This window comes from Thermochromatium tepidum ATCC 43061 (assembly GCF_009664085.1).
Lineage (GTDB): Bacteria > Pseudomonadota > Gammaproteobacteria > Chromatiales > Chromatiaceae > Thermochromatium > Thermochromatium tepidum.
Genome location: NZ_CP039268.1, coordinates 1,790,787 through 2,015,977 on the forward strand (window position 1 = coordinate 1,790,787; position 225,191 = coordinate 2,015,977).

Genomic DNA, 225,191 nt, shown 5'->3' on the forward strand with positions numbered 1-225,191 from the left:
TCATGTGCGCGGCCATGGTGTCGGCGAGCCGTCCGGCGTCCTCGATACTGGCCAGCGAGGTCAGGACCTCGGGCGGTACCTTCTTGTTGAGTTTGACGTACTGGTCAAACAGCGCCAGGGCTGAGCGCATCAGGACCTCCTGCTCGCGCTCGTCCATCCCTAGGGTCTCGGACAGGGGGCAGATGAGTGCCGAGAAGGCCCCTTCCGTGGTCAGAAAGCGGTCGATCCGGGCACGCCGGCTACCCTCGACCAGCACCTTGACCGTGCCGTCGGGAAGCTTAAGCAGCTGGAGGATGTTGGCCAGGGTGCCGATCTCATAGAGATCCTTGACGCGCGGTTCGTCGACATCGGCGCTCTTCTGCGCAATCAGCAGGATCTGCTTGTCGGCGGCCATGGCCGCATCGAGCGCACGAATCGACTTGTCGCGCCCGACGAATAGCGGGATGACCATATGCGGATAGACGACCACATCCCGCAGCGGAAGCACAGGGACTTCCTGAGGAATGGATCGCTCACGATTGGAATCTAGGGTATTTTGAGACATGAAAACCTGTTCTCGTTAGAAGCGACGTTGCACTGGATAGGGCGCGTCAGCCGTGGGCCAGGGGTGGCTGTTACGGATCCGCGCACGGGACGACGTCGGGATGATTGAGTCTGACAACAGGATCGGGGCTTGAGACAGGCTCTTCAATGCCTGGGGCCCAGTGAGTCAATCGACCCGCCTCCTGCGATCGGGTGGATCTTGGATTTTGAAACCGCAAAGGCACCAAGGACAGCAGGCATTCGGATTGCAGATCCGGCACCACAACCGCGGCCTTGTGGCCGGAAAAATTCTTGGCGTCCTTTGTGTTCTTTGCGGTTCAAACAAACGAAACGTCTTGGTCAATCCGCTGCGACGGCCTGCTTTTCGATCCGCTCGTAGATCAGGAAGGGCTTGTTCTCACCATTGATGACCGAGGCGTCGATGACGACCTTGCTGACATGATCCATGGAGGGCAGATCGTACATGGTGTCGAGCAGCACCTGTTCCATGATGGTTCGCAGACCACGCGCGCCGGTCTTGCGCTCCATGGCCTTGCGAGCGATCTCACGCAGGGCGTCGTCGCGGATCTCAAGCTGCACACCCTCCATCTCGAACAGCCGTGCATACTGCTTGACCAGCGCGTTCTTGGGTTCGGTAAGGATACGCATCAGGGCCGCCTCGTCGAGTTCCTCTAGGGTGGCCATGACCGGTAGACGACCGACGAACTCAGGGATCAGACCATAGCGGATCAGATCCTCCGGCTCCACTGCGCTCAACAGCTCGCTGAGCTGGCGGCTGTCGTCCTTACTCTGGACCTCGGCCGAGAAGCCGATGCCGGTCTTCTTGGAGCGGTTCTGGATCACCTTGTCGAGACCCGCGAAGGCGCCGCCGACGATGAACAGGATATTGGAGGTGTCGACCTGGAGGAACTCCTGTTGCGGATGCTTGCGCCCACCCTGCGGCGGCACCGAGGCGATGGTGCCCTCGATGAGTTTGAGCAACGCCTGCTGCACGCCCTCACCTGAGACATCGCGCGTGATCGAAGGGTTGTCTGACTTACGCGAGATCTTGTCGATCTCGTCGATATAGACGATGCCGGTCTGCGCCTTCTCGACGTCATAGTCGCATTTCTGCAACAATTTCTGAATGATGTTCTCCACATCCTCGCCGACATAACCGGCCTCGGTCAGGGTGGTGGCATCGGCGATGGTGAAAGGGACATTGAGCAGGCGCGCAAGTGTCTCAGCGAGCAGGGTCTTGCCCGAGCCGGTCGGACCGATGAGCAGGATGTTGCTCTTGGCGATCTCGATGTCTTCCTTGGCCTCGGCGACCTCAAGCCGCTTGTAGTGGTTGTAGACAGCGACCGAGAGGACCTTCTTAGCCTTTTCCTGCCCGATCACGAACTCGTCGAGTTTGGCCTTGATCTCGCGCGGCTTGGGCAGATGACTGGTCGTCTCAGCAGTGTTCTCCTCCATCTCCTCACGGATGATGTCATTGCAGAGTTCGACGCATTCATCGCAGATAAACACCGAGGGACCCGCGATGAGCTTGCGCACCTCGTGCTGGCTCTTACCGCAGAAGGAACAATAGAGCAGTTTACCGTCGTCGCTCTTACTCATCGGGTGTAGATCTCCGGGGGGCTGTGAGGGATGCGACTCCTGCATTCCCGAATGAGGCGGGCTCAATCATAACCATTTGGGGGGATATGGCAAGAAACTTGGCTCTAAACCTTGATTCCGATCAACCTGGCCGGATTGAAACGCCTGGGACGTTCGGGTTCTGGAAGGTCGCCCTGCCATCGACACGAGAGGGGTCTTTCGATGCTTGTTTCAGTATTTCGGATCCTGAAGACTGGACAGCGATGTTCAAGACTTCTTGGCGGGCGCCGGACCGCGCTCGATGATGACCTGATCGATTAAGCCGTATTCACGTGCCGTCTCGCCGTCCATGAAGCGATCGCGCTCCGTATCCTCAGCAATCTTTTCAATCGGCTGACCCGTGTGATGGGACAGGATCCGATTCAGTCGATCGCGGATATAGAGGATCTCACGCGCATGGATCTCGATGTCGGTCGCTTGCCCCTGGAAGCCGCCGAGCGGCTGATGGATCATCATGCGCGAGTGCGGCAGACAAAAGCGCTTGCCCGCTGCACCACCGGCCAACAGCAGTGCGCCCATGCTCGCTGCCTGACCGATGCACATGGTGCTCACGTCGGGGCGGATGAAACGCATGGTGTCATAGATTGCCAGACCAGCCGTGACCGAACCGCCGGGCGAATTGATGTAGAGATGGATGTCTTTGTCCGGATTCTCTGACTCCAAGAACAGCAACTGCGCCACCACCAGATTCGCCATGTGGTCCTCGATCGGACCGACGAGAAAGATGACCCGTTCTTTGAGTAGACGCGAATAGATATCGAACGAGCGTTCGCCGCGCGCGGTCTGCTCGACCACGATGGGCACTAGCCCCAGACCTTGGGGCTGCCAATCGGTGCGACTTAAGGATATGCTCATGACTGGAATTGTGACTCGAATCGTTGATAAAGGCGGACCACTGGACCACGCTATCTGGTCACCACCGTCGATTGGGCGGCCTGACCAACGAACTATTGCTCGGTGAGCTGTGCAAAGGTCAGGGGTTCGTCCTCAACCCGGGCCTGCTTGAGTATCAGATCGACTACCTGATCCTCAATAACCAATGCCCGAATCGGGCCTAGACGCCCTTCATCGGCATAGTAGTAATCGATCACTTCCTGCGGGTGCTCGTAGCTCGATGCTATATGCTCGACGGTCTCGCGCACGCGCTCGGGATCGACCTTGATGTCATTGTCGCGGATGATCTGCCCCAAGATCAGGCCCAGAGCAACCCGACGCTTGGCATCAGATTCCAACCTCTCAGGCGGCAGCGACATCTGGCCGCCGCCCAGGGCCTGACGCATCTGCTTGGCCAGGGTGCGCTGCTCGCTCTCGACCAGTACCCTGGGCAGTTCGATCGGATTGGCCTCGTAGAGCATGTCCATCACACGCTCCTTGGTGCGGGCGATAAGACGCTCCTTCAACTCGCGCTCCATGTTGCGACGTACATCGGCCCTAAAACGCTCGAGGTCGCCGTCCTCGATCCCGAAGCCCTTGACGAACTCGGCGTCGAGCTCGGGCAGACGCGGTTTAGCGATCGAGTCGATGGTCACCTCGAAGCGCGCCGGCTTACCGGCCAGAGGCTTGGTCTGATGGTCCTCGGGGAAGGTCAGGTCGAGCGTGCGCGTCTCACCCGGGGTCGCGCCGATTAGCCCCTCCTCAAAACCTGGAATCAGACCCCCTGAGCCGAGTTCGAGCTTGAAATCCGTGACGGCGCTGCCTTCAAATGGCTCGCCATCGACCTTAACGACGAAGCTGACGCTCAGCTGATCGCCCTGCTGGGCCGGACGATCGACCGGCTCCCAGGTCTTGCGCTGCGCGCGTAGGCGTTGGATCATGTCGTCCAGATCGGCATCGGTGAGCTCGCATACGGGGCGCTTGATGACCCTGTCTTGCACCGAGGCGAGCCTGATCTCGGGCATGACCTCGAAGATGGCAGTATAGGCCATGCGCCCGGCGGCGATGTCAAGATCGGGTTCGATCTGCGGCAGGCCAGCTGGGATCAAGGACTCCTGTTCGAAGGCCTTATAGAGGGTCTTCTGCACCATGTCGCCGAAGACCTCCTGGTGCAGCTCGGCGTTGTAGCGTTGACGCAGCACCTTCAGCGGGACCTTACCGGGACGAAAACCCGGCAACTTGGCGTGACGCGCAAGCTGCTGCAACCGTTTCTCGACCTCGGCACCGACCTCATCAAACGGCAGATCGACCCGCATCCGTCGCTCAAGTCCCTCGCCCGCTTCAACCGACACTCGCATTGAATCTCTCCCGCGGACGCCAAGTGGTGCGCCACGCCTACCAAAATAATCTCGACGCCACCGCCCATCCACCTGGGCGGACGCCTTCAAAAGCGGTGTAGTATAGCATGAATCACGCGCTTGACAGCGGCCCTAACCGCCTCACTGCCGGCGCATCTCCCGTCCGCCGCTGGAGACTGTCATGTGCCTCCAGCGTCCAGCCGTGCTCAGATGACCTTGGAAAAGCCGATCGGCCCGGTCTTTTCCGCCAGATAGGCATCGAAGGCCATGCAGATGTTGCGCACCAGCAGCCGACCACGCGCCTGAATGCGGATCATGTCGGCATCGACCGACACCAGACCATCGTCCTCCATGACCCTGAGCTTGGCGAGGCTGTCGGCGAAGTAGTCATCGAAGACGATGCCCCACTTGGCCGCCACCGACGCCTTGTCGAGCTGGAAATGACAGATCAGCCGGGTGATGACATCGCGCCGGATCAGGTCGTCGCGGTTGAGCTCAAGCCCCCGGAAGATAGCGAGACGCCCAGCGTCGATATCGGCGTAATACTCATCGAGTTCGCGGCGGTTTTGGCCGTAGGTGTTGTCGATCATGCCGATCGAGGTCACGCCGATGCCGATCAGATCGCAGTTGGCATGGGTCGAATAGCCCTGGAAATTGCGATACAGGGTACCGGCACGCTGAGCGATGGCCAGCTCGTCGTCGGGACGGGCGAAGTGGTCCATCCCGATGAAGACATAGCCGGCCTCGGTCAGACGCGCGATGGTCGATTGCAGGATGTCCAGTTTGACTTGGGGCGGCGGCAGATCTTCTGCATTGATGCGCCGCTGCGGTTTGAAGCGCTCGGGCAGGTGGGCATAGTTGAAGATCGATAGACGCTGGGGACCGACCTCGATGACGCGGTCCAGGGTCTTCATGAAGCTCTCGACCGATTGGAACGGCAGGCCATAGATGAGATCGATACTGGTCGAGCGGAAGCCCTCGGCGAGCGCCGCCTCCAGCACCGCCATGGTCTGGGCCTCGGTCTGGAAGCGATTGACCGCCGCCTGCACCCGCTCGTCGAAGTCCTGCACACCAAGACTCATGCGATTGAAGCCGATCCGGCGCAACAGCTTGACCGTGGAGGCATCGGCCTCGCGCGGGTCGATCTCGATCGAAAACTCACCGACCTCGTCATCGGCCAGGGTAAAGTATCGGCGCGTCACCTCCATCAGCTCGACCATCTGATCATGGTTCAAAAAGGTCGGGGTACCACCGCCCCAGTGCAGCTGCTCGACGACACGGGAGCGGTCAAACAGCGCCGACTGCATCGCCAGCTCGCGATGGACGCGCTCCAGATAGGGCGGTGCGAGCGAACGATCCTTGGTCGCGATCTTGTTGCAGGCGCAATAGAAGCAAACCGTGTCGCAAAAGGGGATATGGAAATAGAGCGAGAGCGGACGGCCACTCGCGTTGCTGCGCGCACAGGCCGCCTTGTAGGCCGCCTCGTCGAAGGATTCGTCGAACTCGACCGCCGTGGGATACGAGGTATAGCGCGGACCACTCTGGTCGTAGCGACGAATCAAATCAAGATCGAAGGAAACGCCTTGCTCCACCGTTCAATCCTCCAGCCGCATCGGGCATCACTGACTCCCGCGCGGCCCATCGTGTAGGGCCTGTTCAGGCATCGTCCCCGCCGTGTCCGAATCTGGTGCGTTGACATTCGGCCGCTGCGTCGGCGGGATGTGGAAATATCTATTTCAAGAATAGAGCGCCTCCTCGATGAGCGGCTGGAATTCGAGGAGTTGCTCGCGCGTGAGCAGAAACACCCCCTCCCCACCGCGCTCGAATTCGATCCAGGTGAAGGGCAGGCCCGGCAAACGCGACTCTAGAGACGGCAGCGAATTGCCGACCTCGACGACCAGGATGCCGCGCTCGTTGAGATGAGCGGCCGCCTCGTCGAGGATCCGCAGCACAATGTCGAGCCCGTCCTCACCGCCCAGCAGACCCAGATGGGGTTCGTTGTGGTACTCGGCCGGCAGCGCCTCGAATTCGGCACGCGAGACATAGGGTGGGTTAGAGACGATCACGTCGTAACGCCGATCCCCGAGCGCGGCGAACAGATCGGACTCAAACACATGCACCCGATCACCGACGCCGTGACGCTCGACGTTGTCGCGTGCGATGACCAGGGCCTCAGGCGAGATGTCGACCAGATCGACATCGGCATCCGGCAGATAGACCGCTGTCGCGATACCGATGCAACCACTGCCGGTCCCCAGGTCCAGTACCCGGCGCACGCGATCGGCGTCGATCCAGGGATCGAATCCAGCCTCGACCAGCTCGGCGATCGGCGAGCGCGGCACCAGCACCTGTTCGTTGACCCGGAACTCCAGCCCCGCAAACCAGGCACGTCCGATCAAATAGGCCGCCGGCACGCGCTCGACAACCCGGCGCTCGATGAGCTCGCAGACGCGCACCCGCTCGGCTAGAGTGAGCCGGCAATCGCGGAAGTTCGCTGGCAGATTGGGATCAAGGTGCAGGGCGCTCAGCACCAACAGTGTCGCCTCGTCGATGGCATTGTCGGTGCCGTGCCCGAAGTGGAGGCCAGCCGCGTTGAAGCGGCTCGCGCCCCAGCGCACGAAGTCCTGAATCGAGATCAAACCGTCCGGCTGCTCTGCCATGGCGCCCATGATATCGTCAAGCTAGGATTGATAAAGGCCAAGCCGTCCGCCGATCAAGTCGGCGGGCGGCCTGGATAGAGACTAAGAAGCATACCACTGGCGGGACAGTTTTTTCAGTGCCGGAAATGGGATTAGGCCGCGCGCCGCTGTTTTTCGGGTTCGAGCGTGGCGCACGACGCGGCGGATTCAAGCTTGGGATGCCCGCCCCGCTCAACCAGATCCTGAAGCGAGATGTTGCTCAGAAAATTGAAGATCTCGTCGCTCAGCTGGTCCCAGAGATGGTGGGTCAGACAGCGCTGGCCTTCATGGCAGTTCTGGCGCCCACCGCAACGCGTCAGCTCCACCCACTCGTCGACAGCGCAGATGATGTTGGCGATCGAGATCTCGCTCGGCGCGCGACCCAGATAATAGCCTCCGCCCGGGCCGCGCACGCCGCGCACCAGCTTCTTGGCGCGCAGGGCGGCAAACAGTTGTTCCAGATAGGACAGCGAGATGCCTTGGCTGGATGAGATGTCTGCCAGCGTCACAGGTCCTTGGCCGGCGTGCAGGGCCAGGTCGAGCATGGCGGTCACAGCGTATCTGCCTTTGGTCGATAGTCTCATGGTAGTCAGGCCTACTTGGGGGATGAGAATTGTCACTAGACTAAATTAGTCAACAATTCCCTTATTTCAAGCATGGCTCGTTCATGAGTCGATCAGGGTGGCTACGAAGACTGGGCGAGACAAGCCGGCGACGCACCGGCGACTGGCGATCGCTGTCCATCAATCGGGCTCTGATTGGGCGCGAAACCATGCCCCTGACGCAGACAGAACATCAGCCATTTGGACAGGAACAGATTGGCCCGCCATTTGTCGGCCAGGGCTGGATGGGCATATCTGGTACGCAACGGCAGGATGGATTGGCGTAGCTCCAGCACCTCGACCTGACGGGCGTCGTAGTAGACGCGCAGTCGGGCGTCTGGGTCGAAATGGGTCTCCCGTGTCTCTGCATCCGTGAAACGATGGGTCAGATGCACCAGCGTGGTGTAGCGTGCCTGTTGCTCGATCCCAAGATGCAGATCGACAACCCCCGGACGTCGTGAGAGATACTGTCCGTTCGGATAGGTGTTCAATCCAGGTGCCAGACGTCGCAGCAGGACGAAATTTTCCTCGCACAGGCTCATCAGGGCACCAATATCCGGATGACCCATGATCAGCTTCAGGAAAAAGGCGCGGTCGGGTCTGAATTGCATCGATAGCGAGCACGATGCGATCGTCTGGACGGTTTGAGGAGTCAACGGCCTCACACCTTGGGCGTTAATCGTTCAGGCCCGAGCGCTCGACTGTTCCTCGATCTTGCGCCGCACCTCGTCCATGTCGAGTTCACTGGCCTTGGTAAGCAAGGCACGGAAGGAACCCTCGGGCAGCGCGCCGGCCTGCGCGAAGATGATGATCTGGTCGCGGAAGATCATCAGGGTCGGAATGGAACGAATCTGGAAATGGGCTGCAATCCCCTGCTCTTCCTCAGTGTTGATCTTGGCAAAGACGATGTTCGGGAAGTCTTCCGAGACCTTCTCATAGACGGGCGCGAAGGAACGGCAGGGGCCGCACCAGGGCGCCCAAAAGTCGATGACCACGAAGGCATTGTTTTGGATGGTTGATTCGAAATTGGCGGTATTGAGTTCGACGACGGCCATTGGGAGCCTCGGCTTGGGGTGAAAAGTGAATTTGATACTAACAGATAGAGCGGCTCCCGTGGCCCGACACCCGGGGTCGGGATTGGAAACACGGAAGGGAAAAGGCGCTCAGGCATTCTCAGAGCGCCTGGAGTCCGGCGATGATCTGGTCGCGGATGTCCTCGACCTTCCCGATGCCGTGGATCTTGAGATAGCGTGGGGCACCCTCTCCACCCCGTTCGGCCCAGGCAGAATAATAACCGATCAGCGGCTCGGTCTGATCATGATAGACCCGAAGACGCGCCCTGACGGTCTCTTCGCGATCGTCGTCACGCTGGATCAAAGGCTCGCCGGTCTCGTCGTCGAGGCCCTCGACCTTGGGTGGATTGAAGACGACATGATAGGTGCGACCCGAGGCCAGGTGCACGCGCCGACCAGACATACGCTTGATGATCTCATCGTCCGGCACCTCGATCTCGACCACGGCGTCGATAAAGATTCCGGCCTCCTTGAGCGCCTCGGCCTGGGCCAGGGTCCGCGGAAAGCCGTCGAACAGGAACCCCTTGGCACAATCGGGCTCGGCGATACGCTCCTTGACCATGCCGAGGATGATGTCGTCTGAGACCAGACCGCCCTCGTCCATGATCTTCCTGGCGGCCTGACCCAGTTCGGTACCCTGCTTGACGTGCGCGCGCAGCATGTCGCCGGTCGAGATCTGTGGGATATCGAAATGCGCCCTGATGAAGCCGGCCTGGGTGCCCTTACCCGCGCCTGGACCGCCGAGCAGGATGATTCGCATACTGAGATCTCCTTAACTGGAACAGTTAGGAAAGCACTGAATAGCTCCCCTCTGGGAGAGGGTCGGGGAGAGGGAAATAAGCACATGACTTCATTGCCCCCCTCACCCTGCCCTCTCCCCCGCCGACCCGCAGGGGAGAGGGGATTGAATCAGCGTTTCCTTAGGTTATTGGATGAACAATCCACATCAGATGCAGTATGCCACGCCCGCCGGCGGGGCGACTACTCGAAGCAGCCGAATATTAGGCTTCCTTGGGTCGATCGCTGAATGTGGTGTGTCTCGATGGCTGAGCCAGACGGCGACGAACACCCAGGTCGTCCTCGGATGTCCAGCCTGGTCATGGGATCAGCCGCCGGCCAGCATCATGTTGAGCATCAGCTTGTTGAGACGCCCAACAAAGGCCGCCGGATCCTCGAGCTGACCGCCCTCGGCCAACTGCGCCTGATCGAACAGGATCGAGGCCAGGTCATTAAAGCGCCCCTCATCCGACTCGGACTCCAGACGCCGCACCAGCGGATGTTCCAGATTGATCTCCAAGATCGGCTTGGTCTCAGGCGCACTCTGACCCACGGCCTTGAGCACGCGTGCCAGGTTGGTGCTCATGTCGTCGGCGCCGACCACCAAACAGGCCGGCGACTCGACCAGACGGGTACTGGGGCGTACCTCCTTGACCCGTTCGCCGAGCGCGGTCTTCAGACGTTCCAGGAGCGGCCTGTGCTCGGTTGCGGCCCGCTCCTGGACCGCCTTCTCCTCCTTGTCGGCCAGCTCGCCCAGGTCCAGATCCCCCTTGGCGACCGACTGGAGCTGTTTGCCCTTGTACTCGTAGAGATGGCTGACCAGCCACTCATCGACCCGATCGGAGAGCAGCAACACCTCGATCCCCTTCTTGCGGAAGACCTCCAGATGGGGGCTATGACGCGCTGCCGCCGGGCTGTCGGCGGTGATGTAGTAGATCTTGTCCTGGCCTTCCTTCATGCGCTCGAGATAGGCATCGAGCGATTCGCGTTGCGCGCTGCCCTCGCTATGGGTAGTCGAGAAGCGCAAGAGCCCGGCGATGCGTTCTTTGTTGGCGAAGTCCTCGGCCGGGCCTTCCTTCAGCACCTTGCCGAACTCGTCCCAGAAGGTCGCGTACTTCTCGGGCTCGTCCTTGGCCAGGGTCTCGAGCAGACCCAGGATACGCTTGGTGTTGGCCTGACGGATGGTGTCGATCTTGCGGTTGTGCTGGAGGATCTCGCGCGAGACGTTCAGGGGCAGGTCATCGGCATCGACGATCCCCTTGACGAAGCGCAGATAGTGCGGCATCAGCTTGTCGGCCTCGTCCATGATGAAGACGCGACGCACATAGAGCTTGACGCCGTGCCTTTGGTCGCGATCCCACAGATCCCAGGGGGCCTTGCTGGGGATATAGAGGAGCGCGGTGTATTCGTTGGTGCCCTCGACCCGGTTGTGGACATAGGCCAGCGGCGGCTGAAAGTCATGGGCGATGTGCTTGTAGAACGCGTGATACTCCTCCTCGGTGATCTCCGACTTGTTGCGCATCCAGAGCGCCGTGCCACGATTGACCTGCTCGAACTCGGGCGGCGCGCCCTTCCTTTTCTCGGCCTCCTCGCCGTAGTACTCCTTGGCCATCTCGATCGGGATGGCGATATGGTCGGAGAACTTACTGATGATCGAGCGCAGCCGCCAAGGTTCCAGGAACTCCTTCTCGTCTTCCTTGAGATGCAGGATGACGTCGGTCCCGCGACCGGCCTTCTCGACCGTTTCGAGCGTGTAGCTGCCGCGTCCGTCGGACTCCCAGCGCACACCATGTTCGGCACCGAGTCCGGCACGACGTGAAACCAGCGTCACCTTATCGGCGACGATAAAGGCCGAATAGAAGCCGACACCGAATTGGCCGATGAGCGCGCTGTCCTTGGCCTGATCGCCCGACAGGCTCTCGATGAAGCGGCGGGTGCCGGAACTCGCAATGCTGCCGATGGTCTCGATCACCTCGTTGCGGCTCAGCCCGATGCCGTTGTCCGAGACGGTGATGGTACCGGCATCACGATCGACCAGGATCCGGATGCGCAGGTCCGAGTCGCCCTCGTAGAGCCCATCGTCGCTTAAGGCCTCGAACCGGAGCTTTTCGGCTGCATCCGAGGCATTGGAGACCAGTTCGCGCAGAAAGATCTCCTTGTTCGAGTAAAGCGAGCGGATCACCAGATCCAGCACCTGGCTCACCTCGGCCTTGAACTCTAGTGTTTCCTTATGCGCTTCGACTGTCATCTTTGGATACTTACCTTGCTGTGAATGGAGGAAATGTTAGGAGATGGGCGCGAATTGTCGCGCGCTGCTTAGTGTCGCCTAGGGCCGGGGGATACAATGCTCGCTGACGTCGGCATCGCCCCGTTCTCCTCGCGGCCGTCCCGCCGCTGCGCGCTGGCCGCTCAGTGAAGTCGATTTAACCACAATTCAAGGGTTTGAAGATGGAAACGCTCCGCATCGCCACCACGCCATTCGAGGGTCAGCGTCCCGGAACCTCGGGGTTGCGCAAGAAGGTCAGGGTCTTCCAACAGCCAGGCTATCTGGAGAACTTCGTCCAGTCGATCTTTGACACCCAGCCCGAACTCCAGGGCGGTACACTGGTCATCGGTGGCGATGGGCGCTATTTCAATCGCGAGTCGATCCAGGTCATCCTGCGACTGGCCGCGGCCAATGGGGTGCGGCGGCTCATCGTTGGGCGCGGGGGGCTGTTCTCGACCCCGGCCGTCTCCTGTGTGATCCGCAAATACAAGGCCCAAGGCGGCATCGTGCTCTCGGCCAGCCACAACCCTGGTGGCCCCGACCAAGACTTCGGCATCAAGTTCAATGCGGCCAACGGCGGACCTGCACCTGAATCGGTGACCGAGGCGATCTTCGAACGGACGAAGACCATCGACCGCTATCTGACGCTCGACACCCCGCCGCTCGATCTCGACCGGCTCGATACCTTCACACTCGGCGCGACCAAGATCGAGATCATCGACCCGGTGCGCGACTACGCCGACCTGATGGAGACCCTGTTCGACTTCGATGCCATCCATCAGCTCTTCAACTCCGGCCACTTCCGGATGCGTTTCGACGCCATGCACGCCATCACCGGCCCCTATGCGCTCGAGATCCTGGAGAACCGGCTCGGCGCGACACCCGGCACCGTGATGAATGGCGTGCCGCTGGAAGACTTCGGCGGCGGTCATCCCGACCCTAACCTTGCCCATGCCCAGGAACTAGTCGCCCTAACCAAGGGGTCAGACGGACTCGACTTCGGTGCAGCCTCCGATGGCGACGGCGATCGTAATATGATCCTCGGGCGCGACTGCTTCGTCACCCCGAGCGACAGTCTCGCCATCCTTGCCGCCAATGCCCATCTGCTGCCGGGCTATCGGCAGGGCATCCGCGGGATCGCACGCTCGATGCCGACCAGTCAAGCGGCCAATCGGGTCGCGGACTTCTTGGGGATCGAGTGCTTCGAGACGCCCACCGGTTGGAAGTTCTTCGGCAATCTGCTCGATGCCGGACGCATCACGCTCTGCGGCGAGGAGAGCTTTGGCACCGGCTCGGACCATGTGCGCGAGAAGGACGGGCTGTGGGCGGTGCTGTTCTGGCTCAATCTGGTGGCGGTGCGGCAACAGTCGGTCGCCGAGATCCTCACCGACCACTGGCGTCGGTTCGGGCGGAACTTCTACACCCGGCACGACTATGAAGGCGTGGATCTAGAGGCCGCCGAGGGCCTGGTCGACCATCTGCGCCGTCTGCTGCCCGAGCTACCAGGACGTCGACTCGGCGCAGAGACCGTGAGCTATGCCGATGATTTTGCCTATACCGACCCCATCGACGGAAGCCTCTCCGAGCGTCAGGGTATCCGCATCGGCTTTGCGAGCGGCGCGCGCATCGTCTATCGGCTCTCGGGCACCGGTACCTCCGGGGCCACGCTACGGGTCTATCTCGAATATTTTGAGCCGGACCCCGCGCGGCACCACACCGACACCCAAGAGGCGATGCGTCCGCTCATCCTCATCGCGCGCGAACTGGCCCAGATCGAGACCCGCACCGGACGCACCACGCCGGATGTCGTGACCTAATGGAGCCTGACCTCTTGAAATATGGGACAAAAGAAACGCACCCGAATGAAAGCGGTTGGGCTGACCCGATAAAAATATTTGTTGGACCCATTGCAATCGCCGAAAATCATCTAAACTTTCAGCCATCGTCACAGATGGGACTCTGGCAACACACCAATACTCCCTGGCAAGCGCCAGGTCACGTTGTCCTCCTCGTCTCTCTTCTACGAGAGACCTTTCGACCCGGCGCACCCCGCCGGGTTTTTTTGATGTTCCGCCCCCATCATGGCAGGCATGAGCCCCGATACCCCAAGGACAATCGACCCGGAACCATTTGATCATGACCCTATCCACGACTTGGACGACCCGCGTCTGGCTCGGCGCCGTCCTGCTGCTTTCAGGAGCCCTTGCAATGGCCACTGAGGAACCACGCTATCAAACACTTCAGACGACCGCAGACTATGAGCTGCGCCGCTACGAACCCTATCGGGTCGCCGAGGTCGAGGTGCGGGGCGACTTCGAGAAGGTCGGATCAGAAGCCTTCAGGATCCTGGCCGGCTACATCTTCGGCGACAACCAGGGTGGGCTCAAGATCGAGATGACCGCCCCGGTCAGCCAGCGTCCGGCCGCGGTCGGCACGCGCCTGGAGATGACAGCCCCTGTTACCCAGCACCAGACCGAGGCCGGCACCGAAACCTACGTCGTGAGTTTCGTGATGCCGGAGCGTTTCAGCCTGGAGACACTGCCCCGGCCTAACAACCCGCGTATCGTGCTGCGCGTGGAACCAGCAAGCCGTGTGGCCGCGCGCCGCTATTCCGGTTCCTGGAGCGAGGCACGCTATCGTGATGAGGAGCGGCGTTTGCTGCATGCCTTGCAACGCGATGGACTAAAGCCGCGCGGCGCTTCGGTCTATGCACGCTACAATTCTCCGTTCTCGTTGCCGATGTTTCGACGCAACGAGATCCTCGTCCCACTGGCCGATTGATCGCGAATTGATCGCGAACGCTGTCCGGACGTCCCGACGTTCCCGAAACGGCACCGGGATCAGTGACCTGCAGGCCCGGCTGTAACCAAACAGAAAATCGGGATAGGGGCGGTCAGGATACCTGACCGGGCCCCTCCCACACCACCCGGCATGCGGGTCCGCACCGGGCGGTTCGAGAAGTTGAGGTCATGAGAGACGGGGCAGGCCGAGTTTGTCGAAGTAGGCAATGGTGAGCACCCGGTTGAGTTCCCCTGCGCTGTTCCTCCACCCGCAGCGGGAGTTGCCTGCCACTCGCTTTGCCACCTGTTCGGCGGCTCCGAGGTTGATCAGTTCCCGGTAGATCGTGCTACCTCGCCGCCATTGCTTGAGTTGAAAAGCAATGGACGTGCTTCTCCAGTACCTTAAACCACGATCCTGCGGCCGGTTTGGATATATAGCCCTGCGCCGCCCGTCTCGCGTCGTGGGCGCGTCGGCCCGGTCGGAAGCCGTAGCTGTGTTCGCTGAAGCTGGGGTCAAGTAGCGGTTGCAGCACTTGCAGCAGTGCTTGCTGGATCAGCCGATCCGTGACCGTCGGGAGGCCAAGCTCGCGCTCGCCGCCGTCTGGCTTCGGGATCGTTACCCGTCGTACCGGTCTGGGCCGCTACCTCCCCGGCAGCCGTTGTTCCCGAATCAATGGCCACGCCGTCACCAGTTGCCGGGCGGTCTGGTCAATGTCCAGCCCATCCACGCCCGCTGCGCCTTTGTTGGCTTTGACGCGTTTCCACGCTTGCCGCAGGTTCTCTCTCGCCAAGACCGCTTGCAGCAGTCCCGACCCTGTGCTCTCGGTGTCCCGTCGCGGGCTGGTCGCTTCGTCGCTGACAGGATCACGCCCGGCTTCACCGTGCGCGACGCCCGCCCTGCTCGGCAGCGCCTTCTATCCGGTTCGTGGTCCAAGGCTCGCAGCTTCGCTCCACGCCTCCTCCCCACACTCGCTCGCCCTCATGCAGTTGCGCTTCGCTTCGTTCGTCGTGATCAACTTACGGTGGGACTTTCACCCACAAGAGTGCGCCCGTGCCGGGCGCACACGCAAAAAGGCCGGGGAACGCCCCCGGCCCCTCTGGCTCGACGGATCAGCGGTCAGCCGTCGTGCGGGTCAGCGGTCCAAGCTCAAGCCGCCTTGGCCGCCTCGTGCTCGATGGCCGGCGCAGTGCCCGCACTACGGATCTCGATGCGCCGCGGCCTCATCGCCTCGGGCACCTCACGCACCAGGTCGATGTGCAGCAGACCATTCTCTAGCCGCGCCTCCACCACCTTCACATAGTCGGCGAGCTGGAAGCGGCGCTCGAAGGCGCGGTTGGCGATACCGCGATAGAGGAAGTTACCCTCGCTCTCGGTCGTCTGACGCTGCCCAGCGATGGTGAGCAGATTCTCCTTGACCTCGATGTTCAGCTCGGCCTCGGTGAAGCCGGCCACCGCAAGCGTGATGCGATAGCGATTTTCGTCGAGTAGCTCGACGTTGTAGGGTGGATAGCCACCCGGCTCGGTGCGATAGGCCGTCTCCAGCGCATTGGCCAGACGCTCAAAGCCGATCATGGAGCGAAACAGCGGTGAAAAGTCGAGCGTCGTCATGACATATCCTCCACATGAGAGCAATATGGACAACAGTTGGCGTTCATAACGAACCGCCGGTTGGGCGACCCCCCGAGGGGCGATCGCTTGCATAGAATATAGGCATTGATTAGCACTCTGTCAAGGTGAGTGCTAATTCTTGACGCTCAGGCCGCTGATGCCCATCATGCGCAGTCGCTCGGCCGCGACTGTCATCAAGGCGTCATGCGCGGCCTTTAGAGTCTCGACCACGGCGATCTCAAGCCCATAGCCGCGTTTTGCGACCCGAGCGTGCGCCATCTCCCCGCCACCACGAGTTTGCATAGCATGACAGAACTAGCCACACCGTATTATCTGATCGACGAATCTCGGCTCAAGCGCAACCTCGAAATCATTCGGCAGGTGCGCGAGCGATCTGGGGCCAAGTCGGTGCTGGCGCTTAAGTGTTTCTCGACCTGGTGCGTATTCGATCTAATGCGCCAGTATATGGACGGTACTACCAGCAGCTCGCTCTACGAGGCGCGTCTGGGCCATGAAGAGTTCGGTGGCGAGACCCATGCCTATAGCGTCGGCTTTTCGCGCGCTGAGGTGCTGGCGGTCCGCGAGTTCGCCGACAAGCTCATCTTCAACTCGGTGTCTCAGCTACGGCAGTTTTACCCAGAGGTCGCGGGCCTGAATCTGGGATTGCGGGTCAATCCGGGGATCAGCTACTCGCGCTTCGATCTCGCCGATCCGGCGCGGCGTTATTCGCGTCTGGGTGTCCGCAACAAGGCGGAGATCAGCGAGGCCCTGCCTTGGATCAAGGGCCTGATGTTCCATTTCAACTGTGAGAACGCGGATATCGAGCACTTTCGGGCCGCACTCGCGACCATCGGACGGGAATATGGCGAACTCCTGCATCGCATGGAGTGGGTGAGTCTCGGCGGCGGGCTCTCTTTCACCCAAGAGGGATACCCACTGGAGACCTTCTGCGAGGCCCTGCGCACCTTCGGCCAGTCCTTCGACATCCAGGTCTATCTGGAGCCGGGCGAGGCTGCCGTGACCCAGAGCACCGAACTCGTGACCACAGTGCTCGATGTGGTGCACAACGAGATCGATATCGCCATCGTCGACGCCTCACTGGAGGCGCACATGCTCGACCATCTCATCTATCGCACCAACCCACGGCTCGCCAGCCCGCCGCCCGGCGAGCATCGGATGATGATCGCCGGGCGCACTTGTCTGGCGGGTGACGTCTTCGGCGACTTCAAGCTCGCTTGCCCCTTGCAGATCGGTGACGAGGTACGCATTGCCGATGCCGGTGGCTATACCATGGTCCAGGTCAACTGGTTCAATGGTGTCAGCATGCCGGCGATCGTGGTACGCCGACTCGATGGCCAAGTGGAATGCGTGCGCACATTCGGATATGAGGACTTCAAGCGCAGTCTGTCCTGAAGGATCCATCTCCCGCGGGGGCCTTGATGCGTGCCAATGTCGAGCGGTGAGTCGCAAATCCGCTGTCTTCCGAGCTATTTTTCAAACCACAGCAACGTCCAACAGAGAACCCCATGAAGAAAAACGTGCTGATCATCGGCGCCGGGGGCGTCGCACATGTGGCCGCGCACAAGGCGGCGATGAACAACGAGCTACTGGGCGACATCTGCATCGCCTCGCGCACCCAGTCCAAGTGCGATGACATCATCGCGAGCATCCAACGCAAGGGCCATCTCAAGGATCCATCCAAGAGGCTCTATTCGCGCCAGATCGATGCGCTCGACATCCCGGCGACGGTCAGGCTGATCCGTGAGACCAACTCCGAGATCGTGATCAACCTCGGTCAGGCCTTTCTCAATATGTCGATCCTGGAGGCCTGTCTCGAGACCGGCGTGGCCTATATCGACACCGCCATCCATGAGGAGCCGGATAAGGTGTGCGAGACCCCGCCCTGGTATGCCAACTATGAGTGGAAGCGCAAGGATCGCTGCACCGAGAAGGGCGTGACCGCGATCCTCGGCGCCGGCTTCGATCCGGGCGTGGTCAACGCCTATTGCGCCCTGGCGGTCAAGCGGTATTTCGACCAGATCCAGACCATCGACATCATCGATGTCAACGCCGGCAGCCACGGCAAGTATTTCGCCACCAACTTTGACCCCGAGATCAACTTCCGCGAGTTCGTCAAGGTCTGGACCTGGATCGATCGTCAATGGAAGGAGTACCCGACCCACACGGTCAAGCGTGTCTATGACCTACCGGTGGTCGGTCCCTCGCCCATCTACCTCAATGGCCATGATGAGCTGCACTCGCTGTCGAAGAACATCGACGCCGACAGTATCCGCTTTTGGATGGGCTTTGGTGACCACTACATCAATGTCTTCACCGTGCTGCGCACGCTCGGCTTCCTGTCGCATCTGCCGGTCAGGCTCGCCAACGGCCAAGAGGTGGTCCCACTCAAGGTGGTCAAGGCGCTCTTACCCGATCCCAAGACCCTAGCCCCCAACTACACCGGCAAGACCTGCATCGGTAACTTCGTCAAGGGCATCAAGGATGGCCGTCCGCGCGAGGTCTTCATCTATCAGGTCTCGGATCACAAGGCTTGCTATGAGGAGGTCGAGTCTCAGGCGATTAGCTACACCGCCGGCGTGCCACCGGTCGCCGCCGCCATGCTGATCGCGGATGGAACCTGGGACGTCCGAACCATGGTCAATGTCGAGGAACTAGACCCTGAGCCCTTCATCGCCCTCCTCGATCGGATGGGTCTGCCGACCGAGGTCAAGGAGATCGAACCGGGCAGTGCCGCGTCCTTCGATGGCACGGTGCGCGATCTGGAGACCGAGATCGCCGCGTCCACCGTAACCGTCACCGTCTCGGCGGCCAATCCCATGATCGCCGTGGCCCCCAAACCCCGTTGATCGTTTAATGAAGCGCTGAACAAATGCCTACCCGATTCAACCCCCGATAGCGCGTTTATTGCATCTCGGGATCGTGTTCACCGCTTTTGTTCTTTGTGGCGGATGCCCTGACTGTCGTAAGCGCGTCCTCGATCTTGGAAAAGCTCTTCTGGGTCGGCCTGGGCGGTTGTCTTCGGGCTGGACGCATCAGCACGATTGTGCCTGGTCCGGGGACTGGTAAATCAGCGTTTCACTAGGCTCGATGGCCTGCACCTCTCCCTTCCCGCATGGCGCATGGACGCCATGCGGTGGTCTCCACCCTGCATCATCGAGGCGTTGCCCTCGTTCGCGTGATCCGGATGGACGGAACGGGCACGTGCATTGACCAAAATATTAAAATATAGTAATATTTGAATTCATGGCTTGACCCTTAAGCCACGGGAACCGGATCTTGTCCGCGATCGTTGTGATCGAGACCCAAACAGCCAGGTATCGATCCGATCCGGTTGAGTTTTAGGCCCAGCCCTTTGGTACCCACAATGAAATACCTCCATCTTCTCACTGAACTGACCCTCAGCGAACTGATTTCGATCGCCCTCGTCATCACAGCCCCGCTGCTGTTGGTGTATGCCTGGCTAGTCTGATTCGATCCACCAGTTCGACATACCTTGCCTCACGGCGCCCAGTCGCACTCGAGTCTGGGCGCCAATGTCCCGGCCTCTCCTGCCACACAAGCAAGGCGCCTGTCGTCGGGACCGGTCGTTTCACGACCAACATACCCCAGACCTCCGACCTTCTCCTAAATCCATGCCCTGCCCCAGGTGTTTGGATCTAAAATTTTGATTCGAATAGATAATTTAAGCACCAACCCTTTGCCCATCCTGTCATCCCCCACCCTCTCGAGAGGGTACTGTAAGGGATCAGGCACCGAGCTGCCCAGCGCAGGGTGCATACCCGTCAGTGTCTCTTCGACCCTGGTCGTGCCTTTGCTAAGCCCTTGATCCGGAAGGCCCGCCCCGGTCCGATACCAGGACGAGGCGAGCTGAAAACATCCATGGATGGATCTTTACGCATCCCCTATTAATCCGGCCACCAAATACCTTCCCTGTTCTTTTGGGGCAACGCCAAGGTCGGTCCAGTCCTGGCCTTGGCTTTAAGCGGCTGATTGCCCGCGCTTGGGACTCCCTACTCCAGATGAACCCGGCCTGTTTAAGGGTAGGCTTAATAAAGCGCCCATCCCCTTTTGCCATCCCATTGGGGGTCACAAGGCTGCGAATCACACCAGCAAAGGTGTCCTCAGTAAGCGGTAAAAACGAGTGCTGTGGTAAAAATCATGCCATGGCCTCTTATTAATAAAATGGCAAGGTTAGTCCGGGCTATGGATTCAGGTCTGTATCTCGAAATCCTGCATCAATTCCGAATCCCAAATCGCAGAACTGCATGAATGTCAATTGAGAATTTAATTATAAAATTATTTTATCTCAATGACTTAGCAACATACGTAGATTGCCATGATGGATTGCTTATATTTGTCGAAAGGCGGGACTATTTAGCGTTTCTTTGATTTGGATCAAATGACATTTTTGCCATTGCAGGCTTAATATTTTGCGTACAACAGGACCTAGGCCTTTTCGAGCAATGAACCAGGATGTATATGTGATTCGCCGTCGACATCGATTGCGGTATCAGACGAATGGCCTGGGCGGTCTCGCAACCATGTGTCTGGGTCACGGGTACGACAAGACGCCGTAGGGCCTGAGAGTGGCTCGGGTCGAGGCGCCATACAACGACAGATGCAGGAGGATGCAATGGCCACAGGCATGACCCTGGGTGGTTTCTTGCGTAGCCAAGGCGTGACTCGACGCGCCTTTCTCAAATTCTGCTCGACCCTGGCCTCGACGATGGCCATCCCGACCGGGATGGTATCGGTGATGGCCGAGACCCTGGAGCAGGCCAGTCGTCCGTCGGCGATCTGGCTGTCCTTCCAGGAGTGCACCGGATGCACCGAATCGCTCCTGCGCTCACATGCCCCCTCGATCGAATCGTTGATGTTCGACTTCATCTCGCTCGATTATCACCACACCCTACAGGCCGCCTCGGGGGCGGCGGCCGAGCGCGCGCGTGAGGAGGCGATGCATGCGCATGCCGGCAACTATTTGGTCCTGGTCGATGGATCCATCCCCAGGGTCAAGGGCTATTCGACCATTGCTGGGATCAGCAACCTGGACATGTTGCGCGAAACGGCGGCGGGAGCGGCTGCCATCCTCGCCGTGGGCACCTGCTCGGCCTATGGGGGGTTGCCCAAGGCCGCCCCCAATCCCACCCAGGCACTCTCGGTCGCAGAGGTGATCGACGATCGTCCGATCGTCAACATTCCCGGCTGCCCACCCATCCCGTTGGCGATCACAGGCGTGATCGCGTACTACCTGACCATGGGCGCGCTCCCTCCTTTGGACCCGCTGGGGCGTCCGCTGGCCTTCTTTGGGGAGAACATCCATGACCGCTGCTATCGCCGGCCTTTCTACGACCGCGGATTGTTCGCCGAGACCTTCGACGACGAGGGCGCACGCAAGGGTTGGTGTCTCTACAAGCTCGGCTGCAAGGCGCCCTTGACCTACAACGCCTGCGCCCATGTCAAGTGGAATCAGGGTGTGAGCTTTCCGATCCAGTCTGGACACGGCTGCATCGGCTGCTCGGAGCCGAATTTCTGGGACAAGGGCGGGATCTACGAGTCGGTGCCCATGGGACAGTTCGGCTATGGGCCAAGTATCACCCTGGCCGCTGGGCTGGGGGTTGCCGTTGGGGCGGGGGCGGCATTGCTGGCGCGCAGCAAGAAGCACAAGACAGAGGCCAGGCTCCATGGCGACGACCCAGATGCCTTGAAGCGCTGATTTATTCTCACTCTGGGAGAGGGGGTTATTCAGCGCTTCACTCAAAGGCCCGCACGAAGGACTGTATCGATCATTGATATTGCACAGCCAACCTGGAGGACTCAAACCCTATGACGCTCCTGGATTTCGCGCGAGGGCCGGCGATTCACTGGTCGCTCATCATTTTCGCCGCCGGTACCATCTGGCGGCTGCTCGGCGTGCTCATCCTGACCCGCGGCGCCGATCTATCCCGTCCGCGTGACGCCTTCGGCAACTTTAAGGGCTACCGTACCGTCTTCAGCCGCGCCTGGCCAAGCGGTGAGTTCACCACCGCGACCCGTTACCAGACCGTGATGGCCTATACCTTCCACATCGCCACCCTGATCGTGGTGATCGGCATTGTTCCGCACATCGAGTTCATTAAGAGCCTGACCGGGGCGACCTGGCCGGGGCTACCGAACGCGGCCGGCGTGGCGGTCGGGATCATCGCCTTGGTCTCGCTGCTAGCGCTGATCCTGCGTCGGGTCACCAAACCCGCGGTCTATTGCTCGACCTGGGGCGATTACTTCGCCTGGTTGGTGGTCGCCGCGCCCCTGGTCACCGGCTTGATGACCTTTGCCCACATCGGGCCGCGCTACGAGACCATGCTCGGTCTGCATATCCTGAGCGCCGCGCTGCTGTTTGCTTGGTTCCCGTTCAGCAAGCTGATGCATGCCTTCTGGTTCGTCTTCTCACGTGCCCAGAGCGGCCTGGCCTATGCGCATCGGGGGGTTCGGATATGAGCAGCACCGCCGTTCAGGCACCGATCTTTCCGAGCTTCGCTCAGGTCTTCCAGGGGCTGGTCGGGCAGATCGGTCAATTGCGCCAGATGGCGCCCACGCCGACGCTACCCGAGGCGACGCGGGTCCGGCGTGCCATTGCGACCCTGATCGCCGAGACCAATGCCGATGAGGCCGTCTGGCTAGAGAGCTGTATCCGGTGCGGTCAGTGCACCAGCGCCTGTCATTACTTCCAGGCCACGGGCGATACCAAATATGCCCCGCTGCGCAAGATGAACCTCTATCGCAGGGTCTATCAGCGCGAGATTGGCCCCTTCCGCTGGTGGTACCGGCTGGTGACCCGTCCGATCGGTCTCAAGGATCTAGAGGCCCTGCAGGAGCTGGTCTACGACTCCTGCTCCGAGTGCGGGCGCTGTACCATGGTCTGTCCGATGGGGATCGATATCGCCTCCTTGGTCCACCACCAGCGCAGTGCCCTGGTGGCGGCCGAGCTGGTTCCGCCCGAGCTGGCGGCGCTCCAGATGGAACAGAAACAGCGGGGGACCGTGTTTGGCGCCTCGGCCGAGGCCTTGCATCGGATGGTCGATACCATCCGTGAACGCGCGGGCGTCGCGATCCCGCTCGACAAGGCGCGCGCCGAGGTGATGGTGCTGAGCTCGGCGGTGGATCTGGTGGGCAATGGCAATGGTCTGTTGGCGACCGCCCGGGTGATGAACCACTTGGGGGTCGATTGGACCATCTGTAGCGATGGCTTCGAGAGCGCCAATTTTGGACTCCTGTCCGGTGATATGGCGCTGTGGAAGAGACAGGTCGATCCCATCGTGGCGGCTGCCAAACGGATCGGGGCCAAGACCCTGGTCATCGCCGAATGTGGACACGCCTATCCGGCCCTACGCTGGAATCCCACGCTCAAGGGCGAGGACCTGCCCTTCGAGATGATGTACATGTCCGAGTATCTAGGCCGTCAGGCCAAGGCCGGACGGCTGCGGCTGCGTCCGCTCCAGGGCCGAGTCACCTATCACGACCCCTGCAAGACGGGCCGTCGCGGTGGGGCCTTCGATGAGCCGCGCGCCGTGCTCCGGGCGATGCAGGCCGATTTCGTCGAGCTTCCGGCAAACAAGGAGTTCAACTGGTGCTGCGGCGGGGGGGCAGGGATCTTCCTGCTGGAGCGGGCGACCCGGCTGCGCGACGAGTCGTTCAAGATCAAGATGCGACAGGTCGATATGACGGGGGCCGAGGCGGTGGTGGTCAGTTGCGCGAGCTGCCGGCTCAACTTCGAGGCCGGACGTCACAAGAACCAATGGAATAAACGGGTTGAGAGCCTGGTCGAGCTGGTCGCCGCGCATCTGCTCGATGACGCACCCCAGGGCGCGCAGTCCCCGATCGAGGAGGCGGCGGCATGAGTAATCGAATCGTCGTAGACCCCATCACCCGCATCGAAGGACATCTGCGCATCGAGGCGCAGATGGAGGGCGGTGTCATCCAGCAGGCCTACTCCTCTGGGACCATGGTGCGCGGGATCGAGAACATCGTGAAGGGCCGAGATCCACGCGATGCCTGGGCCTTCGTACAGCGGATCTGCGGGGTCTGCACCCTGGTCCATGGTCTGGCGGCAGTGCGCGCCGTGGAGGATGCGCTCCGATATCCGATCCCGCCCAATGCCGAGCTGATCCGCAATCTCATGGTCGGCGCCCAATATGTGCACGATCATGTGATGCACTTCTATCACCTCCATGCGCTCGACTGGGTGGATCTGGTATCCGCCTTGAGCGCTGATCCCAAGGCGACCTCGTCTCTGGCGCAGTCCATCAGCCCCTATGCCAAGTCCTCGCCCGGCTATTTCGCAGACGTCCAGGATCGGCTCAAGGGCTTCGTCGCGGCCGGGCAGTTGGGCATCTTCGCCAATGGCTATTGGGGGCATCCAGCCTATCGACTACCGCCCGAGGCCAACCTCATGGCGGTCGCCCATTATCTGGATGCACTGGCCTGGCAGCGCGATGTCGCCCAGATCCATACCATCTTCGGCGGCAAGAACCCGCACCCCAATCTGGTCGTCGGCGGTATGCCCTGCGCCATCAGCATCGACTCCGGTAGGCAGGCCGGTACCGCGCTGGACGTGCCGGGTCTGGAGCGGGTGCGGGTGCTTATCGGCCAGATGCGTGACTTCGTCACCCAGGTCTATGTCCCTGACACCCTGGCGATCGCGGGCTTCTACAAGGACTGGTTCGAGCGGGGCGAGGGGGTCGGCAATTTCCTCTGCTACGGCGACTTCCCAGCCAAGGGGTTCGGCGATCGCGATTCCTATCTGGTGCCGGGCGGAGTGATCCTGAATCGCGACCTCTCACGCATCCATGAGATAGACCTGCGCGCCGAGGACGAGATCCAGGAGTTTGTCACCCACGCCTGGTATCGCTATTCGGTCGGTAAGGATCAGGGGCTCCATCCCTCTCGTGGCGAGACCAGCTTCGATTACACAGGGCCGGAACCACCCTACCAGCAGCTCGAGGTCGAGCGGGGGTATTCCTGGCTCAAGTCGCCGCGCTGGCGCGGTCAGCCGGTCGAGGTGGGGCCACTGGCCCGTGTCCTGATGCTCTATGCCAGTGGGGATGCGCGGATGAAAGAGCTGGTCGATGGGGCGTTGCGCCAATTGGATCTGCCGTTGGAGGCGCTCTATTCGACCATGGGCCGCACCACCGCTCGGGCCCTGGAGACCCAGTACATGGTCGAGGCCATGGCTGGTTGGTTCGATCAACTGCTGGCCAATATTCGCGCCGGGGACGTCCGGACCTTCAACGAGAGGTTCTGGGAACCCGAGACCTGGCCCAGGTCCGCGCGTGGCGTCGGTCACATGGAGGCCCCGCGCGGTGCCCTGGGACACTGGATCCACATCGAGGACGGGAAGACGGCCAATTACCAGGCGGTGGTGCCGAGCACCTGGAACGCGGGGCCGCGCGATGCCCAAGGCCGGAGCGGCCCCTATGAGGCCGCGCTCCAGGGACAGACGCTTCTGGATCCCGAGCAGCCGATCGAGATCCTACGTACCGTGCATAGTTTTGATCCCTGCATCGCCTGCGCCGTACATCTGATCGACCCCAAGGGGAGAGAGCAGATACGCGTGCGGGTATTGTGAGGAGTTGGATCCAGAACCCTTCATCGCTATCATCGACCGCGTCGGTCTTCCGACCGAGTTCAAGGAGATCACGCCAGACGGCGCCGCGTCCTTAAGAAGACGCTGATTCATTCTGTTCGCGGCTAGGGTCGCTCCTACAACCCATCGATTGCGTGGGAGCGACTTGAGACGCGATTGATTCAGTGTTTCCTGAAGGGCGCGGCGCGCGGCCCTAAGACCGAGATCGCCGCCTCGACTGCGGCACTCACCGTCCTGGCACCCACCCCCATGATCGCCGTTGCGCCCAGACCGCGTTGATCTCGCCCAGGGCAGCGCGGTCTGCGGGCCGCCCATGGCCTTACTTATCGAGGACCACGCGATGCGTTTCCGTTTTCCAGTCGTCATCATCGACGAGGACTTCCGCTCCGAGAACGCGAGTGGCCTTAGCATTCGCGCGCTCGCCAAGGCGATCGAGAGCGAGGGGCTAGAGGTGCTCGGCGTCACCAGCTATGGCGATCTGACCTCGTTCGCCCAGCAGCAGAGCCGCGCCTCCTGTTTCATCCTCTCCATCGACGACGAGGAGTTCGGCAGCGGCTCGCCCGAGGAGATCCAGGAGGCATTGGCGAGCCTGCGTGAGTTCGTCCAGGAGGTCCGGCTGCGCAACGAGGACATCCCGATCTTTCTCTACGGCGAGACCCGCACCTCACGCCACATCCCGAACGATGTGCTCAAGGAGCTGCACGGTTTCATCCATATGTTTGAGGACACACCCGAGTTCATCGCCCGCTATGTAGCGCGCGAGGCACGGGTCTATCTCGACAGCCTGGCCCCGCCCTTCTTCCGCGCGCTCACTCACTATGCCGCCGACAGCTCCTATTCCTGGCACTGTCCGGGACACTCGGGCGGCGTGGCCTTTCTCAAGAGCCCGGTCGGGCAGATGTTCCATCAGTTCTTTGGTGAGAACATGCTGCGCGCCGATGTCTGCAATGCGGTCGATGAGCTCGGGCAGCTGCTCGATCACTCAGGCCCGGTCGCCGCCTCCGAGCGCAATGCCGCCCGGATCTTCAACTGCGACCATCTGTTCTTCGTCACCAACGGCACCTCGACCTCGAACAAGATCGTCTGGCACTCGACCGTCGCCCCGGATGACATCGTGGTGGTGGATCGCAACTGCCACAAGTCGATCCTGCACGCCATCATCATGACCGGTGCCATCCCGGTGTTCCTGATGCCGACGCGCAACCATTACGGCATCATCGGCCCGATCCCGCTCGATGAGTTCAGGCCCGAGAACATCCGGCGCAAAATCGCCGCCAATCCCTTCGCCAAGGGGATCGATGCCAAGCCGCGCCTGCTGACCATCACCCAGAGCACCTATGACGGCGTGCTCTACAACGTCGATACCATCAAGTCGCTGCTCGACGGCGAGATCGACACCCTGTTGTTCGACGAGGCCTGGCTGCCGCACGCCGCCTTCCACGAGTTCTATACCGGGATGCATGCCATCGGTAAGGACCGTCCGCGCTGTCGCGAGTCCATGGTGTTCGCCACCCAATCGACCCACAAGCTGCTCGCCGGACTCTCGCAGGCCTCGCAGATCCTGGTGCAGGAGTCCGAGCAGCGCCGGCTGGACCGCGACAGCTTCATCGAGGCCTATCTGATGCACTCCTCGACCAGCCCGCAGTACGCCATCATCGCCTCCTGTGACGTGGCGGCGGCCATGATGGAGCCGCCCGGCGGCACGGCCCTGGTTCATGAATCGATCCTGGAGGCACTCGATTTTCGGCGCGCCATGCGCAAGGTCGCAGCCGAGCTGGGCGATGATTGGTGGTTCAAGGTCTGGGGACCAGACTATCTGGCCGAGGAAGGCATCGGCGATCGGGGCGACTGGATGCTGCACGCCGGCGACCACTGGCACGGGTTCGGAAACCTGGCACCCGGCTTCAACATGCTCGATCCGATCAAGGCCACGGTCATCACGCCTGGTCTGAACGTAGACGGTGAGTTTTCCGAGACCGGCATCCCGGCGGCGATCGTCACCAAGTATCTGGCCGAGCATGGGATCGTGGTCGAGAAGACCGGGCTCTATTCGTTCTTCATCATGTTCACGATCGGCATCACCAAGGGCCGCTGGAACACCCTGGTCACCGAGCTCCAGCAGTTCAAACACGACTACGACCGCAACCAGCCCCTGTGGCGCGTGTTGCCCGAGTTCAGCCAGGCCCATCCGCGCTACGAGAAGATCGGGCTGCGCGACCTGTGCGATGCGATCCACGGCCTCTACAAGGCCAATGACGTCGCGCGTCTGACGACGGATATGTATCTGTCCGATATCGTCCCGGCCATGAAGCCGGCCTTGGCCTTCGCCAAGATGGCCCATCGCGAGATCGAACGGGTCAGGATCGAGGATCTCGAAGGGCGCGTGACCAGTGTCCTGCTCACACCCTATCCACCCGGAATCCCGCTGCTGATCCCAGGCGAGTGCTTCAACGCCACCATCGTGCGCTATCTCCAGTTTGCGCGTGAGTTCAACACCCGCTTCCCGGGCTTCGAGACCGATATCCACGGGCTCGTCAAGGACGAGGACAGCGGCGATTATTTCGTCGATTGCGTCAAGTCGGCCCTAGCCCAGGGAGATCCAGGTTGATCCACACCGGGCAATGGTCGGAGGCCTTGTCCATGGCGCGGATGCCATAGTCGATCCCGGCGTCGATCAAGCGCGCGCACAAGGGTGGTGAGATCAGGATGTGGTCGATCCGCAGACCATGCTTGGGCTCGCGCTCGAAGCCGCGCGAGCGGTAGTCGAACCAACTGAAACGGTCGCTGACCTCGGGATGACAGGCCCGGTAGGCGTCGATCAGCCCCCAGTCGAGCAGGGCCTGGAACCAGGCGCGCTCCTCGGGCAGGAAGGCGCACTTCCCGGTACGTAGCCAGCGTTTGGCATTGTCGGCGCCGATCCCGACATCCAGATCCAGGGGCGCGACGTTCATGTCGCCAAGCAGCACCAGGTTCTGGTCCGGGTGAAAGGCGGTCTGCAGATAATCGAGCACCTCGGCATAGAATCGCTGCTTGGCCGGGAACTTCAGCGGGTGATCGCGACCCTCGCCTTGCGGGAAATAGCCATTGATGACCGTGACTTCGTCACCATCGGCGAGCCGGTAACGGCCTAGAATCAAGCGCCGTTGCGCGTCGCCATCCTCGTTCGGTAGCCCCTTGACGACGCTGTGCGGTGTCTGCCGACTCAGGAGGGCCACACCATAGTGTCCCTTTTGACCGTGGATCTGGGGGTCATAGCCCAGTCCGCGCGCCCAATCGAGCGGAAACTCGGTATCGGCGACCTTGGATTCCTGGAGGGCGATGATGTCGGGGTCGAGCCCGGCCTTGATCGCCTCGATCTGATGCAGACGGGCGCGAACGCCATTGATATTGAACGAGACGATCTTGAGCACGCGAACCCCCCAGCGGTGGATTTCCTCAAACCAGTGCCCTTTGTAATCGATTGGAGGCTCACATGTCACTGTTACAGGCGTTTAAGGGGCATCGCGGCGAGTATCTGGTCGCGCTGCAATTCTTATTGTTCTTCGCCTTCGTCCTGGCGCCGAACTGGAACCCATTGGCTACCACCGAGGTGCTGGCGGCCCTTGCGCCGGTACGCTGGATCGCGCTCGGCGGCGCTGGACTGGTTGCCCTGGTCTTCGGGGGGTTCGGCGTGCTGCACATCCGCGACTATCTCACGCCCCTGCCCTATCCGGTCGACCACAACCAATTGGTCAAGCACGGCATCTATGCCTGGGTGCGCCATCCGCTCTACAGCAGCCAGCTCTTCGCGGCGCTCGGCTGGACGCTCTATACCCTGAGTCTGACCCATCTGCTGATCCTGATCCTCGGCTTCGTCTTTTTCGACTACAAGGCCCGCAAAGAGGAGGACTGGCTGACCGAGCGTCACCCCGAATATGCCGAGTATGCCCGCCAGGTGCGCAAGTTCGTGCCCTGGATCTATTGAGGGGGCTCGTCCTTGGTGTCTGCGCCCCGACTGGCGATGCGCCCCCTCCCCGACTCCCAAGCCTCATGGACACTGCCTAAAGCCCAGTGAGCGACTCGACCGGTCGCGCGCACTGGGTACCACGACAGCGATAGATCAGGGGTTGCGCGCCTGCTCTCAGCGCGGCCAGGGTGCCGGGTAGGCCTGTGACCTCGGACGGGATGGCGAAGACGAGCCGATGCGGGCGATAGCCCTGCTGGGCCTGCCGCCGCCAGGTCTCCAGCGGCTCAGCGGTAGCACGGATGATGAGCAGCTCGGGCGGGTCGAGCCAGTCGTCGAGCGCCATGAGCAAGCTGGCGTGGGCATGCGGCACCCGGCGCATCGACTCGGCGGCAAGCCGCAGCGTCCCCTCGGCGGCCTCCAGATAGCGCATCTCCCCGACCAGATGACCGAGTCGTTGCAGCGCGCGTGCGGCCACGCCGTTTCCGGACGGCATGGAGTCATCGCCGAGCGGCTTGGCGCGATGGATCAGCGACTCATGTGAGCGACCCGTGAACCAAAAGCCGCCGCGCTCGGCGTCGTGGAACTCGGCAAGCAGCACCTCGGCCAGCTCGATCGCAAATTCGAGGTCCGTATTCGACCATCGGACCTGAAGCAATTCCAAGAGTGCATCGATCAGGTTGGCATAGTCGTCCAGATAGGCGTTGAGATGGGCCACGCCGTCCTTGTAGGTCGCCAGCAAACGGCCATTGCGCCATAGCCTTGTGCGGATAAAGGCGAGCGCCTGTTCGGCCGATTCCAGATCATCGGGCCGATCCAATACCCGCGCCGCGCGCGCCATCCCCTTGATCATGAGCGCATTCCAGGCCGTCAGGATCTTCTCGTCGCGTCCGGGACGCACGCGACGCTCACGGGCCTCAAAGAGCTTGGCGCGCGCCTGGGTAAGCCGCGCCTCAGCCAGATCTGGATCCAGACCCAGGGCCTGGGCCGCCTGCGCCGGCGTGCGATAGCCGTGCAGATGCCAGCGCCCCTCGAAGTTGGGCGGACGGTCCAGGCCATAGACCATCGCGAACAGGGGGTACTCGCGTGCGTCCAGGCGTGCACGCACCTCCTCCCGGTCCCAGAGATAGAAGGCCCCCTCATGCCCCTCGCTGTCGGCGTCCAGGCTCGAGTAATAGCCACCCTCAGGCGACTGCATCTCGCGCCTGGCCCAATCAGCGGTGGACTGGGCGGCGTCGCGAAAGAGGGTCTCGCCGGTGGCGGCATAGAGGTCGCAGCACAGCGCCAGCAGCGGGCCGTTGTCGTAGAGCATCTTCTCGAAATGCGGGATCATCCAGGCGTCATCGACCGCATAACGACAGAATCCACCGCCGAGCTGATCGGCAAGACCGCCGCGGATCATGCGTTCCAGGGTCAAACGGGCCATCTGTAATGGACGTGGATCTGGGGCGGCGTCCGCTGTGCGTGCATGACGCCGGAGCAACAGTTCGAGATCGGTCGCATGAGGGAACTTGGGCGCGCCCCCGAATCCACCGTGCTCGGGATCGAAACTCAGTGCCAACTGTTGGAAGGCGGCCTCCAGCAGGCCGGCCTCGGGCAGATCCGAACTGCCCTGGGGTTCAAGGCTGGCCAGGGCCTCCAGCAGACTCTGGTTCTGGGCGCGGATCGCCGCCCCCTGTTCGCGCCAGGCACGCTCGACCCCGACCAGCACCTGGGCGAACGACGGAAGGCCATGACGCGGCTCGCGCGGAAAATAGGTGCCGGCAAAGAAGGGCGTATGATCATCGGGCGTGAGAAAGACCGTCAGCGGCCAGCCACCGGGGCGTCGGCTCAGGAGCTGATGCGCGGTCTGATAGACCCGGTCGAGATCCGGGCGCTCCTCGCGATCGACCTTGATGTTGACGAACAGCCGGTTCATCAGCTCAGCCGTGGCCGGATCCTCGAAGGACTCGTGCGCCATCACATGGCACCAGTGACAGGCCGAATAGCCGATCGAGAGCAGGATCGGGCGATTCAGGGTGCGCGCCAGACTCAGGGCCTCGGCGCACCAGGGCCACCAATCGACTGGATTTTGGGCGTGCTGCTGGAGATAGGGGCTGGTGGACGAGGCCAGATGATTGGTACGCTGGGTGTGGAACGATGACATGAGGGTTCGGTCTCCGCATGGTCGAAGGGTTTAGGGCCGTCATGGGTCCGATTGAGTTCGGTTTCCAGACGGCTTGCGGGCCTCTAGCCTGCTCAAGACCGCCCATAACGTCCGAGGATCCCCCATGAACGCACCTAGACCCGAGACCCTGACCGGCGTCGTCCTGGCCGGCGGCCAAGCGCGACGCCTGGGAGGGGTGGACAAGGGCTTGATCCTGGTCGGCGGACGACCGCTGATCGCCTGGGTTCTCGACGCACTCGCCCCTCAGGTCGGGTCGGTGCTGATCAATGCCAATCGCCATCCAGAACGCTATGCCGAGTTCGGTTATCCGGTGGTCGCAGATACACTCCCGGATCATCAGGGACCGCTGGCCGGATTCCTGGCCGGGATGCGCGCGGCCAGCACCGACTGGATCCTCACCCTGCCCTGTGACGGGCCGCGCCCGCCCTGGGACCTCGCCGCACGGCTTATCGGTGCCTTGATCGAGCAGAAGGCCGAATTGGCCGTAGCCACGGATGGCCGACGCCGCCAATCGGTCCATGCCTTGCTGCCGGTCGCCCTGGCCGACGACCTCGAAGACTTCCTCGCCAGGGGCGGACGGCGGGTCGAGGATTGGCAGCAGGGCCATCGGCTTGCAGTGGCCGATTTCAGCGAACGGCCCGAAGCGTTCGCTAATGTCAACACGCCGGAGGAACTCCAGCGATTCGCGGCGCGCGAGGCCGGGGCCGGAGCAGACGATGACGAGATCTTTACCGCATCATGCCTCTGGAACAGGCTGGGCACCGGATGACGAACCGGTCACTTCCAGAATCTTGCATTGTTCGATATGGCCCACTAGTTTTCAGCGATCGAACGACAAACCTAAACCGGGGTACACTTCATGTCTTATCAGCGTATTCGGTCCCAGTGGTGGTTTTGGCCCCTGCTCTTGTGCCTGACGTCCACGGCATGGGCCACGCTTCCGCTGAGCGTCGACGGGCGGGCGCTGCCCACGCTCGCGCCCATGTTGGAGCGCGTGCTGCCGGCCGTGGTCAACATCTCGACCGTCACCCGCATCGAAATGGCCGAGCATCCATTGCTGCGCGACCCCTTCTTTCGTTATTTCTTCGACATCCCCAATCAACAGCGCCAGCGCGAGAACAGTAGTCTCGGCTCCGGCATCATCGTCGATGCCAAACGCGGTCTGGTGCTCTCTAACCACCACGTCATCGCCAAGGCCGATACGATTCGGGTGACGCTGCATGACGGGCGCACCCTGGAGGCGACCCTGATCGGCAGCGATCCTGAGACCGATGTCGCCGTACTGCGCATCCCGGCCCAGAATCTTACCGCCCTGCCCTTTGCTGACTCCGACCAACTGCAGGTTGGCGATTTCGTGGTCGCGATCGGCAATCCGTTCGGACTACGCCAGACTGTGACCTCCGGGATCATCAGCGGTCTAGGGCGCACAGGACTGGGCATCGAGGGGTATGAGAACTTCATCCAGACCGATGCCTCGATCAACCCGGGTAACTCGGGTGGCCCGCTTGTGAACCTCAACGGCGAGCTGATCGGCATAAACACGGCGATCCTAGCGCCCGGCGGTGGCAATATCGGCATCGGCTTTGCCATCCCATCCAACATGGCACGCGCCATCATGGAACAGATCCTAGAGTTCGGCGCAGTGCGACGCGGTCTGTTCGGAGTTGCGGTACAGAACCTGACTGACGATCTGGCTAGGGCAATGGGGCTGAATAGTCTCGACGGCGCCCTGGTGACGACCGTAGAAAGCAGCTCGGCCGCCGAGGAGGCAGGTCTGCGCGCGGGCGATGTCATCCTCAGGCTCAACGACAGGCCAGTGCGCGGGGCCTCGGATCTACGCACCCAGTTTGGACTGCTGCGGGTCGGGGAATTGGTCAAGGTCGATATCCTGCGCAACGGCAAAACGCTGCGTCTGACCGGGCGCATCGCCGACCCCTATCGCCATTACATCTCAGGCGAGCGTCTGTCCCCCGCGCTGTCCGGGGCACTGTTTGGCGAACTGAATACGGACTCGGGGATCCCTGGTGTGCCTGTGGGGACCGTCGATCGCGAGAGTCCAGCCTGGCGCGCCGGTCTGCGCGAGGGCGACCGTCTGGTCCAGGTCAATGGTCAGACCCTCAGCTCCCTAGGCGACATCGCCAAGATCCTACGTGCCTCCAAGGGGCTCTATAGCCTGCGTATCCAGCGCGGCGATGACCTGATCTTGATCTCAGTGCGTTGAACCCTCGAGCGGCTCTGCCATGCCTACGATGGCGAGGTCGTACTGGGCTTAGGCGTACCCAGTGCTTGGCGAAGCGGGCGCAGGCCGCGGCCCGCTTTGTCCAGGCGAGCCGCGCAGCCAAGGCAACGATCGCCGCAGCCGTGATGAACTCAAAGCCAACCCGCCGGATGCGGTGATCATCACAACCCAATGGCGCGCTGCCGATATTGTCATGGAGATGCGGCGCGAAGGTATCGCTGCCAAACAGATTCTGCTCGAACACCAGGGGCGTCTCATTGACTTTTGGCACGACCCGCATCCCTATGCTTTACCTCCAATGTGACTGGCTATGAAAAAGAAACTCCCCATTGGCATCAGTACGCTCTGCAAGATGATCCGCGACGGCTATGTCTATGTGGATAAGACCCGCTATGTCTATGAAATGGCCAGTTCGGGGGTGTACTACTTTTTAAGCCGCCCGCGCCGTTTTGGCAAAACCCTGTTTGTCGATACCCTGAAAGAGGCCTTTGAAGGCAATCGCGAACTCTTCCGCGGCCTGTGGCTTTATGATCACTGGGACTGGGACAAGAAGTATCCGGTGATCCATCTCTCCTTGGGCAGTGGGGTGGTCCGCGACAGGATAGATTTAGACAACAAAATCCGAGATCTCCTCTACCAAAATCAGGAACGCCTTGGCATCCAGTGTCGGGACGCTACCGACGTTGCGTTGTGCTTTGGAGATCTCATCCGCAAGGCCAAGGCACAATACGCTCTACCGGCAGTGATCCTCATCGACGAATACGACAAGCCTATTTTAGATAACATTACCGATGCACAAAGGGCAACAGAGATTCGGGAAGGACTCAAAAATCTCTATTCGGTCATCAAAGACCATGATGCCCATATCCAATTTGTCTTTTTGACCGGTGTGAGCAAGTTCAGCAAGGTGTCGATCTTTTCGGGGCTCAATAATCTGCGCGACATTACCATTGACGAGCAGTATTCTTCCATCTGTGGTTATACCGAGTCCGAGCTCACGGAGCATTTCAAGGAACATCTTGCTGGGCACGAGAGAGAGATGATCCGGCAGTGGTACAATGGATACAGTTGGACAGGGGAGGAGCGAGTCTATAATCCATTTAGTATTATCAATTATCTGCAAACAAAAAAGATTCGTAACTACTGGTTCGAGACAGGCACTCCATCGTTTCTCATCGAGCTCTTCAAAAAGAAACGCTACTACATCCCCCAGCTGGAGAACCTCGAAGTTGGCGAAAGCATCCTCGGCAGCTTTGATGTGGACTTTATCGAGCCAGAGAACATCCTGTTTCAATCTGGATATTTGACCATTGCAGATGCCATCATGAAGGGCAGCCGCTGGGTCTATCGCCTGACCTATCCCAACCTCGAGGTCCGGCAATCCCTGAGCGACTATATCCTGCGGGCCTACCATCACTCCGCCATCGAAAAAGAACGGGCCCAAAACCGGCTCTACGACTGCCTCATGGCTAAGGACATTTCAGGCATTGTGGCGATCATGCGCGCTCATTTTGCCTCCATCCCCCACGACTGGTACCGCAAGAACCGCATCGACCAGTACGAAGGCTACTATGCCAGCGTGTTCTATGCCTATTTTGCCTCCATTGGCGTGGACGTGCGGGTGGAAGACCCCACCCACTATGGCCAGGTGGATATGGCAGTGCTTCTGCCAGAAGTCGTCTACGTCTTTGAGTTCAAAGCCATTGACGGCGAAGAGGCCACCGGCGAGGCCCTGGCCCAGCTCCAGGCCAAAGGTTATGCCGCAAAGTACAGGGGCACCGGCCGGCAGGTGCAGCTCGTAGGGCTCGAGTTCAGCAAGACCAAGCGGCAGATTGTGGGGGTGGCGGTGGAGCAATGACTTACGTCGTTATCGTCGTGACACGAAGGAATTGGTATGCTCTCTCATCGTATTCAGGACGCCCTCCAACAAACCATCGAGCACCATCAAGCCGGCCGTCTGCCAGAGGCCGAGCGGCTCTACCGCGCCATATTGCAAGTGCAGCCCAATCACCCGGATGCACACCACAACCTGGGGCAACTCGTCCGCCAGATGCGGCAACCCCGTGCGGCGCTGCCGCACCTCAAAGCCGCGCTCGAAGCCAAGCCCGACGTCGCGCAATACTGGCTGAGCTTCATCGCCGCGCTGAGCGACGCGGGTGAAGTACAAACCGCCCGGTCGGTGCTCGAGCAAGCCCGCGCGCGCGGCTTGACGGGGCCGGCGATCGACGAACTGGCCGCCCCACTGGAGGCAGTGGCCATGACCGCTCCAGCCCCGCCAACCGCACCCTCGCCTGCGGCTGAACCGCTGCCGCCAGAGGCGACCCAAGGCAGCCCGCGCGAAGCGGCGCAGACGCCACTGCAGCCAGCCATTGATCTACGTGAGCGGGGCGACTACGCCGCTGCCGAAGCATGGTTGCGCGCCCATTTGGCGCAGCACGGCGAAGACGCTGCGGCGCTAGCGTTGCTCGCACAAGTGCGCATGCTGCGCAAAGACGACGCGCGAGCCGCTGAGCTATTGCAACGGGCTGCCGCGATCGATGCCAAGCACCCGGCGGTACTGCGCAACCGGGCGCGCCTGAAACTCAAACAAAACGCCCCGCAAGAAGCTCTTGCGCTGGCTGAGGCAGCCTGGGCCGCCGAGCCGACACTGGAAAGCCGCCTTTTGCGTGCTGCCGCGCTGGCTGCCGTGCAACGCAGCCAGGAGGCTGCGCGAGAGATCGACGCCATCCTAGCGGTCAAGCCCGACTACGCCGAAGCCTGGGCCAACCGAGCGCTTGTCGCCCTGCGCAGCCAGCAGGTCGAAGCAGCCATCGCCGCTGCCGAGCGGGCCGTTGCGCTCAAGCCACACCTGGCGCAGATCTGGCGCATGCTCGCAGGCCTGCGCCTGCAACACCGCCATGATCTTTCGGGCGCCATCGCCGCGCTCGAGCAAGCCTTGGTCAGCGAACCGGATGATGTGGCGACACTTTCCGACCTGGGCGAATTCTTGCGCCGGGCCAAGCGGCTCGATGAAGCGCTGCAGGTGCTGGCGCGCGCCGTGAGTCTGGACGCTGGCAGCTACAACGCCTGGGTCAATTACGGCACTGCGCTACAAGAAGCGCAACGGCTCGAGGAAGCGCAAGCCGCCTACGAAAAAGCGCTGGCCATCAATCCCCGCTCGCCCGAAGTCGCCAACAACCTCGGTGCCATGGCCAAAGACCGGGAGGATTGGGAAGAGGCGCTGCGCTACTTCGAACAAGCCTTGGCAGAAAAACCCGATCACGCCGAGATCATGAGCAACAAGGCGGCGGCGCTCACCGCGCTGGAGCGCTTCGATGAGGCCGAAGCCGCGGCACGAGACGCCTTGCGCCTACAGGAGGCAATCCGTCTCAAGCCCAAGGCGGTTGAATACCGCGTGCTGCCGGCGTTGATGCTGCCCTCCATCATGGATTCGGCAGATGCCATCGCCCACTGGCGCAGCCGCTATCAGCAGGGCATTGCGGCGCTGCAAGAGGAGATCGATGAAATCCGCGACCTGAGCAAGGTTAGCCACAAGTCTTTCTATCTTGCCTACCACAACGCTGACGACCGGCCGATCCTGGAAGCGCTCAGCCAGTTTTTTCGCAGCAAGGCCCCCCAGCTCAACTACACCGCCCCGCACATTGCCCAGTGGCGGATGTCAAGCCAGCGGCGTATTCGGCTTGGCATCGTATGCCGACAACTTTCGCAATCATCCTGTCGGTCGCTTCATTTTCTATTTCATCAACCATCTCGATCGTCGGCTTTTCGAAGTTGTCGTGATCTATCCTCGCCAAACCAAAAAAGATGCCCTCACCAAAGAAATCGTCGGTCGTGCCGACCATTATGTTGCTATTGGCGGTCCGTTGCAGCAACAATTCGCTGACATTGCCGCGCTCGAATTAGACGTACTGTTTTACCCCAATTCCCAGGAAAGCGATAAAACTTACTTTCTTGCCTATGGGCGACTCGCACCCGTGCAATTCGCTTTTTGGGGCATTGCCGAGACCACTGGTATCGATACCATCGATTATTACTACTCCAGCATACTGATCGAGCCGGAAGAGGCGGTTGCGTACTACAGCGAACATCTCGTTTTGGCTTCTTGCTTGCCGTGCCCGATCGCGTTTTATGTTGCACCATCAGAGCGCAAGTCGCGTTCTGACTTTGGTTTGCCAGAAAAGGGGCGTATCTATCTCTGCTCACAATCGCTTTTCAAAATCCATCCAGAATTCGACGCCGTTTTGCGCGAAATTTGCCGCCTTGATCCTGAGGGTCACTTGGTCTTCATCGAAGCCAAAATCAAAGCGCAAACTGAACGCCTTCGCGAACGCTGGTCACGCAGTGCGCCAGAACTCAACGAGCGCGTCATCTGGCTGCCGCGGAAAAGAAGCGATCTTTTCTTCGAACTTCTCAATCACGCCGATGTGCTGCTCGATCCGATTCACTTCGGTTCGGGGACCACGTTCTACGAAGCCATGTTGCATGGTGTGCCGATCATCACCTGGCCTGGACGCTTCATGCGCGCGCGTATCGTCGCCGGCGGCTATCGCCAAATGGGTTTGAGTGACGAGGCACCGATTGCAACTTCGTTGGATGCATATGCGGCTACCGCCGTAGCCTGGGCAAAGGATAAGGAGCGATGCCAGGCATTTCGGCTACGAGCCAAGGAAGCGAACAAACTTCTGCTGGGAGCCGAAGCAGCTCGCCAATTCGAAACCTTCCTCCTCGCCGCTCTCGAGGCCGCCGCTCGCGGCGAAAGACTGCCTTCTGGCTGGCGCGTGCCGACGGACGCCGCCCCGACGGGACTGACGCTGGAGGCGCGATGACCCCGATCCCATGGTTCAGGAGAAGACTGATATGAGTGCGCCCACGTCGGTTTCGTTTTTCCGACTCTATCCCTGCCCCGTCTGTGGCGTGTCAGCAGCGCTGACCTTTTTCGACGGCGGGCAAGCGCCGCTGGCGGCCTTGGGTTGGCCGCGCTCTACGGAGGAAGCGCAGGCCATGGCGCGCTACCCGCTCGATTTTGTCCAGTGCACGGCGTGCGGCCATGTCTGGAACCGTTCCTTTCGCTACGAGGCCGTCCCTTACCGTGAGCATTCCAACCGCATGTTCAACAGCGGCTCGCTCTGGCGCGGCCATCTAGCGGAACTGGCCGAGACGACCCTGGCCATGCTGCCCCAATGCCCTTGTGTGGTCGAAATCGGTTGCGGCTGCGGTCACTTTTTGCAGGCCCCGGCCCTACGCCGGATAGGGCGTTACTTTGGCTTCGACCCAAACGGGCAAGCCCAGGCCCAGACGTGTTTCCAGTTCGAGGCCCGGCTCTTTACGCCCCACGAAGACCTGCCGCGCTTGGCGCCTGACCTCATCGTCATGCGCCACGTGCTGGAGCACTTCACCGAGCCGGCGGCCTTTGTGCTGCAGCTGGCGTGGGCGGCCAGCCGCTGCGCCAAGCCGGTTCGCTTGCTCGTTGAAGTGCCGTGCATCGACCGAGTCTTCAGCACCGGTCGTCTGGCTGATTTCTTTTACGAGCATCCGCAGCAGTTTGGCACCGAATCGCTGCGCACCTTGCTGGAACGCGCCGGCCACATCGAGCGGCTGTGGCATGCCTACGACGGCGAAGTGGCGTTAGGGGTGGTGCGCTTGGGTCTGCCTGCCGCCTGGCAGGAGCGAGCAGATGCAGCGGCGCGCTTTGCTCAGGCAAGCCGCCAGGCCAAGGAGACCATCGGCGCGCAACTGGCGCAACTGGCGACAAGCGGCCAGCGCGTGGTCATCTGGGGCGGCACCGGCAAGGCCGCGGCCTTCATGCACTACTACGGGGTTGATGGCGAGCGCTTTCCTTGCGTGGTCGATTCCGACTCGGAAAAGGTGGGGACCTATGTCCCAGGTACTGGTCAGCTCATCCGTAGCCGTGATGAACTCAAAGCCAACCCGCCGGATGTGGTGATCATCACAACCCAATGGCGCGCTGCCGATATTGTCATGGAGATGCGGCGCGAAGGTATCGCTGCCAAACAGATTCTGCTCGAACACCAGGGGCGTCTCATTGACTTTTGGCACGACCCGCATCCCTATGCTTTACCTCCAATGTGACTGGCTATGAAAAAGAAACTCCCCATTGGCATCAGTACGCTCTGCAAGATGATCCGCGACGGCTATGTCTATGTGGATAAGACCCGCTATGTCTATGAAATGGCCAGTTCGGGGGTGTACTACTTTTTAAGCCGCCCGCGCCGTTTTGGCAAAACCCTGTTTGTCGATACCCTGAAAGAGGCCTTTGAAGGCAATCGCGAACTCTTCCGCGGCCTGTGGCTTTATGATCACTGGGACTGGGACAAGAAGTATCCGGTGATCCATATCTCTTTTGCAGAGGGTCAGATGGCAAACCGGGGTGAACTCGATACCTGGATCATCGAGCAGCTGAAGAAAAACCAACGCCGCCTGGCAGTCCCACTTGAGCCCAGCACGTTTATCCCCCTCTATTTTTCCCAACTGATTGAGGCAGCGCACGCCACCCACGGCCAACCGGCAGTGATCCTCATCGATGAATATGACAAGCCCATCCTGGACAACATTGCTACCCCTGAGATCGCCGCCGAGATGCGCGAAGGACTCAAAAATCTCTATTCCGTCATCAAAGGCCAAGACGCCCATATCCAATTTGTCTTTTTGACCGGTGTGAGCAAGTTCAGCAAGGTGTCGATCTTTTCGGGGCTCAATAATCTGCGCGACATTACCATTGACGAGCAGTATTCTTCCATCTGTGGTTATACCGAGTCCGAGCTCACGGAGCATTTCAAGGAACATCTTGCTGGGCACGAGAGAGAGATGATCCGGCAGTGGTACAATGGATACAGTTGGACAGGGGAGGAGCGAGTCTATAATCCATTTAGTATTATCAATTATCTGCAAACAAAAAAGATTCGTAACTACTGGTTCGAGACAGGCACTCCATCGTTTCTCATCGAGCTCTTCAAAAAGAAACGCTACTACATCCCCCAGCTGGAGAACCTCGAAGTTGGCGAAAGCATCCTCGGCAGCTTTGATGTGGACTTTATCGAGCCAGAGAACATCCTGTTTCAATCTGGATATTTGACCATTGCAGATGCCATCATGAAGGGCAGCCGCTGGGTCTATCGCCTGACCTATCCCAACCTCGAGGTCCGGCAATCCCTGAGCGACTATATCCTGCGGGCCTACCATCACTCCGCCATCGAAAAAGAACGGGCCCAAAACCGGCTCTACGATTGCCTCATGGCTAAGGACATTTCAGGCATTGTGGCGATCATGCGCGCTCATTTTGCCTCCATCCCCCACGACTGGTACCGCAAGAACCACATCGACCAGTACGAAGGCTACTATGCCAGCGTGTTCTATGCCTATTTTGCCTCCATTGGCGTGGACGTGCGGGTGGAAGACCCCACCCACTATGGCCAGGTGGATATGGCAGTGCTTCTGCCAGAAGTCGTCTACGTCTTTGAGTTCAAAGCCATTGACGGCGAAGAGGCCACCGGCGAGGCCCTGGCCCAGCTCCAGGCCAAAGGTTATGCCGCAAAGTACAGGGGCACCGGCCGGCAGGTGCAGCTCGTAGGGCTCGAGTTCAGCAAGACCAAGCGGCAGATTGTGGGGGTGGCGGTGGAGCAATGACTTACGTCGTTATCGTCGTGACACGAAGGAATTGGTATGCTCTCTCATCGTATTCAGGACGCCCTCCAACAAGCCATCGAGCACCATCAAGCCGGCCGTCTGCCAGAGGCCGAGCGGCTCTACCGCGCCATCTTGCAGGCCCAGCCCAACCACCCCGACCCCAACCACAACCTCGGCCAACTCGCCCGCCAGGTCGGCCAGCCGCGCCTCCGATAAGCGGCCTCGGCTGAAGGCGCATGTTGGGCGGACTTTAGGATGGTTTTATCTCTGCTCAATCTCGCTCATGATTTGTTCCAATGTCTTACCGAGTTTTTTTCCCATACATCCCAGTTAGCCTCTCGTTCGCGCTTCCCCGCCTTGCAGGATCACGTCCCGAATCCCACCGGGTTGCCGCACTACCGCCCAACGCCAGCGTCCGAATCCGCCATGCGCGTTGACGGCCTGGATCCATTCTTCCAGATACTGGCGCTTCACTTTGTCTTGTTCGGTGTCCTGCCCCTTCGTTTCGAGCACGAGCATGTCGCTGCTCTTCAGCCGAACGAGGAAATCGGGCCGATACTTCCGGACGACCCCGCGATAGACGTAGAGCACCTCGAAGCCGAGATGGTCATTCTTGACCCAGGCGGCCACCGCGTCGCTGTTGTCGAGCACGAAGGCGTCCGACGCCTCCCAGGCGCTGTCGTAGACGCAGACGTTGATGTGCGACTTCCGCGTGCGCTCGCACGGCTTGCCGGTGTGCCAGGTGCACATGTCACCCGTTGATCGGATCGGGTGGTCGCGGTCGAAGACCGGGGTGAGCCGCTCGGTGTTCTCTTGCCGCACCGCCTCCCAGACGTGCTGGACGACCCGCGACATGTTGAGTGTGATGATCAGCCGGCGGCACAGCTCGTCCTGGTAGAAAAGCGGCGGCGTGATGGTGATGCGGTCGGAGGCGATGAACTGCTCGACGATCCGCACCAATTGCGCCAGCAAGACCTCGCGGCTGCCCTGCCAGGTATGTTTCATCTGATCGAAGACGTCCCGCGCGGTCTCGAAGATAATGCGCTGGGTGCGGAACTCGCGCGCCAGCCGCTCCAGCTCGATGCGGTTGATCCCGGCCATATTGGGCTTGCCTTCGAGGATGGGCGCCAATTCCGCTACCTGGGCGGTCTGGGCTGCGTCTAGTTCTAACGGCCGTGCCTTCGACCAATCCAGCGCCAGCGTGGGTTGAAACACGCGCTCGATGCGCACCACGTTCGGCCAGCGGATTTCAAACTCCGCCTTGGCGGGGTCCGGCTCGACCGCGGTCTTGGGCGTGGGCGGCGGTGGCGGGCCGTCCTCGCCCCCCTCGTGCGGCAAGAAGGTGAAGGGCACGCCGAAGATGTTCACGTACTCCGGCTCGAACAGGCCCGTCGCCGGGTTCACCTCGTAGGACGTGCGCCGTAAGCCGCGCCCCACCACCTGTTCGCACAAGAGCTGGCTTGTGAAGGCACGCAGGCCCATGATGTGGGTCACGGTCTTCGCGTCCCAGCCCTCGCTCAGCATGCCGACGGAGATGACCTTCTGAATCTTTTCGCCCGGCTGGCCCGCCTTGCCCACCGTGTCCACGGTCTGGCGCAGCCGCTCCGCCTGCTCGGCCTTGGTCAACTTGCGCTCGACCGGCGCGTCGTTCTCCCCTTCCTGCTCGTTCTCGTCGGCCACGTCCACCACCGGGGCGGCCGGCTCATCCTGCGCCTCCGCCTCGTCGAGCACCTTAGAGTCGATGTGCAGGATGCGCTCCGGGTCGCACAGCTCATCAATGTGAATCCGCCGTGAATCGAAAGCGTGCTTGACCCGTGCGGCGGTCTCGGTGCGGTTGCAGACGGTGATCATCACCGGCGGGGTGCGCAGTCCGGCTGCCTGCCACGCCTTCCACGCTTCGCGCCAGTCGTAGCCCAGCAGGTAGTAGGCATTCAACACCAGATCGGGCAGCGGTTCTTCGGGGGTGGCCTTGCGGTTCAGGTCGTCCTTCACGTCGGGGTCGTTGTAGATGTGATAAAGCCGCGACTTGTAGGTCCTGGCGTCCGGCACGGCGTCGTCGCGCACCACCACGCGCGGGGTCTTCACCAGGCCGGATTCGATGGCGTCGTTGAGGCCGAAATCGCTGACGATCCAGCCGAAGAGGGCCTCCTCGCTGCTCTTCTTGCCCGACGGCGTAAAGGGCGTGGCGGAGAAGTCATAACAGGTGAGAATGCCGCGCGAATGATGCAGCCGGTCCAACCCGCCGATCCACACCGTGGCTTCTTCGGCGCTGTCTTTCAGATCACGCTGGCGCAAGTATTTGCCCTCCGCCTCCCAGTTGACGCGCCAGGCGTGGTGGGCCTCGTCGTTGAGCACCAGCAGGTTGCGGGCATTCGCCATCTCGCCCAGTACCTCGCGCGTGTAGGCTTCGTCGCTCTTTGCGCCGCGCTTGTCTACGCTCTTCCGCTTCTGGATCTGCGCCTCGCTCTCCCACGCCAGGGCGTGCCAGTTGCGTATCAGCACCTTGCCCTGCCGCAGCTTGTCGAGCAGGGCGGAAGGCACGATGTCGAACGCCTCATAGTAGTTGCCCGCGCCCGCCGGTTCCAGAACGGCCAGCCGTTTCTTGACCGTCAGCCCCGGCGCGACGACGAGCACGTTCTTCGAGAAACGCGCGTCCTGTGGGTTCGCCACCTTGTTGAGGATGTGCCAGGCGATGACCATCGCCATGACGATGGTCTTGCCCGAACCGGTCGCCATCTTGCAGCACTGCCGCGCAAAGGCCCCGCCGTCGCCGGGAATCTCGATGCCCACCCGCTCGGCGGCGGGCGCTTCGGTCAGCCAGATGAGCGTCTCGACCGCTTCCAACTGACAGAAGAAGAAGCACCGCGCGTCGAACGCCTCCGGGTCGCGCCAGTGATCGAGCAGCCGCCTGGTGATGCTGGTCACGCCGGGATAGCCGGCCTCGCGCCAGGCTTTGACGCGCGGGCGGATCTGGTTGACCAGCGGAATCTCCACGAAGATGCCGGGGTCGTCGAAGGCCCGGGAATCGCCTGAGGCCACCACGTAGCCCGCTGGGCGACGGCCCTCCACCAGGTCGAAGGTGCGCGTCTCGCGATCGTAGCGCCAATGACGCTGCGGCTCCTCGTAGGGCGAATTGACAATCAGGCGGTCGATGGTGGTGCGGGGCATTCCGATAGCCACTCTCGGTTTCAAGCGACTTCCGGGACGGACTCGAACAACAGTCGCCGAATATCGGCCTCCGGCGCGCGCTTTGACAAGTACAGCATCTCGATGCCGACGACGCGGTCCTGATCGTCGTAATCCACGATGATGCCGGGCGAGACTTCCTCTGAACGGCTTGAAGGCGCTTCACTCAGCGTCAGGTAAAGCGCATCGGCCTGCCGGTCCACTTTTAACTTCACGGGATGGTCCTCCTTCGATCAAAGAATGCCGTTACAACATGGAGTGGTCTCTTCCTGGTGTTAACAACAACCCGTAACACACGATGGCCAAATTCAGGGATGCGTGCGAGACGATGTTCCAGGTCCGCGTCCACCGGATCGGCCTCGGTCAGCTCTGGCGCGGTCAATGCCCGTTCCATCCAGGCGACAGGGATATGCCGCTTCTTCAGCGCGTCCTGTGCATGTTCTGTCAGGACGTAGTCCATGTCTCCGTCACTCCGGGAGCGCCAAAACCTTCTTCAAACCGGCAGAAGAAGCGCCGCGCATCGAACGCCTCCGGGTCGCGCCAGTGCTCCAGGAGCCGCCTGGTGATGCTGGTCAGGCTCAGATAACCCGCCTTGCGCCAGGCCTTGACGCGCGGGCGGATCCGGTTGACCAGCGGAATCTCCACGAAGATGCCGGGGTCGTCGGAGGCTCGAGAATCGCCTGAGGCCACCACGTAGCCCGCCGACCGGCGGCCCTCCACCAGCTCACGTCTCGCGGTCGTAGCGCCAGTGCTTCTTCGGCTCATCAAAGGGCGAATTGATGATGAGGCGGTCGATGGTGGTGCGGGGCATTACTCCTCCAGGGGAACCAGTGCTTCGAGCTTAGCGATCAGCGGCGGAAGCTCTTCCCACGCCACCTTCCACACAACGTCCAAATCAATCTCAAAGTAGCCATGGACCAGCCGGTGTCGCATGCCGATCATCTCACGCCATGGCAGTTCTGGATGGGCGTCTCGAAACGCCTGCGAGACGCGCGAAGCCGCCTCGCCTATGATCTCAATGACCTTGAGCAAGGCCAACTGTTGCATGCGGTTGTGCTCAAATTCCTCTCGTGTGCAATTTCCTATAAATGCCACGCCATCCCGAGCAGCCAGCAACATGTCCAGGAGCAGGATGTCGTCAGGCCGCATACACCACCTCCGCAGCGTCGAGGATGGCCTTGCGGCGCAAGTAATTTCGGCTGGTTTGAATGGACCTTTTGGTCACTAAATCGACTTCACGGCCAAACAGGACACGCAGCTCGTCCTCCATGCGGACGAGATCAAAAAGCGTGCGCCCAGCCTCTGGCGCGAAGTCAACTAATACATCGACATCGCTGTCTGGTCCGAAGTCCTCGCGCAGCACGGATCCAAAGAGCGCAAATTCAACGATGCACCACTTCCTGCAAAACTCGCCGATGGCTTCATAAGGGATGGTGATGCGCGCGGTCATGCTTCCACCTCCATGACCTTCAGGCTCTCGATGCCCCGGTCATCCACGATCTTGACGGCAATGCGCTTGTGCTCGCCCGGTGCGAAGGGCAACGAGACCGTGCCCCGGTAAGCCTCTATCAGGTCCTCGTCGATCTCGGCCTTGAGGTTCTTTGCCAGCTTCGCCCAGCCGTCTTTTTCGCCTGCCATCGGAAAGAAGACCTGACGCGGGTAGAGGCTGCGGCCGTCGTAGTCGGTGTCGAGCAGCCAGACGGCGATCTTGTCTGCGCCGCCCGATTCGATGGCGCCGGTCTTGGTGTTGTAGTAATCAAAGCCATGCACTTCGACCACGAACCGGCCATCTTCGGCTTGGCGCAGCTCCACATCCGGCTGCCCGATGAGCCAGAAGGATTCGTTGCTGGCGCGCTTCTTTTTGAGGTCGTCGGTTAGGAGATCGGCGTTCATTTGAACCTTGAGGAACTGCATGCCGGCCAGCTCAGGCTTCATCTCGTCAATGTCCTTGGCCGCTTCGGGGTCGAACTGGAAGGCGGCAAAGATCAGCAGTTTTGGCCGCGGGACGAGCATCCGCGCCTCTTGCCAGGCATGCTCGACCTGCCGCTGCTCCAGGGGCCCATGTTCCGGGCCGAAGGAGACGACGACGCGGTTAGTGGCTAGTGGATAGTGGTCAGTGGATCGTTTTTTGGCGTCCAGCTTTCTTTCGCTATCCACTATTCCCTGTGCACTATCCACTACTTCGCCGTCGGCGTGCAGGTAGCGACAGCCGGGCAGCGGTTCCAGCCGGGCGAAGCGGATGGATTGCCCGTTTTTGCCACGGATGCCGGTACGCAATAGCTCGTCGCGCCATTCGGTCTGGCGCAGCGTCTCACCAGAGCGGGCAATCGAGGCATTTGCCGGTTCGGGCCTCGGCTCGAGAATTTCGTCCACCGACTTGACCACCGGCGCAGGCACCGCCTCGACGGTAAATGGGCCGGTGACGCGCACTTTCTTGCGATCCACAAAGGGCTGGTCGTAGAGCGTCTCCTGGTCGGCATGGCGGGCGATGGCGGCGTCTATTTCCTCCTGGCGCTTGCGGGCGAGCGTCAAGGCCACGCGCGAGGTGTCGCAGGTGATCCAGCGCCGGCCCCACTGCTCGGCAACAAAGGCGGTGGTGCCGCTGCCGCAATTGTGCACAACGCACAGCTCCGTGATGAAGGAGTGCGCGTCTTCTACTTCCAGGTCATACAACTCCTCTTCGGTTTCTTGAGTGTGGAGTTCAGCGATGCGCGCTGCGACCCGTTGCGGACCAAAGAAGACCCAATCACCCACAGCCAGGTCCTGCGCTTCCACCCACTCGGCCCTCTCGACGCTGAGCTGAAGGTGGCAGGTGTGTCGAATGGTTTCGTAAACGCCCTCCAGATTGGACAGGACCTCCCTGGCCGGGATTCGCAGCACCTCCAGGCCCAGCCCGCGGAGATAGGCATCGCGGGCCTGATCGTGAGCCAGCGCCTCTTCGCTGCTGTGGGCCGGCGCGCCGTCCACCTCGACGACAAGTTGGGCGTCGCGGCTGTAAAAGTCCGCTATGTACTGACCGATGGGATGCTGGCGTCGGAAGGTGAAACCGGTTTGGTCGTTGCGCAGGGCCGTCCACAGCTTACGCTCCGGCGGGGTCATTTCACGCCGCAGCGTCCTGCTTCGCCCGCGCACCCCCTGGGGAATGCCCGACCAGTCGTTGTGCCCTCCCAGTGAGCGCGGGCGGCGTTTGGCGAGCACCTTGTGGTCAGCAGAGAGCCAGAGCGTTGAGTCGGTTTTTTCGTGGCGGATGCCGATCATCGTGCCGCGGTATGGCCGGCGGATCACGCGCACGACGCGATGCGATTGCCCGTCATGCCCCAGAACCCAGTCGCCGGGTTGGATGGATTCGATGGGGAGCAGGGTAGCCCCTCCCCAGCCCTCCCCGTAAACGGGGAGGGGGCGTCCCCCCGCGTGCGGGGGGACCATCCGGGCAGGGGCTCCACTCCGGGCAGGGGCATGGGCGTCCCCCCGCGTGCGGGGGGACCATAGGGGGGCAGCCTCCCCCGTCCTCCACACACCACACCCGCGTCCCTTTCCGCACACACGTCGGGTCGAAGACCAGGTCGCCCGGGTCGGTGGTCATCAGGAGGCAGCGCTGGATGACAAGCGTATTTGTCTGAACCACATAAATTTTGCTCTCGCCCTTGAGAAATCCACCCGCCGCAGTATCATCCCAGGAATTCGGGATTGCGCGTACTAGGTAGTCGACCAGAAAACGTCGATAAAAAACGTTCTGACCCTTGATCTGCAATCGGCCAGCTGCGGCAAGGTTTTTCATGCCGCTTTCGGTTGTTGACCAGTGGCGGCCTGCATTTGGCGCAAAAGTCTGTCCGCCGTATTCAAACTGGAAAGCGCCGCTTTCCGTGTAGCCTTGTGAGGTAAGGTCAGCGAGAGCGTACTTCTTGCCCTGTAGCTTCTCTTCCGGCGTCCAACGCTCCACCTCAGTCAACTGGCGGCACGCACCCTCGGACTCAATCCAGTCGTAGTTACTCTCTGTTTCAAGGGGCCGATGCACGAATAATTGCCGGTACTTCGCTCGCGACTTATCTTTTGCATACCAGAGAGCATAGTCGGAGATGTTGTCCAGCAGCCCCCCCGCTCGTGCCGCCGTGGTGCGAAACGCGATTTGACTCACAAAATTCCCCGCCCCAAACACCTCATCCATCAACTCCCGCACGTGGTGCACATTCTCATCGCTGATCTGCACAAAACACGAGCCACTCTCCGCTAACAACTCTCTAGCCAAAAGCAGCCGGTCGCGGAGATACGTGAGATACGAATGGATGCCCAGCTCCCAGGTGTCGCGAAAGGCGCGGATCTGCTCCGGCTCGCTGGTCAAGTCCTCGTCCTTGCCGTCCTTGACGTCGCGCTTGTTCACAAAAGGCTGGAAGTTGGAGCCGTATTTGATGCCATAGGGCGGGTCGATGTAGATCATCTGCACCTTCCCCGCCAGGCCCTCTTTTTCCAGGAGCGAGTTCATCACCAGCAGGCTGTCCCCCGCCACCAGCCGGTTGCTCCAGCCGTGGGCGTGCTGGTAGAACTCGACGGCGTGACGCAGCGGCTCGGCACGCTCGGTGTCGAAGAGCGTCATCTGCTGAGGGCCGCCGCCGTTCTTCTTCCGCACGGCCTCGATGATGGTGCGCGGGTCAATGCGCTCGTGGACGTGCAGGGAGACCGTCGGCACCTCGAACGAGGTGTGCTCGGCCTTGCCGGCCCACACCAGTTGCGGGTCGAGGTGCGGGTCGTAGGCGTAGGTCTTCTTCTGCCCGGCGTCGGGGTCGGTCTGGGGCGTGACCAGCCCCACGGGCGGGTTGTTGACGCGCTCTTTGTCCCGATGCTCGTAGGATTCGATCGGGCGCTTGGATTCGGTTTTCTTGTTTCGTGCCATCAAGTTCCGCCTATTGGTTTCGTCATGCGCCGGTTCGGGAGGCCACAGCCATTGCCTTCTCCTATTGGTGAGGGCGGTGAAGCGAGGTAGATGCCCAACGTCGAAGCTCAGGGGCGCGAGCCGCTTGCGGTGCGTCCCCCTGGAGCGCAATGTTAGACGATGAGGCTCGCAAGAGCGCGAGCCTGCGAGCCCACGCCCGGAAGGCAAGGGAGAAACGGCGTTTGAAGAGCGCGACACGGCCCGCGCCCGCGAGGCGGGAAGACGGCGGCAGCTCGGAGCGCGGCGGGGCTGTCAGTGCAGGAACCACGGAGCCCGAAGACAGCGGCCAGACCCGAGCCCAAAAGTCGGCGCTGGCGAGACGCGATTCGGGGAGATGGGATTGATTAAGTGTTTCCCGAGACCCTCTCGTGCAGTATGGACGTGCCGGGCGGCGCTCAAACTCAGCGACGTGCCACGGGCGAGGGACACAGGATAGTTCCTTCGCGGCACATGCTCACACGGGACGCAACATGTATCGCGCGAAGCAAGGCGGACGTAACCGCTGGTATTACGCTGGTCATCGAAATGGCGGCCAGGCTGAGGATCCAAGTGTGGCGGCGAGATAGCGTCATGGGGATCCGAATCCGGAGAGCGGCCCGCCGCTCAGACCATCGGCGATGCGCGCGAGCCGATGCCAAGGATCGCCCGGATCGACGCCCTTGATGGCACGATCGACGCCGGCACACTGCCATAGAAGTTCGCGCAGCTGCCCCGTCGAGAGACGCCTTAAGGCACGCTCGATCGTCTCCTGCCGCATCCGGGGCACGCGATGCTTGGCATAGATCGCCTCAAGCGAAGTACGGCGGGCGACGGCATCCGCTGCCTCGGCCAGCATCCGCAGCTCGCGCGCCAGCACCCAGAGCACCAGCACATCGGCGGTCCCTTCGGCCCGGAGTACGGTCAGCACACGCTGCACCCGTGCCCGATCGCCCTTTAGTGCCGCATCGGTCAACGCAAAGAGATCGAACCGCGCGCTGTCGGCCAGATTGCCGAGCAGGTCGTCGAGTTCGAGCGGTCCGGGATCGTGCAGCAGACGCAGTTTCTCGACCTCCTGGACCGCCGCCAGCAGATTGCCCTCGGAGCGCTCGGCGAGCAAGGCGGCCACGCCCGGCCCTGGCTGCAAACCGACCGCGCACAACCGTTGCTCCAGCCAGCCTTCCAGCTCGCGTTCCTTCATTGGCCAGACCTGGATCACGGCACCGATCGACGCGATCCGCTTGGCCCAGGCCGACTGCAACTCCTTACGGTCCATTCCGGGGGCCAGGATCAACAACAGGGTGTCCGGACAGGGACGCTCGCAATAGACGCGGATCGCCTCGCTGCCCTCCTTGCCGATCTTGCCGGCAGCCACCCGCAACTCGATCAGACGCCGCGACGAGAACAGCGACATCGCCTCTGCGGCCGCCGCGAGTGCGCCCCATTGGAATGCCCCCTCGGCGTCGAGGATCTCACGTTCGTCGAACCCGGCCCGGCGCGCCGCCTCGCGCACCAGACGCGCCGCCTCGCCAAACTGATAGGGCTCATCGCCGCAGATCAGATAGACAGGCGCCAATTCGGCCTTGAGCTTGGTGCCAAGCTCATTGAGACTAATCGCCATGTATGTTTCAGCCAATCAAAACCGTTCATCCAGTGGAGCACACGAGGAACATGGTCGAGATCAAACATCGCGAAACCGGCGCGATCCTGGGGACCATCAGCGCCGATTCGCTCGTCGGCACCGATCTGCGCGACATGCCGCCTCAGGCCGACCTGCGCCCCGTCGAGATCCGCTATATGCCAACCTCCAGGGCGCGTAACCCCCAGTTGCCGGGCCACAAACAACATTTGCGCTAGCCTTTGTCTCGCCCGTGCTATCCGCTTGGCACAGATCGATCAGCCCTGACGATGCAGTCGATTCATCGCCTGCTGAAATTGCCCCTCGATGAGCTCGGGGAGCCGATGTTCGGCCTCCTCGAGCGACTGGCGAATACGCTGCTCATCGTCGCGGGAGGGACAGCCCAGGACATAACCCGTGACCAGGCTACGGTCGCCCGGATGGGCGATGCCGATGCGCAGACGCCAGAACTCGCGTGAGCCGAGCGCCGAGATGCTGTCACGCAGACCATTGTGACCCGCGTGTCCCCCGCCCTGCTTGAGGCGCGTCACGCCGACCGGCAGATCGAGTTCGTCGTGCGCGATCAGGATCCGCTCCGGGGGGATGTCGAAATAATGCGCCACTGCCACGACCGACTGACCACTGCGATTCATATAGGTGGATGGCTTGAGCAGACGCACATCACGACCGGCGACGCACACGCGCGCCAGCTCACCGAGAAACCTCGGTTCGGCACGGAAGGACTCGCCTTGGGCGAGCGCAATGGCCTCAACCCACCAAAAGCCGACGTTGTGGCGCGTCGCCTCGTATTGGGTGCCCGGATTGCCCAGCCCCACGATCAGTTGAATACCGGCATCCGACATGGTTGCTCGCATCAAGCGTCGGCCCCCGCGGACACACCGAGAACCAACGCCAAGCTGAATGAATTGGCTCGCCGAGGGGGAACACGGCCCAATCAGGCCGATTCGGCCTCCTCGCTGTCGCCGTGCGCACCGTGGATCACGACCACAGGCTTGTCCGGATCGGGCGCATGCGCCAAGGCCACGCCCTCGGGCAGCCTGAGCTCGGACAGATGCAAGATCGAGCCGAGTTCCATCTCGGTCATGTCGACGGCGATGAACTCGGGCAGATCCTTGGGGAGACAGACGATCTCGATTTCGGTGATGGTATGAGAGACTACGCCGCCCCGCTTGACGCCCTTACACCTGTCTTCGTTCACGAAGTGTAGAGGAACCGTCATCCTGATCTTCTCGTCCTGCGAGACGCGCATGAAGTCGAGGTGCAGGATGAAGGGCCGGGCCGGATGGCGCTGCATGTCCTTGAGGACCACCTTGTTGACCTGGTCGCCAATCTTGAGGTCGAGCACGTGCGAGTAGAAGGACTCATGCTCCAGGTGCCTCAAGAGCTCATTATGGGACAGCGCGATCATCTGCGGATCCTGGTGTGCGCCATAGACGATGGCTGGAACCAGCCCTTGCCGACGCAGGCGGCGGCTCGCACCCGTCCCAGTGTCGGTACGCGGCTGTGCATTGATTTCAAAACTCACGCTCATTGGCGTTCTCCACTCGATTGGATCGTGATAAACGAATGCGCCGGAATCCCGCGACCAGGATCCCGGCGCCTTTGGAGTGCGCGCCTGGACGGCCCGCAAATAGAGGTATTGACTCAGTCGACGAACAGCGAACTGACCGACTCCTCGTTTGAGACCCGGCGCATGGTCTCGGCCAGCAGCTCGCCGATGCTCAGCTGGCGGATCTTGCCACAGGCTCGCGCCGCCTCGCTCAATGGGATGGTATTGGTGACGACCAGTTCGTCGAGCATCGAATTCGAAATGTTATCGACCGCCGGCCCCGAGAGCACCGGATGGGTGCAGTAGGCCACCACCTTACGCGCTCCATGCGCCTTGAGCGCCTCGGCGGCGCGGCAGAGGGTGCCGGCGGTGTCGACCAGGTCGTCGATCAACACGCAGGAACGCCCCTCAACGTCGCCGATGATGTTCATCACCTGGGCCTCGTTGGCGCGCGGACGGCGTTTGTCAATGATCGCCAGGCCGGCGTCGTCGAGCCGCTTGGCCAGGGCGCGCGCGCGCACTACGCCGCCGACGTCGGGCGAGACCACCATGAGATCTTCGTATTTCTGACGCCAGATATCGCCGAGCAGGATCGGCGAGGCATAGACATTGTCGACTGGGATATCGAAAAACCCCTGGATCTGATCGGCATGGAGATCGACCGTCAACACGCGATCGGCGCCTGATTTGCTGATCATCTTGGCGACCAGGCGCGCCGTGATGGGAACGCGCGCCGAACGCGGACGCCGATCCTGACGCGCATAGCCAAAATAGGGCACGACCGCGGTGATACGCTTGGCCGAGGCCCAACGCAGGGCGTCGATCATCACCAGCAGTTCCATCAGATTGTCGTTGGGCGGTGCACAGGTCGGCTGGACCACGAAGACATCGCGTCCGCGGACATTCTCCTGGATCTCGGCCATGACCTCGCCGTCGCTGAACTGACCGACGACGGCCTTGCCGAGCGGAAGACTAAGATGGGAGACAATTTCGGCCGCCAACGCCGGGTTGGCGTTCCCGGAGAAGACCATGAGTTGGCTTGCAGGCACGGGTGGATTCCTGTCTGCGCGAATGCGAGAAAAACTGGAAAATGGCTGGGGTGCCAGGATTCGAACCTGGGAATGCCGGGATCAAAACCCGGTGCCTTACCGCTTGGCGACACCCCAAGAACAATGGCGTTGGCGCTTAGAGGCTTCAGGCTTGATCCAAACGATCGAGTAACGGGGAGCGGTTAAGCCCCCGTGTTACAAAGCCGCGCATCTGCGCCGGTGCTCGACTCAGCGCTTCCCTGGCACGCGCCTCCTCGTCGAAGACGGCAAAAACGCAGGCCCCCGTGCCTGTCAGTCGACCACCACCCCAAGCGGAGAGCCAATCGAGCGCCGATTCGACTTCGGGATAGTCACGCCGGACAACCGGCAGACAGTCGTTCGTGACATCCCCGCTCAGAAAGTCATCTAGTGTGATGGGTCGCGAATCGCGTGTCAATTCTGGATGAGAAAAAACAGCGCGCGTCGACACCGAACAGGGTGGCACCAACACCAGATACCAGGGCTCAGGCAGCTCGACCGGCTCCAGCCGCTCGCCAACCCCCTCGCCCCAGGCGGCACGCCCGCGCACGAAGACGGGCACATCGGCACCGAGCGGCAGCGCGATGGCCGACAGCGCCGCGTCGTCGAGCCCGGTGCCCCAGAGTCGATTCAGGGCGACCAGGGTGGTGGCGGCATCCGAGCTGCCGCCGCCCAGTCCACCGCCCATCGGCAGGTTTTTCTCACAACGGATATCGACCCCAAGCCGACAGCCGGTGGCGCGTTGGAGCGCGCGTGCCGCCCGTACTGTCAGATCGTCACCCTCAGCCACGCCCGCGAGCGCATCGACCCGACGCACGACGCCGTCCTCACGCAGGTCGAACCATAGCCGGTCACCCTGCTCGATGAACTGGAAAACGGTCTGAAGTTCGTGATAGCCGTCGGGTCGACGCCCGAGGATACGCAGCATCAGGTTGAGTTTGGCCGGGGCCGGCCAGGCGTGCGCGGGATCGCGATCGATCATGTCGGTCTTTTCAGGCATTCAGATTTGCAACCCCTCAATTCGACGTGGCGTCCCGGTTTTCAGGCACACCGCGCGAGAGCCGATGACGACTGACGACCGCTTGCAGATAGACATGGTCCGGATCAGCGGCGACGGCCTTGTCCCAGACCGCCCAGGCCTCAGCGTGCCGACCCAGCGCCCAGAGTACCTCACCCAGATGGGCGGCGATCTCACCGTCTTGAAGCAGCGCATTGGCCTGCTGGAGGTACTCCAGCGCCCGCTCTAGATCGCCGAGACGATAATAGACCCAACCTAGGCTGTCGAGGATCGCCGGTTCATCGGGCTTGAGTGCGTGGGCGCGCTCGATGAGTGCGAGCGCCTCCTCGAAACGATCAGTCTGGTCGGCCAGGGTGTAACCGAGGGCGTTTAGGGCATCGGCATGCTCTGGGTCCGACGCGATGATCTGGCGCAGATCGCGCTCGCCGAGTTCGATCCAGCCGTGCTTCATGGCGTGAAGACCGCGTGCATAGAGCAGGGAATCGTTTTCTGGAAAGACCGCGAGCGCCTCGTCATAGACCGCCCGCGCCTCTTCCGAACGCCCCACCTCCTCAAGGATCTCGGCCTCGACCATGAACAACGCCAGCGCGTTGTCCGATGACTGGTCACGCATCTGTTGCAGGATCTCGCGCGCCTGGCTCACCTCGCCGCGCTTGGCGCGTAGAAAGGCCAGACGCACACGCGCGTCGTCGGCGTGCGCCCCGCCGACCCTGGCATACCAGTCGAGCGCGGTCGCGATATCCTCGGCACGCTCGGCGGTCTGGCCAAGATAGAAGGCGGCCTCGTCCTGGCGCTGTCCGGTCTCGTAAAGTCGCCCGAAATGGAGCCGGGCACCGGCCAGGTCTTCCAATTGGAGCGAGAGGATGCCAACGGCAAAGAGGATGTCGGGATCCTTGGGGTATTCGCGAAGCATCGACTCGAAGACCTGGCGTGCGCTCGAGAACTCGCGCTCGTCGACCAGCAGTTGGCCATAGAGCATCTTGAGCGACCGGGCACCGGGATTGGCCTCGACGAATGACTCCAGCAAGGCGCGCGCCTCGGCGCGCTTGTCGTCCGAGAGCAGCAGACGCACCAACAACAACCGCGGCTCGTCCCAGTCCGGACGCAGCGCCATGGCGCGGCGCGCCGCGCGCTCGGCGACCTCGGGGTGCGAGAGTCCGGCCGCAAGCATAGCCAGGGCCTGATGGGCGTCCGCGCGCTCGGGGAAACGCTCGATCAGTGCCTCCATCATCGCGAGGCGCTCTTGCGGCGTCGGCAGCCGCGCCAGGATCGCCGCCGCCTTGGCAAAGGCCGCCTCACCGCCCTGCCCAGACAGCTCGACCAGGCGCTGGAGATGGATCAGGGCCCCCTCACGATCCCCCGCCTTGAGGCGCAGGAAGGCCGCCACCTGATGGGCATCCGGCGCAGTGGGCGCAAGGGTGAGCCACAGCACCATGGCCTCGTCGGCAACTGCATCGTCCTCGGCGCCAATGGCTGCGCGCACCGCCAGTTCGGCCAGCTCGGGCGCCCGGGTCAACTCGGCAGCCTTGAGATAATGGGTAGAGGCCAGACGCATGTCCCCCTGTCGTCCCGCGACCTCGGCGACCAAGATGTGATAGACCTGATCAGGGTTGAGCCCTGGGATAGGCTTGGGCACGGTCTGTTTGCTCACGACCGGCGGACTCTCGGCGACGGACGCGGGCATCTCGGTGAGGGCTGGGAGGGCGTCCACCTGGAACCCTAGGACCAGCCCAAGAACGACTGGAGCGAACACAAGACGCTGAACGGACATGTTTAAGACATCTCTTCGGATGAAGGCGGGTGTGAGGCGCAAACCCGAGGTCGCGCGGATGTCGAGTATAGCCACGTGGCCAGCGCGGACTGAAGCGCTCCACGCGACATCATTTCGACAAAAAAATTGGTAATATTGCGCCGCATCTCACCCTCCCAATTAGTAGCGACACGATTTCCAATATGAAGCTGCTTGTCCTCGGACTCAACCACAAGACCGCCCCGGTCGACATCCGTGAGCGACTGGCCTTTGGCCCGGACATCATCGCGGCTGCGTTGCGTGATTTGATCGGGTGCACCAGTGTCCTCGAGGGGGTCATCCTCTCGACCTGTAACCGCACCGAGGTCTATTGCGCCGTCCAGGATGGTGCCGAGGAAGCCCTAAGGCGCTGGCTGAGCGGGTTTCATGGCGTCGAGCACGAACGGGTCGACCCCTTCCTCTATGCCTATGCCGACCGCGATGCCGTCGTCCATCTGCTGCGCGTCTCCTGCGGGCTGGACTCGCTGGTGCTCGGTGAGCCACAGATCCTCGGCCAGGTCAAGACCGCCTATCAGACCGCCTGTAACTGCTCGGCCACCGGCAAACTGCTGGGCCGGCTGTTCCAGCATACCTTTTCGGTCGCCAAGACGGTGCGCACCGAGACCGCGATCGGTTCCAACCCAGTGTCGGTGGCCTTCGCTGCCGTCAGCCTGGCGCGCCAGATCTTCTCGGACCTCTCCAAGCAGACCGCGCTCCTGATCGGCGCCGGCGAGACCATCGAGCTAGCCGCGCGCCATCTACACCACAATGGCATCGGGCGCATCATCGTTGCCAACCGCACCGTCGAGCGCGCCCACGATCTCGCGGCCCAGTTCGAGGGCTTCGCCATCTCGCTGACCGAGATCGCCAACCATCTGTCCGAGGCCGACATCGTCATCGCCTCCACCGCCAGCCCACTGCCGGTACTCGGCAAGGGCACGGTCGAGCGCGCGCTCAAAAAGCGCAAGCATCGACCAATCTTCATGGTCGATATCGCGGTGCCGCGCGACATCGAGCCCGAGGTCGGGGAACTCGCCGACGTCTATCTCTATACGGTCGACGATCTGAAGGGTGTCATCGACGAAAGTCTGCGCTCGCGTCAGGCCGCCGCCGCGCAGGCCGAGGAGATCATCGACTTCCACGCCGGCGAGTTCATGGCCTGGCTGCGCTCGCTGGATGCCGCCGGCCTGATCCAGGACTACCGTCAGCGTTCCGAGGAGCTGCGCGACGAGGTCCTGGCCCGTGCGCGTCGCCAACTGGAAGCCGGCAAACCGCCGCTCGAGGTGCTCAACTTCCTCGCCCACACGCTCACCAACAAGCTGCTGCACGCCCCAAGTTCGCGTCTGCGTCAGGCCGCGCGCGATGGCGACGCGGTCCTCCTGGAGGCGGCCAACGAACTGTTCCAGCTGACACCCGATCGGACACAGTCTAAGGCATGACCCCTTCGATTCGCGCCAAGCTGGAGCGCGTCGCCGAGCGCTTCGGCGAAGTCATGGCGCTCCTGGCCGAGCCTGAAATCCAGTCCGACCAGGGGCGCTTTCGCGATCTCAGTCGCGAGTACGCCCAGATTCAACCGCTGATGGCATGCTACCAGCGCTATCGCGACGCCGAGCGTGAACTGGCCGCCGCCGAGGAGTTGCTGACCGATCCTGAGATGGCCGGGCTCGCCCAGGATGAGATCGAGGCTGCGCGCAAACGCCTGGACGCGCTCGAACCCGAGTTGCAGACACTCCTGATCCCGCCGGATCCCAATGATCACTGCAATGTCTTTCTCGAGATCCGTGCCGGAACCGGCGGGGCCGAGGCGGCGCTGTTCGCCGGCGACCTGATGCGCATGTACATGCGCTATGCGGAGCTCGTCGGCTGGCGCACCGAACAGGTCTCGGCCAGCGAGGGTGAGCTGGGCGGCTACAAAGAGGTCGTGATCCGGATCAGCGGCAACGGCGTCTATTCGCGTCTGAAGTTCGAGCCTGGCGCGCATCGCGTCCAGCGTGTGCCCGAAACCGAGTCGCAAGGTCGCATCCACACCTCAGCCTGTACCGTCGCCGTGCTGCCCGAGGTCGAGGCGATCGACGCCATCGCGATCAACCCCAATGATCTGCGCATCGATACCTATCGCTCCTCAGGTGCCGGCGGTCAACATGTCAACAAGACGGATTCGGCGATCCGGATCACCCATCTGCCGTCCGGCATCGTGGTCGAGTGTCAGGAAGAACGCTCGCAACACAAAAACCGCGCCAAGGCCATGGCCCTGCTGCATGCCAAGCTGCTCGCCAGTGCGCGCGAGACGCAGGCCAGCGAGCAATCCGAGTCGCGTCGGCTCCAGGTCGGCAGCGGAGATCGTTCCGAGCGTATCCGCACCTACAACTTCCCGCAGAACCGGCTGACCGATCATCGCATCAACCTCACGCTCTACAAGCTCGACGAGGTGATGAGCGGACAGCTCGATCAGGTCATAGAGCCCCTGCTGGCTGAATACCGCGCCGAGCAGCTCGCGGCCATGATGGCAGGCTGAGCGGCTCGGCGCCGATTTCGATGCCGTGGCGTGCGCCGGTCGAACGGCACGGCTGCTCCCGTTCAGTCTGACTTGAATCCCAGCGTGCGATGGCTGCCGTCACAGAAGGGTGTGTTCTTCGACGCCCCGCAGCGACAGAGCGCAGTCTGCGTCCCCTCCCAGGCCGGACGTCCAGAACCGGCAAGGATGGTCAGGTTCCCCTCGAGCTTGAGCGGGCCGTTTGGCATCACCCGCACCCTCAGCGGGCCGCCGCGCTCGCTCAGTCCGGGGCCGCGTGAGCCGACAGCACCGCCGTCCTCAAACCGCACCTCGACATGGCTGTTGTCGCAGAACGGCTTGTTCTTCGAGGCCCCGCAGCGACAGAGCGCAACCCGCCGGCGCACGCCTGGCATATCTTCCGGCGCACCCTCGATCTCCAGATCGCCCGTGAGATAGAGCGGACCATTGTTGGCAACCAGGCAGCGATTCTCGGCAGGGGCAGGTTCGGGTGTGCCGATCTTGTCGCGATAACTCAGGGCGCCGGTCGGACAGCGCTCGACCACCTCGCGCACCTCGGCGCGCGACACCGCGTCGGGCTGGCACCAGGGCTCGCGCCCGGCGACGAACAGCTCGCCCTCGGCCTTGCCGCACTCGCCGAGATGGATACAGAGTCGGCTATCCCAGCTGACATCGATCTCTCGGCCCTCGAAGACGGTGATTGGCTCAGTGCTCATCGGCTATCCCCTCGTGATTCAGCGCTTGATGGTTGAAGGTCGGCCAGGGGGTTCACCCGCCGCCAGGTCCGGATATGGTAGGAGTCTTTAGTGAATCCAAGCGACGAGGGCGGTCTGATCGTCGGCCAGGGTGTTACCTGAGATCAGGGACACCAGGTCAAGGATTGCCTCATGCCTGAGCGAAATTCTAAGGGCGCTGCCCTCGGGTGCCGAGCGAGCCGGCGTCGTCGGCGTCGAGCAGGTCGGTCAATTCGGCGATCTCCAGCAGTGCATGCGGATCGAGCACACGCACCAGGGCCCCCTCCATCCGGATGACACCCTGCTCGGTGAGTGACTTGATGACGCGCGAAAAGGTCTCGGGTTGAACCGACAACCGCGAGGCCAGCACCGCTTTGCGTACGTCGAGTTCGAGCGACCGCGCGCCCGGCGGCAGGTGCGAGGCGAGATAGCGGGCGACGCGACTGGTCGCGGTGTGCAGCGTCAGGTCGTCGATCTCGCCGATGAGCGCGCGCAGACGCTGACTCAGCGCACCGAGCAGCACGAAGCAGGTCGCGACCGACTCGCGCAGCATGGCGGCGAAGTCAGACGAGTCGATGGCGATCAGCTCGGAGTCGGCGAGTGCAGCCGCGCCGACCGGATAGCGGGGCGCATTGAGGAACATCAGCGCCTCGGCGAAGGTCTGGCCTGGGTTGACGATCTCGATGACCTTCTCCGCGCCCTCGGGCGAGAGTCGAAACAACCGCATCTGGCCCGAGAGCAGGAGATAGAAGCGCGTGGCCGGATCGCCCTGGCTGAAGAGCAGTTGCTCGGCGCTCAACCTGAAGCGGCTTGCATGCCGCACGACCCGCTCGAGCTGGTTCGGCTCGAGACGCGAAAACAGGGGCGCGCGGCGCAGTTCGTCGATCATGGTTGGCTTCCAGGTGGCGGGTGGCCACATCCAAGGAGTCATTCGGCGCTTCCCTAGGCCTGATGGTAGCTCAGGATCCGCTCGACCTCGTTTTTGGAGCCGAGGATCACGGGCACACGCTGGTGCAGCGACTCGGGCTGTAGATCCAGGATGCGCTCGCGACCGGTGATCGCCCCCCCGCCGGCCTGCTCGACGATGAATGACATGGGGTTGGCCTCGTAGAGCAGACGGAGCTTTCCGCCCTGACCCTTGGCCTGCATCTTCGAGTCCATTGGATACATGAAGACCCCACCGCGGGTCAGGATGCGATGCACCTCGGCGACCATGGAGGCGATCCAGCGCATGTTGAAGTCCTTGCCGCGCGGCCCCTCCTTTCCGTCCAGACACTCCTGGATATAGCGGCGCACCGGCGGCTCCCAGAAGCGCATGTTGGACATATTGATCGCAAACTCGCTGGTATCGGCCGGAATCTGCATCCTGGGATGGGTGAGGATGAACTCGCCGATGTTCTGATCGAGCGTGAAGCCATTGACCCCATTGCCTGTAGTCAGGACCAGCATGGTCGAGGGACCGTAGAGCGCATAGCCGGCGGCGACCTGCTGGGTGCCGGCCTGAAGGAAGTCACGCTCGGTCGGCTCAGAACCGCCGCCCGGACAGCGCAGGATCGAGAAGATGGTCCCGACCGAGACATTGACGTCGATATTGGAGGAGCCGTCGAGCGGGTCGAAGGTCAGCAGATACTTGCCACGCGGATATTTGGCCGGGATGGGATAGATCGCGTCCATCTCCTCCGAGGCCATGGCCGCCAGGTGCCCGGCCCATTCGTTGGACTTGATGAAGACCTCGTTGGAGAGGACATCGAGCTTCTTTTGCGTCTCACCCTGGACGTTCTCGGTGCCGGCGCTGCCCAGGGCGCCGACTAGGGCGCCGTGGTTGACCAGGTGGCTGATGACCTTGCAGGCCGTGACGATGTCGTTGAGCAACGAGGTAAAGTCACCGGTGGCCCCGGCGATATGGCGCTGCTCCTCGATGATGAACTGGGTGAGGCTGGTACCGTTGTGCATGCTGCTCCTCGTCTCGAATCCAAGAAGGTATTGTCTTGTCGGTGGCGCAGTATAAGGCCCTTGGCGGTCGGACAGAACCCCAGACAGGTCAGCCGACGCCGAGCCAAGGCCAAGCTCAGGGTGGCCCGGCTGGATCAGCGGATCAAGAACCGACGTCGGGTCGTCCTCCATGAACGGTTGGAGCGGCTGACCCGCACCGATCGGGTCATCAGGCGCGAAGACCTAAATATCAAAGGGCTGGCAAAAAACCGCCGGCGCGCCCGCGCCGTGTCGGATGCCGGACTTGGTTAAGTGGCGGCAGATCGAATTACGGTCGCGACGCGCGCCGGCGCGACCTAAACGCATGCCCGAGGCAGGTCAGACGGGAAACCCACACCGGCGATGACGGCGTGAACATGGCTGAGGGGTTCGGACATTGACCAGATCTTCTCTGGATATCGATGAGTGGCACTCGCGAGGGCGATTTCAGAGAAAATCAAACAGCGACAGCCGGCTGGTCTGGGCATAGGTCTGCCGGGCGGCCTGCAGGACGGTCTGCTGGAGCTGGAAACGGCTGATGGCCTCGGCGTAGTCGAGATCCTGGATGTCTGAGAGCGTGCTATTGAGATCCACGAGGCGTTCGTCGTTGAGCTCGGTCTGGGTATCGATCACGCTCAGCCGCAGACCGACTGAGGTGCGGACCTCGTTGAGCCGCCCCAGCCCAGCATCGAGGTTACGCAAGGCCATGCTGGTGGCGCGTGACAGTGTCTCGCGGGTGGTGTCTTGGGTGGCCGGCATCTCAAGGACCCTGGCGATGTCGTCGAGCGTCTTGAAGAGATCGACCTGGGTGATTGGGCGCGAGAGGATCTCATCGTTAGGACTGGGCAGGGTCGCAGGTACAGTGTTGGGAAGCGTCAGGGTAACGCGCCGCCCGGCAAACTCGATCGGCTGGTTGGCCACATAGGGACCGCCGATCAGCGCGCCGTTTTGGTCCTTGACCGCGTTTCCATCGGGATCAAGCACCTTGTACACCAGATTTCCATTGCCGTCGTCTTCGAAGCGGATGCGAAAGGTCTTTCCGGCACTGTTTAGGGACTGCTGCAGATCGGCGACTTCGGTCTTGAGATCCACCCCAACCACGCCATTGAGACTATTGCCTGGTGCCAGCACCGCCTCGGTCAACAAGCCGCTGCGCTCCGGGATATTCATGAAGACATGGGCACCCGTGTCTCCAGTGGCGATGCGCCGGTTGCTGCTGATGTCGACCTCACGGACGGCCCCTGGCCCCTCGGCACCGACATAGGTCACGCGACCGTCGTCGCCGACGACAAAGGGTTGATGCTGTGAGCGCGTGCCTGCGAACAGATATTCGCCATTGGCCTCCCGACTGTTGGCCAGCCCCAGGATGTCGGAGCGGAGCTGACGGATCTCGCTGGCGATGATCTTGCGGTTTTCCGGGTTGTAGGTGTCGTTGTTGCTCGCGACCACGAGTTCGCGCGCGCGCTGCAAGAGATTGGTCACCGCGACCAACTGCGCCTCTTCGTATTCGAGCCTGGGCTTGGCATAGTCGGCATTGCGCTGATACTGCTCGGTGTTCTTGATGGCTGCCTTGAATTGCACAGCCTGGGTCGCGCCACCCGGATCATCGGCTGGGGTCAGGATGCGCCGGCCCGTGGCCAATTGCAGTCCGGTCTTGTTGAACTTCGACTGCGCGCTCTGCATGGCCGAGAGGCCCGACTGGAAGATCTGATTGGTTGAGACTCGCATCGACCCATATCCTCCGGGCGCGTGCCTCAGCGACGCACCGCATTGAGCAGGGTATCGAACATGGTATTAGAGGTCGCGATTATCTGGGCGGCGGCCTGGTAGGCCTGCTGGAAGCGCAGCATGTTCGCCGCCTCTTCATCGAGATTGACCCCCGAGAGCGCCTCGCGTTGCTGTTGTGCCGACTCCAGCAGGGCGGCGCTCGCATCACGACTGATCTGGGCGCGGCGCGTCTGGGTGCCGACATCGGCAAGCAGGGTGTCGTAGCCGCCCTGGAGGGTGGTGCGCCCCTGGATGAGGCGCTCGCCCTGGATGCCGGCCATCACCAGCATGTTGCGGTTGTCACCCGGTCGGTCCTTGCTCAGTTCGACCGTGAACAGATCGCCCGTCGCCGGTGTGCCGCGGATGTCCATCTCCCATCCTGGACCTGTGATGGTGGTCACGGGCGGCGTGGTCATCGCGACCGGAAAGTCATCGACCTGGATATCGACCACCGTGCCCGTGCCATTGCTGGGCTTGCCCTGGATCTTCAACTCCCAGCCGTTGGCGCGGATGGTGGTGGTCCCGGTCGGGTCGAGCGCGAAACGCTCCTCGCCCACCACGAACTGGTTCTTGACCGCGTCGAAGGTCACAGACACGGGCGTGGACAGATCGGCGTTCTTGGTGTCGAGCACGCGGAATGATTCGACCTTGGCGGAACCGGCCTCCGTGCCATAGCGCGGCGTCAGCAGAACAAAGCCGTCTCCCGTCGCATTGCCGACCACGGCGGCGGGCAGATAGGTCTCAGGCGTGGCCGGATCCGTCTCGCTCATGCGCAGGGCGACGGGTCTGGCATCGCCCGTGTTGCGCGACTCGGCCAGGGCACCCGAGCTCGCGGCGAGCTTGGCCGGATCTATCATGGCCATCTTCAGGTGGGTGGCCGCGAAACGCGTCGGCTGGATCAGCCAGGCATCGCCTGTGACCGCCGCGTCGATATCCTTGGTATCGATGCGCAGACCATCGGCAATCAGGACGCTCGGGTCGTTGGCATCCAGCTCGTAGGGCACGGTCGTGTTCTCGGGCAAGCGTATCAGCTGGAATCCGTTCTCTGTCTGTCGCAGACGATAGTCGCTGGGGGTCAGCTGGCTGACATCCCCGATCGTCACGCCCGGCATGGCATCGACGCTATTGCCGATGACCGATCTGACCACGACCTTCGGTAGCTCGAAGATATCGGTGCCCAGTTCGCCGTTCAGATCCAGACCGAGCCGGTTCTGTTCGTTGAAGCGGGTTGCCAGGTTCAGCGCGGTCAGCCCCAGCTCGTTCTGCGCCTTGTCGAGCAGCTTGGTGCGCGTCTCCAGCAGACCGCCAACCTCGCCGCCCGTCAAGAAACGGCTGATATTGATCGGCTGAGTGTTGCTGCTCGTGGTCGTCCTCAGACCGACATCCCAGTTGACGGGATCGCCGGACAGATTCGAGAAGGTCAGCGCGCTGGCATTGGCACCAAGCACCAATGCCTGTCCATTGCCGATAAAGACACTCACGGAACCATCGTCTTGCGCGCTGACCGAGAGATCGACCTTTTCGGCCAGCTTGCCCAGGATGGTGTCGCGCCGGTCGAGCAGGTCATTGGGCGGAGATCCGGCCGTGGATCGCGCTGCGATCTGTTTATTGAGATCGGCGATGGATTTGGCGTATTGGTTGATCTCTTCGATGGCGGTTCCGATCTGTCCATTGAGCAGACGTCGCTGTTCGGCCAGACGCTCGTTGATCGACTCGAAGCGTCCTTCCAAGGTTGCGGCCTCATTGAGCATGACCATGCGCGCCGGAAGCCCGGTCGGGTCACTGGCCACGTCCTGCACAGAGGCGAAGAAGTTCTCAAGCGTCGGCGCGAGCCCAGTGTTCTGATCGGCCAAAAGGTTGTCGATGCGTTCGGCAAAGTCGGCACGTGTGGTGGCATTGGCGTTGCTGCTCAGGCTGGTGCGCAGCTGGGCCTCGAGCCAATCGTCCTGGAGCCGTCGAATACCTGTGATCTGGACGCCCTGCCCCACATAGCCAGGCCCCAACCGCTGCGGGTTGTTGGTCGCGAATTCGACCCGCTGGCGGCTGTAACCCTCGGTGGCGGCATTGGCGATGTTGTGGCTGGTCGTCGCCAGGGCGCGCTGGAACGCCAACAGACCGGTGAGACCGGTTCCCAAGACGCTCATGGCTTCACCCCATTCGTCGTTGATTCATGATGACCCCGCCGTGGTTTTGATTCGGCCATGACTGGTTGGAATACCAGACTCAACCCTTGGTAGGGGTATCGGCCTGGGCGGCGGAAACTTGAGTCGCATTCTGGGTTTGCGCCTCGATGGCTGCAATGATCGCAAGCACGCGGTCGCGAATACCCAGGATCTTGCTGGCATAGCGCGGATCCGTGGCATAACCGGCCCTTTGCAGTCCGCGGATGAACTCTTCGCCGGTGCGACTCTTGAGCGCCTCGCCGTAGCGCGGATTCCGCTTGAGGAAGGCAACATAGTCAACGAAAGAGTCGGCCGGGGTCTCGTAGGCGCGAAACCTGGCTTGCTCGCGCTGCGCCACACCGTTGCGATATTCGAGCGTGCCCACGCTGACGCTCTCTCCCTGCCAGCTGCGATCGGCCTTGATGCCGAAGAGGTTAAAGCTGCTCTCTCCATTGGCACGGCGCGGGATGTTCCGGCCCCAGCCGGTCTCCAGCGCACTCTGGGCCAAGAGGACACTGGTGTCCATGCCCAGGATCTCAGCGGCCTGTTCGGCATAGGGCTTGAGATAGGCAACGAACTCATCGGCGTTGCGCGGCGGCCAACGCCCCCCGCTGTTGACGGGCGGGGCCGAACGGCCGGCGCCGGCTTCCGTGGTCGTCAGGTCAGTGGTCATTGTGGTGCCGGCTGGTGTTTCGGATGGACTTGCCGCCGTCTCCACCGACTTGGTCTCGGTCTCTTCGATCGCTGCCTCGACCTGGCGTCGCTTGAAGCTCTTGAGCAGGGGGTTACGCTCCGGGACCATCAGCCTGGCCGGATCGCGCTCGGCACGCCCTTCCTCGCTCAATTCGGGCGCCAGCTGACGCAACAGCGCCTTGCGAAGACCCAAGCCCTCACCCTCGCTCAGGGCGGTGGCGATCTGCTGATCGTAGAGATCCTGATAGATCTGGGTCTGGCTCGAGTCGAAGAGCCCCCCACCGAGGGTGGTCGAGCGCATCTGCTTGAGCATCTGCCCGATCAGCAGCGACTCGAAGGCGCGCGCGGCGGCCTCCAACCCCTCGGCGCCGCCGTCACGCACCAGACGCGAGAGTCCCTGATAGGTGTTCGGGTCCGCGACCAAGCCGCCCATCGGCAACTGACTCGTGGCCAAACCCAGTGATGAGGCGACTGTCGGGAGCATATCCGTCTCAGATCACGACCAGCTCGGCACGTAGTGCGCCGGCCTCGCGTAGGGCCTCCAGGATGGCAACCAGATCGCCGGGCGCCGCCCCGACCTCGTTGATCGCATCGACGATGTCGCCGAGCGCGGTGCCTGGGTCAAAGAGGAACATGCGGTTTTGGTCCTGTTTGACCTCGACAGTGCTCTGCGGCACGACCGCCGTCTGTCCCTGTGCCAGGGCGTTCGGTTGCGAGACGGCTGGGTTCTCGCCGATCGCGACCGTGAGGTTGCCGTGCGTGACGGCCGCTGGACGCACGGTCACCCCGGCCCCCATGACCACGGTCCCGGTCCGGGCGTTGATCACGACCCGTGCCGGCGGCTCGGCGGCCTCGAGTGTGAGGTTCTCGAGCATGGAGACGAAGGTCACGCGTTGATTGGGATTGCTGGGCGCGCGCACCTGGACCGAGGAACCATCAAGCGCCTGGGCGAGTTCCTCGCCAAAGCTGGCGTTGATGACATCGGCCATGCGGTAGGCAGTGGTGAAGTCCGGCTGGTGCAGGCTGAGCGTGAGATAGCTGCCCTGATTGAAACTGGTCGGCACCTCGCGCTCGACCGTGGCACCATTCGGGACCCGCCCCACACTCGGCACATTCACCGTGATCCGGCTGCCGTCGGCACCACCGGCCCCAAAGCCACCGACCGTGAGATTGCCCTGGGCGATGGCATAGATCTGGCCATCGGCCCCCTTGAGCGGCGTCATCAGCAGGGTTCCGCCGCGCAGACTCTTGGCATTGCCCAGCGAAGAGACGGTGACATCCAAACGCTGACCTGGTTTGGCGAAGGGAGGCAGATCGGTGGTCACCATGACGGCTGCCAGGTTCTTGGTCTGGGGATTGACCCCTTCAGGCAGCGTCACCCCCAGTTGGTTGAGCATGTTCTTGAGACTCTGGGTGCTGAAGGGCGCCTGATCTCCGGTGCCGTCCAGTCCGACGACCAGACCATAGCCGATCAACTGGTTGTTGCGCACGCCGACGATGCTCGCCAGATCCTTGATGCGTTCCACCCCCCCTGCGTTCCAGTTGCCGAATTGGCTCAGTTCGCGTGGCTGGATCTCGTTTCCGGCCAGGGGCGCGGTCACGGCGATCAGGCAACCCGCCATCAACAGTATCGAGCGTGTGCGTGTCAGGAGGCTGTTCATCGAAGATCCCCTGTGTTCGTCAAATGGGCCAGATCGGGCTGTTGAAGAAACGTGTCAACCAGCCTGCCGTATTGCTGTCGCGTAGCACACCTGTTCCGCCGTAATAGATCTGGGCGTTGGCGATCTGGGTCGATTTGACCTTGTTGTCGCGGGTGATGTCGCTGGGACGTACGATGCCGCGCAGGCGGATGTATTCGTTGCCCTGATTGATCCCGAGCCATTTCTCGCCCTGGATGATCAGATTGCCGTTGGGTAGCACCTCGGCGACCGTGACCGTAATCTCACCCGTGAATTGATTGCTTTGGCTGGAATTGCCCGAGCCGTCGAAGGCGCGCTTATTCTTGTTCTTAAGCCCGAGCAACTGGGCTTGGGCGTCCGGAAGTAGCGTCTTGCCGGCGATCGTGACATTGCCGAAGTCCATCTCGGCGCTCGAATCCTTGGCGGTCGAGGTCGCCGACGACTTCTTGGCATCGGTCTTTTCGCTCAGCACCACGGTCACCAGATCGCCAACCCGATGGGCCTTGTGGTCTTCGAACAGGCTTGAGCCTAAGGTCGGTTGAAAGATCGCCCCGTTGTTCAAGGCCGCTGGACGCGGCTCCAGGGGGGCGATCGGCTGATATTCAGGTGAATCACCTGGCTTGGGCGGATTGAGCGTGGCACAACCAGAGAGTGCGAAGGCGGCCAGCAGACTGCCCAGGGTTTTCGGATAAGTCTTCATGATATTTCAGCAACTCCCGATTGAACCATGGCACCTGATCATGATCGCGCAGAGACTCAACTCGACGGATGTGATCGATGCTGGGACGCGATCGTGATTCGAGGCGTCAAGGGTCGATTCGTCATCGAAGCAAGCAGAAATCGCACCAATCACCCTGATTTAACGTGCCAGATTGTTATTGACGAACTGGAGCATTCCATCGGCCGCTGCGATGGCCTTTGAATTGACCTCATAGGCCCGCTGGGTCTCGATCATGTTGACCAGCTCCTCGGCCATGTTGACATTGCTGGTCTCCAACGAGCACTGCACCAGGCTCCCGAATCCATTCTCGCCTGGATTGGACTGCTGTGGCGCCCCCGAGGCGGTCGTCTCCTTGTAGAGATTCTCGCCGAGCGGTTGCAAACCGGCTGGATTGATGAAATTGGCCAGCTGGATCTGGCCCAATTCGGTTGCCTCGGTCGCGCCCGGGAGCTTGACCGAGACCGTGCCATCCTTACCGATGGTGATACTCTCGGCGTTCTCTGGGACCGTGAGACCGGGTTGCAAGGCATAACCGCTGGAGGTGACGATCTCACCGTTGGCATTGAGCTGAAAACTACCATCCCGGGTATAGCCGATCTCACCATTCGGCATCAGGATCTGAAAAAACCCTTGACCCTCGATGGCGAGGTCCAGCGGATTCCCGGTCTCGACGAAGCTCCCCTGGGCGAACAGCTTCTGCGTCGCCACGGTGCGCACACCCGTCCCGACCGTCAGTCCCGAGGGGAGCTGGGTCGTCTGGGTCGTCTGGGTGCCCGGCGGGCGGCAGCTGTGATAGATCAGGTCCTCGAACACGGCGCGCCCCTTCTTGAAGCCCGTGGTATTGACGTTGGCCAGATTGTTGGATACCACGGACATGCGCGTCTGCTGGGCGTCGAGTCCGGTCTTGGCGATCCAAAGCGCTTGATTCATGATCCACTCCCAAAGGGTCCGCCAGGTTCAGCTAACCGCCAGTAGGCGATTGTGGGTCTTCTCATTGCTGTTGGCGGTCTCCATCATTTTGATCTGGGTTTCGAAGGTGCGCGAAAGCTCGATCATGCGCGTCAGACAGGCCACGGTATTGACGTTGCTCGTCTCCAGCATCCCACTCACGACCCGCACCCCGGCATCCGGCACTGCCGCCTGACCATCCTGCGAGCGGATCAATCCGTCTTCACCCCGTCTCAGGGTTTGGGTGTCCGGATTGACCAGACGCAACCGATCGACCACCACCAAGGCATTGGCCGCGGCCCCCGCCGGCTGGATGGTGATGGTGCCATCCGCCCCTATGGTCAGGCGCTCGTAATCCGGGATCGTGATCGGACCACCCTCGCCGAGCACCGCCAGTCCGCGCGCATCGCGCAGCACCCCCGCGGCGTCGCGATGTAGATTACCGGCCCGGGTGTAGGCCTCACCGCCGTCCTCGGTCTGGACCACCAAAAAGCCTTGGTCCTGGATGGCGACGTCGAGATCCCGTCCCGTGGCCTGGAGCGTGCCGGGACAGAAGTCGATGACCTGATTGCCCACCTGCACATAATCGCGCGAGTCGTAGACCGGTCCGCGCACCGGGGCGGTATAGGCATAGGCCAGTGCCTGACGAAAACCCGTGGTGTTGGCATTGGCCAGGTTGGCATTGTTGATCGATTGGGCATAGGCCGTTTCCTTGGCACCCGACATCGCGAGATAGAGAAAACGGTCCATGGATCAGCCTCCGGTCGGTGCGTCGTTTAACGCAGGTTGAGGATAGTCTGGGTCATCTGATCCGCTGTCGAGATGGTCTTGGCGTTCGCTTCGTAATTGCGCTGCGCCGTGATCATATTGACCAGTTCTTCGGTGAGATCGACATTCGAGTTTTCGAGTGCGCAAGATTGGATGGAACCGAGTCGCCCCTCACCTGCTGCCCCATAGACAGGCTGACCCGAACCATAGCTTTGTGCCCAGTTATTATCGCCAAGCTTGGCCAGACCTTGGGGATTTTTGAAATTCGCCATCGCCACTTGACCCAAAATATGCGATTGTCCATTCGAGTAACGCGCAAACACGATGCCACTGGTGTCGACATCAAAGCCGCTCAGGGTTCCTGATGAATAACCATCTTGCGTTAGATCGATGACCGAGTTTTTCGAAGCGGAAAATTGGGTGGCTTTGTCCAATTTGATCGAGGCTACCAGGGCATCGGCCCCATTATCTTCGAATGCCGGCATACTGATCGGGATAACGGCATCCGCAGAAGGAACCTCGGCGCCATTGACAGTGCTCAGGGTTCCATCCGTCTTGAACACGATCTCGATCGGTCCTCCGGTTCCGGTCGCATCGATCATCATGGGTGGATTCGGAGGGGTTGCATTATTGACATCATACATACCGACGTGAACCTGCCAGGTCAAAGGACCAGTCTTGACGAAATACATCGTCACATCACGCGGAGAACCCAGCGAATCATAGACCTGATAGGTCGTCGACCAATTATAGGATTCAGGATCTGGAAGCGTATTAGGAAGTTCTTCTGGCCAAGCAAATTCTGGTCCACCAATTTCAGTGATGATTTCCTCGTCGGCATTTAGATTAAAATTGATGTCGACAGACCCAGTGGCCTTGGCAGCTATGTTGTCCAGAGGCAACTGGAGATCCTCGAGCTGACCAGAATTGAACGCAGCGATATTGCTTTTTGGGATCTGAGGCGGATAGACCTGCAGTCGTTTCCCAGCAGAGCTGACGACATATCCATCACGATCGACTTGAAAGGTACCGTTGCGCGTATAGACCATTTCATCCTGACCTGACTCATTACGCAACACAAAAAACCCTTCACCATTGATCGCCAGATCCAGTGTGTTTCCAGTCAGCTGAATACTTCCCTGCGAAAACTGTTGAGTGACGGCTGCCAAACGGACACCCACGGCTGCTTGATTGACACAGGTACCAAAGGATGACGCATAAATATCGGCAAACTCGGCACGTGATTTTTTGAAACCAATGGTCGACGAGTTGGCGATATTGTTACCCGTAACCTCAAGATCCTTGGCGGCTGCACGCAGACCGCTCAAGCCGATACTGAAAGACATGATGTCATCTCCTGGAAAAGCTCAAACAATTATCGCCTCATCAACTGACACGCAGGACATCCGAAAACGAAACTGTCCCGATCCCCTGAACGCTGAGGGTCAATCCTGTATCCGAGCTCTCGGCCGAAACACTCCTGACTTGGCCATTGAGATAAGGGGTCAAGGCCTCAGTCACACCGTTGATCTGTGCACTGACCCTGAATTCATACTGGCCGGCTGGGGCTTTAGAACCATTGGCTAGCTTGCCATCCCAATTAAACTCTTGAAGACCAGAATTCAATGTGCCCAAATCCAGAGTACGGACCAGCTGACCACTCGCATTGTAGATATCGACCCTTGTCTGAGTCGCAGAACTCGATAGCTCTACCGCACCGCTTACGCCCTGTCCCTCAGATAACTCCATCTTGTTAGATGGAACTAGCACACTTTTACCTACCAATGAGGCCGCTTCTAAAGCCTGGCCCTGCAATAGTGTCTGTGACAGAGACTTGAATGAACTCGTCAGATCCTGAATACCAGTCAGGGTCGAAAACTGGGCCATCTGTGCAACGAAGTCCTCGTTTTTGACTGGATTGGTCGGGTCTTGGGTCGTTAGCTGGGTAGTCAAAAGCCTGAGAAAATCTTCTTGACCAAGTTCATTATCACCTTGAACGCTCGATTTTGGCGAATAGGCAGTCAAGCCGAGTCCGCTCAAATAATCAGTACTCACTTCTGTCATGATGGCCGCTCCTAAAAAAATACAGATCAATGCGGAATCAGCTCTGACCCACCTGCAGGGTCCGCTGTAACAGGGCGCGCGTGGTCGTCAGTACCTCGACATTGGCCTCGTAGCTGCGCGAGGCCGACATCATGTTGGCCATCTCCTCGACGACATTGATCGCCGGTCGAAACACATAGCCATCTTTATTGGCATGTGGATGATTGGGTTCATAAGTTGGAATCGGTTCACACTCGCTATCGACGATTCCTGCGACCCGCACCGGCATGGCAACACCATTCGGATCCTCCTGATCGATCACAGTCTGAAAGAGCACCTGCTTGCCACGATAGGTCGCCTCCGGGCTCGAGGCCGTTGTCGAGGCATTTGCCATGTTAGAGGCCACGGTATTGAGCCGTACCGACTGGGCCGTCAGCGCAGAGGCCGAGGTATTGAAGATACGAAACAGATCGCTCATGGCATCACTCTTTACTTAGGGCCTTGCGTAGACTCGCGACCCGGCGATCGAGAAATTCAAGCGTGCTTTGATAATGCACGGTGTTCTCAGCGAAGGCCGCGCGCTCGAGTTGTGGATCAACGGTATTGCCATCCAATGACGGCTGAGCCGGGATACGATAGAGCAGCTCGGGCTTCAGTGCCTTGGATTTATCGATCTCATTCGTCAAATGATTGGGTTGGGTTCGCGTCAGTTTTAGACGATTGGTCATCCCCTCGACCTCGGCCAGCACCTCGGTGAAATGAAAGTCACGCGCCTTGTAATTCGGCGTATCAACGTTGGCGAGATTGGAGGCTAGAAGCTCGGCACGACGGGCCTTAATGAGCACCGCCGAGGGCAGGACTCCAAAGGCTTTGTCGAGCGAGAGACTCATGGTTTCGGCATCCGCAACTCAGGTTGCTTGATAAAATGCAACCGACATGCCAGCCGATTGGAGAACCCTTCTTCACGGGCTTCACTTGGCGTGTGGAAATGACACCCTTCCCTGAGCCAGGCCAACGCAAGGCGTCAGGCGCGACGGCGCAGCAGACTGCCTTGCGGGGTGCGGACAATCTCGAAGGCGTCGGTATAGGAACTCACTGACTCGGAGGCGCCGACAAAGAGATAGCCACCGGGGTCCATCTGGCGGGCCAGTGCGTCAAAGATCCGACGTTTGGTGTCGGCGGAGAAATAGATCAGGACATTACGACAGAAGATGATCTCGAACTTGCCGAGCGCGGCGAAGGAATCCATGAGATTGAGCTTCTGGAAACGGACCCGGCGCTGGATCTCGGGCTTGATCCGATGGCCGTTCTCGACCGTGTCGAAGTATTTCTGACGCCGCTCGGGCGTCAGACCGCGCACGATACTCAGGCCGTCATAGACACCGTTGCGTGCCTCAGCCAGAACGCTCTCGGACAGATCCGTGGCCAGGATACTGACCGGCGAGGACTTGGGCGGAAAGCTCGCCTCCCACTCGGCGACCACCATGGCGATGCTGTAGGGCTCCTGACCGCTGGAGCAGGCCGCCGACCAGATGCGGATGGGTTTCTTGCGCGCCTCCAGTTCCGGCAACAGTGTGTGGCGCAGGATCTCAAACGGATAACCGTCCCGAAACCAGGAGGTCTCGTTGGTGGTCATGGCGTCGATGACGCGCGACTTGAGCGTCGGATCGCCAGACTGGCGCAATGCCCGCAATAGATCCTCGACCTTGCTGTACCCGAACTCACCGAGCAGACGCGACAGCCGGCTGGCGACGAGATACTGACGATTCTCGCCCAGCACCAGGCCGCAGCAGTCCGACAAGAAGCGAGCGAATTCGGCGTAATCCTGCGCGTCAATCACACATGGCCCCCATCATCAGGAATGACGCGCATATTTGAGCACGGTCGCGCCCAGCTCGTCCGGATCAAACTTGGCCAGGAAGTCATTGGCACCAGCACGCTTGACCATATCAATATTGAACTGACCGCTCAGTGAGGAATGCAGAATGACGCACAGATCCTTGAGCTTGGCATTTTCGCGGATCTTGCGGGTCAGGGTATAGCCGTCCATGCGCGGCATCTCGATGTCAGTGATCACCAGCTCGATCGAGTCTTTGACCCGGTCGGCGGCGGCCAGCTCCTCCAGATATTCGAGTGCCGCCTTGCCGTCGGCGCGGCTCTCGGTTCGAAATCCCAGCTCGCTGATCGAGCGCTCGATCTGCTTGCGCGCCACGAGTGAGTCATCCACGATCAGGATGTGTCTGTCATGCGGCACTTGCTTGGCCAGGGTCTGGATCTCGCCTGAGACATCGAGGTTCAGGTTGTTGATCTGCGCAAAGACCCGCTCGACGTCGATGATCTCGACCAGATGGCCATCCACCTCGGTGACGGCGACCAGATAGCTCTCACGCTCGGTGCCGCGCGGCGGCGGTTTGATCGTCTCCCAATTGAGATTGACGATACGGTCGACCGCCGAGACCCAGAATCCCTGCACCGAGCGGTTAAACTCGGTCACAATCACCTTGGCGTCGTTGTTTTGATCGACCGGCATGGGATCAAAGCCGATGGCACGCGCCAGATCGATCACCGAGACCGTGCGCCCGCGGATGTTGGCCACGCCGCAGACCATGGGGCTGGAGCCTGGAAGATGCCTCAGGGTCGGCTTGGCGATGACCTCCCGGACCTTGAAGACGTTGATGCCGAAGATCTGCTGACCACCGAGATAAAACAGCAATAGCTCCATGCGGTTCTGCCCGACCAGGCGGGTCCGCTGATCGATGTCATCGATAAATTGGCTCATCTCAACCACACCCTCTTGATTGTCACACGACAAGATCTCGTCCAGGCGCACTGGTGGCCAGTGTAGCAGTCAGGGAGCGGCTCGACGTACCCTGAACGGTAACCCTTTGTCCGCCAAGCGACCAGATCGAGGCGGCGCATTTCATGCATGATTTCAGTCAAATATGCCATGCGAGGAGTCGAAATCATGACAGCGACAACGCTCAGGACGACCAAACACTCAAATCCGACACGGGTGCACCTACCGTGCCTACTCGGGTACGCGCTGCTCGCCGCTGGATTCTGCCAGCCGACACTGGCCTCCGAGAGCGAATCCATCACGCGCATCCTAAACACGGCACGTCAATTTGCTGCGACCATGATCAAGGCGGCAGACGGTCAGGAGGTTGAGATCGAGATCGGCCAACTCGACAGCCGCTTGCAACTGACACGCTGTGCCCATCCACCGACTGCCCAGTTCGCCCCAGGGGCGCGCACCGAAGGCCAGACCACCATCAACGTCCGCTGTTCCGATCCCGTGAGCTGGTCGGTGTTCATCCCAGCACGGATCGAACGCCATGCCGAGGTCTTAGTCGTCGACCGCCCGATCGCGCGCCAGCAGGTGATTCAGCCCGAGGACATTCGCCTGGAGCGTCAAGCGGTCTCGGGACTCACCAATGGTTATTTCACCGAACCTGAGGCCGTGGTTGGGATGACCTCGCGCCGGCACCTGGTTCCCGGTCAGGTGCTCACCAGCGCCCATGTCACCCAGCGACGAGTCGTCAAACGTGGCCAGGAGGTGACGCTCTTCTCGGCGCGTCCCGGCCTAGTCGTGCGCATGAAGGGCATTGCCCTGGAAGACGGCGGCGAGGGCGCGCGCATCCGGGTGCGCAACAGCTCATCGAAACGTGTCGTCGAGGGCTATGTCGAGCCTTCCGGCGCAGTACGTGTCGGTTTATGATGGCACATGAGCGCCTCCGAACGACAACAAAGACACCGCCATGCACTACAGTTTTCCGCCCAATCGCCGATATTCATAGGCGTGTCCCAATCGACCCAGGATCCAGCCCATGGATATCAAGCTTCCTATTGGAAACAACCTGCGTACCGACGGACCGTCCGCCGGGAGCAAGCCGCGCGGTAGCACCCCCTCGGCGTCGGAACCGACCTTGACCAGTCCCAAGGGCGCGGTGGGCGAATCCGTGACACTCACCGAGACCGCCAAGACCCTGAGCGCCGTGCGCGGTGGCGCCCAGGATCCGCCCTTCAACAGTGTGCGCGTCGCCGAGATCAAAGCAGCCCTCGCCGAGGGGCGCTACGAGATCGACAGCCAGCGTCTGGCCCGGCGGATGCTCGAGTTCGAGGGGGCTTTCGCTTGAGCACCCAGGATACGCCCGCTCCAGGCGCGCACGCGGATGATCCAAAGGACTTCGCCGTCTCGCTGGATCGCGCCCTCGAGTGCATGCGCCGTCTTGAGGAACTGATGCTGGAGGAACTGCAGGCGATCGAGTCCAGGGATCCCGATCATCTCCAGCGGGTCGTCGATTCGAAGCGAGAGATCTTGGTTCGTCTGGAGAACGAGACCGTCCAGCAGAAATACTGGGTCGAGGCCGCTGGCTTTGGCTTCACACCCGCAGGTATCGAGCAATTCCTCCAGAAGCACGACCAGGCCGGCCAGCTTGGGGCACGCTGGTCGACCCTGCTCGAACACACCCGCCGTTGTAACCGACTCAACGCCGAGAATGCGCGTCTGATCGAACGTGACCAGCGGCGCGTGGCCATGATGCTACATCTGCTCAAGGGCGAGGACGCCAGTACAACCACCTATGATCCACGGGGCCGGACCGCTACGGGTGGTCGGCGCGGACGCACCCTCAGTCAGGCATGAGAGACTCGGGGTGCCCATGAGCGAACCCCTTGGCCTCCAGCCGTCCGGTGTCGCTGCAACCGCCACGGTTATCGGTAGGCGAGTGCAGTCCGCTGTTGCAAGCGAACTGATCGCCCGACTCCAGGTTGGGATGCAGGTCGAGCTCATTCCAACCCGATCCCTCGGCCCAGACCTGATCGAAGCGCAATTGCGTCCGCTCGTGGGATCGGCGACCTGGACCAATGACGTCCGTGTGCAATTGACCGCCGCCCTGCCGGCGAAGGCGCTCCAGGCCACCAGCGGCGAAGGGACGGCGGCCGGTACACCGCCACCCCTGCGCGCCGAGGTCGTCGCCACGGGTTCGACGCTCATCCTGAAGCTCCTTCCACCGGCGGATCGTTCGGTACCCACAACAGGTTCGAACCCAACGGCCTTGGCCGGCTCGCGTGAATGGCTCAGGCAGCAGTTCAGGCAGTACTGGCCCGAATCCCGTCCGCTTGCCGCCACCCTGGAGAACATCAAAGCCCAACTGGCAAGAGCGATCGGGCCCGATCAGGCTGTGGTTCCAAAGCCCTTGATGCCGCCGGCACCGCCACCCGAGGAGACGACGGGCCCCATTCAGATCCAGCATGCCGTTACCACCTTGATTGACCACCTGGTCAGCGCCACCGATCTTACCGACCCCGAACGACTGTTGACCGCCGTCAGTCGCTCCGGACTCTGGCTGGAGGCGTTGCTGGCACGGACCGCGATGGATCCGGCCTGGTCGAGCGAGCTAAAGCTGGATCTCAAGGCCCAGTTGCTCATGCTCGCCCAGCGTCTGCGTGTCCAGACAGTGACTCCACCGAGCGCGTCACCCACGAGTCATCCAGCCGGCGAACAGCGAGCCAACGCGCCACCTCCTACCCCACAGCCACGCCCCCAACCCGGTGTACGGCCTGAGCCCGCAGGTGCCTCAACCGGAAACACGCCTTCAAGCCCCGAGGGAACACCCAGGCCACACGGAACACGCATACGCGACCTGGATGCCCCGGATTCAGGACCACCGTCCAACCCCGACAGCGAACAGTCGGCTGAGGCGCGCCGCCTCGAGCAGCCTCACCCGCGCACGGCAGGCCTCGCGCGCGAGGTGGAAGGCATGATCAAGCAGGTCGTGACCAAACAGCTCCAGTCGCTCGAAGGCCCTGGGAATCAGACCCAATGGGCGTTGGAAATTCCCTTCCGGACGCCGAGCGGACTCCAGGCCCTGGAGGTCGACATTCGGCGCCAACAGTCAGGCGAAGCCAACCAACATGAGACCTGGAGCCTGTGCCTGCGGCTTGATCTGCCCAGGCTCGGTCCACTGAACATCTGGCTGACACTCCGCCACGAACGCCTCAATGCCAGTTTTCAGTCTGGACATGTGGATGGCGCTAGCCAGATCAGGCAGCACCTAAGCGACTTGCGCAGGCGTCTGGAGGCACATGAGATCCAGGTTGCGAGCCTCCAGGCCGGATATCGCCCACTCGAACGGCCTGCCCCGCCCTTTACCGATTCACTGGTGCGAGAACAGGCGTGAGCCGGCTACCCAAGGATCCCGCACCCAAGACCGCCAAGGCGGTTGCGCTTTCTTGGGACCGCAAGAATGCCCCGCGCGTCACCGCCACCGGAACCGGCCTGACCGCCGAGCAGATCCTCAAGATCGCCGAGGAGCACGACATCCCACTGCATGCCGATCCGGTGCTCGTTGAGGCCCTGGCACAGATCCCGCTTGGGGCCGAGATCCCGCGCGCGCTCTATGTAGCCGTCGCCGAGGTATTGGCGTTTGTGTTCATGCTGGAAGGGATCGATCCGCGCGTCCCGACGCTCATTCCGTCCGAACGCAACGAACGACGCGCGGAATGATGGCGGGTGGCATACAACACCTGGGATCAGATCGGCTCCAGCGCCAGGGCGAAGGGAGATCTCCGGCCACCCTCGGTTTCCGACTCGACCCAGTGCGCGAGTTCGACCTCTCCCCCCCAGAGTCTGGCCATAAAGGCATGCATCCTGGCCGGGTGCGCGCTGGTCCAGAAGCGCTCGCGTCCAGCCCGCGCCTCCGGGGCCAGCAGCTCGACCTCACTCAATCGGCGGCGTACCTGGCGCGCGACGGCCATGCCCGAGTCCAGAATGAGCACGTCCGGCCCGGTCAGCTCGCGGATCAAGGGGGTCAGCAGCGGATAGTGGGTGCAGCCCAAAACCAGGGTATCAGCCCCGCGAGCGAGCACAGGTTCTAGATAGGTGCGCAACAGATCGCGCGTCGCCGCCCCCGTCAGATCACCGGCCTCGACCCGCTCGACCAGACCTGGACAGGGCTGTAACAGGATCTCAGCCTGGGTTTCGAGTCGCCCGAGCAGCCGCGAGAAGTTGTGACTGGCAAGCGTCTGGCGCGTGGCCAGCACGGCCACTACGCCCGAGCGCGTGCGTTCGACCGCCGGTTTAACGGCCGGCTCCATGGCGATCAGAGGGACACTGTACCGAGTACGCAACAGCTGGGCGGCGGCGCTGGTGGCGGTGTTGCAGGCGACCACGATTGCCTTGGCGCCGTGTTCGAGCAGGAACTCGGCAATGGCAATGGCGCGTGACTCGATAAAGGCCACGGACTTGTCGCCATAGGGCGCATGGGCCGAGTCGGCCACATAGAGAAGATCTTCGCTCGGCAACAGACGACGGATCTCGCGCAGTACGGTCAATCCCCCCAGACCCGAGTCAAAGACGCCGATCGGATGATAGGGGGTCATGGCAAGGTCTCCGGGGCCGCGATCAGCGCCATGCGCACCAGCTCGGCCAGCGACTCGGCGCGCATCTTCTCCATCACCCGTGCCCGGTGGGCCTCGACCGTCTTGGTGCTCACCCCGAGCGCGGCGGCGATCTCCTTGTTCGACTTGCCGTCCGTCACCATGGCCATGACCTCATGCTCGCGCGGCGTCAACTCGGCCAGACGCCGTGCGATGTCGGCACGCACCAGACGATTGGCGCGCGTCTTCCGATCATAGTCCAGTGCGTTGCGGAGACTACGCAACAGATCCTCGTCGTGGAACGGCTTTTCGATGAAGTCCAGGGCCCCGGCCTTCATGGCGCGCACCGCCATGGCCACATCACCATGGCCGGTGATGAGGATGACGGGGATCCGGAACCCCTCGCGCGCCAGATGGGCCTGCAACTCCAGGCCGCTCATGCCCGGCATGCGCACGTCCAGCAGCAGACAGCCGGCGCGTCCAGGGTAATAGTCAGCCAGGAAGGCATCGGCCGAGTCATAGGTCTTGACCGACATCCCGGTCGATTCGATCAGCCATTGTAGCGAGGTACGCATGGCTTGGTCATCATCGACGATGAATACAGTGGCTTCGGCAGTCATGTTATCGATGTGGTTTCCAGCATGACGTCCGGCGCGCCCAGGTCCTCGCGGATGGACGACGCCAGCGGCAGGCGCAGATGAAAGGTTGAGCCTTGCCCCATCACGGACTCGGCCCAGATCCGTCCCTCATGATTCTCAACGATGGTCTGGCTGATGGCCAGTCCCATCCCCATGCCCCCTTCCTTGGTGGTGAAGAAGGGGTCGAAGAGACGCTTCAGGTAACCAGGCTCGATCCCCGGACCACTATCGGCGACGGCCACATGCGCCCAGTCGCCTTCGATCTCGGTCCGGATCCACAGCCGACGCTCTGATTCCGACTGTTCCTCCAGCGCATCGAGTGCGTTGCCGACCAGATTGAGCAGCACCTGTTCGATCTGGACTGGATCGACACAGACCGGGATCGCCAAGGGACTCAGTTCCAGCTCAACCATGGCCCCGACCCGATTGATTTCGAACTCCAGGAATGAACAGACCTCGCGTACCAGATGATTGAGATCGGCCTCGGTGCAGGCGGGCGGCTGCTTGCCGACCAGGGCGCGCAGACGCTTGATGATCTCACCGGCGCGTTGGGCCTGGGCTGTGATCTGGTTCAGGGCCTCGATCAGCTCCTCTGGCCGACCCTGACCGCCCTGCAACCGACGCACACAGCCGTTGGCATAGTTGACGATGGCCGAGAGCGGCTGATTGAGCTCGTGCGCCATGCCGGTGGCGACCTCACCCATGGTGCTCAGCCGGCAGACATGAACCAGCTCGGCCTGGTGCTGACGCGACTCCTGCTCGGCGCGGCGCACGGCGGTGATGTCGCGTGCATAGAGGTTGACATAACCGAGATCGCGGATCGGTGCCAACAGAAGCGAATAGACCTGTCCGCCGACCTCTAGTTCGCGCTCAAGCGGCTGTGCGGTCTCCAGGGCGGCCGCGACCGCCGCACCCCAGTCCGCGGGCAATGGTTCACCGGGTTCCACGGCCCAGGCGCGCAACAGCGGACGGCTGGCGTTGTTGGCATAGACGATCTGTCCGGCGGCGCTGACGCGCAGGATTGGATGCGGGCTCTCGCTGGCGAGGCGCGCCAGGCTCTTGATCTCCTGCTCGGCCTGCTTGCGGCTGGTGATGTCGTGGATGTACAGCGTAAAGAAACGCTCGTCGACCCGTTCGATGGGCGCGATCGAGATCTCGACCGGGATCTCGGTGCCGTCGGCGCGCCGCGCGATCAGCTCGCCACGTCCAAGCGGCTCGCGCTGACGATGGCGCGAGCGGTCGAGCAGGCGCTTGAAGGCAGGCCGGGCCAGATCGGGCAGGAAACGTTCGGCGAAGACGGCGCCCAGGGCGAAGGGTCGTCCCAGTCCGAACAACCGCTCGGCGGACGGATTGTATTCGATCACCCGCCCACTGTGATCGAGGGTGACGATGGCATCGAGCGAGGCCTCCATCATCGCCGCCTTGAGCGCCTCACTCTCGCGCATTTCGGCCTGATGGCGCCGGCTCATCTCCTCGCGCGCCTTGAGCACCAACTGGGTGAACTGCTGGATCCAGTCCTCCAGCAGCATCAGCTGGTTGCCGGCGCGCTGAAAACCCGGCTCCGGGATGCCGAGCGCGCGCTGGGAGAAGCGCGTCATGCGCTTGAGCACCTTGTTCAGACGCGCCGAGACCAGATAGATCAGGCCAGTGAAGACGATCACGAATACGGCGGCGGCAAAGAAGCGCTGGCGGCGCTCGAAGATACGCACATGACGCGACATCCGCTCCACGCGCGCTTGTGGGACCAAGGTGGCGAACAGCAGATTGGAGTCCGACATCAGGTATTCGGGCAGCGGCTGCGAAGTGACGACATGGGTTTTGCTCCAGTCGCTCAGGAGCGAGCCGATGGGGATGAGCCCGGGATCGAGACTCGCAAGCAGACGTTGATCCTCGCCGTCGACCAAGGCCACTGAAGCGCGCTCGGCGTCGACCCCACGTTGCGAGGCAGAGAGGAAGGCCGCATCGACCGGAACCAGCACCACCAAATAGCCGATTTGATCGCCGCCCGCGTCCTCGACCGCATCGCTGACGATCAGATGGAGCCGCTCACCGAGACGTTCGATGACGGTGCGGATCTCATGACGGTCAAGCCACTGAAGCGGCACTTGATCGGTCAGTTTGGAGGGCAGGGGGTCGGCCCCGGCCTGAAAGCGCTCGCGCACCCGACCCTGAGCGTCGGTCAGGAGCACATGGCTGGGCGACATGAGCGCGTCGCGCTCGAAAAAGTCCGGCAGCCACGGCGGACGGAAGTCCTTATAGACAACCGGATCGATCGCCTCGTCGTCCGACCAAAATAGCGGATCGAGATATTCAGAGAGCCTGTGGTAATTGGCCAGCAGGCGTGTGGTGGCCGCATAGCCGGCGAGATAGCGGTCGAAACGAATCAGACTCTCGCGCGCGCGCAAGTCGAGCTGGACCTGGAGCTCCTGGTCGAAAATCTTATCGACCTGCCGGCTCTGGATCTGATCGAGCAGGGTCCAGACGACGATGCCCGTGGCCAGTCCCACGACGATCGCGATCCAGGGCATGGGTACCCGTCGCAAAAGCCGGAAGAGAAATGGTTTAATACTCATCTCTGAACCGCGTCGGCGGTGACGTTCGTCAGTCGCATTCCGGACGCGATCCGATCGGCCCTGGCGGCCTCGCCCAGGGCCAATTCACTCCAACCCTGTGGACCCACACTGAAGACCATGTCATTTGACCTCTCGCACGCCCAGAAACCCTCTATTTTCCGCCGGATCGCTGCCTTTCTCTATGACCTGTTGCTGCTCATCGCCGTATTGATGGTCGCCGTCGGCCTGGTCGTCGTCCCCTACGGCGTCATCACCGGCGAAGAGTTGCACAAACACCACCTGTTGCTTGAACGGATCTATCTGCTGTTGGTTGCCTGTGGCTTCTATGTCTATTTCTGGACCCACGGCGGTCAGACCCTGGGCATGAAGGCCTGGCGTCTCAAGGTCATCGCTCAGGATGGCACAGCGGTCAGTTTCAATGCCGCCGTCAAGCGTTTCTTCTGGTCGATCCTGAGCCTACTGCCAGCGGGCCTGGGGCTATGGTGGAGCCTGTTCAACCGCCAGGGTCTGGCCTGGCACGACAGCAAATCCAATACCCGGGTCGTGCTGCTGCCGAAGGACGCCTGAGTGCGCCTGTCATAGGGTCAACCCACCCGCCTGAGCAGGAGCATGGCCGTGCCGATGAAGAGCATGGGCGTGGCAGCGGCGGCCAGGAAGGCATTCATCCCAAACAGGAGCGCCAGATAGGCGAAGGTACGGCTGACCAGATAGTAGACCAGCCCGACCAAGATACCGGCCAGCATCCGCCGTCCCATGCCGTTGCTGCGCGAGGAGCCGAGCAGCAGCGGGATGGCGATCAGGATCATCGAGAGGGTCAACACCGGATGCAGCACCTTGCCCCAGAAGGCGATCTCGTAGGCGCTGGCGTCCTGCTTGTTGACCGACATGAACCGGATGTACTTGTAAAGGCCCCACACCGGCAAGGCGCGCGGATCGGCCACCACCACCCTGAGCAGGCCCGGATCGAGCAGCGAATCCCACTCGGCGCGCTCGACACGCTCGACGCCGACTCCCTCACCATCGACCCGGCTGATGGCGATCCCCTCCAGCACCCAGCGTCCATCCTCATAACGAGCCCACTCGGCATGGCTCGCCTCCAGTGTGCCCTTGGCGGTATCCACCCGATAGATGTCGATGTCGCGCAGACTGGTTCCGGAACGGATCTCGCGGATGTTGACATAGGCCCCATCGTCGATGGCCCAGAAACCATAGGGCGTCAACTGGGCCGCCTCACCCGAGAGCGCCAGACGCCGCAGTTCGAGACCGCGCTGTTCGGCAATGGGCGCGACCAGTTCGCCAAGCACCACGGCGACGGCCGCCAGTACCAACCCACCCAGCAGGGCCGCACGCACCAGACGCCCGACCGAGACGCCGGCGGCACGCATGGCGACCAGCTCCGAGCGACTGGCCAGGGTGCCCAGGCCAATGAGCGCGCCGATCAGGGTCGCGATTGGGAAGATCTGATAGAGATAGCGCGGCAGGCTCAGGAGCGTAAACACGATGGCCTCGGTCAGGCCGTAACGCTCGGTGCCTATGGCGTCGAGCTCATCCGACAGGATGAAGACCCCCATCAAGGGCAGCAGAGCGCCGAGCGTCAGCAGGGTACTGCTCATCACCACCCAGGCCAGATAACGATCCAGAATCGGCATGTAACCCTGTCCAGGTTGATTGTTTTGGGGCGAAACTGCATAGCACGACGGACGACGCACCGGCGTCATTTTCTGTAAACTCTGACCCTTGGCCTCGCCACTGAGCCTGTAAGGAGCAGACGATGGAGTTCAAGATCAAGACCGGCGATCTCGCAACCCACAAGACCCCCTGTCTGATACTCGGGATCTTCGAGAAACGCAAGCGCTCGGCCCCAGCCGAGCGGATCGACGCGGCCAGTGACGGACAGTTGAGCCGGTTGCTCAAAAAGGGCGACATCGAGGGCGAGGCCGGCCAGACGCTGCTGCTCTACGACCTGCCCGGTGTGGCCGCCGAGCGCGTGCTCCTGGTCGGGCTGGGCAAGAAAAAGGAGTTTACCCGCAGCCATTATCGCCAGGCGCTCGCAGCGGCCGCGAGCCTGTTGCAGCAGAGCGGTGCCAGTGAGGCAACCCTGGCGCTCCCTGAGACCCTACCTAAGGCACTTGATCTCTATACCAGTGTGCGCGATGTCGTGGTGACGGTCGAGGATAAAACCTATCGCTACACCCGCACCAAGGAGGACAAGCAGGCCCCCAAGACACCGCTCAAGCGTCTGAACCTCTGGCTCGGCAAGAAGTCCGAGACCGCCGACGCTGAACGCGCACTGCGTCACGGCCGGGCGATGGCCGAGGGCATCCGGCTGGCGCGCGAGCTCGGCAATCTGCCCGGTAACCTTTGTACCCCTAGCTATCTGGCCGAGCAGGCGTACGCGCTCGCCGAGCAGTATCCCCGGCTCGAGGTCGAGGTGCTGGACGAGGCCCAGATGGCCGAGCTGGGTATGGGCGCCCTGCTCTCGGTCGCGCGCGGTAGCCGGCAGCCGCCTAAACTGATCGTCATGCACTATCGCGGCGCGCCCCAGGAGACCAAACCCCTGGTCCTGGTCGGCAAGGGACTGACCTTCGATGCCGGCGGCATCTCGCTCAAGCCCGCCGCCGAGATGGACGAGATGAAATACGACATGGCCGGCGGCGCGGCGGTCATGGGCGCACTGCGCGCGGTCTGCGAGCTCGATCTGCCGCTCCATCTGATCGGCGTGGTGCCGGCCACCGAGAATCTGCCCGACGGTGCAGCCAACAAGCCGGGCGACATCGTCACCAGTCTCTCGGGTCAGACCATCGAGATCCTCAACACCGATGCCGAGGGTCGTCTCATCCTCTGCGATGCCCTGACCTACTGCGAGCGCTTCGAGCCTGAGATCGTCATTGATCTCGCGACCCTGACTGGCGCCTGTGTCATCGCGCTTGGCAAACATCCGGCCGGGCTCTTCACCAACGACGATCGGCTCGCCGAGGAACTCCTGGCCGCTGGAGAAGCGGCCGGCGATCGCGCCTGGCGACTACCGCTGTGGGAGGAGTACCAAACCCAACTCGACAGCAACTTTGCCGACATGGCCAACGTCGGCGGACGCGACGGCGGGGCTATCACCGCCGCCTGCTTTCTCTCGCGCTTCACCAAAAATTACCGCTGGGCACATCTGGACATCGCCGGCATCGCCTGGCTCAGCGGTAAGGAGAAGGGTGGCACCGGACGCCCGGTGGCGCTGCTCACGCACTGGTTGCTTTCGCGCGCTGGACAAGGCTAGCCCCTGGCAGACTAGCCGTCATCGAAACTCATCTAAACCAACGACATGATCGCATGAACGACACCGTCAAATATCTGCTCGACGAGCAGCACCTGCCTCGCTTCTGGTACAACATCAACGCCGATCTGCCCAGGCCGCTCGATCCGGTGTTGCATCCAGGGACCAAACGACCCATCACACCCGAGGAACTCGAGGTCATCTTTCCGCGCGGCGTCATCGAGCAAGAGCTCAGCACAGAGCGTGAGATCGAGATCCCCGAACCCGTGCGTGCGGTGTGGCGGCAGTGGCGCCCCTCCCCACTCTATCGCGCGCGCCGTCTAGAACAGGCGCTCCAGACCCCGGCCCGGATCTTCTACAAATATGAGGGTGTCAGCCCCGCCGGCAGCCACAAGGCCAACTCGGCGGTCGCCCAGGCGTTTTACAACAAGGTCGAGGGGGTCAAGCGCATCACCACCGAGACCGGCGCTGGGCAATGGGGCTCCTCGCTCGCGCTCGCCGGATCCATGTTCGGGATCGAGATCCTGGTCTACATGGTCAAGGTCAGCTACAACCAGAAGCCCTATCGGCGCGCCTTTATGGAATCCTTCGGTGCCCGGTGCATCGCCAGCCCCAGCGACACCACCGAGTCCGGGCGCGCGGTATTGGCCAAACACCCCGACAGCACCGGTAGCCTGGGGATCGCCATCAGCGAGGCGGTGGAGGTGGCGGCCAAGAATGCCGACACCAAGTACGCACTCGGGAGCGTGCTCAACCATGTGCTCTTGCATCAGACCGTGATCGGGCTGGAGGCCATGAAGCAACTGGAGCTGGCCGACGCCTATCCAGACCTGGTGATCGGCTGCACCGGCGGCGGCAGCAACTTCGCCGGCATCGCCTTCCCCTTCCTGGGGGCACAGCTGCGTGGCGGCCCCCAGGTCAGCTGTATCGCGGTCGAGCCCTCGGCCTGTCCGAGCCTCACCAAGGGCGTGTTCGCCTATGACTTCGGCGACACGGCGCGTCTTACCCCATTGTGCAAGATGTTCACCCTGGGGGCCGATTTCGTCCCACCCGGCTTCCACGCCGGCGGGCTGCGCTATCACGGCATGGCGCCCCAGGTCAGTCATCTGGCCGCGCTCGGTCTGATCCAGCCGCGTTCCTACAACCAGCTCGAATGCTTCGCCGCCGGGCTCCAGTTCGCCAAGGCCGAGGGCATCATCCCGGCGCCCGAGGCCAATCATGCGGTGCGTGCGGTGATCGACGAGGCCGAGAAGTGCCGCGAGCGCGGTGAGTCCAAGACCATCCTCTTCAATCTCAGTGGCCACGGTCACTTCGACATGCAGGCCTATACCGACTATCTGGGCGGCAAGCTCCAGGACCTGGAGTATGCCGAGGAGGAGGTCGCGATGGCGCTCGCTGGGTTGCCCGCGGTCGATTGAGCGTCGGATCGCGTCCCCACAGGCCAGTGAGGCACGGGGGCCCACCCGGTTCAGGGCCCCTTGCCCTCACCCTTGAGCATCGCCATGACCACCGCCAGCTCCTCGCTGGCCTCGGCGATCACATCGACCGTCTCCCCGCCGACCGGAAAGACCAACCCAAGCTTGTAGTAGGCCGGCACCTCGTCGTAGCGCGGTAGCGGACCGCGCGACTCGGATTGGTTGAGCCGATAGAGCCGCGCGACCCGCACGATGTCGCAATAATTCGGCAGTTCTTGGTCGTCGCGGTACCAGTCGCCCGAATGGCGCACCACCTCGATGATCTCGGGTCCCAATCCCCAATAGCTGACCACGAGCTCTCCGACCAGTCGGTGCAACTTGATGATGGCCGCCTCCAGTTCGTCCTCGCCGACCTGGATCTCGTTGCGGCTGACATAGTCAAGGATCGGGATCACGCCAACATCGTGCACCAGCCCGGCCAGCATCGCATGTTCCGGATTGAATCTTGGACAATGGCGCGCGATCACATAGCTCAGGGCCGAGATATGCACACTCCGGTTCCAGGCCGCCTTCATGCGGTGCTTCATGAGCGGCGACTTGGTACGGAACAGCTGCTGCATCGACAGACTCATGACCACCGAGCGCGTCACGTCGATGCCGAGCCGGATGATGGCGTTACGCACGTCCGGAATGGTCTTCATGCCGCGATAGAAGACGCTGTTGGCCAACCGGATCAGCCCGCCGGTGACGGCCGGATCGACCTGGACGATGCGCGCCAGTCGGGCTGAGGTGATGTTGGGATCCTTCATCGCCTCCTGAATCGCGCGGGCGACCTTGGGCAGCGTGGGCAAGGCCAGCTTATCCTCCTTGCAGGCGTGATAGAGCTTGCCGAGCAGGGCGCCCTCGGCGTCGCTGAGATCCAGCTCGTCGAGCAGGCCGGGCACGGCAGGACGTCCTGGGGCGTTCAGACTGTTGTAGAGCTGACGGTCGAGGCGCAAGAGCTCAGAATCGGCCGTGAACACCGCCTGATCGAGCAGATGGTGTTCGGAGAAGAGCGGCTGCAAGGCGCGGCGACTGCCGGCCTGGATCAACTCCTTGCGCTCACCCTGAATCAGGCAGACCTGTCCTGAGAGCAGATACAGCATCCATGGATGCTCCTGGATGGCCGTGACCCGCTTGCCGGACGGCACGGCGGCGATCTGACCGCTTGCGGCCAGGCGCGCGCGCTGATCGCGGTCCAGATCATGCACTGGGCTGAGATCATCCAGGGTCGAGGCGATCAGGATCTGGGGCATAATAGGGGACTCTCTTCGCCGTCTACCATCATCACACGGAATCCATGGCTCAATATATCTACACCATGAATCGGGTCGGCAAGGTCGTGCCGCCCAAACGGGTCATCCTGCGCGACATCTCGCTGTCGTTCTTCCCGGGCGCCAAGATCGGCGTGCTGGGTCTCAACGGCGCCGGGAAGTCCACGCTGCTTAGGATCATGGCCGGGATCGACACCGAGATCGAGGGCGAGGCGCGCCCACAGCCCGGCATCAAGATCGGTTATCTGCCCCAGGAGCCCCAGCTTGATCCGACCAAGGACGTGCGCGGCAACGTCGAAGAGGCGCTCGGTCACATCAAGGCCGCGCTGGAGCGGCTCGAGGCCGTCTATGCCGCCTATGCCGAGCCGGACGCCGATTTCGACGCACTCGCTCGCGAACAGGCCGAGCTGGAGAATCTGATCCAGGCCACCGACGGCCACAACCTGGACCGCACCCTCGAGGTCGCCGCCGAGGCCCTGCGCCTGCCGCCCTGGGACGCGGATGTCACCAAGCTCTCGGGTGGCGAGCGGCGGCGCGTGGCCCTGTGTCGGCTGCTGCTGTCCAAGCCGGATATGCTGCTCCTGGACGAGCCGACCAACCATCTCGACGCCGAATCCGTCGCCTGGTTGGAGCGCTTCCTGCAGGAGTATCCGGGCACTGTAGTCGCCGTCACCCACGACCGCTATTTCCTCGACAATGTCGCTGGCTGGATCCTGGAGCTCGATCGCGGTCACGGCATCCCCTGGGAGGGCAATTATTCGTCCTGGCTAGATCAAAAGGAACGACGCTTGGAGCTTGAGCAGCGCCAGGAGCAGGCGCGTATCAAGGCCATGAAGCAGGAATTGGAGTGGGTTCGCACCAACCCCAAGGGCCGTCACGCCAAGAGCAAGGCACGTCTGGCACGCTTTGATGAGCTGCAATCGCAGGAATTCCAGGCCCGCAACGAGACCAACGAGATCTATATCCCGCCTGGGCCAAGGCTCGGCGACCTGGTCATCGAGGCGGTGGGCCTGAGGAAGGCCTATGGCGACAAGTTGCTGTTCGAGGACCTCTCGTTCAACCTGCCCAAGGGCGGTATCGTCGGCATCATCGGTCCGAATGGCGCGGGCAAGACCACGCTGTTTCGGATCATCACCGGCCAGGAGCAACCCGATGCCGGTACCCTGCGTGTCGGCGAGACGGTCGAGATCGCCTATGTCGACCAGAGCCGCGATGCCCTCGACGACACCAAGACCGTGTGGGAAGAGATCTCAGAGGGGGCCGACATCATCACCGTCGGGCGCTACGAGATCCCCTCGCGCGCCTATTGCGGACGCTTCAATTTCAAGGGCACGGACCAGCAGAAGCGGATCGGCGACCTGTCGGGGGGTGAGCGCAACCGCGTGCATCTGGCCAAGATGCTCAAGCGCGGCGGCAATCTGCTGCTCCTCGACGAGCCGACCAATGACCTGGACGTCGAGACCCTGCGCGCCTTGGAAGAGGCCCTATTGGTGTTCCCGGGCTGTGCGGTGGTCATCAGCCATGATCGCTGGTTTTTGGATCGGATCGCGACCCATATCCTCGCCTTCGAGGGCGATTCGCAGGTGGTCTGGTTCGAGGGCAACTATGCCGACTATGAGGCCGACCGCCATCGCCGGCTCGGCGCCGAGGCCGATCAGCCGCATCGGTTGAAGTACCGGCGATTGTCGGCCTAGACCTTGAGAACCCGGGCACCGGCGAACACCCAACCAGCACGGGTGCGTCGGCCTGGTTCAAGCCAGCGCCTTGGAGGCGACCTCGAACACATCGCTCGACAGACCTTCGCGCCCGAGGATGCGCTCCAGTTCGGTCCGCATCAGGGCCTGCCGCCCGGCATCGAACCTTCGCCAGCGCTCGAAGGGTTTGAGGAGCTGCGCGGCCAGTACCGGATTGATCGGGTCGAGTTCCAACACCTGATCGACCAGGAAGCGGTAACCGGACCCATCGACGGCATGGAAGCACACCTGGTTGGTCTTGGCGAAGGTGCCGACCAGGGCACGCACCCGATTGGGATTGTGCGGGCTGTAATCCGGGTGGTGGATGAGGGCCTTCACCCGCTCCAAGGCATCCGGACGCGCGAACTTGGCCTGGACCGAGAACCACTTGTCGATCACCAACGGCTCACCTGTCCACCGGCGATAAAAGGACTGGAGCGCCGCCTCTGCCTCGTCTCCACCCTGATCGACCAGCAGACCGAGCGCGGCCATGACATCGGTCATATTGTGCGCGGTCTCGAACTGGGCGCGACAGCAGGCGAGCCCGGATTCATCCCCGGCATACACCAGATAGCTCAGGGCCAGATTCTTGAGCGCACGCCGACCGACCGCCTCGGGCGCAAAGACATAGGGTCCGGTCTCGGCGTGGGAGTCATAGATGGCGAGCAGCTCGGTGCGCAGCCGGCAGCCCAGTTCGCACATCAGATGTCGATGGGCGCGATGGAGACCCTCGACATCGATCACCGCCATTCGGTCGCCCAGATAGGTCTCGCTGGGGAGGGTCAGCATCTCGGCGAGCAGTGCCCGATCGGCAGTGGTGTCGCCCAGGGCGTGCCGAAAGGCGGCGAGGTAATCCTCGGGAATGGGGTGGGTCTCATCCGCGACCAGCGCCAGGATCAGGCGTTCGTGCAGGGTCTGGGCGGCATCCCAGCGACAGAAGCCGTCGCGGTCATGGGCCATGAGGAACAGCCGGTCGGCGTCGCTGAGATCGTCATGGACCCGGACCGGGGCCGAAAAGCCGCGCAGGATGGAGGGCACCGGGCGCTCGCTCAGACCGGTGAAGACGAACTGCTGCTCGGGCTCGGTGAGTTCCAAAAGGCGCGTTCCAGGCGCCGGTGGTTCGGGTTCACCGGCCAGCCATACTGGTGATTCGCGCCCATCGGGACCGAGCAGCCCGATGGCCAGCGGGATGTGCAAGGGCCGCTTGATCGGCTGGTTGGGTGTCGGCGGCGTCTCTTGGCGCACGTTCAGGGTATAGGTCCAGGTCGCCGCATCATAGTGACCCCGAATGAAGAGCTCGGGCGTGCCGGCCTGTTCGTACCAACGCCGAAATTGGCTCAGGTCGCGCCCGCTCGCATCTTCCATGCAGCGCACGAAGTCCTCGATGGTCACGGCCTGACCGTCGTGACGCGCGAAATAGAGGTCGGTTGCGTGCCTAAAGGTCGTGGGGCCGAGCAAGGCGGACTGCATCCGCACCAGTTCGGCGCCCTTGTCATAGACGGTCGCGGTATAGAAGTTGTCGATCTCGATGTAGGACTCGGGGCGCACCGGGTGGGCCAGGGGCCCCGCATCCTCGGCGAACTGATGGGTGCGCAGGGCCCGCACGTCACGGATGCGCTTGACCGCGCGCGAGCCGACATCGGAGCTGAACTCTTGATCGCGATAGACGGTGAGCCCCTCCTTCAGACTCAACTGGAACCAATCGCGACAGGTGATGCGATTGCCGGTCCAATTATGGAAATACTCGTGCGCAATGATGCTCTCGATGCCGTCGAAATCGGCATCGGTGGCCGTGTCGGGACGCGCGAGCACGAACTTGTCGTTGAAAATATTGAGCCCCTTGTTCTCCATCGCGCCCATGTTGAAGTGGCTGACAGCGACGATCATGTAGAAATCCAGATCGTACTCGCGCCCGAAGCGTTCCTCGTCCCAGCGCATCGCCTTCTTGAGCGCGTTTAAGGCGTGCTCGCCCTTGTCGCGATTGTGCGGCTCGACGAACAATTGGAGTCGGACCTCGCGCCCCGAAGCGGTGACAAAGCGATCCTCGATCAGGCTGAGATCGCCGGCGACCAGGGCGAATAGATAACTCGGTTTGGGGAAGGGGTCTTCCCAGGTGACACTGTGACGCCCGTCGGTGAGTTCGGCGCGCGCGATCGGGTTGCCGTTGGACAAGAGCACCGGAAAGCGCGCCTGATCGGCGATGAGGGTGGTGGTGTAGCGCGCCAGAACGTCCGGTCGGTCGAGGAAATAGGTGATGCGCCGAAAATTCTCGGCCTCACACTGGGTGCAGAGCAGGTCGCCGGACTGATAAAGCCCCTTGAGCGCGGTGTTGAGACTCGGCTCGATCTCGACTTGGGTCTCCAGGGTGAAGCGGTCGGGTACCTGATACAGGGTCAGACCCCTAGGATCGACCCGATACTCGGTGGAGGCGAGGACCCGACCGTCGATGGCCAGGTGCGTCAGTCGCAACTCCTCGCCATCTAGCCACAGATCACCGCCCCCCGGGGGCGCGGCCGGATTGCGCCGCAGATCTAGCCGCGATTCGACGTGCGTGCACTCGGGATCGAGTTCGAATCTGAGCTCCACCCGATCGATCAGGAACTCGGGTGGACGATAGTCCTTGAGATGGATGGGCTGGGGGGTCTCGCGATACATGGTGCAACCTGAGCGTCTGAGAGGAGTGTGGACGACACGACTTGACTGAAACGGAGCCAGGGGTGAAGCTCGCACACCAAGGCCAATCTTCGCAATAGTTCGGACACCATGCCCCAGGTCACTGTCTACACGACCCAAACCTGCCCCTACTGCGACCGCGCGCGGCGCCTACTCAAGCGCAAGGGCGTCCACTTTACCGAGATCCCAGTCGATCAAGATCGCGCGCGCATGACCGAGATGGTCGAGCGCAGCGGTCGCCATACGGTCCCACAGATCTTCATCGATGACTTCCACGTCGGCGGCTATGACGACATGGTGCTGCTCGACATGGAGGGCGAACTCGATGAACGCCTCGGACTCGACACCGATGACTGAGCGGGTCGACAATCCGGCCGACGCCATCCGGCTCGACAAATGGCTGTGGGCGGCGCGCTTCTTCAAGACCCGTCAGCTGGCGATCGAGGCCATCAACGGCGGCAAGGTCCATGTCGACGGCCAGCGCGTCAAGCCAAGCCGCCTCATCCGCCCCGGCAGCCGACTGGAGATCCACAAGGACAGCCTGAGCTGGGAGATCGAGGTGCGGGCGATCAACACCCAACGCCGTCCCGCCGCCGAGGCCGCCCTACTCTATGCCGAGTCCGAGGCCAGCCGGCTCAGACGTCAGGAACTGGTCCGCGAGCGGCGCGAACTCGGCGTGGCAGCACCTGATCGCAAGGGTCGTCCCACCAAGCGCGATCGTCGCCGGATCCAGCGCTTCACCGAACACGGCGATTCGGTCGGCTGAGCCTGAACAGGGGTCGCGCCATGGACAACGACGCCCTCCGCGACACCTACCGCGCCGTCAACGAGCGCGCCTGTCCCTATGAGAAGACCATCCTGAGCGGCAACGGCGGCTGCTCGCTGGCGCGCCGGTTCTGTATCGCCGAACGCGAAGGGGTGCAGTGCGGCTCGGCCCAGGCCTGGACGGATTGTCTGGCCCTGCTCGAAACCCTAAGACGTCAAGCCCGCTTTGCGCTCAAGTCGAGCGACACCCACAGCGCCCTGCCCCACACCAAGACCATGCGTCTCCAGGTCGGCGGATTGCGCGGACTGTGTGTGGCCTTGGCGCCGGAAACGCCTGCCCCCAGCTCCATCGAGGACATCCAATCCAAGGTCGCCGAGGCAATCGTTCGGTTCGGCGCGCTTGATGCCCTGCCCTATGCGCTTATCCTGCGCGAAATCGCTCAGTATCAGCCACGCCGACGTCAGGGGCGCGAGAGATGAAGACAGCCCTCGTCACAGGTGCCAACTCTGGGCTAGGCCGCGCCATCGCCCAGGGACTGGCTGCCGCCGACTGGCGCGTAGGTCTGGTGGCACGCGATCTGGAACGGGGTGAGGCCGCCCTGGCCGAGATCCAGGCTGCTACCGGCAATCCGCAGCTTTGGCTGTTCGTCGCCGATCTGGCCAGCCAGTCTGAGGTGCGTGCCCTGGCCAACGCCGTGCTCGGGCATTTCGACGCCCTGCATCTACTCGTCAACAACGCCGGCACCGCCTTTCGCGAGCGACGTCTGAGTCCGGATGGGATCGAGCGTGCCCTGGCCGTCAATCATCTGGCGCCTTTCCTGCTCACTCACCTGCTGCTCGATCGGCTCATTGCCAGCGCACCGGCCCAGATCATCAACGTCGGAACGCGCATGAACACGGCCATGGACCTCGACGATTGGAATTGGGAGCGCCGTCCCTATCGGATGATGGCGGCCTATGGCCAGTCCAAGCTCGGCAACCTACATTTCACCTTCGAGCTGGCGCGGCGGCTTGCCGGCACGGGCGTGCGGGTCAACTGCGTCTTTCCTGGTGTTTTTCGCTCCAATCTCGGTGGGACGGACGGCGCTCAGGGGGTGTTCTGGCGGTTGGTCGACCGGCTGATCGGCTGGGCGCTGCCCACACCCGAGCGCGCCGCCCACGCCGTTCTGCGACTGGCGCTCGACGATACCCTCTCGCTCACTGGCGCCTATCTCTGGAACGGTCGAGCGATCGCGGCGCCGGCCCAGGCGCGCGATCCCGAGATGAACCGACGGGTCTGGATCCTGAGCCTGGCAGCCACCGATCTCCTCGATCAGGCGACCAGTGACAGCGAATCACCGGACGCAGTTGAGCGAGAGGATGCACCATAGGCGTTCAAAATTTGCATGATGCGCTGCATCACCAAGAGGTTGGGCCGGCTGTCCTGTTCAGGGCTTACCGACTCGGTCGCGGCTGTGGTCTCGGCCTTTGACCCAGCCTCAGCAGAGGCGTCGAGACGCTGGCTGCCGAGCCTCTGGACAAACGTCATCGCCTCGTTTCCCAAGCGCTCGACGTGGTCCTGGAGGAACGCGAGGCTGTCGGTCAGGGCGCGCATCCCCTCGGTGAGATCATCCGAGCTCACCGTGCCGTCGCCGTCCATGTCGAGTGCGGCGACTACATCTTCGACGCCTGGAAGCGTCAAATTTTTGTCGGACTCGTCCTTGGATTCGGCCAGACCCAAGCCAGAGAAGGCCGTCTCGAAGTCCTTGGCATCGAGATAGCCCTTGCCCTTGGTGTCCAGACTGGAAAACACCTGCTCCAGGGTCTTGGAGCGTTCCTGGTCGTCGCTGATGGTGCGCAACGCCCCATTGAAGGTGGAGCCGATGTCGCCAAGACCGCTCGTGATCGTGCTAATACTCATCTTGTTAAACTCCCAACGGCTGAGGGTGCAGGATCGCCCAGGGAGCAATGATCGGAGCGATCATTCGGTTCTGGGCGGCTCGTTTCCCATATCAGCAAGCGCCGGGCCAGTTTGCACGGACTCAGTCTGACATTAAGATGTGAAGGGGTTCACGCTTCTCGCCGATCGGCTTACCGAAAGTGACAAGGGTTGTGAACGGCGTCATCGCGACTAGCGTCCGGGATTGTTAAAAAAGACAGGCATGGACACCTGACCTGAACGGATTCCCCCTTGGAAAGACTTGACTGGAACTGAACGACATGTCGCAACACCCCCCTTTTCGACCAGTGCATCCACCCCGTTCGGGACAGATCAACGCCATGATGGTGGAGTCCAAGATGCCGTTTCGTCTTGTGCAGCTGACAGATCCCCACCTCTTCGCCGATCCGAGCGGGCAGCTACTCGGCATCACGACACGCCGCAGCTTCGAATCGGTCCTGACACTGGCGCTATCTGGGAGCACACCGCCCGATGCCCTGCTCCTGACGGGCGACCTGGTGCATGACGAGACCCCAGCGGGCTATCGTTATCTGGGTGAGCGGCTCAGGAGAACCGGGGTTCCGCACTTTTGCATCGGCGGCAACCACGACGTCCCGGCCCTGATGACCGAGCACCTGGATTCGGTGGCCCCTGGCCCCTTGGCACTACGTCGGCTTGGCCACTGGAATCTGATCCTGCTCGATTCGAGCATTCCAGAAAGCGATGGCGGATCCTTAACGCCGACCCAGCTCACCCAGCTCGCCCAGCTATTGGACGATGAACGGGCCCCTACCCTCATCGCCCTACACCACCATCCGACGGCCATCGGCAGTGCCTGGATCGACCGGATCGGGGTCGCAAACGGCGCCGAGCTGCTCGCCCTGTGCGAAGGTCACGCCCAGGTCAAGGCCATCCTTTTCGGTCATATCCATCAGGACTTTTCGGCACGGCATGGAGGCTATCTGCTCTTGGGCGCGCCCTCGACCTGTCTTCAGTTCAGGCCCGGAAGCCCTGAGTTTGCGATCGACGCCTGCTCGCCCGGTTATCGTGAACTCAGACTCCACCCGGATGGACGCCTCGAGACCCGGGTCGCGCGGCTTGAACAGTACTCCGAAATGCCGCTTTATCTGGCGGGCGGATACTGACGGACGGGGCGGCTGCTCATTCGATGATAAATCCAGTCTGCTCCTGATAGTTCAGCGGCTCGCAGACCAGACCCGTCACCTCGGCCAGGGCCGGTCCGACGCGCAGCCAGTCGCGCAGCTGCGCCACAGCAGACGCCTTGCCGCACGCGAGTACCTCCACCCGCCCATCGCTGAGGTTGCGCGCATAGCCGGTCAGGCCCAGTCGCATCGCCTGTTCGCGCGTCGAGGCGCGAAAGAAGACGCCCTGGACACGCCCGGCAATCACACAGCGATAGCAGACCCGATGCTCGGCGGATCGCTCGTCCATCGTTGAATCCTCCCGGTTATTGTTGTGGATCACTCGCCGCAACCTGCTTTAGCCCTGGCAGGGCGTTTGATGGCGGGGCGATTCTCACCGGATCCATCCCTGGGATCAAGGATAGCGATTGGCGCGCGCCGCCTTGCATGCTTAAATCATCGGACATGCAACCAACAGCATCCGACATGCAACCAGGTTATGAGCTATATCCTGATTCTCTACTACAGCCGCCACGGCGCCACTGCCGAGATGGCGCATCAGGTCGCGCGCGGCGTGGAGAGTGCCGGACTGGAGGCACGTCTGCGCACGGTCCCGCCCGTCTCCACAGTCTGTGAGGCCACCGAGCCAGCCGTCCCCGCCGCCGGCGCACCCTATGTCGAGCTCGAGGATCTGCGCGACTGCGCTGGTCTGGCGCTCGGCAGCCCGACGCGCTTCGGCAACATGGCGGCGGCCATGAAATATTTTCTCGACGACACCAGCAGTCTATGGCTTACCGGCGCCCTGGCCGGCAAGCCGGCTGGTGTCTTCACCTCGACATCCAGTCTGCACGGCGGACAGGAATCGACCCTGCTGAGCATGATGCTACCGCTGCTCCATCATGGAATGCTGATCGTGGGCCTGCCGTACAGCGAAACCGATCTGCTGTATACCCAGAGCGGTGGCACACCCTATGGTCCCTCGCATCTGGCAGGGACCGAGAACGATCGGCCACTGACGGAAGAGGAAAAGCGACTCTGTCAGGCCCTCGGCCGACGTCTAGCAACCACGGCCGCGAGACTGGCGAGCTGAGAGGCCCAGGCGAGGCCCGAGTTGAACGGCTCGACCCCGCAGCTCCATCTGCCACTCGAACGGCACCCCGAGCCGACCCTGGAGTCCTATCGTCCAGGGCCGAATGCCGAGGCCCTGGAGGCCGTCACGGCTATGGCACGGGGCGCCGGCGAGCCCTATGTGCTGCTCTTCGGCACGACCGGCACGGGCAAGACCCATCTGCTTCAAGCCGCCTGCCAGGCCGTCGCGCGCCTCGGGCGTCAGGCCCATTTCGTACCGCTCGGGATGGCGGATCTGGATCCGGCGATGCTGGAGAACCTGGAACAGCTGGATCTGGTGGCGATCGACGATATCCAGTGCATCGTCGGCGACCCGGCCTGGGAGCGCGCCCTCTTCGACCTCTTCAACCGGATACGCGAGCAGGGACGCTCATTGCTCGGTGCGACCAATGCCGCGCCCGAAAGCCTGAGGTTCAGGCTGCCAGATCTGGCCTCGCGTCTGCTATGGGGTCCGCGTTATCGGCTGCTGCCGTTGTCGGATCTGGACTCTGAGCAGCTCCTGCTGGAGGCGGCGCACAGCCGCGGGATGCGGCTGGCCCCGGAGCTGGTGCGCTTCATCATGAGCCACGCTGCGCGTGATCCGGCCTCTCTGCTCGATCTCTTGGCGCGGCTCGATAGTCTCAGCCTCCGCGAGCAGCGTCTGCCAAGCATCCCCCTGGTCCGGCGCCTCCTGCAGTCCTCCGATGACATCGCCTGAACTCAGTCAGGCTTGCGCCCTTTGGCGATCGCCTTGCGGCCCCAGATCCAGACATACTGCACCCCGCTGACCACCACGGTGATCAGACAGGCCCAGATCAACGCCCCAATCAAGACCTCCGGCAGATCCACGACCCCGGCATCGAGGATGACGGCCACGACCAGTAGGATCTGCATCGCCGTATTGACCTTGCTGATGAGGATGGGGGCCGCCTCGACCTCGGCGACCAGATAGTTGTAAAGCAGGGCGCCGCTGACGATCACCAGATCCCGAAAGATCACCGCCAACACCAGCCAGAGCGGAATGAGCCCCTGGGACCCGAGCACCAGGAAGCAGCACACGAGCAGGATCTTGTCGGCCAAGGGATCGAGCAGACCCCCGAGCCGACTCTGCCAACCATAGTGCTTGGCCAAGAAGCCGTCGAGCCCATCCGAGATCCCAGCGATGACGAACAGGATCAAGGCCCAACCGAATTCCTGAACCACGAGCAGATAGACCACAGGGATCACGGCGATCAGCCGCAACACACTGATGATGTTTGGGAGATCACTGAGCTTCAACAGACTCATGGCGCCGACGCCTAGGCAACACACGAAGGAGAGATGACGGCTATACTAGCGCACCTCGATTCGTCAAGACTGGAGCCATCGCGTGCCGCAGGATTCCTCGCCTCTATCCACAGCCCTCAGTTACCGCGCGGCCGGCGTCGACATCGACGCCGGCACCCGACTCGTCGAGCGGATCAAGCCACTGGCCGCCGCCACGCACCGCCCCGGCGTACTCGATGGGCTGGGCGGGTTCGGGGCGCTGTTCGAGCTGCCGCTGGAGCGCTTTCGCCGCCCGGTCCTGGTCTCGGGCACCGACGGGGTGGGCACCAAGCTCAGGCTGGCGATCGAACTGGGGCGTCATGACAGCATTGGGATCGATCTGGTCGCCATGTGTGTCAATGACGTCCTGGTCAGCGGGGCCGAGCCTCTGTTCTTCCTCGATTACTATGCCACCGGCCAGCTGGACGTCGAGGTCGCCGCTGAAGTCGTCGGCGGCATCGCGCGCGGTTGTACCCTGGCCGGCTGCGCCCTGGTCGGGGGCGAGACCGCCGAGATGCCCGGGCTCTATGGCGCGGGCGATTATGACCTCGCCGGCTTCTGTGTCGGTATCGTCGAGAGGGACGATCTCATCCAGCCCGAGCGGGTCAGGCCAGGAGATCGGTTGATCGCGCTCGCCTCCTCGGGGCCGCATTCCAACGGCTATTCGCTGATCCGCAAGATCATTGCGACCAGAGGCGCGGATCTAAACCAAGCCTTGGGCGAGACGACGCTGGGCGAGGCCCTGCTGGCGCCGACCCGGATCTATGTCCGCTCGGTCCTCGCCCTAACCCGGCTGCAGCGCGTCCATGCCCTGGCCCACATCACCGGCGGTGGTCTGACCGACAACCTCCCGCGGGTGCTGCCACCCGGGACCCAGGCCCGTATCGATCTCGACTCCTGGACCCCTCCGGCGGTGTTTGACTGGATCCAGCGTCAGGGTGGCATCGCTGAGTCCGAGATGCGGCGGACCTTCAACTGTGGGGTTGGGATGGTGATCGGCGTGGCCGCAGAGGACGTCGAGACCGCGTTGGACCATCTGCGTGCTCAGGGTGAGACGGCCTGGGTCATCGGTGAGATCGAGGCGAGCGAGGGTGCACCTCGGGTCATCTATCAAGGCGGTCGGCATGCCCTCTGAACGCACACCGCTGGCCGTGGTCGTACTCATCTCAGGCAACGGAAGCAATCTCCAGGCCCTGATCGATGCCCAGGAACAGGGCGCACCCTACCGGATCCGGGCCGTCATCAGCAACGAACCCACGGCCTTTGGACTGGAACGCGCACGGCGCCACGGCATCCCGACCCAGGTCATCGACCACCGCGACTATCCGGATCGTGCCAGCTTCGATGTCGCCTTGGCGAAGACGATCGATGGATATGACCCAGGCCTGGTCGTGCTGGCTGGTTTTATGCGTATCCTGACGCCGGAGTTCGTCGCGCACTATCGCGGACGGTTGCTCAACATCCATCCCTCGCTGCTCCCAAAATACCGGGGACTGCATACCCACAGGCGCGTGCTCGAGGCTGGCGACACCGAGCATGGCGCCAGCGTGCATTTCGTCACCCCCGAGCTCGATGGTGGACCCGTGGTCCTTCAGGCGCGGGTCCCGGTGCAACCCGGGGACGACCCGGACACCCTGGCAGCACGGGTCCTCAAGCAGGAACACCGCCTCTATCCGACCGTGGTGCGCTGGTTTGCCGAGGGCCGGCTGTGGCTCGATGGGTCTGGGCGCCCCTGTCTCGACGGCGAGGTGCTGGATGAACCGCGTCGGATCGGTCCGGATCAGGGGTTGAGCTGATCGCTCTCCTCTTCCATGCCCGGCTCGCGACCATCGTGGGGTTCGAGTGTCCGCTCGGCATGCGGCAGACAGGTTGCAGGCCGCGCCGGCGAACAGGATCCGGCGTCCCGGACCAACCGGACATAGAAGGCATCGCGCGACGTGCCATAGCCGAGATGGCCACGGCGGAAGTCGAGGGTCCAGGCGCTGTCGGGATAATAGGTCGCCGGATCTGAGGTCCAGAAGTATCCCGCTGGTGTGCGCGGAAAGGTGACGCTGTCGATGCCGAGTCCATGGCAGCGGCGACGCAACAGGGAGCGCAGTTCATCCTGGGTCGGCAGGCGCCAGTCGGCATAACCAGCAAAACGCGAGTCACGCGCACGCCATCTCGCCTCTTCTAGCCTGAATGTCTGCGGTTCGCCCATCGCACAGCCGACCCCGCCTGAGCCTTCTGGGCACTGTTTCCACATCAATCCCGTGCTGTGATCATAGACCGTACCGTCCTGGATTGGGATGTAGTGCGGTTCGGGCATGGGTGCGGCGTCCCAGTCGACACAGTCCTGAGCGGCCGCCAGTCTGGACAATAAAACCAGCGACGACACCACCAGACGCGCCAATCGCTCGACCACCCCTCGATCAAGCTCTCGAAACGCGCACCAACTGGAAGGCGCGTTATTTGGATCCGTCCCCATCCCTCTTGGCACCAGAGGCCGGAAGACTCGAGATGAGCTTCTGGAAATAGTCCCAGGAGGCCAGCGTCCCGGACAGATAGGGCTGAAAGAGCTTGAGCGGGTCATAGCCCTCGGCCCCCGCCTGCATGCGCTCCCGGATGTCCTCCATGAGCTGGCGCTGAAAGGCCTCGACGTCCGGGAGGCCGAAGAGCTTGCGCATTTCTTCGGGGGTGATCTCGACATCAACCGTGATCTTCATTGAAGCAAAACCCTCCCAAGCGGTCGTGAGTCGTATGTCGGGTGTCTAATGACGCCGCACGCGCGGGATGTCTTCCAGGACAGGTTCTTCGACCTGAATGCTGCGCCGCACGCGCCGACCGATCAGGACACAGGCATGCTCGAAGGCGCGTTCGGCCTCGCGGGCGTTCCAGTCCCATTCTGACGGATGGGCGCTGGCCGGACACTGCCAGTGCCCGGTGATCAATACCGAGCCAAGGCGCAGTTCCAGCGTCCAATCGTGCCAGACCATATCCGGTTGATCATCCTCGACGAACTCCTGTTCGACGAGCCGAACATAGTGACCGGACTGATCGTCCATGGCGATCTGGTTGGTGATGACCAGGCTGTCATCGATACAGCTACTCCAGCCGGTATGGACGGCGCTCGCCGTGGACATGAGGGCATGGATGAGGAGGGCAGGGGTGAGCGTCAGGGACAAGGGGGTATCCCAGTCCGGTTCGCCTGTATCTCTATCGAGTGTCATTGAATGTAACATGGACCTGTGTTACCGCCGGCGACCCGATCTGAGCGCCAAGAAATCAAGTCTAGTTGGACGAGCCAGCAACGGCAATGCGGGCAATCAACACCCTGGATCTTCCAAGCGCATCTCGGCCTGACCGCGTAGATAGGCCCCGGCACGATAAAGGCCAACCAGTGTCTTGCCGTCGATGATGGTGCCATCGTCGCACCAGTCGAGCGCCTGGCTTAACGGCATCCAGTGGATCTCGATCACCTCGCCGTGCTCATGGGCGTGCGGCAGCTCAGTCAGACTGCGCCCCAGCCATAGATGGATGACCTCGTTGAAGATCCCGGGCGAGCTGTACATTGGACCCAGATCGATCCAGTCGTTGGCCTGTAGCCCGGCCTCTTCGGCCAGCTCACGCCGCGCGGTTGCCAGCGGGGTCTCACCAGCATCGAGGCGGCCCGCCGGCAGCTCCCAGATCCAGCCCCTGGCCGCATGCCGGAATTGACGCAGCAGACAGACGCGCTCCTGCTCGTCGATGGCCACCGCCGCCGCGCCGCCCGGATGGCGCACCAACTCTAGATCGACCTGGCTACCGTCCGGGAGTGCGACCGTCTCGACGGCGACCTCAATGACCTTGCCCTGATAGATCAACTCGCGTTTCAGGATCTCGCCTTCTGTCATTTCAGAGTCTCCTTAAAGAGGCCCGCACCTCGGGGTCACAGGGCCTCTCTTGTGTCATGAGGGGGTTACACTAGTCTTGCAGCACAGCCTCGGCAAGCTTGGGTCGCGCTGCGCGAGCAATTCGGACGAGGCGGTCATGTAACCGTCATTGATCGTCCATAAAATCATTCGTGTTCCAGCGCTGGTGCGCTGTTCCGTTTCAGCTTTCAGGTCCATATCCCCATGACCACCATTCTTGTCATCGATGATGAGCCGGACATCCGCGAGGTCATGCGGTTCGCGCTCGAGAGTTCGGACTTCCGCGTCATGGAGGCCGGTCACGCCGATGAGGCACGCAAACTCTTGGGCAGCGAGAACCCGGACCTCATCCTGCTTGACTGGATGCTGCCCGGGCGCTCCGGGCTGGAGCTTGCGCAGCAGCTCAAGCAGAGCCCCAAGACCAAATCGATCCCAGTCATTATGGTCAGTGCACGCGGCGAGGAGGAGGATCGCGTCAAAGGACTCGACACCGGCGCCGACGACTATATCGCCAAGCCGTTCTCGCCGCGCGAGATGGTCGCGCGCGTCAAGGCGGTGTTGCGGCGTGCCAAGCCAGACGAGGCCAGCGACGAGATCGAGATCGGCGGACTGGTGATGGACAATCTCGGGCATCGAGTCACGGCCGGCGGTCGCCCGATCGAGATCGCACCGACCGAATACCGGCTGCTGCACTTCTTCATGACCCATGCCGACCGCGCCTTCAGCCGTTCGCAGTTACTCGATCAGGTCTGGGGCGATCAGGTCTATGTCGAGGAGCGCACCGTCGATGTGCATGTACGCCGTCTGCGCAAGGCACTGGAGCCGACCGGACATGACCGGCTTTTGCAAACCGTGCGCGGCGTCGGCTATCGCTTCTCGGACAAGATTTGAACGAAGATCCGTAGCGCATGGACTTGATTCGTGGCGATCTGGGACAGGCCGCGTTAATCGATCTGGCCCTACTGCTCGCGCCGATCACCCTGGGACTGACCACAGTCGCGCTCGGTGTCGATCCGGCCTGGGTTTGGCCCTGGGTGCTACTGCCACCCCTGCTGCGCTACCCCTGGCTACTGATCCGGCTTGCGCTCCTGATCCAGCGCCGCCATCGACTTGCCCCACCCTTTCCGCTCGGGCTCTGGGGTGAGGTCTATCGCGGGATCGCGCGCTATCAGCAACGCGGGCGCAAGAGTCGCAGGCGTCAGATCCGCTTCAGCCGACGCTTTCGCGAGGCGGCCAATGCCCTTCCCGATGCCCTGGTCATCCTCGACAAACACCATCGCGTCGAATGGGCCAATCCGGCGGCCTCCAAGTTGATGAATATCCGTTGGCCCGAGGACGACCATCGCCCCCTCACGGAGATCCTGAAACAGCCCGAGATCCTGCCCTTCATCGAGGCGGGTGAGTATATGCGTCCGCTCGACATCGCGCCCGAGCATAACCGCGCGATCATGCTGTCATTGCGCATCACGCCCTTTGGTGAGCGCAAGAAACAGCGGCTGGTGGTCGGACGCGACATCACCAAGATCTATCACCTCAATATGATTCGGCGCGATTTCGTCGCCAATGCCTCGCACGAATTGCGCACACCCCTGACCGTGATCGCCGGTTTTCTGGAGACCCTGCTCGATGCATCCGACACCCCGCTCCAGCATCGGCGTCCGCTGACCCTGATGCGCAACCAGACCGATCGCATGTGCTCAATCATCGAGGATCTACTCACACTCTCACGGTTGGAGATGAGCGAGCGTCCCGAAGAACAGGAGACCGTGGATGTACCAGACGAGCTCCATCTGATCTTGCAGGAGGCTCAGACCCTAAGCCAGGGCCGGCACATCTTCGAGACTCGAATCGATGAAGATCTGCTCTTGCTCGGCAGCTCGCCTGAGCTGCGCAGCGCCTTCTCCAATCTGATCTTCAACGCAGTCAAGCACACACCCGAGGGCACGCACATCCGTATCCTCTGGCAGCATGATATCGATGGGGTCGAATTTAGCGTCACCGACGATGGTCCGGGCATTCCATCCGAGCATCTGCCGCGGCTGACCGAGCGCTTCTATCGCGTCGACCGCGCGCGCTCACGCGAATCGGGCGGAACGGGTCTGGGACTGGCGATCGTCAAGCATGTGCTCAACCGGCACGATGGACGGCTCAGGATCACCAGCGAGCTTGGGCGCGGGTCGCGCTTTATCTGCCGTTTTCCGGCCAACCGCGCCCTGATTCGGGACGACCGCGAGTCGGTCAGGGTCGATGAGATTCGGATACACGCAAGCTCGCTTAGGCCTTGACACCCGCCTAAGGAGGCGGCGATGAAGGCCGGAATGCAAAACTTAGCCGATCTCGGCAGACATCAAGACAGATTTTGCCTCGTTATCTTCAGGGATCGCTGGCGAGCGCCTCTTCTGGAACGCCTGATTGACGCGATCGCGCAACTCCTTGCCCGGCTTGAAGTGCGGGACGTATTTGGCGGCCAGGGCGACCGACTCGCCCGTCTTGGGGTTACGCCCGAAGCGCGGCGGGCGGTAGTGGAGAGAGAAACTGCCGAACCCACGGATCTCGATCCGTTCTCCGTTGGCAAGCGCCGTGCTCATGCGCTCAAGGATCTTTTTGACCGCTTCCTCGACATCCTTGTAAGGAAGGTGGTCCTGGTCGGCGGCTAGAATGTCGATCAGATCCGACTTGGTTAGATGTTTGCGGGAAACGCTCCCTGAATCGAAAGTATCGATCAACTCCGATTGCGTCATATCGTTTGACTCCACGGAAAATCGATCGGGGATCGGCCTAATGGCGCGACCCCCATATCCTTGCGGCTGAAAGGGGCTCAGGCCTTAGCTGCCGCGCTGAGCCTCTTCCATCTGCTCCTTGAAGATGTCGCCGAGTGTGGCAGTGGCAGCGGACGCATCGCGCGAATAGCCCTTGATCGCGCTCTGCTCGTCCTCGGCGTCCTTGGCCTTCATCGACAGCGACAGGGTGCGGTTCTTGCGATCGACACCCAGGAACTTGGCCTCGATCTCCTCGCCGACCTTGAGCACGGTCCGAGCGTCCTCGACCCGATCGCGCGAGATCTCAGAGGCACGCAGATAGCCCTCGACGCCCTCACCGAGCGTGATGGTCGCACCCTTGGCATCGACCTCGGTGACCACGCCCTTGACCACACTCCCCTTCTCGTGCAGGGCAACGAAGCTGGAGAAGGGGTCCTTGTCGAGTTGCTTGACGCCGAGCGAGATGCGCTCGCGTTCGGGGTCGACCGAGAGCACCACGGTCTCAAGCTCGTCGCCCTTCTTATAACGACGCAGCGCATTCTCGCCCGTCTCGTCCCAGGAGATGTCGGACAGATGCACCAGACCATCGATACCGCCTTCGAGACCGATGAAGATCCCGAAGTCGGTGATCGACTTGATCTTGCCGGAGACGTGATCACCCTTCTTGTGGGTCGCAGCGAACTCTTCCCAGGGGTTCATGGTGCACTGTTTGATGCCGAGCGAGATGCGGCGCCGCTCCTCGTCGATGTCGAGCACCATGACCTCGACCTCGTCGCCCAGGTTGACGACCTTGGAGGGATGGATGTTCTTGTTGGTCCAGTCCATCTCGGAGACGTGCACCAGACCCTCGACACCCTCCTCGATCTCGACGAAGCAGCCGTAGTCGGCGATGTTGGTGACCTTGCCGAAGACACGGGTGCCCTCGGGATAACGACGCGAGATGTTGACCCAGGGGTCTTCGCCCATCTGCTTGAGGCCGAGCGAGACACGCTGACGCTCGCGATCGAACTTGAGCACCTTGACCGTGATCTCGTCACCGATCTCGACCACCTCAGACGGATGCTTGACGCGCCGCCAGGCCATGTCGGTGATGTGCAGCAGACCATCGATACCACCCAGATCCAGAAAGGCCCCATAGTCGGTGAGGTTCTTGACCACACCCTTGACCTCCATGCCCTCTTCGAGGTTTTTGAGAAGCTGTTCACGCTCGGCGCTGTACTCTTCCTCGACCACGGCGCGGCGCGAGACCACGACGTTGTTGCGCTTGCGATCAAGCTTGATGACCTTGAATTCTTGTTCCTTGCCTTCGAGATAGGTGGTGTCACGTACCGGACGCACATCGACTAGAGAGCCTGGCAAGAAGGCGCGCACCGTACCCAAATCGACAGTGAAGCCACCCTTGACCTTGCCGTTGATGAGCCCCTTGACGGTCTCACCCTTCTCGTACGCCTTCTCCAGATAATCCCAGGCCGCGAAACGCTTGGCCTTTTCGCGCGAGAGACGGGTCAGGCCGAAGCCATCTTCGACGGCCTCGAGGGCCACCTCGACCTGGTCGCCGATCGCCACCTCCAGCTCACCTTCGGGGTTGAGGAATTGACTGCGTGGGATGATGCCTTCGGACTTGAGCCCGGCATTGATCACGACGTTGTCGGCGGTAATGTCGATGACGGTGCCGACGACAACGGTACCCGGCTGAAGCTGGGTGGTGTTCAGACTTTGTTCGAAGAGTTCGGCGAAGCTTTCGGTCATGAGATCCAAGTATCCTGAGAATGGCGCGCTGTCTCGTCCCATCCGGGACGAGAGGTGTTTTGAGTAAATGAATGAGGTCGAGGTTTCCACATCGACCCTGCCTGTTTTGACCGCTGTCCGTCGCTGCTCCAAGTTGAGTCGGCTGGATGCAAGCGGCCTTGAGGGGCCTCAGGCGATCGCTTCTGGAAAGACGCGCCTAACCTCTTCCAGGACGCGATCGAGCACTTCGGCAATGGACATCTGGGTGGAATCCACCAATACAGCGTCCTCGGCAGGACACAGAGGGGCCACTGGGCGGGACCGGTCGCGCGCGTCCCGTTCGCGGATGTCCGCTACAAGTCGGGCGAGGTTAGCATTCAACCCCTTTTCCTTCAACTGTTTATAGCGGCGTTCGGCGCGGACCTCGGGGCTGGCGTCGAGAAAGATCTTCAGCCGTGCCTGGGGGAAGACCACGGTACCCAGGTCGCGCCCGTCGGCCACCAGTCCAGGCAAGCGGGCGAAGTGGCGCTGCCGGTCGAGTAGGGCCGCACGCACGCCCGGATGGGCGGCCACGCGCGAGGCGGCCAGACCGGCCTCTTCAGTGCGGATGGTGTCGGTCACGTCCTCGCCGGACAGGAGCACCCGTCTGGCCTGGAACTCGACCGGCAAGGCGGTAGCCAGTGGGATCAGCGCCTGGGGGTCATCGAGATCCAGTCCCTGCCGAGCAGCGGCCAGACCCAAGGCCCGATAGAGTGCACCGCTGTCGAGCGCGTGCCAACCGAGCCGCTCGGCCAGGAGCTGCATGAGCGTGCCCTTGCCGGTACCAGAGGGACCGTCGATGGTGAGGATCGGGATCGAGGTCATGGACGCTGTTCCTCGATCCGCAATCCGGCGCGGGCGGCGAGTGCCGGGAAGCCTGGGAAGGAGGTCTCGACATTGGCACAGTCGCGCACCTCGATCGGTCCGGTGGCGCGCAGTCCGGCGATGGCAAAGGACATCGCGATGCGGTGGTCGCCCTGGGTCTCGATCGCGTTCTCGCCCGTGGCCGAGCCCAGGGTGCCGCCCTGGATCCGGATGCCGTCTGGGGTGGGTTCGGCCTGGATGCCGAGTTTGATCAGACCCTCGGCCATCACCTGGATCCGGTCGCTTTCTTTGACCCGTAGCTCCTCGGCCCTGGTCAGGACCGTCTCGCCCTCGGCGCAGGCGGCGGCGATAAAGAGGACAGGGAACTCATCGATGGCCAGGGGCACCTGATCGACCGGGATCCGGATCCCGCGCAGCCGGGCCGACTTGACGCGGATGTCGGACACCGGCTCACCACCAGCGTTGCGTTTGTCGAGCAGTTCGATGTCGGCCCCCATGGCGCGCAGGATATTGATGACGCCGACCCGGGTCGGATTGATGCCGACCTCCTCCAGCAATAGATCGGACCCGGGTGCGATGCTGGCACCGACCAGGAAGAAGGCGGCGGATGAGATGTCGGCAGGGATGCGCAGTCGGCAGGCGGTCAGGCGTCCCCCACCGGTGAGACAGACGCGCAAACCCTGGCGGCGCACCGAGTAGCCGAAGGCGGTCAGCATGCGCTCGGTGTGGTCTCGCGTGGGTTCTGGCTCGGTGACGCAGGTCTCACCCTCGGCATAGAGTCCGGCCAGCATCAGGCAGGACTTGACCTGGGCGCTGGCCATCGGCAGGCGGTATTCGATGCCGTTCAGATGATCTACCGGCTCAATGATCAAGGGCGCGGTACCGGCTGGGCTGGTGCGGATCTTGGCGCCCATGAGCGCCAGCGGCTCGGTGACACGGCGCATCGGACGGCGGGTCAGTGACTCATCGCCCACCAGCGTGGCCGAAAACCCCTGTCCGGCCAACAGCCCCGCCAGCAGACGCATGGCCGTGCCCGAATTGCCCATATCGAGCGTCGTTTCGGGTGCGCGCAGACCACGCATCCCGACGCCCTCGATCACGAGCTCGCCTTCGTTCGGCCCCTCGATCGGCACACCCATGGCGCGGAAGGCCGCAAGCGTGGCCAGGGCGTCGGCCCCCTCCAGAAAGCCGCTGACCTGGGTACGCCCCTCGGCGATGGACGCGAGCATAATGGAACGATGCGAGATCGATTTGTCGCCCGGCACGCGCAGACGTCCGCGCAGTGTGCTACCGGGGGTGATGAGGTAGCGATGATCGATGAGCGAGGACAAGGCGTCTCCTTAAGGCGCACATGGCCGGTGATGAAAGGGTTGACATTGTAGCAGTCGCTGGGCGGCGAACCAACGCGCGCCACGCCGGGACGGAAATTCGAGTAGGATGGCGTCCCGACTCGTTCGAGCGTCATTTCGGACGCCCCTCGCAGCGGCCTACTCCCGTTTACACCCGAAAAGATCGACCCCCATGACCCTCACCGAGAAACAGAAACGCTGGATCAAGCCCCAGGTCCATCATCTCAAGCCTGTGGTGCTCATCGGACAACAGGGCCTCACCGACTCTGTGCTGGCCGAGATCGAGCGCGCGCTCGACCATCACGAATTGATTAAGGTCCGCGTCAACGCCGGCGACCGTGATGAGCGCGATGCCGCCATCGGCCTGATCTGCCAACGCACTGGCGCGGATCTCGTGAGCCGCGTTGGCCATGTCGCCGCGCTCTATCGCCACAACCCCAGGAAGCGCGACCCCATCGTGTTGCCAAAGCTCTAAGGCGCACACTGAACCGATGGCGTGAACCAAGGCACCACTCGGTTCAGGCCATGATCCTGGATTCAGGACTTGGGCAGGGTCACACCGCGCTGTCCCTGGTACTTGCCACCGCGATCCTTGTAAGACGTCTCACAGACCTCGTCGGACTCAAAGAACAGGATCTGCGCTACGCCCTCGTTGGCGTAGATCTTCGCCGGCAGCGGCGTGGTGTTGGAGAACTCCAGGGTGACGTGACCTTCCCACTCAGGTTCCAAAGGGGTCACATTGACGATAATTCCACACCTTGCATAGGTGCTTTTTCCCGTGCACAACACAAGTGTGTTCCTGGGGATGCGGAAATATTCCACCGTGCGCGCCAGCGCAAACGAATTCGGCGGAATGATGCAGACATCGGATTTGAGATCGACGAAGCTGCTGGAGTCGAAGTTCTTGGGATCGACGATCGCCGAGTTGATATTGGTGAAGATCTTGAACTCATCGGCACAGCGCACGTCATAGCCGTAGCTCGAGGTGCCATAGGAGATCACCCGCCCATGCTCGCCTTCGCGCACCTGACTCGGCTCGAAGGGATCGATCATGCCGTGTTCGACGGCCATGCGTCGTATCCAGCGATCTGATTTGATGGCCATCCGGCCTCCTCACGAAAAAACAAAAAACCCACGACGCCGCTGCTTGGGGCGTTGAAGAAACGAAAGGGGCAGTGTCAAGGCCGTGCTCCGTATCCATCTGGATTCTGCGACTGCCAACGCCAGGTGTCGGCCACCATCCGCTCTAGGTCGTATGCCGCGCTCCAGCCCAGCTCATCGCGCGCGAGCGACGGATCGACATAACAGCAGGCGATGTCACCGGGCCGACGCTCGACGATGTCATAGGGGATTGGACGCCCGATTGCCCGCTCGAAGGCCGCGATCACCTCCAGCACACTGTAACCGCGCCCGGTCCCGAGATTGTAAGTGACCACGCCCGGTGATTCTTGCAGTTTGTGCAGGGCCGCCAGATGACCGCGCGCCAGGTCCACCACATGGATGTAATCGTACACCCCGGTCCCGTCCGGCGTCGGATAATCGCTGCCGAAGACGCGCAGACGCTGGAGCCGCCCGACCGCCACCTGAGCGATATAGGGCATGAGATTGTTCGGGATCCCGTTCGGATCCTCGCCGATGCGCCCGCTCTCGTGCGCCCCGACCGGATTGAAATAGCGCAGCCGCGCGATGTTCCAGCGCGGATCAGAGACAGACAGATCGCGCAGGATCTCCTCGATGAACAGCTTCGAGCGCCCATAGGGATGGGTCGGACCTAGGGGAAAATCCTCGCGAATCGGCACGGTCGCCGGTTCGCCATAGACGGTCGCCGAGGAACTGAAGACGAGATCGCGCACCCCGGCGGCAGCCATCGCCTGACAGAGCGTCAGCGTACCCTGGACATTGTTGTCGTAATACTCCAGTGGATGCGCGACCGACTCACTCACCGCCTTGAGTCCGGCGCAATGGATCACGGCATCGAACCGGCCCTGGCTGAAGATCTCGTCGAGCGTCTCACGATCGCGCAGATCGGCCTCGAAGAAGCCCAGCGCCCGTCCTGTAATCGCGCCGACTCGGCGCAGTGATTCCTCCTGGCTGTTGCAGAGATTGTCGAGCGCGACCACATGGACTCCCGCCTGGAGCAGCTCCACACAGATATGGCTGCCGATGTAGCCCGCCCCACCCGTCACCAGAACTCGCATGGTCGTTGCTTTCCCGCGGTTCGCTGATTCAGTCTTCAGGCCGTCTCGACAGGCTCGCCCACGAGTCGCAGACGCCAACGCAGACGGCGCAAGGTCTCGGCGTCGAGCGAATCCGGACCGAGCACCAAAACAACCCGCCTTAGACGTCCGAGCACGAATACCAATGAGACGCCCCAGGGGCTCACGAAGGTCGCCGGTGAGAGCCGCACCTCAATCTCGTGCCCGGAAACGAGCTGCAGGGTCCAGGAGCCATCCGGGTGCCAGGTTGCGCCTCGGATCGAATGGGGCGCACGCCTGAGTACCTCGGTCCACAGCGTGCGCCAAGCATCAAACAACACAACCAGGACCAGCGGCCCGCCCAGTCGCCAGTCGAGCGATAAGGCCGCGATCACCGCTAGAGACAGAACCGGTGTCGCCAGGGCTAAAACGAGGAGCCGTAGCGAAACGCGCGGGAACAGGATCAGCGGCGGATAGACTCGATGGCTGTCCATACCGTCAGCCGGGGCGCGGCGATGCGCTCGCAACGGTGAGGATCCGCGCCACCAGTGCACGCAGCTGCGGCTCGGACGGCTCGGAGCGCCCCATGAACCAGTCGCTTAGCTGAGGATCCGGCTGGCCGAGCAATGCGACGAAGTCCCGGCGTTCGGCGGCGGACAGTTGGGCATAGCCGAGATCGAGGAAACGCTCGAGCAGATGATCCAGCTCCAGCATCCCGCGCCGACACTGCCAGCGCAGACGCTGAAGATCGGGCGGTTCATCGGTTGGACACTGTCTTGAATGGGCGAGGGCAAACACCTAAAACCCCTTTTCGAGCATCAGTTCCTTGATGCGTCCAATGGCGCGGGTCGGGTTGAGCCCCTTGGGGCAGACCTCGACGCAGTTCATGATGCTATGACAGCGGAAGAGTTTGTATGGCCCCTCCAGGGCATCGAGCCGCTCTTCGGTCGCCTGATCCCGGCTGTCGGCCAGGAAGCGCCACGCCTGCAACAACGCCGCCGGCCCGTGGAATTTGTCTGGATTCCACCAGAAGGACGGACAGGCGGTGGAACAGCTCCCACAGAGGATGCACTCATAGAGACCATCGAGCCGGTCGCGATCGGCTGGGGTCTGCAAGATCTCCTGCTCGGGCAGTGGATCCTTGCGCACCAGATAGGGCTTGACCGCACGATATTGCTCATAGAACTGGGTCATGTCGACGACCAGATCGCGAATGACCGGGCGCCCCGGCAGGGGGCGTATCCGGATCGGCGTCTTGAGTTCGCTGATCGGGGTGATGCAGGCCAGTACGTTGCGACCATTGGCGTTGACCGCGTCCGATCCACAGACCCCCTCACCGCAGGAATGCCGGAAGCTGAAGGACTCGTCCTGTCGTTTTACCTCCAGCAGGGCGTCGCGCAACATCATGCCCTGGAAGGTCTTGACCTCGTAGTCCTGCATCCGGGGGCGCTGGTCGACATCCGGACTGTAGCGATAGACGCTGATTCTCATCGTCGATACTCGAAAGGGCGGGCGGGGGCCGCATCCGTATTAACCCGAGCTGATTAAGGGCCGGGTTAATCAGTAGTCAGTCCCAGCTCAGCGTGCCACCGGTCTGATACTCGGTGACCCTGCTCTCGAAGAAGTTCTTTTCCTTCTTCAGATCCAAAACCTCAGACATCCAAGGGAAGGGGTTGGTCGCCCCCGGATACTGCTCGGGGAGCCCGATCTGGATACAGCGGCGATTGGCGATGAATCGAAGATACTCCTCGAACATCTGGGCATTGAGCCCGAGCACCCCACGCGGCATGGTGTCCTGGGCGTAGGCCGCCTCTAGCGCCACGGCCTCGCGGATCATGCCGACCAATTCCTGCCGGAACTCGGGCGTCCAAAGGTGCGGATTCTCGATCTTGATCTGATTGATCACATCGATGCCAAAGTTCATGTGCATCGACTCGTCGCGCAGGATGTACTGGAACTGCTCGGCGGTGCCGGTCATCTTGTTGCGCCGGCCCAGGCTGAGGATCTGCACGAAGCCGACATAGAAGAAGATCCCCTCGAAGATGACATAGAAGGCGACCAGCTCGCGCAGGAGCCGCCGGTCATTCTCCGGGGTGCCGGTCTTGAAATGGGGGTCGGCCAGGGACTGGGTGAAGGGCAGCGCCCATTCGGCCTTGCGCGCCACCGAGGGGACCTCACGGTACATATTGAAGATCTCGCCCTCGTCGAGCCCCAGGCTCTCGACCACATACTGATAGGCGTGGGTGTGTAGCGCCTCCTCGAATGCCTGACGCAGCAGATACTGGCGGCACTCGGGGTTGGTGATGTGGCGATAGACCGCGAGCACCAGGTTGTTGGCGACCAGGGAGTCGGCGGTCGAGAAGAAGCCCAGGTTGCGCTTGACGATGAGGCGCTCGTCCTCGGTCAGCCCATGTGGATCCTTCCAGAGCGCCAGATCGGCGTTCATGGGGATCTCCTGGGGCATCCAGTGGTTGGCGCAGGCATCGAGATACTTCTGCCAGGCCCAGTCATACTTGAAGGGCACGAGCTGATTGAGATCGGCGCGGCAGTTGATGATGCGCTTGTCATCGACACGCACCCGCTCTGCCCCCATAGCGAGCGCCTCCAGACCGGTGGCGCCACCTGCGGCCGACTCGGAACGGCGCGAGCGCTGACCTGGCAGGATGCAATCCTCGATCGGCAGATCAACCTGCGGGCTCGGGTTGGCACAGCGAAAGGGATCGGGATCGACGCTCAGTGGCACACTTACAGTAGTCATGCGCGAGGCGTTATCGACCAACCCTCGGCCCGGACGCGGATAAACCTGGTATGGAGAAGACGATTGAAGTGTCGCAGACCCATGAACGTCTGTGTCTGATCGGCGCCCTGAACCTCGATGGATCTGGGGCTCCAGCGACGGCGGTCGGCTTGGCGTCTCACGGAGGGTCGCGAGTGGGTCATCCCAATTCAGCATGGTTTCTGGTCTCTGAGGTCGCTGTCGCGGGTGAACTCAATCAGGCGAGTCTACGCAATTTCAGCGATGACTCCAAGCACCGGAGACCAGATCTTGTGTGATCGGTGTAACTCGAACCGTTTATGTAGTTTCAGACGCCTTGCCATGGCGAGTCTAGCCGCATGACCCTTGATCTTGCTGAGGATCAGAGCGCCACTGGCGCAACGCGTTCGCGACGAACCCGAGCCCCCTGGACCCGAGCACGTTAGAATCAGGCCATGAACATCGCCAACCCTACACCCTATGCCGATCTTGGTCCCGACCGCGTGCTCGATGCCGTCGAGCATCTCGGGTTGAGGCCTGACGGTCGTCTGTTGGCACTCAATAGCTACGAGAATCGCGTCTATCAGATCGGTCTAGAGGATGATGCGCCTGTCATCGCCAAATTCTATCGTCCTGGACGCTGGAGCGATGCCGCCATCCGCGAGGAACACGCCTTCGTGCTCGCCCTGGCCGAGCTGGAGATCCCGGTTGTCGCACCGCTACGCATCTGTGGTGAGACATTGCACAGCTTCGCCGGCTATCGTTTCTCGCTGATGCCGCGGCGTGGCGGACGTCATCCCGAGTTGGGCGACCTGGATGTCCTAGAATGGATCGGGCGCTTCATCGGACGCATCCACGCCGTCGGTACGGTCGAACCGTTCCGTCATCGCCCGACCCTCGACATCGCGCACCTTGGCGTCGAGTCACGCGACTACCTGCTCGCCCATCAGTGGATTCCGGACGAGTTGCTACCGGCCTACACCAGCGTCGTGGATCAGGCCCTGCGCGGCGCGCGCGACTATTATGTCCGCGCCGGCTCGATCCGGGACATCCGGCTGCACGGCGACTGTCATCTCGGTAACCTGCTTTGGACCGACGCCGGACCGCATTTTGTCGACTTCGACGACGCGTGCCAGGGGCCCGCTGTTCAGGATCTCTGGATGTTGCTCTCCGGCGAGCGCGAGGAGATGCGTCGGCAGCTTGCGGCCGTGCTCGCCGGTTATGAGGATTTCCAGGAATTCAACCCACGCGAGCTGCATCTGATCGAGGCGTTGCGCACGCTACGCCTGATCCACCATGCCGCCTGGATCGCGCGTCGCTGGAGCGACCCTGCCTTTCCGTCCGCCTTCACCTGGTTCGGAGACAGGCATTATTGGCAGAACCATATCCTGCAACTGCGCGAACAGATCGCTGCGATGGAGGCCGGCCCGCTCCACGGACTCTGAATCCCAGCGAATGCGCCGGGGCGCGGTTTAGAATGCACCACTCTCCAACCAACACCCCTATCCAGAACCCGAGGGCTTATCCATGCACAACGGCGACAGACAGCGCCAACCGGAGGACAGCGCGTTCAGCGACACGGACTGGCTCGGTAAGGCCAAGGATCTGATCAATCAAGGCAATCTCAGGCGCCTCATCGTGCGCCGCCCGAACGGGCGCCTCCTGCTGGACGCCCCATTGGTTGCCGGTCTTGCCGTCATTGCGCTCCTCATCCTGGTCGTACCGATGCTGATGGCGCTCGCCGCCCTGGCGGCGCTCGTGATGCAGTTCAAACTCGAGATCGAACGCGAACCTGGGGTCTATGAGGATCGCGACCACGATTGATCTCTAAGGATGCCCGCAGGCGATCCGGTCAGATCTGTTTCAGGCGATTTTCGAGTTCGGGTGGTATCAGGCTGAGCAGCCACTGACTGATTGAGTCGAAATCCTTGATCAGTGTCGATTCCTTCCAGGCCGGATCGTCCGGCGCGGGTGTCAGGGCCGCCAGATAGACGGCCATGGACACCAGAACCACACCGCGCGCGGCGCCAAAGGCCATCCCGAGCAGACGATCGACTCCCGTCAGCCCCACAGAGTCAATCAGCGCCGTTAGCAGCGTGCCCAGGATGGCACCGGCGATCAGCACCAGCAGCACCAGCCCGATGAAGGCCACGCCCTTCCTGACCAGCGGATGAGCTAACTGCCCGCTCAGCAGGTCGGCCAGTTCCTGATGAAAGAACCAGGCGATGACAAGCGCCGCGACCCAGGTGCCCAGTGATAGCACCTCACGAATCAGGCCGCGCGCCACGCCGACCAGGGCCGAGAGCCCAATGGTTACGAGGATAATGTAATCGACCCAATTCATTGGTTTGGGACAGGGTTACTGATAGCGTTGAATGAGGGTATCGAGCTTCTGCTGTTTGCGCAGCATCTCGGCCGTGCGCTCGGCGTTGGCGCGATCGATGTCCGGACCGACGCGGACGCGATAATACGTCTTGCCGCCGACCTCGGCGCGTTCGACGAAGGCCGAGTATCCGGCCTGCTTGAGTTTGTCGGCCAATTTTCCGGCCGCCTCCGGCGAGCCGAGACTGGAGACCTGAACCACCCAGGACGACAGTCCGTCAGCGCGTGATCTCGGGGGCTCCGGCAGGGAAACAGGCGCCTCCGGCTTGGGCGGCGACGCTGGGGCCGGTTGTTGTGACGCTCTAGGGGACTGCTGAGGCGGCTTGGCGGCCTGACTCTTTGTCGGGGGTGGCGTTTGAGTCGCCGGACGGCTCTCGCGCGTCGGCCTGGCTGGAGGCGAGACAGGCTCCTGAACCGGCGCGAACGCGCCCTCCGCCGATTCGTGCCCCAAAGATGCCGTTTCGTCGGCCTCGAAGCCCCGCATGGGCTGAGGCGGCGTCAGAAGTGTCTCTTCAGCGGTCAGATCGCTGATAGTGCCAGACACCGGCGGCGGCGTTCCGGCCCGGGTGTCGGGTGCACCGGACACGAATGGATCTTGGAATCCGGGTTCTGGCGGAAGCGTTCCCTGGACAGGGGGTGGCGCGAGCGACTTATCCTCAAACAGCATGGGCACAAAGATCACCGCCAGGGTGACGATCACCACGGTGCCGACGAGTCGTTTCTTGGCTCCTTCTTGCATTGCTCATCACCCCAGGGATCAGGGTCCCGCTGAATGTGCCCGCGTATTGATGCCATTTGTGCCACGACGGGGCACGCCCCAGTATAACTCAGAGCCGGAAGTGGATTAGAACCCCGGCGATGGATGGCGACACTCGCTTGGCGTCGAGGCTGGATCGATGCGCCATCAGTCCGATGGCCCGCATGGGGCAACCTGCAGACGCTGAGGGGGCACGGATGCCTCAAGACAGGCGTCGACATTGATCCGACCCTCCGCCCCCTCACGCAGTTGCAACTCCCAAAGCGCGGCATACCGACCGCCGGCCTCCAGCAGGGTACGATGGGTCCCTTGCTCGCGGATGCGTCCCTGTTCGATCACCAGAATCCAGTCGGCATCGACCACGGTCGAGAGCCGGTGGGCGATGACCAGGGTGGTATGGTTCTCGGCCACCTCGGCCAGGGTCTGCTGGATCGCCTGCTCGGTCTGGCTATCGAGCGATGAGGTCGCCTCGTCGAAGATGAGGATGCGCGGTTGCTTGAGGATGGCACGGGCGATGGCCACACGTTGCTTCTCGCCGCCCGAGAGTTTCAACCCCCGTTCGCCGACAATGGTATCCCAACCATCGGGCAGGCCCTCGATGAAGGCGCGGATATGGGCCATCTCAGCGGCGCGCTCGATCTCGGCGCGGGTGGCCGCGGGGCGACCATAGGCGAGGTTGTAATAGAGGCTCTCGTTAAACAGCACTGTATCCTGGGGCACGATGCCGATGGCGGCGCGCAGGCTCTCCTGGGTCAGATCGCGGATGTCCTGGCCATCGATCAGGATGCGCCCGCCCGTGACGTCATAGAAGCGAAACAGCAGCCGGGCCAGGGTCGATTTGCCAGCGCCGCTGTGTCCGACCACCGCCAGCTTCTGGCCCGGCTCGATGGCGAAGTCGATGCCGTGCAGGATCGGGCGCTCGGGCTGATAGTGGAAATCGACCTGCTCGAAGCGGATCGCCCCCCGCTTGAGCACCAGGGGTTTGGCCCCGGGTCGATCCGCGATCTCGGGCCGTTGCTCCAGGAGCTTGAACACCAGGTCCATGTCGGCCAGGGCATATTTGATCTGACGATAGACGATCCCCAAAAAGCCGAGCGGGATGAAGAGCTGGAGCATCAGGGCATTGACCAGCACCAGGTCGCCGACGCTGAGGGCCCCGCGGACCACGCCCTGGGCGGCGAGCGTCATGATCAGCGTGACCCCGATGGCGATGATCGCCCCCTGCCCGAAGTTGAGCGCCGACATCGAGGTCTGGCTGGCGACCGCCATCTCCTCCCATTCGGCCAGGGTGTCGTCGTAGCGTTTGAGCTCCAGCTCCTCGTTGTTGAAGTATTTGACCGTCTCGTAGTTGATGAGACTGTCGAAGGCCTGGGTGTTGGCCTGGGAGTCCAGGTAGTTCATCCGGTGACGATAGTCCATCCGCCACTCGGTGATGGCAAAGGTGAAGGCGAAATAGACCGCGACCGTCCCAAAGGTCACGAGCGTAAAGCGCAGGTCGTAACGCTCGATCATGACGGCGGCCACCAGACCGAACTCGACCGCCACCGGCAGCACGCTGAAGACCAGATAATTGAGGATGGTCGAGACCGAGCGGGTGCCGCGCTCCAGGTCGCGACTGATGGCCCCACTCTGGCGCTCCAGGTGATAGCGCAGCGACAGCCGGTGCAGATGCCCCAGGACCCGGGTCGAGAGTCGGCGCATGGCGCGATAGCGCACCCGGGCGAACACCACATCGCGCAGCTCGTTAAAGAGCGCGGCACTGAGTTTGAGTCCGCCATAGGCCAGCAGTAGGCTGAACGGCAGGATTGCGATCTGGGCGGGCGACCCCTGGAGGCGATCGACGATGTCCTTCAGAATGAGTGGCACGCCGACAGTGGCGACCTTGGCCAGCACCAGACAACCGAGCGCCAGCGCCGCCCGGCCCCGGAACTCCCACAGATAGGGCAACATGCCGCGCAGATTGTGCCAATCGCGCCGGTCGCCGTGGGGGCGCTCGGTGGCGAGGATACGATTCATTTGGCCTTGGGTCTTCATGAGGGGCAGCGGCTAAACGTCCGTGAGACTGAACACGATGAGGACATATGATGACGGATTCGATCCTTGAAGGCATGGGCTGCGCCCTGCGCGAACCCTTTGCCCTGCGCGTACTCGGCGACGAGATGGAGCCTGAGTTCCCAGACGGGTGTATCATCATCATCGAGCCCAACGACCGCTGCCCAAATCCGAGCTATATCTTTGTCGAGGTCGAGGGGGTACGCTGGTTCCGCCAGTACGTGCGCGATGCCGATGGACGTGAACGACTGGTCGCCCTCAATCCGCTCTATCCCGAGATCGATCTCACTGGGCTGGAGTGGTCGGTACTCGGGGTCGTCATCCAGCGCAACGTCCGGCGCCGGATCAAGCACTACGACTATTCCGCTCAGACGTCCGACCGGCATTGACCGCAAGCCGGCGCCCCCGCGAGGCGGATAACCAGGCGATGGCTTCAACATCGCCAAGACACAATATGTTGTGGTTGACTTGGTATTATTTACGTATATATTGAGCGGCTTCCTAGGGTGTCGCTCATCAAACCGGGAGCGGCGCCGGCCCCAGCATTCCCCCGGGAGGAGCCATGTCCGCCAACCGCCTGACCCTGATCCTTCAGCATACCGCCCAGACTCGCCACACCGATCCGGGCGCACCCCAGACAGCCACGACAAACGGCACCGAGAGCAGCGGCATCGGTCAGGTCCCAGGCCGGATCCAGGTCATCCGTCGCAACGGCCAGGTCACGCACTTCGATCCGAACAAGATCATGGTGGCCATGACCAAGGCGTTCCTCGCCGTCGAGGGCGATGCAGCGGCGGCCTCCAGTCGCATCCACGATCGCGTCGCCGAGTTGACCGAGCAGGTGGTCGGCGCCCTCACCCGCCGGCTGTCGGGCGGCGGCACGGTGCATATCGAGGACATCCAGGATCAGGTCGAGCTGGCGCTGATGCGCGCCGGCGAGCATCGGGTCGCACGCAACTATGTGCTCTATCGCGAGGCGCGCGCCCGTGAGCGTGCCGCCAAGTCGGACGCGACGGTAGCGCGGCGCGAACTGCACCCGATCCATGTCACCCTGGCCGATGGCTCGACCCGTCCGCTGGACGTGGCACACCTGGCGCGTCTGCTAGAGGAGGGCTGTCGCGATCTCGACGCGGTCGATCCCGATGCCATCCTGAGCGATGCCCTGCGCAATCTCTTCGATGGCGTGCGCGAGGCCGATGTACGGCAGGCGCTGGTGATGTCGGCGCGGACCTTGATCGAGCGCGAGCCGCAATACAGCCAGGCGGCCGCGCGTCTGCTGCTCGACATCCTTCGACGCGAGGCGCTCGACTTTCTCGGTCTGGCCACCGGGGTCGAAACCCAGGCCGACATGGCCGAACGCTATGGCGATTATTTCGCGGTCTATATCAAGCGCGCCGTGGATCTCGGTCACCTCGACCCCAGGCTCGCCCACTACGACCTCGAACGGCTCGGGGCGGCGCTCAAACCGGAGCGCGATCTTAAGTTCAGCTATCTGGGTCTAAAAACCCTCTACGATCGCTATTTCATCCATACCGCCGAGGGGATCCGCCTCGAACTGCCGCAGGCGTTCTTCATGCGCGTGGCCATGGGGTTGGCGATCAACGAGATCGAACGCGAGGAGCGCGCCATCGAGTTCTATGACCTGCTCTCCAGCTTCGATTTCATGTGCTCGACGCCGACCTTGTTCAATTCAGGCACCCTTCGCCCGCAGCTAAGCTCCTGTTTCCTGACCACGGTGCCGGACGATCTCGACGGCATCTACAGTGCGATCAAGGATAATGCGCTCCTGTCCAAGTTTGCCGGCGGGCTGGGCAACGACTGGACACGGGTGCGCGGCCTGGGCGCGCATATCAAGGGGACCAATGGGAAGAGTCAGGGGGTGATCCCCTTCCTCAAGGTCGCCAATGACACGGCCATCGCCGTGAACCAGGGTGGTCGGCGACGCGGAGCGGTTTGTGCCTATCTCGAAACCTGGCACATCGACATCGAGGAGTTCCTGGAGCTGCGCAAGAACACGGGTGATGACCGCCGCCGCACCCATGACATGAACACCGCCAACTGGGTGCCGGATCTGTTCATGAAGCGGGTCGCCGAGGATGGGCATTGGACACTGTTCTCGCCCGATGAGACACCGGACCTGCACGACCTCACCGGGCAGGCGTTCGAGCAAGCCTATGTCGCCTATGAGGAGCGCGCTGCGCGCGGTGAACTCAAGATCAGCAAACGCCTCAAGGCCGTGGATCTGTGGCGCAAGATGCTGGCGATGTTATTTGAGACCGGGCATCCCTGGATCGCCTTCAAGGATCCCTGCAATCTGCGCTACACCAACCAGCATGTCGGCGTGGTGCACAGCTCCAACCTTTGCACTGAAATTACCCTGCACACCAACGACCACGAGATCGCGGTCTGCAACCTCGGCTCGGTCAATCTGGCCGCGCACATCACCGACCAGGGGCTCGATACCCAACGCCTGCGCCGGACCGTGCGCACCGCCATGCGCCTCCTCGACAACGTCATCGACTACAACTTTTACACCGTCCCCCAGGCGCGCGCCTCGAATCTGCGTCATCGTCCGGTGGGGCTGGGGCTCATGGGCTTTCAGGACGCGCTCTACCGTCTTCGGATCCCCTATGCCAGCCTGGAGGCCGTGGCCTTTGCCGATCAGAGCACCGAATACCTAAGCTACTACGCCATCGAGGCCAGTGCGGATCTCGCCGCCGAGCGCGGGCGGTATCCGAGCTTCGAGGGGTCGCTATGGAGTCGGGGCATCCTGCCGATCGACAGCATCAGCCTGTTGGAGCAGGGACGCGGCGGCTATCTCCAGATGGACACCAGCCACACGCTGGATTGGGATCGCCTGCGCGAACGGATCAAGTGCGTCGGAATGCGCAACTCCAATTGTCTGGCCATCGCCCCGACCGCGACCATCAGCAACATCGTCGGGGTCAGCCAGTCGATCGAGCCGACCTACCAGAACCTGTTTGTCAAATCCAACCTCTCGGGCGAGTTCACGGTCGTCAACCCCTATCTGGTCGCGGATCTCAAGGCGCGCGGGCTGTGGGATGCGGTCATGGTCAATGACCTCAAGTATTACGACGGCTCGCTCCAGCCCATCGAGCGGATCCCAGATGACCTCAAGGCGCTCTATGCCACCGCCTTCGAGATCGACCCGCGCTGGCTGGTCGAGGCGGCCAGCCGGCGCCAGAAGTGGCTCGATCAGGCCCAGAGCCTCAATCTCTACCTGGCTGAACCCAGCGGCAAGAAGCTCGACAACCTCTACAAGCTCGCCTGGGTGCGCGGTCTAAAGACGACCTATTATCTGCGTTCACTGGGGGCAACCCATGTCGAGAAATCGACCCTGGCCGATGCCAGCCGCGCCAATCGGCTGAGTGCAGTTGGGGGTAACTATCTCGGGCGGCAGACCGCCAAGTCGAACGACACGACCGCGCCCGGCGCCTGCTCGCTCCTGGATCCCAACTGCGAGGCCTGCCAATGACTATCGATCCCGACACCCTAAGGCGCGAGCTGATGGGGCATGGACTCTCGCGCTCCGAACTCGATCCAGATCCGATCCGGCAGTTTCAGCTCTGGTATGAGCTGGCCATCGCCGCCGATCTGCCCGAACCCAATAGCCTGACCCTCTGTACCGTCGATGCCCAGGGTCAACCCTCGGCGCGTACCGTATTGCTCAAGCTCTACGATGAACGCGGTTTCGTCTTCTTCACCAACTACCAGAGCCGCAAGGCGCGTGAGATCGCGACCAATCCACGAGTTGCCATGCTCTTTCCTTGGGTAGCCCTGGCGCGACAGGTCCAGATCACCGGACGCGCCGAACCCATCTCGACGGCCGAATCCCTGGCCTATTTTGCCACCCGGCCGCGCGGCAGCCAGATCGGCGCCTGGGCCTCGCCTCAGAGCCAGGTTATCCCATCGCGCGCCTTGCTCGAGATGAAGGTCGCCGAGATGGCACGCCGTTTCTCCCAGGGTGAGGTTCCCCTGCCCGACTTCTGGGGTGGCTATCGCGTCGTGCCGGACATGTTCGAGTTCTGGCAAGGGCGGGAAAACCGGTTGCATGACCGTTTCCGCTATGTCCGACAGGAGCATGGGGGCTGGGTGATCGAACGGCTGGCGCCCTAAGGCCAGCCTGGGGCGTGAATAAATGGTACGTGCCTTCTCCGGCTCGGTGTAACGAGGAGTGGTGAGTGGTGAGTGACGCATCACTCACCCGGACGACTGCCCCATGAGGCGCGGTTTGTCTGTCAGGGCGGCGGCCAATCACGCCCACGCCGATCCCAACGCCACGCCGGTCATCGCGGTGCGGGCCGGGTGGCCGACGGACAGGTGGTCGAAGACGTCAAGAAACGCTGTGCGCCCAAGCGTGCAAGGGTCAGGTCGGAGGGTCCGAACCGGCGGGATTGATCCAGCGAATGCCTGTGGAGAACGCACGAAGATGCGGTCGTGGCCGTGCGCCCGTGCGGCGTTCGCTGAGGGCCTGCCCGCGTGCAGGCGGGCAGTAAAGCCCAGCTATACACCAAGGGCTTTAGCGGGGGCTTTATAACTGGCCTCTCGGTGTTGACAGATCCAAGAGGTATTCGAGATAATGCCCGCCCCGGTTGGATTTGAACCGGGTTGGTTGGCGTAGATTCCAAAATCAGCCAACCACCGGCATATTCAAGCGCCCGTAGCTCAGTTGGATAGAGTACCTGGCTACGAACCAGGTGGTCGGGAGTTCGAATCTCTCCGGGCGCGCCAATAAAGACAACGGCCTAGACGGTTACCGTCTAGGCCGTTTTTCTTGGTGCGCCCGGCAGGGCGCACTTACTTGGAGGTGAAAGTCCTCTACTCGCCCGACAAGGGGAAGGGTTAGCCGAACGGCAAGGGTGTTCTGGGCGACTGGAAATCTGGAGGAAGCCGAAGGCAAAGCGCTGGTCTGACGAACAGGAAGCGGATACGAGGCCCCGAAACTGAGGATAGCGCCGCCCAGCCTGATACGGCTGGAAGACAAAATCCGCGAAGCACTCAAGGGCGCGCGAGGACGCCGCCTGACGACAGTCATCGCCGAACTCAACCTGCTCCTGCGTGGCTGGATGGCGTATTTCAAGCTGACCGAGACCAAGAAGGCAGTGGAAGAGCTGGATGGCTGGATCAGGCACAAACTGCGCTGCAGCCTGTGGCGCCAGTGGAAGCGCCCTTATACGCGGGCCAAGAACTTGATGAAGGCAGGGCTGATGGAGGAGCGGGCGTTTCGCTCCGCATTCAACCAACGCGGGCCGTGGTGGAACAGTGGCGCAAGCCACATGAACCAGGCCTTCCCGAAGTCCTTCTTTGATCGATGAGGTCTGGTGTCGCTGCTCGATACGATGCGACGACTCCAGTGTGTTCAATGAACCGCCGGATGCGGAACCGCACGTCCGGTGGTGTGAGAGGGCGACGGGGGTAACCCCGTCCCCTACTCGATTGCGACAGCCTTGCCCCAGTCCGTAGGGCAAGTCATGTCGGCGGTAACCCGCTGTTTTAGACTTAACTCGCTCCTGAGCGCGCTGCGCGCAGGCGGGCGGAACTCGCTCTACCCTTGGGGTCGTCTCGTCCAGCGGGAACGGGTTGACATCGCCTGTCGAGCCGACGAAAACCTTCGAGACGACACTAAAACGAGGCCACCCAAGGAAGACTAGCTTTCATGGAAGCTGTTCAAGCCCGCGCACCCGCGCCAAGGCATCAGCGCCGAGCGGGATGACCGCTCGGTCACTTGACATGGGGATCAACAGAAGTATGCAATCCATCCATGTCTGCGCGAGCACCAACAATTCACAGGCGCGACTTCACCGCCCCGCAAAGATGCGGACACTCGATCACCCCGAACGCGGTGCACACCATGAGCCTCTACCCCAGACTCGACGATCTACTGGAACTGCGCCATCAAGCCCATGCCCTGGGTCTGCCCTCGCATCATCTGGTCAACTCGGCCTTTGCCGGACTCTATGCCTCGGTGTTCCGGGGCGCAGGGGTCAACTTCGAGGAGGTACGCGAATACCGCGAGGGCGATGACATCCGCTACATGGATTGGAAGGTGACGGCGCGCACCAATGAGCCGCATATGAAGATCTTCCGCGAGGAGCGCGAGCGCTCGGTGGTGCTCTGTGTCGACAAGGGGCCGCACATGAGCTTTGGTACCCGTGGCACCTTCAAATCAGTGCAGGCAGCGCGTGCCGCGGCGCTGATCGGCTGGGCGGCAAGTCGGCTCAATGACCGGGTCGGCGGGCTGGTGTTCGGCGATCCCCAAGCCGGGCTACAACACTTCCGCCCCGCGCGCGGACGCCGTGCGCTGTGGCAGATGTTACGGACCCTGACCGAACCGGGGGCCGAGATGGACCCCTCGATCGACTGTCTGAGCGGGGCGCTGCGACGTGCGACCTCGGGGCTGCCGACCGGCTCGCTGGTGTTCGTGATTGCCGATCTCAACCGTGAGGCGGCAGGGCTGGAACAGGTGTTGGGCGATCTCTGTCAGCGTAACACCGTGGTCTTGATCCCGGTTGATGACCCGGCCGACTGGGAGATCCCAGCCATGGGGGTGGTGACCTTCGCCGGCACCGATGGCGAGCTGATCGAGATCGACACCGACGATCCCGAGGCCGCGCGCAGCTATCGACGACTGTGGGAGGATCGACGCGCCCGGCTCCAGGCGATGGCGCAGCGGCTGCACATCCTGCTGCTGCCAGTGCGTACCGACACCGAGATCCATCTCAGCCTCATCCGTCACCTCGAACAGCGTGCGCGCTCGCGGGCAGTCTGACATGGATACGGATCCCTTCCTCACCCCCATCGAACCGCCCATTCCGGCCCTGCGCGACATCCATGACCTCCCACCGCTCCCCTGGTGGCCACCGGCGCCGGGCTGGTGGCTGCTGGCGCTGGCCCTCTGCGCGCTCGGCTACGCCCTCTGGCGCTGGCGCGTTCCGCTCAGTCTGCGCGTGCCCATTCCGGGCATCACGCTCGGCACCTGGCGCTGGGAGGCAGCCCAGGCGCTGCGCGATCTGCACCGCCGGGCGCGTGCCGGTCAGGATACCAAGACCCTGGCCGGCGAGTTGTCAGAACTGATGCGGCGCATCGCCATGGCACGGCTCGGGCGTTCGGCCTGTGCCGGTCTGACCGGAACCGACTGGCTCGCCTGGCTGGCGGCCAATGATCCGAACGGCTTTCCTTGGCACGAACGCGGACAGGCGTTGGTGGTGGCGCCCTATGCACCGCCCGGTATTCAAGTACCTGAGCTCCAGGCGCTGATCGCCGCCGCCGCGGGCTGGGTGAGCACCGGGGATCCCAAGCGAGGTGCGCGCCATGTTTGAGTTCGCATGGCCCTGGGCGGCACTGCTGCTGCCGCTCCCCTGGCTCCTGCCTGTGCTATGGCCGGATCGGCGCCCGCCGGGCGATGAGACCCTGGAGGGCCGGCGCCAGACCCTGCTCCATCCGCGCCTCGCGGATCTGCGCGCGGCCTTCACCGCCCAGCGCCCCGGGCGCCAGATCGCTACGTGGCTCTATCGCGCCCTGCTCTATCTGTTGTGGATCGCGCTAGTCGCGGCCCTGATGCATCCGCAGTGGCTCACACCCTATACCGAGGTCAGTACCCCGGGCTACGACCTGATGATCGCGGTCGATGCCTCGCACTCGATGGAGGCGCTCGATTTCACGGTCGAGGGGCGACAAGTCAACCGGATGGCGGTGGTCAAGGGGGTCATGGGACGCTTCATCGACGCACGCGAAGGCGACCGGGTCGGGCTGATCGTCTTCGGCACCCAGGCGTTTATCCTCTCGCCGCTCACGCTCGATCGCCATGCCGCGCGCCAGTTGCTCGATGGCATTGTGCCGGGCATCGCCGGTCCGGCCACGGCGCTCGGCGATGCCATTGCGCTCGGGGTGAGCAAGCTGCGCGAGCGCCCCGAGGGCTCACGGGTGATGATCGTGATCGCCGACGGTGACAACAACGCCGGCAGCTTCGCGCCCAAGGAGGCGGCGCTGCTGGCGCGCGCCACCGGGACGCGGATCTACGTCATCGGCGTCGGCAGCAAACAGCCGAGCATCCCGATCCTGGAGGACGGCAGTGTGCGCTATCGCGACGACCTGACCATGGACGAGGCCACACTCCAGGAGATCGCCGACCTGACCGGCGGGGGCTACTTCCGCGCGACCGACACCCGCGCCCTGGAAGAGATCTCATCGCGCATCGGTCGGCTCGAAAAGACCGAGGCCGAGGCGCGCACCGCCTTCTTGCCCCGACCGCTCTATCGTTGGCCCCTGGGGGTGGCCCTCTTGGCCCTGCTCGGACTGGGGCTGTTCCCCGAGGGTCGCAAACGCTTCGCGCGGAGGCTTGCCAGTGCTTGACCGAGGCTTTCATTTCGAGCAACCGCTGTGGTTTCTGGGGTGGCTGTTGATCCCCCTGGTGGCCCTGTGGCTGGCGCGTAGCGCGGCCCAGGCGGCGCGTGCCCCCATCCATCGCTATGCCGATCCCCATCTGTTGCCGCATCTGACCGGGACGCGCGATCTGAGCGCCCCCGAACGTTGGGGACGGTTTCTACACTGGAGCCTGCTGTGGGCGCTCCTGTTGACGGCCATGGCCGGGCCGCGCTGGGATTACACGGATCTGCGGTTATTCCATCCGGGCAACAACCTGCTGGTGCTGCTCGATGTGTCGCGCTCGATGCTGGCCGAGGACGTGAGTCCAAACCGGCTCGGGCGCGCGCGTCAGGAGTTGCAGGATCTGATCGTCCAGAACCGTCAGGTGCGACTGGGGTTGATCGTGTTCGCCACCGTGCCCCATGTGCTGGCGCCCATCACCGAGGACACGACGAGCCTGCTCAATGCCCTGCCGGCGCTCGCGGCGGATCTGGCCAGTCCGGGGCTTCAGGGGAGCAGTCTGACCCGCACCCTGATGCGTGCCGAGACCCTGCTCGCCGGGCTGCCCGAGGACAGCGCGCGCGCCATTCTGCTGATCTCGGATGGGGATTTCGACGAGCCCGGATTGCGCGAGCAGGTCGCCCGGTTGGCGGAGCAAGGGGTACGCTTTCACGCCTTGGGTATAGGCACGCCTGAGGGTGCGACTGTGCCCGCGCCTCAGGGTGGCGTGATCGTCGATCCGAGCGATCCGCAACGCCGACCGGTACGCTCGATCCTAAACGAACCCCTGCTCAAAGAACTGGTCCAGGCCGGCGGTGGGGTCTATCGGCGCGCCGACTATCGCAACGGCGACACCAAGGCCATCCTGGAGGCAGCGACCATCAGTCGTCTGCCGCCCGAGGCGAGCGATGCGCGCACCCGGATCTGGAACGAGCGTTACTGGCTGCCGGTGCTGCTCATCGGGGCACTGCTGTTGCCGAGGCTTCGCGAGCTCGCGCGCCGACCGGTGCGGCGTCCGGACGATCGGGAGTCGGCGGAACCTCGTTCAGGGTCGATCCCTTCCAGCTCGCGGTCTCCCCAATCGCAAGGGAGTCATTGATCTTGGCCGTCTGGCCCTGAGTCTCCTGCGCGAAACCGATATAGACGTATCCGCATACATCTACACAGCACCAGAAGATCAGGAATCTTTCCATGCTATCCGATGACATGGCGCGCTTTGCCATCGAGCATACGCCACTAGAGATCTACTGGGCCGACCTCGATGGACGCTTCGTCGAGGCGAACCCAGCGACCTTGCGCGCGCTTGGCTACAGCCGCGAGCAGATGTGCGGTCTTTCACTCTGGGATGTCGATCCGAACCTGTTGCCGCAACGCTGGAACAGTCTCGTCGAGACCTTGCGACACGAGGGATACATGCGTCTGGAAACAGAGCACCATCGCTGCGATGGCAGTCTCTATCCGGTCGAGGTCACGCTGTCACTGGTTGAGCACGCCAGCCGTCTTCTGATCTGCGGCTTCGCGCAGGACATCAGCGAGCGCCGGCGCATGGAACGGGAACTGATGGAGAGCGAGCAGCGTTTACGCGTGCTCATCAACTCCACACCCGACATCATCTGCTTTAAGGACGGCGCCGGACGCTGGCTCGAAGCCAATGAGGCCGATCTCGAGCTCTTCGCCCTGACCGAGGTCGACTATCGTGGCAAGACCGACAGCGAGCTGGCCGACTATACCCATCCGATCTATCGCCAATCGTTCCTGACCTGTGAGACAAGCGACGAGATCGCCTGGAAGGCTGGACGACTCTCACGCACCGAAGAGGTCATCGCGCGTCCCGACGGCGTCGTCAAGGTCTATGATGTCATCAAGGCGCCGGTGTTTGAGCCGGACGGTCGGCGCAAGGGATTGATCGTGCTCGGACGCGACATCACCGACCGCAAGCGTTTCGAGGAGGCGCTTAGGAAGGAACGCGAATTCTTGCAGAACGTGATCGACAGCATCGACGACCCCATCCTCGTCATCGGCACCGATTATCAGGTGTTACGTATGAACCGGGCCGTACGCGAACTTGCTGACAATCAAGGACTAGTCGAGCACTACGCGACCTGTTTTCAGGTCACCGAGAATCGGTGTCGCTGCTACAACGGTGACAATTATACTTGCGCGCTGCGCACCATTCAGGAGACCCATCAGCCCTGCAAGCTGATTCGCCACTATCGCGCCCCGGACGGCGTAACGCGCCGCTACGAGGTCTCGGCCAGTCCGCTGTTCGGCGAGGACGGCGAGTTACGCGGTATCATCGAGGTCTTGCGCGACATCAGCGCGCATCTCGCCCTGGTCGACGAGCTGCGCGAGCGCGGACTGAGCTATGCCCATCAGGCCCAGCACGATCCCCTGACCGGCCTGCCAAACCGCTTGCTGTTCGCCGATCGTCTCAGTCAGGCTATCCACAGCGCCCATCGCAACAAACATCGCTTTGCCGTTCTCTTCATCGATCTCGATGGTTTCAAGGAGGTCAACGACACCTTTGATCACAGCCAGGGCGACCTGGTATTAAAAGACGTCGCCGATCGGCTCAGCGGGCTCTTTCGCGAGGACGATACCATCGCGCGCCTGGGCGGCGACGAGTTTATCGTCATCCTCAATCACATCCGGCGCGATCCGGACGTCGCTGTGATCGCGCGCAAGATCTTGAAACTGTTCGAGACGCCCTTCAAGGTGCTGGGGCATGACATCTTTCTGGGCGCCAGCATTGGCATCAGCCTTTACCCCGAGCACGGCACTACGGTCGACGAGCTGGTCCAGCATGCCGACAACGCCATGTATCGCGCCAAGGCGAATGGAGGCAACGGCTTTCAATTTTACTAACCCGCCAAGGCCAGAGCCATTAGATGCCCCTTGCATGAGAGGGCCGCTTGACCAGGGCATTGATGGCACGCGCCGCCGCAAACAGCCCCAGACTGGCCGTGACCGTGACCACCGAACCGAAACCCGCGCAGTTGAGTCCGCTCGACCCCGAACGGCTCGTGTCGCAGATCATCCCGGCAGCCAGGGTCTGCACGGGTTCGATGGAATAGACCGCCGCAACGCCGAATCTCTTGTTCGGTGCGCGCGTAAAACCGTGCCTCTTGCGTAACTGGGCGCGCACGCGCGCCAGCAAGGGATCCTGGATGGTGCGGGCGAGATCATCGACCCGGATTCGGGTCGGATCGGTCTTGCCCCCTGCCGCACCGCAAGTCACCAAAGGGATGCCCGCCCGATGACAGAGGGCGATCATGGCCACCTTGGCGCTGACTGAGTCGATGGCGTCGATTACATAGTCGAGGTCGTTATCGAGGTATTCGGCGGCATTTTCAGGGGTCAGGAAGTCATCGATCAGGGTCGTGACGCAGTCCGGTGCATAGCTGGCGATGCGCGCACGCATGGCCTCGACCTTGGCCTGACCGAGGGTGGAATCGGCGGCCTGGACCTGGCGGTTGATGTTGGACTCGGCGACATGGTCCAGGTCGATCAGGGTCAGACGACCGACACCGCTGCGCGCCAGTGCCTCCGCCGCCCAGGAACCTACACCACCGATGCCCACGACGCAGACATGGGCTGCCGCGAGCCGGGCCTGTCCGTCCTTGCCATAGAGTCGTGTCGGACCGCTGAAACGGCGGCGATGGTCAGAGGGGCATTCGGGGTGCAGCGGATTCGGCATAAGACTTGAGCAACACGCGCTCGGGGACAAGAAAATCGCACGATGATGCCGCCTCCGACTGTTTTTGGTCCAAGGGTAACAACCGTCTAGGCGTCGCATCGACGCATAGACCCAGTACCCGTTATCCTCGATGTGAGTCCGGCGAAGGCACCGAGATCCCATCTCTGATGTCACACGTGGCACTTCCATCTCCTTTGCTGTAAGTCTTTATGGTCTTTGAGCCGATCGGGTATATCCGCTCGCCCTATACGGACAAGTTCGGCATCCCGCGCCAGCCCGGACTGGTCAAGGCCGCCGAGGCGCGGCTGGAACTGCGGCCCGAGTTCGCGCGTGAGGAGGCCTTCAAGGCGCTCGATGGCTTCTCGCATGTCTGGATCCTGTTCATCTTCCATCAGGATTGTCCGGAGGCCGGCTGGAATCCAACGGTTCGGCCGCCAAGGCTCGGCGGACGCGAATCGGTCGGGGTCTTCGCCAGCCGTGCCCCCTACCGGCCCAATCCGATCGGACTCTCGGCGGTCGAGCACCTGGGTCTGGTTCGGGACGCGCGCGGGCTGGCGCTGCGCCTGCGCGGTGTCGATATGCTCGACGGCACGCCCGTGCTCGACATCAAGCCCTATGTGCCCTATGCCGACGCCATCCCCGAGGCGCGCGGCGGATTCGCCGTCGCACCGCCATCCGACCCACGCGAGGTGCGCTTCAGCCCGATGGCCGATTCCGATCTGGAACGCCTCGACCCCGACGGCACACGCGCCCTGCGCACACTCATCACCCAGGTCCTGGAACAGGACCCGCGCCCTGGTTATATGGATCGCTACCCAAAGCGACGCGAATTTGGTCTGCGGCTCATGGAGTTCGACATCCGCTGGTGTCTGGAGGCCGGGCACATCGAGGTGACGAGGATTTACCCAGCCCCCTGAGTCCCGCTAGGCGCAACCGTCTGGTATGGCCGACCTAACCATGCGATCATTCCGACGACCAGTCTGGGAGATCTTTAAAGATACCTCGAGGCACTCTGTAACATCATGGGCACACACAACCACTCACTCCTCATCGTTGACGACAGCCGGATATCACGCATGATGCTAACCCGCCTGATCGCGGATCTGCGTCCGGACTGGCGCATCACCGAGGCGGCGAGCGGCAACGAGGCCTTGGAGATGATCGAGCGCGACCCACCGACCCTGGTCAGTCTCGACATCAACATGCCCGGCATGAGCGGACTGGAGACCGCCGGGCGCATCCGACTCCACAACCCCGATATCCGGGTCGTCATCTGCACCGCCAACATCCAGGACTATGTGCGCCAGGCGGCCGAGAAGGCCGGCGTGCACTTTGTCTCCAAGCCGATCACACCCGAATCCGTGGTGCGCATGGTGGCCTTCTTCGAGGAATGAATCGGTGTCCGAACTCAGCGAGCTCCATCGCGATGCACTCAGCGAGCTGTTTAACCTTGGGGTTGGGCGCGCGGCACACAGCCTCAGTCAGATGGTGCGCGACGAGATCGAACTGTCGGCGCCCTTCGTCGATGTGATCCAGGCCCATGAAGTGAGCGCTGTCCTGATCGGCTCGGAGTTCAGGGAACTGAGCATGGTGACCATCGACTTTGAGGGGCCGTTCGTCTCTAAGGCCATCCTGCTGTTCCCAGAGCGCAATGCGCTCGCCATCCTCAGCAACATGCTCGATCCGGATCTGACGCCTGAGGAGGTCTCAGAGTTCGAGCAGGAAGCCATGTGCGAGATCGGTAACGTCATCCTCAACGCCTGCATGAGCGCGCTCGCCGACGAATTCGGCATCGAGCTGTACGGCAGTCTGCCCAAGCATTATTTCAGCGACACCGATTCATTGCCGATCTTCGTCGGCGGCAACGCCGAGCAACGGCTTCTCTTGCTTCAGATCCAGCTCACCATGCGTCAGCAATTGATTCAGGGCCATCTGGTGTTTCTAATGGGCGTCGGCTCACTACTGGATCTGCGCAATTGTCTCGATGCGTATCTCGATCGGCTTGGAATGCGTTGATGGACATCGAACTCGGCGCTCAGTTGATCGACAGCCTGCAGGTCGGGCTGATCCTGCTCGATCATGAGGGTCGCGTGGTGTCCTGGAACGGCTGGATGAAGCGCCACAGCGGTCTTGGACTCGCCGATGTCGCCGGTCGGCGACTCGCGGAACTCTTCCCCGAGGTGAGCGGCAGCCGCCTGGAATCCAGCATCTCGGACACGCTGCGCTTCAAGCTCTCATCCATGCTGGCGCCGAACCTCAATCCAAACCTGCTTCCGCTCTACCATCGAGCGGCGGATCGCCAGCGCGACCAGCGCATGTATCAGCTCATCTATGTCACTCCGCTGCGTCATGATCACTGCGCCTGCCTGATCCAGATCCATGACATGACGTCCGCTCTGCGCCGCGAGCGGCGTCTGCGCGCCCAGTCGACACGCTTGATCGAAAGCAGCTATCAGGACCCGCTCACGGGTGTCGGCAACCGTCGCCGCTTCGATCAGGATCTGGCGCAGCGTTTCAGACAGGCCAAAGACAGGCAGCGCTCGATCGCCCTGCTCATGATCGATGTCGACAACTTCAAGGCCTATAACGACCACTTCGGCCATCAGGGCGGCGACGCCTGCCTGATCCAGGTGGCGCGGACACTGCGCGATGGTTTGCGACGCGATGGCGATCGGGTCTCGCGCTATGGCGGCGAGGAGTTCGCGATCTTGCTGGCCGACACCGATGGACCATCAGCCTGCGCGATCGCCGAGCGGCTGCGGCTGACCATCGAACAGCTCAACCTCCCTCACCCCGCCGCCCCCGGTATCGGCCGGGTCAGCATCAGTGTCGGTATCGCGGCCATGGTGCCGAGCGACGAGCAGTTCTGCCACATCCTGGTCGCTCAAGCCGATCTCGCGCTCTATTCGGCCAAGGATGCCGGGCGCAATTGTTGTATGTGGTATGACCCGGCGACCAGCGGGGCGCGCGCCCTGTCCAAATGCAACTCGGACAGAGGACAAGGCGCCGATAAGCCATTCACCAGCGAGCCGCTACGCGGCGCCCTCGCCGACACCCTGGCCTAGCCGGCGTCGAGCACCTGCTCAGCCCAATCACCCAAGGCATCGAGAATCGCCAGCTTGGCCGGATCCTCAGCATGGATCTCAGCCAGTTCGGCACGCCGTGCCTCATACTCATGGATCTGAAGACTGGAACCGCCCTCAGGGTCGGTGAGGCGCGCGAGGCGGTAGGCATCCCAGTCCTCGCGTTCCTGTGGACTCAGGGTCTCTGGCCAGTTGCGGGCGCGATAGCGAAACAGCAGCGTGCCGAGACGCGGGTCGCTGAAAGACGGCGGCGCCGTTGCCAGTTGGGTGGGGTTGGAGCGCAAGACCTGATCGCAAGCACGACGGTCGGCATCGGAGAGGAAACCACCCGAATAGAGCATCAGCTCAGGGTCGATCTCGGCCGGAGGCGGTCGTTGATGGACCTCGCGCACGCGCTGTTCGATTTCGCCGGCTAAATTCGCAATCCAGCGCGCATACCACACGACTCGATCGGGATCGATCTGCCAGCACTCGGCGCTTTGCGGGGTCAGGGTGGCAAGCGGTGCGAGCATGGGCGCATGATTGACATGCACGGTCTTGAGCGGGACGCGCTCGACGCCTGCGGGGAGATCCTCGCTCGGCGTGAAGAGCCGGCGCCGGATCTCGTCCACCGAGAGATCCAGGAGCTGCGCCGGATCGGCGCGCAGATCGAAACAGATCACGCCATTGCCGTTGGTCGGATGGGCGGCGACCGGAATGATCGGCGCGATACAGCCGAGCGCCGCCGCAAAGCGCGCCGAGACATGCAGCAAAGGTCGGCGTTCATCGAGCAGCGCACGCACCCGGCGTTTGTCACGCAAGCTTAGGGCATAACTGAACAACCTGGGTTGGGCAGTACGCAGTCGACGCGCCAGGGCGATGGTCGCGCGCACATCGGCCAGGGCGTCATGGACCTGACCATGCGGGATGCCATTGGCCTCGGTCAGATGCTCCAGCCGGAACGAGGTCGTGCCCTCATCGCTGCGCGGCCACTCGATCCCTGCAGGACGCAACGCATGCGCCAGCCGTAGCACATCGATCAGATCCCAACGCGAGTTGCCGCAGCGCCATTCGCGTGCATAGGGGTCGAGGAAATTGCGGTAGAACAGATGCCGGGTGACCTCGTCGTCGAAGCGCAGGCTGTTGTAACCGACGCCACAGGTCCCGGGCCGGCTCAGCTCGGCATGGATGGCGCGCGCGAACTCGGCCTCGATCAGACCCGCGCGCGCGACGCGCTGAGGTGTGAGACCCGTGGCCAGACAGGCCTCCGGATGGGGAAGGACATCCTCGCTCGGACGACAGAAAAGGATGAGCGGGTCACCGATCTCGTTGAGATCGGCATCGGTGCGGATCCCAGCGAATTGACAGGGCCGATCGCGGCGCGGATCGGCGCCCCAGGTCTCGTAATCGTGCCAGTAGAAGGTCTCGGGCATGGGCCGGACCCCCAGGTCTGGAGGTCGGGCTTACACCTTCTCGCGGATACGCGCGGCCTTGCCGGTGAGATCGCGCAGATAGTAGAGCTTGGCGCGGCGCACGTCGCCCTTGCGCTTGACCTCGATCGCGGCGATCGCTGGGCTATAGGTCTGGAACACCCGCTCCACGCCCTCGCCGTGTGAGATCTTGCGCACGGTGAAGGATGAATTCAGACCGCGGTTACGCATCGCGATGACGACACCCTCGAACGCCTGCAGGCGCTCGCGGTTGCCTTCCTTGACCCGGACCTGGACGACGACGGTGTCGCCTGGGGCGAAATCCGGGATTTCGCGGGTCATCTGCTCTCGTTCGAGCTGCTGAATGATGTTGCTCATGGTTTTCTTGGCTCCTGTTCTCAGCCGGCGCCACCCTCGCGATGGGCCAGTATGAATTCATCGAGTAATACGCGCTCGGTCTCACTGAGACCGCGGCGCTTAAGTAGATCCGGGCGGCGCCGCCAGGTCCGTCCCAGCGCCTGCCGCAGCCGCCAACGCTCGATGGCGGCATGGTCGCCGCCGAGCAGCACGGAGGGAACCGAGCCTTCCTCGATCCGCTCCGGGCGGGTGTAATGTGGGCAATCCAAGAGCCCATCCATGTGAGAATCCTGCCGCGCCGAGTCGGCATGACCGAGCGCACCCGGCAACAGACGGATGACCGCGTCCATGACCACCATCGCCGGCAGCTCACCACCGCTCAGGACATAGTCGCCGATCGACCATTCCTCATCGACATGGGCCTCGATCAGGCGCTCATCGACCCCCTCATAGCGCCCGGCAAGCAGGATCCAGCCCGGATATGCCGCGATCTCGCGTATCGCGGCCTGGTCCAGCACCCGACCCTGAGGAGACAGATAGGCCACGCGGCTCTGAGGTGCCGCTGCCCGCGCGGCCCGGATCGCTGCGCGCAGTGGCTCGACCTTCATCACCATCCCCGGACCACCACCGTAGGGACGGTCGTCGACGGTGCGATGGACATCGTGCGTGAAGTCGCGCGGGTTCCACAGATACAGCTCGGCCAGACCGCGCGCCAGCGCCCGTCCGGTCACACCCTGATCCGAGAGGATGCGAAACAGATCCGGAAAGAGCGTAATGACGTCGAAGCGCATGAACACAGACTCAGAACGCGGGATCCCAGTCAACCCGGATCAGACCGCGGTCGAAATCTACGTCCAGGATCACGTCGCCCCAGAAAAAGGGGATCAGACGTTCGCGCTTACCCTGGACGACCAGCACGTCGTTGGCACCGGTCGAAAACAGATGCGAGACCCGTCCAAGCTCGACATCGGTCTGGGTGACGACGGTCAGACCCTCGAGATCGATCCAGTAAAACTCATCCGGGCGCGGCGGCGGAAGCTGATCGCGTCGGATCGCGATCTCCTGCCCGATCAGTGCGGCGGCCTGGTCGCGGTCATCACAGCCCTCTAGTCTGGCGATGAGCCCCTTGCCGTGCACCCGCCCCTCGATGAGGCGCCGTGAGACAGCCTCCGGCCCCAGCAGCCAGGGCGAGTAACTCAGGATGCCCTCGCGTGGATCGGTCTCGGAATAGACCCTGACCCATCCCTTGACGCCATAGAGCCCCGAAACGCGCCCGAGCACGACCCGAACGGATGACGACGCCCCAGACACACCGACTGACCTAAAATCAAACAGCCGCCGCCGCGCGCTTTGCCTGCTTGATCAGCTGCTTGGCACGATCGGTCGGCTGCGCCCCCTGACGGATCCAGTGCTGGGCGCGCTCGGTATCGAGCCGCAGCGGGACCTCGCCGCCGCGCGCGTTCGGGTTGAAGAACCCAAGACGCTCGATGTAACGACCATCACGCTTGGAGCGGATATCGGCGACGACGATGTGGTAGAAGGGGTTCTTTTTGGAACCACAACGTGACAAACGAATCTTAACCATGTGCTGTCCTGGCTCAAGAGCTCAATGGAAGGCCCGAAGAAGACCTTCGGGTAAACGCGCAAATATACAGAATTGCGCGCAAAATGGAAGTCCGGAGTTGACTCAGCGACCTGGGATGACGCAAAACACGCATTGCCCGGAAGGACGCCGGCCCGTATCCTCCCCCATCGACTCCCCATTGATTGTGTGGGAGCGGCTTGAGCCGCGATTCGGGGAGACGCGATTGATTCAGTGTCCCTTAGGGAACTTAAGCGTACATGTCAGTCAACGCCTGGCTCAAAGCACAACGACCGCTGGCGGACAGGTCGCTCGTGTCGGCGATCTGGCTCAACACCGCCAATGGCCTTCTGGCCATCAATCAGGCCTGGGCGTTGGCCGTGATCCTGGATGCCGTGATCTTCAAGGACGCCGATCTCACCGAGGTCCGTTCCTGGCTCTGGGGTCTGCTTGCGCTCTTCGCCACGCGGGCACTCATCGTCTGGCACGCCGAGCGCGCGGCCTTCCAGGCCGCGGCCTCGGTGCGGGTCAAGCTGCGCGATCAGGTCTATCGCCATCTGCAACGGCTCGGCCCGGCCTATCTCTCTGGACAGCAGAGCGGCGCCCTGATCGAGACCCTGACCAAGGGCATCGATGACCTCGAAGGCTATTATGCCCGTTTCGTCCCGGCCATGGCCCTGGTGATGATCCTGCCCCCCGCCATCCTCGTGGCCGTGATGCCGATGGATTGGCTTTCGGGCCTGATCATGCTGATCACAGCCCCCCTGATCCCGCTGTTCATGATCCTGATCGGTTCGGGGGCTGAGGCGCGCAATCGGCAGCAATGGCAACGGCTCGCGCGCCTGGGCGCGCACTTTCTCGACGTCATCCAGGGTCTGACCACGCTCAAACTCTTTGGCGCCAGCCGACGCGAGATCGAGATCCTTGCCCGCATCTCGGATGAATACCGCCACAGCACCATGCAGGTGTTGCGCATCGCCTTTCTTTCCTCAGCGGTGTTAGAGTTCTTCGCCAGCGTCGGGATCGCCCTGGTGGCCGTCCTCATCGGCTTTCGGCTCTATGACCTGGCGTTGCCGGTGCCAGACTGGATCCCAATCCCGAACCTGACCTATCTGCAAGGGTTGTTCGTGTTGATGCTCGCACCCGAGTTCTATGCCCACTTGCGCCATCTCGGCACCCAATACCATGCGCGCCTGGGCGCGGTGGCGGCGGCCGAACAGCTGGTCCAGATACTGGACACCCAACCGAGTCAAATCAATCCGGGTAAGGAGCCATTGGCAGCGACCCCTCCGTTCGGGGTGCGGTTCGATGAGGTGTCTTTTAGCTATGAGCCGGGGCGCGAGGTGCTTAAGGGTCTCAGCCTCGAGATCCCGCCGGGGCAGTGCATCGCCCTGATCGGCCCCAGCGGGGCGGGCAAGACGACCGTCATCAACCTGTTGCTCGGCTTCCTGGTCCCGACCCGCGGGCGCATCCTGATCGGCTGGCAGTCGCTCGCCGAGCTCGACCTGGACGACTGGCGCCGTCATCTGGCCTGGGTCCCGCAGCAACCGCGGCTGTTCCAGGGGACCATCGCCGACAACATCCGGCTCGGGCGACCCGAGGCGGATCTGGCGACAGTGCGCGCGGCGGCGCGGCGGGCCCGGGCGGACGCCTTCATCGAGACCCTGCCGCTCGGGTATGACAGCCCGGTCGGCGAGCGTGGTACAGGGCTGTCGGGCGGGCAGATCCAACGCATCGCCCTGGCGCGCGCCTTCGTGCGCGACGCGCCTCTGGTGATCCTCGATGAGCCCACCGCCAACCTCGACCCCGAGAGCGAGCGTCTGGTCCAGGAGGGCATCGCAGAATTGGCCCGTGACCGCACCCTGCTGGTGATTGCCCATCGGCTCTCGACGGTGCGCCGCGCCGATCGCATCCTGGTCCTCGATCAGGGGCGGCTCATCGAGCAAGGGACACACGACGAACTGATCGCTGCCGGTGGGTTTTATGCGCGGATGCTCGCTGCCCAGGGTCCGCTTCAGCAGGGGGGATGCGGTGGATGAACGAACTACGTCCTCTCTGGCGACTCTTTCGCCCCTATCGCGGCTGGATGCTGTTCGGGACCCTGGTCGCGCTCCTCACCCTGCTGGCCAATGTCGCCCTCATGGCCGCCGCCGGTTGGTTCTTGACTGCCATGGCCACCGCTGGTGCCGCGGGCGTGACCATCAATTATTTCACCCCGGCGGCCTTGATCCGCGGCAGCGCCATACTCCGAACCGTTGGACGCTATGGTGAACGGCTCATCAACCATGAGGCGACCTTCCGGCTGATCGCCGGCCTGCGCGTCTGGTTCTACCGACACCTCGAACCCCTGGCCCCGGCACGGCTTCAGCAGTATCACAGCGGCGATCTCTTGAGCCGCATCCGCGCCGATATCGATGCGCTCGATACCCTCTATGTGCGGGTGTTGATCCCGCTGGCGGTGGCCGGTCTGAGCCTCCTGCTGTTCACCGGCTTTCTGCTCTTTCACCATCCAGTCCTTGCGCTCACCGGTCTGGGCTTCTGGCTGCTCGCTGGGGTTGGGCTCCCGCTCTGGTCGCAGGTGCGGGGTCGGGAGCCCGGACGCCGGATCGCCGCAGACGAGGCGGCCTTGCGGGCAGCGGTGATCGATGGCGTCCAGGGTCTGGCCGAACTCGGGGTCTATGGCGCCGCCGAGCATCAGGCCCAGCGGATCGCGACACTCAGCCGGGACCTGATCGCCGAGCAGGGGCGCTTGAGCAGCGACCAGGGGCTGACCCAGGCCGGCGTCGGGCTGTGCGCCAACCTCAGCCTGTGGCTGCTGCTGTGGATTGCCATCCCCCTGGTCGATGACGGACGGCTCATGCCGCCACACCTGGCGATGCTGGCGCTCTTCACCCTCGCCAGCTTCGAGTCCGTCGCCCCCCTCGCCCCGGCATTCCAGATGCTCGGGCGCACCCAAGCCGCCGCGCGCCGACTGTTCGCCATCGTGGACACCAAACCGGCGGTGAGCGAGCCGAGCGCGCCCTCGCCCCGACCCGAACGCTTCGACATCGAGTTTAGGGACGTGAGCTTCACCTACCCGGGCGCCAGCCGTCCGGCGCTCTCTGGGATCCGGCTCGCGGTCCCTCAGGGCGGGCGTGTGGCCGTGATCGGGGCCACGGGTTCGGGTAAGAGCACGCTGTTCAATCTGCTGCTGCGTTTCTGGACGCCGGACGCCGGGAGCATCCATCTCGGTGGCTACGACATCCTGGACTTCCACGGCGATGACCTGCGCCGCTCCATCGCCGTGGTCAGCCAGCACACCCATCTGTTTGCGGCCAGCATCCGCGAGAATCTGCGGATCGCCGCCCCCGAGGCCAGCCAGGAGGCGCTCGAATCCGCCTGTCGCGTCGCCCAGATCCACGACTTCATCGCCGGATTGCCCGAGGGCTATGACACCTGGGTCGGTGAGACCGGTGTGCGGCTCTCGGGCGGTCAAGGGCGCCGGATCGCCGTGGCCCGTGCCCTGCTCAAGGACGCCCCGATCCTGCTCCTCGATGAGCCGACCGAGGGTCTGGATGCGGACACCGAGCGCGAGCTGATGCGCGCGCTCGACACCCTCATGGTCGGACGCACCGTGTTGCTCATCACCCATCGTCCGGCTGGACTGGACTGGGTCGATCAGGTCCTGGTGCTCGACCAGGGGCGCGAGTTGGCGCGCGGTGACGTCTCGGTCATCCCGAGCGCGTTACAGACCCATCTGCTGCCGCTCTAAGCGGGCGGACGGACGCAAGGCTAGGGGATCTCGGGGTAGCGACGGCGCACCGGACGCACAGTCTGGGGTTCGGTGCGTTGCCGTGGCAGAGGCGGTTGACGGAAGAACTCGATCAGGCCCAGGACCAGACAGGTCAGCGAGACCCCGAGACCGAGCGCCGAGTAGACCGCCATGTGCAGCATGCCGGCCTGCACCTCGGGCCAGTTGTTGAGACGCACCCGGACCATGTCGGGTGTCACGAAATAGGCCAGCCCCTCCGAACCGAGCGCGGTGAGCGAGTGGCGAGCCAGATGGTTGCCGAGGGGTTCACCATCGATCAGGAGTTGGAAGTGTCCTCCAGTCTGTTCCAACGGCAGGGCCATCGCGGCGGGCGTCCACCAGATCTGGGTCTCACCCCAGAGGGCGCGGCCATAGTCCATGCCGAACTGAGTCCCGGCGATTGGGGTCCCGATCAGCCCGATCATCAACAATAGATTCAGCTTGCGTCTCATATCTATCCCGAAGTGGCGGTCCAAAGGCTGAGGTCTCCAGCATATCGGGCCTCGCTGGTCAACTATACCGTTAAATGCGCTCGAATGGAGACCGCGCGCGCCCTGGATCAGAGGGCCGGGTACAATGGTCGCCCTCTTTTGTACCCCTGGAGACATCATGGCGAGATATCACATCTATGGCCTCGGCAATGCCCTGGTCGACATGGAATACGAGGTCAAGCCCGAGGATCTGGGCATCCTCGGCCTCGACAAGGGCGTCATGACCCTGGTCGACGAGCGCCAGCAGCTCGACATCATGCATCACCTGCGCGACCACCCACATCGGCGCGGCTCGGGCGGCTCGGCGGCCAATTCGATCGTCGCCTTCACCCAGTTCGGCGGTCAGTGTTTCTATTCCTGCAAGGTCGCTGATGACGAACTGGGCCATTTCTATATGCAGGATCTGATCGCAGCTGGGGTGGACACCAACCACCATAGCGAGAAGGATCAGGGTCATACCGGACGCTGTGTGGTGCTGGTGACCCCAGACGGCGATCGCACGATGTGTACATTCCTGGGTGTGAGCGGTAACCTCTCGACTCGAGAACTGGTCGTCGAGGCGCTGTGCGACTCGGAGTGGTTCTATACCGAGGGCTATCTGGCCACCTCAGATTCGGCACGCGCCTCCGTGCTCGAGGCCAAGCGCATCGCCGAGGCTGCAGGCGTCAAGACCGCCCTTTCGCTTTCAGATCCCAACATGGTCAAGTTCTTCAAGCCAAGGCTTCTAGAGATGATCGGCTTGGGGGTGGACCTGTTGTTTGCCAACGAGTTTGAGGCCATGGGTATGGCCGGATCGGACGATCTGCACCAGGCGACCGACTATCTCAAGACCCTCGCCCGCCATTTCGTCATCACCCGCGGCCCCGCCGGCGCCCTGGTCTGGGATGGAGAGCGCCTGATCGAGATCGCACCGGTCAGGGTCGAGGCGGTAGACACTGTGGGTGCTGGGGATATGTTCGCCGGGGCCTTCCTCTACGGCCTGAGTCAGGGCTTAAGCTTCCAACGCGCGGGTGATCTCGCCTCTACGGCCTCGGCCAGACTGGTGACAACGCTCGGGCCACGCCTCCCGACCGAAGTGATCCAGGCCATCCTAAAGGACTTCTGAGGTGCCGTTTGGTCGCAAAACTGCGACCGAGTCGACACATCGCGCGACCCAATAAGGCTAGCATGGCGATCAGGTATCCATGGTCCGGTTATGGGCTCCAGGCCCTTCAGGCATGACCAAGGGCTGATTCGCATGACAGGAGTCGTCCAATGTCCAGCTTCGACGCCGAATCCATCCCCTCGCCGCTCGCCATCCGCGAATATGCGCGGCTGCGCTTCGATACCGACCTGGAGGCCCTCAAGGATTGGCTGTCTGGACTCAGGGCGCGCGGCGGACATCAGGCCGGTCCGGCGCTCGTCCTGGCCTTGGAAGGTCTGCGTAAGGCCGATCTATCGGCCAGACGCCGGATCAGCATCCTGTCGCTGCTGAAGGTTCCTGTACTCAAGACCTGTGCCGGACTGCCAAAACCCTACGCAAACGAGCCCGGAGGTGCCCGCGGTCTCACCATGGAGCAGCGACTCGGACGCCTGATGTTCGTCAACCTCGATCGCGCGCTGCACCAGCTCGACAAGGAGTATCCTGTCCCGAACGAACGCCAGCAACACCAACGCCTGTGGTTGATCCGCAACCTGTTCCGCTTCGCCAACCGCCAGATCCGTTACGCGATCCAATGGAAAAAGGCCTTGCCGGAAGGCCAGTGGCGTGAGCTGCACGAGCTCTATCTCTATCTGACCTTGCGCCGGCCCACGTCGCTCTGGGATCTCGACCGACCTCCGATGACCGTCGGCGAGTTCGATCACGAGGTCCAGTACAAGACCCTGCTGCTGCTGGGCCTTGCCGCCAAGCTCAAAGACGCGCTGGCACAGAGCGAAGACTTCATGCAGGCGCTGCCGGCCTGGGCGGCCCAAACCCGATTGGAGGATCCGCACCGCCTGCTGGGCCGGATGCGCCTATTCATCGTCGAGGTCTCAGCCGACAGGCCGCCGCGCCAGCTCATGGGTAGTCTGGACACGGCCTTCCGCGGCTGGGTACTGCAACCTCCATCCCTCTATCTCCAAAAACTTGCAAGCGACCGGTTCGAGGCGGGGATTCTCGGCGACCAGATGCTCGAACTCGTCAGTCTTTGAGGCCCATGAAACTCCTCGCCATCGACACCTCCAACGAAACCTGTTCGGCTGCGCTCCTCATCGACCGGGACCTGGTTCAGGCGCTCAGCTTTGCCCCCCGCCGCCACGGTGAGCTCATCCTCGGCATGATGCAGCGACTGCTGGATCAGTCGGGTCTGGAGCTGCATCAATTGGATGCCTTAGCCTTCGGTTGTGGTCCGGGATCCTTTACCGGTATCCGCATCGCGACCGCTGTGATCCAGGGCGCGGCCTTCGGTGCCGAGCTGCCCGTAGTCCCGGTCTCGACGCTCGCCGCCATGGCCCAGGGCCAGTTCCGACGTGAAGGACAGCGTCGCCTGCTGACGGCCCTGGATGCGCGCATGGACGAGGTCTATTGGGGCTGCTATGAGATCGGCGCGCGCGATCTGGCCGAGCCGTGCTGCGCCGAGCGGGTCTGCGCGCCCGAGCAGGTCAGCTGGCCAGGGGGCGAGGGCTGGCAAGGTGTGGGTCCAGGCTGGGGGGTATATGGCGAGACGCTGACACGGCGACTCGGACCGGCCCTGAGCGGGATCAATCCGGACGCGGTCTGCGAGGCGCAGGACATCGCGCGCCTGGCTGCCGCCGATCTGGCGTCCGGTCGCTGGGTCCCGGCCGAGCAGGCGCTCCCGGTCTATCTACGCGACCAGGTCACGCGCCCGTCTCAAGGATCCCCTCAGGGGCGGCCCTGAGCAACCGGCTGGTTGTGTCGGCAGTGGCGTCTCAGACAACTGACGACATAGTACAGCAAGGTTGCACCAACCACGATAAAGGCGATCAGCGTGGCGAGGAGACGCTGCCAGGGTTCGATCGCCGAGAGTCCAAGGATCAGCCAGGTCAGAAAGGCGATGACAGCGGTGATGGTTAGGATGACGGCGAACGGCCAGAGTGGGCGGTCGCATTTGGGACAGAGATTCATTCAGGTACGGCTCCATTGGGCAAAAAGACGGCTGCCCCGGACACTCCCAAGACCAGGACGCACGGCGTGACGAAACGAGCGACGTCCGATCGCCCAAGGGCAGACAGTCTGCACCCAGAGTCGATGCGAACACATTGAAATCATTCAATTGATGACGATCGATGCAGACCACGCCAGACCCTCGTCATACACTCCTCGATCTGCTGACCCTTGCACTCGATGCCGTCTCCGGCGCGCGCTCGGTCCGGCGCGCGCTCAATGTCCGTCCGATCATCGGGCCGGTCTGGATCGCGGCCATCGGCAAGGCGGCCGAATCCATGACACTGGGCGCGCTCGAGGTGCTTGGCGACGCCTGCCGGGGCGGGATGCTCATCACCAAGCCCGGACACGCCGATCCGAGCCGTTTTCGGGATTTTGGGATCGAGGTCTATTTCGGCGGCCATCCGCTCCCCGATACCGGCAGTCTTGTAGCCGGTGAACGGCTCTTGGGGCAGCTAGACGCCCTTCCCAGCGGGGAACAAATTCTGTTCCTGCTCTCAGGCGGCGCCTCGGCATTGATCGAGGCGCCGGTCAGTGGTCTTGGACTCTCCGAACTGCGCGCACTCAATGCCTGGTTACTCGGTTGCGGATGGCCGATCGACGCCATAAACCGCGTGCGTCAGTCGGTCTCGCGTCTCAAGGCCGGCGGTCTGCTGCATCATCTCGGTGGGCATCCCGTCCGCCAACTGGCCATCTCGGATGTGCCTGGTGACCATCCAGATGTCATTGGCTCCGGGCCGCTGGTGCCCGTGCCGGATCTGGCCGATCAGGTCGGGCGACTCGCGCTGCCGGATTGGTTGAAAGACTGGGTGTTGCGTGGACTCGCCGAGCGCGGCACGCCCCCTGAGCGCGGTCCTGAGATGGAACTGGTCGCCACGCTGGCGCTGGCCAAGGCGGCGGCCGCCAAGGCCGCCGCGTCCAGTGGCTGGCGGGTCTGGCTGCATCCGGATTTTATCGCGGGTGATGCCACCGACCAGGGCCGAGCGCTCGCTCGGACGCTCATCGAGGGTGCGCCCGGTCTGCATGTCTGGGGTGGTGAGACCACGGTTCAGACCCCCGAGCATCCGGGACGCGGCGGACGCAATCAACATCTGGCGCTGGCCGCCGCGATCGAGCTTGCCGGGCGCGACGACGTCTGGCTGCTGAGTGTTGGCACCGACGGCAGCGACGGCCCAACAGAAGACGCCGGGGCCTTGGTCGACGGCGGCACCCTAAAACGGGCCGCGCTCGCCGGATTCGATCTCGATGCCAGCGCCTGCCTGAGGCGCGCCGACGCCGGGCGTTTTCTGGAGGCGAGCGGTGATCTCATCTACACCGGACCGACCGGAACCAACGTCATGGACCTGATCCTCGGCTACAAGGCCCAGCCCCCGCTCTGAGGCGATTTCCAGGAAGGGCGAGCCGTACTGACCACTCAATCGCCGCGCGTCAGCGCGTCAGATAGCCGAGCTGGTCGATGCCGAAACGGGTTGGGGTCAACCCGAGACGGGCGAAGCTGTCGTTCTCGGTGCAGACATTCCCTTCCATGAGCATCTGGATCTGATCACGTGAGATAGGGAACCAGGGAAAGCGGTCGAACAACCCCGCCGCCGCCTTGATCGCCAAGGCCGGTGCCGGAACCATCCACTTGGTCCGCCCCGAGGCGGCGGCGATGGTCTCGAGGATCGCCTTCCAGCTCAGTCGCTCCGGACCGCACAGCGAATAGGTCTGGGACTCAGTGCGCGACTCGCTGAGCGCCAACACGAAGGCGGCGGCCACGTCCTTGATACTGACCGGCGCGAGCTCGAACAGCCCGGCCTTGGTCGGCAGCAGACCGGCATGAAACAGGGGTGCCGGCAGCGGACTGTCGATGATGTCCTTCTTGAGCTGCGAACAGAACTCCATCCGCCCCTCGGGGTCGCCGAAGATCACCGACGGACGGAAGATCGTCCAGCGCAACCCCGAGGCCTTGAGCGCCTGCTCGGCCCGGTACTTGGTACGTTGATAGGCCGTGCCATCAGGACGGACGCCATTGGCACTCATCAGGATGAAACGCCCGACGCAATTTTCCCGCGCGGCGGCGATCGTATCGACCACACCCTGATATTGGAGCGCCTCGAAGGTGATGCCCCGAGCAGGAAACTCGCGCAAGATGCCGATTAGATAGATGACCGCGTCGCAGCCGCGCACGCACTCCACCAACGAGGGCAGATCGCGCACCTCGCCGTGGACGATTTCGCAGGACGCAGGCTGCTCGACCTTCGACTCGCTGCCTGGACGCACCAGCAGGCGCGGTACATGCCCGGACGCCAGCAGCTGACGTGTGATGTGCAGACCGACAAAACCGGTCCCGCCGATGATTGCAACCTTCATTGTAGGCCTTCCCCTGTTTGGATCCGGAATCCCAACGAGATGGGTGCAGAGGACCAGAGGCTCAAGGCAAAACGACACCCCAAGCATCCTGGGCGTCAGTGGGTCAGGATTTGAGCACCGGCGGTGAACGTTTTGGACGTAGTAGGCGCGAGATCGAGGACGGTCTGGCGACGCAGCCGGCGCACACTGCGACGGGCGGCGGCAAAGACCTCGCTGATGGCCTCGGCGGCCACCTTGCGCGCCTCGCGCACGACCACCTGACGACCTGAACCCAGCTTGGCGCTCAGTTCGCAGCGCACGCGATGACCGTGCAATGGGTCGAACTCTTCCTGGACATTGACCTGGGCCTCGATCGACTCGCCGGGAAAACGATCCTTGAGTTTACGGGCTTCTGTTTCGATCTGACGACGGATAGCGGCATCCAACGCCAGCAGATCGCCGCCTATCTTTAGGACCATAGATGATACTCTCCATGGGCTCGATCGCCGGTCTGGTCGCGTGCGATCGCGACGACGTAGATCGAGCGAATTGACTTCGAGGGCAAACGCCTCGTCGATTGAACACGTCGCTGAAGTGGCTCTAGAGGCCGCAAGGGGGCGCGGCTTGAGTCGCGCGACGGTAGGTGGATCATGGCGTCCGAGCGCGCGAAATGCAAGATCGAATCACTCAAAGAGGTTGCGATAGGCACGCGCAAAGTGCCTGTAGGCGTCCCAGCCGTCCTTGTCCATGACCTGATCGATCACCCAGCGGTTCTCTTCCGACTCGCCCATGATGGACTGGATCTCATGACCGAGATGACGCAAAAAGGCGTAGCTGGGTCCGTCTTCGGCGAACTGGAACTCGGCATACTCGCCCGAGCGCGTATCGAGCAGCGCGATGAATGGGCCGCCATAATCGCCTGGACCGAGCAGGTCCTGGCTGTTGTCCTGCACATGGCCGAAGAGCTTCTTGGCGAACTCGACGATCAGGGTACGCCGGTCGGCCTCGCCCAATTCGGCATGCGCCAAGCGGTCGGCGATCTGGACCAGGAACACCAGATACTCCTGAATCACGGCCAGGCGCTGCGCGTCGTCGCGATAGACGAAGCGCTCGCAATGCAGATTGATGGCCTTATCGAGCGCGATGCGCCAGGCGATAGAGGCCAGGGCGCCGGCAATCTCCGCCAGGGAGCGCTCGCGCGACTCGTCCTTCCAGTGACTCTTGATGTGTAATGCCATGAATCGATTCCGAAGAGGCGTGGAACGTTGCGACAGCGCCCTAATGTAGGGGCGGATCGCACTGAATACAGGGCCCGCCACAGGAGGCGCTCATGGGGAATGCACAGACCCTTGCGTTTGACTCGAGGGTTGACGATGGGTTCACGTTCACGTGCTCGTCACGGGCGCTGAATACAATCGTCAAGATCCGCGCCTAACATATCTCTAAAAGACATCGAGGATACATCCGGAGCCGACCATGAATGTCGAACAGTGCTACCGCACGCGCCGCGCGAGTGATATCGAAGTCCAGATCCAGTACCGCAACCGCCGCTTTCACAGCGCCAGGGGGCGTCATCTTTCCGACCAGGGCATGTATCTCGAGATCAGCAACCTGACATTGCCCACAGGCACCCAGGTGGTGCTTGAGGTCCGGGATATGGACCACGAGTGGCGCATCCCAGCCACCGTAGTTCACCAGGATGATACCGGGATCGGCGTCATGTTCCGTGACGCCCATCCCGAGTTTCTGCAAGCAAACACCGAGTCGCTTTCGTCTCCCATGCCGCTCACGACCTTCGGCACCAAGACCGGCCCAGGACTGAGCGCCGCCTGAACTTAGAGTCACGCGGATTGAGCGGGATCCGATTCGGGCGCGCTTTAGCGCCAGTCGAACAACACCCACTGCGGCACCGAGATGTTGTGCGCCGCCCGCTCCTGGGCATCGATCAGCCCGTCCCCGTTGAGGTCATAGAGATAGTATGGCGGACCGAACGGCGGCTGCACCCGCACCATGTAGAGGACGCCGCGCACCCGGTATTCGTAGAAGATCTCGCCGCCAGATTCGCGGATGGTAATGTCCGGTTCGACCGCCTCGCCCGTGACGGGTGACGGTACGACCTCGGGGGCCTGCAGGAAGCCGCCCGCATCCTGTCCTTCCGCTTCGTCTTGGGCGTGGACGGCCGTCAGGCAGGACGCGAGAATCAAAACGGCAAGTCGTCGGTTGAGCACGATATCATCAGCCAGGTCGGGGAACATGGCCCGAATGTTAGTACGATCCGCGCTTGATTGCTCGCTCGATCGGGCATAATGCCCCTCCCCGCCCCCGCACACCGACATCATGGTCGAACTCAATCCGCGACAACTCGAGGCCGTGCGCTACACGGAAGGCCCGCTGCTGGTGCTCGCTGGCGCAGGCTCTGGCAAGACGCGCGTCATCACCCAGAAGATCGCATACCTGATCGAGCAGATCGGACTCGCGCCGCGCCATATCCGCGCCCTAACCTTCACCAATAAGGCCGCGCGCGAGATGCGCGAGCGGGTGAGCCGACAGCTCAGGGCTACCCAGACGCGCGGTCTGGCCATCTCGACCTTCCATCGGCTGGGACTGGAGATCCTGCGCCGTCATCCCGAGGCCGCGGGGCTGAATCCGGGGTTCGCCCTACTCGACGCCCAGGATGCCGAATCCCTGCTCAAGGAGGGGTTGCGCGATCTGGCCGAGGCCGATGCGCTCAGTCCGGGGGCGGTGCAGCACCGGATCTCACGCTGGAAGAACGATCTCATTAATCCCGAGCACGCGGCCCAACTCGCCGAGGATGCCTTCGAGGCCCGGCTCGCGGCACTCTATGCCGACTATGAACGCCGTCTGCGCGTCTACAATGCCGTGGACTTCGACGATCTGATCCTGGCGCCGACGCGCCTGTTCCGCACCGAGTCGGCGATCCTGGAGCAGTGGCGCCGCCGCATCCGCTATCTGCTGGTCGACGAGTATCAGGACACCAACAGCGCCCAGTATGAGCTGGTGCGCCAATTGACCGGCGCGCGCGGGGCCTTCACCGTGGTCGGCGACGACGATCAGTCGATCTATGCCTGGCGCGGAGCGCGTCCCGAGAACCTGGCGCGTCTACAGGAGGACTATCCGGCCCTGCGGGTCATCCTGTTGGAACAGAACTATCGCTCCAGTGCGCGTATCCTAGGGCTTGCCAATACCCTGATCGCCAATAATCCGCGTGTGTTCGAAAAACGGCTATGGAGCGAGCATGGCCCCGGTGAGCGCGCCCGCGTCATCTGCTGTCGCGATGAGAGCGATGAGGCCGCGCGCGTGGTCTCTGAGATCCTGCATCTGAGGTTCGCCGAGAGGCGTCGCTTCGGCGACATCGCCATCCTGTTTCGCGGCAACCATCAGGCACGCCCCTTCGAACAGGCGCTGCGCGAGCACAATGTCCCCTATTTCCTCAGCGGTGGGACGTCCTTCTTCGCGCGCACCGAGATCAAGGACGTCATGGCCTATCTGCGTCTGCTGGCCAATCCGAGCGACGACACTGCCTTTCTGCGCATCATCAACACGCCTCGGCGCGAGATCGGCTCGACCACGCTCGAACAGCTCGCCGACCACAGTCGCCGGCGGGGCCTGAGCCTGCTCGCCGGGTGCCTAGACCCGGGGCTGAACGAGCATCTCAATCCGCGTCAGCGCGAGCGGCTCGCCGCCTTCGCCCGGCTCATCGCCGAACACCGCGAACGGGGCCGAACCGATCCGGTCGGCGCGGCACGCGCGCTGCTCCAGGCCATCGGCTACAAGGGCTGGCTGCGCGAGACTGCCTCCAGTCAGCCGGTCGCCGAGCGACGCAATCAGAACGTCGAGGATCTGCTCGATTGGCTCCGACGTCTGCATCAGGGCGAGTCGCCCAAGACCTCGCTCGTCGAGTTGGTCGATCATCTCGCGCTCATGGACGTGCTCGACCGGCAGGACGAGGACGCGGGTGGCGATCGGGTACATCTGATGACCCTGCACGCGGCCAAGGGGTTAGAGTTTCCGCAGGTGTTCCTGGTCGGCATGGAGGAAGAACTGCTGCCGCATCGCACTAGCCTCGAGGAAGACAGCCTCGAGGAAGAGCGACGGCTGGCCTATGTCGGCATCACCCGTGCGCGCGAGGCGCTTACCTTCACACTCGCACGTCGGCGACGACGCTATGGCGAATGGGTCCGAAGCGAGCCGAGTCGCTTTCTCAGTGAACTGCCCCAGGATCAGCTCGACTGGAACGGCGAGCGCCGCGAGGACAGCCCTGAGGACCGCAAGGCGCGTGGCCGAGCGCATCTGAACGCACTCAAGACGATACTGGCGTCCAGGTGAGGCCGAGCAGCCTTTGACGAATCGAGCGCCAAGGGTGATAATGACCACCCTTCACGACACGCGCCCGTAGCTCAGTTGGATAGAGTACAGCCCTCCGAAGGCTGGGGTCAGAGGTTCAAGTCCTCTCGGGCGCGCCAATCACCCCAAGCCGCTCAAGACCGCGCGCGCATTGGCCGTGGTCTGCTCGGCCACCTCCGATGGCTCCAGATCGCGCAGACGCGCCAGCACCTCCAGCACCTCGGGCAGATATTCCGGACTGTTGCGTCCGCCCTGATGCGAGGCGACCGTCAGGTCGGGCGCATCGGTCTCGAGCACCAGGGCCTCGAGCGGTAGCTCACTGGCCAACCGCCTGAGCTTGCGCGAGCGCTCGAAGGTCAGCATCCCACCAAAACCCAGCTTGAAACCCAACCCAAGATACTGATGCGCCTGCTGGAGACTGCCATTGAAGGCATGGGCGATGCCGCCGGCCGGGATGGGGTGACGACGCAAGAGCGCCAGCACCTCATCGTGCGCCTTGCGCACATGGAGCAGTACAGGTAGCCCCGCGGCGCGCGCGATCGCCAATTGGCGTTCCAGAAGCCGCCTCTGGCGCTTCGGATCCAGCCCATCGACATGATGGTCCAACCCGATCTCGCCGATCGCGATCACGTCTCGCTCAGCGACCAGGGTCTCGAGCCGCGCCAGATCGGCATCTCGATGTGAATCCAGATAGACCGGATGCAGGCCCAGTGCCGGATGCAGACTCGGTCCATCCGGCGGCGCGGAGTCACAAAGCGCCAGCAACGCCTCCCAGCCGGCGGCATCGATGGCGGGCACCACCAGGGCCTCGACCCCGGATGCACGCGCACGCGCCAACACCGCCGCGCGATCGGCGTCGAACTCGGTCACATCGATATGGCAATGGGTGTCGATCAACATCGCATCGGTCGTCGCTGATCGCCGGACGTTTGACTACCAAATCAAATCATCAGGGACCTGATACTCGGCATAGGGATCGTCAGCAAAGGGATCGTCGGGCTTTGCCTCATCCCTGGAGCGATTGAACACCAGCACCAGCGAGGCATCGTGTGCCTGGACACGCTCGGCGATCTCGGCGGGGACCAGCTCATAGAAGTTGTCCTGACGCACGATCGCCAAGCGCCCGGCGACCAGCTTGGCATGCTGATCCTTGTTGACATAGAGCCGCTTGAGCGTGCTGCCGTCGGTGAAGTTGTAAGCCAGATCCCCGCCATCGCGCACGACGCGATGGGTGTGGATGAGCTGCCGGATCTCGTTCTCGGCGGCGCGCCGCGCCACCTTTTCCTGATACTGACGATTGAGCTCGCGGTCGCGCGCGAGCTTCTCGGCACGCGCACGCTCGGCCGCGGCCTGGGCCGCCTGGGCCTCGGCGGTCGGTCGGCCACCGGTCTGTTTGATCTGTTTACGCCTGTCCGCGCGCGCCTGCTTGAGCTTCTGCTCATTGACCAGACCCGCTTTGAGCAGCTGCTCTTGAAGTGAGTTACCCACGGCAAGGGATCTCCGGGATCGAACGATGGATAGAGTCGTGATCGCGAGAGGATCTATCAGCACGTCGCTGGAGGCAAGCCCGCTCGGACGCGAAGCGCCGGTGGTTTTGCCCGAACCGAACGACGGTTACAATTCGATTCCTGGTCCAATGACCAACGCCTTCGACTACGCCAACCAATTTGGAGTGCATCCATGTCCCGTCTGCTTCTGTTGGCCGCCCTGATCGCGGCCCTGAGCCTGTCCGTCCAGGCCCTAGCCAATGAGGGTGTCGGCTTCGTCGACATGCAAAGGGTGCTGGAGGAGAGCAAGCTTGGTCAGCGCTTGCAGAAACAATTACGCGACGAGTTTGAGCCGCGTACCAAGGGCTTCGTCGACGAGGAGCGCGAGATCGCCCAGATGCAGCAGGACCTCGCCAAGGACAGGCCGCTGATGAGCAACGAGCAGATCGCCAAGAAGGAACAAGAAATCAAGACACGCATCGAGACCTATCAGAAAAAGACCCTGCCCATCCAGCAGGAACTGATGAAGGCCCAGCAAGAAAAGGGCCGCGAGATCCTAGAACCGGCGCGCGAGGCACTGAATGCAGTCGCCAAAAAGAAAAAGCTCGGCATGGTGTTCGAGCGCAATGTCGGTGGATTGCTCTATGCAGACGAGGGGCTCGACATCACGGCCGAGGTCATTCAGCAGATGGATGCCAAGACCAAATGACCGTTCATCGAACACTTCCGTGACCAGACTGTTTCGGCGGGGCGCCGCTGGGCTATACTCCAGACGCCTTGGGCGTCCCGCCTCGCCCGAGGTCCGGATCGGCTCCGAGGTGGGTCTCGGAGTCACTCCCCTAACGCGCGCGGATGAACCGCGCCGGACCGACTCAAAGGAGCGGACTCCATGCTTGGTGAATCACACGATCTGCTTCATGAATTCCCCGATCTCGAGCAGAAGATCGCCGCGCTGCGCGTCGATAACCCCGAATTCGCACGGATCATGGACGAATACGACAGCCTCGATGCGCGCGTGCGCCAGATTGAGGAACTGGGTACTCCGGTGGCCGACGAGACCATCGAGGATCTCAAGAAACAGCGCCTTTATCTCAAGGACAGGCTCTATGAGATGATTCGGAGATGATTCGGGCCTAACGGGACGACCTTGGAGTTCCAGATCCTACCTGTCACCGCCTTGCAGCAGAACTGCACCCTGTTGTGGTGCGCACGCACGCGCCGGGCGGTCATCGTCGATCCGGGCGGAGAACCGGATCGCATCGAGGCGCGGCTGAACCAGCTCGCGCTGGAACCCGAGCGCATTCTGCTGACCCATGGTCATCTGGATCATGTCGGGGCTGCTGTCGAGCTGGCCAAGCGGTTGGCGATTCCGATCATGGGGCCGCATCCAGACGATGCCTTTCTGCTCAAGTCACTGGCCGAGCAGTGCCGGATGTTCGGTTTTCCGAGGATCGACGCCTTCGAGCCGGATCTTTGGCTCCAGCCAGGGGAGCGGATCGCGGTCGGCGAGGAGAGCCTGGAGGTCATCCATTGCCCCGGACACACACCCGGACACATCGTCTTGTATGATCCGCGGTCGCAGCTGGCCCAGGTCGGCGACGTACTCTTTCGCGGCTCGATCGGACGCACCGACTTTCCGCGCGGCAATCATCTTCAGCTCCTTGACTCGATCCGACAAAGGCTGTTTCCGCTCGGCGATGCGGTGCGCTTCATCCCCGGTCATGGCCCCATGTCGACCTTTGGTGAGGAGCGACGCAGCAACCCCTTCGTCGGCGACCGCAACCCGGGCTAGACCGCGTGGATCCATCCGGATGGATCCCAGACGCAATACCATGCCCGGCCGATCGGACTTGGCTTGGGAAATGCTGAAAACATCCATCTATGGATCTTTTCAGCTCGCCTTGTCCCGGGACGGGCTTAAAGCGAATCCAGGGCCTTTAAGCCCTGGTTCGCGCCGGGGCATCCTGCCCCAGACGGGGGGCGCCGCTTGAATCGGTGCTCCCCTTGGGCACGAATTCTCGGAGCAGAATCCCATGCTATTTCAGCGATGGCTCAAACGGCACCCGGCGAACGCCGACCAGACCCCCGACACCTCCAGGGCGGCACCCGCCCCCCCGCCCCCCCAGCCTCGTCTCCCTGAGACCCTACCCGAGAGGGCGCGTCTGCACCCGGATCCGGCTCAGCGTCTCGCGGCCATCGAACAGCTCGATGATCCTTCCGTGCTCGTCGAGTGTGCCATCCACGACACCCTGGCCGCCCATCGCGCCCGCGCGCTCGAACGGATCGACGACAAGGCCGCGCTCGAAGAGGTCGTGCGGCGCATCGGCAAGAAGGACAAGCGCGTCTATCGCATGGCGCGCGAGAAGCTGCGTCGGATCGCCGAGCGCGAGCAACGTCCGCAGGTCCTACGCGAGCGTTGCGAGGAGCTCTGCGCCCAGGTCGAGCGTCTCGGTCGGCTCGGTCAGTGGAGCCAGGACCGCGCCCTGCTCGAACACCTTGAACGCCAATGGGGCGCGCTCCAGGACGAGGCCGAGCCGCACTACCGGGACCGTTTCGAGCGCGAACGGGCGCGTTTCCTCGACGCCTATGCTGCCCATCTCCAGGAACAGGCCCGGCGCCAGGCCGCGACCGAGGCGCGCGCCGTCGTCCGTGCCGAGCCCCAACCGACCGAATCCAGCCGGCCCGAGACGGGTTCGAGCCCCCAAGCGCACGCGCCCGCCCCCGGCCTGATCGAGTCGCCCAAGGCCGAACCGCTTGCGCGTCCGGACGACCCGCGCGCACTCGAACGTTTAGAGAAGACCTGCGCCAAGCTCGCGGAGATGCTCAGGGCCTCCAAGCCGCTCGACCACAAACAGGCACGCCGGCTGCTCGACCAGGGATACGCCCTGGCCACGCACTGGTCCACCTCCGAGCCGGCGCGCGCCTTCCAGTCGCTCGCCGAGCGGCTGGAGGCGCGTCTGCGCGCCCAGCACAAACACGCCGAGCAGCGTCTGCGTCAATTCCCCGAACGGCTCGCCGAGCTGGAGGCCCATCTGGACGCGGGCGAGCTCAAACAGGCCGAACCCCTGCATCAGAGCCTGCTGTCGGCGCTTGAGCTCATCCAGTCGAGCGGCATCGACCCCCGTCAGGCCGCCGATTTCAACCGCCGTCTGCGCGCCCTGGCGCCGCGTCTGCGCGAACTCCAGCACTGGCGCCGTTGGGGTGCCGACCAACACCGCGAGATGCTCTGCACCGAGATGGAGGCGCTGCTCGCTTCCGAGGACCTGGAACCCGCCACCCTCGCCGAGCGGCTGCACGCACTCCAGATGGACTGGAAGCGGCTCGACCAGATCGGCTCTCCGACCAATCAGGCCCTCTGGGAGCGCTTCCATGCCGCCTCCGAGCGCGTCTATGCGCGCTGTCGGCCCTTCATGGAGGCCCAGGCGGCTGAACGCGAACACAACCGCCTGGCCCGCGAACGGCTGTGCGAACAGCTTGAGTCTTTTCTCACCCAGGTCGATTGGGACCAGGTGGATTGGAAGCAGGTGCTCAAGACCGAGCGCGAGCTGCGTCAGGACTGGGCGGCCATAGGTCCGACCGAGGGGCGGGTGCGCAAGGCCCTCGAACGCCGCTTCCATCAGTCGCTGCGCATCCTCGATCGCCATCTGGATGCCGAGCGCGCGCGCAATCAGGCACTCAAACGCGACCTGATCGCGCGCGTCCAGGCCCTGGTCGATCTGCCTGACCTGGATGCCGCGATCGAACAGACCAAGGCACTGCAACGCGAATGGCACACCACGGTCCCGGCACGTCAGAAGGAAGAAAACCGGCTCTGGTGTGAATTCAGGTCCGCCTGTGACGCCGTCTTCGCGCGGCGCACCTTACGCCAACGGGCCCAGGCCCAGGAGCTGGCCGAGCATCTGGCGCTGCGCGAGGCACTCTGCGAGGAGGCCGAGCGTCTGGCCGCAGAGGAGCAAGATCCGAAACGACTGGCCGCCGCCCAGCGCGATCTGAGCGCGCGTTGGCGCGAGGCCGAGTCACTGCCGGTACCCCGTCAGGCTGCGGCCCAGAGCGCGCGCCGCTGGCAGGCGTGTCGCGAGGCCCTGGAGCGACGGCGCCAGGCCATCGAGCGCCGCCAACGGCTGGACGCACTCGCACGTCTGGAGCATCAGGCGGCGTTCTGCGAGCGTCTGGAGCTGGCGCTGATCGAGGGACGGACCGAGGGACTCGACCCCGAGGCGCTGCACCGTGAATGGGCCGAACTGCCCGCCCAGGAGGACCCTGGCCTGCAGCGCGCGATTGCGGCGCGCTTCGAGCGGGCCCTGAAGGCGATCGGGGATGCGACCGAACGCGATGCCCTGCGCCAGGCGTTTGCGGACAATGGGCCGCGCCGCGCCCAGCTCTGTCTCCAACTCGAGATCGCCGCCGGGATCGAGACCCCGCCCGAGTTTGCCAAACAACGCCTGGAGCTTCAGGTCGCGCGTCTGGCCGAGCGTCTGAGCGAGGGCGAGGAGGATTCTCTCCAGGGCGGTCTGCGGCTGCTCGACGATTGGTATCTGCTGGGTCCGGCACCGCGCGATCCGGCGCTCGAGCGGCGTTTTGAGCGCATCAGGGCGGCGCTGGTCTGAGGCCCCCAGAACAACCCTGGCCAGGGCCAGGGTTAGGCTCCATCCCTTCACCTGCCGCCGACGAGATGTACGGTAAAACCCAGTGCGCCGCGCTGCGCAACAGACCGTCGCAGACGATCAAGGTGTCGGCGCCAAAGTCCTTTTTGAGGATGGCAAACAAGATCGCCCACTCGACCAGCTCCCGATAGACCTGCACCCAGCCCGGCGAAACCGGCTTGCCCTTGTCGGTTGGCCGAATCATGTGGGAGGGCGCCGGCAGGCTGTCTACACCCAAAAAGGCCATCATCTCGCCCAGAGCCGTCCGAGGTGTTCCATCGGGTTCGAATTGGCGCTTATCGAGCTTGTCGATGGGCGTCGTCGGCGAGATTGCCTCCAGGCAGTACTCGTTGTTGCTGCTGTCTACCACCCGGAACAGTTGGATAAGGGTCCTGGCGGACATCATGGCGAAAATGGCTGAAGGGCAGCCGGAAATGCTCACTCGACTGGACCGTCTGGTCGACGAGATCGCGGCCCTGCACAGCAAGCTGATCCTGCTTGGGAGAACCAGGGTGTCAGCTACCGCGACATCGTCAACGTGACCGCTGGTCTGGCCCTCGGCGCCCACTTCGCGGATCTGGCGCCGGACTTGCGCCGCGACCCGCGCATGGCGACCCTGCGGGCGCTCGCCGGCATCTCGCTCATGCCCACCGGGCAGCCGACCACCTTCGAGGACAAGCTGGACAAGCTCAAGATCTGCGCGTCCCTGGTCGAATCCGAGCTGGCCGCCAACCCGGTTTGCCCGCACTGCGGCTTCCGCCCCGCCAACGAGCAGGGCGAGCTGCTACCGGCGGCCAACGTGCTCAAGACGCTGGACGACGAGCTCGATCGCCTGCTCGATGGATGGCGGCAAACCCTGCTGGACAACCTCGACGATCCGATCATCCAGGCCAACTTCGAGCTGCTGAAGGCCGCACAGCGAGATCTGATCAGGGGCTTCCTTGCCTCGAAGTCCTTGCCAGACCCGGTCACGCCCGAGTTCGTCGCGGCCGTGCAGGAGCCGGCAACCCGTTGGTGTGCCTACATCCCGGACGGTGACGATCGCTCAAGCCCCTGCCAGATGCGCCTTGCCAACTGTCGCCAACTGGCCTTCCCGTGCTGCCTGTATCCAGTTCCTGGCAGCTCTTCGGCATCGAGCACCTACCAGCGGCCAAAACGGAATTGACAGAAGGAACGATACACAACTTCGCCTTTCATCCGACTCTTATCGCGCCACCTGTTGGGACGACGGGATGTTTGATGCAATCGCCCTGAGGTCTGCCCCTCGAGGGGAGAGACGCGAGCTGTGAATCGCCGCAGTGTCGGATGGACGCAGCGCAGGGCGATGGCAGCGCCGGGCGGCGGGAGCAGAGGGGGCAATGATGGCTGTGAATCGGCCCCAGCGGCCTTCCGGTCGGCGAGCGGATCAGAAGAGTTTCAGTTGTGCTATGGACGATGCTTGCATTGCAGGTGGCTGGAACAACTCGCAGCGTAACGCCGGCCAGTCTTGGTCGAGCCCCAAGCGCCGGCAGGCGAGGCGGAAACGCTGCGCGAGCAGGTCAGCAAGCGGCCCTTCACCGCGCATGCGCCGGCCGAAACGGGCATCGTTCAGCGCTCCGCCGCGCATCTGGGTGATCAGGCTGAGCACACGGGCGGCACGCCCTGGGTAGTGAGTGTGCAGCCATTGCTGGAACAGACCGGCCACCTCACCCGGCAGGCGCACAAGCTGCCAGTCGGCCCGACACGCGCCCACCTTGCGCGCGGCAGCGAGCAGCGTCTCCAGTTCGTCGTCGTTGAGGCCGGGAATGATCGGGGCGACCATGACGCCGACCGGCACGCCGGCCTCGCTCAAGCGGCGCATGGCGGCAAGCCGGCGCTGTGGCGCACTGGCGCGCGGTTCGAGCCGGCGCGCCAGTGTGCCGTCGAGCGTGGTGAGCGAGAGGCTGACGTGCACCAGCCCGTCGCGCGCCAGATCGGTCAGAAGATCGATATCGCGTTCGATGAGCGCCGATTTGGTGACGATCCCGACCGGATGCCGGCATTCGGCCAGCACTTCCAGCAGCGCGCGCGTCAGGCCGAGCTGGCGCTCGATGGGTTGCCAGCCATCGGTGTTGCCGCAGAGCGCCAGCGGCTGACAGCGATAGCTGGGGCGGGCGAGCTCACGGCGCAACAGCTCCGCCGCCGCCGGTTTGGCGATGAGTCGCGTTTCGAAATCGAGACCGGGTGAGTCGCCGAGATAGGCATGCGAGGGTCGGGCATAGCAGTAGATACAACCATGTTCGCAGCCGCGATAGGGATTGGCCGACTGCGCAAAAGGCACGTCCGGCGAATCGTTGCCGCTGATGATCGTGCGGGCAGTCTCGAAAGTCAGTTCGGTCGGCACGGTGTCGACAGCGGCTTCGGCGTGTCGCCAGCCGTCATCGACGGCCTGCCGCTGCCAGGCCTCGAAGCGACCGCTGGCGTTGCTGAGTGCGCCCCGACCACGTTGCCGTGCGCCCGCCGGCGGAGCGGTTGGACCTTCGTCGAGGGTCCGGTCCATGCTTCACCTGCCGCCGACGAGGTGCACGGTAAAACCCAGTGCGCGGATGGATGGGCAGCCTGCGGCGTCCGGCTCGGTCAGCTCGACCTGCTCGACCCTCAGCGCGCCGCGGCCAAAGCGTTCGATGTCGGCGATGTCTGCGGCGGTCGGCGCACGCACAGTGGCGACTTTGGGTGAGAAGATGAAGCGGCGCGGGTTTTCCGGGCCGGCCTCCGCGCCGTAATCGCGTGTGGTGCAGCGCTGCGGGTCGGCAAGGAAGTGCCAGCCTTCGATGTCGCGCGGATTGGGCATGAAGTGCCAGGGTGGTGTCAGACGGGCGAGGTTGTCCTCCTGGCCATGCTCACGGATCACGATCTCCCAGCCGTGCGGTCGGGGTTCGAGACGGAACTCGAAGCGGCCACCGAAGCGTTGCCGGAATGTCTCGCCCGCCCGCAGGTGGCCGCGGATGCGCAGATCGAAGGCGGGTGGACGCAGCCTCTTTTTCAGTTCGGCAAGCGGCAGGCGTTGGCTATCGGTCGCGTCGGCAAAGATCTTGCCGCTTGCCATGCCATGATCGACGCGCAACCAGTATTCGCCACAGTGCGACAGCGCCCAGCCTTGGCCCGGCTTGGCACCGGGGCCGTTCAAGGCCAGCAGCCATTCGGTACCGGGCGGAAAGTCGGTCATCGGCGGACGACAGTGCATGCCATCGCCCATGGCGACGAGCAGGCCGCTGTCGAGGAGGCCGCCTTGCAGGGTGTCCAGCACCTGCACGCTCATCTTCGCTTCCGGCCCGGCGTGGTGGCGCAGGATGCGGCCATGCACGATGAGCGACGCATTCCTGGCGACTTCGAGGAAGTTGCCCTCCAGGCACAGGAGCAGGCCAGCGCGATGACAGGCACGCCAAGGAGTATGGCGCCAAGCCACCAACGGCGCGATAGGACAAAACGGCGCATCAGGGTTGCCTCGGCTGGCGTTTTTGCAGCTCGCGCGCCAGACAGGCGACCGCTGGCCGGCGGCTGACGAGTACGGGTGCGAGGGCCTGCTCGAAACGACGGGAGAGCCCGGCCTGCATCTGGGGCGGTGCCCAGCGCTGCGCCGCCTGGAGGCGATGGGCGAGCAGCAGATGCAGAAAGGGGGCGATGGCGGTGTCGGCATGGGCGGCGAGCCAGTCGGCGACGAAATCCGCTTCGGCGAGCGGGCTGTCGACCATGCCTTCCCACTCGACGGCGAGCGGGAAGTCCTGGGCGAAGGCCGTTGCCTCATCGCGCACCGATTCACCCAGCACGGCCACCATCTGTTCGACCAGGCGACGCCGCAGCAACGGCAGGGCGGTTTCGGCCGAGGCGGGCGGCGACATCCGCCACAGCGGCGAGTGCGGCGCCACGCCGGCGAGATAACTGGCCAGACAGTCCGGGTCGCTGGCCGGGGCGATGGCACGGGGCAGTTCGCTGAGCGGCAAGACGCCATGCAACACCACATCGGCGAGCGTAAGCCGCGTTTCGGCCGCGACACTGCCGCCAACGCGCCCAAGGAGCCAAAGGAGGACGAGGCCACGCATCAGTCGTGCCGCTCATCGGGTGCCGCGCCGAAAGAAAGGCCGAAGCGCTCGCGGCCCACGCGGCTTCGACCGCGGCGCTGAGGTCTCAGGCCCCACGTCCGCGCCCGTAGTGCGATTCGATGTAGGCATCGACCAGGCGCTTGAACTGCTCGGTGATGCCCTCGCCCTTGAGTGTGGCGACCTTCTCGCCATCGACATAGACGGGCGCGGCCGGACGCTCGCCGCTGCCGGGCAGGCTGATGCCGATGTTGGCATGCCTGCTCTCGCCCGGTCCATTGACCACGCAGCCCATCACCGCCACCTTCAGGGTCTCGATCCCCGGATACCGGGTGCACCATTCAGGCATCCGCGCGCGCAGATAGCCCTGGATGTCCTTGGCCAGGTGCTGGAAGGTGTCGCTGGTGGTGCGTCCGCAGCCGGGGCAGGCGGTGACCATGGGCGCAAACGCACGCAGCCCCATGGATTGTAGGATCTCCTGTGCCACCACCACCTCGCGGGTGCGCGACTCACCCGGTTCCGGGGTGAGCGAGACGCGGATGGTGTCGCCGATCCCCTCCTGTAACAAGACGGCAAGGGCCGCGGTCGAGGCGACGATACCCTTGGTGCCCATGCCGGCCTCGGTCAGACCCAGATGCAAGGCGTGATCGGTGCGGGCCGCGAGCATCCGATAGACCCGGATCAGGTCCTGCACCCCGCTCATCTTGCACGAAAGCACGATATGATCCCTCGGCAGACCCAGTTGCACCGCACGCTCGGCACTGCTGATGGCCGACTCGACCATGGCCTCGTACATGATCTGGTCGCTGTCCTTGGGCTGGGGGGCCCGGGCGTTGTCATCCATCATCCGCGCCACCAGCTCCTGATCCAGACTCCCCCAGTTGACCCCGATCCGCACCGGGCGGTCGTAACGGCAGGCCAGCTCGATCAGGGTCGCAAACTGGCTGTCCCGCTTTTCGCCCGTGCCGACATTGCCCGGATTGATCCGGTACTTGGCCAGGGCCTGGGCGCACTCGGGATAGTCGGTCAGCAGCCGATGGCCGTTGAAATGGAAGTCACCCACCAGCGGGACCGAGCAGTCCTGGGCATCGAGCGCCGCGCGGATCGCCGGGACGGCCTTGGCGGCCGATTCATGGTTGACGGTCAGACGTACCAGCTCGGAGCCGGCACGCGCCAGCTCGATCACTTGACGCACGGTCGACTCGATGTCGGCGGTGTCGGTGTTGGTCATGGACTGGACGACGATCGGTGCTCCGCCACCGATGGTCAGGTGGCCGACGGTCACGGGTAGGGTCGGGCGGCGCTGGGGGGTGTTGGTTTGGCTCATGGGTGCGACTCGTTCTACATCGGCGATAAGGGACACAAGGGGGTTGATCCAGGCGGTCTTCAAGGCAGGGGTGCGCGCAGCCCGGCTAGGATCTCAAGATAATCCGGCTCATCCGGGGCGATGAAACCATGCCGGATCAGAAAGTCGATGATGGTCAGGTTGCAGTTGAGCTTGAAGGCCTCGGTGTCGCGCACCAGCGCGGCGACCTCGGCCAGCGGCAGTCGCCGGAAGGACTCGACCTCGCCATCGGTACAGACCGGCTCAAAGTCCTCCGGCAGTTCCAAATCGTAGCAGTACATGACATCCGGCTTGAGCCCCTCCGGCGCGGCGCGGCAATAGGTGATGGCGCCCACCGCCACCGCCCGATCGGCGAGCACAGACGGTATCCCGGCCTCCTCGGCGCATTCCTTGCGCAGATTATCCGCCAGACTCAACCCATACGGGAGCCCGCCGGCGACCAGATTGTCCAGATGGAGCGGATAATGACGCCGATCCGCCGCACGCCGCCCGACCCACATCTCGGTCCCATGTGGGGTGCGGACATAGCCGTTGAGGTGCTGGCCAAAGGCGCGTGCACCGAGAAAGGGGGCATAGGCGCGGTCGATCAGACAGCAGACCTGGTCGCGGGTGCCGGCGGTCAAGGGATAGCGCTCGCCGTGCGGCGGGCCGACCACACCCTCCTCGGCCAGGGCGGCAAAGAGGGTATCCAACACCTCGGTGCGCGCTGCGAATCCCTCCGGCGCGCCGAACCAGATCACGGCCTCGGACTCGACCCCAAACTGTCTCGGCCAGCGCCGCAGGTGGTCGCGGGCGCGGCGATGCAACCAGCCGATCTGGGTCCCATTGAGCCACAGGGGCACGAAATCGCCCGGATTCCAGGCGTTACAGGCACGAATCTTGTCAAGAAAGCCCATCGCGACCACACCTCAAAACCCGGTCTCAACGATGGTCAGTGCCCCCTGACCTTCCTGGTTCTCCTTAAGCGCCTTGACGACCTGCGAGGAGATCTCCTCGATCGACTGCGAGGTGGTGTTGAGCACCGGCACCTGCAAGCGCCTGTAGATCTGATGCGCCAGGCGGATCTCGTCCTGACAGCGTTTGAGCGAGGCATAGGGGCTACCGGGGCGACGTTCCTCGCGGATGAGCTGTAAGCGCTGCGGATCGATGGTGAGGGCAAAGAGCTTGTGTCTGCAGTCGTAGAGTAACTGCGGCACATCGCCGCGTTCGAAGTCCTCCTCGGTGAGCGGATAATTGGCCGCGCGCAGGCCATAATGCATCGCCAGATAGAGACAGGTCGGGGTCTTGCCCGAGCGCGACACCCCAGTCAGGATCACATCGGCACGATGGAAGTTTTCGGGGCGCACGCCGTCGTCGTTGGACATGGCGAAATTGATCGCCTCGATGCGCTTGGTGTAGTAGCTCGGCTTGGTGATGGCGTGGCTGCGACCGGCCTTGAGACTCGGCGGCACCCCGAGCTCGCGCGCCAGCGGCTCGACAAAGACCTCGAACAGTTCGATATAGAAGCAATTGCCGCCCTTGAGGATGGCGCGGATGCCGTCGTCGAGCATGGTGGCGAAGACGATCGGACGCACGCCATCACGCTCGGCCGCCTCCTGCATGCGCTGGGTCAGGGCCTGCGCGCGCAGTTCGGTGTTGATATAGGGCATATAGACCTGCTCGAACTCGACGGTATCGAACTGTGACAGCAGGCTGTGGCCCAGGGTCTCGGCGGTGATGCCGGTGCTCTCGGAGACAAAGAAGACGGTACGGCGCATGGCGACTCAAAATACAGGACAACGCGAACCTGGGACCGACTGGAGGTGATCGGCCCAGAAGTATGACATGCTGGCGGTCCGAGGCGTGGAACGAGAATGGCCATGCCAGATCGAATCGCCGATCTTGGCCGGGCGCCCGAGCCGCCCGCGCGGCTGCTTTTGCGGGAAGTTCGGAAAAGCGCACCGGCTTGCGATTATCATTGGGCCTCCGGTTCCCCCCACAAACGAAGCATTAGCGCCCCATCCGCGAGACGGGGCCGCGGAGGACTCATGCAGAACGACCGTATCATCGCCTTCGTCATGGCCGGTGGCCAAGGCTCCCGGCTCCAGCCCTTGACCACCGGACGCTCCAAGCCCTCGGTGCCCTTTGGATCGCGTTACCGGATCGTCGACTTCGTGCTCAGCAATCTGGTCAACTCGCAGATCCAGACCATCTATCTGCTAGTGCAGTACAAGTCACAGTCGCTCATCGAGCACGTGCGCAAGGCCTGGACCATCTCGCCGCTCCTCCAGAATCAGTTCGTCACCGTGGTGCCGCCGCAGATGATGGCCGGTGAGCACTGGTTCCAGGGTACGGCCGATGCGGTCAACCAGAACATCAACCTGATCGAGGAGCATCGCCCAGGGTTGGTCGCGGTGTTCGGCGCCGACCACATCTATCGCATGGATATCCGCCAGATGGTCGACTTCCATCGCGAGCGCCAGGCCGATGTCACCATCGCTGCCCTACCGGTGCCGCTGCACGAGGCCTCCAGTTTCGGCGTCATCGTCGCCGATGAGACCGGACGCATCCAGGCGTTCGAGGAAAAACCGGCCCAGCCAACGCCCATGCCAGTGAATCCAAACATGGCCTTCGCCTCCATGGGCAACTATATCTTCAACACGGACGTCCTGATCAAGGCCCTGCACCAGACTCAGCAGGCCGGTGAGACCGATTTCGGTCAGCACGTCCTGCCGCGGCTACTGCGCACCCATCGGCTTTTCGCCTACGACTTCGCCACCAACCGCATCCCCGGCGTGCAGCCCTATGAAACTCAGGTCTACTGGCGCGACGTCGGCAACCTGGATGCCTATTTCGAGGCCCATCGCGACGTGCTGGGCGCCGAACCCGTGTTCGATGTCTTCAATCCGGAATGGCCGATCTATTCGAGCAGCTATCAGGGCCCGGTGGCGCGCGTGCTCGGCGGCCAGATCGAGAACACCCTGCTTGGCGCCGCGACCCTGGTCTATCCAGGCGCGAGGCTCCGCAACTCCATCATCCGACGCGAGGCGGTGATCGAAGAAGATGCGGTGCTGGACGAGTGCATCATCATGGACTATGTGCGGATCAGCCGGGGCGCGCGGCTGCGGCGGGTGATCGTCGATCGCCACAATTTCATCGCCCCGGGCGATGAGATCGGTTTCGACCGCGCCCGTGATGCCGAGCGCTTCCATGTCAGTCCGGGCGGCGTGACCGTCATCCCCCAGGGACAGGTCAGCTATTTCGCGCGCGACATCCGCGGCTCGGGTCGGCGCGGCTATTCGGAATAGTCAGCCGCCTTGGATCTCGACCAGGGTGCCGTTGGGGGTCTGGTCGAAGAGCTCAATCAGATCTGGGTTGCGCATCCGGATACAGCCATGCGAGCGCGGCACCCCCATGGGTTCGGAGTCCGGGCAGCCGTGGATATAGATAAAGCGGCGCAGCGTATCGACCTGCCCGCCGCGATTGCGCCCAGGTTCGCAACCCGTGAGCCAGAGGATGCGGGTCAGGATCCAGTCGCGCCCCGGATAGAGCGCTGCCAGGGATTCATCATAGATCTCGCCGGTCGGACGCCGTGCGCGAAAGACGGTGCCGATCGGACAGCCATCGCCGATGCGCAACCGCACGCGATGCAGACCGCGCGGGGTGCATCCGCTGCCGAATGCCTCGCCGGCGCCGTTCGCGCCGGTCGAGACCGGATAGCGTCGCATCGGACGCGCACCGACCAAGAGCGTCAGTCGCTGGGTGTCGAGGTCGACCACGAGGCGCCGTTCGGTCAGGGGAGCCATTTCATCGAGGCTTGATAGCGCAACGCCGGATCGACTGGTTTGGGACTTGCCGCACACCTGGTTCAGAAGACCCAGGCAATCAGCAGCGTCAGGATGAGAAAAAAGGAGAAGAAGGCGCCAAGCATGAATTGCAGCTCGCCGATCAACCCATCACCGGCCACAAGCGCGAAGAAGGCGATGAGTGCGACGGTCAGACCAAAGCCCCAGGGGACGGACTCCCGCAGTCCCAGCCCTTCGTTCAGCGTACCGATGATGGGTGTAGCGGCCGGCAGCAGGAACAGGACCAGGAGCGCCAACACCAGGACGGCCATCAGGACGACCACCGCCAGCCACTTGAGATCACCGCGATCGCCGGCGCCCATGATACTCAAGCCCCGCAGGCCGGTTGCGCCTTGATCAGTTCGCGGATCCGTCCCGGATCAGGCAGACCGCGCACCACCAGCTCGGGCGTATCGCCGGCGGTGTAGATGCTGATGTCGCCGGCATTCATGATGCGCTGAAACAGCGTCTGTGTGACCCGGACCGTGCGTACCGAGGCCATGTTGATCTCGGTGTACTGCTTGCTGAACAGACCGTGGGTCCAGAGGATCTCATCGGACGTGATCTCGAGATGATCGCTCAGGGTTGCAACCCACCAGGTCAGGAGCTGGAGCGTGAAGAACACGAAGACGCCGATGCCGATCATCTGGAGCGTCCGCCCGTCGCTCTGAATCTGAGACCTAAGCTCCGGCGGAACGAGCTGATCGCCGGTCACTGCAATCAGGATACCGCCGAGCATGAGCAGAACGGTCAGCAGGGTACCGAATGGACGGGTACGCAGCAGCGAGGGATGGGCGTCGTAGAGGACTTGGGGCATCGGACACTCCTACCATGACCTTCATCAAAGTGGGCGGGCGCGTGGCGATACTAGCGCAAGCCCTCAGGATTAAAAAGCGATTCACTTATGACCCGCTCAGGCTGGGCAGTCGTGCTTCTTTAATCAAAGGTATTTGTCGATTCGCTGCACCCAGGTGCCAACCTGAGCCTTTAATCTGAACCCGCCGGGGTTATCGCGCTCCAAGTCCTGGCAGCTCGTCACTGTTCGAGCCGCGTCCACTCATCCGATGAGGAACCATGCTATGAACGATCGACTGGTCCACACCAGACTGCCCCGCACCGGCGCCGCACTCGGCCTGATCCTGACCACCACGCTTATCGGCACCACAACGGTCCAGGCCTGTCCGGGCCTGGACTGGCAAGGCGGACCGGACATGGACGTCGGCTCCAAGATCGAATCCATGGCCAAACGTCTCGATCTGACCCCGGAGCAGCAGGCCCAGGTGCGCGCCATCCTGGAGCAGACCCGCCAGGAACAGAGGCGTCTGCGCCAGGAGAGTCGCGCCCAGATCGAAGCCCTGCTGACCGAGGAGCAAAAGGCCAAGCGCGCCGAGCGCCAGGCGAGGGCCGTGAACCGTCAGGTCGAACGCCTGACCGACTGGCTCGAGCTCAGCAACGAACAGGCCGACCGGATCAAGACGCTCCTCACCGAGCAGCGCCAGAATCCGGAGCTGACCCGCGCCGAGCTGTATGAGCGGATGTCTGCCATCCTGACCGCCGAGCAGCGCGCCGAGTTCGAACAGGGACGCGGACGCGGTCTCGGCGGCGATCGGCGTGGACGCGGCGATGGCTGCCTCGCCGACTGATCGGCCCCTCAAGCCGGCGGCTCACGCCGGCGACGATCGCGATTTCCCTTGAGCCGAAACAGCGTCCAGGCCGGCCCGGAGACGGCATAGGTCAGGGCCATCAGGAACAGCACCAGCGGCGGATGGATGAAGACGACGGCAAAGCCGAGCATCATCATCACCGCCAGCAGAAAGGGCACACGCCCCTGCAGGTTGATCTGCTTGAAGCTGTAATAGCGGAAGTTGCTGACCATCAGGAGTCCGGCCCCTGCCGTCAAGAAGGCCGCCAGCCAGGACACGTCCTGTCCTTCGACCCCGAACTCCTGGGCCGTCCAGATCCCCATCGCGATGATGGCCGCTGCCGGCGGGCTGGGCAACCCCTGGAAATACCGCTTGTCGGCGATCCCGACCTGGGTGTTGAAACGGGCCAAACGCAGCGCCGCCGCTGCCGTAAAGATAAAAGCCGCCAACCAACCGATCTTGCCCAAGGCCCCCAGGGCCCAGTGATAGGCAACCAGGGATGGCGCCACTCCGAAGGCGACCATGTCGGAGAGGCTGTCGTACTCAGCCCCGAAGGCGCTCTGGGTATTGGTCAGACGCGCGATGCGACCATCGAAGCCGTCGAGGAACTGCGCCGTGAGGATCGCGATGGCCGCGGCCTCGAAGTGTCCCTGGGTGGCCGAGAGCACGGCATAGAAGCCGGCGAAGAGCGCGGCGGTTGTAAACAGATTTGGCAGCAGATAGATACCGCGATGGGTTTTGCGTGGATCCGGGGTTTCGTCCATAGTATCTATTGTCGGTTAGCGAAACATCGTGGCAAACATGATAGCAAGCACCGCAACCCTCGAAGCGGAGGATCCATGACACTGCCGCCTACCAGACCGCCGCTGCCGAGCGACGATCCGCGCTGGAAGCTCGTGAATGCCACCATGCGCCGCAACGGCTACGCCGGGCACGCCCTGATCGAGACCCTGCACAGCGTCCAGGACGCCTTTGGCTATCTCGACGAGACGGCGCTGCGTTTCGTCGCCGCCTCGCTCGACCTGCCGCTCAGCAAGGTCTTCGGGGTCGCGACCTTCTACCATATCTTCATGCTCAAACCGAAGGGTCGGCATACCTGTGTGGTCTGCATCGGCACCGCCTGTTACATCAAGGGCGCGAGTGGCCTGATCGAGGGACTCCAGGGGCGCTATGACATCAATCCGGGCGAGACCACCGCCGACGACCAGCTCTCGCTGCTGACGGCGCGTTGTGTCGGTGCCTGTAGTCTGGCCCCGGCTGTGGTCATCGACGGCGAGGTCCTGGGCAAGCAGACCCCAGAGACCCTGATCACCACCCTGGAGGGGTTGAGCTGATGCATCTCGAAGACCTGGCCGAACAGGCCGCCCAGTATCGCGCCGAGGAGGCGCACATCGAGCGCGAGATCCGCGTCTGTGTCGCGGCCAGCTGTCAGTCCTCCGGTGCGCTGCCGGTGCTGGAGGCGCTTAGGTCCGCCTGCGAGGCCCAGGGTCAGGGGAGATGCAAGGTCAAGGGCGTGGGCTGCATGGGGCTGTGTTCGGCCGGTCCCCTGGTTGCGGTGGCCGACAAGGACGCCGGCCTTGACCAATCCGTGCTCTATCGCGCCGTCACACCAGACGACGCACCCGAGATCTTGGCCAGCGTCTATGGTGCGCCGGTCGCGCGTCTCCAGTGCCCGACCGATCAGCCCTTCTTCACCCGTCAGCAGCGGATCGTGCTTGAAAACTCGGGCGTGATCGACCCGGAGAGCCTGCGCGGCTACATCGCCGTCGGCGGCTATGCGGCGCTCGTCCAGGCCCTCACCGAGATGACGCCCGCTGAAGTGGTGCGCGAGGTCACCGCGAGCGGGTTGCGTGGGCGCGGCGGCGGCGGCTATCCGACCGGGCTCAAGTGGTCGACCGTTGCCAAGATGCCAGCCGGCCAGAAGTATATCGTCTGCAATGCCGACGAGGGCGACCCCGGGGCCTTCATGGACCGCGCCGTCTTGGAGTCCGACCCCCATCGGGTGCTCGAAGGCATGGCGATTGCGGGCTATGCGGTCGGGGCGAGTAAGGGCTATGTCTATGTGCGCGCCGAGTATCCACTCGCCGTCGCGCGCCTCGAGACCGCCATTCGCAAGGCCAGACGCGCCGGTTTTCTGGGGACCAAGGTCGCTGACACCCAATTTGCCTTCGACATCGAACTTCGGCTCGGGGCCGGGGCCTTCGTCTGCGGTGAGGAGACCGCGCTCATGGCCTCGATCGAGGGGTTGCGCGGCCAGCCGCGCCCGCGCCCGCCCTACCCCGCCGAGTCCGGTCTCTGGGGCTGCCCGACCCTCATCAACAATGTTGAGACCTTCGCCAACATCCCCCCGATCATCCGCAACGGCGGCGACTGGTTTGCCACGATCGGTACCGAGGGCTCCAAAGGGACCAAGGTCTTCGCCCTGGCCGGCAAGATCCGGAACACCGGCCTGATCGAGGTGCCCATGGGGACCTCGCTGCGCGAGATCATCGAGGTCATCGGCGGCGGTATCCCGGGCGGCAAAGGCTTCAAGGCGGTCCAGACCGGCGGCCCCTCGGGCGGCTGTATCCCGGCAGATTATCTCGATATCCCAGTCGACTATGACAGCCTCAAGTCGCTCGGAACCATCATGGGCTCGGGCGGCATGATCGTGATGGACGAGACCTCGTGCATGGTGGATGTGGCGCGCTTCTTCATGGAGTTCTGCATGAGTGAGTCCTGTGGCAAGTGCGTCCCCTGCCGCACCGGGACCTGGCAGCTGCATGCACTCCTTGCCAAGATCGCCAAGGGCCAGGGGACGCGTGCCGATCTGGCGTTGCTCGAGGACCTGTGCGAGGTGGTGCGCGCGACCAGCCTCTGCGGGCTCGGCCAGACCGCGCCCAATCCGGTGCTCAGCACACTGCGCCATTTCCGTGACGAGTATGAAGCCAAGTTGCAGAGAGACGCTTAAGCGCCGTCTTTGAGGATCCACTCATGCCCAGATCGACCCAGCCCAATGTGCGCGTCGTCACCCTCCGCATCGACGATCGGGATCTCTCGGCACGCGAGGACGAGACCCTGATCGAGGTCTGTCGCGAAAACCAAATCCCCATTCCCAGTCTCTGTTATCTCGACGGGCTCTCGCCCTGGGGCGGTTGCCGGCTGTGCATGGTCGAGCTCGTCGGTCAGGGTCGGCTGGTCGCTGCCTGCACCACGCGCGTCGCCGAGGGCCTGGCGGTCCGCACCGATACCGAACGGCTCCGCCACTATCGACGCACCCTCATCGAGCTGTTGTTTGCCGAACGCCATCATGTCTGCTCGGTATGCGTCTCCAATGGCCATTGCGAGCTCCAGACGCTCGCCCAACGCTGCGGCGTTGATCACGTCCGCCTGCCCTATCGCCAAGTGTCCTACCCGGTCGATAGCTCACATGAGATGTTCCGGCTCGACCACAACCGCTGCATCCTGTGCACCCGCTGCGTGCGGGTCTGTGACGAGATCGAGGGCGCCCATACCTGGGATGTCATGAATCGCGGCAGCGACTGTCGCGTCATCACCGATCTGGCCCGCCCCTGGGGTGAGAGCGAGACCTGCACCAGTTGCGGCAAGTGCGTGCAGGTCTGCCCGACCGGCGCCCTGGTCAAGCAGGGCACCTCGGTGGGCGAGATGGTCAAGGATCAACACTTCCTGCCGATCCTGGCGCGCCGGAGACACGCGCGATGAGCACCCAACCCAAGATCACGGTCGCCACCGCCTGGCTCGATGGCTGTTCGGGCTGTCATATGTCCTTGCTCGATCTCGACGCGCGTTTGCTCGAACTCATCGAGCAGGTCGAGATCGTCTACAGCCCCCTGGTCGATGCCAAGGAGCTGCCCGCACGGGTCGATATCGGCCTCCTGGAGGGGGCGATCAGCTCCGAGGACGATCTGGCCAGGGCGCAGCTGTTTCGCGCGCGCTGCCAGCGCCTCGTCAGCCTGGGCGACTGCGCCGTCACCGGCAATGTCCCGGCCATGCGCAATCATTTCAAACTCGCCGATGTGTTTGATCGCGCCTATCATGAGAACGTGACGCTTAAGCCACAGATCCCGACCCGCGAGGTCCCGGCCCTGCTGACGCCGGTCAGGCCGGTCCACAGCGAGGTCAGGGTCGATGTCTTCGTGCCCGGCTGTCCGCCGAGCGCCGATGCCATCTGGTATGTGTTGACCGAACTGATCGCAGGGCGGGTGCCGGACCCACCTGCCGTCACGCGCTTCGGCGCCTGAGGCACAGAGGATCCTTGCCGCTTCATCCGGGGGTTTCAGGCCATGAGCCGCACCATCACCATCGAGCCGGTCACCCGCATCGAGGGCCATGCCCGGATCACGCTCCAGCTCGGCACAGACGGGCGGGTCGCAGATGCCCGCCTCCATGTCACTCAGTTTCGCGGCTTCGAGAAGTTCTGCGAGGGGCGCCCCTATCGCGAGATGCCGGCCCTGACCGCGCGCACCTGCGGCATCTGTCCGGTCAGCCACATCATCGCCTCCAACAAGGCCTGCGACCATCTGCTGGCGGTCGAGATCCCGCCGACCGCCGCCAAGCTGCGCCGGATCCTGAACCTGGCCCAGCTCGTCCAGTCACATGCCCTGTCGTTCTTCCATCTGTCTTCGCCGGATCTCTTGCTCGGCTGGGATGCAGACCCGGCCACCCGCAACCTCTTCGGCGTCATGCATCAGAACCCCGAGCTGGCGCGCGATGGCATCCGGCTGCGTCAGATTGGCCAGACCCTGATCGAGACCCTGGGTGGCAAGAAGATCCATCCGGCCTGGGTCGTACCGGGCGGGGTGTCCGAGGCGCTCACCGCCGAGAAGCGCGAGGCCATGCTCAGGCTGCTGCCCGAGGGGCTGGAGATCGCCCAGCGTACCTATGCCTTCTACAAGACGCTGGTCCCCAGGTTTAAGGATGAGTCTGAGCACTTTGGCAATCAGCCGACGCTGTTTTTGAGCCTGGTCACCCCCCAGGGCCAGCTCGAGCACTATGACGGCGTGTTGCGCATCAAGGACGCCCAGGGGCGGATCCTGGAGGATCAGGTACCACCCGAGGACTATGGGCGCCTGATCGGCGAGGCGGTCGAGGACTTCAGCTACATGAAGTTCCCCTATTACAAGCCCCAGGGCTACCCGCAGGGGATCTATCGCGTTGGACCCCTGGCTCGGCTCAACAACGTCCAGGCGTGCGGTACGCCCTATGCCGATGTCGCCCTGGCCGAGTTCCACCTGCTCCAGGAGTCTGGCCCCGTCCTCAGCAGCTTCCACTATCACTATGCGCGCCTGGTTGAGATCATCTACGGCCTGGAGATGATCGAGCGCCTGCTCAAGGATCCAATGATCCTGGATTCGCGGGTACGTGCCCGTGCCCGCAGCAACCGTTACGAGGGGATTGGGGTCGCCGAGGCGCCGCGTGGGACACTCATCCATCACTACCGGATCGACGACGACGGACTCATCACCTGGGTCAATCTCATCATCGCCACTGGGCACAACAACCTGGCCATGAATCAGGCGATCCGCCAGGTTGCGGCGACCTATGTCGATGGCAACAGGCTTGAGGAGGGGATGCTCAATCGGGTCGAGGCGGTGATCCGCTGCTACGACCCCTGTCTGTCCTGCGCCTCACATGCCTTCGGTCAGATGCCGCTTGCAATCGAGCTGCGGGATGCGGCAGGCCAGGTGATCGATCGGCTGGCACGCCGAGACCCTTGAGAAAGACCCTCATCATTGGCTATGGCAACCCGATCCGGGGCGATGACGTCATCGGTCCGCTGGCGGTCGAGCGTCTGGTCGAACGCGGCCTGCCGAATGATGTGGAGGCCATCGCGTGCCATGCCCTGACGATCGAGCTGGCCGCCGAACTGGCCGACTGCGAGCGGGCGATCTTTATCGACGCGGCGACCGGCGGCAAACCGGGCCAGGTGCAGATACGGCTTCTGGTCCCTGCCGCGGATCCACACTCCATGCTGGTCCACACCCTAGACCCGTCTGGTCTGTTGGCCTGGTGTCGCCACCTGTATGGACGCGCCCCTGAGGCCTATCTGCTCACCCTGACTGGATCCTACTTCGGCTATGCCGACGGCGAGCTGAGCCCGGTCGTCGCGGCGGCGCTCGGGTGCTTGATCGATCAGGTCGCGCGGCTGTGCGAATCTCCAGGGCTGGGACCAAGCCGGGCCTCCCCTGTCCAGGACAAGTCTTAACCATCGACCGGCAAGGGCTCGCGCAGATACGCCATGAGTTGGCGGCGCTGGGTCTTAAGGCATGCAGTGAACCGCGTCGCCGGCGTGGTGAGGGTCGCCTCATCGACCCTGCCATCCGCCTTGGCCTTCTCTTCCAACGCATTCGATGGCGCTTTGGGCCAGTTCCAGCGCCCTGAGATCGACCCAGTGCGCGACAAGCCCCGCCGTTCAGGGCGGGATCGGGGCGCACGGAGAAGCGACTCAAGGGGCGGCGCAATGCCGTGCCTCAAGCGCCGTAGGAATCTCTGACCTTCAAGCCGGGGAGGATGTCAAGGAGCGGTTCTAGACTAGAGGGTATAGGTCGGGCGTTCAGAGACCAAGGCGCCGGCCAGATATTCCTCGATCTTGCGCCGAGTGGCGCCCTTGTCTTGATCGTTGAATTGGACCCCAATCCCGACGGTGCGGTTGCCCTCGGCTCCGGCGGGGGTGATCCAGACCACGCGCCCGGCGACTGGGATGCGATCGGGCTCGTCCATCAGCTGGAGCAGCAGAAAGAGCTCGTCGCCGAGCTGATAGCTCTTGTTGGTGGGGATGAAGAGTCCGCCATTCTTGATGAAGGGCATGTAAGAGGCATAGAGGTTGCCCTTGTCCTTGATGGCGATGCTCAGGATACGTTGTTGGCCGCCGAGTCCGCCTGCTGGATTGGGTGTGCTCATCTACTCGATCCTCCGGACCTCCCAAGGAGTACTGAATAACTCCCTCTCCCTCGGGGAGAGGGTTGGGGTGAGGAAAATAGGCACATGATTTGATGACCACCTCAGCCTGCCCTCTCCGCTTGCAGGGAGAGGGGATTGAATCAGCGTTTCCCTAATGATGCCGACTGGTGATCCGCGCCCAATCAATGGCGAGGGATTCCAGCAGCAACTGTTGATTGAGATTGCGCTCGCCCAGGGCGCGTGCCTCCAGGATCCGCTTGAGGAAGCGATGCCCCGCCGCCAGGTCGAGCCCTTGCGCCAGCGCCAAGAGTTCGTCTCGTCGATCGGGATGATCGAGCCGGGGCGGTGTGGCGCAGACGCCCAGTCGAAGCAGATCCACCATAACGCCGGCGAGCCAATCGAGGATACGCCCGGTGTCGATCTCGTTCCAGCGTCCAACGACCGCGACCGGATCGGCGCGTCCGCGCGCAATCTCTAAGAAGTCACGCAGACACTGGACACGCTGTTCCATCCAGGTGTCGTCGGCGCTGTCGGCCAGGGCGCGCAAGGGTGCGCCATGCGCCAGACGCAGACGCAGCGGCCAGTCCGGGCGCGGTTCGCGTGAGGCGAGCCAGCTCAGGGCCGCCGCTTCGTCCGGAATCGGCACCTGGATCAGCAGACAGCGACTCCGGATGGTCGCCGGCAGGCGTCCGATCCGCTCCGCGATCAGACACAGCAGACTGTGTTCGGTCGGTTCTTCTAGGGTCTTGAGCAAGGCATTGGCGGCGGCCTGATTGAGCCGGTCGGCCGGGTCGATCAGGGCGACCTTGTAGGGGGCACGGCTCGGGGTCAGGGATTCGCGCTCGGCGAACTGGCGTACCGCGTCGATCGGGATCTCGCCCGACTTGCTCTCCGGGTCCGGGCCGACTGCGATCAGATCAGGATGGCTGCCGGCGGCTAGCAGCCGACAGTCGGCACACCGACCGCAGGCCAGGCCCTGGACGTTCGGTGTCGGGCATAACAGCGATTGGGCCAACGCACGCGCCAGCACACGCTTGCCGAGGCCGTTTGGCCCAAAGATCAGCAGCCCCTGTGCCAGTCGACCGGATGCGCGCGCGGCGTGCAGATGCGACCAGATGGACTCGGTCCAGGGCAATGGACGCTCGAACGCTCGCGGCGAAGGTCCAGCGACGTGCAATGGCGCGGATTCGCGGCGCGTTGCACTCATGACCGAAACTCCAGTGCATCGACGAAGGCGTTCAGCTCAGCCGCGGCAGCGCGTTTTACCTCCGCGAGCGGTGCCGTGGCGTCGATCACCCGATAGCGCCTCGGATTGGCCCTTGCCCGTTCGAGATAGACCGCGCGTGCCGCGGCGAAGAATCGCCGACTCTCGGACTCGAACCGATCGCCTTGGCCAAGACACGACTTGGCGCGCCCAAGCCCCAGTTCCGGTGGCAGGTCGAACACCAGCGTCAGATCCGGGCGCAGACTGTCCTGCACCAAATCCTCGAGCACCGCGATGCGGTTTGGGTCGATCCCGCGCCCACCACCCTGATAGGCGTAGGTCGAATCGGTGAAGCGATCGCAGAGCACCCAACGTCCGGCTTCGAGCGCCGGACGGATGCGGCGTTCGAGATGATCGGAACGCGCGGCAAACAGCAGCAGCAGCTCGGTCGTCGCGGGCATGCCCTGGTGGTCCGGGTCGAGCAGCAGGGTGCGCAACCGTTCGGCCAAGGGCGAGCCGCCCGGTTCGCGGGTGGTGAGCACCTCCAGACCGCGCGCACGCAACAGCTCGGCCAGAGGCGCAATCTGGGTCGATTTACCCGCGCCCTCGATCCCCTCGAGCGTGATGAAGCGTCCGCGTCTCATTCGTCGTTCCGGCTCAGGATATAGCGACGCACCGCCTGATTGTGCTCTTCGAGCGTGCGCGAGAACACATGACGCCCATCGCCCCTGGCGACGAAATAGAGCTCCTCGCCCTCTTCGGGGTGGAGTGCGGCGTGGATCGCTTCGCGCCCGACCAGGGCGATGGGCGTCGGCGGCAGCCCAGGGATGACATAGGTGTTGTAGGGTGTCGCCTCGCGCAGGTCGGCACGGCGGATGTTGCCGTCATAGCGCTCGCCCAGGCCGTAGATGACGGTCGGATCGGTCTGAAGCCGCATTCCACGCTGGAGACGGCGGGTAAAGACGCCGGCGATCCGCGGGCGCTCGTCCGCCATTGCGGTCTCCTTCTCGATGATGGAGGCGAGGATCAGGGCTTCGTAGGGTGTGGTGATCGGCAGGTTCGGCGCGCGCTGTTCCCATTCCTCGGCCAGGATGGTCTCCATCCGGGCGAGCGCGCGCCTGAGGAGGTCCAGGGCACTGGTCTGACGGGTAAAGCGATAGGTATCCGGGAAGAACAGCCCCTCAGGATGCGCCTCAGGACGTCCGAGCCGGGCCATGATCTCGGCATCGGAGAGATCCGCGAGCCTGGGACCACCGGCAAAGACCTCGTGACTGTCGATCGCCGCCAGCGCCTGCCGGAAGGTCCAGCCCTCGACCAGGGTGAGGTTGTATTCGACCACCCGACCCGATGTCAGCCACTCCAGGAGGCGCGGCGGCGTCATGTCGCGCGTGAAGGCATACTCACCGGCCTTGATCCGGCCCTGATCACCCCGGAGATAGACCATCGCGATGAAATAGATCGGACGTTCGATCAGACCCTGTTCGCGCAAACGCCTTGCCAGGGTGCGCAGGGAGGTCCCGCGTGGCACATCGAACAAAACGCGCTCCTGGTCGGTCTGGATCGTCTGCGACAGAAAGCACTGATAGTCACGCCACAGGGCCCCGGCCAGCAAGAAGCCAGCCACAAGGACGACGAGCATGAGCCCTACGAGGACACGTTTCGACATTGGGCCGATCACCCCGGCGTACAGGCGGCCTGATACAGCCGATCGAGCAGGTCCCAAGGCAGCAGCGCCAGATCGAAGCGGCGTCCCTCCAACGCGCGCACCGGCCAGACGCCGATGATCGAGTTGGTCAGAAAGAGCCCGCATGCCTGATCGAGCGCGGCCCGATCGAGGCGCATGACCAGACACTCGATCCCCAGGTGCGCCGCGAGTTCCAGCGTCAGACCACGCACGGTGCCGGCGATGCCACTGCGATCGACCGGCGGCGTCATCAGACAGCGACCGTCCCACAAAAAGACATTGGTCATGGTACCGCCGACCAGATCGCCGTTGGCATCGAACATGAGCCCCTCGGCGATGGCTGGATCCTTCCACTCGGCACGCGCCAGGACCGAGTCTAGACGGTTGAGGTGTTTGATCCCGGCGAGTAATGGATTGATCGAGACGGGGGTCTGGCAATGGCGCACGACCACGCCCCGACGCCAGTCAGGACCCTGAGCGGGTGGCAAGGGGTAGATCAGGAGCAGACGCCTGGGTGGCGCAGACGGCGGCGGGGCATAGCCGCGTCCGCCGTCCCCGCGCGAGAGGATCAGCTTGAGGACGCCCTCCCCCTGGCCATCGATCAGCTCGGCCGCCTCGGCAGCCAGCAGGGCGGTCTCGGGGGACTCGATGCCGAGGCGCTCCGCGCCCAGGATCAATCGGTCCATGTGGCGCTGCCACTGGCAGGGGGCGCCGGCGGCCAGGCGGATGGTCTCAAACAGACCATCCCCATAGTGGAGCGCCCGGTCAAGGACCGAGAGCCGATCACCGGGCCGACCGTCGATCAGGATCCGAGACGGGGCAGGGGTTTCGAGCGTTGTGGTCATACCATGTCTGCGTGCCCTGCCCAACCGCCCCTAGACCCTGTCTCCGGGACCAGGGTCAGAGGCGCCGGAAGATCAGCGTCCCATTGGTCCCGCCGAAGCCAAACGAGTTGGAGAGCGCCACCTCGATCGGCATCTGACGCGCGGTGTTGGGCACATAATCTAGATCGCAGTCCGGGTCCGGGGTGTGATAGTTGATGGTCGGGGGCGCCACCTGATCGCGGATGGCCAGGATGGTGAAGATGGCCTCGGCGCCGCCGGCGGCGCCGAGCATGTGTCCGGTCATTGACTTGGTGGAGCTGACGGCGAGTCTGTAGGCATGATCGCCGAAGGCGCGCTTGATGGCGAGCGTCTCGGCGATGTCGCCCGCCGGGGTCGAGGTGCCATGGGCATTGATGTACTGGACCTGGTCCGGGTTTAGACCGGCGTCGTTCAGGGCCATGAGCATGCACTCGGCCGCCCCTACCCCGTCCTCGGCAGGGGCCGTCATGTGATAGGCATCGGAGTTCATACCGACACCGATCAGCTCGGCATAGATGTTGGCACCCCGCGCTCGAGCATGCTCGTATTCCTCGAGCACTACGACCCCGGCACCGTCGCTCAATACAAATCCGTCGCGATCTTTGTCGAAGGGGCGGCTGGCCCCCTCAGGGTCGTCATTGCGGGTTGAGAGGGCACGCGCGGCGGCAAAGCCACCGATACCAACCGGTGAGGTCGCCATCTCGGCGCCACCGGCCAACATGACATCGACATAGCCATGACGGATCATGAGCGCCGCCTCGCCGATGTTGTGGGTGCCGGTCGCACAGGCCGAGACGATCGAATAATTGGGGCCCTTGAGGCCGAACTTGATCGAGAGGTTGCCGGCCACCATGTTGACGATGTTGGCGGGCACAAAGAACGGCGAGATGCGGCGCGGCCCCTTCTCGCGATAGACCTCGTAGTTGTTCTCGATGCCCGTGATACCGCCGATGCCGGAGCCCACGGCCACACCGATGCGCCGACAGTTGGACTCCGTGATCTCCAGACCAGAATCGGCAAGGGCCTGACAGCCGGCGGCCAGGCCATAATGGATGAACTTGTCCATCTTCTTGGCGTCTTTTTCCGAGACATAGGGGCTCGGATCGAAGCCATAGATCGGACCGCCGAAGCGGGTACTGAACGGGGCGATATCGAAATGGGTGATCGGTTTGATTCCGCTCTTTCCGGCGAGGATGTTGTCCCATGCGGACTTGACGTCCAGACCAACCGGCGCCACAAGACCCAACCCGGTGACTACTACCCTTCTGCCTGCCATCACTTAACCTCTATCGTCGCTCAGAACGCCACCTTCGACCGGTCCATGCCGCGCCCTTCAGTCAAGGCTGGAGCCCAGCGTCTGGCGTCAAATCGATTCGCTCAGGCACCGAGTCTCAGGCCTGGTGCGCTTTGATGTAGTCGATGGCCTGCTGGACCGTGGTGATCTTCTCGGCGTCTTCGTCCGGGATCTCGGTCTCGAACTCCTCTTCGAGGGCCATGACCAGTTCCACGGTGTCGAGCGAGTCCGCTCCCAGATCGTCGACGAAGGACGCCTCTGGGGTGACTTCCTCTTCCTTCACGCCCAGCTGGTCCACCACGATTTTGCGAACTCGTTCTTCAACGCTGCTCATAAGATTGATTCCTCATCGAATGACAAAAATCGACCCCCCTGGGCCAGGGCGTATTCTAGTGACAAACCAGACGCGATGAAAGCCAGAATCCACATCGATTTCCGGCATTTAACGTCTTGTTTTGCAATAATGAATGACGAAAAATACCTCTAAGACCTCACGCCATGTGCATGCCGCCGTTGACATGCAGAGTCTCGCCGGTGATGTAGGCCGCACCCGGCGAGGCCAGGAAGACCACCGCGGCTGCAACCTCCTCAGGGTGACCGAGCCGCCCGAGCGGGATGGAACCGAGCAAGGACTGACGCTGGGCCTCAGGTAGATCCTTGGTCATGTCGGTGTCAATGAATCCGGGTGCGACACAGTTGACCGTGATCCCGCGCGCGCCGACCTCGCGCGCCAGCGACTTGGTGAACCCCAGCATCCCGGCCTTGGCGGCGGCATAGTTGGTCTGGCCGGCGTTGCCCATGGCGCCGACCACCGAGGCGATGTTGATGATGCGCCCCTTGCGCGCCTTGGTCATGGCGCGCAGACAGCCCTTGCAGAGCCGGTAGAGCGCGGTCAGGTTGGTGGCGATGACCGCATCCCAGTCCTCGTCCTTCATGCGCATCAGGAGGGCGTCGCGGGTGATGCCGGCATTGTTGACCAGGATGCTCGGGGCGCCGAGTCGCTCGCTGATCTGGGCCAGGGCCGTCTCGACCGAGATTGGATCTGCGACATTCAGCACCAGCCCCAGTCCCGGATGGCCGGCCTCGGTCAGAGTCTGTTCGATGGCCTGGGCACCGGACGCGGTGGTCGCGGTGCCGACGACCGTGGCCCCCTGCTCGGCCAGCGCCAGGGCGATGGCCCGTCCGATCCCACGCGAGGCGCCGGTGACCAGTGCGATTTCACCTTTAAGCATTCGAGCTTGCCTCCAGTGCCGCCTCCAGCGTCTTCGGATCGAAGACGGGCAGCGTCGTTAGATGGTCAGAGATGCGTTTATTCAACCCGGTCAGGACCTTGCCAGGACCGCATTCGAGCGCGGTCGTCACGCCCTGTGCGACCACCGACTCAATGGTCTCCACCCAGCGTACCGGGCTGTAGAGCTGCTCGACCAACAGGCGACGCAGCGAGTCGACGTCTGCGGCCGGGGCGACAGTGACATTGTGGATCACCGGCACGCTCGGCATGGCCAGCGCTACCTCGGCCAGGCGCTCGGCCAGGCGCTCGGCCGCCGGGCGCATCAGGGCGCAGTGCGAGGGCACGCTCACGGGCAGTAAGAGCGCGCGCTTGGCCCCGGCGGCCTTGGCGGCCTCGATGGCGCGCGCCACGGCGGTGGACGCACCTGCGATCACGACCTGACCGGGTGAGTTGAAGTTGACGGCGGCGAGCACCTCACCCTGGGCCTGCTCGGCACAGAGTGCCACGACCTGCTCATCGGCCAGCCCGAGCACGGCGGCCATGGCGCCCGCACCCGCCGGCACGGCCTCCTGCATGAAGCGCGCCCGATCGGACGCGAGCCGGATAGCCTCGGCAAAGCCTAGGGCACCCGCCGCGACCAGGGCGGTATACTCACCGAGACTGTGTCCGGCCATCAGGGTCGCCGGTGGACCGCCCGACTGCTGCCAGACGCGCCAGACGGCGATACCCGCGGCGAGCATCGCCGGCTGGGTGTTCTCGGTGCGATCCAGATCCTCCTTTGGGCCCCGGGTGACCAGCGACCAGAGATCGCGCCCGAGCGCGTCTGAGGCCTCCTCGAAGCTGTGCTTGACACTCGAATAGACCTCGGCGAGCGCGTCGAGCATGCCGACCGATTGCGAGCCTTGCCCGGGGAAGAAGACAGCCAGTGAGTGCGTCATAGGCCTTGCAGCATCCTTTGATCGTTGTGAGTGGTCGGTGATCGGGGCCAGGCGCCCGGCTCGGGCTGGACTCAATAGCGGACCAGCACCGAACCCCAGGTGAACCCGCCGCCGAAGGCCTCCATCAACAGCGTCTCGCCCCGCTGGATGCGCCCGTCACGCACCCCCTGATCGAGCGCCAGCGGGATCGAGGCCGAGGAGGTGTTGCCATGCTCGGCGACGGTCACGATCACGCGCTCCATCGGCAGATCGAGCTTGCGCGCCGTGGCCTGGATGATACGGATGTTGGCCTGGTGCGGGATCAGCCAGTCGATCGCGTCCTTGGTCAGCCCGTTGGCCTCCAGGGTCTCATCGACGATATGCCCGAGGGTGGTGACGGCGAAACGAAACACCTCGTTACCCTTCATCTCCAAAAAGGCGAGTTCCGGCCGACCATTGCCGTGACCGCCCGGGACCTGGAGCAGCTCGGCATAGGCGCCATCGGCATGGATATGGGTCGAGAGGATCCCAGGCTCGTCGTCCGCGCCCAGCACCACGGCGCCGGCCCCATCGCCGAACAGCACGCAGGTGGTGCGGTCGTTCCAATCGAGGAGTCGCGATAAGGTCTCGCTGCCGACCACCAGCACATGCCGGGCCGCGCCGGAGCGGATGTATTTGTCGGCCACGTCTAGGGCATAGACGAAACCGGCACAGACCGCCTGGAGATCGAAGGCCGGACAGCCATGCACGTCCAGACGTTGCTGGAGCAGACAGGCCGTGCTCGGGAAGAATTGATCGGGGGTGGTGGTTGCGACCAGGATCAGGTCCAGATCGGTCGGATGGAGGCCGGCGGCCTCCAGGGCTCGGCGTGCGGCGATCTCGGCCAGATCACAGCAGGTCTCGCCCTCGGACACCAGATGACGCCTCTCGATCCCGGTGCGTTCACGAATCCAGGCATCCGTGGTCTCGACGATCGCTTCCAGCTCGGCATTGGTCATGACCCGGCTGGGCAGATAGCCGCCGGTACCGAGGATGCGGGAGAATGTCATCAGGCCGATTCCCTGTACTGCTGAGTGCCGAGATGGCGCGCAACCTGATCGCCGATCCGCTGTGGGATGTTGGCGTGGATCTCCTTTTCGGCGATGTAGATCGCGTTCTCGAAGGCGACCTCGTCGGCGCTGCCGTGACTCTTGACCACGATGCCGCGCAGCCCCAGCAGACTCGCCCCGTTGTAGCGGCGCGGGTCCGTATCGCGGCGGAACTGTTTGAGGATCGGCAGCGCGACCAGACCGGCCAGACGGGTGAGCAGGTTGCGCTTGAACTGCGCCGAAAGCGAGTGAGCGATGAACTTGGCCACGCCCTCGCTGCTCTTGAGCGCGACATTGCCGACGAAACCGTCGGTGACGACGACGTCCAGATCATCGAGATAGATGCCATTGCCCTCGACATAGCCGACATAGTTGAGCGGACTTTGAGTCAGCAACTCATGGGCCTGCTTGACCTGCTCGTTGCCCTTGATCTCTTCCTGCCCGATGTTGAGCAGGGCGACCCTGGGCCGAGGGATGCCGTCGACGGCCGCGACCAGCTCGCTACCCATGACGGCGAACTGGAACAGATGCTCGGCAGTGCAGTCGACGTTGGCGCCGAGATCGAGCATGCGGGTGTGGCCGTGGAGCGAGGGCATGGCGGTACAGATGGCCGGGCGGTCGATGTGCGGCAGGGTCTTGAGCACGAAACGCGCCGTGGCCATGAGGGCACCTGTGTTGCCGGCGCTGACGCAGGCCTGGGCCTCGCCGTCCTTGACCAGATCGATGGCCACCCGCATCGAGGAATCCTTCTTGCCGCGCAAGGCCTTGGAGGGCGACTCGTTCATCCCGACCTCCTGGGTCGTATGGCGGATGCGCAGACGGTCGCGCGGTGCGTGGCCGAGCAGCGAGAGGATACGTGCCTCATCGCCGACCAGGATCAGATCGACATGCGGATTGTCGGCCAGATAGCGCAGGGCCGCCGGGACCACGACCTGGGGGCCGTGATCCCCACCCATAGCGTCCAGGGCGATCGTGCAATGGGGGCGCGCGGTACTGGACTCGATGCGCTCGTCCCTGGATTGGACGACGCTGAAACGGCCCGGTGCCGACATCACTCGGTCCGATCCAGAACCTTACGGCCACGATAGAAACCGTCGGCCGTGACATGATGACGGCGATGGGTCTCGCCGCTAGTCGGATCGACCGATAGGGTCGGCTTGCTCAAGGCATCGTGCGAACGGCGCATGCCGCGCTTGGACGGTGTCTTGCGATTCTGTTGGACGGCCATTTGGTACTCTCCAGTGTGGGAGGTGAGCGGAATCCGGACGCCCCCCGGTCGTGTGTCAAAATCTAACCTTGCTTCAGGCATTTGAGGACGGCGAATGGATTGGGCGCTCGCTCCAGTCCCTCAGCGCACAGGCGATCCAGTTTGTGCGTCGAGTCAACTGCGCTGCTGACTGGCTCAGGCGCTTGACACTCGCCGATCGGATGTCGCGGAAACAGAGGGATTGCGAGCAGGAGCTCGTCCTCGATGAGATCGAAAGGATCGAGACTATCGCCTGCCACCACCAGCCTCTCATAATGGCCCTCGGACGCCCCGGCGCTCGGCTCGGCCCTGACCAGATGCAGCGCCAAGGGCGTGTCCAGTTCGAGCTGAAGATCGCTCAGACAGCGCTGACAGAGTAGTCGCAGCCGCATCCGTGCCCAACCTTCGATGACGACCCTTCGCTGCGCGTCGCGTCTGAAATCGAGTCGGTAGGCAACACGTGCCGCTGCATCGAGGATCCCGACATCGAGCAGTCTGGGAAAACGCGCCAAGGGCAACTCACCCGCAAACGACAGACCGCTCTTGGCGGCGCGCCAGGGGTCGATATGATCAGGGAGGAGGGGCAACATAAGCGGTGAAGTCTATCCGATGGCCAAGATCACCGTCAATCATATGACCCTGGAAACGCTGAAGCTCGCGCATAAAAAAATACCCCACCGCCCACACGGACCGAAGTCGGCAGCGGCGAGGTATGGGATGGGGTGAACGCGCTCTGCCCTGGAGTCGATCCGACCAGCGTCGTTCCTGTTATGGTGCGTGATTGTCGCGTGTCATTCCTCGGACGGGTCAAGAAATCCGAACCGAGGGGTCTCCTCGTCTTCTTCTCTAAGAAATAGTCTGCTCGTCTGCGCGATCGATGATCAGTAATTTCAATTGCCTGCATTGAGAAATTACAGTAGCCGAGACACCCGACAGGGGCTATCCGTAGGATCACTCAGGAGCCGCTGAACACCCTTGTATTCAGGCGTCAGGCGCCATTCGCAGTCTGGCGCGCGGCGCTTGATTGGCAGATGGCCGACATCCGGCACAATTCGGCCAGGTTGGCGGCGCCCATTTTCTCCATCATCCGCGCGCGGTGGTTCTCGACGGTGCGCGGGCTGATGCCGAGCTGGCGCGCGATGTCCTTATTGGTCAGGCCGCGGGTGGTCAGGGTCAGAACCTCATACTCACGCGGGGTCAGCTGCCGGAGGCGTTTGAGGATGTCGTGTTCGGTGGCGGCCTCCTCGCGTCGTCGGCGATCCTCGGCGAAGGCATCCTCGATGCGTTGGAGTAGGCGCTCGGTGCTGGCAGGCTTTTCGAGAAAATCAATCGCGCCCGCCTGAATGGCGCGCACCGTGGTTGGCACATCGCCAAAGGCCGAAAGAAAGATGATCGGCAGGAGCGCGCCGCGCTCCAGCAGCTCAGTCTGGAGTTCCAGACCTGTCATTTCCGGCATGCGCTGGTCGAGCACCAGACAGCCGCGCGCGTCGGGCGAGAAGTTTGCCAGAAAGTCACTCGGCGAGGGAAAGCTAAGGACACGATGGCCGGCCAACTCCAGGATCAAGGTCAAGGAATCCCGCATCCCCGGGTCGTCATCGACCAAAAACACGGTTTGAAATTCAGTCATGATCCCCAGGCCTATCTGGAGCAACAGCACGCATCCGCCAAAGATCCACTTAAGGAAACGCTGATTTATTCTGTTTGCGGCTAAAGTTACTCCTACAACCCATTGATTGTGCGGGAGCGGCTTGAGCCGCGATTCGGGGAGACGCGATTGATTCAGTGTTTCCCTAAACCGTTTTCGGGTGAGACTACGTATAGCATGTTAGTTTTCTGTGTGAAACGACCGCTGATCGGTTCGATTCAGCGAAGCGACAGACGGATGATCCCGGCGGGGATCAACCGGCCATCGACTCAGGATTGGGCGACGAACGACACCCGCCGGCGCCAAGGCTGGGGCGCATGAGTCGGGAGACGCGCGCCTTCATCGCGGTCGGCTCGAACATCGAGCCTGAGCGTCACATCGCGCTTGGGCTTGCGGCATTGAACGGGATCGAGGCAACCCGGCTCACAGCGGTCTCGTCCTGGTATCGCACCCGCCCCTGGGGGCTGGAGGCGCAGGCGGAGTTCATCAATCTGGTGGTGGAGGTCTGGACCCGCCTGGCGCCCGCGGCCCTGCTGGCCGCGACCCAGACAATCGAGACGCGGTTGGGGCGGGTACGCACCCAGGTCAATGGTCCGCGCACCCTCGATCTCGACCTCCTGCTGTATGCCGAACGGATCGAGGACAGGCCCGATCTAAAGCTCCCGCATCCGGGTCTGCTGCGGCGCGACTTCATGCTGATCCCCCTCATGGAGATCGCGCCCGAGTTCATACACCCCGAGCGCGGACGTCCGATCGCCGAGCTGACCGATGAGATCCGTTACCGGCAAATCATCGCGCGGATTTCGGATCGCGCTCAGGCGCGCGGATAGAGTTCGGGGAGCGGCGATTCGCGATCCGATGGGCTCGAATGAGTCGTGCCGAGATGCGGCTCCAGTCGCCTCCAGGCCGCCTCGCCATCCCAAGGGGTGCCAGGGGGGGCATAGATGGCGCGGTCGATGGCACGCAGGAGATCGCGCACCTCTGGATCGTCGAAGCAGGCAGCGACGGCCTCCAGTCCGGTTGGGTTTTGATCAGGCCAGCGGGCGCGCGCCCAGTCGATGAGGGCGGCACGCGCGGCGCGCGGATCCTGGGCGAGACAGGCGTCATGCAGGGCGCGCCGGGCCGGTTCGAGTCGGTTGGCGGCCGGCGGCGGTGCCGGGGGGACATGAGTGACCCTCGGGTCGCTCGCCCGGGCGCGGCGTTCGCGGTGCCAGAGATAGAGTGTCAGCCCCCAGCCGGCGACGAGCAGGACGATCAGCGCCAGCCAGGGCCAGAGTCCTCGGACCTGGTCGGTGTCGGACCTTGGGCGCGGCTCGGAGGCGGGCGTTGCGTCCGATTCCGGTTTGGGCGCCGGGGCAGGCGAGGTGTTGTCGACCATCGGCAAACTGGCGCCGGACGCGCCTCCAGGCGCGGGCGCGACCTCGAAGGTCCGCGCCGGGATCACGGCGACCTGGGCCCGATCCGCGCGCGTATCCCACCAGTGGAGCCGGATCTCGGGGAGGGTCAGAGGGCCGGGGCGAGTCGGGACGAGTGCAAACTTGAGGGTCTTGATCGCTGTCGGCGCCGGACCGTCAGTGAGGTCCTCGCCATGCGGCTGGTCGGGATAGACCTGGACGCCATCGAGCGCACCCAGGGTGAGATCCGGCAGTTGCGCCGCGCTCGTCCCCTCGGCGGTGATGCTGAGGGTGCGGGTGATCGGCGCACCGACCTGGAAGAGGGGCGGGTTTGGCGTCCATTCATCGCTGAGCTTAAGCGAGCTGGCCGGTAACCAGTGGGCACCGGGGTAGGCCGCCGGTTGGGGTCGGACCTTAAGCTCGAGGTCGCGCGCGCGCTCGACTAGGCGCCGTCCGGAAGGGGTGGCGCCCGGCAGCGCTGGGAGGCCCTGGAAGAGTCGCCCACCAAAGGCGCGATCCAGCTCGGCAAAGGGGTCCTGGGACGCGCCTTGACGCGGATCCTCCACCCAGGCCTCGAGGCGCGGCGACCTCAGGGTGATCGACCCGCTGCGCTGGGGGGTGATCCTGTAACGGCGCTCGATGACGCGATAGACCTGGCCGGCACGGGTCTCGTTATAGGCGCGGTCCTCGCCCAGACGCTGCACGGTGGCACCCTCGACCTCGGGTTCGGAGAGCACGGCGCGCTGCGGGGGCTGGCGATAATAGACCCTGACCCGGTAGGTGAGGGGTTGCAGGACATAGGGGGTGGTGGTCTCGACCTCGGACTCGACGAAGAGTGTCTTGGAGCCGGGCTGATCCGTCTGTATGGACCTGTCCCTGATCCCACCCGACTCCACGACCTCGATACTCAACGGTTGGCTCATGTCGCGTCCGGCCCGGATCGCCGGGATTGTCAGCTGACCGGCCCGCTTGGGCGCCAGCTGCAGGCTCCACTGGCGACTGTGCGAGATGCGTCCGTTGATGATGCTGGTGATCTGGCTCTGACCACGGCTCAGGATGTCAAAGTCCGACTCCAGGGGCACAAAATCCGGCTCGGCGTTCAGGTCACCCTCGGCAGTGAGCCTGAGCTCCAGTACCTCGCCCAGTTCTAGGCGCTGACGGTCGACCTGAACGCTCAAATCAGCCGCCAGGGCTGAGGACGACAAGATCAGCCACAGGAACGCCAGTCGGATCGCCTGTCCAGATCGGTATGTCATCACGGTCACTGACCCTCGCGACGTAGATGTTGTAGAAGAAAACGCTGGCGCAGCAGCCCGGCTGGGTCGTCTGGCACCTGACGCAGACGGGCCTCCATGACCTGCTCGCGCTCACGCTCCTCGGGCGAGCGGTGGTCCGGGCCCGCGGATGCAGCCCTTGGCGCATTCGGTGACTCATCCGACTTCGCTTGAGTCGGCTTGGCACCGGCTCGCTGCCTCGTTTCAGAATCCGGCCCCGCTGGCCGATCATCGAGGGCGCTGTCTTCCGGCGACAGCTTAGCGGCGTCCGGTTTTGTCTCCGTCTGTTCGGCGCGTTCCCGGCTCGGACTGGAATCGGCCTCGGCGTCGGGTTCGGATGATCGATTCTGACTCGCCCCCTGAGATTCATTGGGTTTCGTCTCACTGGACTCGGACGCATCGGGCTTCATGGCATCGGGTTCTTGAGCGCCGGGCTCAGACGCCTTCGGCTTCGAAGTATCGGATGGCTCGGATGTCGATGAGGATTTCTGGCCTTTTCCGGATGGGTCGTCCTGAGACTGGCCGTTTTGAGTGCGGTCGTTTCGGGGCGAGGACTGATCGAGTAGTCGGCGCACCAGTTCCAGATTGTGGCGCGCGTCGGACTGATTGGGGTCTTGTTGGAGCACGCGCTCATAGGCCGCCGCCGCCTCTTCGAGCCGCCCCAGACGCGCGAGCGCGTTACCGCGATTGTACTCGGCTGTGACCCCGGTCAGTCCATCGAGCGCATCGAGTGCCTGTTGGAATCGACCGGCGCGATAGTGGGCCGCCGCGCGCCAAGCGGGGTCGCTGAAGCGCTCCGCGGCCGCGTCGGGACGTCCGGCGGCCAGTTCACGCATGCCCTGCTGATCGGCACGCCACCAGAGATCGTCCCAGCCGAACGCCAGCGCCGGATCAGGCGGTATCAGCAGCACAGCCGCCAACACCGGAACCAGCCAGCCGCGCCGAAACGCCAGCGCCGCCAGCGGCAGCAACAGCAGGATCAGCCAGGGGCCTTCCTCGCGCCAGCGATCCGTGGTCAAGGATGACGCCTCGATGGTACGCTCGGGGCGCGGCGCGGCCGCGATCAAGGCCTGCGTATCGTCCGTGCCCACGCTGGCCTCTAGATAACGTCCCTCGCCGACCCGAGCCAGCTCGCGCAGTCTGTCGCGTTCCAAACGGGCGATCTGGAGCGCACCTGTACCATCCTGCTCGAAGCCACCCCCGCGACGCGGCACGGGCGCGCCCTCCAGGGTACCGACCGCCAGCACCGAGAGTCGGTGTCCGGCCTCGGCCAGACGACGCGCTGACTCCAGCGATCCGGCCGGGTTTCCGACCCCATCCGTGATCAGGATCACATGCCCTGCCCCACCGCCGGCACGCCTGAGCAGCTCGCCGGCTCGCTCCAGCGCGCGATCGGTGCGACGTGACCCAGGAACCGGGACGAGATCGGTCGCAAGCAGCGGCACCTGGGCGGCGATGGTGTTGGCATCGGCCGTCAAGGGCGAGACCACGAAGGGCTCGGGACCAAAGGCGATCAGGCCGACCTGTCCCTCGCGCAGGGCCTCAAGCAGGTCCAGGGTCTCGAAGCGGGCACGCCCCAGACGCGAAGGCGGGACATCGGTGGCATCCAGGCTCGGTGAGAGATCGAGGAGGATCACCGAACGCGCCCCCAGGCTGAAGACCGGTTGTGGGAGCTGACGCCAGGCTGGTCCGGCGAGCGCGACCACCAGGATCAGCCAGCCGACGCCGAGCAGCACCAGCGGCCAGCGGTGGGCACGCTCGCCCTCGCCGACCAGCAGGGGCGGCAGCAGATGCGGATCGACGACCCGCGACCAGATCTCGGCGCTCGCCCGAAGGTGCCACAGCCGCCACAGCAGCCAGGCGATCGGGATCAGGGCCAGGAACCAGAGTGGTCGTAGAAACAGCATGGGCTGGAATCAGTGCAGGCGGTTGGTGATTGCCCTGGGAAGACGGATCGGGCTTCCCTGGTGGAGAACGACCAATAACAGCGACAAAATCAGCGCCAAGGCGGCAGGCCAGACAAAGAGCGCCCGTTGTGGGCGATAGAGACGCTGCTCGCGTTTGCTTGGCTCCAATCGGTCTAGCTCCGCATAGACGGACTCCAGTTCCTGCCGGCTACCGACGGCAAAATAGCGCCCGCCAGTGATGACGGCGATGCGTTCGAGTGTGGCCGGATCAAAGTCGCTCGCCTGACGCAGCAGACGCATCCCGAACAGCGAGCGCACACCCAGTTCTCCGCCACCGATGCCGATGGTATAGACGCGCACGCCGGCCTGGACCGCCAGCTCAGCGGCCTCCAGCGGATCGAGCACCCCGGCGGTATTGGCGCCATCGGTCAACAGGATCAGGACACGCTGGCCCTCGGGCTGTTCGCGCAGACGCTTGACCGCCAGCCCGATGGCGTCACCGATCGCCGTCTCGCGCCCGGCCAGCCCGATGGCGGCCTCGCGCAGCATGGCGGCGACCGTGGTGCCATCGAAGGTCAGGGGCGTCTGGAGATAGGCGCGGGTACCAAAGAGGATGAGCCCGAGCCGGTCGCCCGCGCGGCGCTCAATGAAGGCCGAGGCGACCGCTTGAACCACGGCCAGACGCGAGACCGGGCGTCCGTCAAGCTCGTAGTCCTCCTGCTCCATGCTCCCCGAGACATCGATCGCCAGCATCAGATCGCGTCCGGCCAAGGGCATCGGGATCGGCTCCCCGACCCACTGCGGACGCGCCGCCGCCAGCACCAGCAGCCCCCAGACGAGCAATGCGATCAGCTGATGCCAGCGCGATCCTAAGAATGCCTGGGATGAAGCCCCGATCTCAGGGGCAACCCCGACTCGGATCGGGAAGCACAGTGCCGGGCCACCTTCAGTGCGCGCCGGGGGTAGCAACCAGCGCACCAGCCAGGGGAACGGCAGGACCAACAGGATCCAGGGCCAGTCAAGCGTGATCATCGTTTTTCATCGACAGCGGCGCCGACCGCGATCCAGCGCTCGACCAACTCGGCCAGTGGCTCGACCTCGAGGTCGATCTGGTCGGCGGGGCGATGGGCCGACTCGACCAGCACGCGACCAACACCCTTGCTGAAGGCGCCAGCACCACCGGTCGCATCCAGAAAGGCCAGCCAGTCCTCCCCGACCAGACCTGCGACCTGGGCGCGCGGGTAACGCGCCAGGGCCAGACGCCGCAACAGATGCGACAGCTCGGCCAGATAACGCCGCCGATCGCCATGGACCGCCAGCTCGCGCCCCAGCCGCGCGAGTTCGCGTCGCGCCGCCCGCTGGACGGAGGCTCGGCTTCGCCGACGCCACCAAGGGCGCACGACCAGAACCAGTGCGATCAGAACCACCGCCACCAGCCACCAGCCCGGTGCCGGCGGCCACCAGGAGACCGGCTCGGGCAGATGCCAGTCACGCAGATCGGCCAGCGGATCCGTGGTCATGACGCGCGTCTCGCCGCCGTAATCGCGCGCCGCGCCCCGAGCGCCAGTGCCAAGGCCGGTCCGACGGGGTCGGCGGTCGACAGCCTGAGCCAATGCGCGCCATGCCGGCGTGCCAGCTGTTCTAGCAACACCAGCCGTCGTTCGAACGCCGCCTGATAGCGCATTCGCGCCACGCCGCTGGTCAGATCCAGGATCCCGCGTCGCCCCCCTATCAGCACCGGATAGCGTCCGGCGGGCGGCGCCTTGGCCTCGATCGGATCATAGACCAACACCAGCAGCAGTTCGCTCTTCGCGGCCAGGCGCGCGATCCAAGTGCCATCCGATCCGTCCAGATCGGCGAAGTCGCTGATGAGCGCGATCAGGCTCCCCGGACGCACCAACGCGGCCAGAGAGGACGCGGCTGCCGCCAGGCCGGTCCAACCGCCCTCCTCCGTCAACGGATCGAAAGGCGTGGCCAGACGTTCGAGCAGCGGCAGCAGACCCGCGCCGCGCGCCGCCGGGCGCCGCTCCAGATGACGCGCCTCGTCGAACACCAGGCCACCGACCCGATCACCACGATCGACCGCCGCCCAGCCGAGAAGCGCCGCCACCCGCGCTGCGACCACGGATTTGAAGACCACGCGCGTCCCGAACCGCATCGAAGGTCCCTGATCGACCAGCAGCCACACCGGGCGCTCGCGCTCCTCGCGAAACAGCTTTACATGCGGCGTGCCTGCACGCGCCGTCACGCGCCAATCCATGTTGCGCGGATCGTCGCCCGGCAGATAGACGCGCGACTCGTCGAACTCCATGCCGCGCCCACGAAAGCGCGACAGATGTCCGCCGCTACGGGTGGCCAGTACCCGACCACGCGGGGCCAGATCCAGCCGTCGCGCCTGGGCACGGAGCGCGATGAGCGCCTTGAGATCGGCGCAGAGGCCTGCTTGAGTCCGGTCGTTCGAATCCGCCATGCCCAAGCCTCGCTCAGGGTGCCGGGACGTGCGCCAGCAGCGCCTGGATGAAGTCGTCCGGTCGACGCCCCTCGGCCTCGGCCTCGTAAGACAAGAGCACCCGATGGCGCAGCACATCGGGCAGGAGCGTCTGGATATCCTCGGGCGAGACGAAGTCGCGTCCCGCGAGCCAGGCACGGGCGCGCGCGCAGCGGTCGAGCGCGATGGTCGCCCGTGGACTGGCGCCGAATCTCAGCCAGCCGTCGAGCGCGCGCGCATAGGCGCCGGGGCGGCGCGTGGCCATCACCAGATGCACTAGATAGTCCTCGACCTCGGGGGCCAGGTAGAGCTCCAGGATCGCCCGCCGCGCCGCAAAGACCTCGGCCTGGGTCAGGACCAGCCTGGGCGTATCGTCCGGCACAGACCGTGCCCGATCGCGATTGAGCCGCAGGATGGCGCGCTCGGTCTCCAGATCGGGGTAATCGACGCGCACATGCAGCAGGAAGCGATCGAGCTGGGCCTCGGGCAGCGGATAGGTGCCCTCCTGCTCGATCGGGTTCTGGGTGGCCATGACCAGAAAGAGCTCGGGCAGCGGGTAGGTCTCGCGCCCAACCGTGACCTGACGCTCACCCATGGCCTCTAGCAGCGCCGACTGCACCTTGGCCGGGGCGCGGTTGACCTCGTCGGCGAGCAGCAGGTTGTGGAAGATGGGACCGCGATCGAAGCGAAAGCTGCCGTCGTGCGGGCGGTAGATCTCGGTTCCGGTGAGATCGGCCGGCAAGAGATCGGGTGTAAACTGGATGCGATGGAAGTCGCCCTCCAGCCCGGCGGCGAGCTGCTTGACCGCCGTGGTCTTGGCCAGACCCGGGGCCCCCTCGACCAAGAGATGCCCATCGGCCAGTAGGGCGATCAGCAACCGCTCGATCAGGCCCTGTTGCCCGAGGACGGCACGTGCGATCTGATCGCGCAGTGCCGCGAAACGCCGGGCCAGAGCGGCTTGGCCATTCGTCCGGGCGTCCGCGCCCTTGTTCAAGTCCCCCTTGTTCGAGTCCAGGTTGGGGCTTTGTTCCAAGGCTCGCCTCCTCATAGATCTCACACGCCTGCGACCCCCGGCCAGCGGCTATGGATGGCCGATCGGGACATTAGATTTGCAGGTTTTATCGAGCGACGCGGTTAAAACTTTTTAAGGTCGATGAATTGTGGATGACACGCCCGCCCCCTATCCTGGTTCGGCCATCCCAGCTCCACAACAGAGGACGACACCATGATCCGATCCAATCGGATCGCCGCTTGCGCCATCGCCGCGCTCTTTGCCGGCGCATCCTTCACCACACGTGCCTGGTGGGGCGGCCCTGGCGATGGCAACGGCCTCTGGGACAACAGAGGCGACATGTTCGGCGATGGCTATGGCGACTTCAACATGAATATGAGCGGCGGCGGACGCGGTTATGGCCGTGCCTACAATCGCGGCTATGGCTATGGCGTTCCCTACGGCGGCTATGGAATGCCCTATGGCGCGGTTCCGCCCCAGATGCCCGCTGCTCCTGCCCAACGACAAGCGACCCCAAGCCGTGAGATCTGGCCCTCCCAGTGAGCGGTCTGGCCGCGAGCGATCGCGTCCACATTGAAAAGACGCCTCGGGCTCTTCCCGAGCCGAGGCGTTTGGCCTGCCGGAGACGATGCACCCTGGCGGCTAGAGGCCGAGCATCTTTTCCAGATAGTGGATGTTGGCGCCGCCGGCCAGGAAGCCACCATCGCGCATGATCGAGCGATGGAGCTTGATATTGGTGTTGATGCCCTCGATGACCGTCTCGCGCAGGGCATTGCACATGCGCGCGATCGCCGCTTCGCGATCCTCACCATGGGCGATGAGCTTGCCGATCATCGAATCATAGTGACAGGGCACGGTATAGCCTGAGTAGATATGGGTATCGATCCGTACCCCAGGACCGCCCGGGGCATGGAAATCGGTGATCTTGCCCGGACTGGGCAAGAAGGTGTCTGGGTGCTCGGCGTTGATGCGACACTCGATGGCATGTCCGCGCATCTGGATGTCTTCCTGCCGATAGCGCAGCGGCTCGCCGGCGGCAATCAGGATCTGCTCCTTGACGATATCCACCCCCGTGACCATCTCGGTGACCGGATGCTCGACCTGGACGCGGGTGTTCATCTCGATGAAATAGAACTGCCCGTTTTCATAGAGGAACTCGAACGTCCCCGCCCCGCGGTAGCCGATCGAACGACAGGCCGCGGCGCAGCGCTCGCCGATCGCACGGCGCTGTTCCTCGGTGATCCCGGGCGCGGGCGCCTCTTCCACCACCTTCTGATGCCGCCGCTGCATCGAGCAGTCGCGCTCGCCGAGATGGATGGCATTGCCCATCTGGTCGGCCAGGACCTGGAACTCGATATGACGCGGGTTTTCCAGATATTTCTCTAGATAGACCGTATCGTTATTGAAGGCCGCCGCCGCCTCGGCCTGGGTGAGGGCGATCGCGTTGAGCAGGGTCGCCTCCGAGTGCACCACGCGCATCCCGCGCCCACCACCGCCTCCGGACGACTTGATCATGACCGGATAGCCGATCTCGCGCGCGATCTCGAGTGTCCGCTTTTTGTTGTCGTCGATCGGACCGTCGGAGCCGGGCACGCAGGGCACGCCAGCGGCCTTCATGGCCGCGATGGCCGAGACCTTATCGCCCATGAGCCGAATGGTCTCGGGACGCGGGCCAATGAAGATGAAGCCCGACTTCTCGACCCGCTCGGCGAAGTCGGCGTTTTCCGACAGAAAGCCATAGCCGGGATGGATGGCCACCGTGTCCGTGACCTCGGCGGCGCTGATGATGGCCGGGATATTGAGATAACTCTGGAGCGCTGGGGCCGGGCCGATGCAGACCGACTCATCGGCCAGCAGCACATGCTTGAGATCGCGATCGGGCTCGGAGTGGACGGCGACCGTCTTGATGCCGAGCTCACGACAGGCACGCAGGATGCGCAGCGCGATCTCACCCCGGTTGGCGATCAGAACCTTCTCGATCATGGCGGGCATGATGGCAGACCTCAGTCGATCAGGAACAGCGGCTGGTTGTACTCCACCGGCTGTCCGTTCTCGACCAGGATGCGCCTGACCGTCCCTGCGTACTCGCTCTCGATCTGGTTGAGGATCTTCATCGCCTCGATGATGCAGAGCGTATCGCCCGGCTTGACCGTCTGCCCCTCCTCGACGAAGGGTTTGGACGTCGGCGAGGGCGCGCGATAGAAGGTCCCGACCATGGGTGAACGCACCAGGTGACCAGTGGTTTGGTCCTCGTCCTCGTCATCTACCGACTGGGCGGTCGGTGTGGCGACCGGCGGCGGGGCGGTGCCCACCGTGGGCATCGGCATCCCCGGGGGTAGGTAGAAGGGCATCGCCGTACCGCCGCTCGGTTGGCGGCTGATGCGCACCGATTCCTCGCCCTCGTGGATCTCGATCTCGGTGACATCGGATTGTCCCAACAGCTCGATCAGCTTCTTGACCTTGCGAATGTCCATGGTGTCAGTGGTTCTCGTTCGTTGGATCCTGGGCCAGTCGACCGAGCGCGGCGCTTAGCGCCAGCGCATACCCCTCGGCCCCGAGCCCGCAGATCACGCCCACCGCGATGTCGGAGAAATAGGAGTGGGTGCGGAAGGGCTCGCGGGCGTACACGTTCGACAGGTGTACCTCGATGAAGGGGATGGCCACGGCCAGCAGGGCATCGCGCAAGGCGACGCTGGTGTGGGTAAAGGCAGCCGGATTGATGAGGATGAACTGCACCCCATCGCGCCCAGCCTGATGGATGGTCTCGATCAGGACGTGCTCGGCGTTGCTCTGCACGAAGGTCAATTCATGGCCGGCTTCCCGGGCCATGGCCACAAGCCGGTGCTCGATGTCGGCCAGGGTGGCGCGCCCATAGTGACCGGGTTCGCGGGTGCCGAGCAGATTGAGATTGGGTCCGTTCAGGACCAGGATCGAGGCCATGGCGCCAATCGCTTGCAGACCAAAGAAGATAAGGAGACGCATCATTGCCATCCGGAGGAAATCGGCGGCAAATCATGCCAAATTGTGCGGATTTCGCAGGATCTTGTCCAGCAAGGATCAGGGTGTGCGTGAGACGTGCGGTCCATCCTTCACGAGCAGCGAGTCCAGGTAATGGGTCAGTTCCTCGGTGCTCAGTTCGCCGATCTGACTGTGGACACGCCGCCCATGCCGATCGAAGATCAGGGTGAAGGGCAGCACTTCGAGCCGGTTGCCGAGTCTCACCGAGAGTTCGAGCACCTCGGGCGTGGCGATCAGGAGCGGATAATTGACCGGGTGCGCGGCGACGAAGGCGCGCACCTCCTCGACCCGATCGACGGCGATGCCGACAAACTGTACGCCGGATTCGCGCAGCCGTTCCTGAGCCTCGACGAACCTCGGGATTTCGGACAAACAGGGCGGACACCAGGTGGCCCAGAAGTTGACCACCAGCACCTTGCCGGCCCAGGCACTGCTGGAGACCTGGCGTCCTTCAAGGTCTTGCAAACGCAAATCGGGCAGGGTGTCGAGCGACTCGTTTGGGCGCTCGGCCTGTCCGCCGCTGTTGGTGCCCTCGACATCGATCCAGTGCTGACCGACGATGGCCGCCCCGATACTGATACCAGCGGCAAGCACAGTGACCAGGATGACTTTCAAGGCTTTCATGGCGCAACCTGACGCAGATGACGGGCGAAGGGTTCGGCGGGTTTGAAGCCCACCAGACGAAAGTGGGTCAGTTCCCGACCCGCGCGATCGAAAAACAGGATCGCCGGAGGTCCAGGCAGACCGAAACGACCCTGGATCAGGGCGCGATCCTCGGCATCGTTGGCCGTGACGTCGGCCTGGAGCCGAACGAAGCGCCTCAGCTCGGCCATCACGGACGGATCGCTGAAGGTGTAACGCTCCATCTCTTGGCAGGAAACACACCAGTCGGCATAGAAGTCAAGCAGCACCGGTTGGCCGTCCGACCGCGCCTGAGCGAGCTCGCGCTCCAGGTCGGCCACGGATTTGATGCGTTTGAACCCGAGCTGCTCGACCCCGCCCCCAGGGATCAGCCCCCGCAGCGGCTGGAGCGTGTCGCGCCCGCCGGCCGCGGCGCCGATCAGCATGAGCGCGCCATAGATCAGCAGCACCAGACCTAGCCCCTTCCATAGCTTGAACCAGGCATTCGCGCCTGGCTGGAGCTGGTTGAGTGCGCCCATATAGACTGCCGAGCAGATCAGCAGCAGCGCCCAGAGCACCATCGCGAGCGCCGGCGGCAGGAGGCGTTCGAGCATCAGGATCGCCACACCCAGCAGCGCCACACCGAACACGGCCTTGACGGTATTCATCCAGGCCCCAGCGCGTGGTAGATAGCGACCGACCGAGGTGCCGATGAGGATCAGGGGCACACCCATGCCGAGACTGAGTGCAAACAACGCCAACCCGCCGAGCAGTGCATCCCCGGTGTGGCCGATGTAGATCAGCGCCCCGAACAGCGGCGGTGCCACGCAAGGCCCCACGATCAGGGCCGAGAGCAGACCCATGATGGCCACACCGATCAGGGTCCCGCCCTGCTGACGGTTGCTCAGCTCGGCAAGCTTGGATTGCAGGCTGGAAGGCAATTGCAGCTCGTAGAAACCGAACATCGACAGCGCCAGTCCCACGAACACCAGGGCAAAGGCGGTCAGGATCCAGGGATTCTGAAAGGCGGCCTGGAGATTGGCCCCCAATAGTCCGGCGAGCACGCCGACGAGGGTATAGGTCAGGGCCATCGCCAGCACATAGACCAGCGACAGCACGAACGCCTTGCGCGTGGTCAGCCCCGCGCCCTGGCCGGCGATGATGCCCGAGAGGATCGGGATCATCGGAAAGACGCAGGGCGTGAAGGCCAAGAGCAACCCGAAACCGAAGAAGACGGCGATGATCACCCACAGCCCCTCGCCGGCGAGCACGGCGGCGATTCGGTCCTGTTCGGAGACCGGCGGGCCGCTCCCGCCTGGGTCATTGACCGGCGCGGCCTGCACGATTGCCGCATCCTCCGCAACCGACTGGCTCGTCGTCATCGTCGCGGCATCGGCCAGCGTGGCCGGCGCTTCGGGCAGATTGAGCGTGATACGCCGGCTCTGCGGCGGATAGCAGATCCCGATCTCGGCACAACCCTGATATTTGACGATCAGGGTTGCTGTGATCGGCGCAGTCGTTACGCGCTGGAGCTGCACGGTCAGATCCAGTCGGCCCTGATGGATCTCGACATCGCCGATGGAGCCGTCGGGCAATACCGAATCATGCTTGAGCGTGCCCGCCGGACGTTCGATGGTACCGAGCGCGACATCCGGCGAATCGACGAGCGCGATCTCGATCAGATCGGCATAGAGATAGGTTCCGGGCGCGATGTCCCAGGTGAGCCGAACGCGATCGGGCGCCTCGACCTCGGCCTGCACGCGAAAGGCCTGCTCGACCTCGGGGATGTCCTCCGTGCCAGACAGACCGCGAGCCGGCGGCACTGAGGTCAGCAGATCGGCCAGACGACGCGGTTTGTCCCCGGTCGTCGCCGGGGCAGCGACGGGGAGTCTGGCTGCCGGCTCGGGCAACGCCAGCGTCAGTGTCTCACGATGCGGCGGGTAGCAGAATCCGGCGTCGGCGCACCCCTGTGAATCGATCCGCAACCTCAGACGATTGTCCGAGTCCGGTGCGCGCGTGATCGGTAGATCGACCACCAGGCGCCCACGGTAGATCTCGACCTCGCCGAAGAACTCGTCCTGTTTGATCTCGGCCTCGGGCAGGACCGCCGTGCCGAGCCTGATGCCAGGCGTCTCGGAGTCGAACCTGAGCTTGCTCTTGTAGAGATAGTAACCGTCCGCCGTATCCCAGACGACGCGCACCGCTTCCGGCCCGATCACCTCGGCGCTGACCGGAAACGCCTGCTCCTGGCTCAGGAAGTCATCGGCCAGGGCTTGAGTACCGTCCAAGGCCGCCACCAGCCACAGCCACGCCCCGGCCAAAAACCACGGTCGCTTCACGAGTCCTGCTCCACGGCGTTCACGCATTCGCTCACCCAATTCAGATAGTCGCTCGACCCCGAGACGATGGGGAGGGCGATGATCTCCGGTACCTCGTAGGGATGCAACAGGCGCAGCCGGTCAGTGAGCGGCTCGACACGCGCCTCGACGGTCTTGATCAGCAGCAGCACCTCCGAGTCACGCTGGATACATCCCTCCCAACGATAGATCGAGATCAGGCCAGGCAGCAGATTGACACAGGCAGCCAACCGCTCCTCGACCAGGGTCTCGGCCAGACCCAGGGCCGTGTCTCGGTCGGGACAGGTACAGAGGATCAAACGATGCGGCAACGACATAGACGGTAAACTCGATCTTGCTTGGACTGGATCTCGCCGACAGGTTAAGGTTTCGGCCAACCGTCGGAGTCGACGAACGACCGACTCTGACCGCGCCGACCGCGATAGATTCCATCTTCTGAAAGCCCAGTCATCCAACGGAGCCCCCATGGTGCCACTGCTGTTATTGCTCTTCATCGGCTTGCCGCTGACCGAGCTCTATGTCCTGATTCAGGTTGGCGCCAAGATCGGCGCCCTCTCGACCATCCTGCTCTCGATCCTGACCGCTGTCATCGGCGTCTGGCTGGTTCGCCATCAGGGCTTCGGTATCCTCATCCGGATGCGCGACCTGCTCGAGCGTGGCGCGGTGCCCGCCATCGAGCTACTGGATGGGGCGCTGGTCCTCGTCGCCGGACTCTGCCTGATCCTGCCCGGTTTCTTGACCGACAGTCTAGGCTTCCTGCTCCTGATCCCACCGCTACGCCACCGGCTGATCGAGCACTACATCCAGCTCCAGTCCATGCACCTGCAAGCGTCCGGTAAGGTCTGGACCGAGACCCGGGTGATCGAGGGCGAGTTCCGCCGCGACGACTGACACACCACACCCAACGTCCGAATCTATGCACCTGTCCTGGACGCACCAGATTGCCAAGGCACTCGTCAGTGGACGACCGACCCCAGCCCTGGAGCTCCATCTCGATGAGCTGCTCATCTGGCTGAGCAATCCGGACAATCCGCGCGTCGCCGAGCTGGAACGCGCCATCGAGCGGCGGCTGACGCGCGATCAGGCCAGCGCCAGCGCCTACCGCCTGCTCGACCAGCAGTTCTTCGCCGATGAGAACCCGCCCACACCCGCGAGTCTGGGGTTTGCGCCCGGTACCACCCTCACACAGGCCAAGCAGCGTTATCGTCGGCTGATGCAGGTCTATCACCCAGACCGACACCCTAAACGCGCTGCCTGGGCGACCCGTCGCACCGAGCAGATCAACCGTGCCTTCACCGCCTTCCAGCGTGGCGAGAGCGGCGCGGTGCGCCCCGGCAACCGGAAGGGACAGACGCGCCGAACGGCGGCCAGGCCATCCTACAGACGTCTACCGCCGACCTGGCTGCCGCCGGCGTTGAGAGACCGGATTGCGCCGGCCTGGATCTGGATCCATGATCGCTGGATCGGGCGTACGCCGATCCAACGGCGACTGTCGATCGCGGCGGCCATGGCCTGCGTTCTGATACTCACAGTCGCACTCTGGCCCGAGAAGCCACCCAGGCCGGTCCCCAGGATCGTCCATCATCCATCCGGGATCGAGCCGCCCACAAGGCTTGCAGATAGACCGACACCTAGGCCCAAACCCCAGCCGCCAGCGATCGCCACGACCGCGCCGACGCCCGAGGCGAAGGCGGCGCCGCAGCCGAGCATCATCCCGACGATGCGCGCGCCGGCTGATTCGCCCAGCGGGGCGCCCCAGCAAGACACCGCCCCACCCAACCTGGAGTTGGGCGGCACACCCGAGTCGGTAGACGGTAAGAGACAGATTCAGATCGCCCCGGCACCTCAGCCGGAGCCGCAAACGGTCGCCACCACGCCAGGGAATCTCGGGGCGTTGCCCCCACCTGCCACGACGCCCCCAGCCGAGACCTCCGCCGCGAGGCGTCCTGACCGCATGACCCCGCTCGCCCCCTGGGCCGACATCCCCCCAGCGGCCCCGCCCGCGCCGCCCACGCCCCCGACCCCGCCTCTGGCCCAGGGTCCGGTTTCCGCCGTCAGGTCCGGTGACACGGCACTTGCCGACGACTGCCGGAACGCCCCCGAGATCCTGACCCGATTCCAGCACGCCTATCAGGCCGGCGCGCTCGACCCGCTGATGGCGCTTTATAGTCCGCTGGCCAAGGAGAACGAGCTGGCAACCTGGTTCGCCATCCGTCAGACCTATGCCGAGTGGTTCCGCATCACCGCGTCCCGGCGCATCGATTTTGAGCAGATCCAGGTCCAGCCCATTGCCGACAGCCAGCGCTGTGCCCTCATGGCCGTGTTTCAGGTCAGCTATCTCGACCAAGAGTCGCGCTCGGTGACCCTGGCGGGGATCATCGAGCTGCTACTCGAACGCAAGGACTCAAACTGGCTCATCCTCAGGGCACGCTATTGAGCGCGAGGCGTCGGTCTGCCTTCAAGCATACTCATCGATCCCCAGGAAGGATTGCAGCCCTTCGCGTCGCTCCAACCGCTGGGCCGCCGCATAGGCCGCCAAGGCGCGTCGCACCTGGCCATCGCCGATCATCACCCTGACCGGCGCACTGTAGGGGCGTTGACGCAAAGAAGACATCTCGGCGGGTTCGACCCGGGTCACCGGGCGTGCGATCAGTGCATCGGCTTGGGTTCGGGCGACCTCTGGGTGGGCGATCGGGAGCGTCCGTTCCCAAGGTGACTCGGAAACGATGGCATGGGACAGCGAAACCGATGAACCGAGGATCCGCATCTGAAACAGATTTGACATCCTCCCTAGCCTGAAGGCCAGGGATCCCGAAGGCGCTTGACCCAGGCATCAACGCTGGATGATGCGTTGCGGCGGGCCCCTGGGCCGAGCGCCGAATGGCGACTCGTCCCAGGTGTGACTTCCGGCGTGCCCGCCGTCGTCCGCTTTGGGTCTCGGCGGCAGAAACATTATAGGGCGGCTGCGCCGTCCGCGCGCAGACAGGCGCAGATTCCGCCCTAAACCGCGATCGGGGCGCGGATCGCTGGATGCGGGTCATAACCCTGGATCTCGATGTCTTCAAAGTCATAATCAAACAGCGTCGGTGGACGCCGTTTAAGAATTAGGCGCGGCAGGGGTCGCGGTGTGCGTTCAAGCTGGGCGTAGACGATGTCTGGGGTCAGGTGGTTGAGATACAGATGCAGGTCGCCGAAGGTGTGGATGAACTCACCTGGTTCGAGATCGCATTGCTGGGCGATCAGATGGGTCAGCAGGGCATAGCTGGCGATGTTGAAGGGGACACCGAGGAACAGATCGGCACTGCGCTGATAGAGCTGGCAAGACAGTCGGCCCTCGGCAACCTGAAACTGAAACAGACAGTGACAGGGTGCAAGTGCCATGCGTCCAGCGCGCACATTATCTTGGGGACTGAGCTCTTCCCTTGGGAGGTCAGCCGGGTTCCAGGCCGTGACCACCAGACGACGTGAGTATGGCCGGGTCCGGATGGCGTCCACCAGCTCAGCAAGCTGGTCGATCAAGCGCCCGTCCGGCGTTGGCCAGGCACGCCACTGCGCCCCATAGATCGGGCCGAGCGCACCCGTCTCGGTCGCCCACTCGTCCCAGATATGGATCCCCTGAGCCTGTAACCAGTTGACGTTGGTATCACCAGACAGGAACCACAATAGCTCACCGGCCACGCCTTTGAAATAGAGACGCTTGGTCGTCAGCAACGGGAATCCCACCGTCAGGTCGAACCTCAACTGGCGCCCGAAGACCGATCGTGTGCCGACGCCGGTGCGGTCCAGCCGATCACGACCGTTGGTGATCACGTCGCGCAACAGATCCAGATAGACCTGCATCGCGATCAGACCGTCGCCGGGCCGAGCAGCAGCGAGCGCCCATCCATGACCTTGGGGATCGGAATCCCCATCAGATTGAGCACCGTGGGCGCGATGTCTTTGATCCCGCCGCCGATGGCCAACCGCCAGGGCACCTCATCGACGACCAGACAGGGCACCGGATAGAGGGTATGCTGGGTATGCGGCTCGCCCGTGACCGGATCGATCATCTCGTCACAGTTACCGTGATCGGCGGTGAGGATCACCGAGTAGCCGTTCGCGAGGGCCGCGTCCATCACCCGACCAGCTGCGCGATCGAGCGCCTCGACTGCAGCGATCACCGCCTCACGCACCGCCGTGTGCCCGACCATGTCGCCGTTTGCAAAGTTGACCACGATGAATGGATAGACGCGCCGCTCGATCGCCGCGATCACGGCCTCGGCCACCTCGGGTGCGCTCATCTCGGGCTTGAGGTCATAGGTTGCGACCTTGGGCGATGGGATCAGCATGCGGTCCTCGCCCGGATAGGGCTCATCGCGCCCGCCATTGAAGAAGAAGGTGACATGGGCGTATTTCTCAGTCTCAGCACAGTGGAACTGAGCGAGCCCAGCCTGACTGAGGATCTGACCCAAGGTGGTCTTGGGCAGGTCGTGATCAAAGGCGATCGGCAGGCCGTACCACTGGTCGTATTCCATCATGCAGGTCACCTTGGCCCCACTAAAGCCACGCCGGTCGAAGTGGTCGAAATCAGGCTTGAACAGGGCCGAGACCAGCTGACGCGGACGGTCCTTGCGGAAATTGAAATGGACGACCTGATCACCGCTCTGGATGGTCTCACCACCCTTGATCAGGGTCGGGCGGATGAACTCATCGTCCTCACCCGCGGCATAGGCCGCCTCGATGGCCGCGTGCGCACTCTCTGCCCACCGCCCCTCGCCATCGACTAGGGCGCGCCAGGCCAGTTCGGTGCGCTCCCAGCGGTTGTCACGGTCCATGGCGTAATAGCGACCCGAGACGCTGGCGATCCGACCGCCAGCCACCTCGAGCGCATTCTCGAGGGCCGGGAGATAATTCAATGCCGAGCGTGGGGGGGTGTCGCGTCCGTCGGTGAACATGTGCACCATGGGGCGCACCCCCTGATATTTGCACAGCTTGATCAGGGCATGGAGATGATGGACGTGGCTGTGCACCCCTCCATCCGAGACCAATCCCATGAGATGCAGGGGACGATTCTGAGCCGCTGCCGCTCGGGCGGCGGCGACCAGGGCACGGTTCTCATAGAAACTCCGGTCGGCAATCGCTTGATCGATCAGCACCAGATCCTGACGCACCACACAGCCTGAACCGAGCGTCATGTGTCCGACCTCGGAATTGCCCATCTGGCCGTCCGGTAATCCGACCGCCAGTCCGGACGCCTGGATGGCCGTATGCGGATTGGTCGAGAAATACTGATCTAGATTGGGCGTGCGCGCGATCGCCACGGCATTGTTGGCCTTGGATGGATTCAGACCGAAACCGTCGAGGATGATCAGGACGACGGGACGACGTGGGACGTTCTTCATTCGGTAACTCCGCGAGATAAAGCCTGGCAGGCCGGAAGCAGGCCTGTATTCTCGATACCGTCGTGATCCGGCCGCGGCCCGCTCGCAAAAATCGGTTATTCTAAATGGCTTCAGACCCTCGCGCCCGGCTTTTAATTCCCGCACCCATGACCACAAGGCCCGATCGTCCCCATCCAGATGATGCCCAAGACGCGGCCCAAGCCCAGCCCGGGCGCGATCCCTTTGTCGCCTGGGTGCGCGAGGCCACGCCCTATATCCATGCCCACCGCGACCGGACCTTCGTCATCGCCTTCGGTGGCGAGGCGGTGGCCGACGCACGCTTCCCTGACCTGGTGCACGACATCGCCCTACTGCATGGGCTCGGCATCCGGCTGGTCCTGGTGCATGGTGCGCGCCCCCAGATCGAACAGCGTCTTCGCGATCAGGGGACCGAACTGCGCTATGTCAACGGACTGCGCGTCACCGACGATCGGGCGCTCGCCTGTGTCAAGGAGGCCGTCGGCATGGTGCGGGTCGAGATCGAGGCCTTGCTGTCGCTGGGACTGGCCAACTCACCCATGGCTGGGGTGCGCATCCCAGTGGTCTCGGGCAACTTCGTCACCGCCCGCCCGCTCGGGGTCATCGAGGGCGTAGACTATGCCCATACCGGCGCGGTGCGCCGCGTCGATCAGCGCGCCCTGCGCACCCTACTCGATCAGGGTATGGTCGCCCTGATGCCGCCGCTCGGTTACTCGCCCACTGGCGAGGTGTTTAATCTGAGTGCGGCGGATGTGGCGCGCGGTGTCGCCTTGGCCCTGGGCGCCGACAAGCTGATCTTCCTGACCGAAGGCATCGAGGGTGGCTCAAGGCCCATGTTGGCGCCGAACCTGCTTGCGCGCGATGTCGATGCGCTGCTGGCCACCGAAACACTGCCCGAAGAGCTGGCGACCTGTCTGCGCGCAGGCGCGGACGCCTGCCGTCAGGGGATTCGGCGCGTGCACCTGGTGGCGCGCGGCGAGCCTGGGGCGCTGTTGCGTGAGCTCTTCACCCACGACGGACGCGGCACGCTCATCTCAGCCGAGCCCTATGAAGAACTGCGCCCGGCGCGCATCGACGACGTGACCGGCATCCTGCAGCTGCTGCGCCCACTCGAAGAGCGCGGGGTGCTGGTGCGCCGCTCACGCGAGCTGCTCGAGACCGAGATCGAGCGTTTCCACATCACCGAGCGCGACGGTCTGATCACCGCCTGCGCGGCCTTCTATCCCTATCCGTCCGCGGGTATGGCCGAGCTCGCCTGTCTCGCCGTCCACCAGGACTATCGCGGCGAGCGGCGCGGCGAGCGGCTACTGGAGCATATCGAAAAGCTGGCGCGCGCCCAGGGCATCAGCCGGCTGTTCGTGCTCACCACCCAGACCGCCCACTGGTTCCAGGAACGCGGCTTCCAGCCTGCCGGACTCGAGGCCCTGCCGATGGAAAAACGCGCCCTTTACAACTTTCAGCGCAACTCCAAGGTCTTCATCAAACCGCTTTAAACCCCGATGCGGCTCGACACACACAAGAACTTTGTTTTCGCATGATCGCGCCCGCTCAGTCTGCTCAGACCCTGTCCCCATCGGTCCATCACCCTTTGCTGCGTCTGTCTCGGCGATGGCTCCAAGGACTGGGATTCGCAACCCTGGTGTATGCCCTGGCGAGCCTGTGTGCGATGGGCGCCCTGGCACAGGACGCACGTCCTAAAACATCGCTCACGACGGCTGACACCACGCCAACCAAGGCCCAGATCGAGGAACAGCTCGCCGTGCTCGAATCAAGTCCGGGGATGGATGAGACGCTCAAATCCAATCTGACCGAGCTCTACCGACGCGCCCTGGCCAATCTCGGCGACATCGAGAAATTCGAGGCCCGTCTCGCCGATCTGATCGAAACTATTAAGACGGCACCTCGGGAAACCCATGAGCTCCAGAAGCGGCTGGAACGTCGGTCATCCGCCGGCGCGCCCACCCCCCCCACCATCCCCACCGGGCTCACGAGTGACCAGATCAGCCAACAACTCAATCAGGTGCTCGCCGATGCCGCCGCACTCGAGGTCCGCCTGAGCGAACTCAGCCAACTCATCGACGCCGCACGGACGCGACCAGCGACGGTGCGTGAGCGTCTGACCACCATCAAGCGGGCGCTCGACACCCTGGACCAGGATCTCCAGCAGACCAGGCCCGCGGACGAGCCACCCGAGTCGGTCCAGGCTCGGCGCTGGGTCGCCGAGACCCAGCGTCGGGCCCTGTGGAGCGAGGCACGGATGCTGGAGCAGGAATTGCTCGGGCAGACGACCCAAGAGACCCTGCTCAAGCTTCGGCACGATCTGGCCACGCTCGAGCTGCGCGAGCTTAAGGCCAAACAGCGTGCGCTCGAGGAGGCATTGACTGAAAAGCGCGCCGAACAGGCACGCGCCGAGCAGCGCGCCTCCGAACGCGCCCAGCGCGAGGCCGAGGACAAGCATCCGGTGATTCGCGACCTAATCCAGCGGAACATGGCCTTGAGCGGGTCGCTCGGCGAGAGCGCCCAGCGTCTCTCGGGATTAAGCGAAGAACTGGCGCAGGTCGAGTCCGAGCGCAAACGAATCGAAGAGGAATATCGCAACGCCAAGCAGCGTCTAGAAGTGGCTGGACTCACACGCGCACTCGGACAGGTCCTGCTCGATGATCGCAACCAGCTCCCCGATCTGCGCCAATACCGCGCTCAGATCCGCGCGCGCGAGAACCAGATCGCCGAGGCCACGCTGCGTCAGATCCGCTATCGCGAGGAAGAGCGTCAGCTCGCCGATCTCAACCGCTATCTCGACGAGCTTGCCCGCAGCGAACCTGCGGTGCAAACCAAGGAGGTGCGTCCCGAACTGCTGGAGGCGCTCAAGCAGCGACGCAACCTGCTGCGCCTGGTCATCAAGAGCGAGGACGACTACATCCGCCAGCTTGGCGAGCTGAACTATGCCGCCGAGCAGGTAGTGCGTGCCGCGACGAGCTATGAGTCCTTCCTGGCCGAGAATCTGCTTTGGGTGCGCAGCGCGACCGCCGTGGATCTAGAAACCCTGACTTCTTTACCGGAGGCGCTCGGCTGGCTGGTCTCGGTGACGGGTTGGACGGAGGTGGCGCTGGTGCTTGGCGAGCGTCTGCGCCACTCGCCGCTCTTTTGGCTTGGCCTGGTGGCGAACCTCGCCCTGCTCTGGAAGAACCCGGCACTGCGCCGCGCCATCCGGGCCCGTGCCGAACCCGTGCGGCGGGTGCGCTCCGACAGCATCCGGTTCACCTTGGAGGCCATCGGTCTGACGCTCATCGCCGCCCTGCCCGCGGCCCTCCTGTTCTGGCTGCTGGGCGAGCAACTGATGGTCTCGGGCGCAGCCACCGCCTATACGCGCGCCATCGGCGCTGGTCTGAGCCAGGTCGCCTTCGGACTCTATTATCTGCGCGTCTTCCGCCTCCTCTGCATGAATGGCGGCGTGGCCGAGCGACACTTCCGCTGGAAGGACTACACCCTGTCGCGCCTGCGCCGCGACTTTGGCTGGTTCACACTATACATCATCCCGCTGGCATTCATCACCGTGGCACTCTTCCAATACAACGACCCGGTCTATACCAACAGCCTCGGGCGTCTGATGTTGATCGCCAGCATGCTGGGGACGGCTGTCTTCTTCGCCCGTCTGCTCCATCCGAGTCAGGGTGCGATCAAGCACTTCCTGCTCGATCATCCAGGGGGCTGGTTCTGCCGGCTACGCCGACTTTGGTTCTCGTTGATCGTGGGCGCGCCCCTGTCGCTGGCGCTGCTGGCGGCCATCGGCTATCTCTACACCGCCGGGATACTGTTCCAATCGCTGGTCTATCAGTTCTGGTTGGCGCTCGGGCTGATCGTGGTGCATCAAAGCGTCGTGCGCTGGCTGAGCGTCACGCGCCGGCGCATCGCGCTACAGGCGGCGCTGGAGCGCCAAGCCACGCGCCGCGCCCAGGCCGAAGCTGAACGCGGTGAATCGAACACGGTGCCCGAGGTGTTCCAGGTCGACGAGACCGAGCCGGATCTGGCCGCGCTCGACGAGCAGACCCGACGCCTGATCAACGCCGCGATCTTCATGCTCGGTGCGATCGGGTTTTGGGCCACCTGGTCGGAGGTCTTGCCCGCCTTCCGCTTCCTGGACCGCTTTGCGCTCTGGTACTACAGCGGTCTCATCGATGGCACCGAGCAGCGGATTCCCGTCACTGTGGCCGACATCGGCAGCGTGATCCTGATCATCGTCGTGGCGACCATCGCCGCACGCAACCTACCTGGATTGCTTGAAATCCTTCTGTTGCAGAGCAAAGGGCTGTCGGCGAGCGCACGCTATACCATCAAGACCCTGTCGAGCTATCTGATCACCACAGTGGCGTTCCTGATGGCCTTTGCCACACTTGGTCTCCAGTGGGGACAGATTCAATGGCTGGTCGCCGCACTCGGCGTGGGGATCGGCTTTGGGTTGCAAGAGATCATCGGCAACTTCATCAGCGGACTCATCATCCTGTTCGAGCGTCCGGTGCGGGTCGGGGACATCGTCACCATCGGCGACACCACAGGCGTCGTGACCAACATCCGCATCCGCGCCACCACCATCCGCAACTGGGACAAGCAAGAACTGCTGGTGCCGAACAAGGAATTCATCACCGGTCGGCTGCTCAACTGGACGCTGACCGATCAACAAAACCGCATCAGCATCCCGATTGGTGTCGAATACGGCAGTGATACCCGGAAGGCGCTGAAACTGCTGGAATGCATCGCCAAGGAGCATGAGCGGGTCTTGGACGATCCGGCGCCTCTGGCGAGTTTCGAAGGGTTCGGAGACAATGCCTTGTTGCTGATGCTGCGTTGCTACATGGATTCGCTCGACGGACGCATTGAGGTCATCACCGAACTCAACCAGAGGATCTACGATACCTTTAACGCCGAAGGGATTCGGATCCCCTTTCCGCAGCGCGAGGTGCGTCTCCAGATCAAGGAGCCGATCGCTATCCGAGTGCACCGCGAACCTCATCCGGTACGCAGGCCAGATTAAGGGGGCGGGCAAGGGCCGCCCCGGTCGAGGTTTTAGTTCAGGTCGTCGAAATCGGGGTCGTCGAGTAGCTCGCGCAGCCGCTTGATCTCGCGCATGTGCTCGATGCGACGGCGCACGTCCAGACTGGGTGACTGACCGCGCGGTTCTTGCGAAAGGATGGACGGCACGCGTTCCATGAGATCGTCGCCGTAGCCAACTTCAGGATCCAGCATCTAATTACCTCAGGGCTTGAACGAAACGATTACGACAGAGGCGCCATATAGCGGATTCAAACCCCATGTAACAATTGATTTAATCAATTGTTTAAATTTAATCGACGGGCAATGCCAATCAAATCGCGTCATGGCCGCACGCCCGCTCGCTCTAACGAGACGCCACTGGAATCGCCCCGCATGTCCGATCAATCTCTGACACACCTCCTCCTGCTGCTTGGCAGCGCGACCGCACTGGTTTGGGGCTTCCAGCGCCTGCAGGCCCCGCCCGTCCTCGGCTATCTGCTGGTCGGCGTGCTGCTCGGTCCCCATACCCCAGGTCTGGTGATCGAGGGCGATCAGCTAAGGTCGCTCTCCGAGTATGGGATCGTCTTTCTGCTGTTCACGATCGGATTGAACTTCTCACTGCCGCAGCTGCGGGCACTGCGTCATACGGTGCTTTGGCTGGGCACGACGCAGGTCGTGCTGACGACCGCGCTGGTTGCGGTTCCGGCCTGGCTCCTTGGCCTCTCGCCGGTCGCGGCCTTCGTCGTCGGCGCGGTGTTCGCGCAGTCCTCGACCACCATCCTCGGTAAGCTGCTTGAGGAACAGCGTGAGGAGCAGAGCCGTCACGGACGCCTGGGGCTGGCGATGTCGGTGTTCCAGGACGTCACCGCCGTGCCCTTCGTCGTCATCATCCCGGTGCTGGGACTGGCCTCTGGCATCGAGCCCGTCGCGCGCGCGCTCGGCTGGGCGATGGTCAAGGCGGCGCTGGCGCTGGCGCTGGTCTATATCGCCGGACGCTGGCTACTGCGTCCACTCTTCCATCTGATCGTGGCGCGTCGTTCCACGGAGTTGTTCACCCTCACTGTGCTGTTCGTCTCACTGACTGCCGCCTGGATCACCGGCGGTCTGGGCCTATCGATGGCCTTCGGCGGTTTTCTGGTCGGGATGATGCTTGGCGAGACGGAGTTTCGGCATCAGATCGAGGCGGCGATCCGACCCTTTCGCGACGTGTTGGTCGGACTGTTCTTCGTCGGGATCGGGATGCTTTTTGATCCTTGGGCCTTGCCGGAGGTCTGGCACCTGGCGCTTGGCGGCGCACTATCGCTGTTGGTGCTCAAGGCACTGGTGGTGGCCCCCATCGTCCGTCTGAGTGGGGCCGATGCACCGACCTCCTGGCGCGTGGCTTTGCTGCTGGCGGTCGGCGGTGAGTTCGGCTTCGCGCTGCTGGCGATCGCGCTGGAGTCCGGCGCCATCGCCGGTCGAGCCGAGCAGGTGGCGCTGATGTCGGTTCTGCTGTCGATGGTGATCGCGCCCTTCCTCATCCGTCACAATGGCGCCATCGCCCGCCGGCTTGCCCGCTCGGATGCCATAGAGGGGCTGGGCGAGTCACAGTCGCCGCTCAGCATCGCCGATCTGCGCGACCATGTGATCATCTGCGGCTATGGACGGGTTGGGCATACGGTCGCGACCCTGTTGCACGCCAGCGCCGTGCCCTTCGTGGCCTTCGACACCGATCTAAAGCGGGTCGCGCGTGGACGCGAGGATGGCTATGCGGTGTTTTATGGCGATGTCGCCGATGTCGGACTCTTTGCCGCCGCGCACGGTGAGCGCGCCGCTCTGGTCGTCGTGACCATCGATCAGCCCGACACCGCCTGGCGCACTGTGTCCTACCTGCGTCAACACTATCCGCACCTGCCGATCATCGCCCGGGCGCGTGATCTGGAGCAGAGCGCGCGCCTGATGGCGGCGGGGGCGACTCGAACCTATCCGGAGGCCATCGAGGCCAGTCTGCGGCTGGGGGCCATGGCCCTGAGCCTGGTCGGGGCCGCCCCCGACAATGTCGATCTGCTGATCCAGGATGTACGGGACAGCGATTACCGGCTGGTCAGCGAGGACCAAGGGGCGCGTCAGCCTAGCGTATAACCGGCATCGACGTTGAGCATGGCACCTGTCACGAGTCGGGCGCGCGGCGAGGCCAGGAAGAGCACGGCCTCGGCGATGTCGGCGGGGGTGAGGATCTGTCGACGCAGGACATGATGGCGCTCTACGATCGACTGCATCAGGGCGTCTGCCCCGTCCCAAATCTCGGTCGCAACCACGCCGGGTGCCACACCATTGACCCGAATCCCACGCGGCCCCAGCGCCAGCGCCAGTCGGCGCGTAAGCATGTCGAGTCCGGCCTTGGAGACCGAATAGCTGGTCGAGGTACAGGTGGAGAAGGGATGTTGGGCGCAGGCCGAAGACAGATTGATCACCACAGGCATGTCCGACCGATCGAGCAATGGGGCGCAGATCTGGGTCAGGGCGAAGGGCGCGACGAGATTGATCTCCAGGGTCTCACGCCAGTGCTCCAGGCTCTCTTCCAGTGTCCCGCTGGCGCGGATGATACCTGCATTATTGACCAGCACGTCCAGCCGACCGGTCTCGAGCTCCAGCCGTTCGGTCAGCCGTTGACGAAAATCGGCGTCCGTGACATCGCCGATCAGGGCGGTCAGACGGCCAGCGGCGACCGCCTCCGGCCAACGCGCGCGCACGGTCTCGATCTTCTCTGGCGAGCGTCCGAAGGTATAGACCCGATCCCCGGCGTCGAGAAAGGCCGCGACCAGCCCGGCGCCGATCCCCGAGGTGCCTCCGCTGATACAGACCACGCGCGTTTCGATTTCCAGTGTGTGGTTTCCAGCTGAAATGTCGGCGTCTGCAAGCTGACCGCCGGCGGGGGGCGCTTTTCCTACCATCAGCGTTCAATCTGTCCGAGATTGGCATGGATGACCGCCCCGTTGAGTACGGGCGATGCGGCGGCGAAGGCGACCACAGCGGCGATCTCCCTGGGCGCGATCAGACGACCAAAGGCATTCATCGCCGTGATGGCGGTCAGCGTCTCTGGATGGCCATCGATGAGGGCGCGCACTTGTGGGGTATCCGTGAAGCCGGGACAGATCAGGCAGGTATGGATGCCGCGCCCGGCCAGATCCTGACAGGTGGCCCGCATCATCCCGACGAGCGCGTGCTTGACGATCACATAGCTGGCCGCCCCAGGAACGGCCTTCTCGGACAGGGTCGAACCGATATAGAGCACGCTCGATCCGGCCCTCATGCGCGGCAGGATGAGCTGGTTGAGCCGATTGGGCGCAAGCAGGTTGAGTTCGAGCACCGCGCGCAGATCGGCATCCGGCAGGGCGTCGATGCGGTCGGCACGCATGATCGAGGCATTGTGCACCAGACAGATCTGGCCCTCGGTGGCGATCCGTTCCGGCAGTGTCTCGGCCAGGGCGTCCAGACTGGCGGGCGATTCCAGATCGACACCCAGGTTCTCGACCCCAGGCTCCGGGCAGGGGCGGCGCGACAGATTGAGCACGCCCCAGCCAGCGGCCAGGAAGCGTGCGGCGATGGCGTGTCCGATGCCAGAGCTGGCACCTGTGATGATGAGTTGGTTCATGCAGAGACGGACTCCCATTGAGCAGTGGCCCACTGCCCCTGTCCTGATGAAACGCCGAGTTTGATGGCGCGGATCGTCGGGAGCATGGCCGTGATCTCGGGATGCGCGCGCAACCGTCCGAGCAGCAGCGGCGCCAGTTCCTCGATGGTGACGTTACGGATGGGTAAGAGCAGGACATCGCGGTCCAGAAAGGGGATGCGCTCCTCGGCGAAGTGCGCCAGTACCAACCCATCCTGGCGCTCGATACGCAGATAGGGCGATTCCAGCGGCAGCAGCACACGCTCGTCGAGTGCGTCGCAGAGCTCCTTGAGCGCGCGCTTGAGGATCACATAGTCAAAGGTTAGACCATCCTCGCCCACCCGAGCGGTGACCGCACAACGCACCCTGAAGTTGTGACCATGCAGATTCTCGCGCTCGGTGGCCGAGAACAGGGTGAAATGGCCGGCGCTGAAATTGAGATAGTCCTTGCTGATCTCGATACGGGTCAGGATGGTTTCGGCCACGCGCATCACCATAAAACGAAGGGGGCGGTCGGCGGGTCCGACGTGCCCGGACCTGGGAGTCAAGGCCTAAGGCGACCCTGGCCATGCTCCATCTACCCCCACAGCGAGCGAGGGCGTTTACAGCCGACGGCAAGCCATTATTATGGGGCGTCACTCGCCCCTTGGCCATTTGTAACAGGATCGATATCGAACCCATGAGCGCCGCCCGACTCGATGGCAAGGCCATCGCCGCCGAGATTCAACACAGCATCCGTCAGGGTGCCGCCGCCATACTGGCCAACCGTGGTAGAGCACCTGGACTGGCCGTGGTCCTGGTGGGTCAGAACCCGGCCTCCCAGGTCTATGTGCGTAACAAACGCCGTGCCTGCGCCGAGGTCGGCTTCCACTCGGAACTGCACGAGCTTCCGGAACATACCTCTCAGGCCGAGCTGATGGCCCTGATCGACCGACTCAACGCCGATCCGGCCATCGATGGCATCCTGGTCCAGCTGCCGCTACCCGCCGGGCTCGATGAGGCAGCCGTCACCGAGCGCATCGCCCCAACCAAGGACGTCGATGGCTTTCATCCCTACAACGTCGGTCGTCTGGTGCTACGCCGACCCCTACTGCGTCCCTGTACCCCCAAGGGGGTGATGACGCTTCTGGCCCATACCGGGCGGACGCTGGAGGGACTGGATGCCGTCATCATCGGCCAGTCGAACATCGTCGGACGCCCCATGGCGCTGGAGCTGCTTGCGGCACGCTGCACGGTCACGCTCTGCCACAGCCGGACCCGCGACCTGGCCGACAAGGTCCGAGGGGCCGATATCCTGGTCGTTGCGGTCGGACGCCCCGGGTTCGTTCCGGGCGACTGGATCAAGGAAGGGGCCATCGTGATCGACGTCGGGATCAATCGCACACCTGATGGCCGGCTCGTCGGTGACCTGGACTTTGCGAGCTGCGCCGAACGCGCGTCCTGGATCACGCCGGTGCCGGGCGGGGTCGGGCCCATGACCATCGCCAGTCTGCTTGAGAACACCTTGCAGGCGGCCGAACTGCACGCCGAGCAGACACCCTGAACGCGCGGCGACATGTTCAACGGCCTCCTGCACTGGATCCTGTCCCATCAGGGGCTGACGCTGCTACTGGCGGGCGCCTCCGTGTTGACCTTCATCGGTTCTATTCTGGCGCTGCCGGTGCTGGTGGCAGCCATGCCCGAGGATTATTTCCTCGATTCCAAGCGTCCTTGGAGCCGTCTGCGGCGCTTTCATCCGCTGATCTATCTGGGGCTGCGGGTATCGAAGAATGTCTTGGGCTGGCTGCTGGTGCTTTGTGGGCTTCTCATGCTGGTGCTGCCCGGCCAGGGAGTCTTGACGATCCTGGTCGGGCTGGTGCTCAGTGATTTTCCGGGCAAGTTCGCGCTGGAGCGCCGGATCGCGATGAATCCCAGGGCCATGGCCGCCTTCAACTGGTTGCGCAAACGCGCCGGACGCCCACCGCTTCGGGCGCCGACGCCCTAGCCGTGGTTTACAGCAAACGCTCGATGGCCTGGATAATCTTGGCGCTGTCGGGCTTGGTGGTGCTGATATAGTGATCAACGAGGTTGCCGTTGCGGTCGATCAGGTATTTATAGAAGTTCCACTTGGGATAGGGCGCCCCGGCGGCCGCCAATCGCTCGAATAGCGGCGCGGCCCGTCCCTTCTTGACGCTTATCTTCTCGAACATCGGGAACTCGACTGAGTAGGTCAGGCGGCAGAAGCGCTGGATCTCCTGTTCGCTGCCCGGCTCCTGGTTGGCGAAGTCGTTGGACGGAAAGCCCAGGACCACGAAGCCGCGATCGCTGTAGGTCCGATAGAGCCGTTCCAACCCCTCGTACTGCGAGGTAAAACCGCATCGGCTGGCGGTGTTGACCACCAGGATCACCTGGCCCTGATAGGCGTGGCACAGATTGACGACCTCCTCGCTAGCCAGACGCCGCACCTCGAGATCGAGCAGGGATGAGCAGGTTCGGGTCTCTGCACCTGTTGCCGTCGCGCACATGGCCGCCAGACCCAGCAGCAATAAGGATGGTTTCATCATCGACTCCAAAATGGTGGGGCTTGTGTCTCATGGAAGTAGAGCATTGCGGCGGGATTGCAATGGCGCCGATCGTACCGATCATGAAGGAAGGCGGATGTGCCGTCCGCCTCTTTAATCGTAGAGTGGATGGATGTGAGGTGAGATGGCTATGAGAGATTGGGTCGAGGCCCGGGTCGTCGGCAAGCATCGCTGGAACGAGGGACTCTACAGCCTGCGATTCGAGGCCCCCATCGCAGACTTCGTGGCGGGCCAATACATCAAGGTCGCGCTCGATATCCAGGGTGAGCGCGTGGGACGTCCCTACTCCCTGGTCAACGCCCCCGGCGAGCAGCCGATCGAGATCTTTTTCAACGAGGTCCCGCAGGGACCACTGACACCGCCGCTCTCGGCGCTCAATCCAGGCGACCGGGTCTGGGTGACGGCGACCGCCAGCGGCATCTTCACCCTGGAGACCGTCCAGCCGACGCGGGATCTATGGATGCTGGCCACGGGCACTGGACTCGGGGTCTATCTATCGATCCTGCGTTCACCGGATCCCTGGCGTCTGTTCGAGCGGGTGGTCCTGGTCCACGGCGTGCGCCAGGGCGCAGACCTGGCCTATGGCGAGACGCTCGCTGCGATCGCCAACAGTCACCCCGGGCGTTTTACGCGCGTGGCCGCCGTCAGTCGCGAACCCTGGCCTCAGGCCCTGCCCGGCCGCATCACGGATCTACTCACCAGCGGCGAACTGGAGCGCCACCTCGGTCTGACCATCGCCCCGGCAACCAGCCATGTGATGCTGTGCGGAAACTCGGCCATGATCAAGGATGTCCAGGAGATCCTGGAGGCACGTGGACTGGTGCGGCATCGGCGCCAGGCGCCTGGGCACTACACCACCGAGCAGTATCATTGACCTGTTGTTAAAAACCTCAACAAAGTCGTTCAGGGTGGTTTTTGGGCGCTTTGCTCTCCGTTGAGAGCGCCGGTGCGGACGAGCAAAAACTGTTTTCGCTCCATGCCGGTATGTCACCGGATCCGCTCCCAGGCCGCCAGTGCCCGCGCGCGAGATTGGGCCAGATCGACGATGGGGTGTGGATAGTCGACCCCGAGCCGAACGCCAGCGTCCGCCAGGACCGACTGGGGTGCAGCCCAGGGCTGTTGGAGATACTTGTTCGGCAGACGCGCCAGCTCCGGGCACCAGAGGCGCACATAGGCCCCGTCCGGATCGAAACGCTGTCCCTGGAGCACCGGATTGAAGATCCGGAAATAGGGTGCGGCATCCGCCCCACAGCCGGACGTCCACTGCCAACCGAGCGTATTGTTGGCCAGATCGGCATCGACCAGGGTATCCCAGAACCAGCGCGCACCGCTCTGCCAGGGGATCAGTAGGTTCTTGGTCAGAAGCGAGGCGACCACCATCCGCACGCGATTGTGCATCCAACCAGTGTGCCACAGCTCGCGCATCCCGGCATCGACCAGCGGGATGCCGGTACGGCCCTGCTGCCAGGCCCGCAAGGACGTCTCTAGATCCTCCTCGGCCCAGGGGAAGGCACTGAAGCGACGATCCAGGGGTTCGGTCGGCGTCTCTGGAAAGTGATACAGCAGGTGATGGGCGAACTCGCGCCAGCCGAGCTCGCGGACATAGGGTTCGGCCGCGCCTCGGGTCGGGTCGCCGAACGCCGTGACGATCAGAGCAAGCAGACGGCGCGGGCTGATCTCGCCAAAATGCAGATGGGGTGACAGACGCGAGCTACCCGGCTGGTCGGGGCGATCGCGCTTTTCGCCATACTGGGCCAGGCGACTGGTGATGAAGGACTGGGCGCGCACCCATGCAGCGCACTCCCCCGGCGTCCAGGTCGCGCGTAGCCCCTGATCCCAGTCGATGCGCGGCAGAAGATCCAGATCATCGAGCCTCGGCCTCTCGCCGGGCTCGGGCCGATCCTGGGGCAGTCCTGGAATGACCTCCGGGGCCGGATAAGGCGGCCTCCCGTTCAGCGCGCGACTCCAGGCGCGCCAGAAGGCACGGAAGACGCGATAGGGCTGACCACCCGCGTTGAGGATCTCCCAGGGCTCAAAGAGCAGATTGGACTTGTGACTCTCGCAGTGCAGACCGGCGGCGCGCAGCCTCTGCTTGATCTCTGCATCGCGCGCGCGTGTGGCCGGATCATAGAGACGATTCCAATGGATCGCCCGCGCGCCGGTCTCGGCGACGAGACGACGTAGCGCCTCGAGACTCGGTCCACGTAGGATCCAGAGCCGATTACCGCAGTTGCGCAGCGACTCATCGAGTGCCGCCAGACTCCAGTGCAGCCACCAGCGGCTGGCGGCGCCCGGCTCCCAGGGGGCCTCTTCCTCAGGCGCATGGATATAGACCGGAATGATCGCCCCCCCATCGCGTAACGCGGCAACGAGCGCGGGATTGTCATCCAGACGCAGATCACGTCTGAACCAGAGAATGGTCGGGTGAGTCCCGGATGCTTGGGTGTGCTTCAGGGGGCTGATCGATGTCATCCAAAAAATGCACGTATCAGAGTTGCATCCTTTCGCAAGGATGGCTACTATTAGGCCCTCTATTGCGGGGTGGAGCAGTCAGGCAGCTCGTCGGGCTCATAACCCGAAGGTCGTAGGTTCAAATCCTGCCCCCGCTACCAAACCCAACAAGGCTTAGAGGCATTCCTCTAAGCCTTTTTATTTGTGCCCCGCGATGAGCCGAACCGACGACATCCTGCGCCAGGCTGCCTCGGTGCTTGCCACCCTACCGGAATCGAACCCCCGACTGGAGGCCGAATTGTTGCTCACCGCGGCGACCGGCTGGACACGCACCGCGCTACTCGCCTGGCCCGAGCGCATACTCGATCCTGCCGCCGCCGAACGCTTCGCGGCCCTGCTCGCACGCCGACTCACCGGCGAGCCGATCGCCTATATTCTCGGACGCCAGACATTCTGGACCCTGGAGCTCAGGGTCACGCCAGACACCCTCATTCCTCGCCCAGAGACCGAACTCCTGATCGAGATCGCGCTCGATCGACTCGCCGCCCAACGTCCGGTGCAGGTGGCAGACCTCGGCACCGGCAGCGGCGCCATCGCCGCTGCGCTGGCGAGCGAGCGACCGGACTGGCGGCTGATCGCCACCGACCGCTCGGCCCAGGCGCTGGCGGTCGCCCGGGACAATTTCCGTCTCCTGGGTCTGGAGCAGATCCGCTGTCTGCAGATGGACTGGCTAAGGGCCCTGGCGTCCGACACCCTAGACGCCATCCTCAGCAACCCGCCCTACATCGCCGAGCAGGATCCCCATCTCGGGCGGGGCGACCTGCGTTTCGAGCCGCGCTTAGCGCTCACCCCAGGCGGCGATGGGCTGGACGCCATCCGCGCCATCGCCGCCGACGCCGGACGCTGTCTCCACCCCGGCGGACTGCTCGCCGTCGAGCACGGCTTCGATCAGGCCGAACGGGTCCGGCGGATCCTCGCCCAGTCTGGACTGCGGGCGATCGAGACCCACCGCGATCTGGCCGGACTGGAGCGTGTCACGCTGGGCTATCGCTGAGCCTGTACCCGGACTCGGGCTGTCTCTGATCCGCCATGATCAAGGCCGCCCTCTCCCGGATCCAGCGCTCGACCCGGGCGTTGAGCGCATCGACACCAGAGTCACAGCGCATCGGCTCCCCGATGATCAACCGGATGCGCCCCGGCTTACGCAACAGCGAGCGCGCCGGCCAGCAGTCGCCGGCATTATGGACTACAGGCAGCACCCGCCGTCCGGACCGACACGCCAGCTGGGCACCGCCGGCATTAAAACGCCCGACCTGGCCCGGTGGCTGGCGCGTCCCCTCCGGATAGATGACCACGCTCATCCCCTGATCGAGTCGCCGCTTGCCCTCGCGCAACAGCGTCTTGAGGGCCTGGACCGGCTTGCCCCGATCGATGGCGATGGGTTCGAGCAGCGCCAACCCCCAGCCGAAGAACGGCACCCACAGGAGCTCGCGCTTGATGACCGTGGCCTGAGGGGAGACCAACAAATGGAGATAGAAGGTCTCCCACTCGCTCTGATGATTGGCCATGATCACCACAGGCTCATTGCGCGGCAGGTGCTCGCGTCCCTCGACCTCGACCTCGATGCCGTTGAGCCGACGCAATAGCCACATGGTCGCGCGCGTCCAGTGATTGACGAAATGATGGCGCTGCTCGCGCGTCTGAAAGGGCGCCAGCGCCAAACTCACCAAACTGTGCACAATGCCCATCAGGTTGTAGAGGATGAAAAACAACAGGCTTCGCAGCCAGATGCCCGGCGTGATATGGGTTTCTTTCATCATGCCCCCGAGGATAGAGAACTTCCAGGCGCAAAGTTTAAACCGCTTGATTATTTTGAATGCCGTATTAGCATGAGGAATCTATGGATATCAACGACGACGAGCGCATCAAGCATCGCGAGATCGTGTTTCATCGGATTCATCCGAATCCGCATCAAGCGCGAACGGCGGCGCTATTCCTAAGCGAGGTGGACGGCATCCTGCGTGCCGAGCCGGTCTCACCCTGTCTGCTGCGCGTCAGTTACGACGTCCTCAAGACTACCCTGCTCGAGATCGAAGAGGCGCTGACCGAACTGGGTCTGCACCTCGACACCAATCTGTTCAATCGTCTGCGTCGCGCCCTTCACCACTACACCGAAGAGACCCTGCGCGCCAACAGCGGTCTCGAACTCGATAAACTCAACTCAACCCAAAAGCTCTTCGCCAAGCGCTATGCACTGATCGAGCACGGCTGCCGCGACGAGCGCCCCGAGCACTGGCGACGCTATCTGTAGCCGCTCAAGCCCCCGAACCTGACGCCCGAGGTGCCTTCCGTGCCCGCAGTCGCCGACTGAGTGACCCCTCAGCGCGGCGTGCTTGCGAAAAACCTGCACGCCTTCGCAACTCGAAGACACGCAAGGACCTAGACTTCAATTGAAGTCAGTGCGCATAGTCATGGATTTCGAGGTTCGGAGAAATCGGATGAAGACGCTAGACATCTTAGGCGATAGACACCGAGCAGAACCCCTTTGGTCGGCCGAGAGCAGCGGGACGGACGACCGCCATGCCTACCCCATGGGCGCGCGCAAACCCGACCTGGAGATCCGGGCCTATTATCGTGGCCAACAGCGACGGATTTCGCTTGCGGACGTCATCTATTTGAGCGCCGATCAAAAATACGTGTGCGTGCATCATCGAGACGGTGTCCTGCTCGTCGACCATTCACTGTGCGCCTTCGAACACGACTTTCCGGAGCTCCTGCTGCGCATCCACCGCAATGCCTTGGTGATGCGCGCGCGTCTGATCGGGGTTGAACGGCAACCCGACGGCTCGACACGTGCACTCCTATCCGGCTGTGACGACAGACCGATCGTCAGCCGTCGTCATCTCAGAGCCGTGCGCGACTGGCTGCGCCAGAGGGCCAACCCGGGCCAATAGAGCGCCATCAGCAGGCCGATCCAGAGTGCAGCGAGCCAGCCGATGATCCCGTCATAGTCGCCGACCAGGAACGACAAGGGCGAGTCGTCGTTGACGTCGGTCAGACGGCGACTGGCCTGGATCACCAGCACCCAGCCGGCATGCAGACCGATACACCAGCCGATGTGCCCAGCGCGCTCGCGCACCAGGGCCAGCAGCAGCCCGGCCATAAACAGCGCCACCAGCGAATCCAGGTGCTGCCACTGGAATAGATCGATGAAGACATGGACGAACATCCGGAGCGCACCCAGCGCGTCTAAGGCCGCCGAATCGGGCAAGGCACCCGGTTTCATGAAATGCAGCACGGCATAGAGCGCGGCGCTCCAGATCATCGCCGCGCGGGCGCCGCCGTGCTCGCGGAGCGCCGCATAGAGGGCGCCACGGAAGAAGGT

Annotated in this window: 227 protein-coding genes and 4 tRNA genes (2 of these 231 cut by a window edge); 96 read left to right on the forward strand and 135 right to left on the reverse strand. The window is 63.2% G+C overall.

Features of this window, described 5'->3' with window-relative positions; all coding sequences use genetic code 11:
- From lon to htpG, 11 genes are all read right to left on the reverse strand, one after another.
- A protein-coding gene (lon, locus tag E6P07_RS08105) for an endopeptidase La (protein ID WP_153975140.1) crosses the window boundary here: on the reverse strand, window positions 1-544 show its 5' portion. The gene continues 1,916 nt to the left of window position 1, outside the view; 544 of the gene's 2,460 nt are visible here — the first part of the coding sequence; its start codon is at window positions 542-544; its stop codon lies beyond the left edge, outside the window.
- 338 nt (window positions 545-882) lie between these two features.
- Window positions 883-2,142: an ATP-dependent Clp protease ATP-binding subunit ClpX gene (clpX, locus tag E6P07_RS08110; protein ID WP_153975141.1), complete on the reverse strand. Its 1,260-nt coding sequence runs from the start codon at window positions 2,140-2,142 to the stop codon at window positions 883-885.
- Window positions 2,143-2,388: 246 nt separating this feature from the next.
- Window positions 2,389-3,036, reverse strand: a complete 648-nt coding sequence (gene clpP, locus E6P07_RS08115; RefSeq protein WP_153975142.1) for an ATP-dependent Clp endopeptidase proteolytic subunit ClpP — start codon at window positions 3,034-3,036, stop codon at window positions 2,389-2,391.
- Between the two features lie 92 nt (window positions 3,037-3,128).
- Window positions 3,129-4,412, reverse strand: coding sequence for a trigger factor (gene tig / locus E6P07_RS08120; protein WP_153975143.1), 1,284 nt, complete (start codon window positions 4,410-4,412; stop codon window positions 3,129-3,131).
- A gap of 206 nt (window positions 4,413-4,618) precedes the next feature.
- Entirely contained in the window at window positions 4,619-6,004 is a 1,386-nt protein-coding gene (gene hemN / locus E6P07_RS08125) for an oxygen-independent coproporphyrinogen III oxidase (RefSeq protein WP_153975144.1), read from the reverse strand.
- 144 nt (window positions 6,005-6,148) lie between these two features.
- Window positions 6,149-7,072: a 50S ribosomal protein L3 N(5)-glutamine methyltransferase gene (gene prmB, locus E6P07_RS08130; protein WP_153975145.1), complete on the reverse strand. Its 924-nt coding sequence runs from the start codon at window positions 7,070-7,072 to the stop codon at window positions 6,149-6,151.
- Window positions 7,073-7,203: 131 nt separating this feature from the next.
- Complete coding sequence (locus tag E6P07_RS08135; RefSeq protein ID WP_153975146.1) at window positions 7,204-7,674, reverse strand: Rrf2 family transcriptional regulator; 471 nt, start codon at window positions 7,672-7,674, stop codon at window positions 7,204-7,206.
- Between the two features lie 101 nt (window positions 7,675-7,775).
- The gene (locus tag E6P07_RS08140) at window positions 7,776-8,303 is read right to left on the reverse strand and encodes a DUF1249 domain-containing protein (protein WP_153975147.1); all 528 of its coding nucleotides are present in this window, start codon (window positions 8,301-8,303) and stop codon (window positions 7,776-7,778) included.
- 72 nt (window positions 8,304-8,375) lie between these two features.
- The gene (gene trxA / locus E6P07_RS08145; RefSeq protein WP_153975148.1) at window positions 8,376-8,747 is read right to left on the reverse strand and encodes a thioredoxin; all 372 of its coding nucleotides are present in this window, start codon (window positions 8,745-8,747) and stop codon (window positions 8,376-8,378) included.
- Window positions 8,748-8,865: 118 nt separating this feature from the next.
- Complete coding sequence (gene adk / locus E6P07_RS08150) at window positions 8,866-9,525, reverse strand: adenylate kinase (protein WP_153975149.1); 660 nt, start codon at window positions 9,523-9,525, stop codon at window positions 8,866-8,868.
- Window positions 9,526-9,870: 345 nt separating this feature from the next.
- On the reverse strand, window positions 9,871-11,790 hold the full coding sequence (htpG, locus tag E6P07_RS08155) for a molecular chaperone HtpG (protein ID WP_153975150.1): 1,920 nt from the start codon (window positions 11,788-11,790) through the stop codon (window positions 9,871-9,873).
- Between the two features lie 200 nt (window positions 11,791-11,990).
- Between htpG and E6P07_RS08160 the strand changes: the two genes are divergently transcribed.
- Together E6P07_RS08160 and E6P07_RS08165 are read left to right on the forward strand one after the other, a co-directional pair.
- On the forward strand, window positions 11,991-13,625 hold the full coding sequence (locus tag E6P07_RS08160) for an alpha-D-glucose phosphate-specific phosphoglucomutase (protein ID WP_153975151.1): 1,635 nt from the start codon (window positions 11,991-11,993) through the stop codon (window positions 13,623-13,625).
- A 391-nt stretch (window positions 13,626-14,016) separates the two neighbouring features.
- On the forward strand, window positions 14,017-14,589 hold the full coding sequence (locus E6P07_RS08165; protein WP_246172790.1) for an SOUL family heme-binding protein: 573 nt from the start codon (window positions 14,017-14,019) through the stop codon (window positions 14,587-14,589).
- Between the two features lie 346 nt (window positions 14,590-14,935).
- On the opposite strand, the gene E6P07_RS13920 is transcribed toward E6P07_RS08165, so the two are convergent.
- From E6P07_RS13920 to E6P07_RS08180, 3 genes are all read right to left on the reverse strand, one after another.
- A complete protein-coding gene (locus E6P07_RS13920; protein WP_343031250.1) occupies window positions 14,936-15,202 on the reverse strand; it encodes a reverse transcriptase domain-containing protein in 267 nt (88 codons plus the stop codon).
- Window positions 15,203-15,735: 533 nt separating this feature from the next.
- The gene (locus tag E6P07_RS08175; protein ID WP_153975153.1) at window positions 15,736-16,197 is read right to left on the reverse strand and encodes an Hsp20 family protein; all 462 of its coding nucleotides are present in this window, start codon (window positions 16,195-16,197) and stop codon (window positions 15,736-15,738) included.
- A 132-nt stretch (window positions 16,198-16,329) separates the two neighbouring features.
- Complete coding sequence (locus E6P07_RS08180) at window positions 16,330-16,500, reverse strand: hypothetical protein (RefSeq protein ID WP_153975154.1); 171 nt, start codon at window positions 16,498-16,500, stop codon at window positions 16,330-16,332.
- Window positions 16,501-16,503: 3 nt separating this feature from the next.
- Here E6P07_RS08180 and nspC point away from each other — a divergent pair, with 3 nt between their 5' ends.
- From nspC to E6P07_RS08215, 7 genes are all read left to right on the forward strand, one after another.
- The gene (nspC, locus tag E6P07_RS08185) at window positions 16,504-17,610 is read left to right on the forward strand and encodes a carboxynorspermidine decarboxylase (protein ID WP_153975155.1); all 1,107 of its coding nucleotides are present in this window, start codon (window positions 16,504-16,506) and stop codon (window positions 17,608-17,610) included.
- 113 nt (window positions 17,611-17,723) lie between these two features.
- Window positions 17,724-19,064 carry a saccharopine dehydrogenase family protein gene (locus tag E6P07_RS08190; RefSeq protein WP_153975156.1) on the forward strand — a complete coding sequence of 447 codons (1,341 nt, stop codon included), beginning with the start codon at window positions 17,724-17,726 and terminating at the stop codon, window positions 19,062-19,064.
- A 1,787-nt stretch (window positions 19,065-20,851) separates the two neighbouring features.
- Window positions 20,852-21,934, forward strand: coding sequence for a hydrogenase small subunit (locus tag E6P07_RS08195; protein WP_153975157.1), 1,083 nt, complete (start codon window positions 20,852-20,854; stop codon window positions 21,932-21,934).
- A gap of 110 nt (window positions 21,935-22,044) precedes the next feature.
- On the forward strand, window positions 22,045-22,695 hold the full coding sequence (locus E6P07_RS08200; RefSeq protein WP_153975158.1) for a respiratory nitrate reductase subunit gamma: 651 nt from the start codon (window positions 22,045-22,047) through the stop codon (window positions 22,693-22,695).
- Entirely contained in the window at window positions 22,692-24,095 is a 1,404-nt protein-coding gene (locus E6P07_RS08205; RefSeq protein ID WP_153975159.1) for a (Fe-S)-binding protein, read from the forward strand. The genes E6P07_RS08200 and E6P07_RS08205 overlap by 4 nt, the downstream gene beginning before the upstream one ends.
- The gene (locus tag E6P07_RS08210; RefSeq protein ID WP_153975160.1) at window positions 24,092-25,822 is read left to right on the forward strand and encodes a nickel-dependent hydrogenase large subunit; all 1,731 of its coding nucleotides are present in this window, start codon (window positions 24,092-24,094) and stop codon (window positions 25,820-25,822) included. The genes E6P07_RS08205 and E6P07_RS08210 overlap by 4 nt, the downstream gene beginning before the upstream one ends.
- A gap of 358 nt (window positions 25,823-26,180) precedes the next feature.
- Entirely contained in the window at window positions 26,181-28,448 is a 2,268-nt protein-coding gene (locus tag E6P07_RS08215) for an arginine/lysine/ornithine decarboxylase (protein ID WP_153975161.1), read from the forward strand.
- Here the strand turns inward: E6P07_RS08215 and xthA are convergent.
- Window positions 28,414-29,250 carry an exodeoxyribonuclease III gene (gene xthA, locus E6P07_RS08220; RefSeq protein WP_153975162.1) on the reverse strand — a complete coding sequence of 279 codons (837 nt, stop codon included), beginning with the start codon at window positions 29,248-29,250 and terminating at the stop codon, window positions 28,414-28,416. The genes E6P07_RS08215 and xthA overlap by 35 nt on opposite strands.
- Window positions 29,251-29,312: 62 nt before the next feature.
- On the opposite strand from xthA, the gene E6P07_RS08225 reads away from it, so the two are divergent.
- The gene (locus E6P07_RS08225; RefSeq protein ID WP_153975163.1) at window positions 29,313-29,804 is read left to right on the forward strand and encodes a methyltransferase family protein; all 492 of its coding nucleotides are present in this window, start codon (window positions 29,313-29,315) and stop codon (window positions 29,802-29,804) included.
- Between the two features lie 76 nt (window positions 29,805-29,880).
- Here E6P07_RS08225 and E6P07_RS08230 read toward each other — a convergent pair whose 3' ends face one another.
- Entirely contained in the window at window positions 29,881-31,929 is a 2,049-nt protein-coding gene (locus tag E6P07_RS08230; protein ID WP_153975164.1) for a thioredoxin domain-containing protein, read from the reverse strand.
- A gap of 124 nt (window positions 31,930-32,053) precedes the next feature.
- Here E6P07_RS08230 and mobA point away from each other — a divergent pair, with 124 nt between their 5' ends.
- From mobA to E6P07_RS08275, 9 genes are all read left to right on the forward strand, one after another.
- On the forward strand, window positions 32,054-32,719 hold the full coding sequence (gene mobA / locus E6P07_RS08235) for a molybdenum cofactor guanylyltransferase MobA (protein WP_153975165.1): 666 nt from the start codon (window positions 32,054-32,056) through the stop codon (window positions 32,717-32,719).
- A 90-nt stretch (window positions 32,720-32,809) separates the two neighbouring features.
- Window positions 32,810-34,171: a DegQ family serine endoprotease gene (locus E6P07_RS08240; protein ID WP_153975166.1), complete on the forward strand. Its 1,362-nt coding sequence runs from the start codon at window positions 32,810-32,812 to the stop codon at window positions 34,169-34,171.
- Between the two features lie 61 nt (window positions 34,172-34,232).
- Window positions 34,233-34,493 (forward strand): hypothetical protein, encoded by a 261-nt coding sequence (locus E6P07_RS08245; RefSeq protein ID WP_153975167.1) that lies wholly within the window; start codon window positions 34,233-34,235, stop codon window positions 34,491-34,493.
- A 6-nt stretch (window positions 34,494-34,499) separates the two neighbouring features.
- Window positions 34,500-36,047 carry an ATP-binding protein gene (locus E6P07_RS08250; RefSeq protein ID WP_153975168.1) on the forward strand — a complete coding sequence of 516 codons (1,548 nt, stop codon included), beginning with the start codon at window positions 34,500-34,502 and terminating at the stop codon, window positions 36,045-36,047.
- Window positions 36,048-36,083: 36 nt separating this feature from the next.
- Window positions 36,084-38,072, forward strand: coding sequence for a tetratricopeptide repeat protein (locus E6P07_RS08255; protein WP_153975169.1), 1,989 nt, complete (start codon window positions 36,084-36,086; stop codon window positions 38,070-38,072).
- Window positions 37,966-39,015 carry an O-linked N-acetylglucosamine transferase family protein gene (locus E6P07_RS08260; protein WP_162008619.1) on the forward strand — a complete coding sequence of 350 codons (1,050 nt, stop codon included), beginning with the start codon at window positions 37,966-37,968 and terminating at the stop codon, window positions 39,013-39,015. Before E6P07_RS08255 ends, E6P07_RS08260 begins: the two co-directional genes overlap by 107 nt.
- 10 nt (window positions 39,016-39,025) lie before the next feature.
- Window positions 39,026-40,279 (forward strand): class I SAM-dependent methyltransferase, encoded by a 1,254-nt coding sequence (locus E6P07_RS08265; protein ID WP_211363088.1) that lies wholly within the window; start codon window positions 39,026-39,028, stop codon window positions 40,277-40,279.
- A gap of 6 nt (window positions 40,280-40,285) precedes the next feature.
- Complete coding sequence (locus tag E6P07_RS08270; protein WP_153975171.1) at window positions 40,286-41,833, forward strand: ATP-binding protein; 1,548 nt, start codon at window positions 40,286-40,288, stop codon at window positions 41,831-41,833.
- 36 nt (window positions 41,834-41,869) lie between these two features.
- Window positions 41,870-42,049 (forward strand): tetratricopeptide repeat protein, encoded by a 180-nt coding sequence (locus tag E6P07_RS08275; RefSeq protein WP_211363089.1) that lies wholly within the window; start codon window positions 41,870-41,872, stop codon window positions 42,047-42,049.
- Window positions 42,050-42,163: 114 nt separating this feature from the next.
- Here E6P07_RS08275 and E6P07_RS08280 read toward each other — a convergent pair whose 3' ends face one another.
- From E6P07_RS08280 to holA, 9 genes are all read right to left on the reverse strand, one after another.
- Entirely contained in the window at window positions 42,164-45,001 is a 2,838-nt protein-coding gene (locus E6P07_RS08280; protein ID WP_153975172.1) for a BPTD_3080 family restriction endonuclease, read from the reverse strand.
- Window positions 45,002-45,021: 20 nt separating this feature from the next.
- Window positions 45,022-45,234 carry a DUF2283 domain-containing protein gene (locus tag E6P07_RS08285; RefSeq protein ID WP_153975173.1) on the reverse strand — a complete coding sequence of 71 codons (213 nt, stop codon included), beginning with the start codon at window positions 45,232-45,234 and terminating at the stop codon, window positions 45,022-45,024.
- Window positions 45,231-45,479, reverse strand: a complete 249-nt coding sequence (locus E6P07_RS08290; protein WP_153975174.1) for a DUF4258 domain-containing protein — start codon at window positions 45,477-45,479, stop codon at window positions 45,231-45,233. The genes E6P07_RS08285 and E6P07_RS08290 overlap by 4 nt, the downstream gene beginning before the upstream one ends.
- A complete protein-coding gene (locus E6P07_RS13735) occupies window positions 45,464-45,664 on the reverse strand; it encodes a hypothetical protein (protein ID WP_211363090.1) in 201 nt (66 codons plus the stop codon). Before E6P07_RS13735 ends, E6P07_RS08290 begins: the two co-directional genes overlap by 16 nt.
- Before the next feature lie 165 nt (window positions 45,665-45,829).
- Entirely contained in the window at window positions 45,830-46,168 is a 339-nt protein-coding gene (locus tag E6P07_RS08300) for a HepT-like ribonuclease domain-containing protein (protein ID WP_170286793.1), read from the reverse strand.
- Window positions 46,158-46,469, reverse strand: coding sequence for a nucleotidyltransferase family protein (locus E6P07_RS08305; protein WP_153975175.1), 312 nt, complete (start codon window positions 46,467-46,469; stop codon window positions 46,158-46,160). The genes E6P07_RS08300 and E6P07_RS08305 overlap by 11 nt, the downstream gene beginning before the upstream one ends.
- The gene (locus E6P07_RS08310) at window positions 46,466-48,310 is read right to left on the reverse strand and encodes a DUF559 domain-containing protein (protein ID WP_162008620.1); all 1,845 of its coding nucleotides are present in this window, start codon (window positions 48,308-48,310) and stop codon (window positions 46,466-46,468) included. The genes E6P07_RS08305 and E6P07_RS08310 overlap by 4 nt, the downstream gene beginning before the upstream one ends.
- A gap of 19 nt (window positions 48,311-48,329) precedes the next feature.
- Window positions 48,330-49,907 (reverse strand): DNA methyltransferase, encoded by a 1,578-nt coding sequence (locus tag E6P07_RS08315; RefSeq protein ID WP_211363091.1) that lies wholly within the window; start codon window positions 49,905-49,907, stop codon window positions 48,330-48,332.
- A gap of 607 nt (window positions 49,908-50,514) precedes the next feature.
- On the reverse strand, window positions 50,515-51,543 hold the full coding sequence (gene holA, locus E6P07_RS08320) for a DNA polymerase III subunit delta (protein WP_153975177.1): 1,029 nt from the start codon (window positions 51,541-51,543) through the stop codon (window positions 50,515-50,517).
- Window positions 51,544-51,593: 50 nt separating this feature from the next.
- Between holA and E6P07_RS13740 the strand changes: the two genes are divergently transcribed.
- Window positions 51,594-51,779, forward strand: coding sequence for a hypothetical protein (locus E6P07_RS13740; RefSeq protein ID WP_211363092.1), 186 nt, complete (start codon window positions 51,594-51,596; stop codon window positions 51,777-51,779).
- 39 nt (window positions 51,780-51,818) lie between these two features.
- Here the strand turns inward: E6P07_RS13740 and pth are convergent, their stop codons facing one another.
- From pth to E6P07_RS08355, 6 genes are all read right to left on the reverse strand, one after another.
- Window positions 51,819-52,403 (reverse strand): aminoacyl-tRNA hydrolase, encoded by a 585-nt coding sequence (gene pth / locus E6P07_RS08330; protein ID WP_153976182.1) that lies wholly within the window; start codon window positions 52,401-52,403, stop codon window positions 51,819-51,821.
- A 92-nt stretch (window positions 52,404-52,495) separates the two neighbouring features.
- Complete coding sequence (locus E6P07_RS08335) at window positions 52,496-53,092, reverse strand: 50S ribosomal protein L25/general stress protein Ctc (protein WP_153975178.1); 597 nt, start codon at window positions 53,090-53,092, stop codon at window positions 52,496-52,498.
- 113 nt (window positions 53,093-53,205) lie between these two features.
- Window positions 53,206-54,159, reverse strand: coding sequence for a ribose-phosphate diphosphokinase (locus E6P07_RS08340; RefSeq protein WP_153975179.1), 954 nt, complete (start codon window positions 54,157-54,159; stop codon window positions 53,206-53,208).
- Window positions 54,160-54,201: 42 nt separating this feature from the next.
- Window positions 54,202-54,276 (reverse strand) — tRNA-Gln (locus E6P07_RS08345).
- 28 nt (window positions 54,277-54,304) lie between these two features.
- A complete protein-coding gene (gene ispE / locus E6P07_RS08350; protein WP_246172792.1) occupies window positions 54,305-55,177 on the reverse strand; it encodes a 4-(cytidine 5'-diphospho)-2-C-methyl-D-erythritol kinase in 873 nt (290 codons plus the stop codon).
- 16 nt (window positions 55,178-55,193) lie between these two features.
- On the reverse strand, window positions 55,194-56,966 hold the full coding sequence (locus tag E6P07_RS08355) for a tetratricopeptide repeat protein (protein WP_153975180.1): 1,773 nt from the start codon (window positions 56,964-56,966) through the stop codon (window positions 55,194-55,196).
- Between the two features lie 182 nt (window positions 56,967-57,148).
- On the opposite strand from E6P07_RS08355, the gene hemA reads away from it, so the two are divergent.
- The gene (hemA, locus tag E6P07_RS08360) at window positions 57,149-58,423 is read left to right on the forward strand and encodes a glutamyl-tRNA reductase (protein ID WP_153975181.1); all 1,275 of its coding nucleotides are present in this window, start codon (window positions 57,149-57,151) and stop codon (window positions 58,421-58,423) included.
- Window positions 58,420-59,499 carry a peptide chain release factor 1 gene (gene prfA, locus E6P07_RS08365; RefSeq protein WP_153975182.1) on the forward strand — a complete coding sequence of 360 codons (1,080 nt, stop codon included), beginning with the start codon at window positions 58,420-58,422 and terminating at the stop codon, window positions 59,497-59,499. The genes hemA and prfA overlap by 4 nt, the downstream gene beginning before the upstream one ends.
- Before the next feature lie 62 nt (window positions 59,500-59,561).
- Here prfA and E6P07_RS08370 read toward each other — a convergent pair whose 3' ends face one another.
- From E6P07_RS08370 to E6P07_RS08380, 3 genes are all read right to left on the reverse strand, one after another.
- Window positions 59,562-60,212 carry a CDGSH iron-sulfur domain-containing protein gene (locus E6P07_RS08370; protein ID WP_153975183.1) on the reverse strand — a complete coding sequence of 217 codons (651 nt, stop codon included), beginning with the start codon at window positions 60,210-60,212 and terminating at the stop codon, window positions 59,562-59,564.
- A gap of 187 nt (window positions 60,213-60,399) precedes the next feature.
- Window positions 60,400-61,119: a Crp/Fnr family transcriptional regulator gene (locus tag E6P07_RS08375; protein WP_153975184.1), complete on the reverse strand. Its 720-nt coding sequence runs from the start codon at window positions 61,117-61,119 to the stop codon at window positions 60,400-60,402.
- Window positions 61,120-61,172: 53 nt separating this feature from the next.
- Window positions 61,173-62,183 (reverse strand): class 1 fructose-bisphosphatase, encoded by a 1,011-nt coding sequence (locus E6P07_RS08380; protein WP_153975185.1) that lies wholly within the window; start codon window positions 62,181-62,183, stop codon window positions 61,173-61,175.
- Between the two features lie 60 nt (window positions 62,184-62,243).
- Here E6P07_RS08380 and E6P07_RS08385 point away from each other — a divergent pair, with 60 nt between their 5' ends.
- On the forward strand, window positions 62,244-62,474 hold the full coding sequence (locus E6P07_RS08385; RefSeq protein ID WP_153975186.1) for a hypothetical protein: 231 nt from the start codon (window positions 62,244-62,246) through the stop codon (window positions 62,472-62,474).
- Window positions 62,475-62,648: 174 nt separating this feature from the next.
- On the opposite strand, the gene flgL is transcribed toward E6P07_RS08385, so the two are convergent.
- From flgL to E6P07_RS08450, 13 genes are all read right to left on the reverse strand, one after another.
- On the reverse strand, window positions 62,649-63,929 hold the full coding sequence (gene flgL, locus E6P07_RS08390; RefSeq protein ID WP_153975187.1) for a flagellar hook-associated protein FlgL: 1,281 nt from the start codon (window positions 63,927-63,929) through the stop codon (window positions 62,649-62,651).
- Between the two features lie 26 nt (window positions 63,930-63,955).
- On the reverse strand, window positions 63,956-66,112 hold the full coding sequence (gene flgK, locus E6P07_RS08395; RefSeq protein ID WP_153975188.1) for a flagellar hook-associated protein FlgK: 2,157 nt from the start codon (window positions 66,110-66,112) through the stop codon (window positions 63,956-63,958).
- Between the two features lie 79 nt (window positions 66,113-66,191).
- Window positions 66,192-67,307 (reverse strand): flagellar assembly peptidoglycan hydrolase FlgJ, encoded by a 1,116-nt coding sequence (gene flgJ, locus E6P07_RS08400; protein WP_246172793.1) that lies wholly within the window; start codon window positions 67,305-67,307, stop codon window positions 66,192-66,194.
- A gap of 7 nt (window positions 67,308-67,314) precedes the next feature.
- Window positions 67,315-68,445, reverse strand: a complete 1,131-nt coding sequence (locus tag E6P07_RS08405) for a flagellar basal body P-ring protein FlgI (RefSeq protein WP_425505163.1) — start codon at window positions 68,443-68,445, stop codon at window positions 67,315-67,317.
- A 58-nt stretch (window positions 68,446-68,503) separates the two neighbouring features.
- Entirely contained in the window at window positions 68,504-69,202 is a 699-nt protein-coding gene (flgH, locus tag E6P07_RS08410; protein WP_153975190.1) for a flagellar basal body L-ring protein FlgH, read from the reverse strand.
- Between the two features lie 159 nt (window positions 69,203-69,361).
- Window positions 69,362-70,153 carry a flagellar basal-body rod protein FlgG gene (gene flgG, locus E6P07_RS08415; protein ID WP_153975191.1) on the reverse strand — a complete coding sequence of 264 codons (792 nt, stop codon included), beginning with the start codon at window positions 70,151-70,153 and terminating at the stop codon, window positions 69,362-69,364.
- A 27-nt stretch (window positions 70,154-70,180) separates the two neighbouring features.
- Complete coding sequence (flgF, locus tag E6P07_RS08420) at window positions 70,181-70,921, reverse strand: flagellar basal-body rod protein FlgF (RefSeq protein WP_153975192.1); 741 nt, start codon at window positions 70,919-70,921, stop codon at window positions 70,181-70,183.
- Window positions 70,922-70,947: 26 nt separating this feature from the next.
- Window positions 70,948-72,285, reverse strand: a complete 1,338-nt coding sequence (flgE, locus tag E6P07_RS08425) for a flagellar hook protein FlgE (protein WP_153975193.1) — start codon at window positions 72,283-72,285, stop codon at window positions 70,948-70,950.
- A 40-nt stretch (window positions 72,286-72,325) separates the two neighbouring features.
- Window positions 72,326-73,003 (reverse strand): flagellar hook assembly protein FlgD, encoded by a 678-nt coding sequence (locus tag E6P07_RS08430; RefSeq protein ID WP_153975194.1) that lies wholly within the window; start codon window positions 73,001-73,003, stop codon window positions 72,326-72,328.
- A gap of 37 nt (window positions 73,004-73,040) precedes the next feature.
- Window positions 73,041-73,460, reverse strand: a complete 420-nt coding sequence (flgC, locus tag E6P07_RS08435) for a flagellar basal body rod protein FlgC (protein ID WP_153975195.1) — start codon at window positions 73,458-73,460, stop codon at window positions 73,041-73,043.
- Window positions 73,461-73,464: 4 nt separating this feature from the next.
- The gene (gene flgB, locus E6P07_RS08440) at window positions 73,465-73,872 is read right to left on the reverse strand and encodes a flagellar basal body rod protein FlgB (RefSeq protein ID WP_153975196.1); all 408 of its coding nucleotides are present in this window, start codon (window positions 73,870-73,872) and stop codon (window positions 73,465-73,467) included.
- A gap of 134 nt (window positions 73,873-74,006) precedes the next feature.
- Window positions 74,007-74,822 carry a CheR family methyltransferase gene (locus E6P07_RS08445; RefSeq protein ID WP_153975197.1) on the reverse strand — a complete coding sequence of 272 codons (816 nt, stop codon included), beginning with the start codon at window positions 74,820-74,822 and terminating at the stop codon, window positions 74,007-74,009.
- Window positions 74,823-74,837: 15 nt separating this feature from the next.
- Window positions 74,838-75,761 carry a chemotaxis protein gene (locus E6P07_RS08450; protein ID WP_153975198.1) on the reverse strand — a complete coding sequence of 308 codons (924 nt, stop codon included), beginning with the start codon at window positions 75,759-75,761 and terminating at the stop codon, window positions 74,838-74,840.
- 186 nt (window positions 75,762-75,947) lie between these two features.
- Here E6P07_RS08450 and flgA point away from each other — a divergent pair, with 186 nt between their 5' ends.
- The 5 genes from flgA (at window position 75,948) to E6P07_RS08475 (ending at window position 79,490) form a co-directional block, all read left to right on the forward strand.
- Window positions 75,948-76,700, forward strand: coding sequence for a flagellar basal body P-ring formation chaperone FlgA (gene flgA / locus E6P07_RS08455; protein ID WP_153975199.1), 753 nt, complete (start codon window positions 75,948-75,950; stop codon window positions 76,698-76,700).
- A 109-nt stretch (window positions 76,701-76,809) separates the two neighbouring features.
- Entirely contained in the window at window positions 76,810-77,118 is a 309-nt protein-coding gene (gene flgM, locus E6P07_RS08460; protein ID WP_153975200.1) for a flagellar biosynthesis anti-sigma factor FlgM, read from the forward strand.
- Window positions 77,115-77,627: a flagella synthesis protein FlgN gene (locus tag E6P07_RS08465; RefSeq protein WP_153975201.1), complete on the forward strand. Its 513-nt coding sequence runs from the start codon at window positions 77,115-77,117 to the stop codon at window positions 77,625-77,627. The genes flgM and E6P07_RS08465 overlap by 4 nt, the downstream gene beginning before the upstream one ends.
- Window positions 77,628-77,643: 16 nt before the next feature.
- Window positions 77,644-79,164 carry a flagellar hook-length control protein FliK gene (gene fliK, locus E6P07_RS08470; protein ID WP_162008621.1) on the forward strand — a complete coding sequence of 507 codons (1,521 nt, stop codon included), beginning with the start codon at window positions 77,644-77,646 and terminating at the stop codon, window positions 79,162-79,164.
- A complete protein-coding gene (locus E6P07_RS08475) occupies window positions 79,161-79,490 on the forward strand; it encodes an EscU/YscU/HrcU family type III secretion system export apparatus switch protein (protein WP_153975203.1) in 330 nt (109 codons plus the stop codon). Before fliK ends, E6P07_RS08475 begins: the two co-directional genes overlap by 4 nt.
- 26 nt (window positions 79,491-79,516) lie before the next feature.
- On the opposite strand, the gene murI is transcribed toward E6P07_RS08475, so the two are convergent.
- From murI to E6P07_RS08490, 3 genes are read right to left on the reverse strand one after another with little or no spacing between them, the layout of a single operon-like run.
- Window positions 79,517-80,365: a glutamate racemase gene (murI, locus tag E6P07_RS08480; protein WP_153975204.1), complete on the reverse strand. Its 849-nt coding sequence runs from the start codon at window positions 80,363-80,365 to the stop codon at window positions 79,517-79,519.
- Window positions 80,362-80,982: a response regulator transcription factor gene (locus E6P07_RS08485; RefSeq protein ID WP_153975205.1), complete on the reverse strand. Its 621-nt coding sequence runs from the start codon at window positions 80,980-80,982 to the stop codon at window positions 80,362-80,364. The genes murI and E6P07_RS08485 overlap by 4 nt, the downstream gene beginning before the upstream one ends.
- Window positions 80,979-83,573: a PAS domain-containing sensor histidine kinase gene (locus E6P07_RS08490; protein ID WP_246172795.1), complete on the reverse strand. Its 2,595-nt coding sequence runs from the start codon at window positions 83,571-83,573 to the stop codon at window positions 80,979-80,981. Before E6P07_RS08490 ends, E6P07_RS08485 begins: the two co-directional genes overlap by 4 nt.
- A 117-nt stretch (window positions 83,574-83,690) precedes the next feature.
- Here E6P07_RS08490 and E6P07_RS08495 point away from each other — a divergent pair, with 117 nt between their 5' ends.
- Complete coding sequence (locus E6P07_RS08495; RefSeq protein WP_153975206.1) at window positions 83,691-84,140, forward strand: RDD family protein; 450 nt, start codon at window positions 83,691-83,693, stop codon at window positions 84,138-84,140.
- 17 nt (window positions 84,141-84,157) lie between these two features.
- On the opposite strand, the gene lptG is transcribed toward E6P07_RS08495, so the two are convergent.
- The gene (gene lptG, locus E6P07_RS08500) at window positions 84,158-85,222 is read right to left on the reverse strand and encodes an LPS export ABC transporter permease LptG (protein WP_153975207.1); all 1,065 of its coding nucleotides are present in this window, start codon (window positions 85,220-85,222) and stop codon (window positions 84,158-84,160) included.
- 122 nt (window positions 85,223-85,344) lie between these two features.
- Here lptG and E6P07_RS08505 point away from each other — a divergent pair, with 122 nt between their 5' ends.
- Both E6P07_RS08505 and E6P07_RS08510 read left to right on the forward strand, forming a co-directional pair.
- On the forward strand, window positions 85,345-86,841 hold the full coding sequence (locus tag E6P07_RS08505; RefSeq protein WP_153975208.1) for a leucyl aminopeptidase: 1,497 nt from the start codon (window positions 85,345-85,347) through the stop codon (window positions 86,839-86,841).
- Window positions 86,842-86,894: 53 nt separating this feature from the next.
- A complete protein-coding gene (locus tag E6P07_RS08510) occupies window positions 86,895-88,256 on the forward strand; it encodes a TrpB-like pyridoxal phosphate-dependent enzyme (protein ID WP_153975209.1) in 1,362 nt (453 codons plus the stop codon).
- A gap of 50 nt (window positions 88,257-88,306) precedes the next feature.
- On the opposite strand, the gene E6P07_RS08515 is transcribed toward E6P07_RS08510, so the two are convergent.
- On the reverse strand, window positions 88,307-89,548 hold the full coding sequence (locus E6P07_RS08515) for an HDOD domain-containing protein (RefSeq protein WP_153975210.1): 1,242 nt from the start codon (window positions 89,546-89,548) through the stop codon (window positions 88,307-88,309).
- Window positions 89,549-89,592: 44 nt separating this feature from the next.
- Here E6P07_RS08515 and ettA point away from each other — a divergent pair, with 44 nt between their 5' ends.
- Window positions 89,593-91,260 (forward strand): energy-dependent translational throttle protein EttA, encoded by a 1,668-nt coding sequence (gene ettA / locus E6P07_RS08520; RefSeq protein WP_153975211.1) that lies wholly within the window; start codon window positions 89,593-89,595, stop codon window positions 91,258-91,260.
- 57 nt (window positions 91,261-91,317) lie between these two features.
- Here the strand turns inward: ettA and pepN are convergent, their stop codons facing one another.
- The gene (gene pepN, locus E6P07_RS08525) at window positions 91,318-93,954 is read right to left on the reverse strand and encodes an aminopeptidase N (RefSeq protein ID WP_153975212.1); all 2,637 of its coding nucleotides are present in this window, start codon (window positions 93,952-93,954) and stop codon (window positions 91,318-91,320) included.
- 108 nt (window positions 93,955-94,062) lie between these two features.
- On the opposite strand from pepN, the gene grxC reads away from it, so the two are divergent.
- Genes grxC through E6P07_RS08545 form a run of 4 tightly spaced genes read left to right on the forward strand, consistent with a single transcriptional unit; the run spans window position 94,063 to window position 96,107 of the window.
- Window positions 94,063-94,329 (forward strand): glutaredoxin 3, encoded by a 267-nt coding sequence (grxC, locus tag E6P07_RS08530; RefSeq protein WP_153975213.1) that lies wholly within the window; start codon window positions 94,063-94,065, stop codon window positions 94,327-94,329.
- Entirely contained in the window at window positions 94,298-94,738 is a 441-nt protein-coding gene (locus tag E6P07_RS08535) for an RNA-binding S4 domain-containing protein (RefSeq protein WP_425505128.1), read from the forward strand. Before grxC ends, E6P07_RS08535 begins: the two co-directional genes overlap by 32 nt.
- 20 nt (window positions 94,739-94,758) lie before the next feature.
- Window positions 94,759-95,217 (forward strand): hypothetical protein, encoded by a 459-nt coding sequence (locus tag E6P07_RS08540; RefSeq protein WP_153975214.1) that lies wholly within the window; start codon window positions 94,759-94,761, stop codon window positions 95,215-95,217.
- Window positions 95,214-96,107, forward strand: a complete 894-nt coding sequence (locus E6P07_RS08545) for an SDR family NAD(P)-dependent oxidoreductase (RefSeq protein ID WP_153975215.1) — start codon at window positions 95,214-95,216, stop codon at window positions 96,105-96,107. The genes E6P07_RS08540 and E6P07_RS08545 overlap by 4 nt, the downstream gene beginning before the upstream one ends.
- On the opposite strand, the gene E6P07_RS08550 is transcribed toward E6P07_RS08545, so the two are convergent.
- Window positions 96,050-96,637: an EF-hand domain-containing protein gene (locus E6P07_RS08550; RefSeq protein ID WP_153975216.1), complete on the reverse strand. Its 588-nt coding sequence runs from the start codon at window positions 96,635-96,637 to the stop codon at window positions 96,050-96,052. The genes E6P07_RS08545 and E6P07_RS08550 overlap by 58 nt on opposite strands.
- Before the next feature lie 377 nt (window positions 96,638-97,014).
- Between E6P07_RS08550 and E6P07_RS08555 the strand changes: the two genes are divergently transcribed.
- Complete coding sequence (locus E6P07_RS08555) at window positions 97,015-97,800, forward strand: metallophosphoesterase (RefSeq protein ID WP_153975217.1); 786 nt, start codon at window positions 97,015-97,017, stop codon at window positions 97,798-97,800.
- A gap of 16 nt (window positions 97,801-97,816) precedes the next feature.
- Here the strand turns inward: E6P07_RS08555 and E6P07_RS08560 are convergent, their stop codons facing one another.
- A complete protein-coding gene (locus tag E6P07_RS08560; protein ID WP_153975218.1) occupies window positions 97,817-98,107 on the reverse strand; it encodes an acylphosphatase in 291 nt (96 codons plus the stop codon).
- A gap of 189 nt (window positions 98,108-98,296) precedes the next feature.
- Here E6P07_RS08560 and wrbA point away from each other — a divergent pair, with 189 nt between their 5' ends.
- Window positions 98,297-98,887 carry an NAD(P)H:quinone oxidoreductase gene (gene wrbA / locus E6P07_RS08565; RefSeq protein ID WP_153975219.1) on the forward strand — a complete coding sequence of 197 codons (591 nt, stop codon included), beginning with the start codon at window positions 98,297-98,299 and terminating at the stop codon, window positions 98,885-98,887.
- A gap of 21 nt (window positions 98,888-98,908) precedes the next feature.
- On the forward strand, window positions 98,909-99,622 hold the full coding sequence (hda, locus tag E6P07_RS08570) for a DnaA regulatory inactivator Hda (protein WP_153975220.1): 714 nt from the start codon (window positions 98,909-98,911) through the stop codon (window positions 99,620-99,622).
- A gap of 2 nt (window positions 99,623-99,624) precedes the next feature.
- Here the strand turns inward: hda and E6P07_RS08575 are convergent, their stop codons facing one another.
- The gene (locus E6P07_RS08575; protein ID WP_153976187.1) at window positions 99,625-100,182 is read right to left on the reverse strand and encodes a CDP-alcohol phosphatidyltransferase family protein; all 558 of its coding nucleotides are present in this window, start codon (window positions 100,180-100,182) and stop codon (window positions 99,625-99,627) included.
- Between the two features lie 91 nt (window positions 100,183-100,273).
- Here E6P07_RS08575 and purM point away from each other — a divergent pair, with 91 nt between their 5' ends.
- Window positions 100,274-101,344, forward strand: a complete 1,071-nt coding sequence (gene purM, locus E6P07_RS08580; RefSeq protein ID WP_153975221.1) for a phosphoribosylformylglycinamidine cyclo-ligase — start codon at window positions 100,274-100,276, stop codon at window positions 101,342-101,344.
- Entirely contained in the window at window positions 101,334-102,005 is a 672-nt protein-coding gene (gene purN, locus E6P07_RS08585) for a phosphoribosylglycinamide formyltransferase (protein ID WP_153975222.1), read from the forward strand. Before purM ends, purN begins: the two co-directional genes overlap by 11 nt.
- Here the strand turns inward: purN and E6P07_RS08590 are convergent.
- The 4 genes from E6P07_RS08590 to E6P07_RS08605 all read right to left on the reverse strand — a co-directional run bounded on the left by E6P07_RS08590 (window position 101,990) and on the right by E6P07_RS08605 (window position 104,081).
- On the reverse strand, window positions 101,990-102,613 hold the full coding sequence (locus E6P07_RS08590) for an Lcl C-terminal domain-containing protein (RefSeq protein WP_246172796.1): 624 nt from the start codon (window positions 102,611-102,613) through the stop codon (window positions 101,990-101,992). The two genes, purN and E6P07_RS08590, sit on opposite strands and share 16 nt — an antisense overlap.
- 43 nt (window positions 102,614-102,656) lie before the next feature.
- Window positions 102,657-102,914, reverse strand: coding sequence for a DUF6489 family protein (locus E6P07_RS08595; protein WP_153975224.1), 258 nt, complete (start codon window positions 102,912-102,914; stop codon window positions 102,657-102,659).
- Window positions 102,915-102,959: 45 nt separating this feature from the next.
- Complete coding sequence (locus tag E6P07_RS08600) at window positions 102,960-103,418, reverse strand: hypothetical protein (RefSeq protein WP_153975225.1); 459 nt, start codon at window positions 103,416-103,418, stop codon at window positions 102,960-102,962.
- A 96-nt stretch (window positions 103,419-103,514) separates the two neighbouring features.
- Entirely contained in the window at window positions 103,515-104,081 is a 567-nt protein-coding gene (locus E6P07_RS08605; RefSeq protein WP_153975226.1) for an NUDIX hydrolase, read from the reverse strand.
- 222 nt (window positions 104,082-104,303) lie between these two features.
- Here E6P07_RS08605 and phoB point away from each other — a divergent pair, with 222 nt between their 5' ends.
- On the forward strand, window positions 104,304-104,990 hold the full coding sequence (gene phoB, locus E6P07_RS08610) for a phosphate regulon transcriptional regulator PhoB (RefSeq protein WP_153975227.1): 687 nt from the start codon (window positions 104,304-104,306) through the stop codon (window positions 104,988-104,990).
- A gap of 17 nt (window positions 104,991-105,007) precedes the next feature.
- Window positions 105,008-106,384, forward strand: coding sequence for a phosphate regulon sensor histidine kinase PhoR (gene phoR, locus E6P07_RS08615; RefSeq protein ID WP_153975228.1), 1,377 nt, complete (start codon window positions 105,008-105,010; stop codon window positions 106,382-106,384).
- 42 nt (window positions 106,385-106,426) lie between these two features.
- Here the strand turns inward: phoR and E6P07_RS08620 are convergent, their stop codons facing one another.
- The 4 genes from E6P07_RS08620 to aroA form a co-directional block, all read right to left on the reverse strand.
- Entirely contained in the window at window positions 106,427-106,840 is a 414-nt protein-coding gene (locus tag E6P07_RS08620; RefSeq protein WP_153975229.1) for an integration host factor subunit beta, read from the reverse strand.
- Window positions 106,841-106,924: 84 nt separating this feature from the next.
- Window positions 106,925-108,607 (reverse strand): 30S ribosomal protein S1, encoded by a 1,683-nt coding sequence (gene rpsA, locus E6P07_RS08625; protein ID WP_153975230.1) that lies wholly within the window; start codon window positions 108,605-108,607, stop codon window positions 106,925-106,927.
- A gap of 168 nt (window positions 108,608-108,775) precedes the next feature.
- Complete coding sequence (gene cmk / locus E6P07_RS08630) at window positions 108,776-109,450, reverse strand: (d)CMP kinase (protein WP_153975231.1); 675 nt, start codon at window positions 109,448-109,450, stop codon at window positions 108,776-108,778.
- On the reverse strand, window positions 109,447-110,781 hold the full coding sequence (gene aroA, locus E6P07_RS08635) for a 3-phosphoshikimate 1-carboxyvinyltransferase (protein ID WP_153975232.1): 1,335 nt from the start codon (window positions 110,779-110,781) through the stop codon (window positions 109,447-109,449). The genes cmk and aroA overlap by 4 nt, the downstream gene beginning before the upstream one ends.
- A gap of 190 nt (window positions 110,782-110,971) precedes the next feature.
- On the opposite strand from aroA, the gene yhbY reads away from it, so the two are divergent.
- On the forward strand, window positions 110,972-111,274 hold the full coding sequence (yhbY, locus tag E6P07_RS08640; protein ID WP_153975233.1) for a ribosome assembly RNA-binding protein YhbY: 303 nt from the start codon (window positions 110,972-110,974) through the stop codon (window positions 111,272-111,274).
- A gap of 62 nt (window positions 111,275-111,336) precedes the next feature.
- On the opposite strand, the gene dcd is transcribed toward yhbY, so the two are convergent.
- From dcd to E6P07_RS08670, 6 genes are all read right to left on the reverse strand, one after another.
- Window positions 111,337-111,903, reverse strand: coding sequence for a dCTP deaminase (gene dcd / locus E6P07_RS08645; RefSeq protein WP_153975234.1), 567 nt, complete (start codon window positions 111,901-111,903; stop codon window positions 111,337-111,339).
- A gap of 74 nt (window positions 111,904-111,977) precedes the next feature.
- Window positions 111,978-112,997: a UDP-glucose 4-epimerase GalE gene (gene galE, locus E6P07_RS08650; protein WP_153975235.1), complete on the reverse strand. Its 1,020-nt coding sequence runs from the start codon at window positions 112,995-112,997 to the stop codon at window positions 111,978-111,980.
- A 35-nt stretch (window positions 112,998-113,032) separates the two neighbouring features.
- Entirely contained in the window at window positions 113,033-113,488 is a 456-nt protein-coding gene (locus E6P07_RS08655) for a protein YgfX (protein ID WP_246172798.1), read from the reverse strand.
- Between the two features lie 4 nt (window positions 113,489-113,492).
- The gene (locus E6P07_RS08660; protein WP_281346813.1) at window positions 113,493-113,792 is read right to left on the reverse strand and encodes an FAD assembly factor SdhE; all 300 of its coding nucleotides are present in this window, start codon (window positions 113,790-113,792) and stop codon (window positions 113,493-113,495) included.
- Window positions 113,793-114,485 (reverse strand): succinate dehydrogenase iron-sulfur subunit, encoded by a 693-nt coding sequence (locus E6P07_RS08665; protein ID WP_153975236.1) that lies wholly within the window; start codon window positions 114,483-114,485, stop codon window positions 113,793-113,795. It abuts the gene before it with no gap.
- Between the two features lie 76 nt (window positions 114,486-114,561).
- Entirely contained in the window at window positions 114,562-115,947 is a 1,386-nt protein-coding gene (locus E6P07_RS08670; protein WP_153975237.1) for a ribonucleotide-diphosphate reductase subunit beta, read from the reverse strand.
- Window positions 115,948-116,204: 257 nt separating this feature from the next.
- Here E6P07_RS08670 and E6P07_RS08675 point away from each other — a divergent pair, with 257 nt between their 5' ends.
- Window positions 116,205-117,194 carry a serine/threonine protein kinase gene (locus E6P07_RS08675; RefSeq protein ID WP_153975238.1) on the forward strand — a complete coding sequence of 330 codons (990 nt, stop codon included), beginning with the start codon at window positions 116,205-116,207 and terminating at the stop codon, window positions 117,192-117,194.
- Window positions 117,195-117,276: 82 nt separating this feature from the next.
- On the forward strand, window positions 117,277-117,573 hold the full coding sequence (locus E6P07_RS08680; RefSeq protein ID WP_153975239.1) for a DUF4342 domain-containing protein: 297 nt from the start codon (window positions 117,277-117,279) through the stop codon (window positions 117,571-117,573).
- A 28-nt stretch (window positions 117,574-117,601) separates the two neighbouring features.
- Here the strand turns inward: E6P07_RS08680 and E6P07_RS08685 are convergent, their stop codons facing one another.
- The 3 genes from E6P07_RS08685 to E6P07_RS08695 all read right to left on the reverse strand — a co-directional run bounded on the left by E6P07_RS08685 (window position 117,602) and on the right by E6P07_RS08695 (window position 120,904).
- Window positions 117,602-118,093: a CvpA family protein gene (locus E6P07_RS08685; RefSeq protein ID WP_153975240.1), complete on the reverse strand. Its 492-nt coding sequence runs from the start codon at window positions 118,091-118,093 to the stop codon at window positions 117,602-117,604.
- A 15-nt stretch (window positions 118,094-118,108) separates the two neighbouring features.
- The gene (locus E6P07_RS08690; RefSeq protein ID WP_153975241.1) at window positions 118,109-118,870 is read right to left on the reverse strand and encodes an SPOR domain-containing protein; all 762 of its coding nucleotides are present in this window, start codon (window positions 118,868-118,870) and stop codon (window positions 118,109-118,111) included.
- A 165-nt stretch (window positions 118,871-119,035) separates the two neighbouring features.
- A complete protein-coding gene (locus E6P07_RS08695) occupies window positions 119,036-120,904 on the reverse strand; it encodes an ABCB family ABC transporter ATP-binding protein/permease (RefSeq protein ID WP_246172800.1) in 1,869 nt (622 codons plus the stop codon).
- A gap of 65 nt (window positions 120,905-120,969) precedes the next feature.
- Here E6P07_RS08695 and E6P07_RS08700 point away from each other — a divergent pair, with 65 nt between their 5' ends.
- From E6P07_RS08700 to E6P07_RS08745, 10 genes are all read left to right on the forward strand, one after another.
- A complete protein-coding gene (locus E6P07_RS08700) occupies window positions 120,970-121,329 on the forward strand; it encodes a S24 family peptidase (RefSeq protein WP_153975242.1) in 360 nt (119 codons plus the stop codon).
- A gap of 173 nt (window positions 121,330-121,502) precedes the next feature.
- Window positions 121,503-124,436: a ribonucleoside-diphosphate reductase subunit alpha gene (locus E6P07_RS08705; protein ID WP_153975243.1), complete on the forward strand. Its 2,934-nt coding sequence runs from the start codon at window positions 121,503-121,505 to the stop codon at window positions 124,434-124,436.
- Entirely contained in the window at window positions 124,433-125,077 is a 645-nt protein-coding gene (gene pdxH, locus E6P07_RS08710; RefSeq protein ID WP_153975244.1) for a pyridoxamine 5'-phosphate oxidase, read from the forward strand. Before E6P07_RS08705 ends, pdxH begins: the two co-directional genes overlap by 4 nt.
- A 538-nt stretch (window positions 125,078-125,615) precedes the next feature.
- Window positions 125,616-125,692: transfer RNA gene (locus tag E6P07_RS08715), tRNA-Arg, on the forward strand.
- Between the two features lie 242 nt (window positions 125,693-125,934).
- Window positions 125,935-126,276, forward strand: a complete 342-nt coding sequence (locus E6P07_RS08720) for a group II intron maturase-specific domain-containing protein (protein ID WP_281346826.1) — start codon at window positions 125,935-125,937, stop codon at window positions 126,274-126,276.
- 536 nt (window positions 126,277-126,812) lie between these two features.
- Entirely contained in the window at window positions 126,813-127,730 is a 918-nt protein-coding gene (locus E6P07_RS08725; protein WP_153975245.1) for a DUF58 domain-containing protein, read from the forward strand.
- Between the two features lies 1 nt (window position 127,731).
- Window positions 127,732-128,280 carry a DUF4381 domain-containing protein gene (locus E6P07_RS08730; protein ID WP_153975246.1) on the forward strand — a complete coding sequence of 183 codons (549 nt, stop codon included), beginning with the start codon at window positions 127,732-127,734 and terminating at the stop codon, window positions 128,278-128,280.
- The gene (locus E6P07_RS08735; protein WP_153975247.1) at window positions 128,273-129,313 is read left to right on the forward strand and encodes a VWA domain-containing protein; all 1,041 of its coding nucleotides are present in this window, start codon (window positions 128,273-128,275) and stop codon (window positions 129,311-129,313) included. Before E6P07_RS08730 ends, E6P07_RS08735 begins: the two co-directional genes overlap by 8 nt.
- Window positions 129,306-130,424 carry a vWA domain-containing protein gene (locus E6P07_RS08740; RefSeq protein WP_246172802.1) on the forward strand — a complete coding sequence of 373 codons (1,119 nt, stop codon included), beginning with the start codon at window positions 129,306-129,308 and terminating at the stop codon, window positions 130,422-130,424. The genes E6P07_RS08735 and E6P07_RS08740 overlap by 8 nt, the downstream gene beginning before the upstream one ends.
- 92 nt (window positions 130,425-130,516) lie before the next feature.
- Window positions 130,517-132,190, forward strand: coding sequence for a sensor domain-containing diguanylate cyclase (locus tag E6P07_RS08745; RefSeq protein ID WP_153975248.1), 1,674 nt, complete (start codon window positions 130,517-130,519; stop codon window positions 132,188-132,190).
- 19 nt (window positions 132,191-132,209) lie between these two features.
- Here E6P07_RS08745 and E6P07_RS08750 read toward each other — a convergent pair whose 3' ends face one another.
- Window positions 132,210-133,022 carry a tRNA threonylcarbamoyladenosine dehydratase gene (locus E6P07_RS08750; protein ID WP_153975249.1) on the reverse strand — a complete coding sequence of 271 codons (813 nt, stop codon included), beginning with the start codon at window positions 133,020-133,022 and terminating at the stop codon, window positions 132,210-132,212.
- 209 nt (window positions 133,023-133,231) lie between these two features.
- Between E6P07_RS08750 and tsaA the strand changes: the two genes are divergently transcribed.
- From tsaA to E6P07_RS08770, 4 genes are all read left to right on the forward strand, one after another.
- Window positions 133,232-133,939 carry a tRNA (N6-threonylcarbamoyladenosine(37)-N6)-methyltransferase TrmO gene (gene tsaA, locus E6P07_RS08755; protein ID WP_153975250.1) on the forward strand — a complete coding sequence of 236 codons (708 nt, stop codon included), beginning with the start codon at window positions 133,232-133,234 and terminating at the stop codon, window positions 133,937-133,939.
- Window positions 133,940-134,044: 105 nt separating this feature from the next.
- Entirely contained in the window at window positions 134,045-134,416 is a 372-nt protein-coding gene (locus E6P07_RS08760; RefSeq protein WP_153975251.1) for a response regulator transcription factor, read from the forward strand.
- Window positions 134,417-134,420: 4 nt separating this feature from the next.
- The gene (locus E6P07_RS08765; RefSeq protein ID WP_153975252.1) at window positions 134,421-135,038 is read left to right on the forward strand and encodes a chemotaxis protein CheX; all 618 of its coding nucleotides are present in this window, start codon (window positions 134,421-134,423) and stop codon (window positions 135,036-135,038) included.
- A complete protein-coding gene (locus E6P07_RS08770) occupies window positions 135,038-136,087 on the forward strand; it encodes a diguanylate cyclase domain-containing protein (RefSeq protein WP_246172805.1) in 1,050 nt (349 codons plus the stop codon). The genes E6P07_RS08765 and E6P07_RS08770 overlap by 1 nt, the downstream gene beginning before the upstream one ends.
- Here the strand turns inward: E6P07_RS08770 and sbcB are convergent.
- The 5 genes from sbcB to rpsP are packed head-to-tail and all read right to left on the reverse strand — an operon-like array spanning window position 136,084 to window position 139,456.
- Window positions 136,084-137,517, reverse strand: a complete 1,434-nt coding sequence (gene sbcB / locus E6P07_RS08775) for an exodeoxyribonuclease I (RefSeq protein ID WP_153975253.1) — start codon at window positions 137,515-137,517, stop codon at window positions 136,084-136,086. The genes E6P07_RS08770 and sbcB overlap by 4 nt on opposite strands.
- Window positions 137,518-137,547: 30 nt before the next feature.
- A complete protein-coding gene (gene rplS / locus E6P07_RS08780; protein ID WP_153975254.1) occupies window positions 137,548-137,892 on the reverse strand; it encodes a 50S ribosomal protein L19 in 345 nt (114 codons plus the stop codon).
- Window positions 137,893-137,912: 20 nt separating this feature from the next.
- Window positions 137,913-138,662 carry a tRNA (guanosine(37)-N1)-methyltransferase TrmD gene (trmD, locus tag E6P07_RS08785; protein WP_153975255.1) on the reverse strand — a complete coding sequence of 250 codons (750 nt, stop codon included), beginning with the start codon at window positions 138,660-138,662 and terminating at the stop codon, window positions 137,913-137,915.
- Window positions 138,663-138,672: 10 nt separating this feature from the next.
- Window positions 138,673-139,152: a ribosome maturation factor RimM gene (gene rimM / locus E6P07_RS08790; protein WP_343031227.1), complete on the reverse strand. Its 480-nt coding sequence runs from the start codon at window positions 139,150-139,152 to the stop codon at window positions 138,673-138,675.
- A gap of 46 nt (window positions 139,153-139,198) precedes the next feature.
- Window positions 139,199-139,456, reverse strand: a complete 258-nt coding sequence (gene rpsP / locus E6P07_RS08795) for a 30S ribosomal protein S16 (RefSeq protein ID WP_153975257.1) — start codon at window positions 139,454-139,456, stop codon at window positions 139,199-139,201.
- Between the two features lie 257 nt (window positions 139,457-139,713).
- On the opposite strand from rpsP, the gene cydD reads away from it, so the two are divergent.
- Both cydD and cydC read left to right on the forward strand, forming a co-directional pair.
- On the forward strand, window positions 139,714-141,492 hold the full coding sequence (cydD, locus tag E6P07_RS08800) for a thiol reductant ABC exporter subunit CydD (protein WP_153975258.1): 1,779 nt from the start codon (window positions 139,714-139,716) through the stop codon (window positions 141,490-141,492).
- Window positions 141,489-143,204 (forward strand): thiol reductant ABC exporter subunit CydC, encoded by a 1,716-nt coding sequence (cydC, locus tag E6P07_RS08805; RefSeq protein ID WP_153975259.1) that lies wholly within the window; start codon window positions 141,489-141,491, stop codon window positions 143,202-143,204. Before cydD ends, cydC begins: the two co-directional genes overlap by 4 nt.
- A 20-nt stretch (window positions 143,205-143,224) precedes the next feature.
- Here the strand turns inward: cydC and E6P07_RS08810 are convergent, their stop codons facing one another.
- Window positions 143,225-143,695, reverse strand: coding sequence for a hypothetical protein (locus E6P07_RS08810; RefSeq protein WP_153975260.1), 471 nt, complete (start codon window positions 143,693-143,695; stop codon window positions 143,225-143,227).
- Between the two features lie 157 nt (window positions 143,696-143,852).
- Here E6P07_RS08810 and E6P07_RS08815 point away from each other — a divergent pair, with 157 nt between their 5' ends.
- From E6P07_RS08815 to tsaB, 3 genes are all read left to right on the forward strand, one after another.
- Entirely contained in the window at window positions 143,853-144,839 is a 987-nt protein-coding gene (locus tag E6P07_RS08815) for an adenosine kinase (protein WP_153975261.1), read from the forward strand.
- Between the two features lie 149 nt (window positions 144,840-144,988).
- A complete protein-coding gene (locus E6P07_RS08820) occupies window positions 144,989-145,906 on the forward strand; it encodes a hypothetical protein (protein ID WP_153975262.1) in 918 nt (305 codons plus the stop codon).
- A 5-nt stretch (window positions 145,907-145,911) separates the two neighbouring features.
- Entirely contained in the window at window positions 145,912-146,613 is a 702-nt protein-coding gene (gene tsaB, locus E6P07_RS08825) for a tRNA (adenosine(37)-N6)-threonylcarbamoyltransferase complex dimerization subunit type 1 TsaB (protein ID WP_153975263.1), read from the forward strand.
- Here the strand turns inward: tsaB and E6P07_RS08830 are convergent.
- The gene (locus tag E6P07_RS08830) at window positions 146,598-146,840 is read right to left on the reverse strand and encodes a hypothetical protein (RefSeq protein ID WP_153975264.1); all 243 of its coding nucleotides are present in this window, start codon (window positions 146,838-146,840) and stop codon (window positions 146,598-146,600) included. The genes tsaB and E6P07_RS08830 overlap by 16 nt on opposite strands.
- Before the next feature lie 161 nt (window positions 146,841-147,001).
- On the opposite strand from E6P07_RS08830, the gene E6P07_RS08835 reads away from it, so the two are divergent.
- A complete protein-coding gene (locus E6P07_RS08835) occupies window positions 147,002-148,258 on the forward strand; it encodes a glycerate kinase type-2 family protein (protein ID WP_153975265.1) in 1,257 nt (418 codons plus the stop codon).
- A 49-nt stretch (window positions 148,259-148,307) separates the two neighbouring features.
- Here E6P07_RS08835 and E6P07_RS08840 read toward each other — a convergent pair whose 3' ends face one another.
- The 3 genes from E6P07_RS08840 to E6P07_RS08850 form a co-directional block, all read right to left on the reverse strand.
- Window positions 148,308-149,231, reverse strand: a complete 924-nt coding sequence (locus tag E6P07_RS08840) for an NAD(P)H-binding protein (protein WP_153975266.1) — start codon at window positions 149,229-149,231, stop codon at window positions 148,308-148,310.
- A gap of 95 nt (window positions 149,232-149,326) precedes the next feature.
- Entirely contained in the window at window positions 149,327-149,689 is a 363-nt protein-coding gene (locus E6P07_RS08845) for an HPF/RaiA family ribosome-associated protein (RefSeq protein WP_153975267.1), read from the reverse strand.
- A 204-nt stretch (window positions 149,690-149,893) separates the two neighbouring features.
- Window positions 149,894-150,448, reverse strand: a complete 555-nt coding sequence (locus E6P07_RS08850; RefSeq protein ID WP_153975268.1) for a hypothetical protein — start codon at window positions 150,446-150,448, stop codon at window positions 149,894-149,896.
- 238 nt (window positions 150,449-150,686) lie between these two features.
- Here E6P07_RS08850 and E6P07_RS08855 point away from each other — a divergent pair, with 238 nt between their 5' ends.
- Window positions 150,687-151,043: a PilZ domain-containing protein gene (locus E6P07_RS08855; RefSeq protein ID WP_153975269.1), complete on the forward strand. Its 357-nt coding sequence runs from the start codon at window positions 150,687-150,689 to the stop codon at window positions 151,041-151,043.
- A 44-nt stretch (window positions 151,044-151,087) separates the two neighbouring features.
- Here the strand turns inward: E6P07_RS08855 and E6P07_RS08860 are convergent, their stop codons facing one another.
- Window positions 151,088-151,438: a DUF2782 domain-containing protein gene (locus tag E6P07_RS08860; protein WP_246172807.1), complete on the reverse strand. Its 351-nt coding sequence runs from the start codon at window positions 151,436-151,438 to the stop codon at window positions 151,088-151,090.
- A 109-nt stretch (window positions 151,439-151,547) separates the two neighbouring features.
- On the opposite strand from E6P07_RS08860, the gene E6P07_RS08865 reads away from it, so the two are divergent.
- Both E6P07_RS08865 and E6P07_RS08870 read left to right on the forward strand, forming a co-directional pair.
- Window positions 151,548-153,557: a UvrD-helicase domain-containing protein gene (locus tag E6P07_RS08865; RefSeq protein ID WP_153975271.1), complete on the forward strand. Its 2,010-nt coding sequence runs from the start codon at window positions 151,548-151,550 to the stop codon at window positions 153,555-153,557.
- A gap of 60 nt (window positions 153,558-153,617) precedes the next feature.
- Window positions 153,618-153,694 (forward strand) — tRNA-Arg (locus E6P07_RS08870).
- 1 nt (window position 153,695) lies between these two features.
- Here E6P07_RS08870 and E6P07_RS08875 read toward each other — a convergent pair.
- Window positions 153,696-154,475: a TatD family hydrolase gene (locus E6P07_RS08875; RefSeq protein ID WP_153975272.1), complete on the reverse strand. Its 780-nt coding sequence runs from the start codon at window positions 154,473-154,475 to the stop codon at window positions 153,696-153,698.
- 33 nt (window positions 154,476-154,508) lie between these two features.
- The gene (locus E6P07_RS08880; protein WP_153975273.1) at window positions 154,509-155,063 is read right to left on the reverse strand and encodes a DUF2058 domain-containing protein; all 555 of its coding nucleotides are present in this window, start codon (window positions 155,061-155,063) and stop codon (window positions 154,509-154,511) included.
- A gap of 192 nt (window positions 155,064-155,255) precedes the next feature.
- Between E6P07_RS08880 and E6P07_RS08885 the strand changes: the two genes are divergently transcribed.
- From E6P07_RS08885 to E6P07_RS08900, 4 genes are all read left to right on the forward strand, one after another.
- Window positions 155,256-155,771 carry an OmpH/Skp family outer membrane protein gene (locus tag E6P07_RS08885; RefSeq protein ID WP_153975274.1) on the forward strand — a complete coding sequence of 172 codons (516 nt, stop codon included), beginning with the start codon at window positions 155,256-155,258 and terminating at the stop codon, window positions 155,769-155,771.
- A 180-nt stretch (window positions 155,772-155,951) separates the two neighbouring features.
- The gene (locus tag E6P07_RS08890) at window positions 155,952-156,188 is read left to right on the forward strand and encodes an HP1242/YdcH family protein (RefSeq protein WP_153975275.1); all 237 of its coding nucleotides are present in this window, start codon (window positions 155,952-155,954) and stop codon (window positions 156,186-156,188) included.
- Between the two features lie 21 nt (window positions 156,189-156,209).
- Window positions 156,210-156,854 carry an MBL fold metallo-hydrolase gene (locus E6P07_RS08895; protein ID WP_153975276.1) on the forward strand — a complete coding sequence of 215 codons (645 nt, stop codon included), beginning with the start codon at window positions 156,210-156,212 and terminating at the stop codon, window positions 156,852-156,854.
- A gap of 241 nt (window positions 156,855-157,095) precedes the next feature.
- A complete protein-coding gene (locus tag E6P07_RS08900) occupies window positions 157,096-159,669 on the forward strand; it encodes a DUF349 domain-containing protein (RefSeq protein ID WP_153975277.1) in 2,574 nt (857 codons plus the stop codon).
- Here the strand turns inward: E6P07_RS08900 and E6P07_RS08905 are convergent.
- Window positions 159,650-160,147, reverse strand: a complete 498-nt coding sequence (locus tag E6P07_RS08905; RefSeq protein WP_211363093.1) for a hypothetical protein — start codon at window positions 160,145-160,147, stop codon at window positions 159,650-159,652. The two genes, E6P07_RS08900 and E6P07_RS08905, sit on opposite strands and share 20 nt — an antisense overlap.
- Window positions 160,148-160,243: 96 nt before the next feature.
- Here E6P07_RS08905 and E6P07_RS08910 point away from each other — a divergent pair, with 96 nt between their 5' ends.
- On the forward strand, window positions 160,244-160,870 hold the full coding sequence (locus E6P07_RS08910) for a DUF6079 domain-containing protein (RefSeq protein ID WP_246172808.1): 627 nt from the start codon (window positions 160,244-160,246) through the stop codon (window positions 160,868-160,870).
- A 240-nt stretch (window positions 160,871-161,110) separates the two neighbouring features.
- On the opposite strand, the gene E6P07_RS08915 is transcribed toward E6P07_RS08910, so the two are convergent.
- From E6P07_RS08915 to ppsR, 6 genes are all read right to left on the reverse strand, one after another.
- A complete protein-coding gene (locus tag E6P07_RS08915; RefSeq protein WP_153975278.1) occupies window positions 161,111-162,223 on the reverse strand; it encodes a PA0069 family radical SAM protein in 1,113 nt (370 codons plus the stop codon).
- 3 nt (window positions 162,224-162,226) lie between these two features.
- Entirely contained in the window at window positions 162,227-163,027 is an 801-nt protein-coding gene (locus E6P07_RS08920) for a hypothetical protein (protein WP_153975279.1), read from the reverse strand.
- Window positions 163,028-163,157: 130 nt separating this feature from the next.
- Window positions 163,158-163,763: a hypothetical protein gene (locus E6P07_RS08925; protein WP_153975280.1), complete on the reverse strand. Its 606-nt coding sequence runs from the start codon at window positions 163,761-163,763 to the stop codon at window positions 163,158-163,160.
- 85 nt (window positions 163,764-163,848) lie between these two features.
- Window positions 163,849-165,087, reverse strand: coding sequence for a flavodoxin-dependent (E)-4-hydroxy-3-methylbut-2-enyl-diphosphate synthase (gene ispG / locus E6P07_RS08930; RefSeq protein WP_153975281.1), 1,239 nt, complete (start codon window positions 165,085-165,087; stop codon window positions 163,849-163,851).
- 59 nt (window positions 165,088-165,146) lie between these two features.
- On the reverse strand, window positions 165,147-166,001 hold the full coding sequence (locus E6P07_RS08935) for a DUF4743 domain-containing protein (RefSeq protein WP_153975282.1): 855 nt from the start codon (window positions 165,999-166,001) through the stop codon (window positions 165,147-165,149).
- A gap of 12 nt (window positions 166,002-166,013) precedes the next feature.
- The gene (ppsR, locus tag E6P07_RS08940) at window positions 166,014-166,862 is read right to left on the reverse strand and encodes a posphoenolpyruvate synthetase regulatory kinase/phosphorylase PpsR (protein WP_153975283.1); all 849 of its coding nucleotides are present in this window, start codon (window positions 166,860-166,862) and stop codon (window positions 166,014-166,016) included.
- A gap of 270 nt (window positions 166,863-167,132) precedes the next feature.
- On the opposite strand from ppsR, the gene E6P07_RS08945 reads away from it, so the two are divergent.
- Window positions 167,133-168,392 (forward strand): glucose-1-phosphate adenylyltransferase, encoded by a 1,260-nt coding sequence (locus E6P07_RS08945; protein ID WP_153975284.1) that lies wholly within the window; start codon window positions 167,133-167,135, stop codon window positions 168,390-168,392.
- Here the strand turns inward: E6P07_RS08945 and E6P07_RS08950 are convergent, their stop codons facing one another.
- From E6P07_RS08950 to E6P07_RS08960, 3 genes are all read right to left on the reverse strand, one after another.
- Window positions 168,393-168,890: a L,D-transpeptidase gene (locus E6P07_RS08950; RefSeq protein ID WP_211363095.1), complete on the reverse strand. Its 498-nt coding sequence runs from the start codon at window positions 168,888-168,890 to the stop codon at window positions 168,393-168,395. It abuts the gene before it with no gap.
- Between the two features lie 62 nt (window positions 168,891-168,952).
- Complete coding sequence (locus tag E6P07_RS08955; protein WP_153975285.1) at window positions 168,953-169,252, reverse strand: hypothetical protein; 300 nt, start codon at window positions 169,250-169,252, stop codon at window positions 168,953-168,955.
- A 5-nt stretch (window positions 169,253-169,257) separates the two neighbouring features.
- Window positions 169,258-169,746, reverse strand: coding sequence for a PH domain-containing protein (locus tag E6P07_RS08960; RefSeq protein WP_153975286.1), 489 nt, complete (start codon window positions 169,744-169,746; stop codon window positions 169,258-169,260).
- 262 nt (window positions 169,747-170,008) lie between these two features.
- On the opposite strand from E6P07_RS08960, the gene E6P07_RS08965 reads away from it, so the two are divergent.
- Window positions 170,009-170,572, forward strand: a complete 564-nt coding sequence (locus E6P07_RS08965; protein WP_162008622.1) for a Spy/CpxP family protein refolding chaperone — start codon at window positions 170,009-170,011, stop codon at window positions 170,570-170,572.
- A gap of 8 nt (window positions 170,573-170,580) precedes the next feature.
- Here the strand turns inward: E6P07_RS08965 and pssA are convergent, their stop codons facing one another.
- The gene (gene pssA, locus E6P07_RS08970) at window positions 170,581-171,336 is read right to left on the reverse strand and encodes a CDP-diacylglycerol--serine O-phosphatidyltransferase (protein ID WP_153975288.1); all 756 of its coding nucleotides are present in this window, start codon (window positions 171,334-171,336) and stop codon (window positions 170,581-170,583) included.
- Between the two features lie 75 nt (window positions 171,337-171,411).
- Here pssA and hoxE point away from each other — a divergent pair, with 75 nt between their 5' ends.
- Genes hoxE through E6P07_RS09000 form a run of 6 tightly spaced genes read left to right on the forward strand, consistent with a single transcriptional unit; the run spans window position 171,412 to window position 176,777 of the window.
- Window positions 171,412-171,906, forward strand: a complete 495-nt coding sequence (hoxE, locus tag E6P07_RS08975) for a bidirectional hydrogenase complex protein HoxE (protein ID WP_153975289.1) — start codon at window positions 171,412-171,414, stop codon at window positions 171,904-171,906.
- Window positions 171,906-173,522 carry an NADH-quinone oxidoreductase subunit NuoF gene (gene nuoF / locus E6P07_RS08980; protein WP_153975290.1) on the forward strand — a complete coding sequence of 539 codons (1,617 nt, stop codon included), beginning with the start codon at window positions 171,906-171,908 and terminating at the stop codon, window positions 173,520-173,522. Before hoxE ends, nuoF begins: the two co-directional genes overlap by 1 nt.
- 23 nt (window positions 173,523-173,545) lie before the next feature.
- On the forward strand, window positions 173,546-174,274 hold the full coding sequence (gene hoxU, locus E6P07_RS08985; RefSeq protein WP_153975291.1) for a bidirectional hydrogenase complex protein HoxU: 729 nt from the start codon (window positions 173,546-173,548) through the stop codon (window positions 174,272-174,274).
- On the forward strand, window positions 174,271-174,813 hold the full coding sequence (locus tag E6P07_RS08990) for an NADH-quinone oxidoreductase subunit B family protein (RefSeq protein ID WP_153975292.1): 543 nt from the start codon (window positions 174,271-174,273) through the stop codon (window positions 174,811-174,813). Before hoxU ends, E6P07_RS08990 begins: the two co-directional genes overlap by 4 nt.
- A gap of 42 nt (window positions 174,814-174,855) precedes the next feature.
- Window positions 174,856-176,289 carry a Ni/Fe hydrogenase subunit alpha gene (locus tag E6P07_RS08995; RefSeq protein WP_153975293.1) on the forward strand — a complete coding sequence of 478 codons (1,434 nt, stop codon included), beginning with the start codon at window positions 174,856-174,858 and terminating at the stop codon, window positions 176,287-176,289.
- Window positions 176,286-176,777: a hydrogenase maturation protease gene (locus tag E6P07_RS09000; protein WP_153975294.1), complete on the forward strand. Its 492-nt coding sequence runs from the start codon at window positions 176,286-176,288 to the stop codon at window positions 176,775-176,777. The genes E6P07_RS08995 and E6P07_RS09000 overlap by 4 nt, the downstream gene beginning before the upstream one ends.
- Window positions 176,778-177,103: 326 nt before the next feature.
- On the opposite strand, the gene E6P07_RS09005 is transcribed toward E6P07_RS09000, so the two are convergent.
- From E6P07_RS09005 to E6P07_RS09070, 14 genes are all read right to left on the reverse strand, one after another.
- A complete protein-coding gene (locus E6P07_RS09005; protein WP_153975295.1) occupies window positions 177,104-177,472 on the reverse strand; it encodes a PilZ domain-containing protein in 369 nt (122 codons plus the stop codon).
- Window positions 177,473-177,623: 151 nt separating this feature from the next.
- Window positions 177,624-178,679: a DNA polymerase III subunit delta' gene (gene holB, locus E6P07_RS09010; RefSeq protein WP_153975296.1), complete on the reverse strand. Its 1,056-nt coding sequence runs from the start codon at window positions 178,677-178,679 to the stop codon at window positions 177,624-177,626.
- Window positions 178,676-179,320, reverse strand: a complete 645-nt coding sequence (gene tmk / locus E6P07_RS09015; RefSeq protein WP_153975297.1) for a dTMP kinase — start codon at window positions 179,318-179,320, stop codon at window positions 178,676-178,678. Before tmk ends, holB begins: the two co-directional genes overlap by 4 nt.
- A complete protein-coding gene (mltG, locus tag E6P07_RS09020; protein WP_170286794.1) occupies window positions 179,317-180,342 on the reverse strand; it encodes an endolytic transglycosylase MltG in 1,026 nt (341 codons plus the stop codon). The genes tmk and mltG overlap by 4 nt, the downstream gene beginning before the upstream one ends.
- An 8-nt stretch (window positions 180,343-180,350) precedes the next feature.
- Complete coding sequence (gene pabC / locus E6P07_RS09025) at window positions 180,351-181,205, reverse strand: aminodeoxychorismate lyase (protein ID WP_153975299.1); 855 nt, start codon at window positions 181,203-181,205, stop codon at window positions 180,351-180,353.
- A gap of 55 nt (window positions 181,206-181,260) precedes the next feature.
- Window positions 181,261-182,499: a beta-ketoacyl-ACP synthase II gene (gene fabF, locus E6P07_RS09030; protein WP_153975300.1), complete on the reverse strand. Its 1,239-nt coding sequence runs from the start codon at window positions 182,497-182,499 to the stop codon at window positions 181,261-181,263.
- A gap of 115 nt (window positions 182,500-182,614) precedes the next feature.
- Window positions 182,615-182,851 carry an acyl carrier protein gene (gene acpP, locus E6P07_RS09035; protein ID WP_153975301.1) on the reverse strand — a complete coding sequence of 79 codons (237 nt, stop codon included), beginning with the start codon at window positions 182,849-182,851 and terminating at the stop codon, window positions 182,615-182,617.
- Window positions 182,852-183,008: 157 nt separating this feature from the next.
- On the reverse strand, window positions 183,009-183,749 hold the full coding sequence (fabG, locus tag E6P07_RS09040) for a 3-oxoacyl-ACP reductase FabG (RefSeq protein WP_153975302.1): 741 nt from the start codon (window positions 183,747-183,749) through the stop codon (window positions 183,009-183,011).
- A complete protein-coding gene (fabD, locus tag E6P07_RS09045) occupies window positions 183,742-184,686 on the reverse strand; it encodes an ACP S-malonyltransferase (protein WP_153975303.1) in 945 nt (314 codons plus the stop codon). The genes fabG and fabD overlap by 8 nt, the downstream gene beginning before the upstream one ends.
- 71 nt (window positions 184,687-184,757) lie before the next feature.
- Window positions 184,758-185,714 (reverse strand): beta-ketoacyl-ACP synthase III, encoded by a 957-nt coding sequence (locus E6P07_RS09050; RefSeq protein WP_153975304.1) that lies wholly within the window; start codon window positions 185,712-185,714, stop codon window positions 184,758-184,760.
- On the reverse strand, window positions 185,714-186,709 hold the full coding sequence (gene plsX, locus E6P07_RS09055; protein WP_246172999.1) for a phosphate acyltransferase PlsX: 996 nt from the start codon (window positions 186,707-186,709) through the stop codon (window positions 185,714-185,716). The genes E6P07_RS09050 and plsX overlap by 1 nt, the downstream gene beginning before the upstream one ends.
- A 95-nt stretch (window positions 186,710-186,804) precedes the next feature.
- Window positions 186,805-186,981 (reverse strand): 50S ribosomal protein L32, encoded by a 177-nt coding sequence (rpmF, locus tag E6P07_RS09060; protein ID WP_153975306.1) that lies wholly within the window; start codon window positions 186,979-186,981, stop codon window positions 186,805-186,807.
- Between the two features lie 62 nt (window positions 186,982-187,043).
- Window positions 187,044-187,589 (reverse strand): YceD family protein, encoded by a 546-nt coding sequence (locus tag E6P07_RS09065; RefSeq protein ID WP_153975307.1) that lies wholly within the window; start codon window positions 187,587-187,589, stop codon window positions 187,044-187,046.
- 398 nt (window positions 187,590-187,987) lie between these two features.
- Entirely contained in the window at window positions 187,988-188,626 is a 639-nt protein-coding gene (locus E6P07_RS09070) for a response regulator transcription factor (RefSeq protein ID WP_153975308.1), read from the reverse strand.
- A gap of 335 nt (window positions 188,627-188,961) precedes the next feature.
- Here E6P07_RS09070 and folK point away from each other — a divergent pair, with 335 nt between their 5' ends.
- Window positions 188,962-189,474, forward strand: coding sequence for a 2-amino-4-hydroxy-6-hydroxymethyldihydropteridine diphosphokinase (gene folK, locus E6P07_RS09075; RefSeq protein ID WP_153975309.1), 513 nt, complete (start codon window positions 188,962-188,964; stop codon window positions 189,472-189,474).
- Here the strand turns inward: folK and E6P07_RS09080 are convergent.
- The 6 genes from E6P07_RS09080 to E6P07_RS09105 are packed head-to-tail and all read right to left on the reverse strand — an operon-like array spanning window position 189,459 to window position 196,701.
- A complete protein-coding gene (locus E6P07_RS09080) occupies window positions 189,459-191,294 on the reverse strand; it encodes a BatD family protein (protein ID WP_153975310.1) in 1,836 nt (611 codons plus the stop codon). The genes folK and E6P07_RS09080 overlap by 16 nt on opposite strands.
- Window positions 191,295-191,299: 5 nt before the next feature.
- Complete coding sequence (locus E6P07_RS09085; protein ID WP_153975311.1) at window positions 191,300-193,219, reverse strand: VWA domain-containing protein; 1,920 nt, start codon at window positions 193,217-193,219, stop codon at window positions 191,300-191,302.
- Window positions 193,220-193,228: 9 nt separating this feature from the next.
- A complete protein-coding gene (locus tag E6P07_RS09090) occupies window positions 193,229-194,251 on the reverse strand; it encodes a vWA domain-containing protein (RefSeq protein ID WP_153975312.1) in 1,023 nt (340 codons plus the stop codon).
- The gene (locus E6P07_RS09095) at window positions 194,248-194,739 is read right to left on the reverse strand and encodes a DUF4381 domain-containing protein (protein WP_153975313.1); all 492 of its coding nucleotides are present in this window, start codon (window positions 194,737-194,739) and stop codon (window positions 194,248-194,250) included. The genes E6P07_RS09090 and E6P07_RS09095 overlap by 4 nt, the downstream gene beginning before the upstream one ends.
- The gene (locus E6P07_RS09100; protein ID WP_153975314.1) at window positions 194,736-195,689 is read right to left on the reverse strand and encodes a DUF58 domain-containing protein; all 954 of its coding nucleotides are present in this window, start codon (window positions 195,687-195,689) and stop codon (window positions 194,736-194,738) included. Before E6P07_RS09100 ends, E6P07_RS09095 begins: the two co-directional genes overlap by 4 nt.
- A gap of 13 nt (window positions 195,690-195,702) precedes the next feature.
- On the reverse strand, window positions 195,703-196,701 hold the full coding sequence (locus E6P07_RS09105) for an AAA family ATPase (RefSeq protein WP_211363190.1): 999 nt from the start codon (window positions 196,699-196,701) through the stop codon (window positions 195,703-195,705).
- Window positions 196,702-196,932: 231 nt separating this feature from the next.
- Here E6P07_RS09105 and E6P07_RS09110 point away from each other — a divergent pair, with 231 nt between their 5' ends.
- Window positions 196,933-197,262 (forward strand): sulfur globule family protein, encoded by a 330-nt coding sequence (locus E6P07_RS09110; RefSeq protein ID WP_153975315.1) that lies wholly within the window; start codon window positions 196,933-196,935, stop codon window positions 197,260-197,262.
- Window positions 197,263-197,361: 99 nt separating this feature from the next.
- On the opposite strand, the gene accC is transcribed toward E6P07_RS09110, so the two are convergent.
- The 6 genes from accC to cutA all read right to left on the reverse strand — a co-directional run bounded on the left by accC (window position 197,362) and on the right by cutA (window position 203,032).
- Window positions 197,362-198,702 carry an acetyl-CoA carboxylase biotin carboxylase subunit gene (gene accC, locus E6P07_RS09115; protein ID WP_153976192.1) on the reverse strand — a complete coding sequence of 447 codons (1,341 nt, stop codon included), beginning with the start codon at window positions 198,700-198,702 and terminating at the stop codon, window positions 197,362-197,364.
- A 20-nt stretch (window positions 198,703-198,722) separates the two neighbouring features.
- On the reverse strand, window positions 198,723-199,193 hold the full coding sequence (accB, locus tag E6P07_RS09120; protein ID WP_153975316.1) for an acetyl-CoA carboxylase biotin carboxyl carrier protein: 471 nt from the start codon (window positions 199,191-199,193) through the stop codon (window positions 198,723-198,725).
- A 4-nt stretch (window positions 199,194-199,197) separates the two neighbouring features.
- Window positions 199,198-199,659, reverse strand: coding sequence for a type II 3-dehydroquinate dehydratase (gene aroQ / locus E6P07_RS09125; RefSeq protein WP_153976193.1), 462 nt, complete (start codon window positions 199,657-199,659; stop codon window positions 199,198-199,200).
- Window positions 199,660-199,776: 117 nt separating this feature from the next.
- The gene (locus E6P07_RS09130) at window positions 199,777-200,361 is read right to left on the reverse strand and encodes a TlpA family protein disulfide reductase (RefSeq protein WP_153975317.1); all 585 of its coding nucleotides are present in this window, start codon (window positions 200,359-200,361) and stop codon (window positions 199,777-199,779) included.
- Window positions 200,358-202,697, reverse strand: coding sequence for a protein-disulfide reductase DsbD (locus tag E6P07_RS09135; protein WP_246172809.1), 2,340 nt, complete (start codon window positions 202,695-202,697; stop codon window positions 200,358-200,360). Before E6P07_RS09135 ends, E6P07_RS09130 begins: the two co-directional genes overlap by 4 nt.
- Window positions 202,694-203,032, reverse strand: a complete 339-nt coding sequence (cutA, locus tag E6P07_RS09140; RefSeq protein ID WP_153975319.1) for a divalent-cation tolerance protein CutA — start codon at window positions 203,030-203,032, stop codon at window positions 202,694-202,696. Before cutA ends, E6P07_RS09135 begins: the two co-directional genes overlap by 4 nt.
- 151 nt (window positions 203,033-203,183) lie before the next feature.
- On the opposite strand from cutA, the gene E6P07_RS09145 reads away from it, so the two are divergent.
- Window positions 203,184-203,606: an FxsA family protein gene (locus tag E6P07_RS09145; protein ID WP_153976194.1), complete on the forward strand. Its 423-nt coding sequence runs from the start codon at window positions 203,184-203,186 to the stop codon at window positions 203,604-203,606.
- Between the two features lie 25 nt (window positions 203,607-203,631).
- On the forward strand, window positions 203,632-205,152 hold the full coding sequence (locus E6P07_RS09150) for a J domain-containing protein (RefSeq protein ID WP_153975320.1): 1,521 nt from the start codon (window positions 203,632-203,634) through the stop codon (window positions 205,150-205,152).
- A gap of 21 nt (window positions 205,153-205,173) precedes the next feature.
- On the opposite strand, the gene E6P07_RS09155 is transcribed toward E6P07_RS09150, so the two are convergent.
- From E6P07_RS09155 to gpmI, 3 genes are all read right to left on the reverse strand, one after another.
- Window positions 205,174-205,500 carry a hypothetical protein gene (locus E6P07_RS09155; RefSeq protein ID WP_153975321.1) on the reverse strand — a complete coding sequence of 109 codons (327 nt, stop codon included), beginning with the start codon at window positions 205,498-205,500 and terminating at the stop codon, window positions 205,174-205,176.
- Between the two features lie 215 nt (window positions 205,501-205,715).
- Window positions 205,716-206,555: a thymidylate synthase gene (locus E6P07_RS09160; protein WP_153975322.1), complete on the reverse strand. Its 840-nt coding sequence runs from the start codon at window positions 206,553-206,555 to the stop codon at window positions 205,716-205,718.
- Between the two features lie 5 nt (window positions 206,556-206,560).
- On the reverse strand, window positions 206,561-208,096 hold the full coding sequence (gene gpmI / locus E6P07_RS09165; protein ID WP_153975323.1) for a 2,3-bisphosphoglycerate-independent phosphoglycerate mutase: 1,536 nt from the start codon (window positions 208,094-208,096) through the stop codon (window positions 206,561-206,563).
- 146 nt (window positions 208,097-208,242) lie between these two features.
- Here gpmI and argA point away from each other — a divergent pair, with 146 nt between their 5' ends.
- A complete protein-coding gene (gene argA / locus E6P07_RS09170) occupies window positions 208,243-209,607 on the forward strand; it encodes an amino-acid N-acetyltransferase (RefSeq protein ID WP_153975324.1) in 1,365 nt (454 codons plus the stop codon).
- 41 nt (window positions 209,608-209,648) lie between these two features.
- The gene (locus E6P07_RS09175) at window positions 209,649-213,143 is read left to right on the forward strand and encodes a mechanosensitive ion channel domain-containing protein (protein ID WP_153975325.1); all 3,495 of its coding nucleotides are present in this window, start codon (window positions 209,649-209,651) and stop codon (window positions 213,141-213,143) included.
- A 32-nt stretch (window positions 213,144-213,175) separates the two neighbouring features.
- Here the strand turns inward: E6P07_RS09175 and E6P07_RS09180 are convergent, their stop codons facing one another.
- On the reverse strand, window positions 213,176-213,355 hold the full coding sequence (locus tag E6P07_RS09180) for a PA3496 family putative envelope integrity protein (RefSeq protein ID WP_153975326.1): 180 nt from the start codon (window positions 213,353-213,355) through the stop codon (window positions 213,176-213,178).
- A gap of 180 nt (window positions 213,356-213,535) precedes the next feature.
- On the opposite strand from E6P07_RS09180, the gene E6P07_RS09185 reads away from it, so the two are divergent.
- Window positions 213,536-215,263: a cation:proton antiporter gene (locus E6P07_RS09185; RefSeq protein WP_153975327.1), complete on the forward strand. Its 1,728-nt coding sequence runs from the start codon at window positions 213,536-213,538 to the stop codon at window positions 215,261-215,263.
- Here E6P07_RS09185 and E6P07_RS09190 read toward each other — a convergent pair.
- Genes E6P07_RS09190 through E6P07_RS09200 form a run of 3 tightly spaced genes read right to left on the reverse strand, consistent with a single transcriptional unit; the run spans window position 215,248 to window position 217,285 of the window.
- A complete protein-coding gene (locus tag E6P07_RS09190) occupies window positions 215,248-216,075 on the reverse strand; it encodes an SDR family NAD(P)-dependent oxidoreductase (RefSeq protein WP_153975328.1) in 828 nt (275 codons plus the stop codon). The genes E6P07_RS09185 and E6P07_RS09190 overlap by 16 nt on opposite strands.
- Complete coding sequence (locus E6P07_RS09195) at window positions 216,075-216,776, reverse strand: SDR family NAD(P)-dependent oxidoreductase (protein WP_153975329.1); 702 nt, start codon at window positions 216,774-216,776, stop codon at window positions 216,075-216,077. Before E6P07_RS09195 ends, E6P07_RS09190 begins: the two co-directional genes overlap by 1 nt.
- Window positions 216,773-217,285, reverse strand: a complete 513-nt coding sequence (locus tag E6P07_RS09200) for a 6-pyruvoyl trahydropterin synthase family protein (protein ID WP_170286795.1) — start codon at window positions 217,283-217,285, stop codon at window positions 216,773-216,775. Before E6P07_RS09200 ends, E6P07_RS09195 begins: the two co-directional genes overlap by 4 nt.
- 188 nt (window positions 217,286-217,473) lie before the next feature.
- Between E6P07_RS09200 and folD the strand changes: the two genes are divergently transcribed.
- On the forward strand, window positions 217,474-218,337 hold the full coding sequence (gene folD / locus E6P07_RS09205) for a bifunctional methylenetetrahydrofolate dehydrogenase/methenyltetrahydrofolate cyclohydrolase FolD (protein WP_153975330.1): 864 nt from the start codon (window positions 217,474-217,476) through the stop codon (window positions 218,335-218,337).
- 12 nt (window positions 218,338-218,349) lie between these two features.
- Window positions 218,350-218,778 (forward strand): PGPGW domain-containing protein, encoded by a 429-nt coding sequence (locus E6P07_RS09210; protein ID WP_153975331.1) that lies wholly within the window; start codon window positions 218,350-218,352, stop codon window positions 218,776-218,778.
- Between the two features lie 7 nt (window positions 218,779-218,785).
- Here E6P07_RS09210 and E6P07_RS09215 read toward each other — a convergent pair whose 3' ends face one another.
- Complete coding sequence (locus E6P07_RS09215; protein WP_153975332.1) at window positions 218,786-219,334, reverse strand: glutathione peroxidase; 549 nt, start codon at window positions 219,332-219,334, stop codon at window positions 218,786-218,788.
- A gap of 151 nt (window positions 219,335-219,485) precedes the next feature.
- On the opposite strand from E6P07_RS09215, the gene E6P07_RS09220 reads away from it, so the two are divergent.
- Complete coding sequence (locus E6P07_RS09220; protein WP_153976196.1) at window positions 219,486-220,229, forward strand: ferredoxin--NADP reductase; 744 nt, start codon at window positions 219,486-219,488, stop codon at window positions 220,227-220,229.
- Between the two features lie 113 nt (window positions 220,230-220,342).
- Here E6P07_RS09220 and E6P07_RS09225 read toward each other — a convergent pair whose 3' ends face one another.
- Window positions 220,343-221,827, reverse strand: a complete 1,485-nt coding sequence (locus E6P07_RS09225; RefSeq protein ID WP_153975333.1) for a cryptochrome/photolyase family protein — start codon at window positions 221,825-221,827, stop codon at window positions 220,343-220,345.
- A gap of 63 nt (window positions 221,828-221,890) precedes the next feature.
- On the opposite strand from E6P07_RS09225, the gene E6P07_RS09230 reads away from it, so the two are divergent.
- Window positions 221,891-221,967 (forward strand) — tRNA-Met (locus tag E6P07_RS09230).
- A 53-nt stretch (window positions 221,968-222,020) separates the two neighbouring features.
- Complete coding sequence (prmC, locus tag E6P07_RS09235; protein ID WP_153975334.1) at window positions 222,021-222,860, forward strand: peptide chain release factor N(5)-glutamine methyltransferase; 840 nt, start codon at window positions 222,021-222,023, stop codon at window positions 222,858-222,860.
- On the opposite strand, the gene E6P07_RS09240 is transcribed toward prmC, so the two are convergent.
- Window positions 222,841-223,623: a lysophospholipid acyltransferase family protein gene (locus E6P07_RS09240; protein ID WP_153975335.1), complete on the reverse strand. Its 783-nt coding sequence runs from the start codon at window positions 223,621-223,623 to the stop codon at window positions 222,841-222,843. The two genes, prmC and E6P07_RS09240, sit on opposite strands and share 20 nt — an antisense overlap.
- A gap of 83 nt (window positions 223,624-223,706) precedes the next feature.
- Here E6P07_RS09240 and E6P07_RS09245 point away from each other — a divergent pair, with 83 nt between their 5' ends.
- Window positions 223,707-224,117 carry a hypothetical protein gene (locus tag E6P07_RS09245; RefSeq protein ID WP_153975336.1) on the forward strand — a complete coding sequence of 137 codons (411 nt, stop codon included), beginning with the start codon at window positions 223,707-223,709 and terminating at the stop codon, window positions 224,115-224,117.
- A 187-nt stretch (window positions 224,118-224,304) separates the two neighbouring features.
- Window positions 224,305-224,760, forward strand: coding sequence for a LytTR family DNA-binding domain-containing protein (locus E6P07_RS09250; RefSeq protein WP_162008623.1), 456 nt, complete (start codon window positions 224,305-224,307; stop codon window positions 224,758-224,760).
- Here E6P07_RS09250 and E6P07_RS09255 read toward each other — a convergent pair.
- Window positions 224,706-225,191: the 3' portion of a CPBP family intramembrane glutamic endopeptidase gene (locus E6P07_RS09255; RefSeq protein ID WP_246172811.1), read on the reverse strand. The gene runs 402 nt beyond the window's last position; the window shows 486 of its 888 coding nt (coding positions 403-888); the start codon falls outside the window, past its right edge — the gene reads right to left on this strand; the stop codon is at window positions 224,706-224,708. The genes E6P07_RS09250 and E6P07_RS09255 overlap by 55 nt on opposite strands.

Bases quoted from the DNA above. Each gene is read 5' to 3' on its own strand.
- E6P07_RS09180 (WP_153975326.1), bottom strand. From the start codon at position 213,355: ATGCTGGATCCTGAAGTTGGCTACGGCGACGATCTCATGGAACGCGTG.
- E6P07_RS08665 (WP_153975236.1), bottom strand. From the start codon at position 114,485: ATGAGAATCAGCGTCTATCGCTACAGTCCGGATGTCGACCAGCGCCCC.
- E6P07_RS08240 (WP_153975166.1), top strand. From the start codon at position 32,810: ATGTCTTATCAGCGTATTCGGTCCCAGTGGTGGTTTTGGCCCCTGCTC.
- flgJ (WP_246172793.1), bottom strand. From the start codon at position 67,307: ATGCTCCCGACAGTCGCCTCATCACTGGGTTTGGCCACGAGTCAGTTG.
- flgC (WP_153975195.1), bottom strand. From the start codon at position 73,460: ATGAGCGATCTGTTTCGTATCTTCAATACCTCGGCCTCTGCGCTGACG.
- E6P07_RS08250 (WP_153975168.1), top strand. From the start codon at position 34,500: ATGAAAAAGAAACTCCCCATTGGCATCAGTACGCTCTGCAAGATGATC.
- fliK (WP_162008621.1), top strand. From the start codon at position 77,644: ATGAGCGAACCCCTTGGCCTCCAGCCGTCCGGTGTCGCTGCAACCGCC.
- E6P07_RS08300 (WP_170286793.1), bottom strand. From the start codon at position 46,168: ATGCGGCCTGACGACATCCTGCTCCTGGACATGTTGCTGGCTGCTCGG.
- E6P07_RS08690 (WP_153975241.1), bottom strand. From the start codon at position 118,870: ATGCAAGAAGGAGCCAAGAAACGACTCGTCGGCACCGTGGTGATCGTC.
- E6P07_RS08670 (WP_153975237.1), bottom strand. From the start codon at position 115,947: ATGCTGAATTGGGATGACCCACTCGCGACCCTCCGTGAGACGCCAAGC.
- E6P07_RS08270 (WP_153975171.1), top strand. From the start codon at position 40,286: ATGAAAAAGAAACTCCCCATTGGCATCAGTACGCTCTGCAAGATGATC.
- E6P07_RS08510 (WP_153975209.1), top strand. From the start codon at position 86,895: ATGAACGACACCGTCAAATATCTGCTCGACGAGCAGCACCTGCCTCGC.
- E6P07_RS08705 (WP_153975243.1), top strand. From the start codon at position 121,503: ATGTCCGCCAACCGCCTGACCCTGATCCTTCAGCATACCGCCCAGACT.
- pssA (WP_153975288.1), bottom strand. From the start codon at position 171,336: ATGGACGAAACCCCGGATCCACGCAAAACCCATCGCGGTATCTATCTG.
- cydD (WP_153975258.1), top strand. From the start codon at position 139,714: ATGTCAGTCAACGCCTGGCTCAAAGCACAACGACCGCTGGCGGACAGG.
- E6P07_RS08900 (WP_153975277.1), top strand. From the start codon at position 157,096: ATGCTATTTCAGCGATGGCTCAAACGGCACCCGGCGAACGCCGACCAG.
- clpP (WP_153975142.1), bottom strand. From the start codon at position 3,036: ATGAGCATATCCTTAAGTCGCACCGATTGGCAGCCCCAAGGTCTGGGG.
- E6P07_RS08545 (WP_153975215.1), top strand. From the start codon at position 95,214: ATGAAGACAGCCCTCGTCACAGGTGCCAACTCTGGGCTAGGCCGCGCC.
- mobA (WP_153975165.1), top strand. From the start codon at position 32,054: ATGAACGCACCTAGACCCGAGACCCTGACCGGCGTCGTCCTGGCCGGC.
- hoxE (WP_153975289.1), top strand. From the start codon at position 171,412: ATGACACTGCCGCCTACCAGACCGCCGCTGCCGAGCGACGATCCGCGC.
- tsaA (WP_153975250.1), top strand. From the start codon at position 133,232: ATGGTCTTTGAGCCGATCGGGTATATCCGCTCGCCCTATACGGACAAG.
- E6P07_RS08890 (WP_153975275.1), top strand. From the start codon at position 155,952: ATGCTTGGTGAATCACACGATCTGCTTCATGAATTCCCCGATCTCGAG.
- hoxU (WP_153975291.1), top strand. From the start codon at position 173,546: ATGCCCAGATCGACCCAGCCCAATGTGCGCGTCGTCACCCTCCGCATC.
- fabG (WP_153975302.1), bottom strand. From the start codon at position 183,749: ATGCTTAAAGGTGAAATCGCACTGGTCACCGGCGCCTCGCGTGGGATC.
- galE (WP_153975235.1), bottom strand. From the start codon at position 112,997: ATGCGAGTTCTGGTGACGGGTGGGGCGGGCTACATCGGCAGCCATATC.
- folK (WP_153975309.1), top strand. From the start codon at position 188,962: ATGAGTCGGGAGACGCGCGCCTTCATCGCGGTCGGCTCGAACATCGAG.
- ispE (WP_246172792.1), bottom strand. From the start codon at position 55,177: ATGCCTGAAAAGACCGACATGATCGATCGCGATCCCGCGCACGCCTGG.
- E6P07_RS08845 (WP_153975267.1), bottom strand. From the start codon at position 149,689: ATGGTCCTAAAGATAGGCGGCGATCTGCTGGCGTTGGATGCCGCTATC.
- E6P07_RS09080 (WP_153975310.1), bottom strand. From the start codon at position 191,294: ATGACATACCGATCTGGACAGGCGATCCGACTGGCGTTCCTGTGGCTG.
- E6P07_RS09210 (WP_153975331.1), top strand. From the start codon at position 218,350: ATGTTCAACGGCCTCCTGCACTGGATCCTGTCCCATCAGGGGCTGACG.
- E6P07_RS08815 (WP_153975261.1), top strand. From the start codon at position 143,853: ATGGCGAGATATCACATCTATGGCCTCGGCAATGCCCTGGTCGACATG.
- E6P07_RS09215 (WP_153975332.1), bottom strand. From the start codon at position 219,334: ATGAAACCATCCTTATTGCTGCTGGGTCTGGCGGCCATGTGCGCGACG.
- E6P07_RS08505 (WP_153975208.1), top strand. From the start codon at position 85,345: ATGGAGTTCAAGATCAAGACCGGCGATCTCGCAACCCACAAGACCCCC.
- cutA (WP_153975319.1), bottom strand. From the start codon at position 203,032: ATGTCGTTGCCGCATCGTTTGATCCTCTGTACCTGTCCCGACCGAGAC.
- tmk (WP_153975297.1), bottom strand. From the start codon at position 179,320: ATGAGACGCGGACGCTTCATCACGCTCGAGGGGATCGAGGGCGCGGGT.
- cydC (WP_153975259.1), top strand. From the start codon at position 141,489: ATGAACGAACTACGTCCTCTCTGGCGACTCTTTCGCCCCTATCGCGGC.
- E6P07_RS09195 (WP_153975329.1), bottom strand. From the start codon at position 216,776: ATGAACCAACTCATCATCACAGGTGCCAGCTCTGGCATCGGACACGCC.
- E6P07_RS08160 (WP_153975151.1), top strand. From the start codon at position 11,991: ATGGAAACGCTCCGCATCGCCACCACGCCATTCGAGGGTCAGCGTCCC.
- trxA (WP_153975148.1), bottom strand. From the start codon at position 8,747: ATGGCCGTCGTCGAACTCAATACCGCCAATTTCGAATCAACCATCCAA.
- E6P07_RS08230 (WP_153975164.1), bottom strand. From the start codon at position 31,929: ATGTCATCGTTCCACACCCAGCGTACCAATCATCTGGCCTCGTCCACC.
- E6P07_RS08560 (WP_153975218.1), bottom strand. From the start codon at position 98,107: ATGGACGAGCGATCCGCCGAGCATCGGGTCTGCTATCGCTGTGTGATT.
- E6P07_RS08370 (WP_153975183.1), bottom strand. From the start codon at position 60,212: ATGAGCACTGAGCCAATCACCGTCTTCGAGGGCCGAGAGATCGATGTC.
- flgH (WP_153975190.1), bottom strand. From the start codon at position 69,202: ATGAAGACTTATCCGAAAACCCTGGGCAGTCTGCTGGCCGCCTTCGCA.
- E6P07_RS08885 (WP_153975274.1), top strand. From the start codon at position 155,256: ATGTCCCGTCTGCTTCTGTTGGCCGCCCTGATCGCGGCCCTGAGCCTG.
- E6P07_RS08695 (WP_246172800.1), bottom strand. From the start codon at position 120,904: ATGAATCGTATCCTCGCCACCGAGCGCCCCCACGGCGACCGGCGCGAT.
- E6P07_RS09110 (WP_153975315.1), top strand. From the start codon at position 196,933: ATGATCCGATCCAATCGGATCGCCGCTTGCGCCATCGCCGCGCTCTTT.
- E6P07_RS08935 (WP_153975282.1), bottom strand. From the start codon at position 166,001: ATGGGCTTTCTTGACAAGATTCGTGCCTGTAACGCCTGGAATCCGGGC.
- E6P07_RS09175 (WP_153975325.1), top strand. From the start codon at position 209,649: ATGATCGCGCCCGCTCAGTCTGCTCAGACCCTGTCCCCATCGGTCCAT.
- grxC (WP_153975213.1), top strand. From the start codon at position 94,063: ATGCCCCAGGTCACTGTCTACACGACCCAAACCTGCCCCTACTGCGAC.
- E6P07_RS08750 (WP_153975249.1), bottom strand. From the start codon at position 133,022: ATGCCGAATCCGCTGCACCCCGAATGCCCCTCTGACCATCGCCGCCGT.
- E6P07_RS08550 (WP_153975216.1), bottom strand. From the start codon at position 96,637: ATGAGTATTAGCACGATCACGAGCGGTCTTGGCGACATCGGCTCCACC.
- htpG (WP_153975150.1), bottom strand. From the start codon at position 11,790: ATGACAGTCGAAGCGCATAAGGAAACACTAGAGTTCAAGGCCGAGGTG.
- flgF (WP_153975192.1), bottom strand. From the start codon at position 70,921: ATGGACCGTTTTCTCTATCTCGCGATGTCGGGTGCCAAGGAAACGGCC.
- E6P07_RS08810 (WP_153975260.1), bottom strand. From the start codon at position 143,695: ATGAGACGCAAGCTGAATCTATTGTTGATGATCGGGCTGATCGGGACC.
- E6P07_RS08405 (WP_425505163.1), bottom strand. From the start codon at position 68,445: ATGGCGGGTTGCCTGATCGCCGTGACCGCGCCCCTGGCCGGAAACGAG.
- E6P07_RS08180 (WP_153975154.1), bottom strand. From the start codon at position 16,500: ATGCAAACTCGTGGTGGCGGGGAGATGGCGCACGCTCGGGTCGCAAAA.
- fabF (WP_153975300.1), bottom strand. From the start codon at position 182,499: ATGGCAGGCAGAAGGGTAGTAGTCACCGGGTTGGGTCTTGTGGCGCCG.
- lptG (WP_153975207.1), bottom strand. From the start codon at position 85,222: ATGCCGATTCTGGATCGTTATCTGGCCTGGGTGGTGATGAGCAGTACC.
- E6P07_RS08275 (WP_211363089.1), top strand. From the start codon at position 41,870: ATGCTCTCTCATCGTATTCAGGACGCCCTCCAACAAGCCATCGAGCAC.
- E6P07_RS09225 (WP_153975333.1), bottom strand. From the start codon at position 221,827: ATGACATCGATCAGCCCCCTGAAGCACACCCAAGCATCCGGGACTCAC.
- E6P07_RS08865 (WP_153975271.1), top strand. From the start codon at position 151,548: ATGGTCGAACTCAATCCGCGACAACTCGAGGCCGTGCGCTACACGGAA.
- E6P07_RS09250 (WP_162008623.1), top strand. From the start codon at position 224,305: ATGAAGACGCTAGACATCTTAGGCGATAGACACCGAGCAGAACCCCTT.
- rpsA (WP_153975230.1), bottom strand. From the start codon at position 108,607: ATGACCGAAAGCTTCGCCGAACTCTTCGAACAAAGTCTGAACACCACC.
- E6P07_RS08995 (WP_153975293.1), top strand. From the start codon at position 174,856: ATGAGCCGCACCATCACCATCGAGCCGGTCACCCGCATCGAGGGCCAT.
- E6P07_RS08925 (WP_153975280.1), bottom strand. From the start codon at position 163,763: ATGCGTGGCCTCGTCCTCCTTTGGCTCCTTGGGCGCGTTGGCGGCAGT.
- E6P07_RS08335 (WP_153975178.1), bottom strand. From the start codon at position 53,092: ATGAGCGTGAGTTTTGAAATCAATGCACAGCCGCGTACCGACACTGGG.
- E6P07_RS08735 (WP_153975247.1), top strand. From the start codon at position 128,273: ATGTTTGAGTTCGCATGGCCCTGGGCGGCACTGCTGCTGCCGCTCCCC.
- E6P07_RS09100 (WP_153975314.1), bottom strand. From the start codon at position 195,689: ATGGCGGATTCGAACGACCGGACTCAAGCAGGCCTCTGCGCCGATCTC.
- E6P07_RS08950 (WP_211363095.1), bottom strand. From the start codon at position 168,890: ATGGCTCCCCTGACCGAACGGCGCCTCGTGGTCGACCTCGACACCCAG.
- flgM (WP_153975200.1), top strand. From the start codon at position 76,810: ATGGATATCAAGCTTCCTATTGGAAACAACCTGCGTACCGACGGACCG.
- flgB (WP_153975196.1), bottom strand. From the start codon at position 73,872: ATGAGTCTCTCGCTCGACAAAGCCTTTGGAGTCCTGCCCTCGGCGGTG.
- phoB (WP_153975227.1), top strand. From the start codon at position 104,304: ATGACCACCATTCTTGTCATCGATGATGAGCCGGACATCCGCGAGGTC.
- dcd (WP_153975234.1), bottom strand. From the start codon at position 111,903: ATGGCCATCAAATCAGATCGCTGGATACGACGCATGGCCGTCGAACAC.
- phoR (WP_153975228.1), top strand. From the start codon at position 105,008: ATGGACTTGATTCGTGGCGATCTGGGACAGGCCGCGTTAATCGATCTG.
- E6P07_RS08315 (WP_211363091.1), bottom strand. From the start codon at position 49,907: ATGGCACGAAACAAGAAAACCGAATCCAAGCGCCCGATCGAATCCTAC.
- E6P07_RS09095 (WP_153975313.1), bottom strand. From the start codon at position 194,739: ATGACCACGGATCCGCTGGCCGATCTGCGTGACTGGCATCTGCCCGAG.
- flgA (WP_153975199.1), top strand. From the start codon at position 75,948: ATGACAGCGACAACGCTCAGGACGACCAAACACTCAAATCCGACACGG.
- E6P07_RS13740 (WP_211363092.1), top strand. From the start codon at position 51,594: ATGGTCGAGATCAAACATCGCGAAACCGGCGCGATCCTGGGGACCATC.
- E6P07_RS08830 (WP_153975264.1), bottom strand. From the start codon at position 146,840: ATGAATCTCTGTCCCAAATGCGACCGCCCACTCTGGCCGTTCGCCGTC.
- E6P07_RS08430 (WP_153975194.1), bottom strand. From the start codon at position 73,003: ATGACAGAAGTGAGTACTGATTATTTGAGCGGACTCGGCTTGACTGCC.
- E6P07_RS08955 (WP_153975285.1), bottom strand. From the start codon at position 169,252: ATGGGCGCCGGCGATCGCGGTGATCTCAAGTGGCTGGCGGTGGTCGTC.
- gpmI (WP_153975323.1), bottom strand. From the start codon at position 208,096: ATGAAGAACGTCCCACGTCGTCCCGTCGTCCTGATCATCCTCGACGGT.
- rplS (WP_153975254.1), bottom strand. From the start codon at position 137,892: ATGAGCAACATCATTCAGCAGCTCGAACGAGAGCAGATGACCCGCGAA.
- E6P07_RS08555 (WP_153975217.1), top strand. From the start codon at position 97,015: ATGCCGTTTCGTCTTGTGCAGCTGACAGATCCCCACCTCTTCGCCGAT.
- E6P07_RS08165 (WP_246172790.1), top strand. From the start codon at position 14,017: ATGGCCACTGAGGAACCACGCTATCAAACACTTCAGACGACCGCAGAC.
- plsX (WP_246172999.1), bottom strand. From the start codon at position 186,709: ATGGGTGGGGATCACGGCCCCCAGGTCGTGGTCCCGGCGGCCCTGCGC.
- pabC (WP_153975299.1), bottom strand. From the start codon at position 181,205: ATGACCACAACGCTCGAAACCCCTGCCCCGTCTCGGATCCTGATCGAC.
- E6P07_RS08770 (WP_246172805.1), top strand. From the start codon at position 135,038: ATGGACATCGAACTCGGCGCTCAGTTGATCGACAGCCTGCAGGTCGGG.
- fabD (WP_153975303.1), bottom strand. From the start codon at position 184,686: ATGACGCACTCACTGGCTGTCTTCTTCCCCGGGCAAGGCTCGCAATCG.
- E6P07_RS08945 (WP_153975284.1), top strand. From the start codon at position 167,133: ATGCAGAACGACCGTATCATCGCCTTCGTCATGGCCGGTGGCCAAGGC.
- E6P07_RS08655 (WP_246172798.1), bottom strand. From the start codon at position 113,488: ATGGACAGCCATCGAGTCTATCCGCCGCTGATCCTGTTCCCGCGCGTT.
- E6P07_RS08175 (WP_153975153.1), bottom strand. From the start codon at position 16,197: ATGACGACGCTCGACTTTTCACCGCTGTTTCGCTCCATGATCGGCTTT.
- E6P07_RS09085 (WP_153975311.1), bottom strand. From the start codon at position 193,219: ATGCTGTTTCTACGACCACTCTGGTTCCTGGCCCTGATCCCGATCGCC.
- sbcB (WP_153975253.1), bottom strand. From the start codon at position 137,517: ATGCCCGAGACCTTCTACTGGCACGATTACGAGACCTGGGGCGCCGAT.
- ettA (WP_153975211.1), top strand. From the start codon at position 89,593: ATGGCTCAATATATCTACACCATGAATCGGGTCGGCAAGGTCGTGCCG.
- prmC (WP_153975334.1), top strand. From the start codon at position 222,021: ATGAGCCGAACCGACGACATCCTGCGCCAGGCTGCCTCGGTGCTTGCC.
- accB (WP_153975316.1), bottom strand. From the start codon at position 199,193: ATGGACATTCGCAAGGTCAAGAAGCTGATCGAGCTGTTGGGACAATCC.
- E6P07_RS08700 (WP_153975242.1), top strand. From the start codon at position 120,970: ATGATGACGGATTCGATCCTTGAAGGCATGGGCTGCGCCCTGCGCGAA.
- E6P07_RS09130 (WP_153975317.1), bottom strand. From the start codon at position 200,361: ATGAAAGCCTTGAAAGTCATCCTGGTCACTGTGCTTGCCGCTGGTATC.
- E6P07_RS08210 (WP_153975160.1), top strand. From the start codon at position 24,092: ATGAGTAATCGAATCGTCGTAGACCCCATCACCCGCATCGAAGGACAT.
- E6P07_RS08265 (WP_211363088.1), top strand. From the start codon at position 39,026: ATGGTTCAGGAGAAGACTGATATGAGTGCGCCCACGTCGGTTTCGTTT.
- E6P07_RS09150 (WP_153975320.1), top strand. From the start codon at position 203,632: ATGCACCTGTCCTGGACGCACCAGATTGCCAAGGCACTCGTCAGTGGA.
- E6P07_RS08725 (WP_153975245.1), top strand. From the start codon at position 126,813: ATGAGCCTCTACCCCAGACTCGACGATCTACTGGAACTGCGCCATCAA.
- E6P07_RS08760 (WP_153975251.1), top strand. From the start codon at position 134,045: ATGGGCACACACAACCACTCACTCCTCATCGTTGACGACAGCCGGATA.
- E6P07_RS09155 (WP_153975321.1), bottom strand. From the start codon at position 205,500: ATGTCAAATCTGTTTCAGATGCGGATCCTCGGTTCATCGGTTTCGCTG.
- E6P07_RS08280 (WP_153975172.1), bottom strand. From the start codon at position 45,001: ATGCCCCGCACCACCATCGACCGCCTGATTGTCAATTCGCCCTACGAG.
- pth (WP_153976182.1), bottom strand. From the start codon at position 52,403: ATGTCGGATGCCGGTATTCAACTGATCGTGGGGCTGGGCAATCCGGGC.
- E6P07_RS08600 (WP_153975225.1), bottom strand. From the start codon at position 103,418: ATGACACTCGATAGAGATACAGGCGAACCGGACTGGGATACCCCCTTG.
- E6P07_RS08375 (WP_153975184.1), bottom strand. From the start codon at position 61,119: ATGATCGACGAACTGCGCCGCGCGCCCCTGTTTTCGCGTCTCGAGCCG.
- purN (WP_153975222.1), top strand. From the start codon at position 101,334: ATGCCCTCTGAACGCACACCGCTGGCCGTGGTCGTACTCATCTCAGGC.
- E6P07_RS08605 (WP_153975226.1), bottom strand. From the start codon at position 104,081: ATGACAGAAGGCGAGATCCTGAAACGCGAGTTGATCTATCAGGGCAAG.
- E6P07_RS08535 (WP_425505128.1), top strand. From the start codon at position 94,298: ATGAACGCCTCGGACTCGACACCGATGACTGAGCGGGTCGACAATCCG.
- E6P07_RS09050 (WP_153975304.1), bottom strand. From the start codon at position 185,714: ATGACATTCTCCCGCATCCTCGGTACCGGCGGCTATCTGCCCAGCCGG.
- aroQ (WP_153976193.1), bottom strand. From the start codon at position 199,659: ATGGCCTCGATCCTGGTCCTGAACGGACCCAATCTCAATCTGCTCGGC.
- E6P07_RS08195 (WP_153975157.1), top strand. From the start codon at position 20,852: ATGGCCACAGGCATGACCCTGGGTGGTTTCTTGCGTAGCCAAGGCGTG.
- E6P07_RS08495 (WP_153975206.1), top strand. From the start codon at position 83,691: ATGTCATTTGACCTCTCGCACGCCCAGAAACCCTCTATTTTCCGCCGG.
- accC (WP_153976192.1), bottom strand. From the start codon at position 198,702: ATGATCGAGAAGGTTCTGATCGCCAACCGGGGTGAGATCGCGCTGCGC.
- rpmF (WP_153975306.1), bottom strand. From the start codon at position 186,981: ATGGCCGTCCAACAGAATCGCAAGACACCGTCCAAGCGCGGCATGCGC.
- E6P07_RS08850 (WP_153975268.1), bottom strand. From the start codon at position 150,448: ATGGCATTACACATCAAGAGTCACTGGAAGGACGAGTCGCGCGAGCGC.
- E6P07_RS08215 (WP_153975161.1), top strand. From the start codon at position 26,181: ATGCGTTTCCGTTTTCCAGTCGTCATCATCGACGAGGACTTCCGCTCC.
- E6P07_RS08820 (WP_153975262.1), top strand. From the start codon at position 144,989: ATGTCCAGCTTCGACGCCGAATCCATCCCCTCGCCGCTCGCCATCCGC.
- ppsR (WP_153975283.1), bottom strand. From the start codon at position 166,862: ATGCGCCGTACCGTCTTCTTTGTCTCCGAGAGCACCGGCATCACCGCC.
- E6P07_RS08840 (WP_153975266.1), bottom strand. From the start codon at position 149,231: ATGAAGGTTGCAATCATCGGCGGGACCGGTTTTGTCGGTCTGCACATC.
- E6P07_RS08675 (WP_153975238.1), top strand. From the start codon at position 116,205: ATGAACATCGCCAACCCTACACCCTATGCCGATCTTGGTCCCGACCGC.
- E6P07_RS08140 (WP_153975147.1), bottom strand. From the start codon at position 8,303: ATGCAATTCAGACCCGACCGCGCCTTTTTCCTGAAGCTGATCATGGGT.
- E6P07_RS09220 (WP_153976196.1), top strand. From the start codon at position 219,486: ATGAGAGATTGGGTCGAGGCCCGGGTCGTCGGCAAGCATCGCTGGAAC.
- argA (WP_153975324.1), top strand. From the start codon at position 208,243: ATGACCACAAGGCCCGATCGTCCCCATCCAGATGATGCCCAAGACGCG.
- E6P07_RS08290 (WP_153975174.1), bottom strand. From the start codon at position 45,479: ATGGACTACGTCCTGACAGAACATGCACAGGACGCGCTGAAGAAGCGG.
- E6P07_RS08485 (WP_153975205.1), bottom strand. From the start codon at position 80,982: ATGACTGCCGAAGCCACTGTATTCATCGTCGATGATGACCAAGCCATG.
- holA (WP_153975177.1), bottom strand. From the start codon at position 51,543: ATGGCGATTAGTCTCAATGAGCTTGGCACCAAGCTCAAGGCCGAATTG.
- E6P07_RS08595 (WP_153975224.1), bottom strand. From the start codon at position 102,914: ATGAAGATCACGGTTGATGTCGAGATCACCCCCGAAGAAATGCGCAAG.
- E6P07_RS08875 (WP_153975272.1), bottom strand. From the start codon at position 154,475: ATGTTGATCGACACCCATTGCCATATCGATGTGACCGAGTTCGACGCC.
- rpsP (WP_153975257.1), bottom strand. From the start codon at position 139,456: ATGGTTAAGATTCGTTTGTCACGTTGTGGTTCCAAAAAGAACCCCTTC.
- E6P07_RS08990 (WP_153975292.1), top strand. From the start codon at position 174,271: ATGAGCACCCAACCCAAGATCACGGTCGCCACCGCCTGGCTCGATGGC.
- flgE (WP_153975193.1), bottom strand. From the start codon at position 72,285: ATGTCTTTCAGTATCGGCTTGAGCGGTCTGCGTGCAGCCGCCAAGGAT.
- E6P07_RS08490 (WP_246172795.1), bottom strand. From the start codon at position 83,573: ATGAGTATTAAACCATTTCTCTTCCGGCTTTTGCGACGGGTACCCATG.
- E6P07_RS08450 (WP_153975198.1), bottom strand. From the start codon at position 75,761: ATGAGCCAATTTATCGATGACATCGATCAGCGGACCCGCCTGGTCGGG.
- E6P07_RS08680 (WP_153975239.1), top strand. From the start codon at position 117,277: ATGCACAACGGCGACAGACAGCGCCAACCGGAGGACAGCGCGTTCAGC.
- tsaB (WP_153975263.1), top strand. From the start codon at position 145,912: ATGAAACTCCTCGCCATCGACACCTCCAACGAAACCTGTTCGGCTGCG.
- trmD (WP_153975255.1), bottom strand. From the start codon at position 138,662: ATGCGCTTCGACGTCATTACGCTCTTTCCGGATCTGTTTCGCATCCTC.
- E6P07_RS08915 (WP_153975278.1), bottom strand. From the start codon at position 162,223: ATGGACCGGACCCTCGACGAAGGTCCAACCGCTCCGCCGGCGGGCGCA.
- E6P07_RS09190 (WP_153975328.1), bottom strand. From the start codon at position 216,075: ATGGTAGGAAAAGCGCCCCCCGCCGGCGGTCAGCTTGCAGACGCCGAC.
- E6P07_RS08355 (WP_153975180.1), bottom strand. From the start codon at position 56,966: ATGTCCGTTCAGCGTCTTGTGTTCGCTCCAGTCGTTCTTGGGCTGGTC.
- E6P07_RS09200 (WP_170286795.1), bottom strand. From the start codon at position 217,285: ATGCGCGTGGCCGAAACCATCCTGACCCGTATCGAGATCAGCAAGGAC.
- E6P07_RS08515 (WP_153975210.1), bottom strand. From the start codon at position 89,548: ATGCCCCAGATCCTGATCGCCTCGACCCTGGATGATCTCAGCCCAGTG.
- prmB (WP_153975145.1), bottom strand. From the start codon at position 7,072: ATGGCAGAGCAGCCGGACGGTTTGATCTCGATTCAGGACTTCGTGCGC.
- wrbA (WP_153975219.1), top strand. From the start codon at position 98,297: ATGAGCTATATCCTGATTCTCTACTACAGCCGCCACGGCGCCACTGCC.
- E6P07_RS09185 (WP_153975327.1), top strand. From the start codon at position 213,536: ATGTCCGATCAATCTCTGACACACCTCCTCCTGCTGCTTGGCAGCGCG.
- mltG (WP_170286794.1), bottom strand. From the start codon at position 180,342: ATGTCGAAACGTGTCCTCGTAGGGCTCATGCTCGTCGTCCTTGTGGCT.
- E6P07_RS09160 (WP_153975322.1), bottom strand. From the start codon at position 206,555: ATGCAGGTCTATCTGGATCTGTTGCGCGACGTGATCACCAACGGTCGT.
- adk (WP_153975149.1), bottom strand. From the start codon at position 9,525: ATGCGAATCATCCTGCTCGGCGGTCCAGGCGCGGGTAAGGGCACCCAG.
- murI (WP_153975204.1), bottom strand. From the start codon at position 80,365: ATGACCCCCTATCATCCGATCGGCGTCTTTGACTCGGGTCTGGGGGGA.
- E6P07_RS08540 (WP_153975214.1), top strand. From the start codon at position 94,759: ATGGACAACGACGCCCTCCGCGACACCTACCGCGCCGTCAACGAGCGC.
- holB (WP_153975296.1), bottom strand. From the start codon at position 178,679: ATGAGTGCAACGCGCCGCGAATCCGCGCCATTGCACGTCGCTGGACCT.
- flgK (WP_153975188.1), bottom strand. From the start codon at position 66,112: ATGAGCGTCTTGGGAACCGGTCTCACCGGTCTGTTGGCGTTCCAGCGC.
- E6P07_RS08205 (WP_153975159.1), top strand. From the start codon at position 22,692: ATGAGCAGCACCGCCGTTCAGGCACCGATCTTTCCGAGCTTCGCTCAG.
- cmk (WP_153975231.1), bottom strand. From the start codon at position 109,450: ATGACCTCGATCCCGATCCTCACCATCGACGGTCCCTCTGGTACCGGC.
- E6P07_RS08380 (WP_153975185.1), bottom strand. From the start codon at position 62,183: ATGCACAACGGTACCAGCCTCACCCAGTTCATCATCGAGGAGCAGCGC.
- E6P07_RS09005 (WP_153975295.1), bottom strand. From the start codon at position 177,472: ATGAGCACACCCAATCCAGCAGGCGGACTCGGCGGCCAACAACGTATC.
- prfA (WP_153975182.1), top strand. From the start codon at position 58,420: ATGACCCCTTCGATTCGCGCCAAGCTGGAGCGCGTCGCCGAGCGCTTC.
- E6P07_RS08685 (WP_153975240.1), bottom strand. From the start codon at position 118,093: ATGAATTGGGTCGATTACATTATCCTCGTAACCATTGGGCTCTCGGCC.
- E6P07_RS08730 (WP_153975246.1), top strand. From the start codon at position 127,732: ATGGATACGGATCCCTTCCTCACCCCCATCGAACCGCCCATTCCGGCC.
- acpP (WP_153975301.1), bottom strand. From the start codon at position 182,851: ATGAGCAGCGTTGAAGAACGAGTTCGCAAAATCGTGGTGGACCAGCTG.
- E6P07_RS08225 (WP_153975163.1), top strand. From the start codon at position 29,313: ATGTCACTGTTACAGGCGTTTAAGGGGCATCGCGGCGAGTATCTGGTC.
- E6P07_RS09245 (WP_153975336.1), top strand. From the start codon at position 223,707: ATGGATATCAACGACGACGAGCGCATCAAGCATCGCGAGATCGTGTTT.
- ispG (WP_153975281.1), bottom strand. From the start codon at position 165,087: ATGAGCCAAACCAACACCCCCCAGCGCCGCCCGACCCTACCCGTGACC.
- E6P07_RS08190 (WP_153975156.1), top strand. From the start codon at position 17,724: ATGAAGAAAAACGTGCTGATCATCGGCGCCGGGGGCGTCGCACATGTG.
- E6P07_RS08965 (WP_162008622.1), top strand. From the start codon at position 170,009: ATGAACGATCGACTGGTCCACACCAGACTGCCCCGCACCGGCGCCGCA.
- E6P07_RS09240 (WP_153975335.1), bottom strand. From the start codon at position 223,623: ATGAAAGAAACCCATATCACGCCGGGCATCTGGCTGCGAAGCCTGTTG.
- flgG (WP_153975191.1), bottom strand. From the start codon at position 70,153: ATGAATCAAGCGCTTTGGATCGCCAAGACCGGACTCGACGCCCAGCAG.
- pdxH (WP_153975244.1), top strand. From the start codon at position 124,433: ATGACTATCGATCCCGACACCCTAAGGCGCGAGCTGATGGGGCATGGA.
- E6P07_RS08835 (WP_153975265.1), top strand. From the start codon at position 147,002: ATGCAGACCACGCCAGACCCTCGTCATACACTCCTCGATCTGCTGACC.
- nuoF (WP_153975290.1), top strand. From the start codon at position 171,906: ATGCATCTCGAAGACCTGGCCGAACAGGCCGCCCAGTATCGCGCCGAG.
- nspC (WP_153975155.1), top strand. From the start codon at position 16,504: ATGACAGAACTAGCCACACCGTATTATCTGATCGACGAATCTCGGCTC.
- E6P07_RS08620 (WP_153975229.1), bottom strand. From the start codon at position 106,840: ATGACGCAATCGGAGTTGATCGATACTTTCGATTCAGGGAGCGTTTCC.
- E6P07_RS08305 (WP_153975175.1), bottom strand. From the start codon at position 46,469: ATGACCGCGCGCATCACCATCCCTTATGAAGCCATCGGCGAGTTTTGC.
- E6P07_RS09065 (WP_153975307.1), bottom strand. From the start codon at position 187,589: ATGTTGCCCCTCCTCCCTGATCATATCGACCCCTGGCGCGCCGCCAAG.
- E6P07_RS09090 (WP_153975312.1), bottom strand. From the start codon at position 194,251: ATGATCACGCTTGACTGGCCCTGGATCCTGTTGGTCCTGCCGTTCCCC.
- E6P07_RS09070 (WP_153975308.1), bottom strand. From the start codon at position 188,626: ATGACTGAATTTCAAACCGTGTTTTTGGTCGATGACGACCCGGGGATG.
- hemA (WP_153975181.1), top strand. From the start codon at position 57,149: ATGAAGCTGCTTGTCCTCGGACTCAACCACAAGACCGCCCCGGTCGAC.
- tig (WP_153975143.1), bottom strand. From the start codon at position 4,412: ATGCGAGTGTCGGTTGAAGCGGGCGAGGGACTTGAGCGACGGATGCGG.
- clpX (WP_153975141.1), bottom strand. From the start codon at position 2,142: ATGAGTAAGAGCGACGACGGTAAACTGCTCTATTGTTCCTTCTGCGGT.
- E6P07_RS08255 (WP_153975169.1), top strand. From the start codon at position 36,084: ATGCTCTCTCATCGTATTCAGGACGCCCTCCAACAAACCATCGAGCAC.
- E6P07_RS08200 (WP_153975158.1), top strand. From the start codon at position 22,045: ATGACGCTCCTGGATTTCGCGCGAGGGCCGGCGATTCACTGGTCGCTC.
- folD (WP_153975330.1), top strand. From the start codon at position 217,474: ATGAGCGCCGCCCGACTCGATGGCAAGGCCATCGCCGCCGAGATTCAA.
- E6P07_RS08855 (WP_153975269.1), top strand. From the start codon at position 150,687: ATGAATGTCGAACAGTGCTACCGCACGCGCCGCGCGAGTGATATCGAA.
- E6P07_RS08135 (WP_153975146.1), bottom strand. From the start codon at position 7,674: ATGAGACTATCGACCAAAGGCAGATACGCTGTGACCGCCATGCTCGAC.
- E6P07_RS08960 (WP_153975286.1), bottom strand. From the start codon at position 169,746: ATGCCCCAAGTCCTCTACGACGCCCATCCCTCGCTGCTGCGTACCCGT.
- E6P07_RS08745 (WP_153975248.1), top strand. From the start codon at position 130,517: ATGCTATCCGATGACATGGCGCGCTTTGCCATCGAGCATACGCCACTA.
- yhbY (WP_153975233.1), top strand. From the start codon at position 110,972: ATGACCCTCACCGAGAAACAGAAACGCTGGATCAAGCCCCAGGTCCAT.
- flgL (WP_153975187.1), bottom strand. From the start codon at position 63,929: ATGCGAGTCTCAACCAATCAGATCTTCCAGTCGGGCCTCTCGGCCATG.
- pepN (WP_153975212.1), bottom strand. From the start codon at position 93,954: ATGTATCGCGAGACCCCCCAGCCCATCCATCTCAAGGACTATCGTCCA.